177 protein-coding genes, 10 tRNA genes and 1 pseudogene (1 of these 188 cut by a window edge) are annotated in these 230,686 nt (G+C 56.3%); 74 read left to right on the top strand and 114 right to left on the bottom strand.

The window, feature by feature from the left end:
* The 4 genes from AMUC_RS01040 to AMUC_RS01025 all read left to right on the top strand — a co-directional run.
* Positions 1–1,392 carry the 3' portion of an FtsX-like permease family protein gene (locus tag AMUC_RS01040; protein WP_012419241.1) on the top strand. The gene continues 234 nt to the left of window position 1, outside the view, so 1,392 of the gene's 1,626 nt are visible here — the last part of the coding sequence; its start codon lies off the left edge, out of view; the stop codon is at positions 1,390–1,392.
* A gap of 12 nt (positions 1,393–1,404) precedes the next feature.
* Positions 1,405–2,271 (top strand): RDD family protein, encoded by an 867-nt coding sequence (locus tag AMUC_RS01035; RefSeq protein ID WP_012419240.1) that lies wholly within the window; start codon positions 1,405–1,407, stop codon positions 2,269–2,271.
* A 66-nt stretch (positions 2,272–2,337) separates the two neighbouring features.
* On the top strand, positions 2,338–3,117 hold the full coding sequence (lpxA, locus tag AMUC_RS01030) for an acyl-ACP--UDP-N-acetylglucosamine O-acyltransferase (RefSeq protein WP_012419239.1): 780 nt from the start codon (positions 2,338–2,340) through the stop codon (positions 3,115–3,117).
* 4 nt (positions 3,118–3,121) lie between these two features.
* Entirely contained in the window at positions 3,122–3,823 is a 702-nt protein-coding gene (locus tag AMUC_RS01025) for an HAD family hydrolase (protein ID WP_012419238.1), read from the top strand.
* 157 nt (positions 3,824–3,980) lie between these two features.
* Here AMUC_RS01025 and AMUC_RS01020 read toward each other — a convergent pair whose 3' ends face one another.
* Together AMUC_RS01020 and AMUC_RS01015 are read right to left on the bottom strand one after the other, a co-directional pair.
* Positions 3,981–5,234, bottom strand: coding sequence for a DNA recombination protein RmuC (locus AMUC_RS01020; protein WP_012419237.1), 1,254 nt, complete (start codon positions 5,232–5,234; stop codon positions 3,981–3,983).
* Positions 5,235–5,251: 17 nt separating this feature from the next.
* Positions 5,252–7,843: a transglycosylase domain-containing protein gene (locus AMUC_RS01015; RefSeq protein ID WP_162610422.1), complete on the bottom strand. Its 2,592-nt coding sequence runs from the start codon at positions 7,841–7,843 to the stop codon at positions 5,252–5,254.
* 313 nt (positions 7,844–8,156) lie between these two features.
* On the opposite strand from AMUC_RS01015, the gene AMUC_RS01010 reads away from it, so the two are divergent.
* Both AMUC_RS01010 and AMUC_RS01005 read left to right on the top strand, forming a co-directional pair.
* Complete coding sequence (locus AMUC_RS01010) at positions 8,157–9,077, top strand: S1C family serine protease (RefSeq protein WP_042447500.1); 921 nt, start codon at positions 8,157–8,159, stop codon at positions 9,075–9,077.
* A complete protein-coding gene (locus tag AMUC_RS01005) occupies positions 9,077–10,246 on the top strand; it encodes a PDZ domain-containing protein (protein WP_157738208.1) in 1,170 nt (389 codons plus the stop codon). The genes AMUC_RS01010 and AMUC_RS01005 overlap by 1 nt, the downstream gene beginning before the upstream one ends.
* A 266-nt stretch (positions 10,247–10,512) precedes the next feature.
* Here AMUC_RS01005 and AMUC_RS01000 read toward each other — a convergent pair whose 3' ends face one another.
* Entirely contained in the window at positions 10,513–11,325 is an 813-nt protein-coding gene (locus tag AMUC_RS01000) for a hypothetical protein (RefSeq protein ID WP_128153396.1), read from the bottom strand.
* Positions 11,326–11,654: 329 nt separating this feature from the next.
* Positions 11,655–14,621 carry a hypothetical protein gene (locus AMUC_RS00995; protein ID WP_174254458.1) on the bottom strand — a complete coding sequence of 989 codons (2,967 nt, stop codon included), beginning with the start codon at positions 14,619–14,621 and terminating at the stop codon, positions 11,655–11,657.
* A gap of 300 nt (positions 14,622–14,921) precedes the next feature.
* On the opposite strand from AMUC_RS00995, the gene AMUC_RS00990 reads away from it, so the two are divergent.
* Positions 14,922–18,821 carry a hypothetical protein gene (locus AMUC_RS00990; protein WP_012419231.1) on the top strand — a complete coding sequence of 1,300 codons (3,900 nt, stop codon included), beginning with the start codon at positions 14,922–14,924 and terminating at the stop codon, positions 18,819–18,821.
* A 231-nt stretch (positions 18,822–19,052) separates the two neighbouring features.
* Here the strand turns inward: AMUC_RS00990 and AMUC_RS00985 are convergent, their stop codons facing one another.
* The 15 genes from AMUC_RS00985 to AMUC_RS00915 all read right to left on the bottom strand — a co-directional run bounded on the left by AMUC_RS00985 (position 19,053) and on the right by AMUC_RS00915 (position 34,263).
* Positions 19,053–20,615: a sodium:solute symporter gene (locus tag AMUC_RS00985; RefSeq protein WP_012419230.1), complete on the bottom strand. Its 1,563-nt coding sequence runs from the start codon at positions 20,613–20,615 to the stop codon at positions 19,053–19,055.
* Between the two features lie 66 nt (positions 20,616–20,681).
* The gene (gene pyrG, locus AMUC_RS00980) at positions 20,682–22,289 is read right to left on the bottom strand and encodes a CTP synthase (RefSeq protein WP_012419229.1); all 1,608 of its coding nucleotides are present in this window, start codon (positions 22,287–22,289) and stop codon (positions 20,682–20,684) included.
* Positions 22,290–22,299: 10 nt separating this feature from the next.
* Complete coding sequence (gene kdsB / locus AMUC_RS00975; RefSeq protein WP_012419228.1) at positions 22,300–23,049, bottom strand: 3-deoxy-manno-octulosonate cytidylyltransferase; 750 nt, start codon at positions 23,047–23,049, stop codon at positions 22,300–22,302.
* Between the two features lie 92 nt (positions 23,050–23,141).
* Positions 23,142–24,689, bottom strand: a complete 1,548-nt coding sequence (locus tag AMUC_RS00970) for an O-antigen ligase family protein (protein WP_012419227.1) — start codon at positions 24,687–24,689, stop codon at positions 23,142–23,144.
* A 52-nt stretch (positions 24,690–24,741) separates the two neighbouring features.
* Positions 24,742–24,817: transfer RNA gene (locus tag AMUC_RS00965), tRNA-Ala, on the bottom strand.
* Between the two features lie 294 nt (positions 24,818–25,111).
* Positions 25,112–26,185, bottom strand: coding sequence for a peptidylprolyl isomerase (locus AMUC_RS00960; protein WP_012419226.1), 1,074 nt, complete (start codon positions 26,183–26,185; stop codon positions 25,112–25,114).
* A 24-nt stretch (positions 26,186–26,209) separates the two neighbouring features.
* Complete coding sequence (locus AMUC_RS00955) at positions 26,210–27,304, bottom strand: type IV pilus twitching motility protein PilT (RefSeq protein WP_012419225.1); 1,095 nt, start codon at positions 27,302–27,304, stop codon at positions 26,210–26,212.
* Positions 27,305–27,329: 25 nt separating this feature from the next.
* A complete protein-coding gene (locus tag AMUC_RS00950; RefSeq protein ID WP_012419224.1) occupies positions 27,330–28,412 on the bottom strand; it encodes a type IV pilus twitching motility protein PilT in 1,083 nt (360 codons plus the stop codon).
* A gap of 381 nt (positions 28,413–28,793) precedes the next feature.
* Positions 28,794–29,138, bottom strand: a complete 345-nt coding sequence (locus AMUC_RS00945) for a hypothetical protein (RefSeq protein WP_012419223.1) — start codon at positions 29,136–29,138, stop codon at positions 28,794–28,796.
* Positions 29,138–29,584, bottom strand: a complete 447-nt coding sequence (locus tag AMUC_RS00940) for a phage holin family protein (protein WP_012419222.1) — start codon at positions 29,582–29,584, stop codon at positions 29,138–29,140. Before AMUC_RS00940 ends, AMUC_RS00945 begins: the two co-directional genes overlap by 1 nt.
* A gap of 69 nt (positions 29,585–29,653) precedes the next feature.
* A complete protein-coding gene (locus tag AMUC_RS00935) occupies positions 29,654–29,980 on the bottom strand; it encodes an ElaB/YgaM/YqjD family protein (protein ID WP_012419221.1) in 327 nt (108 codons plus the stop codon).
* 143 nt (positions 29,981–30,123) lie between these two features.
* The gene (locus AMUC_RS00930) at positions 30,124–31,128 is read right to left on the bottom strand and encodes an MlaD family protein (protein ID WP_012419220.1); all 1,005 of its coding nucleotides are present in this window, start codon (positions 31,126–31,128) and stop codon (positions 30,124–30,126) included.
* Positions 31,129–31,146: 18 nt separating this feature from the next.
* Positions 31,147–31,965, bottom strand: coding sequence for an ABC transporter ATP-binding protein (locus AMUC_RS00925; protein ID WP_012419219.1), 819 nt, complete (start codon positions 31,963–31,965; stop codon positions 31,147–31,149).
* A gap of 15 nt (positions 31,966–31,980) precedes the next feature.
* Complete coding sequence (locus AMUC_RS00920; protein ID WP_012419218.1) at positions 31,981–32,781, bottom strand: MlaE family ABC transporter permease; 801 nt, start codon at positions 32,779–32,781, stop codon at positions 31,981–31,983.
* 75 nt (positions 32,782–32,856) lie between these two features.
* Positions 32,857–34,263, bottom strand: coding sequence for a hypothetical protein (locus AMUC_RS00915; protein ID WP_012419217.1), 1,407 nt, complete (start codon positions 34,261–34,263; stop codon positions 32,857–32,859).
* 178 nt (positions 34,264–34,441) lie between these two features.
* On the opposite strand from AMUC_RS00915, the gene AMUC_RS00910 reads away from it, so the two are divergent.
* From AMUC_RS00910 to AMUC_RS00870, 8 genes are all read left to right on the top strand, one after another.
* Positions 34,442–36,292 carry an ABC transporter ATP-binding protein gene (locus AMUC_RS00910; RefSeq protein WP_012419216.1) on the top strand — a complete coding sequence of 617 codons (1,851 nt, stop codon included), beginning with the start codon at positions 34,442–34,444 and terminating at the stop codon, positions 36,290–36,292.
* Positions 36,286–38,070 (top strand): ABC transporter ATP-binding protein, encoded by a 1,785-nt coding sequence (locus tag AMUC_RS00905; protein WP_012419215.1) that lies wholly within the window; start codon positions 36,286–36,288, stop codon positions 38,068–38,070. Before AMUC_RS00910 ends, AMUC_RS00905 begins: the two co-directional genes overlap by 7 nt.
* A gap of 105 nt (positions 38,071–38,175) precedes the next feature.
* Positions 38,176–40,131 (top strand): phospho-sugar mutase, encoded by a 1,956-nt coding sequence (locus AMUC_RS00900; protein WP_012419214.1) that lies wholly within the window; start codon positions 38,176–38,178, stop codon positions 40,129–40,131.
* 103 nt (positions 40,132–40,234) lie between these two features.
* The gene (locus AMUC_RS00895) at positions 40,235–40,777 is read left to right on the top strand and encodes a hypothetical protein (protein ID WP_031930046.1); all 543 of its coding nucleotides are present in this window, start codon (positions 40,235–40,237) and stop codon (positions 40,775–40,777) included.
* Between the two features lie 115 nt (positions 40,778–40,892).
* Entirely contained in the window at positions 40,893–42,104 is a 1,212-nt protein-coding gene (ftsA, locus tag AMUC_RS00890; RefSeq protein WP_012419212.1) for a cell division protein FtsA, read from the top strand.
* Between the two features lie 25 nt (positions 42,105–42,129).
* A complete protein-coding gene (locus AMUC_RS11700; protein WP_012419211.1) occupies positions 42,130–43,587 on the top strand; it encodes a cell division protein FtsZ in 1,458 nt (485 codons plus the stop codon).
* Complete coding sequence (locus tag AMUC_RS00875) at positions 43,587–44,975, top strand: DUF6056 family protein (RefSeq protein ID WP_012419210.1); 1,389 nt, start codon at positions 43,587–43,589, stop codon at positions 44,973–44,975. The genes AMUC_RS11700 and AMUC_RS00875 overlap by 1 nt, the downstream gene beginning before the upstream one ends.
* 50 nt (positions 44,976–45,025) lie before the next feature.
* Entirely contained in the window at positions 45,026–46,081 is a 1,056-nt protein-coding gene (locus AMUC_RS00870; protein ID WP_094137940.1) for a hypothetical protein, read from the top strand.
* Positions 46,082–46,208: 127 nt separating this feature from the next.
* Here the strand turns inward: AMUC_RS00870 and AMUC_RS00865 are convergent, their stop codons facing one another.
* Together AMUC_RS00865 and AMUC_RS00860 are read right to left on the bottom strand one after the other, a co-directional pair.
* A complete protein-coding gene (locus AMUC_RS00865) occupies positions 46,209–47,168 on the bottom strand; it encodes a metallophosphoesterase family protein (RefSeq protein WP_167525131.1) in 960 nt (319 codons plus the stop codon).
* Between the two features lie 230 nt (positions 47,169–47,398).
* Entirely contained in the window at positions 47,399–48,628 is a 1,230-nt protein-coding gene (locus AMUC_RS00860) for a saccharopine dehydrogenase family protein (protein ID WP_012419207.1), read from the bottom strand.
* A gap of 211 nt (positions 48,629–48,839) precedes the next feature.
* Here AMUC_RS00860 and AMUC_RS11695 point away from each other — a divergent pair, with 211 nt between their 5' ends.
* Entirely contained in the window at positions 48,840–49,805 is a 966-nt protein-coding gene (locus tag AMUC_RS11695; protein ID WP_012419206.1) for a thioredoxin family protein, read from the top strand.
* A gap of 337 nt (positions 49,806–50,142) precedes the next feature.
* On the opposite strand, the gene AMUC_RS00845 is transcribed toward AMUC_RS11695, so the two are convergent.
* Positions 50,143–52,245, bottom strand: a complete 2,103-nt coding sequence (locus AMUC_RS00845) for an alpha-L-fucosidase (RefSeq protein WP_042447486.1) — start codon at positions 52,243–52,245, stop codon at positions 50,143–50,145.
* 347 nt (positions 52,246–52,592) lie between these two features.
* Between AMUC_RS00845 and AMUC_RS11690 the strand changes: the two genes are divergently transcribed.
* The 6 genes from AMUC_RS11690 to AMUC_RS00810 all read left to right on the top strand — a co-directional run bounded on the left by AMUC_RS11690 (position 52,593) and on the right by AMUC_RS00810 (position 59,417).
* Complete coding sequence (locus AMUC_RS11690) at positions 52,593–54,425, top strand: peptide ABC transporter substrate-binding protein (protein ID WP_167525130.1); 1,833 nt, start codon at positions 52,593–52,595, stop codon at positions 54,423–54,425.
* A gap of 5 nt (positions 54,426–54,430) precedes the next feature.
* The gene (locus tag AMUC_RS00835) at positions 54,431–55,345 is read left to right on the top strand and encodes an ABC transporter permease (RefSeq protein ID WP_012419203.1); all 915 of its coding nucleotides are present in this window, start codon (positions 54,431–54,433) and stop codon (positions 55,343–55,345) included.
* Entirely contained in the window at positions 55,342–56,298 is a 957-nt protein-coding gene (locus AMUC_RS00830; protein WP_099421482.1) for an ABC transporter permease, read from the top strand. Before AMUC_RS00835 ends, AMUC_RS00830 begins: the two co-directional genes overlap by 4 nt.
* A 15-nt stretch (positions 56,299–56,313) precedes the next feature.
* On the top strand, positions 56,314–56,679 hold the full coding sequence (locus tag AMUC_RS00825; RefSeq protein ID WP_165477184.1) for a DMT family protein: 366 nt from the start codon (positions 56,314–56,316) through the stop codon (positions 56,677–56,679).
* 569 nt (positions 56,680–57,248) lie between these two features.
* On the top strand, positions 57,249–58,400 hold the full coding sequence (tyrS, locus tag AMUC_RS00815; RefSeq protein WP_233420557.1) for a tyrosine--tRNA ligase: 1,152 nt from the start codon (positions 57,249–57,251) through the stop codon (positions 58,398–58,400).
* A gap of 36 nt (positions 58,401–58,436) precedes the next feature.
* A complete protein-coding gene (locus tag AMUC_RS00810) occupies positions 58,437–59,417 on the top strand; it encodes a bile acid:sodium symporter family protein (RefSeq protein ID WP_012419198.1) in 981 nt (326 codons plus the stop codon).
* 24 nt (positions 59,418–59,441) lie between these two features.
* Here AMUC_RS00810 and AMUC_RS00805 read toward each other — a convergent pair whose 3' ends face one another.
* Positions 59,442–59,798, bottom strand: a complete 357-nt coding sequence (locus AMUC_RS00805) for a hypothetical protein (RefSeq protein ID WP_012419197.1) — start codon at positions 59,796–59,798, stop codon at positions 59,442–59,444.
* A 187-nt stretch (positions 59,799–59,985) separates the two neighbouring features.
* On the opposite strand from AMUC_RS00805, the gene AMUC_RS00800 reads away from it, so the two are divergent.
* Positions 59,986–61,197, top strand: coding sequence for a hypothetical protein (locus AMUC_RS00800; protein ID WP_143245894.1), 1,212 nt, complete (start codon positions 59,986–59,988; stop codon positions 61,195–61,197).
* A 53-nt stretch (positions 61,198–61,250) separates the two neighbouring features.
* On the opposite strand, the gene AMUC_RS00795 is transcribed toward AMUC_RS00800, so the two are convergent.
* Genes AMUC_RS00795 through AMUC_RS00780 form a run of 4 tightly spaced genes read right to left on the bottom strand, consistent with a single transcriptional unit; the run spans position 61,251 to position 67,315 of the window.
* Positions 61,251–63,497, bottom strand: a complete 2,247-nt coding sequence (locus AMUC_RS00795) for a hypothetical protein (protein ID WP_143245893.1) — start codon at positions 63,495–63,497, stop codon at positions 61,251–61,253.
* The gene (locus tag AMUC_RS00790) at positions 63,446–65,428 is read right to left on the bottom strand and encodes a vWA domain-containing protein (protein ID WP_012419194.1); all 1,983 of its coding nucleotides are present in this window, start codon (positions 65,426–65,428) and stop codon (positions 63,446–63,448) included. Before AMUC_RS00790 ends, AMUC_RS00795 begins: the two co-directional genes overlap by 52 nt.
* A 38-nt stretch (positions 65,429–65,466) precedes the next feature.
* Positions 65,467–66,411 (bottom strand): M28 family peptidase, encoded by a 945-nt coding sequence (locus AMUC_RS00785; RefSeq protein ID WP_012419193.1) that lies wholly within the window; start codon positions 66,409–66,411, stop codon positions 65,467–65,469.
* 19 nt (positions 66,412–66,430) lie between these two features.
* Positions 66,431–67,315, bottom strand: coding sequence for a ParB/RepB/Spo0J family partition protein (locus AMUC_RS00780; RefSeq protein WP_012419192.1), 885 nt, complete (start codon positions 67,313–67,315; stop codon positions 66,431–66,433).
* Positions 67,316–67,716: 401 nt separating this feature from the next.
* On the opposite strand from AMUC_RS00780, the gene AMUC_RS00770 reads away from it, so the two are divergent.
* Positions 67,717–67,983: a hypothetical protein gene (locus tag AMUC_RS00770; RefSeq protein ID WP_143245892.1), complete on the top strand. Its 267-nt coding sequence runs from the start codon at positions 67,717–67,719 to the stop codon at positions 67,981–67,983.
* Between the two features lie 118 nt (positions 67,984–68,101).
* Positions 68,102–68,485 carry a hypothetical protein gene (locus tag AMUC_RS00765; RefSeq protein WP_012419189.1) on the top strand — a complete coding sequence of 128 codons (384 nt, stop codon included), beginning with the start codon at positions 68,102–68,104 and terminating at the stop codon, positions 68,483–68,485.
* A gap of 139 nt (positions 68,486–68,624) precedes the next feature.
* Here the strand turns inward: AMUC_RS00765 and AMUC_RS11685 are convergent, their stop codons facing one another.
* The 4 genes from AMUC_RS11685 to AMUC_RS00740 form a co-directional block, all read right to left on the bottom strand.
* On the bottom strand, positions 68,625–69,206 hold the full coding sequence (locus AMUC_RS11685) for a putative peptidoglycan-binding domain-containing protein (protein WP_233420556.1): 582 nt from the start codon (positions 69,204–69,206) through the stop codon (positions 68,625–68,627).
* 334 nt (positions 69,207–69,540) lie between these two features.
* Positions 69,541–69,615: transfer RNA gene (locus AMUC_RS00750), tRNA-Thr, on the bottom strand.
* A 103-nt stretch (positions 69,616–69,718) separates the two neighbouring features.
* Entirely contained in the window at positions 69,719–71,860 is a 2,142-nt protein-coding gene (locus tag AMUC_RS00745; protein WP_232051436.1) for a DNA gyrase/topoisomerase IV subunit A, read from the bottom strand.
* Between the two features lie 117 nt (positions 71,861–71,977).
* Positions 71,978–72,358, bottom strand: coding sequence for a transposase (locus AMUC_RS00740; RefSeq protein WP_012419186.1), 381 nt, complete (start codon positions 72,356–72,358; stop codon positions 71,978–71,980).
* A gap of 371 nt (positions 72,359–72,729) precedes the next feature.
* On the opposite strand from AMUC_RS00740, the gene AMUC_RS11680 reads away from it, so the two are divergent.
* Complete coding sequence (locus tag AMUC_RS11680) at positions 72,730–75,039, top strand: hypothetical protein (protein ID WP_012419185.1); 2,310 nt, start codon at positions 72,730–72,732, stop codon at positions 75,037–75,039.
* Between the two features lie 147 nt (positions 75,040–75,186).
* Here the strand turns inward: AMUC_RS11680 and AMUC_RS00725 are convergent, their stop codons facing one another.
* Complete coding sequence (locus AMUC_RS00725; RefSeq protein ID WP_012419184.1) at positions 75,187–75,936, bottom strand: GDSL-type esterase/lipase family protein; 750 nt, start codon at positions 75,934–75,936, stop codon at positions 75,187–75,189.
* Positions 75,937–76,191: 255 nt separating this feature from the next.
* Between AMUC_RS00725 and AMUC_RS00720 the strand changes: the two genes are divergently transcribed.
* Positions 76,192–77,487, top strand: coding sequence for a sialate O-acetylesterase (locus tag AMUC_RS00720; protein WP_012419183.1), 1,296 nt, complete (start codon positions 76,192–76,194; stop codon positions 77,485–77,487).
* A gap of 329 nt (positions 77,488–77,816) precedes the next feature.
* Here AMUC_RS00720 and AMUC_RS00710 read toward each other — a convergent pair whose 3' ends face one another.
* The 5 genes from AMUC_RS00710 to AMUC_RS00690 all read right to left on the bottom strand — a co-directional run bounded on the left by AMUC_RS00710 (position 77,817) and on the right by AMUC_RS00690 (position 84,034).
* Entirely contained in the window at positions 77,817–79,067 is a 1,251-nt protein-coding gene (locus AMUC_RS00710) for a ferrous iron transporter B (RefSeq protein WP_052294411.1), read from the bottom strand.
* Positions 79,068–79,220: 153 nt separating this feature from the next.
* Positions 79,221–79,709, bottom strand: a complete 489-nt coding sequence (locus AMUC_RS00705) for a hypothetical protein (RefSeq protein ID WP_012419182.1) — start codon at positions 79,707–79,709, stop codon at positions 79,221–79,223.
* 19 nt (positions 79,710–79,728) lie between these two features.
* Positions 79,729–81,309: a sulfatase family protein gene (locus AMUC_RS00700; RefSeq protein WP_012419181.1), complete on the bottom strand. Its 1,581-nt coding sequence runs from the start codon at positions 81,307–81,309 to the stop codon at positions 79,729–79,731.
* 59 nt (positions 81,310–81,368) lie between these two features.
* On the bottom strand, positions 81,369–82,679 hold the full coding sequence (locus tag AMUC_RS00695) for an AI-2E family transporter (RefSeq protein WP_012419180.1): 1,311 nt from the start codon (positions 82,677–82,679) through the stop codon (positions 81,369–81,371).
* Positions 82,680–82,714: 35 nt separating this feature from the next.
* Positions 82,715–84,034: a PDZ domain-containing protein gene (locus AMUC_RS00690; RefSeq protein ID WP_012419179.1), complete on the bottom strand. Its 1,320-nt coding sequence runs from the start codon at positions 84,032–84,034 to the stop codon at positions 82,715–82,717.
* A gap of 337 nt (positions 84,035–84,371) precedes the next feature.
* Between AMUC_RS00690 and AMUC_RS00685 the strand changes: the two genes are divergently transcribed.
* The 13 genes from AMUC_RS00685 (at position 84,372) to AMUC_RS00620 (ending at position 98,806) form a co-directional block, all read left to right on the top strand.
* Positions 84,372–84,767: a Minf_1886 family protein gene (locus tag AMUC_RS00685; protein ID WP_012419178.1), complete on the top strand. Its 396-nt coding sequence runs from the start codon at positions 84,372–84,374 to the stop codon at positions 84,765–84,767.
* A 16-nt stretch (positions 84,768–84,783) separates the two neighbouring features.
* Positions 84,784–85,839: an agmatine deiminase family protein gene (locus AMUC_RS00680; protein ID WP_012419177.1), complete on the top strand. Its 1,056-nt coding sequence runs from the start codon at positions 84,784–84,786 to the stop codon at positions 85,837–85,839.
* 38 nt (positions 85,840–85,877) lie between these two features.
* Complete coding sequence (locus tag AMUC_RS00675; protein WP_042448535.1) at positions 85,878–87,428, top strand: NAD(P)/FAD-dependent oxidoreductase; 1,551 nt, start codon at positions 85,878–85,880, stop codon at positions 87,426–87,428.
* 297 nt (positions 87,429–87,725) lie between these two features.
* A complete protein-coding gene (locus AMUC_RS00665) occupies positions 87,726–88,283 on the top strand; it encodes a hypothetical protein (RefSeq protein ID WP_143245890.1) in 558 nt (185 codons plus the stop codon).
* 164 nt (positions 88,284–88,447) lie between these two features.
* Positions 88,448–88,858: an AIR carboxylase family protein gene (locus AMUC_RS00660; RefSeq protein ID WP_012419174.1), complete on the top strand. Its 411-nt coding sequence runs from the start codon at positions 88,448–88,450 to the stop codon at positions 88,856–88,858.
* Between the two features lie 26 nt (positions 88,859–88,884).
* Positions 88,885–89,418, top strand: coding sequence for a bifunctional pyr operon transcriptional regulator/uracil phosphoribosyltransferase PyrR (gene pyrR, locus AMUC_RS00655; RefSeq protein WP_012419173.1), 534 nt, complete (start codon positions 88,885–88,887; stop codon positions 89,416–89,418).
* Positions 89,419–89,446: 28 nt separating this feature from the next.
* Positions 89,447–90,376: an aspartate carbamoyltransferase catalytic subunit gene (locus tag AMUC_RS00650; protein ID WP_012419172.1), complete on the top strand. Its 930-nt coding sequence runs from the start codon at positions 89,447–89,449 to the stop codon at positions 90,374–90,376.
* Between the two features lie 6 nt (positions 90,377–90,382).
* Positions 90,383–91,657, top strand: a complete 1,275-nt coding sequence (locus AMUC_RS00645; RefSeq protein ID WP_012419171.1) for a dihydroorotase — start codon at positions 90,383–90,385, stop codon at positions 91,655–91,657.
* A 56-nt stretch (positions 91,658–91,713) separates the two neighbouring features.
* Positions 91,714–92,400, top strand: a complete 687-nt coding sequence (tsaA, locus tag AMUC_RS00640) for a tRNA (N6-threonylcarbamoyladenosine(37)-N6)-methyltransferase TrmO (RefSeq protein ID WP_012419170.1) — start codon at positions 91,714–91,716, stop codon at positions 92,398–92,400.
* Between the two features lie 120 nt (positions 92,401–92,520).
* Complete coding sequence (locus AMUC_RS11675; RefSeq protein WP_012419169.1) at positions 92,521–92,946, top strand: MarR family winged helix-turn-helix transcriptional regulator; 426 nt, start codon at positions 92,521–92,523, stop codon at positions 92,944–92,946.
* Between the two features lie 78 nt (positions 92,947–93,024).
* Complete coding sequence (locus AMUC_RS11670) at positions 93,025–94,365, top strand: efflux RND transporter periplasmic adaptor subunit (protein WP_052294409.1); 1,341 nt, start codon at positions 93,025–93,027, stop codon at positions 94,363–94,365.
* Between the two features lie 3 nt (positions 94,366–94,368).
* Positions 94,369–97,545 (top strand): efflux RND transporter permease subunit, encoded by a 3,177-nt coding sequence (locus tag AMUC_RS00625; protein ID WP_012419167.1) that lies wholly within the window; start codon positions 94,369–94,371, stop codon positions 97,543–97,545.
* A gap of 124 nt (positions 97,546–97,669) precedes the next feature.
* On the top strand, positions 97,670–98,806 hold the full coding sequence (locus tag AMUC_RS00620; RefSeq protein WP_012419166.1) for an EstA family serine hydrolase: 1,137 nt from the start codon (positions 97,670–97,672) through the stop codon (positions 98,804–98,806).
* Positions 98,807–99,008: 202 nt separating this feature from the next.
* On the opposite strand, the gene AMUC_RS00615 is transcribed toward AMUC_RS00620, so the two are convergent.
* The 8 genes from AMUC_RS00615 to AMUC_RS00580 form a co-directional block, all read right to left on the bottom strand.
* Positions 99,009–100,382, bottom strand: coding sequence for an efflux transporter outer membrane subunit (locus AMUC_RS00615; RefSeq protein WP_012419165.1), 1,374 nt, complete (start codon positions 100,380–100,382; stop codon positions 99,009–99,011).
* 21 nt (positions 100,383–100,403) lie between these two features.
* Positions 100,404–101,768: an ABC transporter permease gene (locus AMUC_RS00610; RefSeq protein ID WP_012419164.1), complete on the bottom strand. Its 1,365-nt coding sequence runs from the start codon at positions 101,766–101,768 to the stop codon at positions 100,404–100,406.
* Positions 101,765–102,469 carry an ABC transporter ATP-binding protein gene (locus AMUC_RS00605; RefSeq protein ID WP_012419163.1) on the bottom strand — a complete coding sequence of 235 codons (705 nt, stop codon included), beginning with the start codon at positions 102,467–102,469 and terminating at the stop codon, positions 101,765–101,767. Before AMUC_RS00605 ends, AMUC_RS00610 begins: the two co-directional genes overlap by 4 nt.
* A 66-nt stretch (positions 102,470–102,535) precedes the next feature.
* A complete protein-coding gene (locus AMUC_RS00600) occupies positions 102,536–103,933 on the bottom strand; it encodes an efflux RND transporter periplasmic adaptor subunit (protein WP_012419162.1) in 1,398 nt (465 codons plus the stop codon).
* Between the two features lie 708 nt (positions 103,934–104,641).
* Positions 104,642–105,049, bottom strand: a complete 408-nt coding sequence (locus AMUC_RS00595; protein ID WP_012419160.1) for an NUDIX domain-containing protein — start codon at positions 105,047–105,049, stop codon at positions 104,642–104,644.
* A complete protein-coding gene (locus tag AMUC_RS11665) occupies positions 105,046–105,555 on the bottom strand; it encodes a metallophosphoesterase family protein (RefSeq protein ID WP_012419159.1) in 510 nt (169 codons plus the stop codon). The genes AMUC_RS00595 and AMUC_RS11665 overlap by 4 nt, the downstream gene beginning before the upstream one ends.
* A gap of 6 nt (positions 105,556–105,561) precedes the next feature.
* Positions 105,562–106,530 (bottom strand): RsmB/NOP family class I SAM-dependent RNA methyltransferase, encoded by a 969-nt coding sequence (locus tag AMUC_RS00585; protein WP_012419158.1) that lies wholly within the window; start codon positions 106,528–106,530, stop codon positions 105,562–105,564.
* A 4-nt stretch (positions 106,531–106,534) separates the two neighbouring features.
* Positions 106,535–107,494, bottom strand: a complete 960-nt coding sequence (locus AMUC_RS00580) for an ROK family protein (protein ID WP_012419157.1) — start codon at positions 107,492–107,494, stop codon at positions 106,535–106,537.
* Positions 107,495–107,729: 235 nt separating this feature from the next.
* Here AMUC_RS00580 and AMUC_RS13060 point away from each other — a divergent pair, with 235 nt between their 5' ends.
* From AMUC_RS13060 to hemC, 7 genes are all read left to right on the top strand, one after another.
* A complete protein-coding gene (locus AMUC_RS13060; RefSeq protein ID WP_052294408.1) occupies positions 107,730–108,554 on the top strand; it encodes a TraR/DksA family transcriptional regulator in 825 nt (274 codons plus the stop codon).
* Positions 108,555–108,587: 33 nt separating this feature from the next.
* Positions 108,588–108,761: a 50S ribosomal protein L33 gene (gene rpmG / locus AMUC_RS00570; RefSeq protein ID WP_012419155.1), complete on the top strand. Its 174-nt coding sequence runs from the start codon at positions 108,588–108,590 to the stop codon at positions 108,759–108,761.
* A gap of 31 nt (positions 108,762–108,792) precedes the next feature.
* A complete protein-coding gene (rpsR, locus tag AMUC_RS00565) occupies positions 108,793–109,038 on the top strand; it encodes a 30S ribosomal protein S18 (protein ID WP_012419154.1) in 246 nt (81 codons plus the stop codon).
* 107 nt (positions 109,039–109,145) lie between these two features.
* Complete coding sequence (gene folE2 / locus AMUC_RS00560) at positions 109,146–109,940, top strand: GTP cyclohydrolase FolE2 (protein ID WP_012419153.1); 795 nt, start codon at positions 109,146–109,148, stop codon at positions 109,938–109,940.
* Positions 109,941–109,960: 20 nt separating this feature from the next.
* Positions 109,961–110,719 carry a cytochrome c biogenesis protein CcsA gene (ccsA, locus tag AMUC_RS00555; protein ID WP_012419152.1) on the top strand — a complete coding sequence of 253 codons (759 nt, stop codon included), beginning with the start codon at positions 109,961–109,963 and terminating at the stop codon, positions 110,717–110,719.
* 20 nt (positions 110,720–110,739) lie between these two features.
* On the top strand, positions 110,740–111,741 hold the full coding sequence (hemA, locus tag AMUC_RS00550) for a glutamyl-tRNA reductase (RefSeq protein WP_233420555.1): 1,002 nt from the start codon (positions 110,740–110,742) through the stop codon (positions 111,739–111,741).
* Positions 111,731–112,708, top strand: a complete 978-nt coding sequence (hemC, locus tag AMUC_RS00545) for a hydroxymethylbilane synthase (protein WP_012419150.1) — start codon at positions 111,731–111,733, stop codon at positions 112,706–112,708. The genes hemA and hemC overlap by 11 nt, the downstream gene beginning before the upstream one ends.
* A 336-nt stretch (positions 112,709–113,044) precedes the next feature.
* On the opposite strand, the gene AMUC_RS00535 is transcribed toward hemC, so the two are convergent.
* From AMUC_RS00535 to AMUC_RS00505, 6 genes are all read right to left on the bottom strand, one after another.
* Complete coding sequence (locus tag AMUC_RS00535; protein WP_012419149.1) at positions 113,045–113,401, bottom strand: DUF488 domain-containing protein; 357 nt, start codon at positions 113,399–113,401, stop codon at positions 113,045–113,047.
* A 396-nt stretch (positions 113,402–113,797) separates the two neighbouring features.
* The gene (locus tag AMUC_RS00530) at positions 113,798–115,750 is read right to left on the bottom strand and encodes an O-antigen ligase family protein (RefSeq protein WP_012419148.1); all 1,953 of its coding nucleotides are present in this window, start codon (positions 115,748–115,750) and stop codon (positions 113,798–113,800) included.
* A 335-nt stretch (positions 115,751–116,085) separates the two neighbouring features.
* The gene (mutL, locus tag AMUC_RS00520; RefSeq protein WP_012419146.1) at positions 116,086–117,987 is read right to left on the bottom strand and encodes a DNA mismatch repair endonuclease MutL; all 1,902 of its coding nucleotides are present in this window, start codon (positions 117,985–117,987) and stop codon (positions 116,086–116,088) included.
* A 42-nt stretch (positions 117,988–118,029) separates the two neighbouring features.
* A complete protein-coding gene (thiS, locus tag AMUC_RS00515; protein WP_065530049.1) occupies positions 118,030–118,242 on the bottom strand; it encodes a sulfur carrier protein ThiS in 213 nt (70 codons plus the stop codon).
* Between the two features lie 98 nt (positions 118,243–118,340).
* Positions 118,341–118,416, bottom strand: a tRNA-Glu gene (locus AMUC_RS00510).
* 23 nt (positions 118,417–118,439) lie between these two features.
* Positions 118,440–118,514, bottom strand: a tRNA-Cys gene (locus AMUC_RS00505).
* 429 nt (positions 118,515–118,943) lie between these two features.
* Here AMUC_RS00505 and AMUC_RS00500 point away from each other — a divergent pair.
* From AMUC_RS00500 to AMUC_RS00490, 3 genes are all read left to right on the top strand, one after another.
* The gene (locus AMUC_RS00500; RefSeq protein ID WP_012419144.1) at positions 118,944–120,587 is read left to right on the top strand and encodes a PA14 domain-containing protein; all 1,644 of its coding nucleotides are present in this window, start codon (positions 118,944–118,946) and stop codon (positions 120,585–120,587) included.
* Positions 120,584–121,123: a hypothetical protein gene (locus AMUC_RS00495; RefSeq protein WP_012419143.1), complete on the top strand. Its 540-nt coding sequence runs from the start codon at positions 120,584–120,586 to the stop codon at positions 121,121–121,123. The genes AMUC_RS00500 and AMUC_RS00495 overlap by 4 nt, the downstream gene beginning before the upstream one ends.
* Before the next feature lie 247 nt (positions 121,124–121,370).
* On the top strand, positions 121,371–121,835 hold the full coding sequence (locus AMUC_RS00490; protein WP_233420554.1) for a hypothetical protein: 465 nt from the start codon (positions 121,371–121,373) through the stop codon (positions 121,833–121,835).
* A 315-nt stretch (positions 121,836–122,150) separates the two neighbouring features.
* Here AMUC_RS00490 and AMUC_RS00485 read toward each other — a convergent pair whose 3' ends face one another.
* The 6 genes from AMUC_RS00485 to AMUC_RS00450 all read right to left on the bottom strand — a co-directional run bounded on the left by AMUC_RS00485 (position 122,151) and on the right by AMUC_RS00450 (position 131,944).
* Positions 122,151–122,729, bottom strand: a complete 579-nt coding sequence (locus tag AMUC_RS00485) for a hypothetical protein (protein WP_012419141.1) — start codon at positions 122,727–122,729, stop codon at positions 122,151–122,153.
* A gap of 85 nt (positions 122,730–122,814) precedes the next feature.
* Positions 122,815–125,568, bottom strand: coding sequence for a protein kinase domain-containing protein (locus tag AMUC_RS11655; protein ID WP_157738204.1), 2,754 nt, complete (start codon positions 125,566–125,568; stop codon positions 122,815–122,817).
* 239 nt (positions 125,569–125,807) lie between these two features.
* Complete coding sequence (locus AMUC_RS00475; protein WP_012419139.1) at positions 125,808–126,578, bottom strand: ParA family protein; 771 nt, start codon at positions 126,576–126,578, stop codon at positions 125,808–125,810.
* Positions 126,579–126,739: 161 nt separating this feature from the next.
* Entirely contained in the window at positions 126,740–129,379 is a 2,640-nt protein-coding gene (locus tag AMUC_RS00470; protein ID WP_042447441.1) for an SUMF1/EgtB/PvdO family nonheme iron enzyme, read from the bottom strand.
* A 14-nt stretch (positions 129,380–129,393) separates the two neighbouring features.
* On the bottom strand, positions 129,394–130,593 hold the full coding sequence (kbl, locus tag AMUC_RS00465; protein WP_012419137.1) for a glycine C-acetyltransferase: 1,200 nt from the start codon (positions 130,591–130,593) through the stop codon (positions 129,394–129,396).
* Between the two features lie 847 nt (positions 130,594–131,440).
* The gene (locus tag AMUC_RS00450; protein WP_012419136.1) at positions 131,441–131,944 is read right to left on the bottom strand and encodes an 8-oxo-dGTP diphosphatase; all 504 of its coding nucleotides are present in this window, start codon (positions 131,942–131,944) and stop codon (positions 131,441–131,443) included.
* Between the two features lie 494 nt (positions 131,945–132,438).
* Between AMUC_RS00450 and AMUC_RS00445 the strand changes: the two genes are divergently transcribed.
* On the top strand, positions 132,439–133,401 hold the full coding sequence (locus tag AMUC_RS00445; protein WP_031929976.1) for a carbohydrate kinase family protein: 963 nt from the start codon (positions 132,439–132,441) through the stop codon (positions 133,399–133,401).
* Positions 133,402–133,612: 211 nt separating this feature from the next.
* On the opposite strand, the gene AMUC_RS00440 is transcribed toward AMUC_RS00445, so the two are convergent.
* From AMUC_RS00440 to AMUC_RS00385, 11 genes are all read right to left on the bottom strand, one after another.
* A tRNA-Leu gene (locus AMUC_RS00440) sits at positions 133,613–133,698 on the bottom strand.
* A gap of 103 nt (positions 133,699–133,801) precedes the next feature.
* The gene (locus tag AMUC_RS00435) at positions 133,802–134,317 is read right to left on the bottom strand and encodes a hypothetical protein (RefSeq protein WP_012419134.1); all 516 of its coding nucleotides are present in this window, start codon (positions 134,315–134,317) and stop codon (positions 133,802–133,804) included.
* The gene (tcdA, locus tag AMUC_RS00430; protein ID WP_012419133.1) at positions 134,314–135,108 is read right to left on the bottom strand and encodes a tRNA cyclic N6-threonylcarbamoyladenosine(37) synthase TcdA; all 795 of its coding nucleotides are present in this window, start codon (positions 135,106–135,108) and stop codon (positions 134,314–134,316) included. The genes AMUC_RS00435 and tcdA overlap by 4 nt, the downstream gene beginning before the upstream one ends.
* A gap of 324 nt (positions 135,109–135,432) precedes the next feature.
* Positions 135,433–136,236, bottom strand: coding sequence for a TIGR00282 family metallophosphoesterase (locus tag AMUC_RS00420; protein WP_012419132.1), 804 nt, complete (start codon positions 136,234–136,236; stop codon positions 135,433–135,435).
* Positions 136,237–136,269: 33 nt separating this feature from the next.
* Positions 136,270–136,740 (bottom strand): universal stress protein, encoded by a 471-nt coding sequence (locus AMUC_RS00415; protein ID WP_012419131.1) that lies wholly within the window; start codon positions 136,738–136,740, stop codon positions 136,270–136,272.
* An 88-nt stretch (positions 136,741–136,828) separates the two neighbouring features.
* A complete protein-coding gene (gene trpS, locus AMUC_RS00410; RefSeq protein ID WP_012419130.1) occupies positions 136,829–137,794 on the bottom strand; it encodes a tryptophan--tRNA ligase in 966 nt (321 codons plus the stop codon).
* A 191-nt stretch (positions 137,795–137,985) separates the two neighbouring features.
* Positions 137,986–138,840 carry an NAD-dependent epimerase/dehydratase family protein gene (locus AMUC_RS00405; protein WP_012419129.1) on the bottom strand — a complete coding sequence of 285 codons (855 nt, stop codon included), beginning with the start codon at positions 138,838–138,840 and terminating at the stop codon, positions 137,986–137,988.
* Positions 138,837–139,532, bottom strand: coding sequence for a 2-C-methyl-D-erythritol 4-phosphate cytidylyltransferase (ispD, locus tag AMUC_RS00400; RefSeq protein ID WP_012419128.1), 696 nt, complete (start codon positions 139,530–139,532; stop codon positions 138,837–138,839). Before ispD ends, AMUC_RS00405 begins: the two co-directional genes overlap by 4 nt.
* Positions 139,529–139,984 carry a GatB/YqeY domain-containing protein gene (locus tag AMUC_RS00395; RefSeq protein WP_042447429.1) on the bottom strand — a complete coding sequence of 152 codons (456 nt, stop codon included), beginning with the start codon at positions 139,982–139,984 and terminating at the stop codon, positions 139,529–139,531. Before AMUC_RS00395 ends, ispD begins: the two co-directional genes overlap by 4 nt.
* Before the next feature lie 119 nt (positions 139,985–140,103).
* Positions 140,104–141,018 (bottom strand): SMP-30/gluconolactonase/LRE family protein, encoded by a 915-nt coding sequence (locus tag AMUC_RS00390; RefSeq protein WP_012419126.1) that lies wholly within the window; start codon positions 141,016–141,018, stop codon positions 140,104–140,106.
* Positions 141,019–141,139: 121 nt separating this feature from the next.
* Positions 141,140–142,696: a 2-isopropylmalate synthase gene (locus AMUC_RS00385; RefSeq protein ID WP_012419125.1), complete on the bottom strand. Its 1,557-nt coding sequence runs from the start codon at positions 142,694–142,696 to the stop codon at positions 141,140–141,142.
* Between the two features lie 166 nt (positions 142,697–142,862).
* Here AMUC_RS00385 and AMUC_RS00380 point away from each other — a divergent pair, with 166 nt between their 5' ends.
* Complete coding sequence (locus AMUC_RS00380) at positions 142,863–143,741, top strand: fumarylacetoacetate hydrolase family protein (RefSeq protein WP_012419124.1); 879 nt, start codon at positions 142,863–142,865, stop codon at positions 143,739–143,741.
* Positions 143,742–143,949: 208 nt separating this feature from the next.
* Positions 143,950–144,318, top strand: coding sequence for a rhodanese-like domain-containing protein (locus tag AMUC_RS00375; RefSeq protein WP_198153337.1), 369 nt, complete (start codon positions 143,950–143,952; stop codon positions 144,316–144,318).
* Positions 144,319–144,630: 312 nt separating this feature from the next.
* Here the strand turns inward: AMUC_RS00375 and AMUC_RS00370 are convergent, their stop codons facing one another.
* Positions 144,631–145,338 (bottom strand): EcoRI family type II restriction endonuclease, encoded by a 708-nt coding sequence (locus AMUC_RS00370; protein WP_012419122.1) that lies wholly within the window; start codon positions 145,336–145,338, stop codon positions 144,631–144,633.
* Between the two features lie 13 nt (positions 145,339–145,351).
* Entirely contained in the window at positions 145,352–146,401 is a 1,050-nt protein-coding gene (locus AMUC_RS00365) for a DNA adenine methylase (RefSeq protein WP_252906201.1), read from the bottom strand.
* 63 nt (positions 146,402–146,464) lie between these two features.
* Between AMUC_RS00365 and AMUC_RS00360 the strand changes: the two genes are divergently transcribed.
* Positions 146,465–146,680, top strand: a complete 216-nt coding sequence (locus tag AMUC_RS00360) for a hypothetical protein (RefSeq protein ID WP_212374024.1) — start codon at positions 146,465–146,467, stop codon at positions 146,678–146,680.
* Between the two features lie 772 nt (positions 146,681–147,452).
* Here AMUC_RS00360 and AMUC_RS00350 read toward each other — a convergent pair.
* The 8 genes from AMUC_RS00350 to AMUC_RS00315 all read right to left on the bottom strand — a co-directional run bounded on the left by AMUC_RS00350 (position 147,453) and on the right by AMUC_RS00315 (position 157,426).
* Positions 147,453–149,999 (bottom strand): alpha-N-acetylglucosaminidase, encoded by a 2,547-nt coding sequence (locus AMUC_RS00350; RefSeq protein ID WP_012419121.1) that lies wholly within the window; start codon positions 149,997–149,999, stop codon positions 147,453–147,455.
* A 130-nt stretch (positions 150,000–150,129) separates the two neighbouring features.
* On the bottom strand, positions 150,130–152,712 hold the full coding sequence (locus tag AMUC_RS00345) for an ATP-dependent Clp protease ATP-binding subunit (protein ID WP_012419120.1): 2,583 nt from the start codon (positions 152,710–152,712) through the stop codon (positions 150,130–150,132).
* Between the two features lie 28 nt (positions 152,713–152,740).
* Complete coding sequence (locus AMUC_RS00340; protein WP_012419119.1) at positions 152,741–153,796, bottom strand: protein arginine kinase; 1,056 nt, start codon at positions 153,794–153,796, stop codon at positions 152,741–152,743.
* A gap of 5 nt (positions 153,797–153,801) precedes the next feature.
* Positions 153,802–154,293 (bottom strand): UvrB/UvrC motif-containing protein, encoded by a 492-nt coding sequence (locus AMUC_RS00335; protein ID WP_051729129.1) that lies wholly within the window; start codon positions 154,291–154,293, stop codon positions 153,802–153,804.
* A gap of 112 nt (positions 154,294–154,405) precedes the next feature.
* A complete protein-coding gene (locus AMUC_RS00330) occupies positions 154,406–155,269 on the bottom strand; it encodes a metal ABC transporter permease (RefSeq protein WP_012419117.1) in 864 nt (287 codons plus the stop codon).
* A complete protein-coding gene (locus AMUC_RS00325; protein ID WP_012419116.1) occupies positions 155,266–156,066 on the bottom strand; it encodes a metal ABC transporter ATP-binding protein in 801 nt (266 codons plus the stop codon). The genes AMUC_RS00330 and AMUC_RS00325 overlap by 4 nt, the downstream gene beginning before the upstream one ends.
* A complete protein-coding gene (locus tag AMUC_RS00320; protein ID WP_012419115.1) occupies positions 156,063–156,497 on the bottom strand; it encodes a hypothetical protein in 435 nt (144 codons plus the stop codon). The genes AMUC_RS00325 and AMUC_RS00320 overlap by 4 nt, the downstream gene beginning before the upstream one ends.
* Complete coding sequence (locus AMUC_RS00315; RefSeq protein ID WP_167525129.1) at positions 156,494–157,426, bottom strand: metal ABC transporter substrate-binding protein; 933 nt, start codon at positions 157,424–157,426, stop codon at positions 156,494–156,496. The genes AMUC_RS00320 and AMUC_RS00315 overlap by 4 nt, the downstream gene beginning before the upstream one ends.
* A 451-nt stretch (positions 157,427–157,877) precedes the next feature.
* Here AMUC_RS00315 and AMUC_RS11650 point away from each other — a divergent pair, with 451 nt between their 5' ends.
* The 4 genes and pseudogenes from AMUC_RS11650 (at position 157,878) to AMUC_RS11635 (ending at position 164,093) form a co-directional block, all read left to right on the top strand.
* Positions 157,878–160,739, top strand: coding sequence for a glycoside hydrolase family 84 protein (locus AMUC_RS11650; RefSeq protein WP_012419113.1), 2,862 nt, complete (start codon positions 157,878–157,880; stop codon positions 160,737–160,739).
* A 190-nt stretch (positions 160,740–160,929) separates the two neighbouring features.
* Positions 160,930–162,669, top strand: a complete 1,740-nt coding sequence (recJ, locus tag AMUC_RS00300) for a single-stranded-DNA-specific exonuclease RecJ (RefSeq protein ID WP_012419112.1) — start codon at positions 160,930–160,932, stop codon at positions 162,667–162,669.
* 574 nt (positions 162,670–163,243) lie between these two features.
* Positions 163,244–163,860: pseudogene (locus AMUC_RS13155) on the top strand (beta/alpha barrel domain-containing protein).
* The gene (locus AMUC_RS11635) at positions 163,854–164,093 is read left to right on the top strand and encodes a homocitrate synthase/isopropylmalate synthase family protein (RefSeq protein ID WP_094137935.1); all 240 of its coding nucleotides are present in this window, start codon (positions 163,854–163,856) and stop codon (positions 164,091–164,093) included. The pseudogene AMUC_RS13155 and the gene AMUC_RS11635 overlap by 7 nt, the downstream one beginning before the upstream one ends.
* Positions 164,094–164,320: 227 nt before the next feature.
* On the opposite strand, the gene AMUC_RS00285 is transcribed toward AMUC_RS11635, so the two are convergent.
* The 4 genes from AMUC_RS00285 to AMUC_RS00270 all read right to left on the bottom strand — a co-directional run bounded on the left by AMUC_RS00285 (position 164,321) and on the right by AMUC_RS00270 (position 166,830).
* Positions 164,321–164,396, bottom strand: a tRNA-Ile gene (locus AMUC_RS00285).
* Between the two features lie 120 nt (positions 164,397–164,516).
* Complete coding sequence (locus AMUC_RS00280) at positions 164,517–166,022, bottom strand: MATE family efflux transporter (protein WP_012419110.1); 1,506 nt, start codon at positions 166,020–166,022, stop codon at positions 164,517–164,519.
* Positions 166,019–166,690: a ubiquinone/menaquinone biosynthesis methyltransferase gene (locus AMUC_RS00275; RefSeq protein WP_012419109.1), complete on the bottom strand. Its 672-nt coding sequence runs from the start codon at positions 166,688–166,690 to the stop codon at positions 166,019–166,021. The genes AMUC_RS00280 and AMUC_RS00275 overlap by 4 nt, the downstream gene beginning before the upstream one ends.
* A 65-nt stretch (positions 166,691–166,755) precedes the next feature.
* Positions 166,756–166,830: transfer RNA gene (locus AMUC_RS00270), tRNA-His, on the bottom strand.
* Between the two features lie 640 nt (positions 166,831–167,470).
* Between AMUC_RS00270 and AMUC_RS00260 the strand changes: the two genes are divergently transcribed.
* Positions 167,471–168,226: a hypothetical protein gene (locus AMUC_RS00260; RefSeq protein ID WP_143245888.1), complete on the top strand. Its 756-nt coding sequence runs from the start codon at positions 167,471–167,473 to the stop codon at positions 168,224–168,226.
* Between the two features lie 43 nt (positions 168,227–168,269).
* Here AMUC_RS00260 and dapF read toward each other — a convergent pair whose 3' ends face one another.
* The 6 genes from dapF to AMUC_RS00230 all read right to left on the bottom strand — a co-directional run bounded on the left by dapF (position 168,270) and on the right by AMUC_RS00230 (position 175,202).
* A complete protein-coding gene (gene dapF, locus AMUC_RS00255; RefSeq protein ID WP_012419106.1) occupies positions 168,270–169,094 on the bottom strand; it encodes a diaminopimelate epimerase in 825 nt (274 codons plus the stop codon).
* Between the two features lie 59 nt (positions 169,095–169,153).
* Positions 169,154–171,370 carry a replication restart helicase PriA gene (gene priA, locus AMUC_RS00250; protein WP_012419105.1) on the bottom strand — a complete coding sequence of 739 codons (2,217 nt, stop codon included), beginning with the start codon at positions 171,368–171,370 and terminating at the stop codon, positions 169,154–169,156.
* A 21-nt stretch (positions 171,371–171,391) separates the two neighbouring features.
* Positions 171,392–172,297 (bottom strand): peptide chain release factor N(5)-glutamine methyltransferase, encoded by a 906-nt coding sequence (gene prmC, locus AMUC_RS00245; protein ID WP_012419104.1) that lies wholly within the window; start codon positions 172,295–172,297, stop codon positions 171,392–171,394.
* Positions 172,298–172,313: 16 nt separating this feature from the next.
* Positions 172,314–173,390: a peptide chain release factor 1 gene (prfA, locus tag AMUC_RS00240; RefSeq protein WP_012419103.1), complete on the bottom strand. Its 1,077-nt coding sequence runs from the start codon at positions 173,388–173,390 to the stop codon at positions 172,314–172,316.
* A gap of 239 nt (positions 173,391–173,629) precedes the next feature.
* Positions 173,630–173,705, bottom strand: a tRNA-Glu gene (locus AMUC_RS00235).
* Positions 173,706–173,792: 87 nt separating this feature from the next.
* Positions 173,793–175,202 (bottom strand): alanine/glycine:cation symporter family protein, encoded by a 1,410-nt coding sequence (locus AMUC_RS00230; protein WP_012419102.1) that lies wholly within the window; start codon positions 175,200–175,202, stop codon positions 173,793–173,795.
* A gap of 463 nt (positions 175,203–175,665) precedes the next feature.
* Between AMUC_RS00230 and AMUC_RS00220 the strand changes: the two genes are divergently transcribed.
* Positions 175,666–176,076 carry a GNAT family N-acetyltransferase gene (locus AMUC_RS00220; protein WP_012419101.1) on the top strand — a complete coding sequence of 137 codons (411 nt, stop codon included), beginning with the start codon at positions 175,666–175,668 and terminating at the stop codon, positions 176,074–176,076.
* Between the two features lie 228 nt (positions 176,077–176,304).
* On the opposite strand, the gene glsA is transcribed toward AMUC_RS00220, so the two are convergent.
* Complete coding sequence (glsA, locus tag AMUC_RS00215; protein ID WP_012419100.1) at positions 176,305–177,246, bottom strand: glutaminase A; 942 nt, start codon at positions 177,244–177,246, stop codon at positions 176,305–176,307.
* The gene (gene gadC / locus AMUC_RS00210) at positions 177,239–178,807 is read right to left on the bottom strand and encodes a glutamine/gamma-aminobutyrate antiporter GadC (RefSeq protein WP_042447403.1); all 1,569 of its coding nucleotides are present in this window, start codon (positions 178,805–178,807) and stop codon (positions 177,239–177,241) included. The genes glsA and gadC overlap by 8 nt, the downstream gene beginning before the upstream one ends.
* A gap of 727 nt (positions 178,808–179,534) precedes the next feature.
* Here gadC and AMUC_RS00205 point away from each other — a divergent pair.
* The 3 genes from AMUC_RS00205 to AMUC_RS00195 all read left to right on the top strand — a co-directional run bounded on the left by AMUC_RS00205 (position 179,535) and on the right by AMUC_RS00195 (position 186,105).
* Positions 179,535–185,093 (top strand): RHS repeat-associated core domain-containing protein, encoded by a 5,559-nt coding sequence (locus AMUC_RS00205; RefSeq protein WP_233420551.1) that lies wholly within the window; start codon positions 179,535–179,537, stop codon positions 185,091–185,093.
* Positions 185,080–185,472 (top strand): hypothetical protein, encoded by a 393-nt coding sequence (locus AMUC_RS00200; RefSeq protein ID WP_042447396.1) that lies wholly within the window; start codon positions 185,080–185,082, stop codon positions 185,470–185,472. The genes AMUC_RS00205 and AMUC_RS00200 overlap by 14 nt, the downstream gene beginning before the upstream one ends.
* A gap of 219 nt (positions 185,473–185,691) precedes the next feature.
* Entirely contained in the window at positions 185,692–186,105 is a 414-nt protein-coding gene (locus AMUC_RS00195; RefSeq protein WP_012419097.1) for a hypothetical protein, read from the top strand.
* Positions 186,106–186,885: 780 nt separating this feature from the next.
* Here the strand turns inward: AMUC_RS00195 and AMUC_RS00190 are convergent.
* From AMUC_RS00190 to AMUC_RS00180, 3 genes are all read right to left on the bottom strand, one after another.
* A tRNA-Gly gene (locus AMUC_RS00190) sits at positions 186,886–186,960 on the bottom strand.
* A gap of 283 nt (positions 186,961–187,243) precedes the next feature.
* Positions 187,244–188,764, bottom strand: coding sequence for a proline--tRNA ligase (gene proS / locus AMUC_RS00185; RefSeq protein ID WP_012419096.1), 1,521 nt, complete (start codon positions 188,762–188,764; stop codon positions 187,244–187,246).
* Between the two features lie 57 nt (positions 188,765–188,821).
* Positions 188,822–189,514, bottom strand: coding sequence for a M50 family metallopeptidase (locus AMUC_RS00180; protein ID WP_012419095.1), 693 nt, complete (start codon positions 189,512–189,514; stop codon positions 188,822–188,824).
* Between the two features lie 103 nt (positions 189,515–189,617).
* Between AMUC_RS00180 and AMUC_RS00175 the strand changes: the two genes are divergently transcribed.
* From AMUC_RS00175 to AMUC_RS00150, 6 genes are all read left to right on the top strand, one after another.
* A complete protein-coding gene (locus AMUC_RS00175; RefSeq protein ID WP_012419094.1) occupies positions 189,618–190,337 on the top strand; it encodes a hypothetical protein in 720 nt (239 codons plus the stop codon).
* 75 nt (positions 190,338–190,412) lie between these two features.
* Positions 190,413–191,321 (top strand): nucleotidyltransferase family protein, encoded by a 909-nt coding sequence (locus AMUC_RS00170; protein WP_042448500.1) that lies wholly within the window; start codon positions 190,413–190,415, stop codon positions 191,319–191,321.
* 12 nt (positions 191,322–191,333) lie between these two features.
* Positions 191,334–192,428, top strand: a complete 1,095-nt coding sequence (locus tag AMUC_RS00165; RefSeq protein WP_012419092.1) for a phosphotransferase enzyme family protein — start codon at positions 191,334–191,336, stop codon at positions 192,426–192,428.
* A gap of 26 nt (positions 192,429–192,454) precedes the next feature.
* On the top strand, positions 192,455–193,381 hold the full coding sequence (locus AMUC_RS00160; protein ID WP_012419091.1) for an NAD-dependent epimerase/dehydratase family protein: 927 nt from the start codon (positions 192,455–192,457) through the stop codon (positions 193,379–193,381).
* A gap of 365 nt (positions 193,382–193,746) precedes the next feature.
* Positions 193,747–194,142 (top strand): hypothetical protein, encoded by a 396-nt coding sequence (locus tag AMUC_RS00155; RefSeq protein WP_012419090.1) that lies wholly within the window; start codon positions 193,747–193,749, stop codon positions 194,140–194,142.
* Positions 194,143–194,249: 107 nt separating this feature from the next.
* Entirely contained in the window at positions 194,250–195,629 is a 1,380-nt protein-coding gene (locus AMUC_RS00150) for a replication-associated recombination protein A (RefSeq protein WP_012419089.1), read from the top strand.
* 230 nt (positions 195,630–195,859) lie between these two features.
* Here AMUC_RS00150 and AMUC_RS00140 read toward each other — a convergent pair whose 3' ends face one another.
* The 5 genes from AMUC_RS00140 to AMUC_RS00120 form a co-directional block, all read right to left on the bottom strand.
* Positions 195,860–197,077 (bottom strand): hypothetical protein, encoded by a 1,218-nt coding sequence (locus tag AMUC_RS00140; RefSeq protein WP_012419088.1) that lies wholly within the window; start codon positions 197,075–197,077, stop codon positions 195,860–195,862.
* Between the two features lie 16 nt (positions 197,078–197,093).
* Positions 197,094–199,322: a discoidin domain-containing protein gene (locus AMUC_RS00135; RefSeq protein ID WP_042447390.1), complete on the bottom strand. Its 2,229-nt coding sequence runs from the start codon at positions 199,320–199,322 to the stop codon at positions 197,094–197,096.
* Positions 199,323–199,430: 108 nt separating this feature from the next.
* Positions 199,431–200,024, bottom strand: coding sequence for a manganese efflux pump MntP (locus AMUC_RS11630; RefSeq protein WP_157738200.1), 594 nt, complete (start codon positions 200,022–200,024; stop codon positions 199,431–199,433).
* Positions 200,025–200,536: 512 nt separating this feature from the next.
* On the bottom strand, positions 200,537–201,313 hold the full coding sequence (locus AMUC_RS00125; protein WP_012419085.1) for a PhzF family phenazine biosynthesis protein: 777 nt from the start codon (positions 201,311–201,313) through the stop codon (positions 200,537–200,539).
* A 388-nt stretch (positions 201,314–201,701) separates the two neighbouring features.
* The gene (locus AMUC_RS00120; RefSeq protein WP_012419084.1) at positions 201,702–202,412 is read right to left on the bottom strand and encodes a GDSL-type esterase/lipase family protein; all 711 of its coding nucleotides are present in this window, start codon (positions 202,410–202,412) and stop codon (positions 201,702–201,704) included.
* Positions 202,413–202,552: 140 nt separating this feature from the next.
* Here AMUC_RS00120 and rpoN point away from each other — a divergent pair, with 140 nt between their 5' ends.
* Positions 202,553–203,950: an RNA polymerase factor sigma-54 gene (rpoN, locus tag AMUC_RS00115; RefSeq protein WP_012419083.1), complete on the top strand. Its 1,398-nt coding sequence runs from the start codon at positions 202,553–202,555 to the stop codon at positions 203,948–203,950.
* A gap of 149 nt (positions 203,951–204,099) precedes the next feature.
* Positions 204,100–205,254: an MFS transporter gene (locus AMUC_RS00110; RefSeq protein ID WP_012419082.1), complete on the top strand. Its 1,155-nt coding sequence runs from the start codon at positions 204,100–204,102 to the stop codon at positions 205,252–205,254.
* Positions 205,255–205,272: 18 nt separating this feature from the next.
* Here the strand turns inward: AMUC_RS00110 and AMUC_RS11625 are convergent, their stop codons facing one another.
* The 5 genes from AMUC_RS11625 to AMUC_RS00080 form a co-directional block, all read right to left on the bottom strand.
* Positions 205,273–206,232 carry a zinc-binding metallopeptidase family protein gene (locus AMUC_RS11625; RefSeq protein WP_012419081.1) on the bottom strand — a complete coding sequence of 320 codons (960 nt, stop codon included), beginning with the start codon at positions 206,230–206,232 and terminating at the stop codon, positions 205,273–205,275.
* Positions 206,233–206,236: 4 nt separating this feature from the next.
* Positions 206,237–207,379, bottom strand: a complete 1,143-nt coding sequence (eboE, locus tag AMUC_RS00100) for a metabolite traffic protein EboE (protein WP_012419080.1) — start codon at positions 207,377–207,379, stop codon at positions 206,237–206,239.
* A 301-nt stretch (positions 207,380–207,680) separates the two neighbouring features.
* Positions 207,681–209,126, bottom strand: coding sequence for a Gfo/Idh/MocA family protein (locus AMUC_RS00095; RefSeq protein ID WP_012419079.1), 1,446 nt, complete (start codon positions 209,124–209,126; stop codon positions 207,681–207,683).
* Between the two features lie 495 nt (positions 209,127–209,621).
* Complete coding sequence (locus AMUC_RS00085) at positions 209,622–210,230, bottom strand: hypothetical protein (protein ID WP_012419078.1); 609 nt, start codon at positions 210,228–210,230, stop codon at positions 209,622–209,624.
* 111 nt (positions 210,231–210,341) lie between these two features.
* Positions 210,342–211,613 (bottom strand): DEAD/DEAH box helicase, encoded by a 1,272-nt coding sequence (locus AMUC_RS00080; RefSeq protein WP_012419077.1) that lies wholly within the window; start codon positions 211,611–211,613, stop codon positions 210,342–210,344.
* Between the two features lie 540 nt (positions 211,614–212,153).
* Between AMUC_RS00080 and AMUC_RS00075 the strand changes: the two genes are divergently transcribed.
* Positions 212,154–213,392 carry a hypothetical protein gene (locus AMUC_RS00075; RefSeq protein WP_012419076.1) on the top strand — a complete coding sequence of 413 codons (1,239 nt, stop codon included), beginning with the start codon at positions 212,154–212,156 and terminating at the stop codon, positions 213,390–213,392.
* Positions 213,393–213,618: 226 nt separating this feature from the next.
* On the opposite strand, the gene pgsA is transcribed toward AMUC_RS00075, so the two are convergent.
* The 11 genes from pgsA to dnaA all read right to left on the bottom strand — a co-directional run bounded on the left by pgsA (position 213,619) and on the right by dnaA (position 228,805).
* The gene (gene pgsA, locus AMUC_RS00070) at positions 213,619–214,227 is read right to left on the bottom strand and encodes a CDP-diacylglycerol--glycerol-3-phosphate 3-phosphatidyltransferase (protein WP_012419074.1); all 609 of its coding nucleotides are present in this window, start codon (positions 214,225–214,227) and stop codon (positions 213,619–213,621) included.
* A 177-nt stretch (positions 214,228–214,404) separates the two neighbouring features.
* Positions 214,405–216,789, bottom strand: a complete 2,385-nt coding sequence (ligA, locus tag AMUC_RS00065) for an NAD-dependent DNA ligase LigA (RefSeq protein ID WP_012419073.1) — start codon at positions 216,787–216,789, stop codon at positions 214,405–214,407.
* 24 nt (positions 216,790–216,813) lie between these two features.
* Entirely contained in the window at positions 216,814–218,430 is a 1,617-nt protein-coding gene (locus AMUC_RS00060; protein ID WP_012419072.1) for an alpha-L-fucosidase, read from the bottom strand.
* Between the two features lie 45 nt (positions 218,431–218,475).
* Positions 218,476–219,633, bottom strand: coding sequence for a prephenate dehydratase (pheA, locus tag AMUC_RS00055; protein WP_012419071.1), 1,158 nt, complete (start codon positions 219,631–219,633; stop codon positions 218,476–218,478).
* A 372-nt stretch (positions 219,634–220,005) separates the two neighbouring features.
* The gene (locus tag AMUC_RS00050; RefSeq protein ID WP_012419070.1) at positions 220,006–220,977 is read right to left on the bottom strand and encodes an RluA family pseudouridine synthase; all 972 of its coding nucleotides are present in this window, start codon (positions 220,975–220,977) and stop codon (positions 220,006–220,008) included.
* Positions 220,978–220,993: 16 nt separating this feature from the next.
* A complete protein-coding gene (locus AMUC_RS00045; protein WP_012419069.1) occupies positions 220,994–221,773 on the bottom strand; it encodes a Nif3-like dinuclear metal center hexameric protein in 780 nt (259 codons plus the stop codon).
* Between the two features lie 13 nt (positions 221,774–221,786).
* Entirely contained in the window at positions 221,787–223,841 is a 2,055-nt protein-coding gene (locus AMUC_RS00040) for a DUF4340 domain-containing protein (RefSeq protein WP_012419068.1), read from the bottom strand.
* 28 nt (positions 223,842–223,869) lie between these two features.
* Entirely contained in the window at positions 223,870–225,441 is a 1,572-nt protein-coding gene (locus AMUC_RS00035; RefSeq protein WP_012419067.1) for a DUF7088 domain-containing protein, read from the bottom strand.
* Between the two features lie 34 nt (positions 225,442–225,475).
* Positions 225,476–226,258 (bottom strand): ABC transporter permease subunit, encoded by a 783-nt coding sequence (locus tag AMUC_RS00030; RefSeq protein WP_012419066.1) that lies wholly within the window; start codon positions 226,256–226,258, stop codon positions 225,476–225,478.
* Positions 226,259–226,313: 55 nt separating this feature from the next.
* Positions 226,314–227,249 carry an ABC transporter ATP-binding protein gene (locus tag AMUC_RS00025; protein ID WP_012419065.1) on the bottom strand — a complete coding sequence of 312 codons (936 nt, stop codon included), beginning with the start codon at positions 227,247–227,249 and terminating at the stop codon, positions 226,314–226,316.
* 149 nt (positions 227,250–227,398) lie between these two features.
* Positions 227,399–228,805, bottom strand: a complete 1,407-nt coding sequence (dnaA, locus tag AMUC_RS00020; protein WP_012419064.1) for a chromosomal replication initiator protein DnaA — start codon at positions 228,803–228,805, stop codon at positions 227,399–227,401.
* A 528-nt stretch (positions 228,806–229,333) separates the two neighbouring features.
* Between dnaA and AMUC_RS00015 the strand changes: the two genes are divergently transcribed.
* Together AMUC_RS00015 and AMUC_RS00010 are read left to right on the top strand one after the other, a co-directional pair.
* A complete protein-coding gene (locus tag AMUC_RS00015; RefSeq protein WP_012419063.1) occupies positions 229,334–229,894 on the top strand; it encodes an NUDIX hydrolase in 561 nt (186 codons plus the stop codon).
* A 210-nt stretch (positions 229,895–230,104) separates the two neighbouring features.
* A tRNA-Met gene (locus AMUC_RS00010) sits at positions 230,105–230,179 on the top strand.
* Positions 230,180–230,686 lie beyond the last annotated feature (507 nt).

The following is a 230,686-nucleotide window of genomic DNA, read 5'->3' as shown; positions in this document are numbered from 1 at the left end:
AGGGAAGTGATTCCGGACTGGATGGATTTGGGGGAGAAACTCAGGCACGTTCCCGGCGTCCAGTCCACCTACGCCCTGATAGAAGACTATGCGCTGGTGGATGTGCAGGGGCGGCAGAGGCCCTGCTTTTTCCGGGCCATTGATACGGAAAACGCCGTCCAGCTGGAGGATTTGAAGCGTTTGGTGGTAGCTGGCGATGCGGAACTGGACATGGGGGAAAAGGCTGTGGTTTCCTCCATCGTGGCGGAGAATATGGGATTGAATGTGGGAGATGTTGTCCGGGTTTATACGACCCGCAATTTTCAGGAAATTTCCCACGCCTACCAGCAGACGGAGCTGCCGATGCTGGCGGAAAAAAACGCGCGGGAACTCAAGGATTTGAAGGAGTGGGGAAAGAACCTGAAGACGGAGGGAGAGCGTGAAATGGCCGGCAGAGCCTCCGTGGACAGGGCGTTTTCCCTGCTTAACGGGCTGTTGTCCGTCCCGCGCAGGGATGCGGAACGTTCCAGCCTGATGGATCTGCTTGCCGTGCTGAACGACGGGGAAATTGCGGACAACGGCAGGGTGGCCTTTTCGCAAGGAACGCGGAAGGAATGGGAAACCGTTTTGAATGGTTTCAAGGCCGGGGCAAAAAATGAGGCGGATATGGAATGCTTCCGGAAAATCAAGGAGCTGGTGATGCCGAAAGACCTGGAGGTGATCGGAATTTACCGGGCCTCCCAGCATACGCCCAGCCCGGATCTTTTCATTCCGCTGGTCATCGGTCAGGAATTGCTGGGTTATGAGGATGACGTGGTGCAGGCCGTGGCCCTGCGCGTGGAAGACCCTTACCATGTGGAAACGATGCTGGCCCCCGTGATGCAGGCGCTGGAAAAGGAGAAGCCTTCTTCCGCATGGACGCTGGAAACCTGGCATGACCGCTTTAACGCGTGGTTTGAATTGATGCAGAAGGAGCGCATGATGATGAGCTTTGTCCTGTCCTTCATCTCCCTGATTTCCGCTTTTTGCATCATGGCGGTGATGTTTACCGTTTCCATCCAGAGGAAAAAGGAAATCGCCGTGATGAAGGCTTTGGGAGCCACGCCGTTCCAGGTGGTGCGCGTTTTTCTGTGGCAGGGCGTCATCATCGGTTTTGTGGGAGCTCTCCTGGGTGTAGGGCTGGGGCTTCTGGTGCTGGAATACCGCATGCAGATTCAGGGTTTTCTTGCGGGAATAGGCTTTGACCCGTTCCCTGTGGCCTTCCACGGCACGGCGAATATCCCGGTGGTGATTGACTGGGCGGAGCTGGCATGGCAGGCGGTGAAAGCTTTTGTCATGGTCGTGGTGGCATCCATCATTCCTGCCCTGATCACGGCGCGCCAGGATCCGGCCCGCTCCCTGCGCAGTATGTAACAGGAATCGCCTATGGATATTTACTGGATTCAGGATCATGAACGGAAGGGGCCTCTGCCGGAAGTGGAGGTCATTTCCATGCTGGAGGCGGGCCTCATTCCGGAAAACGCCCGGGCGTGGCATGCCGGATGCCCGGAGTGGGTATGCATCCGTGACCTTCCGGCATTGAAAGGAGCAGGTGCCGTCAGCAGAGAAGAAGGGGAACGGCGGAACGGGAGGGAAGAGAGGCTGGAAAACGCAGGGGGAGAAGATGTCCCGGCGCTTTCCGCAGATGCGGATTGCCTACCGGAAGAAGGAGGGGAGGACGCGGAGGAGGGAGTGCCGCTGGTGGTTCCGTATGCGTACGTCCGTTTTCTTGGCAGAATGGCTGATGTAATGATGCACATGACGCTGTACCTGGCTGTGCTTAGGGTATCCGGCGCTGCTTTCAATCCCGGTTTTCTTCCTGGTTCCTATGAAGCTCTGCTTTACCTCTGCCTCCCGATGGTTCTCATGGAAACTGCATTTCTTGGAACATTGGGTACAACCCCGGGAAAAGCCATGCTGGGCGTTTCCGTCAGGGACTACCGGGGAAGACGCCTTTCTTTCCCCATGGCATTCCGGCGCTCCCTGTTCGTCATGGTGCTTGGTCTGGGGTGTTTTGCTCCTTCCCTGATGCTGCTGGCCCTGTTTTTTTCCTGGTGGTGGGTGCGCCGTTTCGGTTTTACTCCCTGGGACAGGAAGCTGGGGACTACGGATGTGCTGAACGGCTCCCTCACGCTCCGTAAAGTGGTGATGACGTTGGTGCTGATCATTCTGTGCCTTCAACTCATCTACGTTCTGCTGATTCCCTGGCTGCCTGAGATGGAGGCTTATGCGGCCGCTTCCGGCCAAATGTGATAAAAAGACGGCCCTGTGGGGTTTAGGCTTTTAATCACCTGAATTTGTTTCATACTTGTTTCAGCCATGCCAGAAATACACCCAACGGCAGTAGTGCATCCTGCTGCAGAGATCGCGGATGATGTTAAAATCGGTCCCTTTTGCGTTGTCGGGGAACATGTCAAACTGGGGCCCGGCTGCGTGCTGCACAGCCATGTGGTTATAGACGGTCCTTCTTCCTTCGGCAGCGGCAACGAATTTTTCCCGTTTTCCGTCATCGGCCTGAAAAGCCAGGATTTGAAATACAAGGGAGAGCCGACTTATCTGGAAGTGGGGGATAACAACGTCTTCCGTGAAAACGCCACCATCAACCGGGCTACGGACATTGGCGGCGCAACGCGGATAGGGAATAACAACCTTTTCCTGGTTTCCTGCCATGCCGGGCACGATTGCCAGATCGGCAATCATGTGATTTTCTCCGGGTTCGCTACCGCCGCCGGCCATGTTACGGTGGGGGATTACGCCATCCTGGCGGGATGTTGCGCCGTACACCAGTTTGTGAGCATCGGGGAACATGCCATGGTGGGAGCAATGGCCCGCGTGAGCCAGGATGTCCTGCCGTACACGATCGTGGAGGGCCACCCGGCCGTAACGCGTTCCGTTAACTCCATCGGCATGCAGAGGCGCGGCTTTTCCGAAGAAGACCTGAAAGCCGTGCGCATGTGCTATAAAAAGCTTTTCGTCAATAAAAAGCTGACCGTTCATGAAGCTCTGGAGGAACTGCGGCATTCGGGGTATGCGGAAAATGCCTGCCTGAGGAGAATCATCCAATTCGTGGAAACTTCCGAACGGGGGTTCTGCCATTGAATCCATGAAAACGGGTTTTGTCTTTGACCTGGACGGGACGCTGGTGGACTCTATTCCCGGTATCGCCCGCGGCCTGAATCTGGCCTTGAAAGCGCTGGGGTATCCGGAGCATTCCGTGGACGCCATCCGGGAAATGGTGGGCAAGGGGGCCCGGGAGCTTTGCCTGGCTTCCCTGAAAGGCTATTTCAACGGAAACGTGCCGGAGGAAGCTTTTGAAGCGGTGCACCGGGGATTCATGCGTGAATACCCGCACACCTGGCAGGAGGGCACGGTTCCGTACCCCGGCATCCGGGAAATGCTGTTGTCCCTGGCCGGAGAAGGCCATCCTCTGGGCGTTTTATCCAACAAGCCCCATGCGGTTACGGTGCCGCTGGTGCGCCATATCCTGCCTGAAATTCCCTTCCGGGAGGTGATGGGTTTTTCCGAACGCTTTCCGCGCAAGCCGGAACCTGACTCCCTGCTGTCCATCGTCCGTTCCTGGGGCAGGGAGCCGGCGCAGGTGTGCATGGTGGGGGACTCCGCCCATGACGGCAACACGGCCGTGAACGCCGGAACACGGCTTATTCTGGTGGGGTGGGGCTACAGTTCCCGTTCCGCTCTGGATGCCTTCCGGGTGCCGGTGTGCGCCGCCGCGGGGGAATTATCTGCCCGGCTGCATGATGAAAGCAGCCTGCCGTTTCCCGTTGCCGCGCATAGGAATTGTTGAAAATTCCGGGAAGTGCAGGGCCGCCGGAGGCTGAATTCCTCTACATCTCCAAGATGCTTTCAAGCGCAGGAAAGCGTTTGCGGGGGATGCCTTAGAGCTGTATTTTCCCGGCTCGGAAATGGGCAGGAAGGGAAAAAGACGTATTGTTGCCGCTCTTTCAGGACGTAGTATCCGGAACATCCGCAGATTTGGCCTGTTCGGTAATGTCTTCCAGGGAGCGGGGAAGTTCCTTCGTGGAGGTGACGCCCAGATTTTTCAACTTCTGGGCCCGGGGGATGAACCGGTGTTCAAAAGAGGAAACGGTTTTGTTGTACTGGGCTACCGCCTGGTTCAGGCTCTTGCCCAGAGAGGAAAAATGACCGGAAAGGATAGAGCAGGTATTGTACAGGTCCGCTCCCGCTTCCGAAATTTTCTTGGCATTATCCGCCAGCTGCTCCTGCTTCCATCCGTAAGCGACGGCTTTCAGCAGGGCAATCAGGGTGGATGGGGTGGAAAGAATGACTTTATTCTCCGCGCCGAATTCAATCAGGGAGGGGTCTGCTTCCAGAGCCGCCTGGAAAAAGGATTCCCCGGGCAGGAACATAATGACGAATTCGGGGCATTGGGAAAACTGGGCAAAGTAATTCTTGGCGCTTAATTGCTGCAAATGCCTCTTGACGTCCGCGGCATGGCGGGCCATCCACTGGCTGCGCTCTTCCGGATTCTCCGTCTGCCCGGCATTCAGGTAGGATGCCATGGGCGCTTTCGCGTCAATGATGATGGAACGGCCTCCAGGAAGGTGAATGACCATGTCCGGCCGCACCCGTTCCTCCTCCCTGGAACGGGTTTCCTGAGTCGTGAAATCGCAGTACTCCACCATTCCCGCCAGTTCCACCACGCGGCGCAGTTGGAGCTCTCCCCATTGGCCGCGAACGCTGTTGTGGTGCAGAGCCTGGGAAAGCCTGGCGGTTTCATTTTTCAGGGCTTCATTGCCGGAAAGGATATAGCGGATTTGCGTTTTCAGGTCCGTATAGGCGCCCACGCGTTCCTTTTCCATCTCTCCCAGCCGGGACTGGACCAGTTTCAGGGATTCGCTCACCGGCTTCAGCATGGACTCGATGGCCTGTTTGCGGGAATCCAGGTCATGGTTGGCCTGCTGGCGCTGGCTTTGCAGCCGCGTTTCCGCCAGGTTCAGAAACTGTTTCTCCGAGTTCCGGAGAACTTCCGCGCTGATGCCGGCGAAGGAATCTTTCAGCACCTCTTCCGCCCGGCGGAGCATCTGGGTTCTGTCCTCCGCCCGTTCCTGCCAGGAGCGGGATTCCGCTTCGAGGCGGACGGAGCGGTCCCGGTACCGCAGCAGCAGAACCAGCAGCGCCACGCAGGCGATCAGCAGCAAAAAGGCCAGGAACCAGGGAAAAAATGGGGAAATCATAAGGAAAAAATAAGCAATCAGATGGGGGTGGCGTAGGGGATGCCGTCCGTTTCTTCCACGGGTTCGGCCAGGGGGATGTTATCGTCGCTGCCGTCCAGCGGTTCCGCATAGGGAATGCTCTCTTCCGAATCCGGTTCCGCCATGGGAATGTGCTGTTCACACATGTTGGCGGGGGCCTGGTAGCCTGCGGAGGTTTCAAAATACGCAGTCTTGGCGTACTGGCAGCCGGAATGGGCCAGTTGATTGGATTCCCGGCAGACGAGTACGGCCTGCCCTTCCGAACCGGGACGCGTACGGATGGCGTTGGCGGGATAGCCTTCCTTCTGGGCGGCAAGCATAATGTCCACCCAGACGGGCAGGGCCAGGGTGCCTCCGTAGCCTTTTTCCAGAATTTTGGTGGAGGAATCAAACCCCACCCAGACACTGCAGGTGAGGTTGGACGTATATCCGGCGAACCATGCGTTCGTATAATTATTCGTGGTTCCAGTTTTGCCGCCGCAGGGGGATTTAAAGCCCAGCGTGGTAATTTTGCCTGCCGTGCCTCCGGGCTTGCAGACCTGCTGGAGGATGGAAGAGGTAATGTTCGCCGCCCGCTGGGAATAGACGGTGCGCTTGCTCTTGGTGATGGCGAAGCGCGGCTGGCCCTGGGAATCCGTAATATGGTCAATGATGTACGGTGTGGGGCGTACGCCCCCGTTGGCAAAAACGCTGTAGGCGCTGGCAATGTCCAGAGGGGACGCCTCCCACGTGCCCAGATAAAGGGCCGGGGTGCGGGAAATATTTCCGTGGAAGCCCGCCAGTTGTGCGGATTGAATGACATTGGACAAACCGGCGCGGTTGCCGATGCGCACGGACATGGTGTTGCGGGAAAGGATGAGGCCGAAGGAGGCCGGCTTCATGCCTCGGTACGTTCCGTCCGAATTGCGGGGGGACCAGTTGGCGGCTCCGCGTATTTCCCCGTAGGCAATCCTGTCATCCGAAATGCGGGTATCCGCAGAATTGCCCTGCTGGAAAAACGTGGCGTAAATGAAAGGTTTGAACAGGGAGCCGGTCTGCCGCCTGGACTGAATGGCGCGGTTCAGCTTGGATTCTTCCGCGTCCCGGCCGCCGACGACGGCCAGAAGAGCCCCCGTGGCATTGTCCATGACTACGGCGGCGGATTGGATGTAATTGGGCATCGGCGGCTGCGTCTTTTCCTTCTGTTCCGCAGGGAGCGCCTTCCAGGCGGCCAGGGAGGCCTCATATTCCGCCTTGGTGGTCAGCTTGTTTTTCAGAATTCCCCTCTTCTCCCTCTTGGCCTGCAGGGAAGCCAGGTGCTTCTTGAAATCCTTGCGGGCTTCCAGCGCGTCCATGTGCTTATTGATGGCGTCCAGCGTGGCGTTCTGCAGATCAAGGTCCAATGTGGTATGCACCACCAGCCCTCCCAGGCGGATGTCTTCTTCCTCCAGAATGGCGTCCAGCTCCCGGCGCACGAGACCCATGGCGTAATTTTCCTCAGACCGGGACTGGGGCGTCCGGGTGACGATAGGCTCCGCCAGGGCCGCCTGATACTGCACTTCTGTAATCTTGCCTTCGTTTTTCAGCAGGCCAAGGACAATATCGCGCACTTTTTTTGCTTCCTCCGGATGTTTGATGGGGGAAAAATCATTTGGGCCGTAAATAATGCCGGCCAGGGTGGCGCATTCCGCCAGGGATAAATCCCGGGGTTCCTTGTCGTAATATCCCCGCGCCGCCGCCGCTATCCCCAGGAAGGTGTGCCCCCAGAAAATACGGTTGATGTAAGTCTCCAGAATTTCGTCCTTCGTATAAGTGGCTTCAATGCGTTTCGCCAGGGCCACTTCCGTCAGTTTGGAATGGAGGTTGCGCTCCCGGTGGTTATATGTAATTTTAGCAAGCTGCATCGTCAGGGTGGAAGCCCCCTGCGTAGCTCTCTTGTGCTTGAGCACCTGCGCAAAGGCGCGGCCCACGCCTATCCAGTCCACGCCGCCATGGTCGTAAAAGCGGTTGTCTTCGCGCAGGAGCAGGGCATCAATAAAAACGGGAGGAACTTCCTGAAGGGATACCCGCTTGCGGTTTTCCCCGTGCAGGGTTCCGATGGTCCGGTTTTTACGGTCCAGAATCACCGTGCGTTCCGGGATGTTGCTCTTTACCTCGGAAATGTCATAGCGGTTGGAAATGGTGCCGTAAAGAAACACCAGGATGGCCCCGATCACAATGCCGACGAAGCAGCATCCCAGAAGGATGCGCAGGGGCCAGCAAATGAACCAGCGGATATTCCGCGTCAGGGAGCCGATGAAGCGGAACGGCATCAGCAGGACAAACAGCAGGGCTCCGAAAATCGTGAAACGCGGCCTGCGCATGGTTCCTGCGCGTGCGGGGCGGTTTTCTTCTTCTCTTTCCGGATTGCCTTCGTACTCTTCCTTCGGAGACGGGCGGGAGGTCCGTCGCTGGGGCGGCGTGTCATACCGGGAAGGACCGTTGCGGGAATTCCCCGTTCTGCGGGTAGGGCCGGGAATGACAGCCGGATCAGGAGCTTCCTGCGGCAACCCGGGATAGGATGGACGGGGAAGGGGCCTTTTTTTGCGTTCCGTCTGGGAACGGGAAGACATTTCTCCATCTTGGATGCGTTCCCTCCAGGAGGCGGCATTTCGTTTCCTTGATTTGTCGTTTAAACCCATCCGTGGGCCGGAGTTTATCATAAATAACCGAAATGGTCTAAGCAAAAGATGGGGCGCCATGTCGCAATCCATAGACAAAATTCTGCCGTTTTGAACGTTTATACAGTAGGGTATGTCCTATCATTCGATTATCGGTAATTTCATGATATCACTATTGAGAATGACGAGTTTTTGTTGCTTGGTCGTTGGGGGGCTTGTGTCCCTGCTGTCAGGGGGGGCGAGCCTTGCGGGGAATGTTTCTTCCATGGCGGATTTGCAGAAACATGTGCATGAGGTGGCCTCCAGGGTTACGGCTGCTACGGTGGCTCTGGTTTCCGACGGGGGAGAGACGGGCAGCGGCGTCATTGTCTCTCCGCGGGGCCTGATTTTGACGGCGGCCCACGTCGTGGGCGGCGATGAAATCATGCGTGTGGTCTTTGCCGACGGGCGCGTGGTAAAGGGACGGGTGCTGGGCGCCAACTTCACGCGGGATGCCGCCATGGTGCAAATCATGGACGGAGGAAACTATCCTCATGTGGAACTGGGGGAATCCGACGGTCTTCATGTGGGGGATTTTGTGGTGGCTCTGGGCCATTCCAAGGGATTTGACCCGGAACGCCGCGCGCCCATCCGCATGGGAAGATTGTGCACGGACGGAAAGCAGCGCTTCCTTATTTCGGAATGTACGCTGATTGGCGGAGATTCCGGCGGTCCCCTCTTTGACCTGTCCGGCAAGTTGGTTGGCATCCATTCCTCCATTGGCCCTATGTTGAAAATCAACAACCATGTCCCTGTTTCCGTTTTCAGGAGAGACTGGGACAAACTGCTCTCCGGCAGGCATTGGGGCCAGCTGGGCCTTCATCCCATGGCGGACCCCGAATCTCCTGTGCTCGGGTTTGCCATGATGGATGTGCTGGGCGTGGACGGCGTGGTGGTGGAAGACGTTGTGGTGAATTCTCCGGCGGATACCGCCGGCATCCAGCCGGGGGACGTCATTACCCATATGGACAGCCGGAGCCTGCGTTCCGTGCGGGATATGCTCCGTGAACTGGGCAGGCACCGTCCGGGGGAAACCGTTCCATTGGTGGTGGTGAGGAAAGGTACGGCTTACAAGGCGGATCTTACATTCGGCAGGCGCGGCGACCTGATGTCCGGCCTGAAATACCAGGAACAAACTCAAGGATGATGATGAAATATTTATGGGCGGCATTTGCGGCGGCTTCCGCGTATGCCCAGGAAATAGCTTCCCCGCTGCCTCCGGAGCAGATGATTGCCCCGGAGGACAAAAGCGTGCTGGACAGCCAGGCCAAGGAGATTTTCCGGGAATGGGACAAGGTGGCTGTTCCGGTGGGGCAGTCCGTAGTGGCTCTGGTTGCCGGCAATACCCAGGTGGCTTTGGGAACAGTGGTGGGGAAGGGAAAAGTCCTCACCAAGCTGAGCGATCTCCAGAAGGAACGGCGTCCGGTCATGCTGGTGGATTCTTCCGGGCGGGTTTATGACGCCAAGGTGCTCTTTGCCCTTCCGGAGCATGATCTGCTGATGATGGATGTGCCGGGGCTTCCCGCTCCTCCCATTGACCTGGATTCCTATGTGCAGGCGAAGGAAGGGGACGTGATTGCAGCCGTGTCGCCCACGGGGCATGTGAGCGACTTCGGAGTCGTTTCCGTGGCTCAGCGCAGCCTGCGGGCGGATGACCAGCCTTATCTCGGCATTGTTTCCGATCCCCGCTGGGACGGGGAGGGGGTCATGATAGGCGGCGTGGAAGCCGGAAGCGGCGCGCACCGCAGCGGATTGACGGCCGGCGATGTGCTGATGAAGCTGAATGGAAAGCCGGTGGATGGAATGTACTCCATCCGTGCCGCCATGGTCGGGGTGCGTCCCGGTGAGACGGTTCCCGTGGAAGTAAGGCGGCGGAACCAGGTGATAGAAGGAAAACTCCTCACGGGGCCCAGGCCCAGGGTGATGAAATTCCCGCAAAAGCGTCTCGACATGATGAACTCCATGGGCAACCGGATGAGCTTGAAAAGGGATGAATTCCCTTTGGTTATCCAGTCGGACATGACCTTGTTCCCGGAACGGGCTGGATGCCCGGTCATTGACGTCAACGGAAAATTTGTTGGGCTGGCTCTGAGCCGGGCCGGACGCACGGAGACCTATATCCTGCCTTCCTGGATATGCAGGGAACTGGTGGAAGGAGTGCTCCCGCAGGTTCAGCAATACCGGGCGGGACGCGGGGAAAACATTCCGGAGGCCCAGCCTGTGGATGATTCCTATGACGCCCGGCGTCTGGAGGAAAACCGGCGAAAGGTGGAGGATAAGATGAGCCGTCAGGGACTGGTGCCCAAAGTTTATTAAGCCTGCCCGGATGCCGGAAGGCGGCAGGTGAACTTTTTCGGCAAACCGCATGGCTTCGAGACCTCTTTCTCCGCCTGCCGCATTGGAGCCGCGGGAAACAGGGTGGACATTGTTCCCGTGCCGGAAAAATGTCCGGAGTGGTTTATTCCCTCAATCCATGGCGTCAGGAGAAGAAAAATAAAAAAACGGGCAGCAATGCCCGTTTTTCTGAATAATCCGGATATACTCCAGAGCAGCTTCCGGCTTCCCGGATATCGGAAGAAAATTTACTTGTCAGAGGAAGCCGCTCCCGGCCTTTCCTTGAAAATCATCAGTTCCGTCAAAACGACGGTGCGGCCGGTGGAATCCGGGGAAATAATCATAACCACTTTTCGTCCCGGGTAGGTCGTCAGCATCATGCCTCTGTCCTTCACCTTGACGACTTTGCCGTTCTTTAAACGGGTCATGTACGTCAAATTGGCGGGGGTGGTGCGGGAAATGTTGCTGTCTGTAGAGTTCTTGCCGAAAATGTAAGTGGATTTGCTGGGCAGTTCGATAGCGCTCTTTTCTCCCGAGGGAGGTTTGGGAAGTTCCAAAGTGAACGTGCGTCCGGTCAGGTTCTGGATGTAAACGCAGTTCAGCGGCAGTTCCGACTCATTAATAAAATCCAGCGTCAATTCCCCTTTGCTGTTTTTGCCGACCAGAGCCAGGGTTTTGGAGCCAAGATCGGGCGGCAGGGGCTTGCTGACGAGTTTATTGGTCGGCATGCCTTTCTGGTCCAGGCCCCCGAACAGGGTAATGATCTTGCTCTTGGGGTAAACGCTGCGGCGCCCCGGAAGGGCGGCGCGGATTTCCACTTTTTCCAGCCTTTTGGAATCAATAGGCATGTAAATGGGAGAAGGAAGAGACATGGGCTCCTTCAGAACGAACCGGATGCCGTTGACGGCGGCTGGCGGCAGGGACTTGTCCACGGTATCGGCCGCCGGAGCATTTGCTGCCGGTTGGGCCGGTTCCGGCCTGGAGGGGGTGCGGCTCTGTCCTTGGGCGAAGGAAATGCTTCCGAAAAGGCAGGTAAAGGCCAGGATGGGTAAAATACGCATATATTCTGGGTTCTGGGGAATGGAAAAAGTTTTGATACATTGCATAACCCTTTGGCGGATAACCGCACGGAGGAAATGCGGAAGGGCATGGGTATCGGCCCGCGCAGCGGAGCGCGATGGCAGGCCCCTGACGGGCTTTTATCCCTTGTGAAGTACATGAATGGGAGTAAAGGTGCAAGCGAAAAATAGGGGATTAGGGGATAAAAATCCCTGAGGGGGGGCGCTCCCTGTCCAACGGGTGCGCCGGAACTCCTTCTCCCGGACACAAAAGCGCCGCTTTCCCGGAAAGGGAAAGCGGCGTGAAACGGAATGGAAACACGCTCCCTCCGCTACACTTCTTCGGGGGACAGCCAGCGGAAGGAAACGATGTTGAACTTTCTTCCAAACGCCTTGTTCACGGCGCTCAGCTCCGTATCCTCCAGCGCGCCGCTCTTCATGTTGACCTGCCGGGCCGGAGTTTCCGGGCTGTTCACCGGATCCACGTAGTTGATCCCCCTCTGCACCACCGCTTCGCACCACGCGCGCGACAGCACCACTCCTTCGCGGTTGGCCAGCTCTCCGTAGGCGCGCACCGTAAACGTATCGTCCCTCGTCGTCAGGATGTTGCCCAGCACCGCCAGCACGTCAGACTGGATCAGGTAGCCGGGGGCGGCCGTATACACCGATCCCCTGGCCGCGTCCTGGTTCGGGTAGCCTCCCTTGGGCGCGATCACCATGTCGGAAAGTTCGTCAAACGTGCTGTTGATGGAGCTCTCGTCAATAGCCGCCTGAAGCGCTCCCTTCACCCCCATTTCCCCGCTCTGCAGACGGCGGTTGACAAAGTCGGACATGTTCAGGAAGGGGCCTCTCTTTTTGACCTCCTTGACCATGTTCCGGGCCAGGGACCTGATTTGCGTGTCGCTCAGGGTTCTCAGGTCCGACCACGCCATAGCCTCCCCGTCCGGGATGCCCTGGGTCACCCCTATCGAACCATAGTCGTCCACGTGGGACTTGTCGCTGCTGGCCACTCCGAAACGGGAAAAGGACGTCTGGGAGTTGTTGAGCACGGAGGGCCTGCCGCTCCTGGAATAGAGAATCTTGCGCTTCTTGAGCCCCAGGAGGGTGGCTTCCCAGGCGCGCTGGGAGGTGGAGTTGACATTGAATCCTCCGGCGACGGTGAGGTACTTGGAGGCATGCTTGTAGCCTTCGTCCGTTCTGGCGAGTTCTTCGACGACAGCTTCCGAGGGTTTGCCCTGAAGGTCGGGCAGGAAGCGGCGGTTGGCGATACCTGAAGCCCTGTTGGATGAAGCGTCCGTAGAGAAAGCCTGCTGAAGCACGGTTTTAAGTTCTTCCCTGCCCGTGCCCCCAAGGCTGGAAGGACGGGCGGCCAGGGAGGAGGCGAACCAGGAGTCCCAGAGGGCGTCGTTGATCATCAGGCCGTGGTCCCAGAAGTCCCCCAGGGCGGCGTCCCCCATGATTTCGTTGTGGGAGAAAACCTTGTCGGCAGGAAGCATGGGATCGGCAAAAGCATTGCCGATGCCTACGCCCGGCACGCCGGACTGGTAGGCGAAGCGTTTGGCGATAGCCGCCCTGGAGTCGCTCCTGTACCATCCCGGGGTGAGGCGGCATCCGGCAAAGCCGGCCAGGCTGGAGGGCTGCTGGAAGGGAAGCTCCGCGGCGACAATCTTGTTGACCTGCTCGGCTCCCGGTCCTCCGAAGGGGGAGAGCCTGGTGCCGTCATTGGAGAGGATGTTGGAGATGGTAATCGGGAAGAAATCGCTGTTGGCGTTCTTGACTTCAAACTGGTACGGGCTGTAGAGGCGCCCCAGTTCGGAGGCGGTGGGCATCTGGCCTCCCCAGAAAAGGGGGCTGGAGTGCTGCCATGTCTTGGCCCGGTAGTCCTTGCCCTCCGGATAGGCTCCTATCACGGGGGGCTTGCCCCATTTTACCGATACTCCATAGTAGGCGATGAAATAGGGGAATGGACCGTTCGGCTCAGGTTCTGCGTATTTGCCGCGTTTCGTGCCATCTTCATCGTCATTTCTTTTGAAGTTAATCCATCCATCTACTGGCATTTTTGTCGCCTGCATGATTTGTTCCTCAAATCCCCAGTTCAGATTGAGCATCGTTGGGGACATCTTAGAAAAAACGACAGGGTCCGGTGTGGAAGCCCCGCTTAAACGTGTATCTTTTCCAATTTGGCTGGCGTCCATAATGCCAGCACCCATCATGAAAGTTCCCAATTTTTTGGAATTGGAGTTGTATTCGTCCGTATACTTATGGCACAGAACATGATTGGGAGGAGTTCCCAAGGAGGTATTTCCTCCATTCCCTATCAGGTCATTATCCGTTTCCGCAAAGCGGGCCCAAAACGTGTACTTATTCTCTGTTGGATAGCCAGATCTTTCAAAGTATTGATATTGAAGACCTGTGTATATATTAACGCCATAAGAAACCATCTCACTCATGTCTTGCGGCCACCCTTCTCTAAAAGCAAAATTATCCGTTCGAATATCATATCCCCCACTTTTAGATTTATATACAGCACCATTTTGAATTTTGTTGGTACGAGTTGTAGATGGTTGGGAAAAAACAACGATTTCTCCTGCTTTAAGAACAGATACCTCTCCTTTCACTACTTCTCCTGTACCGTCGTTCAGCCGGGAAGTTTTCCTGTAAGAGGCACCGAAATCGGCTACCTGCCGATCATGTATAGCTCCGAAAGCCCCTTGCGTATATGGCGTCAAAGGATGCTCCGTATACATTTTTAAGCTGGAAAGAGGTCCAGAGGAAGCGATGTTATCCGCAAAAAGCATGGGTTTAAAACGATGTTCGCCAAAGTAAGAGCCCCATGGATTTCCTCCGGCTCCCTGAAATTTCATGTCCACATTATACGGATTCCACCAGACATAAACAAGAACGACTGATACAGCTGTGTTAATCCAGCCTCCGTTTTGAGATTGCCGATCATTCTTTGTTAAATAAGAACCGATAAAATTGTAATAACGCAGCAGGATGGGATGGCGCATGTACGTGTAGCGGTTGTCCATCATCTCCAGGTTCGCCGCGGCATCCGCCGCAATCAGCGTGCTGGGAGCGCTTCCGTTCCATTGAAGGGTGGCGGAGGCATCCTGGCCTTCCCTCTTCGTGGAGGAGTCCCACACGTTCGCCCAGAGGTAAAGCTGGTTCCAGGAGCCAATCGGCCGGTTCCGGTCCGACGGGTTGCCGTCCTCGGACGTGTACGGACGCAACCCTATGTCCGCCGTATCGCCACGAAATTCCGCAGGCAGTTTTTCTTGAGAAAATATGATATTCAAGTCTTTTTTTAATCCACCGAATTTAGAATCCGATTTTTCTATAAAAATCATAATATAAACCTTTAAGAACGGAATTGGATAAAAATGCGATTTTTCTTGCCTTATTTTTCTTTCCAATTGTCCCGGAGCCTGTTTGCTCTGCTCAACGTGTGCCCTGTTGAACCAACTTTGAGCTTGCATGAACTGCCTCTTTTTTGTATTGGCTAGAGTTAAGAATTGGCTCTTCGCACCTTTGTGACAGCAGAGGTTTTTCCTCCTCACACTCGAACGGAAAGGGGCCTGCCGAAACCCATCATTTTCATGAAGATCAAACTTTTCACTAAACGTCCTGTCAGGCATGTCAGCAAGGGGTTTGCCCTGATTGCCACCATTACCCTGATGATGCTTTTAGCCCTCCTCAGCGTCGGCCTTTTAACCATTGCATCTTCACAGGTCCGTATTTCCGAGAAACAGCTTTTTGCGGCGGAGGCCAAATCCCTCGCCAGATTTTCCCTGGAAGTAGCTTTGGGCCAGCTTCAGTGTGAATTGGGCCCTGACCAGCGTGTTTCCGCCAATTCCGGCATTCTTTCTTCCGGAACCAGCGAAGGAAACGCCCCTTATATTCTGGGTGTCTGGAACAGCTGGGATTCCTGGCTCAATACGAATAACTCCGAGGGTATGAACATCTCGGCCACCTATGATACAGGAAGAAAATCCATGTTCCGCCGCTGGCTCATTTCCGACCCTGATTTGCGCAGGCTCAGTTCTCTGGAAGCGGGTAAAAACCTGTTGGGCAAACGTTCTCTCTCTAACCAGAACTTCCGCAGCGTCGCCCTGGTGGGACCAGGCACGATAGGGACACCCGTTGGAGCCAGGAATCAGGATAAAAAGGAAATCTACGCCCGCATGGTGCGCGTAGATGATTCCTCCAAGACCACAGGACTGAAAAAGAATGCTAACTCCCGTAAATATATAGCCTGGTGGGTCACGGGGGAAAACCAGAAAGCGCGTATCAATTTGATGCCGCATGCTTCTGAAGAAAGTACGGATGCCCTGACGGTGCTGCGTTCCACCTGGGATACGCCCGGCCCCGATCTGGAGTCTCTCAATCTTTCTTCCGTAATGACGGCGGGATCCGGGAACGACATGTCCGCAGTCAGAAAGCTTATCTCTCTTGATTCTCTGCTGGCCAACAATAAAAACGGACGTTTGAAGGATTTGGGTGACGTTTACCACGACATCTCTCTGGTTTCTTCCAGTTTGCTGACGGATTCTAAATTCGGCGGTCTTAAGAAAGACCTCAACATTATGTTTTCCCAGGAAAAACTTCCTGAAGAATTTCGCGGCGATACGGCGGACATAGGGTTGCGTCCGTACACGTCCGAGGACGGCAACCCGTCGGACCAGAACCGGCCGATCGGCTCCTGGAACCAGCTTTACCTGTGGGCGAACGTGTGGGACTCCTCCACGAAGAGGGAAGGCCAGGATGCCTCCGCCACCCTTCAATGGAATGGAAGCGCTCCCAGCACGCTGATTGCGGCGGACTCCGCAGCCAGCATGGAAATGATGGACAACCGCTACACGTACATGCGCCATCCCATCCTGCTGCGCTTTTATTCCTTTGTAGGACTTAACTACGTCAAACACGGCAACAAGCATCCCAACCGTGGAGGATGGATCGACTTCCGTATTGCCGTCATTCCCGTGTACGTCTGGTGGAATCCTTATAATGTGGATATGAAGCTGACCGGGGCCAACGGAGGTGTCTGGGGCGCCTACTTCGGCGAGCACCGCTTCATGCCCCTGCTGCTTTCCCATAATGTTAAATTCGCATGGAACCAACTGGATGAGAATGCACTCTCCAATTATGGAGAATCCTGCCTGATCCCCTATTTGAACGCTTCTTATAACAACCGCCAGGTGGCGGATTTCGGCGCCTCTTTCCGAACTACGGCCAAACTTAACAGTGACGGTTCCACCGTCAAGGGAGAGCCTTCCACCTTGAAAGCAGGCGAGATCGTCGTCTTTGCCCAGCCGGTCGTTTCCAATATCGCCAACGGTAACGAAGTTTACAAAACAAAGCCCAACAGCGGTGATTTCAAACCGGACAGATTCCCGCTCAAAGAGGGATGGTCCCAGGAACCGGGACAAGTCAGCTCTTATGCCGTCAACCTGACGGACGGCGTCCGTTATGAACTTCTGGACGGCAGCGGATATAACCAGGTAGGTATTGCCAAGGCTTCCGTTATCTTCGCGGAAGATACCAGCCGGCTCAACGGAACGCCGGACAATCATGTTCTCGCCGTCAAATACGGAGACAAGGGTGCCTCCAAAGCCCTGGGAACCTTCGTGATGGGGGCCGGCCTGATGGATCCCAACAAAATGAACAGTTCCTCTTCCCTGAATGGGAAAAGCACGGCGGAAATAGAAATTTTCTCCAAGACCATGCCGGCCATCCTCAACCTGAACTGGGGTGCCTGGGAAAAACCTCTTGTTGACCAAATTAAACTTCCCGCAGAAATGTGGGAACGCAACGAAGGGACCAATGAAGAAGCTAAAAAAGCGGGCGAATACGGCACGCCCTCTTTGGACTCCACGTTTGTCGCCTACTATGGAGTATCGGTAAAATGGGGCAAGCCCCCCGTGATAGGAGCCTATCCGGAGGGCAAGGACTACCGGGCCAAGACATGGCAGCACTCCAGCCCCCTTTTCTGGGGAGGCCAGATGCCCACCGCCTCCGAACTGGGGCGCCTCTACAGCCCGTACCAGTTTGAAGTCAAGAACGCCAACAGCGATTTCTTCCCGATTACCATCTCCAACATCCTCTCCAATGACGGCACCAGGCTCTCCCCCTTCGGAGGACCGGGAGCCGAGCAGGTCAACAAGATTGTCGCCGCGGAGCTTCCCTTCCAGCAGCCCTCCAGCCTGGCCGGCTTTGCCGGATGCCGCCTCACCCCGGGATGGTACAGGAGCGACTCCAGGGCGGCTATCGCCAAACGCTTCGCCTACCAGTCCGGCGTGCCGGGCGTAGGCATCGGCAATGCTTTTGCCGATCCCATGCTTCCTGCCGACAAGGTTTTCTCCCACAACGAAATCATGGGGGACGCCGCCCTGGGGGACTTCTGGGACCACGGCCTGATGATCAACGACGCCCTCTGGGACTCCTGGTTCGCCTCCTCCCTGGCCGCCCGTCCTTCCAGCCTTGGGGGCACGGGCAGGGAAGAACTTAAAACCGTGCTTCAGCAGGCTTTCTCTACGGACGCTTCATCCAACAGGGCTTCAGGTATCGCCAACCGCCGCTTCCTGCCCGACCTTCAGGGCAAACCCTCGGAAGCTGTCGTCGAAGAACTCGCCAGAACGGACGAAGGCTACAAGCATGCCTCCAAGTACCTCACCGTCGCCGGAGGATTCAATGTCAACTCCACCTCCCAGCGCGCCTGGGAAGCCACCCTCCTGGGGCTCAAGAAGCGCAAGATTCTCTATTCCAGGAGCGGCAGGCCCTCCGTGCTCAACAACTCCCAGACGTCCTTTTCCCGTTTCGGAGTGGCCAGCAGCGACAAGTCCCACGTGGACGACTATGGTTCGATAGGGGTGACCCAGGGCATCCCGGACGGGGAGGCTATGGCGTGGTCGGACCTGAGAACCCTGAGCGACACGCAAATCAGGTCCCTGGCCCGGAACATGGTCAAGGAGGTCAAAAAGAGAGGCCCCTTCCTGAACATGTCCGACTTTGTCAACCGCCGTCTGCAGAGCGGGGAAATGGGGGTGAAGGGAGCGCTTCAGGCGGCTATTGACGAGAGCTCCATCAACAGCACGTTTGACGAACTTTCCGACATGGTGATCGCGCCCAAGGGAGGCTACCCGAACCAGGACGCGGCCAGGGGATCGGTGTATACGGCCGCCCCCGGCTACCTGATCCAGTCTGACGTGCTGGCGGTGCTGGGCAACATCCTGACGACGAGGGACGATACGTTTACGGTGCGCGCCTACGGAGAGCTGGCCAACCGCGAAGGAGTGGTGCTGTCGCGCGCGTGGTGCGAAGCGGTGGTGCAGAGGGGGATCAACTACGTGGATCCGGTGAACAGCCCGGAAACTCCGGCCCGGCAGGTCAACATGAAGAGCGGCGCGCTGGAGGATACGGAGCTGAGCGCCGTGAACAAGGCGTTTGGAAGAAAGTTCAACATCGTTTCCTTCCGCTGGCTGTCCCCCGAAGAAGTGTAGCGGAGGGAGCGTGTTTCCATTCCGTTTCACGCCGCTTTCCCTTTCCGGGAAAGCGGCGCTTTTGTGTCCGGGAGAAGGAGTTCCGGCGCACCCGTTGGACAGGGAGCGCCCCCCCTCAGGGATTTTTATCCCCTAATCCCCTATTTTTCGCTTGCACCTTTACTCCCATTGACGGGGCGGTTTGAAGGGGAATGCGGAACATGAACGTGGCCAAGTAACGGCGTTCACCGTTCAGCGCATGGGAAGGCGGCGTTTTCTGAAACAGAAGCCGACGGTAAAAGTAACCAGAGTTCCGATGGTAACGCGCCACGGAAATGCTATTTCCGGAACATATTGTTGCCAGCCGGAGGGCAGAGGGATGAGTTCCGTCAGTAAAGCGATGACAAAGAATCCTGCCGCCATGGCAATGATGTTTCCTGAGTCGCTGCCTCTGGTGCGGGTCAGCATTCCCAACAGGAAAATGCCAAGCAGGGAGCCATAGGTATAGCCGAAAATGCCCAGGGCTATTTGGATGATGCGGACTTCCGGGTGATGCACCACATACCACGCTGTGATGGAACCCACGAGGATGAGCAGCAGGGAGAAAACGGCCGTTCCCCAGCGCACGCACCGGAGCAGCTGCCGTTCCGTGGCTTCCGGTTTGAATATCCCCTGGTACCAGTCCTTGGTGGCGGTAGTCGCCAGGGAGTTTAGAGCCGTGGAGAGGGAGCCCATGGCCGTCGCCAGAAGTCCGGCGATCAGCAGCCCGCGGATGCCGTTGGGAAGTTCATGGATGATGAAGTAGGGAAACACATGCAGCTGCGGCGTGTCTGCAGGGAGGTTTGCCGGGTTGTATTGGTAGAAGACATAGAGAAGAATGCCCGTGAAGAGGAAAATGATGACGATGGGGAAGTCCAGCAAGCCGGATACGATGACTGCACGCGTTCCCGCCTTGCTGTTTTTTGCCGCCAGCATGCGCTGCACCATGTCCTGGTCCGTGCCATGCGTAGCCATGGTGATGAAGGTTGCTCCCAGGAAGGCTGCCCACACCGTGTATTCCTGGCCCAGCACGCGGGCGCCTTGTTGGAGGAAGTCCAGGCCTTCTCCGGTTCCCCAGGAGAAGAATTTCCAATCGTCTCCGCCATTCATGGCGGCGGAGATGGAGCTCCACCCTCCGGGGATATGGGAGAACAGTACCCACAGGGCGGAAAGCATGGAGACTCCCAGAACGACGGCCTGGAGGACGTCCGTCCAGACGACGGCTTTCAATCCTCCGATCGCGGTATAAATTGTCGTGGCGACGGAGATGGCAACCAGGGCGGCAATGTAGAGCAGGACAATCTGGTCGGCGTCTGCCGTGACGCCTGTCAGGAACTGGTAGGCAATGACCAGCAGAATGCCCGCGAAATAGAGCCTGGTTCCGCTGGCGAGCACCCGGCTGATCAGGAAGACCATGGAGGCTGTCCGCCGCGTCAGGAGCCCGAATCTTTTTTCCAGGTATTCATAGATGGAAACAACCTTGTAGTCATAATAGGGCTTGAGAAAGAGCCTGCCGACGATGATGCGGCCCAGGATGGTGCCGATGCAGAGCTGGGCGTATGTGAAGTTGCGGGTATGGTACCCTTCTCCGGGAGCCCCCAGGAAGGTGGCCGCGCTGATTTCCGCCGCCAGGATAGAGGCCAGAATAGCCCACCAGGGCAGGGAGCGGTTGCCCAGGGCATAGTCTGTCAGGGAGTTTTGCTTTCGTCCCGCATAAATGCCAATGCAGAAGATAGCAAGAAAGTAAATGACGATGACGAAAAGGTCCGTGAGCATGCCTGGAAAGAGAAGGCCTTTTCCGGAATGGAAATTCCGGAAAAGGCCCCGGGCTTAATGAAAGGGTCAGGAGTGGCTCTTGTGCTCCAGCGCGGCTGAAACCAGGCCGGAAAAGAGCGGGTGGGCCCGGTTGGGAGCGGACTGGAATTCCGGATGGTACTGGCAGGCGATGAAGAAGGGATGATCGGGAAGTTCCACGACTTCCACCAGTCCGTGTTCGTCATTGACGGCGCTGATGACCAGCCCCGCGTTTTCCAGTTCGTCGCGGTAGGCCGGGTTGAATTCGTACCGGTGGCGGTGGCGTTCCGTAACGCTGTCCTTGCCGTAAAGCTTGTGCGCCAGCGTTCCGGGCTGGATCAGGGCCTTGTAGGCGCCCAGGCGCATGGTGGCTCCCATGGCCTTGATGCCTTTTTGCTCTTCCTGGAGGCTGATGACTGGGTGGGTGGTTTTCTGGTCGAATTCCGTGGAGTTGGCGTCATCCATGCCGCAGATGTGGCGTGCGTACTCAATGACGGCCACCTGCATGCCCAGGCAAATGCCCAGGAACGGGATTCCTTTGGTGCGCGCGTATTCCACCGTCTGGATTTTTCCTTCAATGCCGCGGTCTCCAAAGCCGCCCGGCACCAGAATGCCGTCCACGGAGCCAATCATGGCCTCCGCGCCCTTTTCCTCAATTTCTTCCGCGTCTATCCGGAGAATTTCCACGCGGGCGTCATTTTCCGCACCGGCGTGAGTGAAGGATTCATAGATGGATTTGTAGGCGTCCTGGAGAGCGATGTATTTACCTACTACGGCAATCCTGATGGAGTGGCTGGGGCTGATGACCCTGCCGACGTAACGCTGCCAGTCCGCCAGATTGGGCGCCGGAACGTCCAGTCCCAGCCGCCTGGTGACAATGCGGTCTATTTTATCCTGGCTGAGATCCAGGGGGCATTCGTAGATGGTGTTTTTGACGTCGCGGAAGGCAATGACGTTTTTGGCTTCCACGTTGCAGAACATGGCGATTTTGCGGCGTTCGTCTTCACTCATGTCGTATTCCGTCCGGCAGATGATCACGTCCGGCTGGATGCCGATTTCCCGGAGCTTGGCGACGGATTGCTGGGTGGGCTTCGTTTTCATTTCCCCGGCGGCCTTGATATAGGGGAGCAGGGTGACGTGAATGAAGCAGACGTTGTCACGGCCCACTTCCAGGGCGAATTGGCGCAGGGCTTCCAGGAAAATGTGGCCTTCCATGTCCCCGACCGTGCCGCCGATTTCCGTGATGATGATGTCCACGTCTGATTTTTCCGTGACTTCATAGAGGCGGTTTTTGATTTCATCCGTGACATGCGGAATGTATTGAACCGTTTTTCCCAGATAGTCTCCCCGGCGTTCCTTCCGCAGCACGCTTTCAAAGACCTGTCCGGAAGTGAGGTTGTTGAGCCGGGAGAGGCTGCAATGGACGAAGCGTTCGTAATGGCCCAGGTCCAGGTCCGTTTCCGCTCCGTCGTTCAAGACGTACACTTCCCCGTGCTGGAACGGGCTCATCGTTCCGGGGTCCACATTCAGGTAGGGGTCGAATTTTTGAAGGGTTACCTTGAGTCCGCAGCGTTCCAGCAGCGTGCCGATGGATGCCGCCGCCAGTCCTTTGCCGAGAGAGGAGACAACACCGCCTGTGACGAAGATATATTTCATGATTTGCTTCCTAGTGTATGTTTAATAAGATTTGTTCCACCTGTTCCGCCTGTTCCGGCGTATCCACGCCCACACTGACGTGGTCCGTCAGGATGACCCGGATTCTGGCCCCGTTTTCCAGTGCGCGCAGTTGTTCCAGGGATTCCGTCTGTTCCAGGGGGGTCGGGGCCCAGCGCACATAGTTTTCAAGGAAGTCGCGGCGGTAGGCGTAAATACCCAGATGGCGCAAAGGCGGTGCTACGCGGGGGTGGCGGGCATAGGGAATGACGGAACGGGAGAAGTACAGGGCGTCTCCGTTACGGGCAAGGGCCACTTTGACAATGTTCGGGTTGTCCAGATCCTCCCGGGTGCTGATGGGGCAGGCGACGGTGGCCATGGAGAGGGCTTCGTCCGAGACCAGGGCTTCCGCCAGCCTGTCAATCAGGGCCGGGTCAATGAGAGGTTCGTCCCCCTGAATATTGACGACATGGGTGGCGGCAGGGAAGGAACGTACCGCTTCCGCCAGGCGGTCACTGCCGCTGGGATGGTCCGGAGAGGTCATGATGGCCCTGGCTCCAAAGGATACGGCGGCGTCAAAAATGCGCTGGTCGTCCGTGGCGATGGCGATGGCGTCCAGGCGGGAACAGCGGCAGACGCGTTCCCATACGTGCTGGACAAGAGGTTTTCCTGCAATGGGATGAAGGGGCTTGCCCGGAAATCTGGAGGAACCCCAGCGTGACGGAATGAGGCCGATGATATGATGGGAAGTATCTGCTGCCATGGGAAAAGGAACCGCCCCGAAAGGTAGCAACTCCCTTTGAATTAGTCCAGCCTCAAGCATAGGGGACGCCTGTTTTTCCCGGGAAGGAACAGTCAGCCGGAAATGGATGCCGTTGCGGCGGCTTGCCGTTTTTCCTGTGTTTTCCGGATCATGAGCGGCATGTATTCCTTGCGGACATGGAGAGATACATAGAGGCCCTCCCTCTTGGCGCAGGAGTAGAGTACTTTGATGATGGCCAGGGATATGATGTCCATCGCAATAGTGATGCTTTCCCCAAAGATCAGGAAAAAGAAGATTGGTTTGGTGAAATAGACGGCGGAAACATACAGGATGCCGAGCTTGTATTGATGGTTGCGGTAAATTCTACTGACGATCCATGCGTAGGTCATGCCAACGACGGACAGGATAAGGTACAGGGAAATCCCTATGTAGCCGAGCGTTTGAATCGTGGAAATGGGGCCGCTGTGCCATTGGCCGTTCCACGCAAAGGCGCTTTGGTCTTTGCTCAGGTTGTAGGCTTCTTCATATACATTGGCTTTCACGATGCTGATGTCCCGTGAAAAGCCGTCTCCGAATATTTTGTCCTGAATAAAGTGTTCACGGTCATCCAGAGCCCAGCTCCACATTTCAAAGCGCCAGTTGATGGAGTCTTCGGCGTTTGCCTTGGCTTGCGCGCTGACGTCCAGGAAAGGAACGGCTGAGAGGGTTCTCTGGATGCCGAAAGGCAGAGAATGGAGCATGCCCGCAGAGGAGAGCAGCAAGAGCAATAGCACTCCGAGGACGGGAGCCAGAAGGCAGAAGAACCATCTTCTGTAAATTAGGGATATGGTGAAGAACAGGAACAGAACCTGGGCCATGGCGGAGCGAAATCCGCTTAACAGGATGCCAACGGTTCCAAGAAGAAGCAACGCCCCCCACCAGGGACGCTTGATCATCTGCCACACGGAGTAGTTGATGATGAGCAGCTGCATCACCAAGATAGAAATTCTGAGGAAGGAAGAGTTCCGGGAGTTTTCGGAGAGTGTGCCTGCGGAGCCCGCGCTCGCGGCAAGATCCGCCCCGGCGCTATCCGGAGAAAGGAGGCTCCGGGCGGTTAGGATAAGGGTAAAAACGATGGTCAGGAAAACAGCCCATTGAAGCACCTTGCCCAGTTCATGGCTGGTCGTTTTTAACGAGGATAGGCAGAGATAGGCCAGGAGGGCCTGGAGGAAAAGGATGTATCCCTTGCCTCCGTAGTAGTCTTCCAGCACATCCAGCCCCAGAGCGAAAGGGTGGCTCAGGAAGATATAGCCCACGTGCATGAACAGCACGAGGACGACAGCGTCCAGAAGGGGGGCGGAATTCCACGTCAAGCTTGAACGCCTGAGCATGGCGTTCCACAAGTAACAAGGAAGGGTTATTCCGTAAGCAAGAAGGGGAGCGTAATCCCTTAAGGAGGGGATGGGCAGGAAAAGAATGGGTATCAGTATCCACAGATACCACACTTTTCCCTTCATCAGGAATAAGGCGGCCAGGATAAAGGGGGAAACAGCCAGAACTATAGAAAAGGGATCGCCGTCCGCCGACATGATGCCGCCTATGATGGCTAAAAGAATGGCAACGACTGAAACCAGTACAATTTTAAATAAGTTACCATTCATAAGGCTACCCGTTATTCCCGAATAAAAAACAGTAGCGGGAAAGAGAGATGGATGGTGGAGTATAGGGGATTCGAACCCCTGACCTTCTCATTGCGAACGAGACGCTCTACCAACTGAGCTAATACCCCGTGGGAAATACCGGAAAGAATTTAGTTCATCCCGCGTTTGAAAGCAAGCGGAATTCGTCAGGAAAGGCAAATAAGAAGAAAGATGCCGCCTTTCCTCATCTCGTGCGGGTGTTTCATGACTGCCGGAGGCCGTCCGCAGGGAAGATGGCTATTTCCGGGAACGCCCGGCTTTTACGGGAAAGGAGGAACGCCCCGGTCTGGAAGCCGGAGGGCCTGCGGGAATGTTCAGGTGTAAAGGCAGGCGGGCCTGATGTTTCCGATTTTTGCGAAGGCCCGTTTGTCGGAATTGGGGCGTCAGCGGCCCTGCTTGTTTTTAATGCGGTTTCTGAGATGGGCTTCTTCAAAAAGGCCGTCCATGTACAATCCCACGGCTTGAGCTTTTCTGAGGCTCCGGGCTGCATCCCTCAGGGCCGGAAGCGCTTCTTCATAGGATGGCGTTTTCCCTTTTTTGACAGGGGATGCTTCCACAAGGTGCCACCCCCACCGGCTTTTGAGAAGTACCGGCCTGTTGTCCGGGACGTCTGCCAACGCCAGACCCAGGGTTTCCTTGGCGCGGGCGGGGCTTATCCAGCCGAGTTCCCCGCCTGCGGGAGCGGAACGTTCGTCTTCACTGAATTCCCTGGCGAGCCGGGAGAAGGATTCCCCTGCCTTCAGCCGCTCCAGCAGCGTTTCCGCGGTTTGCCGGACCTGGGCTTCTTCCCTGTTCAGGGTAGCCAGGAAGATGTGCCTGGTTTTCCGCAGATCAGGAGGGGTGAGCTGGTCCCGGATCAGGTTGTAGTAGGTTTTCAGGTCTTCGTCGGACGCTTCCGCCGCCTGGGCGGTTGCCCGGTAGAGCTGTTCCGTCTGTTTGAGCCTGGCCGCTATTTTTTTTTGAAATTGTTCCTGCGTCAATTTCTGACCATGCAGGGTTTTCAGGTATTGTTCCGTGTCTCCGTCAAAACGGGACCGGATTTGTTCCACGGCGCGTGCCGCTTCCGCGTTGCGGTTGGGGAGCTGGAGGTCATTGACGCTGGTTTTCAGGCGCAGAAGGGAGGAGCCGATCAGGTCATACCTGGCCCGCGGAGCCAGGTCGCCGGGGATGTCCAGTTCATGAGTAAGTTTGATCCCGCCTTCCATATCCAGCACGGGAGGCTGGCGCAGCATTTTCAGTTCCGTCATTCTTCGGGAAAGCTGGTTGGCGGTGACGGGTTCCCCGTACACTTCCGCTATCCGGGCGGAGTTGTCTCCTGGCGGCCCCGGCAACGGTTTCAGGTACGCGTCCATCCTGCCGGCCAGAAAGCCGTGCCAGACAAACAAGTCTCCCACCAGATAGAGCAGGAAGGCTCCATAAATCACAAGCCTGAGCGTGAATTTTCCAGTGGGAGACATGGCAGGAGAAGGAGGGCAAAGAGCTTAGTTTCCGCCGCCGGAGTCTGCCAGGCGGGCGGATTCCGGAGGAAGGAAGTTGCGGAATCTCTTCTTTTCAATGCACTTCATGTAGGCTTCTTCCGGGGAGACGATGCCCTGTTGGAGTTTTTGCCAGATGGCGTCATCCATGAATTGCATGCCCATGGCCTTGCCGCCGACGATGACGTCAGGGATTTTCTGCGTGGCGCCTTCACGGATGATGGCCGCCACGGCCGGCGTGGCAAAGAGAATTTCATTGACGGCTACGCGCCCCGGTTTGTCGCTGCGCTTCATCAAGAGCTGCGCCACGACGCCGCGGAGGGAACCCGCAAGCATGGTGCGCACCTGGGATTGCTGGTCAGACGGGAATACGTCAATGATACGGTCAATGGTTTTGCTGGCGTTGTTCGTGTGCAGGGTGCCGAATACCAGAAGGCCGGTTTCCGCCGCCGTGAGCGCCAGGGAGATGGTTTCCAGGTCGCGCATTTCACCCACCAGCACGATGTCGGAGTCTTCACGAAGGGAAGCCCGGAGGCCGTCTGCGAAGGAAGGCGTCTGGAGAGGCACTTCCCTCTGGGTGACGATGGATTTTTTATTGGGATGGACGAATTCGATAGGTTCCTCCACGGTGATGATGTGCCGCGCCTGGTTGCTGTTGATGTAGTCGATGATAGCGGCCAGCGTGGTGGATTTACCGGAGCCGGTGGGCCCTGTGACCAGTACAAGGCCGGATCTCATATGGGCGAATTCCTTGACGACCGTAGGCACGCCCAGTTCTTCCAGCGTGGCTATTTTGGTGGGAATGAGGCGGAAGACAGCCCCCAGGCCGTGCTGCTGCTTGAAGTAGTTGCAGCGGAAACGGGATGTTTCATCCATTTCATAGGCAAAGTCCAGGTCCCCTTCTTCCAGATATTTCTGGAAGGCCTGGGGATCGCATATTTCCGCGAGAAGGTTTTTGAACGCCTGGCCTTCCAGATTTTCGTCGGAGATGGCGGAGATGGTCCCGTTAACGCGGACTTTAGGAGGCTGGCCTTCGCTGAGGTGAAGGTCGGAACCGCCCGCTTCTACGAGGTATTTGAAGTATTGGTCGATGACAGCCATAACAGGAGTGTTTCAAAATTAAAGGTTACTTGATTCCCAGGAAGGATTTCATGATGGTTTTGTCTTCCGCGCGGAAGATGCAGTCTTCCGTGGTGATGAGGCCCGCCTGGTGCAGGGCCCGGAGCGAGTCGTCCATCAGGATCATGCCCTGGGCTTTCCCTGTCTGGATGCAGCCGGGAATCATGAATGTCTTGCCTTCGCGGATGCAGTTGGCGATAGCCGGCGTATTAACCAGCATTTCAATGGCTAGAGCGCGGCCGTTGCCGTCTGCTCTGGGAACCAGCTGCTGGGAGATGATGCCGCGCAGGGATTCGCTGACCATGATGCGTATCTGGTCGCGTTGTTCCACCGGGAAGACGTCCAGCACGCGGTCCACCGTACGGGCTGCGGAACCCGTATGCAGGGTGCCGAGCACCAGGTGGCCGGTTTCTGCCGCCGTGAGCGCCAGGGAGATGGTTTCCAGGTCGCGCATTTCGCCCACCATGATGACGTCTGGGTCTTCACGGAGGGCTCCGCGGAGGGCCCGCGCGAAGGATTCCGTATGTTTATGCACTTCACGCTGGTTGACGTGGCAGTTTTTGGAGGGAATCAGGTATTCGATGGGGTCTTCAAGCGTGATGATGTGGTCGTGGCGGTCCTGGTTGATGAAATCCACGATAGAGGCCAGCGTGGTGGATTTACCGGAACCTACGGAGCCCGTGACTAAAATGAGACCGTTGGTGTAGCGGGTGAGGGGCACCACGTATTCTGTCGGCAGGCCTATTTCCTCCATGGTGCGCACCCGCGTGTTGATGATGCGGAAGCAGATGTCATAACCCAGGCGCTGTTTAACCACGGATGCGCGGTAGCGGCCAAAGTCATTGGCGTAGGCGAAGTCCACGTCCCCCCGTTGCTGAAGGCGGTTCCATTCCGGGTCTTCCAGAAAGCCCCTCGCCAGCACTTCCGTGTCCTGGGGCGTGAGATTGGGCGCTTCCTCCCAGATGGGGAGAAGCTGGCCGAACCGGCGCCAGGTGGGACGGCTGTTGACGGCAAGGTGGATATCGGAACAGTCATAATCCTGTCCAAGTTTGAGATATCCGTCGACGTGGGGCAAAATGTATTCGCTCATGTTGTGAATGCAGCAAACTGATAAAGCTGCATACTAACGAAAACAGAGCTTTTTTGACCAGCAAAAAATGTCTGGGTACCGATTTCCGTGAAAGCGGCTTTGCCCTGTTCCGCGACGGGTGAGGAATTTCGAGAGGGGAAGTTTTGCGGAAGAGCTGCGGGCGTTTGTTTCCGGGGAAGGGGAGGATGATGGAACGGGGGGGCTGGCGCGGCAGGCCGGCTTTTTACGCCAGGCATGATTTATTGTTCCCTGGAAGACGGGAAGGATATGGGGCGGTTCTCATTTAACGGCGCGGGAACATCCCCATTTTTTACGGCAGCGGAGTTCCCGAACCTTTTTCAAGAAGTGGCAGAAAACCGCTGTATTGGCCTGAAAAGCCTGTTATTTGAACAGGTTGAGGAATTTTTTGCCGGCCAGGCCGATCCCCATTTTTTTCAGGGAAGGGAAAGCCAGGGTAATCAGAATTTCAACGATGAAACGGAAGATGGAGGAATTAACCCAGCTTCCGGAAGTGCGCGGCTGCGGGGGAGGGGCCGGATTGCTTTTTTTCCCCGCAAACATGCGGATGAGAAGAACGCCTCCCACCGTTCCGACAATAGAGCCGATTACAGGCAGGGACATGGCCTTTTTTTTCAATTTACGGAAGTGGTCGGCCTGCTGCTGTGTCTTTTGCACCAGGCTGTCCGCCTCATTGACGATGTCCAGCCGGGAGGAAGCTACCCGCATCAGGAGTGCGAGCTTTTCTTGAGAGCCATTTGCAGACATGATAAATCCGTTTTAAGTTCTTCCGCCGTCGCCGGAGCGATAGGCGTTACATGGGTTCGGCTGAAAAGGATGAACCCGGCTGCGGCGGCCAGGAGATGAAAGCCCGTGGTTACGGCAAGCCCAGCGATGATTCCCCAGAAATACGCCATGACCACAGTCAGAAGGCACCACAGAAATAGATAGCCGAAGAAGGCCATGAAGGCGCCCATCAGGAGAAAGGCCGTTTTTTTGCCCAGCCTGTTGGACGCTTCCTTCAGTTCCAGTTTGAGCAGTGCGGCCAGGGCTTCCGCATGGGCCAGGGCTGCCGTCCCGGTTTCCCGGAGGGACCGGACCATGGCCATCCCTTCTTCCTTTTCCTCCACAAGGGGGGTGACGAAGGTTCGCTTGAGTTTGTCGATCAGTCCCATGGTTCGGTTTGAAAGGGGAAGGAGGACGCCATGCGCATGGCACGCATGGCGCGGGATGAAGGGAGAGGGTTAACGACGGCGGATAAGCAGACCGATGAGAAGGCCCACGCCCATGGCAATCAGCACGGACTGGGTGGGCTTTTCCTTCACGTATTCTTCGCCTGCTTCGTGGAACTTCTTGGCCTTGTCACGGATGACTTCTCCCTTTTCCTGGGCGTAGTCGCAGATGGTGCTGGCCTGTTCCGTAGCCGCCTTGCGGATTTGGTTTACTTTAGCTGCGGCGAAAGCCCTGGCCTGTTGAAATCTGGTGACGGCAAGCTCGCGGGCGGAAGGGCAGGAGCAGGAAGTGTCGTTTGCTGCTGCGGTCGTTTCAAGTTCGGTTTGGTTGTCTTGCATGGTTGATTAGAGTATTAAGGGTTGGTTCCTGTTGAAAAACATGTCGACTTACATGTTTTCGCCTCTCACATTGGAAATTATTTAGCACGCTTCCCACTATTGGCAAGTGTGTAAAGCGGCTTCACCCGGAATTGTGCGGTCTCTCAGCGGCGGCTTCCTGAAAAACCGCCGCGGGGGTCCGGTTTGACTTGGGGTTCGTTAGGATTCCGGTACCTCAGAATGCCGTAATCCCTCAGATTGCGGATGAATTCCTGAGCGTTGGCCCGGAAGCGAGCATCGTACATAAGCAGCCCAAGAAAGCCCTGGTTTTTACGTGCATCAGCCGTGAAGGAGGAGATTTGTTCAGATGCTTTCCTCAGAGCGGCCAGCGTAGGGGGGATTGCCTTGACGGCGGGGTCCAGAGTGTTGAGCTTTTCTTCAGCTCCGGCAATGAGTTTGCGGGCATCCCGGACGGTGTCTTTCATGGCCGCGACCGAGGAGCGCGTTTCTTCCATGAGGCCGGGGAGCTGTTCTCCCGCCCGGTTTATTTGAGACAGTACGCTGCCGAGGTTCTGGATGTTCTCCCGGTTCAGGATGCCCTCGTTGATCAGCCTGGTCGTCTGGGCCAGCCCTTTGGCCGCCTCTCCGATATTGAGGATGGCGTCGTCAATGTTGTCCGAATTTTTCTCGATTTGCTTGAGGATTTTCAGGATTTCCTCTGTGGCGCCCACGGCATTGTTTTTGATTTTGCTGAAATCGCTTTCCGGCTGACCGATGATGGTGGCATGGGGAAGGATGTATTCATGCGTGGGCTGGGCCGGAGGGACGATATCGATGTATTTGTCGCCCAGGATGTTCTGCATGTCCACCCGGAAGACGGACCCTTGCTGGATTTTCACGTCGCTCTGAATGCTGGCTTCCAGCATGACTTCATTGCCGGAAGGCAGGAGTTCAGGGGCTTTGGTGACTTTCCCCACCGTGACGCCGCCCAGGCGTATCTGGGAATCCTTGATGAGCCCCGCCGCATCTTTGAAAATGATGTTGATGGGGTAGGTTTGCTCCTTGGATGTTTTGATGTTGCCGAATCCCAGGATGACTCCGATAATCATCAGGATCCCGGCGATCAGAAAGATGCCTACCCAGGTTTCCGGTTTAAGTTTCTGTTTCATGGCTCTGTGGCAAGATGGTTATTGTTTGCGTTCCCGTTCCGCCCGTTCCAGCAGAACCCGTTGGAAGTTTTCATTTTTGCCGGACAGGGCTGCCCAGTTTTCCCCGGAGTCCCCGTACAGGAATTTTTGCAGGATTTCGTCTTTGGAGTGCAACAGTTCTTCCGGAGTTCCCGTCCAGTAAACCTCACCGTTTCTGAGATAGACGATTTTGTCCGCGATGCGGATCACGCTGGGCATGTCATGGGAGACAATGACGGTGGTGATGCCTTTGTCCTTGCAGATTTGCCGGATGAGGAAGCTGATGCTGTCCGTAACAATGGGGTCCAGGCCCGCGGTGGGCTCGTCATAGAGCAGGCATTCCGGAGTGGTAATGATTGCCCTGGCTACGGCGACGCGCTTGATCATGCCGCCGGAGAGGCTGGCCGGCATTTTTTCCTGTTGTCCCAGCAGTCCTACGGAATCCAAAGCGGCTGAGATACGGGTGTCCAGTTCGTTTTCATCCCTGATCCCCGCCTCCCGCAGGGGGAAGGCTACGTTTTCTCCCACGCTCAAGGAATCGAATAAGGCTCCCTGCTGGAACATGAATCCGATGTTGCTGCGGATTTGCTTTCTGATTTTTTCCGGCGCGCCGCTGATGCGCCTGCCGTCTATTTCCACATAGCCGTCCAAGGGGTCCATCAGGCCGTCCAGATGTTTCAGAATGACGCTTTTCCCGGCTCCGGAACCTCCTATTAAAGCCATCAGTTCTCCCTTGCCCACGTCAAAGCTTACGCCTTTCAGCACTTTCTGGGTGCCGAAGCTTTGTCTGAGCTGATGGACGCGGATGAATGGCTGCATGGCGGAGGGGAAAGGCTATCTCATGAATCCCATGGGGAAGAAAGAGTTGAGGATCATGGTCAGGATAAAGTTGGCGATGAGCAGGGCCACGGAAGCGTACACCATGGCCTGCATGGTGGATTTGCCTACGCCCACGGCGCCGTTCGTGGTGTTCAGCCCCTCCCGGCAGGAGATGGTGGAAATGATGAGGCCGAAAGCAAGAGCCTTGACCAGGGCTACGATGATGTCCCCCATGGTGACGAATTTGCTCATGAAGTGCATCCAGTAGGCCTGGTCTACGTTAAAGGCGGTGACGCTGACGATGTACGCGGAGGCGATGCCCACCAGAACGGCTTCCATCATCAGGATGGGCATGGAAATAAGCATGGCCTGTATCCGCGGCTTCACCAGGTAGTCTACCGGATCCACATTCATGGATTTAAGGGCATCCACCTGTTCCGTGACTTTCATGGTGCCGATTTCCGCGGCCATGGCGGATCCGACGCGCCCCGCAAGCATCAGCCCGGTGATGACGGGCCCCAGTTCCCGGAACATGCCCACGGCGACGACGGCCCCGCCCATGGTTTCCATTCTCACCGTTTGAAGCTGGAATAGTGTCTGGGCTTCCAGCACCGCGCCGGTGAACGCGCCGGTGATGATGACCACCGGCTGGGATTGTACCCCGATTTTTGCAATTTGCTCCACAAGCACGCGCATCCGGAATTGGCCGGACCACATGCATGAAGCCACTTGATAAAGCAGCAATCCGATTGACCCCAACCGGTCAACCAGCCTTAAAGCGGCGCGGCCGATCATGGTTGCTACATGGAATTGCATGGCTTCTACTAATCACTTCTTCCTCTTCAAGAGCAAGCGCAATGTATGCCACGGGAGGAAAAGGGAGGTTCCGCGTCAGTCTGCCAGCCGATGGATATAAGGCGTTTCCTGCGTTCCGGGGATGGAGCGCAGCATGAGGCGCGGCGGCAGTTTCAGGCGTGTCCATTCGGATGCGCGGGCCTGCCGCTGCAGACGGCGGATTTCCCTTTCCGATTCCGGGAACCGATTCGCCAGCTCCGTGGCGGATTCATGTTCCCGGTGCAGGCGGATGAGAAACCCGTCGCGCCTGGCGGCCTCCGGAGCGGGAGAAATAAAACCGGGGAACAGGTTTGCCAGTTCCGTTTCGTATAAATCCCCCAGCGGCATGAAATCCGCGGCTAAAGCGGCTGGAAGAAAGCGGGGCGCCGTCATGATATCCGTCCCCGTCAGAGAAGAGAGCAGCAGGGCGCCTTCTTCTTCCGCCCATTGGCGCATGAGCCACGCGATTGCAGCTTTTTCGTCCAGCCCTCCGGCTTTGGCAGGGAAAGAAACCGTCCGTACGCCAATGCCAGCCGTGCCGGCGAAGGCTTGAACTCTTTCCCGTGTTTCTTCCGGAATGCCGGGCAGGGAGGGGAGGAACCCCGTCACTTCCAGAGAGGGGCACGTTTCCTTCAATAGTTCCGCCAACAGGAGGGATGCGGAATTTTCCAGCAAATTCAGGCAGACGGCCCCGTACCCGCTTTTCAGAATGAAATCTTCCATTCCTTTGCGGAGGGCGTGCCGGAGCTGTTGTTCCGGGGAGGGCAGGGGGGAGTCCGTTCCTGTGGAGTTTTCCGGTGAGATGACGGCGGAATCCCGTTCAAAAAGACGCAGCCGTTTGAGAAGATTTTCATTGCCGGACCATACGGAAGATGCGCCGGGCAGCAGAAACGGACCTTCTCCCCCGGCCAGGCGGGCCGTGAATACGGGCAGGCCTGTTTCCCGCGCCGTCAGGTGGGCTTCTTCCTCATCCTGTTCCAGCAATCCCTCATGCCATGCATTGGCAGGCGTGCGGAGCAGCAGGCATGTGGCGGAAACGTGCGGAGGAGGAATTTCTCCCCACGGGGCGATGGAAAAAACTGCCTCATCCTCCGTTCTCCAGATGCCAAAGACGGGAACGCGTTCTTTTCCATGCGGGGAGGGAGGGATAACGGCCTGCCGGGGAAAGGAAAGGCCGTTCCTCAACAGGTGGAATCTTATGCCTTCCGCGTCCGTCGCTCCCAGCAGCAGGGGGACGTCCGCTATTTCCCGTGCCAGATAGGCCAGGGTCGCCCGGTGCTGGGTCCGGAAGCCGCTGCGCAGAGCCAGTTCCCCGGTATGCACGCCGCTGAGGGCCAGCGGCGGACAGAGGACGAGCTCCGCGCCTGCGTCCAGGCAGGAACGGTACAGTTCCACGATGGTTCTGAGATTTCGGGGAAAGTGGCCGGGAATGGTTTCCGGTTGGATTAATCCTGTCTTCAGCATGCGACGGAAAGGTAGACCATTACGGGGTGGCGGGCAAGCCGGGATGCCCGGAGGTCTGCCCGCCAGGCATTTACCCATGCAGTTTTTATCGCAAGGAGCTTGTCATTCACGGTCTTCATGGTATGATCCCTGCCGATTGCGCGCCGTCCGTTCCCGGGCGCGGCCATCCGGAATACTTATGAGGAAACAGTCAACAGAGGGGCAGGAATCCTCCATCCAGCGCGCCAGGGCATTGTGGCGCGAGTATCTTCTTCCTTATAAGGGCACGCTGGTGTGGGCGGTGGTCGGAGGCATTGTGGCCGCTGTTTCCAGCGGTTTTGGCATTCCGGTGATTTTACAGGAGATGTTTCCCGTGATTTTTGACGGGAAACCGCTGCCTCCGTGGGCGGAACGGGTGCTCTTGTGGTATGTGAGCCCGGAAAACCTGCCCCTGGTGACGGTGTGGGCCACGGCGGCTATGCTCCCGCTGGTGGTGGTGGTGCGCGGCCTGTCTTCTTTTGTCAATGTCTATTTGCTTTCCAAAATAGGGCTGGGAGTGCTGGAGACATTGCGGCTCAAGGTGTACAGAAAGTATCAGGATTTGTCCCTGGCTTTTCATGACCGGCAGCAGAAGGGGGACCTGCTGAGCCGCCTGATGCAGGATACCCAGTTTCTCCAGGGCGGCCTGGTACAGATTGCCAATGACCTTATTATCCAGCCCCTGACTCTTTTGGCCGCGTTAGGGTTTCTGATTTACAGGGCCTCCGTCAGCGAGCAGTTTCTTATTCTGCTGGCGAATATGCTCCTGGTAGGCGTTTGCGTGATTCCCATCCGGTACATCGGCAGGAAAATGCTTGCCCGCGCCCGGGTAGTGCAGTCCAGCCAGGGGGACCTTTCCTCCACGCTCCAGGAGAATTTTTCTTCCCAGCGGGATATCCGGGCCTTTGAACTGGAACAGCAGCAGATAAGGCTGTTCAGGGACAGGATCCGCCGTTACATCCAGGCATCCATCGGCGCGGTCAGGTGGCAGAGCCTGCTGACCCCTTTGATTGAGTTCGTCAGCGCCATAGCCATGGCCGCCACCCTGCTGGTTGGCAACATGAACGGCATGAACATGGGGGATTTTGCCGCGCTGGCTACGGCCATGTATCTTTGCTATGAGCCGGTCAAGAAGCTGGGGGCCGTCCATAACAAGGCGGAAACCCTTAATGCCGGTCTGGAACGCATCAACCACGTGCTGAATGCTCCTGATGACGTTCCCGAACCGGAAAACCCAAGGATCCCGGCGGCATGGAAGGGGGAAGTGGAGTTCCGCAACGTTTGCTTCGGTTACCAGCAGGACTCTCCTGTCATGAGGAACATTGATCTCCGCATTCCGTCCGGGCAGGTGGTGGCCCTGGTCGGTCCCAGCGGAGCGGGGAAGACGACTTTCATTAATTTGCTGTGCCGTTTTTATGATGTCCTTTCCGGCAGCGTGAAGGTGGACGGCATCGACGTGAGGGAGATGAGTAAAAAGGAACTTCTTTCCCACATAGCGCTGGTTTCCCAGTATCCCGTTCTGTTCCGCGGCTCCGTGGCGGACAATATACGCATCGGCCGTCCGGACGCTTCCGACGCGGAGGTGGAGGAAGCCGGCCGCATGTCCGCCGTGGACAGTTTTATCAATGAGACGGGGGAAGGGTATTCCCGCATGATCGGGGAAATGGGGGAGGGCCTTTCCGGCGGCCAGCGGCAGCGCGTTTCCCTGGCGAGGGCCTTTTTGAAAAACGCTCCCATCCTGGTGCTGGATGAGGCCACGGCTTCCTTGGATATGAAGAGCGAGGAGCAGATTCAGAAGGAGATTGAGAGACTGGCTTCCGGCCGCACGACGTTCATTATTGCCCACCGTTTCAGCACCATCCGCATGGCGGACCGCATTTTGGTGCTGGAGAAAGGCCGTGTGGTTGCGGACGGCACGCATGAGGAGCTGATGGCTTCTTCTCCCCTGTACCGGGAACTTTACAATAAGCAGCAGATGGTTGCGGAGGAGGAAGGAGGCGCTCCATGTTAAGCCAGTTTTTTGAATATGCGCGGTATTTGAAGCCCGTGATGAAGCTGTTCATCGCCGCTCTGGCTGCCGGGGCTCTGGCTGCCGCCGCCAGCGGTTTCGGCTTTCCGCTGATGATTGCCAAAGTATTTCCGGTGGTGTTTGACAATACACAGATTCCACCGGAGCTTCAGGACATGATCGCTCGGCTGGTGGCCCCGGAACACATGCACCTGGCGGTGCTGCTGGCCGTATGCTCTCTGCTGCCTCTGGTCTTCGCCGTCCGTGGCATAGGCACGTTCTTCAACGTGTACTGGATCAGCATCGTCAGCATGAAAGTGCTGGAGGCAATCAGGCTGGACGCCTTTTCCAAATTGCAGACGCTGCCCCTTTCCTTCATTGACCGCCAGAAACGGGGGGACCTGATCAGCCGCCTAATTAATGACGCCGCCAACGTGCAGGGGGGGCTGGTGGTAGCGGCCAATGACATCATCAAGCAGCCCCTGACTCTGCTGACCGCCCTTGCCTTCCTGGTGTACAAGGTATTTGTTGATCCGAATACGGCAGTAGTCCTGATGAATCTGGGGCTGATTGCGCTGGCCATATGGCCCATCCGCTTTTTCGGCCGCCGCGTGATGAAGAAGTCCAAACAGGCTCAGGACGAACTGGGCAATATTACGGCCGCAGCCCAGGAAAATTTGGCCTCCCAGCGTGAAATCCGTTCCTACGGAATGCAGGAACAGCAGGTAAATCTTTTCCTGGGGCTGATTCAGCGTTTTTTCAAAATCAATCTCAGAACGGTGAAGTACAGGCACTTCCTGGTTCCCGTGCTGGAAATGGTGACGGCGCTGGGGCTGGGCGTTTTGCTGGTAAGGGGGCATGAAATGGGCATCACCAAGGCTGATTTTACTGCTTTGGCCGCCGCCCTGTTCATGTGTTACGACCCTCTCAAACGGCTGGGTGTGACGCTTACCAATTTGAAGAGCGCTTACGCTTCCCTGGAACGCATCAATTACCTCCTGAAAGAACCGGATACCATGCCGGAGGCCGCTGACCCCGTTCCTATGGGACGCGCCGCCGGTCGTCTGGACTATGACGGCGTTTCCTTCTCCTATGACGGTGCCCGCAAGGTGCTGGACGGCATAAACGTGCATATCCGCCCCGGGGAAGTAGTGGGGCTGGTAGGGCCCAGCGGAGCCGGAAAAACAACATTTGCCAGCCTTCTCCCCAGGTTTTATGACGTTAGTTCCGGAGCCCTGCGCGTGGATGGCGTGGATGTGAGGGACGCTTCCCTGCACGATGTGCGCAAAAATATCGCCTTCGTTTCCCAGCACCCCGTCCTGTTCCACGGCACCATTATGGAAAACATCCGGCTGGGACGGCAGGACGCTGCGGATGATGAGGTGGTGGCTGCGGCGCGCGCCGCAGCTGCGGACGGCTTTATCATGGGCATGCCGGACGGCTACCAGACCATGCTTGGCGACGGAGGAAGCGGACTGTCCGGAGGCCAGCGGCAGCGTATAGCGATTGCCCGCGCTTTCCTGAAGGATGCTCCCATTCTGATTCTGGATGAAGCCACCGCTTCCCTTGATGCGGAAAGCGAGGCCCTGATCCAGCAGGAACTGGACCGGCTGGTGGAGGGAAGGACGGCGCTTATTGTGGCCCACCGTTTCAGTTCCATCCGCGTGGCGACGCGCATTCTGGTGTTTGAGAGCGGGCGCATCGTCGGGGACGGTTCCCATGCAGAGCTTTATGCCTCATGCCCGTTGTACCGGGAGCTGTATGACCGCCAGTCCCTTTAAATAAAAAGGGGACGGGAAGGAAAGCGTTCCCTGCGCCCGCACCGGGATGAATATGGCGTTTTTTTCTCAGGCCATGATGGAAAGAGCTATTGTCAAACAAGGGGCATGATGTACTATTCCGCCAGCATGAATATACTGGACGAATCCCTGATGAATGCCGTTAAAGAAGGGAAGCTTTTGGAGTCTTCCCGGACCAATATCCGCCTTCTGCTGGATGGAACCAAATCCCCCATAGCACGCGAGGCCGTAGAGGAACTGGCTGCCGCCGGGGAATGGCAGGAGTTGAACGACCGTTTTTACAAAACGCTGGCCTTCGGAACGGGGGGGCTGCGGGGACGCACCATCGGCAGCATCGTAACCCGGGCCGAGCAGGGGAACGGCGGCGTGAACGGCCGCCCGGAATATCCCTGCGTGGGAACCGCCTGCATGAACTACTTCAATGTTGGGCGGGCAATGCGGGGCCTGATTATTTATGTGAAAAAGCATGTGGAGGCTACGGACCCGGGCAGGAAGCCCCGCCTGGTCATCGGACACGACACGCGCCACTTTTCCCGTGACTTTGCCGAATTCTGCGCAAAAATCGGCACGGACCTGGGTTGTGACATTTACTTGTTCGACAGTCCTCGCGCCACGCCTGAAATCTCCTTTGCTATCCGGGAACTCCATGCGGATTCCGGTGTGGTGCTGACCGCCAGCCACAACCCCTCCCATGACAATGGTTTCAAGGCTTACTTCAATGATGGGGCCCAGCTTGTGCCTCCGCATGACAAGGCCGTGATCAAGGAGGTCAATTCCCTGACTTCCGAAGAATATGAGCCGTTGCCGGAAGACCGGCGCGGAACCCTTCATGTGCTGGATTCCTCCTTTGACCGTATTTACATGGACCGCTTGAAAACCGTGCTGCTCCGTCCGGAGCTTTTCAACAGGGGAGGGGCTAAGATCGTTTATTCCAACCTCCACGGGACGGGCGGCCATATCATCGTGCCCCTGTTGAAGGAACTGGGCTGCAACGTGCAGACCGTGGCGGCGCAGGATGTGCAGGACGGCCGTTTCCCGACGGTTGCTTCCCCCAACCCGGAAAATCCGCCGGCTCTGGCCCTGGCCATTGAACAGGCGGATGCTTCTGGGGCGGATATCGTCATCGCCACGGACCCGGATGCGGACCGCATGGGGGTGGCTGTGCGCGGGGAAGACGGCAAAATGCACCTGCTGACCGGCAACCAGATCGGCTCCCTGCTGGCGTGGTACCGCTGCATGAGCATGTCCGAGCTTGGCATCATCAATGACTCCAACCGTTCCCGTGCCGTGATGGTGAAAACCTTTGTAACGACGGGGCTTCAGGATGCCATCGGCCACCACTTCGGTTATGAAGTGGTCAACGTGCTCACGGGGTTCAAGTATATTGCCCAGAAACTCGGTAAATATGAACAGGCCATTCCGGCGGAAAAACGGGAAGGCTACCGCAGGATGAGCGAGGAACAAACGCGTGCCCTGCGCCTGGAATACAGCCGTTACTTTGTCTTCGGCGGGGAGGAAAGCTACGGCTACCTGGCCCAGGACTTTGTGCGGGACAAGGATGCCAACTCCGCCGCCATCATTTTTGCGGAATTGGCCGCTTATGCGGAAAGCATCGGCAAGAGCCTTCTAGAACTGCTGCATGAACTCTTTGAGCAGTTCGGTGTGTATTTGGAAATGGGCAAATCACTGGTGATGGAAGGCGCAGACGGCGCGGCCAGAATCGCCGCCCTTGCCGCCTCCTATTCCTCCAATCCTCCCACGGAAGTGGACGGCGTAACCGTCAGCGGCATCCGGGATTTTTCCAGAGGCGACCTGGTGGACGCGGAAGGCGATCCCATTCCGGCGGAAAAAATGATTTTTGTGGATCTGGCGGACGGCCGCAGTTTTGCGGTGCGCCCCTCCGGAACGGAACCCAAGATTAAATACTACCTCTTCGGGCACGGGAAACCGGGCGCCCCTGTGAAGGAAGCATTGACGGAGGTCCAGGCCTCCCTGGACTCCCTGTGGGCGGCTGTGGAGAAGGATGCCCACAGCCGTTCCTAGGGCTAAATATTGCTGATTTCTTTCCCCCGTCTACCATGTAATGTGGACGGGGGAAATTTATTTTCTTGCCAAGGGGGCGGGAATTCCGCAGTTTATAATTCTTATGACATTTGCGGCCCACAGAACTCTCTCCGTGGCTGGTGCCCTTTTGGCCGGCCTTTTTCTCTCTTCCTGCTCCTCCCAGCAACAAGTTGAAGCTCCTGCGCGTCTTCCCGCCTACCACTTTGTGCCCGGCAAGACGGCCGTGCTGCACAACGGGAAAGCCATTCCCCCCAGAAATGCCCCTTCGCAGGTCAAGCGCGCCATTGCGGCAGCCAATTCCCTGGTCAACAAGCCGTACCGGCTGGGCGGGGGGCACAGGAGGCATTATGATACCCATTATGACTGCTCCGGCAGCACTTCCTTTGTGCTGAAGGAAGCCGGTTTGCTCACGTCCACCCGCCATTCCAGGCTTTTCCTGAATTACGGGCAGAAAGGCGCCGGGGACTGGATTTCCATTTATGCCAAAAACGGACACGTCTTCATGGTCATATGCGGCCTCCGGTTTGACACCACGGGAAGCGGGCGCCGCGGCGAAGGTCCCCGCTGGAGAGTGGACGGCCGCAATACCAGAAACTTCCTGGTGCGTCATCCTACAGGCCTTTGAACCGGGGCTGCGCGGAGGAAAACCGCGTTTTCTGCGTATGTTCGCGCAGGCTTTCTTGAATAATGGAAAGTAATGTGCTATCAGGTGCGAGGACGTTGATAGTTCCTTGACTTTCATGGCTAAGACAAAAATTCACGTAGGGCTTGAGATAGGGACAAGCAAGACTTGCATGGTCGTAGGCGAAGTGAAGCCGGATGCGACCGTGACAATCATCGGCGTGGGTGAGGTTCCTAGCGAGGGCGTGGTTCGCGGAGAGATTGAAGACACTTCCAAGGTCATCCAGTGCATTTACGATGCGTGGAACATGGCCCAGGACCATGCGGACGTGGATATCATGACCGTCTATCTGTCCGTGACGGGAGCCCATATTGTGGGGCAGAACAACCGGGGGACGTTCCGTCTCCCCCCGGACGAAAGCATTATTTCCCAGGAGCATATGGACGAGGTGACGGAAATTGCCCGGGACGTCGCCCTGGGGCCGGAACAATTCGTCCTGCACCGCGTGCCCGGCCTCTTTTCCGTGGACGGGCAGGAGAACCTGACCAATCCCGCCGGATTGACCGGAAGAACCCTGGACATCGACTGCCATATCATCCACGGAATCAAATCCCGCATCACCAACTCCTTCCGTTGCGTGCGGGAAGTCCCGCTGGATATTGCGGATGTGGTTTTTGCCCCCATTGCCACGGCCCAGTTTGTGCTCAACAGGCAGGTCAAGCAGGCGGGCGCTCTGCTTATTGACATGGGAGCGGGCACGACGGACTATGTGCTTTACCTGGACGGCCAGCTTGTGGCCTCCGGATGCGTGCCGCTGGGCGGCGACCACATTTCCAATGACATCACGCTGATGACCGGCATTCCGCTGGCCCAGGCGGAGCTGCTCAAGAAAACGGAAGGGGACGCCAACAGCTTTTCCGGGAAAACCAACGAGATGGTGCGCGTGCGCGGAGAGGGGCATATGAAGGATGCCGCCATCGAACGCAACGTGCTGAATGAAATCATCCGTTCCCGTCTGTTGGAAATCTTCAATCTGGTCAAATCCTCCCTGCCCAAGGATACTTTCAAGGGCAACCGCTGCCACGGCGTGTACCTGTGCGGGGGCGCCAGCCTGATGCGCGGCGTGGGGGAACTGGCCTCCCACGTGTTCGGCGTGGCCATCAGCCGGCCTACGCTGGTCAAAAACGGAGCGCCTTCCTACCTGGACGATCCGCGCTACTGCACGGCCATAGGCCTGATACGGTATGCCCAGATTCTGGATGCCGAGCTGCCGCAACAGCGCAGCTGGCTGGGCCGGATGCTGGGTTTCTTCGGAAAGAAGAACTCCTGATCAACCTTTATCCAAATTAACAACCATGCTGGAAATTTCTCCCCAGGGGCCGTCCGTCCTGCCCGGAAAAATCTGCCTGTGCGGCATAGGGGCCGCAGGCACCAAGGTAATGGAAGAAGTGTTGTTGCTGTCCCCTCAGCCAGCTTCCGTTTGTGCCATGAATCTTGATGCCCGGCTCTTGAACGCTTCAGCCGTTCCGTGCAAGGTCCATCTGGGCGCCAGGCTTACCAGAGGGCTCGGCTCCGGCGGAGACGCCTCCGTAGGAGCCCAGGCGGCCTGTGAAAGCGAGTCTTCCATTCTCCGTGCTCTGGAAGGCAGCGCCCTGGCTGTTCTTGTCGCCGGGCTGGGCGGGGGAACAGGGTCCGGCGTGGCTCCGGAAGCGGCCCGTCTGGCCAAGGAACAGGGGGCTTATGTCGTCAGCGTTGTCATCCGTCCCTTCAGGTTTGAAGGGGAACGGCGCGCTGTCCAGGCGGATGAAGCGCTGTCCCGCCTTGCCCTGTATTCCGACATGGTGCTGCGGTTTGACAATGACGCCATGGAAGGTCTCATAGACCCCGACAGGGGAGTGCTGGAAGCCTTTTCCGTAGTTAACGCCCTTATAGCCCGTGCCGTGCTTATTGTGCCGTCTCTGTTGAATTCTTCCGGAAACCTGCTCCGGGTGGGATTGGACGACCTGCTCAGCGTAGCCGGAACGGGAAAAGGAATTTGCTCCTTTGGCGTGGGTGAAGCGTCTGCGGATGCTTCCGTGGCGGACATATTGGATCAGGTCCGGCATTCCCCGCTCTTTCTGGAAAAACGTTTGGGGGAAGTGGATGATGTCCTGGTTCTGGTGCGCGGCGGAGCATCCCTGACACTGCAGCGCCTGGAAGCCCTGGTGGACGGGGTGGCGGAAATCCTGGGGAAGGGGGTGCGCCTCCACATCGGCGCTTCCGTGGAGCAGCAGACGGAAGACCGCCTGTCCCTGACCGTGCTGGGCGCCGTGCCTGTGGTAGAGACATTTGATTCCCCGTCTGTTGTGCTTCAGCGGGAAGTGGCATCGCAGACAGTGCTTGTACCGGAGGAAAAATCTTTTCTCGGAGAGGGGAAAACCATTATTCAGCCTGCACCTCCTGCCCCGGTTGACGAACCGGAACGGCATCCGGAGCCGGATCTTTCCGCCCCTGTTCCCGTCCCCAGGAGGGATGAACGTGAATTGGAAGAGGAACTGGTGCCCGTAAAGTCCGTTCCCGGGATTTCGGATGAAGAGGAGACGCTCCGGGAGTCCGCGTCTGTTGCGCAAATTTCCGAAACGGAGGCGGAGCCGGAATTGGAGTCAGTCCCGATGCCTGACATCAAGGAGCTGGAGGAAGGCTTGCCTCCGGAGGAAGGAGAGGAAGAGCGTGCGGGCCACGGCCTTTTTGCCCGTGTGCGCCCCCTCATTCTGGATGGGGAAGACCTGGATCTGCCTCCCGCACTGCGGAAAAGGAAACCGGATCCGAGCTGATGATGTCCCCCCGCACGTCCAGGGTGTGGTTTTGGGCGCTGACCGCAGCCGCCTTATTGTATACGGCGCTGCTCAGCTGGTGGAGTCCTCTCACTTCCGACACGTACCATCATGCCCTGACGGGCATGGAGCACTGCTTCTCTTTCAGCCTGGTCTGGGAGCGCTGCGTAGCCTCCTACATGACCTGGAATCCCAGAATCGGGGAATACCTGGCCTTTGCCGTAGCGACGGCGGGAAAATGGCTCTTCATGCTGCTCAACCCCTTTGTACAGGTCGGTCTTGCGCTGATGATGTTTTATCTGGCTTCCGGGCGCAGGGTGGATCCCCGTTCCTGGCCGGACGTGCGTCTGTTCGGATTGGGGCTTCTCCTGCTGTTCACGTGCACGGCCCGGCCCGGCGTCACGATTTACTGGCTCTCCGGCGCCACCAACTATTCCTGGGGCGCCGCCGTCTGGCTGGGCTTTCTGTGTCTGTACCGCGGTTTTCTGGACGACGCGGAATCCGGGAGAAAGGGAGATTCCGGAAGAAACAGTGGCTGGGGAAAGTTTGCCGCTGCGGCTGTTCTGGGATTTCCGGCAGGCATGACCAATGAAAACAATATTCCGGGAACCTGGCTTTTGCTGGGAGCCTTGTTTGTTTTTGTCCGCCTGGTGCGGAAGGAAAAACTTCCTTTGTGGTTTTATGCGGGCCTTGTGTTCCAGGTGGCAGGTTCCCTGTGCATGCTGCTTGCGCCCGGCATTTCCGCGCGGATGCATTCCGCCACTCCCGGCTGCGCGGAACCCCTTTCCGGTTTTTGGAGCAGATGGGAAGCTCTCCCTTTGCTCCTGTTCCGGATGCATGAATACCTGGCTCTTCCGGTGTTGCTGGGCATGGCGGCTGCCTGGGTTCTCTGGAAAAGTTTTCGCAAGGACCGGAACTATTTCCGGGCATGGAAAATTTCCCTTGGAATAGCGGCGGCATATATTCTGGCGTCTTATGCCATGGCTCTTTCTTTCGCCGCCGCCGTCATTCCGGCGGACCATGCCATGTTCTCCGCCACCCTGCTGTTCGGCGTCGGCGTGCTGGTTCTTCTTCGTATGTGGTACGGCATCCCTAGTGCCATGCCCCGTCCGCAGATAACTGTGGCCGTTTTTCTGGTGTTGTCCGGAATATGCGTTTTTTCAACCCTTCATGATCATCTGCTTCTGTTCCGGCAGCATGAAAAGCGCGTCCGCCTGGTTCTGGAGCAGAAAAAGGCCGGTATTCAGGAAATCGTTGTTCCTCCCCTCTCTCCTCCCTCCCCCTGGTGTTCTTTCATTTTCTGGGTAGACCTGTCGCAAAACCCGGAAGACTACGTCAACAGAGGCGCGGCGATGTATTATGGCGTGAAGAGCATCAGAATCTTTTAGCAGGAAAAAGCTGCGGAATGTTAGAATTTTTTGCTATGGAATAATGGGAAATGGCAATAAGATATCATCTGCGTCTGATGGCGGTTGTTGTTAAAAATATAAGAATCCTTTTAATAAGTTGCGCTGTTTCCCTGTGCGGTTTTTCCTTTGCGGACGTGGAGGAAGAGGATTTAGGCACGTTGAGGATTGAAACGGAAACAGAGGAATGTTCCGCTGATATATATTTGGGAAATACTGCTGAAGGAAAGCCTGCCCAGCTCCGGCTTCCGTTGCCCGACAGCATCTCCGCATTCAAAACGTCTCCTCAGGAAAAGAAGGAGTTTCTTTCCCTGTTGCATGAAAAAGAGCTGCCGGATTGTTACCGGGAGGCGCGGAAGAAACTTGGCGCCTTTAGTTCCAAGGGAGCTGGAGATGTGAACGCAGAAGACGTCAGGGTGTTGTCATGGATTTTTTATGTTGTAGTTTCGGCGGATGCATTTTCATGGGATTATGATGAAAATACCCCCAAAGACGGCCTCTATGGAAACATGGATTATGAATTGAAGACCGGAGTTGTGAGGTGGATGAGCAGTTTATCCTGGGATATATCCGGAATCGTTTCCCGATGCGGCGTAAAGAGAAAGGAGCTGTGCAGAATCTGGGCAGAATATGGAGCGGCCGTATTGAAAACATTCAGGACTCAGTATGATCCGGAATTAAAGCAGAAACAGGCCAGGATGAAGGAGGAATACGATAAAATGAGTGCCGAAAGAACCTTGAGACTGGTTCAGGAACGAAAACTGAGTTTATTTCGCGGGGCTGATCCCCGATCAATTTATTACAACAATAAGCTGCTGTCTAATGAAGACAGAAATAACAACTGTAAGTATCATTTGGAAAAGAGATTGGAACCTGCGTTTGTGGGGATGCTGGTCCGTTTTTATCCGGGGCAGGCTGGTGAAGTGGTTAAGTATCTTAAGAAGGCCGGATACGCTGACCAGGAAATCGGAGACCTGATTGACCGTACTGTAGGCCGAGATGGAAGAACGGAGTTTTTATATAAGGGCGACCGGGAGCGCCAGCACGATAGAAAGATAAAGTCCCGTGGCTCCGGGCATATGAAATAACATGGGGGATTGGGAACTTCCCGGAAAATTCCATTGTTCCGCCAGGGACGCCAGGGGTGTATAGCGGACGGGAGCAGGCAGATTCCGGGATGCTGCGTTATGGAAGAAACGGGGGCCGCAGTATGTTCTAATCCATCGGAATTGTATAGGAGTTCAATTTGTTGAACTCTCCGCTTTGGGGGCCTTCGTCAGTAGTGCCGTTATTGGGGGCGGCGTAGGTATCCAGGGTCATGGAATCCGGGTAAATGGTCAGGATATAGTAGGCCGTAATGCCGGAGCGGTATTGCAGGGTTTTTACCCGGGATTTTGCAGGCAGCAGAAAAGGGATGGGAAGAACCTTGTTCCCCGCAGGGGCGCAGATCAGGGAGGTAAGGGTGTTTTGTCCGTCCGGGGAGGTAATCATATACAGGTCATGGGCGTGCAGGTGTCCGGTGACGACGAAGCGCACTCCGGCATCCCGGAGGTTGCGGTAAAAGATGTTTTGCTGTTCCGCCGCGCTGTCGTTGTAACGGCCCCACAGGCATTCCCGGAATTGCATGGGCGTCTGCAGGGTGCGGTGGGTGAAGACCAGGCAGTGCCTCGGAACGGTGTTGGCCTTGCTTCTGTTGCGTTTGACCCACGCACTGAAGTCCACGAGCTGGTCAGGGGTGAGGTCAATATCCATGAAATACAGGGAAGCGTTTTTATGGCGGATGCCGTAGTTCAACTTTCTGGTAGCCAGCCCTTTGGTGCCCTGCTTCCGCGTAGGCAGGAAGAGTTCCCGGAATTGTTCCGCCCGGAAAGGAAGGGATTCATGATTGCCGCGCACGGCATAAAAGGGGATGCCTTTTTCTCTCAGAATTTTGTTGAGTTCCTTGCGTTTGGCGAGTCCCTTGACGGGGGCGCTTCCTTCAATATCCGCCATGTCCCCTACCTGGACGACCATGTCCACGTTGTGTTTCAGGATTTCCCCATAGAGGGTTTTGATGAAGTTGACTGCTACTCCCTCGCTTCCTTCCATACGCTTGGGGGAGTCGTGCGTATCGCCGATGATCGCTATTTTCCATGGGGCTGTATCTTCCGCCAGTACCGGCTGAAGCAGGAACATGAGAAATAACGCAAGATATTTCATGGCACTGAGTTTTTACAACCTGTCTGCTCTTCCCGCCAGAAAATTATGACTGAGGCGGAAAGACGCCGCCCGGGGCTTTTTCTTTTTCCCGGAGGCAGGCGTTGACGTGCTGTCCTGGGGAATTCTGTTCCCCGCTGGAAACGGAAAAGCCGGACATTGAATTTCCAATGTCCGGCTTTGATGATGCCGACAGCGCTTGCTGAAATTTATTGCTGGTTGACCTTCAGGGTTTTGGCCTGTTCTTCCGTGAGTTCCACGCAGTGCCAGGGTAGGCCGCGCCTGTTGAGCTCGTCCATGAAGGGATCCGGATCATTTTGTTCCATATTGAAGACTCCTGCGCCAGTCCATTTGCCCGTAAGGATCATTTCCGCGCCGATCATGGCCGGAACCCCTGTGGTATAGGAAATGGCCTGGGAACCTACTTCTTTAAAGCATTGTTCATGGTCGCAAATGTTGTAAATGTACACAGCCTTGAATTGGCCGTCCTTGATTCCGGTGATGACGTTGCCGATGCAGGTTTTTCCCCTGGTCGTCTTGCCCAGGTCCCCGGGGTCCGGCAGAACGGCCTTGAGGAATTGCAGCGGGATGATTTCAACTCCGTTGTACATGACCGGGTCAATGCGGGTCATACCCACGTTCTGAAGCACTTCCAGGTGCTTGAGGTAGTTCGGTGAGAAGGACATCCAGAATTGAGCCTGGCGGATGGTGGGGATGTGCTTGACCAGGCTTTCCATTTCTTCATGGTACATGCGGTAGATTTCATAGGTGCCCACTTCCTGCGGGCAGGTGAAACTTTGGTGCATGCTCATGGGAGCGGTTTCCCGGAAGGCTCCGTCTTCCCAGTGGCGGCAGGGCGCCGTTACTTCCCGGATGTTGATTTCCGGGTTGAAGTTGGTGGCGAAGGCCTTGCCATGATTGCCGCCATTGACGTCAATGATGTCCAGCGTATGGATTTCGTCAAAGTGATGCTTGAGAGCCCATGCCGTGAATACATTGGTGACGCCTGGGTCAAAGCCGGAACCCAGCAGGGCAAAAAGCCCGGCTTTGCGGAATTGCTCCTGGTACGCCCATTGCCAGGAGTATTCGAATTTGGCTACGTCACGGGGTTCATAGTTGGCGGTATCCAGGTAGTTGACTCCGGTTTCCAGGCAGGCTTCCATCAGGGTGAGATCCTGGTAGGGCAGGGCTACGTTGATCAGCAGCTGCGGCTTGATTTCCCGGATGAGGGCTACGGTGGCGGGCACGTCGTCCGCATCTACGGAATGGGTAGTGATGCTGACGCCCGTTCTGGAGCGTACGTCCTCCGCAACGGCATCGCATTTGCTCTTCGTGCGGGAGGCCAGATGAATGTTTTGAAAAATATCCGGCAGCTGGGCGCATTTGTTGGCTACCACATGCCCAACGCCGCCTGCTCCAATGATTAAAACCGTGTTCATGATAGGTTCTGTACATAAGTGAAAACAGGCTGAAAGGCAACTCCCGATTTGCTTCAATAATGACACCGTCTTCCCATGGGGCATCAGTTTTTCCGGCATCGGCCGGATGCGGACTTCCCTGCGGAAGACGCACCCTTTTGGAGATTTTCTAAAAATGATTGAACAGGGGATTGACGCGGGCTGTCCGATTCTACAATATTGAATTGTAGATATGATTAAACAAATTCTGCCAATTGTTGTTGCCGCCTGCGTCGCTCCCTGCTTTGCCGCGGAAGGGTGGATTACCGATATGGATGCCGCCAAAAAACAGGCCGCCGAACAGAAAAAGGATTTAATGATTGAGTTCACCGGTTCCGACTGGTGTCCTCCTTGCATGCAGCTCCGCGCCAACGTATTCAGCAAGCCTGACTTCCAGAAGGAAGCGCAGAAAAATTTCGTGCTGGTGGAGCTGGATTATCCGCGCGGCAAGGAACAGTCCAAGGAAATGAAAGCCGCCAATGAAAAGCTTGCCCAGCAGTACGGCGTGCGGGGATTCCCGACCGTTGTGTTTGCGGACGCTTCCGGCAAGCCTTTTGGGGGATTTGTTGGAGGGCGCTCCGGGGATGATGTCATGAAAGCCATGCAGGATGCCCTGAAGAACAAGGAAGCTCTTAATGCCGCGGAAGCGAATGTTGCCAAGGCTGCTACGGATGAAGCGAAAGTTGCCGCTCTGATGGAAGTGCTCAAGCTGGCTCCTCAGGAATATGTGGACAATTTTTATGGTGACGTGAAAGCGGAAATCAAGAAGCTGGACAAGGATGACAAGTCCGGCCTGAAAGCTGCAGACGCCCTCTCCGACCAGCTTAAAAAGGAACGGAAAGATGTTCGAAATTATCTTGCCGGCAAGCTGACGGACAAGACTACGCCTGCGGAAGCCCTTCAGGTGGTTAAGGCATATCCCGACCGCGACAAGCTTCTGCCGGAAACACAGCAGGAGTTGCTGATGATGGAGTTCGGGACCTACCTGAATTCCACCGGTGACGTGGACGGCGCCGTTCTGATTCTGGATAAGGTGGCCGAGTTGAAGCCGGGAACGGAAGCCGGAATGCAGGCCCCCCGCATCAAGGCCGGCATTCTTGCCAACAAGGATAAGATCAAGGCCCAGATTGACGCTGCCAAAAAGGCGCAGGGCAAATAATTAAAGCCGCTTTTCTTTTCCCTTGCTTTGGGAAAACAGCCCCGCAACGGTTTTCTGCCGTTGCGGGGTTTTGCTTTCCCCCTGTTTCTCCGGTTACTCAAAAGGGATGATGAAAAGGAGGCACTGTGGCTTATGAGGGGCACTGTTCTTCTGCGGCGCGTGTTTTCGGCGCTTCTGCTGCGGGAGTGGCGAAAGGCAGGATTTGATGCCGGTTCCGTCAGGCCGGGTATATGGGATAGGCAAGAGTACCGTGTGGCGGCAACACTATTCTCCGGTAATAAAAATCCGGTCTAGGAGAGAGTGCGGGAAAGGCATGCTGTTTTCTTGGAAGAACGGGTTATTGAAGTTTGATGACGGTATCCAGCCTGTCCCAGGTGACACCCTCGGGCAAAGTGATTTTGTACTGGTCTCCTTCCTTTTCAAGCCTGACGAATTTTCCGTTTCCGGTACCGTTCACAATGAGGGTCGCTCTCGTGAATTTTTCCCCGATATCTTTGATGAACAGGGGGGTATTTCCCTTCAGCTCTTTTCCCTGTCGGGCAATCAGCGGGCTGACGTGCAGGTAAACGGTTTTTTTGCCGTTGTGATCCGCTCTGTAGCAACTGCCGCCCCATGGCTGGTCCCTGTAGGGGCCTCCGCGAGTGTTGTAAATGGCCTCCTTGTAGAGAGCAATCCATTTTCCCATGGACAGAAAAGTTTCAGCCTGTTTCGGATCAAATGTTCCCAGTGGAGTGGGACCGATGTTGTAAAGCAGGTTGCCGTCCTTGACAATGTTATTGATCAGGAATTTGACGGAGGTTTCGACGGGTTTGGTTGTTGCGTTGGATGTGTAGGACCAGTTGCCCGTCCAGCGGGTGCCGGGGATATCCGCCACGGTCATGCAGCTTTCCCAAGGCGTTTGAGTGTTGAAGGGGCCTAGCTTGCATTCCGGCGTCAGGAAATCCCCTTTCAAATCATCGGGCAGCGGTTCCTTATTGCCTCCGCGGGTGCTGTTCATGCGGTTGTTGATCAGAATGTCCGGCTGGTACTGCTTGATGCGGCGTATCATGGTGCGGGGATCCCACTGGTTGAGGGAGCTATTGCCCAGGCTGTCGAACCAGAGCACATCCACTTGGCCGTAGCGGGTGAGCAGTTCGCTGACTTGGCCGAAGTAGTATTCCAGATAACGGTAGTGCTGGTCGGTCAGGTAGTAGGGGTTGTACCAGTCTCTTCCAGAATAATAAAATCCCAGTCTGAGCCCGGCCGCATGAACTGCCGCCGCGAATTGTTCCACGATGTCTTTGCCGTAGGGGGTGGCAGCAATGGTGAAGGTGTCGTAGTTGGAGGGGAAGTTAGAGAAGCCGTCGTGATGCTTGGTGGTCAGCACGGCGTATTTCATACCGCTTTTTTTGGCGACGGACATCCATTTTCTGGGGTCATATTGCTTGGGGTTGAAGCGGCGGTGGGCGGAGTCGTACTCAAAGTCTACGGTATTCTTATGACCGCTCGCGCTGTCTTTGGGACGCGCCGCATTGCGTTCCCAGCTTATTTCCCGTTCCAGCAGGGAAGAAGGGTTCCAGTGAACAAACAAGCCGAATTTGGCATCCCGAAACCATTTTAACTGTTTATTATCGGCCTTGAAATCGAAGAGCCCGTTGACGGCTTCATTAATCAGGTCACGGTCTTCTACTGGAGAGAAGATGTCTTTTTCAGGAGAGAGAATCACCAGTCCTTCCGCCATGGGTTGCATGCGAAAGTTCGGTACGGGAGATTTTTCCTTGTCTCCCTGCCAGAGGTTGAGTTGCAGAACCCTGGCCACATTGCTTATTTCATAAGCTTTCTGTCCGGCTGCTTCCTCCATGATTTCATCAGGCAGTTCCCTGTTGAAAATGGCCTGTACAAAGGGTTGGCTGATATAGATTTTTCCGTTTTCCCGGAAAGGTCTGATATCTTCGGGCAGAGGGATTCGTTTATTTCTGGCCATCACGCAGGGTGCGCCATGCAGCTTGTCCGTATCTACGGTAAAGTACACGGCGTTTCGAAGTTTTTCAGATAGTTCCTTTTGAAGTTCGTTCACATTTTCCTGGTAGCTCCTGCCGGGATGGAAACGGTTATTGATGCTTTCCGCCTGTTTTTCCGTGATGACCGGGCCGATCCACTGGCTGGCAGCTTCGTCTTTGGTTCCGCAGCCTACAATAATCCGGAAATATTTTCCTGCATCCTTGTCCGTCAGGGTGTAGGATTCCGCATCACGGCTCTGCTGAACCACTACGGTTTTTCCGTTTCGGACATCTGCTTTTTCCCACCAGATCACAGGATTGGCGGATTCTCCGTCAGGTGTGCTGTAACGGCTTTCCAGCGTAGTTCCGACCACTTCTTCACCGTTAATATAAGGTCTGAGCCACGGGACGGTGATGGCATTCCCTACCTGAATGGAGATTATCCCCGCGAGTACGGTCAAGATACAGGATGTCCGGTGTTTGAATTTAAACATGGGAAAAATTTAGAGGAGGAATAACCGGGAGAACAGGATAAACCCCCTCCGTTTTGTAAAAGACCAGTAAGGAAGAGGGGTGTTTTTCTTTCTATGAAATTTTATATGTATCATGAGCGTACGAAGGAAAATATATTGTTAAGCCGCAGAACTGGGAGCCGGGTGGGATAAAGGTTCTGGGAGGAGCCTTCCGCTTCTGGGCGGGCGCTCAGGTCGTTGTGGTTCTGCCGCCGTATTTCTTGACGTGAAGCCTTGCGTACGGGAAGGAAACCTGACAGAATCCCGCCATGCGCCTGTTCATGATGTTCTGTGTGATGCTTTTGCTCGCCGGATGCGATACGCGCACGAGCGTGGAACGGGCGCAGGAGGCAGGGGTGCTCATCGTGGGCAATAATGCGGAGCCCCAGAGCTTTGACCCCCACATCGCCACTTCCGTTTCCGATTTCAAGATGATCAATGCCGTCATGGAGGGGCTGCTGCGCGGGGATTCCAGGGATGACGCCGTTTTTCATCCCGCTGTGGCGGAGTCGTGGACGCATAGTCCGGAGGCGGACAAGTGGCGTTTTTCCCTCCGGAAGGACGCCGTGTGGAGCGACGGCGTTCCTGTGACGGCCCATGATTTCGTGTATGCCTATCACCGCCTGCTTCATCCGGGGTTTGGAGGGAGGTACGCGGACATGCTTTATCCGCTGAAGAATGCGGAAGCCTATAACCGGAACAGGCGCAGCCTGCTGCTGTGCGGTCCCGGTTCCCGGCTGGCTGGGGAAGAGGGGCTGGAAGAGAGGGTTCTGGCCCGGGTGGATTGGGAGAGGCTGGATGGTATGGGAGCCGCTGAGCTGGAGGCTCTGCGGGATGATCCTACCCTGATGGAGTGGCCGGACGGGATGCCGGAGGAAGGAGCGCGGAAGATTGCGGCCCGGATGTTGGAGGATGTCCGGGCCGGAAAGCCGGATTTATGGGAGGAAGCCCGCGTGGGCGTGCGCGCCGCGGATGATTATACCCTGGAGATGGAGCTGCGTTCTCCGATGCCCCAGCTTCCCCTGCTGTTGCTTCACTGCACCTGGTTTCCGGTTCCCCGCCATGCCGTGGAAGCCCACGGCGGCATGCTGGACAGGACGGGGAAATGGACGCGGCCCGGAGCGGCCGTAGGGAACGGACCTTTTCTTATGGCGGAGCACCGTTTCAATGATTATGTGGAGGTGCGCCGCAATCCCCGGTACCGGAACGCTTCCGCCGTCCGGCTGAATGGAGTCCGTTTTCTTCCCACCGTGAACGGCTTTACGGAAACCCGCATGTTTTTCAACGGCAAGCTTCATGTCACCAACAACGTGCCTCCGGAGATGACGGCTTACGCCCGGGAGCGCGGCGGCGATGATTTTTGCCAGGATGATTATTACGTGACTATTTTTTACCGTCTGAATACGTCGCGTGCGCCGCTGAATGACGCCCGGGTCAGGCGGGCCCTTTCCCTGGCGGTAGACCGGGAGGCTCTGGTGCGGGACGTGGTGTGCGGCGGCGGCCAGCCGTGCTTCGGCTTTACGCCGGACGGCGCCGGATACAAGACGCCGCATGGGGTGGAGTTCAATCCGGAGAAAGCGCGTTCCCTGCTGGCCCAGGCCGGTTTTCCCGGCGGGAAGGGTTTTCCCCGGCTGGAGCTGATGACTACATCCCGCGAAGTTCAGAAGACGATGGCGGAAGCCATCCAGGGCATGTGGAAAAAGCATCTGGGGATTCATGTGGATATCCGTTCCTGTGAGTGGACGGCCTACAAGTTCGCGCAGAATTCCATGCAGTATGATTTTAGTTCCTCCTCATGGTCCGGTGATTATCTGGACCCTTCCAGTTTTCTGGATTTGTGGGGTTCCGCCTCCGGGAACAATAATACGGGCTGGTTTCATCCGGAGTATGAACGCCTGCTGGCGGAGAGCCGCGCCACGGGAGACCAGGAGAAGCGCATGGCCCTGCTGGCCCGTGCGGAAGCGCTGATGCTTTCCGAATCCCCGGTGATTCCCCTGTATTGGGCCAAACGGTCCTATTTGAAGAGGCCGGAGGTGCGGGGATGGCACCCCCTGCTGCTGGATAACCATTTGTTTGAGGATATCAGCCTGGACGACGCCCGGGAACATGGGAAGGAGGCCGCGCCTTGACCAGGATGATTCTGAAACGCCTGGGGCAGGGGCTTCTGGTCCTGCTGGTGCTGGAAACTGTGACGTTTTTCCTGATACGCCTGTTGCCGGGGCACCCCTTCATGGGGGAAAAGAAACTTCCGGAGCATGTCCTCCAGCAGCTCCAGGCCAGTTACGGGCTGGATCAGGCTCCCCTGGTCCAGTACGGGCGTTACTGGTGGAACATGCTGGTTCATGGCGACCTGGGGCCGTCTTTGGTGAAGGAAGGCGTCAGCGTGGCGGATATGATCGGCCAGTCATTCCCTGTTTCCCTCCAGCTTGGAGTCATAGGCATGGCTATTTCCATTCTGGCGGGGATTCCCGCCGGAATTGTGGCGGCACTGTACAAGAACCGGTGGATGGACTGGTGGGTGATGCTCGTTTCCATGGCCGGCATTTGCATTCCCGCTTTCGTCGTGGCTCCGCTGCTTGGCGTGGCGCTGGGCATGCATGTGCCCGGCTTGAGCGTGGCCGGATGGGATTCTCCCGGTTGTGTGGTGCTTCCGGCGCTGACGCTGGGGCTGGTGAATGCCGCATATCTGGCGCGCCTGACGCGCGGCGGCATGCTTGAAGTGCTGGGGCAGGATTTCATCCGGACGGCTCGAGCCAAGGGGGCGGGGCCTTTCCGTACGGTTTGGAAGCACGCTTTGCGAGGCGGCCTGATTCCGGCCCTTTCCTATCTGGGGCCTGCTTTTGCCGCTATGATTACCGGTTCTTTTGTGGTGGAGACCTGTTTCCAGGTTCCCGGCATGGGGCAGCATTTCGTGAACGCAACCACGGACCGGGATTATTTCCTCATCCAGGGGCTTGTCCTGTTTTACGGCATTCTGATCGTCGCGGCCAACCTGGGTGTGGATCTGGTGCAAATGGCCGTCAACCCGAGATTGAGAAAGGAATCATGAGAAAAAGAGGATGGAACAGGATGGAGGAACAGGGTTCCTCCCTGTGGAAGGACGCTTTTCTGCGTCTTTCCCGCAACCGGGCGGCCATGTTTTCCCTGCTGGCGTTGGCGCTGATTGCGGCGGCCTGTTTTCTGGGTCCCCTGCTGCCGTGGCTGCCTCATCCTAATGTGCAGGATTTGTCCCGGATTGCGGAAAGCCCTTCCTGGGACCATTGGTTCGGCACGGACCAGCTTGGGAGGGACCTGCTGGCGCGTGTCCTGTACGGCGGCCGCATTTCCCTGCTGGTGGGAGTGGTCGCTACGGGCGTTTCCCTGGTGATTGGCGTGGCGTACGGACTGGTTTCCGGTTATGCCGGAGGCAGGCTGGATGCCCTGATGATGCGCCTGGTGGATGTGCTTTTTGCCCTGCCGTTCATTGTGCTGGTGATTATTTTTTCCTTGTCCGTGGAGGAGCCGGCCCGGAGGCTGACGCAGTGGGTTTCCGGCATGACGGGCTGGTCTGTGGAAATGGTGAGCCCCATGACCGGGCTGATTCCCCTGTTCATCGCCATCGGCGCTTTGGGCTGGCTGACGCTGGCGCGTATTGTCCGGACGCAGACGATGGAGCTGAAAGGGCAGGAGTTTGTGGAAGCTGCCCGTTCCCTGGGCATCGGTCACATGAAGATTCTGTTCCGCCATATTGCTCCGAATTTGTTCGGGGCCGTCATCGTGTACACGACGCTGGCCGTTCCCGGCATCATGCTGCTGGAAGCCGTCCTGTCCTTTCTGGGGCTGGGCGTGAAGGCTCCCAATTCCTCATGGGGAACGCTGATCAAGGAAGGGGCGGACCGCATGGAGGTAAGTCCGGAATTGCTTTTGTTCCCGGCGCTCCTGTTTTCGGCTACCCTGCTGGCGCTGAATTTCCTGGGGGACGGCCTGCGGGACGCCCTGGATCCCAAGTCCTCCAAGGACTGATGTTTTTAAATAAAAATCATGAAGATTGCGTTAACGATTTCCATGCTGGTGGTCTCCAACGTTTTTATGACGTGGGCGTGGTACGGCCATCTGAAGAAGGGGTCCGGGGCGGATGGCAAGCCCCTGCTGGTAATTATCCTGATGAGCTGGGGATTGGCGTTTTTTGAATATTGCTTCATGATTCCCGCCAACCGCCTGGGCAGTGCGGGCGGGCTTAACGTGGCCCAGCTCAAGATTATTCAGGAGGTGATTACCCTGTGCGTGTTTATTCCTTTCGCCCTGTTCTACATCGGAGAAAAATGGAAGTGGGATTACCTGTGGGCGTTTTTATGTGTATTGGGAGCCGTTTTCTTCGTCAACAGGGAGCGTTTGTTCGGGTGACAGACTTTTTCCGTTCGCATTCCTCCCGCCGGACTGTCTTACCCTGAAGAAAGATGAAGATGAACATAATTCCTGTTTTTGCCGCAGCAGCCTCAATCGTTTTGGCCGCAGGCTGCCATCATCGCCACCACGATCGTGATGATTACCGTTCCGGGCCGCCGCGCCATGATAATTATCATCATGACCGTGACGGCTGGGATCAAAGGCGGACAAAGCCGGTCCCCAAGCCGCGCCCGCATTACATAACCGCCAATCATGCTTCCTATCCCCGCCTGTACCAGCTTCTGTAGATTTGCGGGGACGTTTCTCTGCATCCGGAAGGGAGCAGGGCTGGTCCGTGACATGGAACGGGAGGAAGGGCCATGCGGGGAAAATGCCAGCACCGGCGTGCCGTTTATTCCGCCTTTCGGGACGGATTCCGTGCCTGTTCCCTCACGTCGGGACCGGTGGCGGGGGACTCTTGGCCGCGTTCGATGAGCCGCGCACAGGATATAGGCTTGAAAAGGCGCGGTGCCCCCGGCACTCTATGCGCCAGATCAATGACTATAGATGAGCAATTAGACATATTGATGGGCGGTACCGCCGTCGTGATCAGCCGCGAAGAGCTGAAGGAGCGTCTCAAGCTGGGCCGCCCCCTGCGCGTGAAGCTGGGCGTGGACCCTACTGCGCCGGACATCCACCTGGGCCATACCGTGGCTATTGAGAAATTGCGCCAGTTCCAGGAACTTGGCCACCAGGCTGTTTTGCTCATCGGGGATTTCACCGCCACGATCGGCGACCCTTCCGGCCGTTCCGTGACCCGCCCCCCCCTTTCCCGTGAACAGGTGCTGGAGAATGCGGAGACATATACCAAGCAGGCGTTCAAGATTCTGGACCGTGACAAGACGGAGATCGTGTATAATGGGGACTGGTTCCGCAAGATGACGTATGAGGAGGTGCTGAAGCTTAATTCCCGCGTGACCATGCAGCAGATGCTGGCCCGGGAGGATTTCAAGGCCCGTGTGGAGGGAGGTAAGGAGGTGCGCCTGCATGAGATGCAGTATCCGATTATGCAGGGCTGGGATTCCGTGGAAATCCGTGCGGACGTGGAACTGGGCGGGACGGACCAGCTTTTCAACATCCTGGTGGGCCGCGACCTTCAGAAGGAGGAAGGCATGTTGCCGCAGATCGCCATGACGATGCCTCTTCTGGAAGGTCTGGACGGCGTTCGGAAGATGTCCAAGTCCTACGGGAATTACGTGGGCGTGGATGAGTCTCCGGAGATGATGTTCGGCAAGATGATGAGCGCCAGCGACGAACTGATGGACCGTTATTACCTGGTGCTGCTGGGTGAGAAGCGGGACATGGGATTGCATCCGATGGAAGCCAAAAAGCTCCTGGCCTGGAAAATCACGGCACGCTATCATGATTCCGCCGCTGCGGATGCCGCGCGTTCTGACTGGGAAACCCGTTTTTCCAAGAGGGATTTGGCTGCCGCGGATTTGCCGGAAGTGGAGATTGCCTCCCTGCCTGCCGACATGAATGCCCTGGCCCTGGTTTCCTTCCTGTTTGAGAATGTTTTCCAGGTGAAAAAATCCAATGGCGTTCTCCGCAAGGAGCATTTCACGCCCGGCGCTATCCAGTTGAATGATGTGAAAATGACAGACCCCTCCGCCGTTTTGGAACTGGCTCCGGGCAGCATCCTGCGCCTGAGCAAGAAGCATGCTGTGCGTTTCAAATAGAACGCCGGAGGCGGCATTTACCTTTTTTCCTTCTCCATGCCGGGATTCCTTGCCAAATTGGATCGCTTCACCATCGGCCTCATCGTCAGTGTGGGCGCGGGAATTCTGGTTCCCTGTTCCGGAGTATGGGATACAGTGTTCAGCCGCCTGAGCGATGCAGCCATCGTTCTGCTTTTTTTCCTGTACGGGGCCAAGCTTTCCCGCCGTTCCGTATGGGAAGGGTTGATGCACTGGCGCCTTCAGGGGCTGGTGGCTGCGAGCACCTTTGTTATTTTCCCCCTGCTGGGTATATTCAGCATGCCCTTGTGGAATAGTGTGCTGGGGCCGGATTTGTGCATGGGAATGCTGTATGTGTGCATGCTGCCTTCCACCGTGCAGTCCAGCATAGCGTTCACTTCCATGGCGGGCGGCAATGTGGCCGCGGCCATTTGCTCCGCTTCCGTTTCCAGCCTGCTGGGGGTGTTCCTCACCCCCTTGCTGGTGGGGCTGGTGTGGTCCCGCGGAGGGGAAGGGGGCGTGGATTTTTCCACTTTCCTGAACATCTGCTATATTATTCTGGTGCCTTTTGTGGCCGGCCAGTTCGCCCAGCGCTGGATTGGCAAATGGGTAGTCACGCACCGGAACCTCACTTCCTGGACAGACCACAGCACCATCTGGCTGGTTATTTACACGGCATTCAGCCATGCGATGATTAACGGCGTATGGAAAAATCTGCCCTGGCTTTCCCTGGTGGAGGTGCTGGCTTTTTGCGGCCTCCTGCTGGCCGCGGCCCTGTGGCTGACGGCTTTCCTTTCACGCAGGCTCCGTTTTTCCCGCGAGGACCGCATTGCGATTATTTTCTGCGGCTCCAAAAAGAGCCTGGCTACCGGCATTCCGATGATGAACGTGATTTTTGCCGGAGCCCCCATCGGGCTGCTGGTGATTCCCATCATGGTGTTCCACCAGCTCCAGTTGATGGTTTGTTCCTTCCTGGCCCGGAAGTGGGCGAAGGACGTGGGAAAGGGAGAACAACTTTAAGATGGCTTCTGTTTGCCTGACCTCTCAATGTCCGGTCAGGCGCAGGACTCCGTCGTATTGCATGTCCCGGCCCGGAACAATGATGTGGTTGCCGCGGGAGGGAACTCTTGCAGTAACGGGTTTGTTGCGGAACTGGGCCAAAAACCGCTGGAAGGATTCCATGTCTTCCGGAATGATTTTTACTTCCGTGTAGGAGGGGTTGGAAGGCGCATTCGTGATTTCCACCCGGAAGGAACCCGCGATATTGCCGTCCGGCGCATAGAATTCCAATGATTCTTCCGGAGGGGCGGGATGCATGAAAAACAGGAAGAACATGATGCCCAGAGCCGCCAGGGTGACGACAGTCAGCGGAATATTTTTTCTGAGGGGACTGATATGCATGCCTTCTTTTCCTTTCTTCCATAAGATTATGGGTTTTGCCGGAGCGTGTCAACCCCTCCGGGGGACAGGCGATGATGCATTCCTTCCCCATATTCTTTTCAAGGAACCTGTTCCGGAAGAACGGGAGACGGAAAAAGGGTTGCGTCCGCGGGACAATGTGGTAGCTTGTGCGGGCAAAGGGAACCCTATGACCTTACCTGTAAAGATTCTGTCCGTATTGGCAGGGCTGAGCCTGGCGGGAAGCGCCCGGGCGCGCATTTGGACGAATGACCGGGGCGCTACCGTCGTAGCCGTGCTGGTGGCCGTCCGTGATGCGGAGGTGGATTTGAAGCTTCAGGATGGTCGCGTGGTGGCTGTTCCCAAGAATATTTTTTCCGGAGCCGACCAGGAATATATTCTGGAATGGGTAAAGTCTGGCGGGACGCTCCCCGATACTGATGTGGGGGCTGAGAATCCTCCTGTGCAGGGGGATTCCGGCAGACGGTACGTTCCCCTGGAGCCGAATTGGGATGCTCCCTGGCCGGAGAGGGTGGTTGTTCCCGGTTTCCTGCTGGTGAAAACCGTGCAGGAGACGGAGGAGCTGAGTGTGTATGAAACGGATCATTTCATCATGGAGTCTCCCGGAAAGCTGCCGGAAGCGGAGCGTATGATCCTTGCCCGGCGTTTTGAAACCATTCTGTCCGCCCTGGCAGCTGTTCCGTTGAATCTGGCGGTGGCCCGCCGGCCTTCCCGCAAGTATCTGGTGAGGGTATGTTTCCAGGAAGAGGATTTCAACAGGGCTCCGGGCCTGCGGAACGGGCATCTCAAGTTTTCCCCTACCAGTTTCACGGCTCTGCTGTTGCGGGATAAAAAGGGAAAGCTGCTGAAGCCGGGACTGGATCCGCGCTTTGCCGTCACGCACTGGGCGGCGCAGTCCATGGATTGGGATCACTGGCTGGTGGACGGCTTTTCCGCGTACATGGCTTTTCTTCCCATGGAGAAGGAAGCGCCGGTATTCCGGAAGATTCCGGAAAGGCTGGCCGCGATGGTTCCGCGCGCCGTCCGCACGGGCAGAGAAGCTCTGCCGGCCCTGGCGGACATGCTGTCCAGGGATTCAGCACATTCCGCCGCGGAGCATGGCGTTTCCTCCAGGGGAGGAACGCTTCAGTATTGGGCCGATTTGTTGTGGATGGTTTACTGGAGCCACCTGGAAGGGAGCGGAAAGGCGGAGCGCCTCAGAAGCTATTTGAGGGTTCGTGATGCGGAGGGCGGCGGGAAGGCGCGTGCTGTTTTGCTGGATGGGAAGACTCCGGAGGATGTACAGGGGGAAATGGTCGCGGCCTGGAAAAAAATGGGATTGAGGCTGAGATTTTCTCAGCCGGCTTCTGCTGCCGCGGACAGGGAGTCTGCGGGAAAATAACGGGAAGGGAGGGAAGAAAAACTCCTGCCGGGAAGGTGTGGGAAACCTGCGTCTCAAATGGTGCCGTTGAGTTTTCTCCCTATCCAGAACAGGGTAAGCAGAAGGATGAGGATGGAGAGCGTATACGGGTTGCACCAGAGCAGGATGCGCGTTTCCATGGGCGGCGGCACCGGGAGATCCCTGATTTCCTTAATGAGCCGCTGTATTTCCTCAGCTTTTACCATGCGCCCGCGTGTGATGGAGGCCATTTCCTCCATTAGCGCGGTATTGACGGGGCTGCCTATTTTTTCCAGCGTTTCACTCATGGTGATGACGGGAAGCGTAACGGATTTATCCGGTTCCGCAGAGGATGAAGCTGTGAGCTTCCAGGTGCCGGGACGGTTGATTTTGACGGAGGCGGTAAAGGAGCCCCATGTATGGTCCATAGTGTCCATTTGAACGCGGCTGGAGCTTCCTTCCGGAGTTGTAATGTCCAGAAAAACCTCTCCATTCTGGAGAGGGGCCCCCAGTTTGTCGGAGACCATGGCGGTGACGGTCAGCGTGTCTCCCGGCCGGGGCCGTTCCGGGGTGGGAATCAGACGGATTCTTTCCCCTGCGGCCATGTTGCGCTGGTAACTCATCCAGCGGGCCACCTGGCTCCAGAAACGGTAATGGTATTTGTCTTCTACTCCTCGCCTCCATCGCCAGGCGGAATCCGTTCCCATGAAGAGGACTTTTCCGTTGCCGCAGGACTGGGTGACAATAAGAGGAATGCGGCCATAGGCATTCTTATCCGCCGCATGCACGGCCAGGACAGTGCTTCCCGCTTTGGGCCGTTCCACGGGGGCGTACCAGTTGAAGCCCGGCAGATTGCGCCATACTTCTTCGTTTTCACCCTCCGTATCCGCCAGCATGGTAAGCAGGGAGCCGCGGCCTTCCGGCGTCAGGATAAGGGGGGATGGGGAAGGCTGGGTTGTCCCCTCCGGCTTGGTGTTGAGGAATGTAACGGGCATCAGGTCCCCCAGTTCCGATTTCAGGAGTTCCATTTGCCTGCCCTGGTAGCCGGGGAGGAAGACGATGCCGCTGGCCTGGTTTTTTACCATGCCTTTGAGCAGGGAGGCCTGTTCTTCCGTCAGCCCTTTGGAGCCCAGCCCCACGTCTCCGATGAAGATGACGTCATACCGGGCCAGGTCTTCCATCCTGTCCGGGAATTTGACCAGGTACCCGGGGCCTTCCCCCATTTCTTCCAGTTCCGGATGAAAGAGCAGGGTATGCACGTCCACGCCGGGATCCCGGTACAGGGCGTTCCGGATGAAGCGGTATTCCCAGCGCGGCAGGGTATCGATGACCAGTGCTTTGATGGATTCCCTCCTGCCGGAGATGCTGAAGGAAGAGGCGTTATTATTGTGCATCCGTTCCTGGGGCTGGACCGGGAGTTTGAGTTCCAGCGTTTCCGCCCCTTCTTTTTCTATTTTCCACAGAACCGCGTCGGATACCTCCCCCTGGGCCGGAATGGTGACCGTGCGGGTGACGGTTTTTCCTGTATCCCTGGAAGTCATGATGAGCGTGGTGCGCGTTTCTTTGCCCAGCGTGCTTTTAATGGTAAAGGGTATTTGCACCGTTTCCCCGATGATGCCGTAAGTGGGGGCTTTCACGTCCTGAAGGGCCAGGTCCGGGAGGGGATACGGGCTGCCTGCGGAAATGATGAACAGGGGGATGCCCCTGGTGCGCATGCGCTGGGCCTGCGTCAGCACGGAGGATGAGGCGTTGTGGCTGCCGTCCGTGAACATGATGACCGCCCGGAGGTTGTCGGAGGATTGCATGGCGTCCTCCAGCGGCTTGGCCAGGTCTGTGCCGGCCATGGCATAATCCGGAGAGTCCGGCGCAGGTGGCGCGCCGAAGGAGGCGTATTCCACTACATGCGTGTCTTTAAGGAATTCCGTACTGTTGCCCTTGAGCAGTTCCTGCACGTAGGCCGTGCGTGTGACGACATGCTGGGGGGAGATTTCAACATCCTGCGTTTCCATGGAGCCGGAGCGGTCCTCCAGAATGGAAACCTTGGGTTTTTCCTGCGGGGCGGAGGTGATGATCCATTCCGGTTGGAAGAGCAGGAAGCAAATGAAGCCAAGGATTGCCAGGCGAAGAATTTCCAGTTTGAATGTCAGCGGCCGGCGGTTGCGCTTGCAGGAGATATAGCTCATCCAGATGCCGGCCGCCATAACCAGGGCGGTCAGGATGACGCTTGACGCAGTAGGTTGAAGGCTCAGGTTCATGGACGGGTGGTGGGGGAGGGGCGTTTGGCCGTCTGGCCGGGCAGGCACAGGAGGGCTTCCATCAGCAGGCAGGCGAGGACGAAGAACAGGAAGAGCTTCCATGCTTCCTGCACCAGGGAGGGGGCTTCCTCTGCACTCTGCATGGAACTGATGGAAGCTTCCGGCAGAAGGAGGTGTAGTTTTTCATCCGTAATCTGGTCAGGCATGTCTTCCGGCCAGGGGCGGTTCACGGCGTAGGTCTGTGCTCCCAGTCGGTACACGCCCGCCGTATCGGCCGGAGAACCGGAGGGGTGGCTTCCCTGGGCATTATCCAGGCGCACGGGGATGTCCGTGGCGGATTGCGGCAGGGAGGCGTCATTCACCCGTAGGGAAATGGAGGTGGAAAAGCGTTCCGCCCCCCGGTCCGCCATGCGCTGGAGCAGGGGGAGCAGCAGGTGGCCGTCCGCCAGGTTGGACCAGGAATATCTGGGCAGCGTTCCCAGGAACAGAGCGGACCCCGTTCCGGCCCTGACCTGGGCCAGAGCGCAGGAACCGTCATCCCAGGAGGCCAGAGTGCGGTATTTGCCCAGCAGGGGTTTTCTACGCACGGCGCGGAGACGGTTGGCGGGGATGGGTGTCTGATCGGAACCGTCGCGGAGGAATCCCCTTTGCCGGTCCCACGTTTCCAGACGGTAGTATTGTTCGGACGGAGCCGTCTCCGTCGCGCCCCAGGAAACGCCCAGGAATGAATGCCGTGTTCCGTGTTCCGTGTCGTCAGGCAGGAAAAGGGCTATTCCTCCTTCTTCAATGAATGTCTGGAGTTTTTTTTCCATTTCCGCGCGCGGCGGCGGCCCGTACCAGACGACCATGGACTGGGAGGCCAGATTAGCCTGAGCTTCCCGCGTATTGCCGGGCATCGTTGCTTTCCTGCCGGGCAGGCCGGGAGGGGCGGACATCAGGGAAAGGGTTTTTCCCACTTCTCCCGAAGGACCGAAAATCAGGATGTTGGCGAGAGGCTTGGGGGCGAAGGTGAAGAAGGAAATGTCATCCCTGATGAAGTCGTCATGAGGCAGCGCAACGAAGCCGAAGCCGGATTCTTTGCCCTGCGGCAGGGGTATTTCTTTCCGGATGGAGGTGTTTTCCCCTGCCAGTTGCAGCGTGGCGGAGGAGGAGGCGTTATCCACGGAAAGCTGCACCGGCACGTCCTCCGGCTGGTTGGGGTTGAAACCCTGCCGCAGCACTTCCAGGTCCAGCACCAGTTTCCCGTTATTTACCTGAGCCTGCCGGACTCTGATGCCGCGGTTGCTTTCCGGCCTGTCGCGGAGGGCCATGATGCGGATGGAAGGGGGCAGGGGAAGGGCGGCCAGCCTCTGGCGCACACCGGGCCAGAGAGGGGAGTCTGGCTTCCAGGAAGAGGCCTGCATGTCCGAGGCAATCCAGATTTCCGTCTTTCCTGCGCCGGATTCTTCCAGGTACGGGATGGCTTTTTGCAGAAGTGCCGGAATATCCGCGCCTCCATCCGTTGTCTTGCTTACAGTCAGATCCGCCAGGGCTTCCGGAGCGGGAATCTGGGTCACGGTTCCGGTGGCGGAATCAAGCAGGGACAGGCGGCAGTGGCCGAGCTGCGCGAACGTGGATTCCACCAGCGGGGGGATGGCATCCCGGAGGGAGCTGGTTTTGTCCGGCCGGGCATCCATGGAAGCGGAACGATCCAGAACCAGCAGGACTTCATTCAATCCGGAGCTCCCCCAGCCGAAAAAGCTTCCGAGCAGGGGCCGCGCAAAGGCCGTTACCAGTGCCGCCACAGCCATCACGCGCAGCGCCAGAATCAGATAGTGCAGCAGTTTTTTTGTTCCACGTGTTTCCCTGGCCGCACGGAGAAGGAATTCCATGGCCGCCCAGGGGACGGAACGGTGCCGCCACCGGTTGACCAGGTGGATGATGATGGGAACGGAGGCTGCAAAGAGAGCCCACAGCAGCCAGGGAGAGTTGAAGGACATGGCGGGACAGGGATAATTGGAGGGTCAGAGCTGCCTGGTCAGGCGGAGGGCGGGCCGGGAAGCAGTTGCCGGAGGATGTGAAGGGTCATTTCCCCGGTTTGCTGGAAGGATTTTTCGCCCAGAATGCCGATGTTATCCTTGGAGGTGTGCCACCAGTTGCCGTCCTGGAAGTCGTCAATCAGGTTCAACGTGTCCACGCCGCGCTCCATGAAAGGAACGTGGTCATCCAGGATGGCATAGCCGGATACTCCCCATTCCTCCGGGGAATAACCCAGTTCACGGATGGCGCGGGAATAAACCCGGTACATGGATTGGGGCGTCATGGCCGGGATGCGTATCTTTTTACCCTGCCGCCCCACCATGTCCAAATTGATCATCCATTCGGGAAGCGGCTGCCGCATGGAGGATGCGTAATGCCTGGAGCCGTACAGGCCGTCGTCGCTGTCCATATGTTCCGCAAAACTTTCTTCCCCGTCAAAAAACACAAGCTCCAAATTTCCGGCGCGTGCGGGGTCTCCGGACAGAATGCGGGCTGTCTCCAGAATGGCCGCAGCTCCCGATGCCCCGTCATTGGCGCCGGTGAATCCGTCGATGCCCCGCTTGGTGTCAATGTGGCAGGTCAGCAGGCCCCGAACCGGATCCAGGAAGTTTGGAGCCTTGCCAAAACGGGCCCTCAGGTTGACGAACCGGACGGGGCCCTGGGGCGTTTCCTTTTCAAAAGCCTGTTCCCGGCAGGTCCAGCCGCATTTGGCCAGTTCCTCCTTCAGGTAGTCCATCTGCCTGCGGTAGCCGGGAGTGCCTGAAGCACGATTCCCCATTTCCGTTATCCGCGCGGCGTGGAACAGAGCGTTTCCTCCGTTGAAACAATTCGTTTGCCGGATTTGCGCGGGAACGGTTTCCTTACCGGGCACGGGCGTTTCCACGGGGTTTTCGCACTGCATCAGCAGGGCCGTGAACAGGAGAAGTCCGATGCGGGGCGTCATGGAAAAAGGGGGGGGAAGTTTACTTGGAATCAGGCCATTCATCCTGGCCCAGAAGCTCAAGGATGCGGATGAATTCCGCTTTGCTGGAGAAGGTGATTTCAATGGCCCCCCGGCTTCCCTGGCCGGAAATGTTCACCGGAGTACCGAATTGTTTGGCGAGGATGCTGGAAATTTTCTTATATTGAGGGGAGGACGGTTTTTTAACGGGAGCCGGCTCCGGCGGGTTGAGCATCTTCTGAATAGCCTTCTCCGTCTGGCGGACGGTGTAGCCCTTGTTGACGATGTCGCGCCCAAGCTGGATTTGCTGGTCCTTGTTTTTGAGGGAGAGAAGTACCTTGGCATGCCCTACGCTGATAAAGGTATTGCCCAGCATGTCCTGAACCGGTTGAGGCAGGTCGAGCAGCCGCATGCTGTTGGCCACGGCGGCGCGGGATTTACCTACGCGCTTGGCGATGTCCCCCTGCTTCATGCGGAACTCCGTTTTCAGGCGCATGTAGCCGGCGGCTTCTTCCAGCGGGCTGAGGTTTTCTCGCTGAAGATTTTCAATCAGGGCCAGTTCCAGCACGTCCTTATCGGAAGCTTCCCGGATGATAGCGGGCACGGTGGACAGCCCCAGGATGCCGGAGGCTCTCCAGCGCCTTTCCCCGGCAATCAGTTCATATTTGTCGCTTTGCGTTTTACGGACGATTAAAGGCTGGATGATGCCGTGTTCCTTGATGGAATCTACAAGTTCCGCCAGTTGTTCCGGCGTGAAAATGGCGCGCGGCTGCAGGGAGCTGGGAATAATGGCGGCATGGGATAGTTGATGCACAACGTCTCCCGCCTGGGGAGCCGCCAAGGATTCACGAGACAGATTTTGATTGATAAGGGCGTCAAAGCCTTTCCCCAGAGCCGGTTTTGCCATAGCAGGGAAGAGACTAGCATGAACCGGTTCCGTTTTCAACAGGGTATTTGTTATCCGCGGCGGAAATTCCGGCGTTTGTCTCTGGCGGAATATTCCTTGTTCCCGGACGTATCAGGCGTGTTGCTCCCGCCCCAAGGGCAGGGCAAGGATGTCTGTGTCTGGGAGCGGTCTGATGTCACCGCCGGTTCCATGCCGGTAAAGGCCAGTTTCCGGGCAATAAACAAAAAAATGAACAAAATGAATAGCAATAAACAGTCCTGCCGCAGCGCCATTTTTTCCCGCGGAACCGTTGCGGCACAACATGCGCGAGAATTCCAGGAATCCCTTACCCCCTCTCTCAAATGAACTTCAATTTGACAGAAGAACAAAAGAAAGCGGCTTTGGAGGCAGGAAAACAGGGCATGAAAAACGCTTATGAAAAAAGCGGAACACGTTCCGGATTGACCTGGTGGGAACGTCTCTTGTGGGTGGTTCTGGCCGGAGCGGCTTATGCGGCGTCTTCTCTCCTCTCCGGCTGCGGGTATACCGTAGACGTGACTGCAGAGCGGGCGGAGATATGCAGGGACGATTCCTGCCTGGTTCTGGAACCGGGGCATTTGTCCTGCTTCCAGAAACAGCCGAAAACGGAGATGCCTCCGGTTATCCAGAAAATCCGGCAGGGCAAATGACTGGGTGCCGTCCGATCTTTTGCTCCGGCGGTTTTAGGGAAAAACGGTTTTTCAGGAGCCGTTCCGACGGGAATCGTCCGGTGCGCCAGCGGTTGAGGCGTCATAAGAAAAACTGGGTATGAACGCTTTATCTGCCGCCTTTTCCTATTATCTGGCTGCAGGCCGGAGGGTGGAGGAAATGGAGGAAGACGGCCGCCGCCAGGATGTCTATGTCCGTACTCCGGAGCTTGTCCTGATGGCGCGCAGGGTGGATTCCTCCGCATCTTTCGGAAAGATTGTCGATGTCCGCTTCCGGTTTGAGCCGGTCCGGTGTGATGCCTGGCATCTCCATTTTCTGGCGGGAGATGTACGGGAATTGCTGGCTTATAAACGGGAGATTCTTTCCCTGCCCTGGATTCTGACCCAGCATGGCAAGCGGGGGGACGGGAGATTGGTAAAATTACCTGCTTCCCGGTTTTGCCGTCTGCTGGGAGCGTTTGTGGGGGACGAAGCGTTTTCCTGATCGTGTTAATGAAAGAGCCTCCGTGCGGATGTCCGCACGGAGGCTCTTTCATGGCATCCGGCGCATGGAAACAGGTTGCTGCAACAATGGTTGAATTCTCCTGCACTCCTTTTCCGGGAGTTTTTTTGCAGGAACTTCCCTAAACCAGGGATTGTGCGAACCGGTATGCCTCATTGCTGCGGTTCAGCCATCCTTTGCCGAACACGGGAAACTGTTTGCAAGAATGGTAAAATGATTTGCGCCGTTCGTTCAGAGTGGAGAGAAATTCGGACTCTCCCGTTTGGGCGAGAACGGTTTGCAACATCTGCCGGGTTTGTTTTCCCGGGATGCCGTCCACCACAAGCCCGGCGCCGTGGACATTCAGCGCGCGCTGCAAAATCTTCCCGGTATTCCTGCTCCCGGAATTGAAAAAATGATCCCGCAACATAAACTCCGTGGCCGGAAAAGCGTCAGAACCCAGCCAGGAACGCACGGCTGCGGTATTGTCCAGGACGTATTGCAGGCAACCTTCCCAGGCCTCTTCACGCCTTCCGGCATCCAGCAGGGCCTTCAATCTGTTAAACACGGCCGGTTCAATGCCGTCGCAAATACCGCAAATCTCCCACTTGCCGCCCTTGTCGGCGGCGGGAAGGCGGGAAACGCGCAGGGAATACGGCCCGGTAACGCGGCTGTCTTCAAACCGGAGGATAGCCGCGGCCATCTTTCTTTCTGTAGTATCCATTGGCTTGAATCATGGTTCCCTTGGTCGAAATGGCAATGGAGGCGTATTCAAGGGGGGAAACGGCTTGCTGAGGCGGCGTTATCGCCAACGGAACCTTCTTCCCGCTCCGGGAATGGCCCTTCGCTGCCGGAAGTTGACGGGGATGCCTGTGGGTGGAATGTCCTCTTGCCAGATGTTGCGTCCCACTTTGCTTCCTGCGGCTGCCGCATTCCGCCGGAGATATGAATGGATGATGAATGTTCAAAAGCGGCACGCCGGAAATTCATGGGAACGAGTAATGGCGCACGCCTCATAAAAGCAACCCGCTCAAGGGTTGACCTTGAGCGGGTTATGATGGAGCCGCTTGTCAGATTTGAACTGACGACCGTCCGCTTACAAGGCGGGTGCTCTACCACTGAGCTAAAGCGGCATGGTAATGAGGTGGCCCATATCTACAGAAGATGGCCCGTTGTGGCAAGCCGAAAATGGATAGTCAGGCATGGATATTTCCATTTTAAGAGATTGAAAACGTTTCAGGAGTCAAACAGGGAGCCCTGTTCCAGCGGCGGATCGGCAGGCGGTTCCTCCAAATGTGGGGCTGTTTCAGGATGCAGCGTTTCCGCGGAGGGGGCGGGTGAGCCTTCCGTCCGTTCCGCTGTTGCGGAAGGAGCGGTTGTTGGCCCTTCCGTTTCCTCATTTCCGGACTTGGCCGGAGGCATGATGCGGGAGACGCGTTCCACAGGATGCCTGGTAATGATATTTCCCTGGGCACCGCGGTTTTTGATTCTCAGGTCCGCGAAATGGAAGGGCCTGATCAGGTTACGGAGTTTCAGAACGGCTTTCAGATAAACGTTTACGCTTATCTGGGAACTGTTTTCCTCCGTTTCATGCACGGAGAAGTGGAAGATGCGCGTTCCCTTTGCGCCTCGGGTAAGCGGATATTCCTTGTCCCTGGTGAACCCTCCTATGCGGAAACGCTTGGCGTACACGGGGCCGTCTTTTCCGTCCCGGTAAATCAGGTTGAACACGGGGTCGTCCCCTTTTTTGATGACGGAAATATAAAGGGGATTTTTACCAGCGAAAAATTTGTCCTGAATCCGCACGATTTTGAGCACGCCTGCATTGTCAATGATCAACACGTCATCCAGCGTGGAGCATTTGCAGACAGGGTTTCCCTTCTTGACACCGTAACCGGCAAAGCCTTCGTCATCAATATACAATGTTTCATTGGCAACAGCCACCTGCGCGCGGTTTACGGAGCCGAAGGAGGAAATTTCCGTTTTCCGCGGATAGGCGGCGCCGTATTTTTTACGCAGGGCTTCAAACCAGCGGATAGTGAATTTGGTAAGCTGGTTGAGGTTCTTCTGCGTTTGTTCGATGTCCTCTTCAAGCTGGCGGATGTGCTGGTCCGCCTTGAAAGCGTCAAATTTGGAAATCCGCTTGATTTTGATTTCCGTCAGCCTTACCAGGTCGTCCCTGGTAATGGGGGCGCGCAGCCGGGATGCAAACGGCTGCAATTCCCGGTCAATGGTGCCGAGCACTTCTTCCCACGTTTCGGAATCTTCTATGGAGAGGTAGATGCGGTTTTCAATGAATATTTTTTCCAGGCTGGCCTGGTGCCACGCCTCGTTCAGTTCCTTGAGTCGGATTTCCTGCTCCTGGCGCAGGATTTCCTTGGTGGAGTCCGTATTGTAGCGCAGGATGTCGCTAACACACATGAACCTGGGTTTTTCCTCCACAATGACGCAGGCATTCGGGGAGATGCTGACTTCACAGGCGGAGAAGGCAAACAGGGCTTTCCTCGTCTGCTCCGGATCCGCTCCGGCCGGGAGATGGACCAGGATGTCCACATGCTGGGCCGTATTGTCCTCAATGCGGGCGATTTTAATTTTTCCCTTTTCCGCAGCGGAGACAATGGAATCAATTAAGATTTCCGTGGTGACGCCGAACGGGATTTCCGTGATGCGGAGAAGTTTCTTCGATTCCGTGAGGATGCGCGCCCTGATGCGGACGCGGCCCGTTCCTCGTTCTCCGTCACGGTAGTTGGTGGCATCCATCACGCCTCCGGTCGGAAAGTCCGGCAGAAGCTGGAAGGGCTGGCCGCGCAAGTAGGCGATGGAGGCTTCAATCAACTCATTGAAGTTGTGGGGAAGAATTTTACTGGAAAGCCCCACGGCGATGCCTTCCGCTCCCTGAGCGAGAAGCAGGGGAAATTTGACGGGAAGGCTGACCGGTTCCTTGTTCCTGCCGTCATAGGAGAGCTGCCATTCCGTGACCTTGGGGCTGAATACTACATCACGCGCAAAGGAGGTAAAGCGGGCTTCAATATAGCGGGAAGCCGCTGCGGGGTCGCCTGTCAGAATATTGCCCCAGTTCCCCTGCGTGTCGATAAGCAGCCCTTTTTGTCCCAGCCCCACCAGCGCGTCTGCAATGGAACGGTCGCCGTGCGGATGGAATTTCATCGTGTCTCCCACGATATTAGCCACTTTATTATAACGCCCGTCGTCCAGGCGGTCCATGGCGTGCAGAATACGGCGCTGCACAGGTTTAAACCCGTCATTGATCTTGGGTACGGCCCGTTCCAGAATGACATACGAGGCGTAATCCAGAAAGTAGTCGGCATACATGCCTTCCACAGACTGACTCGCGGGAGCAATGTGGGCGGGTTGAGTCACGACGGCGGATATTAAAGGAATTGTTCCGGGGGGGCAAGCGCGATCTCCGTAAAGAAAATAACCGGCTTCCCTTGTCAGGGGAAGCCGGTTTTCCGGAAAAGGAAGGAATAAAAGCAATCAGGCCTGCTTGGCAGTCAGCCTGTTCTTGAGTTCCTCCGCTTCAGCGCGCAGGGCGTCGAGTTTGGCTGTCTGGGCTTCAAGGTCGGCGATTTCTTCCAGAACGGCCGCCAGGCGGCGCAGGTCGGCGGGTTGGGCGGCTGCGAGAGGCTGTGTTTTGGGAGCAGTTGTATTTTTGGTGCCGGGCTTGCGGCCGCGCTTGGCCTTGGATGCCTTCATCCAGCTTGAGATGGTCACCGTGCTGATGCCGAAGCGTTCGGCGGCTTCTTTCTGGGCACCCCTTTTGTTTTGGGTTTTCCGTTCAGCAATGAAATCAAGAACGGATTGTTTTTCTTCAGGCGTGTAGCGCCTCTTATTTTTGGTACTGTCGTTGGAATTCATGATGTTGACGAGTGGTTATTTATTTAACTAATCATCCTTGGTCTGGCAAGAAAAAAGTATATGTGTTATAACATTTTTTAAGAGGATTCTTAAATGACTGGTACGTATTCTTGAAGTTCTATTACGGGCGCTTTACTTTATTCATGATTGTTGTTGTTAACATATTGTGTTTTTTATGATTTTGCGGGAGAATACGCGGGATATTTAAACGCTTTTCCATGTTATATCCCGGGTGAAGCCTTTTTTCGCAATCTGCCTGTTGAACCACGCACGGCGGCTGTTCCCCGCCCGTTTTCCAGACGGTATTTTGAGGTTGCAGGGGGCCGCGGAATCGTATAAAATCACTCCAATTTCCCAGCCATTTTATCACGATGACCGATCAGACAGGAACCCCTTCTTCGCCGGAACCTCCCAAATTGCGACGCCGTTTGGTAACGGCAGCCCCTGCGGCCGCACCCAAGGTAAAGTTTGTTTCTCCCGCCGCGGAAGGCGTGGAGGTTGTCAAGCCGCGTTTTCTCACTCCTGAGTTGCAGGCCAAGCTGGCTCAGGAGCAGGAGGAAGCCGCCCGCCGCGCAGCGGAACAGGCGGAAGCGGACAGGATTGCTGCGGAAAAAGCGGCTGCCGAGCAGGAAGCCGCCCGTATTGCTGCCGAAAAGGAGGCGGCGAGAATAGCTGCCGAGCAGGAAGCCGCAAGAATCAAGGCGGAGCAGGAGGCTGCCGAAGCCGCGCGCATTGCCGCAGAAAAGGAGGCCGCCCGTGTAGCTGCCGAAGAGGAAAGAGCGCGCCTTGCGGCGGAGCTGGAGAAAAAGGAAGCCGCTTCCGCTCCGCAGCCCGAGCCTTCCGTGGACGCCCAGATTCAGGATGCCCTTGCCAAGGTAGCGGAGGCCCAGAAAGCCCTGGCGGAGGCTCAGGCCGCTGCTCTGGCCCAGGCCGCAGGGGTAGCGCCTGCGGCTGTGCAGACCCCGGAACCGTCTGTTCCGGAGCCTGCTCCTGCGGGGGGGGCTCCCAAATTGAAAGTTTTCAAGACGGCCGCGGCTCCCGCTGCGGCGGAAAAATCCCCGGTCGCCGCTCCGGAAAGCGCCGTTCCCAAGCTGAAAGTATTAAAATCCCCCGTGGGGGCAGCACCAGCTTCTTCCGTGGCTCCCGCTGCGGTTCCCCAGCCTGTGGTCGCCGAGGGAGTTTCCCCTGCCGCTGGCGCTCCTCCGGCGGGCGACGGCGGTATTCAGCCTCCCGCCGGAACGGAATCCGCCCGGGATATGGCCGCTTCCGTGGATAAATCCAAATCCCTGCTGCGGGGTGTTATTTATGGGGTATGCGCTTTGGTTGTCATCGCTGCCGGCGTAGGGATTTATGCATGGAGCACCAACAGCAAGAAAGAAAAGGTGGAAGGTGAGAACGCCCGCTTGAATGCGCTGGTCGTGGAAGGCGGGAAACTGGGCCGCAGCCGTCTGTTTGACTCCAAGAATCTCAGCCGTGTCCCGGATGTGAAAGTCGTTCCCGACGCGGAGGATGCCGCTCTGCTGCTCGCCAATGTGAGGGGAGTCAAGGGCAACAGGGAAAACTGGCCCGGCGCCGCCCACCTGGTTTCCATCATGGCCCAGATGGATGACAACATTGCCCGCCAGGTGGTGGAAGACATGAAAAAAAATGTCGGCAGGTACAGTAAGGAAAAATATTCCATGATGGTGACCCTTTTGGCCAAGTCTTCCAGCCCCGCCATGCGCGACATGCTGAAAGACCTGTACGCTTCCATCAGCGAAAGCAAGAATAAGAAGATCCAGGACAAGCAGGCCGTGGTGCTCAAGTACATGCGTTTTGCCATGAAGCTGGACGACCTTGACGACGTGATGAAGATCCTCCAGAAGAAGGATGCTTCCCCGGATTTGATTTCCTCCGCTTTCCGTACGGCGCGCTACCTGATTGACGAAGCTCCTCCAGCCAAGCGCAAGGCGCTTTCCTCCAAACTGCTCCAGTATCAGAAAGATATGCCGGAGGAAAACATCAAAATGCTCTACAAGCTGCTGGCCCGCACCGGTGATCCCAAGGTGCTGGACATGATGGAAAAGAGCTATAAGGAGGATACCAAAAAGGCGCTTGCCATCATTACCGCCTGGGGGGACTGGAATACGGATGACGCCGTTCCGTACCTGTTCAAGGCCTGGAAAGACGAATCCCTGCATGAACGCGTGCGTTCCCAGGCCCATGATTCGATTCTCCGCGTACTCTCCGTGGACCGTGACCGGGATGACAACGCCACGCTCAAGTTGTTTGACCCCCTTATTGCGGATGCCAAAACCAGCGAACGCCGCCAGTTTCTGGTTTCCGCATTCAAGAGACTCAGCAACCGCCCGTATGTGATTCGCCTGCTGGGCCGCATCAAGCAGACTGCGGAAGACCAGAGAAACGCGGTGGAACCAAAGTTCCAGGCTGCGGAGGAGGCCTTGTTCAAGGCGGAGGACAAGTTCAAGGCCAATCCCGGCGATGCGGCAGCCAAGGCCGATTATGAGGCCAAGGAAAAGATTTATAATGAGTTGTCCAGTCAGAAGACCGGGGAAGACAAGGTGATTGCGGCGGTGGACAAGGCTCTGGAAAAGGTCAGGAAGACGCCTGTTCCCACCAGGAAGGCCGCTTCTGCCGAGGACAGGGATGATGACGACTCTTCCGTGATTAAGACAATCTAAACGGTTTTAACGGCCGTATCCGAAAACCGGAGGGAAAATAATCCCTCCGGTTTTTTATGTGCGGGAGTGACAACCATGATTGGCTGGCCGCTTCTGCGCAGATGAGGCCGAATTGGCCGTCGAGCCGGGCGGAAGGGGGTAGCGGACTTACTTCATGTATTTTTTGATTTCCGGCAGCAGTGCGTCCGCCCAGAGACGGTAGCCTTTTTCTGTAAGGTGGACGAGGTCCCCGGTAATTCCCGGCAGGAAAGTGCCGTCCTTGTCCAGGAATGCGGAATTAATGTTGACGACATGGACTCTCGGCATATTTGTTTTGTCCAGCTCCCTGTTGATCATTTCATTTTGGATGCGCAGGGGGTCTTCCGCCGTTTTCCCCCGGGGAAAGATGTGCAGAAGAATGATTTCAGTGGCGGGGTGGAGCCGATGGACCCGGGAAGCTATTTCCCGGATACCCTCCGCCGTTTCCTGCGGGGTCTGCCTGCCTTTGTATTGCCCTGTGTTATTGGTGCCCACCATGATAACGCATACTTGGGGGGAATGAGGCGTTTTAAGGGCAGAATCGTCAATGCGCCACAATACATGTTCCGTCCTGTCACCTCCTATGCCGAAATTGACAGGAGCATAGGGGGAAAAATATTGAGACCATATTTTTTTGCCGTCGGTTTCCCAGCGGTGGGTGATGGAATCGCCGATAAACAGCAGTTGGCATGGTGTTTCCGCCAGGGTCTGCTTTAACAGGGCGTGCCTCTGGCTCCACCAGTCAGCTTTTGTTTTGGAAATGTGGGCGGCATCGGGTTTTCCTTTTTCCGGCTGTTGGGAGAAAACAGGCAGGGCGAGTCCGCATCCCAGAAGGCAGATGGAGGCGGATATGGCGTTGATAGACGGGAAATGGTTCATGTTGTTTATTCAATACGGAGAATGTTTCTGCCGCCTTTCTTTTGGAGGATAAAAAATCCCGTTGGTATATTGAATGCGTTTTCCTGCCGGTACGGCATGGTACCGAAACATGGCGTGGACCCGGCTGGAACGGCAATTCCGTATTTCCTGGCGTAATGGTACTGCAGCAATGGATGGACAGCTTTGTGTTCAGGAATTGATAAAAAGAGGGAACGGCTAACGTATGTTCACGGACAGAGTCCGTTGAATTATCTGATGAATATTCCTGTTACCTTGATTTTGCTTGCTTTCCACATGGCTGCGGCGGCTTCCGCATCCATCTGTGCTTCCCGGAAAACAGAGTGGGCGGATTGGAATTATTTAACTTCTTACGGTCAATCCCTTTCTGTGGGCTGGACGGCTAAGCCCGTTGTAACGGAAAAGCAGGAGGAAGGGGGCTTGTATATGTTCAGGGGAGGGGTGAGAGCGTATGAGAACGGCAGTGACCGCAAGATGCTGGTTCCTCTGGAGGAAGGAGTGAACGGTCCGCGCGGCGAAACTCCCGTATCCGGGGCTGCCTGTCGTTTGTTCCGCCTGATGCAGCATTATTCTCCCGTTACGGCTTCCCGTATCCGGTTGATTTGTTCTGCGACGGGAGTGGGTGGGGCGAGCCTTGGTTCCCTGGGCAGGGGAACTGGAGCCTACAACCGCATTTTGGATGATTTGAAGGCCGCCAAAATACTGGCTGACCGGGAAGGGAAGACCCTTTCCATGCCTGCGTTTATCTGGACCCAGGGAGAGACGGATCACCAGGACAGAAAGACGAGGGAATGGTACCGGGAAAAAATGGAAAAGCTGATCAGGGACATAAATCATGACGCCAGGGCCGTGACCGGGCAGAAAAACGATGTGGTCTGTTTCGGCTATCAGGTTGGTTCCCATTTGAATTATTATCAGTTTAATCCTACGGATTATCCGGCTATTGCCCTGGAACAGCTGGAGATGGCTTTGGAGAAGGACAGCCGGTATGTGATGACGACCCCGATGTATCATTTCGAGTATAGCGACGGAGTCCATTTGACGGCGCCCATGTCCCGCCTTTATGGGGAGTATGTGGGCTATGTCATGAAGAAAGTCCTGTTGGATGGGGCGGACTGGAAACCCGTGCATCCCCTGACCCATAAAATCAGGAAGTCCGGAAAGGGTTGGACGGTGGAAGTGGCATTTTATGCTCCCTGCCCCCCTTTGGTTCTGGACACGAAGACGGTTGACGATCCTGGCAATTATGGTTTTTCCCTTGTGGGGGCTGAGGGAGAGGATATTGCCATCAAGTCTGTCCGGCTGGTGGGGAAGAATGCGGTACAGCTGTTGACGGAGAAGGACCCGGGGAAAGGGCGTCTACGCTATGGGATGACGATTAATGAGCACCGTCTTTCCGGTCCGCGGACGGGGGCGCGGGGCTGTCTGAGGGATTCCCAGGGAGATGAGGTTAAGGCCCATATCCAGGGCAAAGATTACCGAATGGATAATTGGTGCCCCTTTTTTGATTACTCCCTGTCAAAAGGGCATTGATTTTCCGGAAATGGCTGCATGATCTTTTTTTGCCGCAGGTTGTTCCCCCCCTCTGCAAACGGAAAAGGATACCCGGGCGGCTTGAAAAAAACAGGAAAGGCTTCAGCCGATGCATACTGATTCCGGATTGTTGCGGAGGGGAGGCTTGCACGGCCATGCATGGTGTTATGCTGCGGCTTTCGTGGCCGGATGATGGCGAGGTTGTGATAACTTGACCGTAGAGCAGGAGAACTTGCGGAAGTTCATCGTAAATGCCTCTTTTTCCACGAGGTTCATTTTTTCTTCCTCCGGGGGGTATTCCCTGCTTCCGGTTTCTTTATGGCTGGCCCTTACAGAAGGAGCCCTGCCTGGTAGATCAGCGTAGCCGTTGCAAAACCCAGGAGGGTCAATCCGCCGAATTGAGCCAGAGCGAACCACCAGGTGCCCGCTTCCCTCTTGGCGACGGTGACGGTGCCGATGCAGGGCAGGGCAATCAGGCAGAATATCATGATGCTGATGCCCTGGAGAGGGGTGTAGCTGGCTTTAAGGCGGGCGTTCAATGTCTGCTGGGCAGCCGGGACCGAATTTCCGTCTTCCACCGCATAAAGGATACCCATCTGGGTGACGAAAATTTCCTTGGCGGCAAAGGCTCCTACCAGGGCGGAATTGATTTTCCAGTCAAATCCGGCCACTTGCGTGACGGGTTCCATCCAATGGCCTATTTGTCCGGCGTAGGAATGTTCCATGGCCGCTGCGTTTGTCGGCGCCGTGTTTTCTTCCGGCCTGGGGTAGGTGTTCAGAAACCACAGGATGATGGAGGCCCCAAGAATGAAAGTGCCTGCTTTCCGGACGTACATGAAGGCCCGTGACCACATCAGGATGCCCACCTTCCGCAGGGAGGGGAGGCGCAGGCGCTTCATGTGGTGGAGGGAATCCCTCTGGGGCGCCTTGAAAAGCGTGTTTTTCAGAAGCCGGGCGCAGCACAGCGCCAGCAGGACGCCGCTGGCATAAATCCCGAACAGCACGGGGGCCTGCAGGCGGGAGGGAAACAGGGCGGAGACGAACATCATGTAGATCGGCAGGCGGCCCGCACAGCTCATCATGGGCAGCACGGCGATGGTGACCAGGCGGTCGCTGCGCGTTTCAATTCTCCTGGTGGACAGGATGGCGGGAACCGAACAGCCGAATCCCAGCAGGAGGGGGGCAAAGCTGCTGCCGTTCAACCCCATGATTTTCATGATGCGGCTCATCAGGCGGGAAACCCTCATCATGTATCCGCTGTTTTCCAGAACGGTAATGGCCCCGAAGAGGAGAACCACGTTGGGCAGAAAGGCCAGTACGCCGCCCACGCCTCCTACCACGCCTTCCCCCAGCAGGGATTGAAGGCGGGGCCACGGTTCCAGCATGCGGCAGGCCCAGACGCTGAACAGCTGGGTACCCGTCTGGATGAGCCTGACCAGAGGATCCCCGATAGCGAAGCTCAGGAAGAAAATAATATAAACGATGCCCAGGAAAATAAGGGAACCCCATATCCTGTGCATCAGGACGGCATCCAGTCTGGCCCTCCACAGGTTGTCCTTCGCCTCTGCCTCCCGTTCCATAACGTTTACCGGGACGTAACTTAAAATCTGTTCATTTGACAGGCAAGCCTAAAAGCCCGGTTCCGCGGAAAGGGGCATGGAAACCAGGCATTCCGGCCGTTTTTGGGGCGGGGCTGCCGCATGGGCCCCGGATGGGGCCGCAGGCTTTGTTTTTTAGCGGCGCATAGCCGCCAGGCCCTGGATGAAAAGGATGGCCGCAGTGCAGCCGAATACCATGGAGGGCAGGCACTGAAGCATGTACAGCGGATCTGTGGAACCGTTTCCGTAGGAGGGGAAAATAAAGGCCAGAATCAACGCGATCAGGGACAGCCCCCATGCCAGCCATGATGTAGCGGGAATCCGGCGGCCGGATGCTGCGGCTGGCCGCTGCGGCAGGTTTTCCTGCCGGATGCCGCGTTCGTCAGTATCGCGTCCGGAGAAAGACGTCCGCTTTTTTCTGACGGGAGGCAGGGCGGGGTGCGTTTTCATGGCGTTTTCCGGTTTGCGGCCGGATGGCGAAGAGGAGGCTTCCCCGAAGGGAAGCCCCGTTGTAACGTGAATCAGAAGGCCGCACGCCGGGCAGCGCATGCCGGTTTTGGCGTCCAGTCCGGCCGGGTAGGTGTACCCGTGGCCGCATTGGGAGCATGTGGCGGATTCTCTCATGATCTGGCCCGAATGGATGTTAGTCGTCCAAGGGAAGCAGGTCCTCCTGGTCAGCCTTGGTTTCGGGCCTCTGGCGGATTTCCTCAAGCTTGGCTTTCATCTGTTCGCAAATGTCCGGATGCTGGGAGGCTACGTTGTCAAGTTCCTTCGGGTCTTTTTCCAGGTCAAAGAGGCTTCCTCCTTCCGGGGACTTGCTCATTTTTGCGGAGGCTCCGTTGATGCCGTCGCGAATGGCCACGCCGGCGGGAATGAATTTCCATTTGCCGTGGCGAATCGCCAATGCCTTGCCGGTGCTGTTGATGACATGGTAGTCACGCCCCTTGGCGGATTTGCCCAGAAGGGCGGGCATCACGTTTTCAGAGTCGCGGAAGGAATTGGCCTTGCCGGGGGCCAGCAGCTGTTCCAGGGAGGCCCCCAAATCCATTTGATTGAGCAGGGCTTTGCTCGTGGTTCCGGGTTTGATCACGCCGGGCCATTTGACGATAAACGGAATGCGGGAACCTCCTTCCAGAATGCTGTATTTGCCTGCGCGGAAGGGGCCGGCGGGGGAATGGGTGGCGTTGTCCCGGACGGCGAAATCCCTGTAGCCGTCATCCAGCACGGGACCGTTGTCGCTGGAGAAGATCACCAGGGCGTCTTTTTCCAGACCGGCCTGTTGCAGAGCCTCTGTAATGCGGCGCACACAGTCATCCAGTTCCACGGTCACGTCACCGCGCACGCCGTGCCGGCTCTTGCCCACAAAGCGTTTTTCCGGGCAGCGCGGCACGTGGATGTCATGCGTGGCGAACATCAGGAAAAACGGTTCCTTGGCTTTGGCGCTTTTTTGAATGTATTCAATGGCCTTATCCGTAATGATATCGGCGTTTTCCTCATCCTTCCACAAGGCGCTTCTGCCGCCCTTCATGAACCCGATGCGTCCGATCCCATTGATAATAGCCTGGTTGTGTCCGTGGCTCCACATGAGTTTGAGCTGGTCCTTATTATCCTTGCCATTGGGAAGCCCGGGGAAGTTGTGCTTGTAGGATACTTCAATGGGGTCGTTCGGGTCCAGGTTGCGGACATTGCCGTTTTCCAGAATCACGCAGGGAACGCGGTCGCCCGTAGCGGCGAAGATAAAGCTCTCGTCAAATCCGATTTCGTTCGGGCTGGGGGAGATATGTTTGTTCCAGTCAATCTTCTTCCCCTTTTCCCCCAGGCCCAGGTGCCATTTGCCTATCATGTAGGTTTTGTAGCCGTGGGATTGGAGCATCTTGGGCAGGGTGGGCTTCTTGGTATCGATAATGAGGGCGGCATCTCCCGGCAGGATGCCCGTGCCTTCCTTGCGCCACGGATATTCCCCTGTGAACAGGGCATAGCGGGAAGGGGTGCAGACGGATGTGGTGGAATAGGCGTCCGTGAAGCGGCAGCCCTGCTCGGCAAGCTTGTCGATGGCGGGGGTGGGAATTCCCTTGGCTCCATAGCAGCCTACGTCTCCATAGCCGAGGTCGTCAGCGTAAATCATGACGATGGCCTTGGGTGGCTTGACCGTTGGCGTGACTGCGGCCGGGCAGGCCGCTGCCGCCGCCATGGCAAGCATCAGGTGTAATGCGGATTTATTCATGTTGTCAGGTGTGTGTGATTATAATTTTCCGGAAAAGATGGTCGGAAGGATGCCGTTGTTTAAGCGTGGGCCGAACCTTCGGGGGGGTCCGGAGGCTGTTCGCCGGGATGTTCCGGCGGAAGCACGGGGTCCGTCATGGGGCGCATGCTGGCATTTTGCCAGATGTACCGCTTGTAAAGGACCTTGATGGCGGCTGTCAGGGGGACAGCCAGCAGGGCGCCGATCAAGCCGCCCAGGATGAGTGTCCAGATCAACACGGAAAACATGACCGTGAGCGGGTGGAGTTCCACGGAATCCCCCACGATTTTCGGCTGGATGATCCATCCGTCAAATTGGTTGACGGCCAGGAAGATGCCCGAAACAATCAGCACGTGCTGGAAATCCCCCCATGTGAACCAGGCCAGCAGCACCGCAGGGATAAAGGCGGTGATGATGCCCAGGTAGGGAACGATGCCCAGCACGCAGACCGCGGCGCCGATGGTGATGGCGTACGGCAGGCCTATCAGTTTCAGGCAGATGGCAATCAGAATGCCTTCAATGATGCTTACCAGCATTTGGCCGCGGAAGAAGGAAATCAGGTAGCCGTTGATTTCCTCCATGGTGTCCACCACGTCTTTTCTGAATTTGGAGACTTTCAGGGGCAGGATGCTGGGCCATTTCTCTTTGATTTTATCCGCCTCCAGCAGAAAGTAAAAAGCGAAAATGGGCGTGATCAGGATGCTGACCATGATTCCTATGGTGCTGTACAGGGCCCGTCCCCCGGAAGTGAGCCAGCTCATCAGCTTGTCCTGGTAAAAGGAGGAATTGATGGTCATGTAGGCTCCCAGCTTTTCCCGGGCGGTCCGGGCGTTTCTCAGGTCATGGACTTCCGCTTCCGTATAATGGCTGGCATTCAGTTCCCGCAGGCTGGTGCTGTAAACACTGTCAATGGTGCGGGAAATGAAGGGGATTTCAATGGTGGAGTCAATCAGTTCGGAGGTTTTGTCCCATAGCTCCATCCGGTTGTCGATCAGTTCATCCGTCTGCCTGATCAGGGGAGGGAGAATCGTGGCTCCAAAGCCTACCAGAACGGCCAGAGCCGCAAACATGACCGTGACTACGGCCCATGGACGGGAGAATTTGAGACGCACCAGCCAGGAAACGATGGGTTCCAGCAAATACGCCACGACGGCGGCAATCAGGATGGGCAGGAGCACCGGTTCCAGAAACCCCAGAAGTTCCACTACTTCAAAAATGACGAAGGCCGCAATGCCCAGCATCACCAGAATGGATACGCCTGTCAGGGCATGCCAGCAGGTTTTCTTCTGGAAGGGGGAGGGAATGGCGGGGGCGGCGGAAGTGTGGGTATTTTGATGTTGTTCGTTGTTCATGCCGGTGTAGAGAGATGGCTGGTTGCTGGCCCGGCTCAGGCAGCGGAGGCCTTGTCCGTTTTCCCGTCAGCTGCGGGAGAGGCTTCATCCGGAGTTTCTCCGGCCGTAGCCGGAGGCTGCTGGCCGTCTGCGGAGGGCTGGGTCTGTTCTTTTTTTTCCTGCTGCCTGACGTGGTTTTCGAATTCCTGTTCCGTAATGGCCTGGGGCGTGGGGTAATAATCCCCGGCAGGGGGCGCGGCCGGAACTTCCCATTGGATGCGCACCAGCCTGTTCCTGCGCTGGACCACCACGCTGGCCTGAGCCCCCCGCTGGGTGGTAACATATTCTACGAGGTCCGGATAGGGATTCTTTCTTCCATTGATGGAAATAAGCACATCTCCCGTCCTGAGGCCGGCGTCCCATGCGGGAGACCACTCTGCCACGTAAGCTTTCATGGGGCCGTTCCCGTTGCTGTCCTGGATAAAGGTGCCTCCCATCAGGTTGAAGGAGGCGGGGGCGGGCATCCGGTGGCTGGTGGAGCTGAAATAAAGGGCGTTCCCCGGGCCGTCCAGCCAGAACTGGCGTGCGGCCAGAGCGCCGTAGCCCAGGATGATGTCGATGTCATCGGGGATGCCCATCACTTCCGGGTTGGCGAAGCTTTCACAGAGCAGGATATTTTTTAATTCCAGTGGACCGAGCTGGAAGGAGCTTACATGCATGCATTCGTGGGCGTAAAAGCCGCCTGCGGCGGGGCTATAGCCGGAATAGACGCTGACGAACGCATCCGGGTAGGCCTGCTTAATGGCATTCCAGCGTTTTTTGGAGATGTAAACGGCGTGGGGGGCTCCCGTGTCCAGAATGATGCGCCTTCCGTGCCTGTCCGCGATTTGCGGATAGTCGGATCCGGGAATCAGGGAAAGCTTGTTCCAGCTTTTTATTCTGGAGGGAAGTTTATTGAAAAAACGGTGGGAGCGTTTGGGATAGTTGATGTTCCACACATATTTCCGGATGCATTCCCAGCCCAGCAAACCGTCATACGGGGCCTGGTCTGCCATTACTACGTCCTGTTTCCGGGAAATGGGTTCCCCGTCATCCTTCAGGGAAACGGGCACGTTGGCCGTGCGCATGGCGCCCCTGCCGCGCAGGCGTGCGCCGATGGATTCCACTGCCGGGGAGAAAAGCAGGGATGTCTGGACTGCTCCCGTGTCTACGCCCATCATTAATTGCGTTCCGGAGCTCCACGCCAGCGCCACGGGGGTGCCGTCCAGGGGATTGGCCGCGTCAATGGGCGGGGAGCTGCTGTCCTGGATAGGCCGGTGCGATACGCAGGAAACGCACAGCATGGTTGCCAGAAGCATGATGGAGGAACGGAACATAAAGTATTCCGTTCATAACAAACAGACCATAGGCTGGCAAGGTTTCCTTCCTGCTTACAGGGCTTTTTGACGGCATCAGAACGTAAAAACCGCTGCCTGCCGGAGGGTCGCTCATGCAGAAGCATGATATTCAAAATGCGGGCGCGTGCGTTTTTTGAGGCTCTATATCTATATCATGGACGGGAATTTTGCCGTCTGCCGCGTCCGGCGTTCCGTTCCAGCGAGGGGGCGGCTGCCTTCATTTTCCCCATGCTGTCCCCAAGGGAGGGCTGAAGCTGGAGCGCTCCCAAAAATCTTGATTTTCACAAGGAGCCGTATAGGGTAGCGGTGAGCCGCTATGACCACCCCTACGTTTGAAGATGCCGTGAGCCGTATCGTACGGAAGGATCCCCGTTTTGCGGAACGGGCATATTCTTTTCTGAAAGATGCGCTGGATTTTACCATGCAGCGCGTTGAAGAAAGGGAAAACGGCTCTCAGAGGCATGTCAGCGGGCAGGAACTGCTGGAAGGGTTCCGGGATTACGCCCTCGCCCAGTTCGGGCCCATGGCTTCCACCGTGATGAAGGAATGGGGGCTTAGGAACGGGAAGAATGTGGGGGAGATGGTTTTTTTACTGATTGAGGAAGACGTTTTTTCCAAACAGCCGGAGGATTCCCTGGATGATTTCAAGGGCTTCATGAGCTTCCGCAAGGCTTTTGAAGAGCCTTATGAATTTCAGGACCAGCCCAGTTGAACCGCCCGATACCGCCATGAACAAGGAACCCGATGTACGCTGGCCCGCTGAATGGGAGCCTCAGGATGCTGTCTGGCTGTCCTGGCCCCACCGCAGGGATTTATGGCAAGGGGGGCTGGACGAGTTGCAGCAGACTTATGGGAGCGTGGCCGCTGCCATTGCTCCGCATGCCCTTGTATGCGTGAATGCCGCAGCTCCCCTTCATCCCGGCGTCAGGCAGGCGATGCTGGCCTCCGGAATGAGTGAGGAGCAATTCCGCCTGTTCAACCACCCGACCAACGACGTATGGTGCCGGGACCACGGCCCCGTTTTCGTCCAGGATGTGAAGGACGGTTCCCTGATGCTGGCGGATTGGCAATTTAATGCGTGGGGCGGCAAATTTGCCCCGTGGGACCTGGACAACGGCGTTCCCGCCCTGATTGGGGCGGCGCTGGGGCTTCCCGTGCGCAGTTCTTCCCTGATTCTGGAAGGGGGGGCGATTGAGGGCAATGGGGACGGCTTGCTGGTGACGACGGAGTCCGTGCTGCTGAATCCCAACCGCAATCCGGATTGGAGCCGGGCCATGATTGAGGAGGAATTGAAGCGCATGCTGGGCGTCAGAGCCGTTTTCTGGCTCGGTTCCGGCATTGAAGGGGATGATACGGACGGCCATATTGACGACATGGTGCGTTTTGTGTGCCGGGATGCCGTAGTCTCCATCGTGGAAACGGATTCTTCCTCTCCCCATTACCGCGCTCTGGCGGAGAATAATGAACGCCTTCAGGATTTGAGATGCGTGGACGGTTCCGGGGTGGAGGTGATTCCCCTGCCGATGCCGGATCCCCTCCATGCGGAGGACTGGCGCCTGGATCAGCTCCCTGCCAGTTACGCCAATTTCCTCATTGTTAATGAGGCCGTCATTGTTCCCGTATTCAACCAGCCCCGGAATGACGATCGCGCCCTGGGCATTTTGCGTGAATGTTTCAGCGGAAAACAGGTAATAGGGGTGGATGCCCGCAAGCTGGTGCTGGAAGGCGGCGCCATCCACTGCATCACCCAGCAGCAGCCTCGGCCGGGGAAGGAGGGACTGTGAGCGGAGGGGAAGGAATAACGGTGGATGTGATTCTGCCGATGGAAAAGGCCGGCAGCGAGCGCGTGCGCCGCGCTGCCGTGGCGCGGAAGCTGGGTATTTCCCCCTCCCGTATCAAAGATGTGCGGCTGGTGAAGGAGTCCATTGACTCCCGGCAGAAAAAAATTCTCTTCCAGCTTCGGCTGCTGGTCGGGGTGGATAGCCCGCTGCCGCCGGAACGTCTTCCCTCCCGGGATTATCCGTCCGTCCGTCCCGGCTCCCCCGTGGCGCTGATCGTTGGATTCGGACCGGCCGGGATGTTCGCCGCGCTCCGCTGTTTGGAACTGGGTATGAAGCCTGTGGTTCTGGAACGGGGGAAGGATGTTTCCTCCCGCCGGTTTGACCTGGCTCCCATCCTGCGCCGCGGCACGGTGATGGAGGATTCCAATTACTGTTTTGGAGAGGGAGGGGCAGGCACGTTTTCCGACGGGAAGCTGTTTACGCGCGCCACCAAGAGAGGCCCCGTCCGGGAGGTTTACGAGATTTTTGTAGCCCACGGAGCGCCCAGGGAAATTTTAACGGACGCCCACCCGCATATCGGCTCCAATCTGTTGCCCAATGTTGTCAAAGCCATCAGGGAATCCATCCTTCGCGCGGGCGGGGAAATTCATTTCAATGCCCGTGTGGAGCATCTGCTCCGTTCTGCGGACGGCCGCCGCATACGCGGCGTGGCCTGCGCGGATGGCCGGGAATTTGCGGCGGATTCCGTTTTGCTGGCTACCGGGCACAGTGCCCGGGACGTGTACCGCATGATGCTGGCGGAGAGGCTGGCTCTGGAACAGAAATCCTTTGCCGTGGGTGTGCGCATTGAGCATCCCCAGGCGTTTGTTGATGCGCGCCAGTACCACCTGAATCCGGAGCAGAGGCGCCCGGAGCAGCTTCCGGCAGCCCGTTATTCCGTGACGACCACCATCCAGGACCGCGGCGTCCATTCCTTCTGCATGTGTCCCGGCGGCTTCATCGTGCCCGCCGCCACGGAGAACGATGAGGTAGTGGTCAACGGCATGTCTCTGGCCCGGAGGGATTCTCCATTTGCCAATGCCGGTTTTGTAGTCAGCGTGCATACGGAAGATACGGAACCGTTTTGCAGGGAACACGGGGTGCTGGCGGGCGTGGCGTACCAGAAAGCGCTGGAGACGGCTTCCTGCCGTGCCGGAGGAGGCATGCAGAAAGCCCCGGCCCAGAAGGTGGAGGATTTTCTGAAAGGGCGCGTTTCTTCTTCCCTGCTGCCTACCAGCTATCATCCCGGCATCGTATCCCATCCCCTTCATGAATTGCTCCCGGAAGGGATTGTCTGGCGCATGCGGGAGGGGCTGCGGCAGTTTGACCGTAAATGGCGGGGATTCGCCGGAGCGGACGCCCAGCTCATTGGCTGTGAGACGCGCACCAGCTCCCCCGTGCGCATTCCAAGGGACCCCGCCACGCTGGAGCATCCCGGTCTGGAGGGCCTGTACCCATGCGGCGAAGGGGCGGGTTACGCCGGCGGCATTGTTTCCGCCGCCCTGGACGGACGCCGTTGTGCGGAGGCCATGGCGCAGCAGGCGACCCGCTAGGTTTTTTCAAGCGTCCGGCCGCCGGAGCGATGCAGTTTTTCTGCGTTTCTGGATGAAGATACGCCCCTGCGAGCCTTGTTATGCCGGAACCGGATGCCATCAAGCCGGGAATGGGGGCAGGCTTGTTTTTCCCGGGAAGGAAAGACAGTCCGCCGTGGCGGCGGCCGTCAATGCTGCGGGATGCGGCGGAAGGGAAGAATATTGTTGACCCTGCGCAAAAGATTCCTGTAACGTGGTTCCATGTCAAATCTGTTCCGGTGGGGAATTCTCCCTGCGTTTTTGATGACTTTTTCCGGCATGTCCCAGGATATAGCGGCGCCCTCCATGGCTAATGTGGATTTGGAAATGGAGGATGAAAAGAAAATAGCGGCGTACAGGGAGGCCATGGCCAGGCATTTGCAGCTGGGCATTATTTGGATGTGCATTGTGGAGTTGGAGGAAAAGGATAATCGTGCGGTGCTGGTGGCCACGCTGAAATATATTCAATCTCCCGAATGGGCTGGGATTCTGGATAAATGCCCTTCCGATTACCGCGCCATGCATCTGAAGATGATTAGGGAGTCCGGGAAATTGCTGGAACGGGTGGAAAGAGAGAAGATGACTGCCGATGAAATTCAGAACGCTTACGGAAAGTACGGAGGCCAATACATGAAAATGGGGGGGAGCATTCTGGAAAAATATCGGCTGGAGAATTGTTCCGTACAGTTTTCTTTATACCTGATGCGGGAAACGGAAGGATTGGATGATAAGGAAAGGTTGAAGGCTCTTTACCGTATCAGGAAGGATATCCTCTCCGGAAAACTGAAGGTTCCCGGAGAGGGCGGAGGGATGGGCGAATCTGGGTTGGAGGAATGACCGGGATGCCGGGCCAATTTCCCGGAACGGTTCCGGAACTCCTGTGTTTCCTTTCTCCCGTTGTCCATTTCCACCCGGGGCCTTCCTTTTTTTGCAGGTTAAGTCTTGCCAGGGCAGGGGGCTTGGGGGCATAATCTGCAAGTTTCACAACCGCACACACAGCCATGAAAGTCATCGTCATCTACGGCAGCCCGAATGATAAGCCCTTTATGGAACCGGCCCGCGAGTATTTTGCTCAGGAGAATGTTCCTTATGAAGAAACCGTTCTGTCCGCCCACCGCGACCTTCCGGAGCTGATCAGGTTCCTGGGGGATTTGGAAGCCAGCGGAGAAAAAGCGGTTATCCTGGCTGTGGCCGGCCTGTCCGCCGCCCTTCCCGGCGTGGTGGTGATGAGCTGTTCCCTCCCGGTTATCGGCGTGCCGGTCCCCGGAGGCCCCCTGAACGGCATTGACGCCCTGCTGGCGATTGCCCAGTGTCCCGGCGGCGTGCCCTGCACTACGGTTGGCTTGCATAAGAAAACCCCCGTCAATGCCGCCATGGCCGCCCACCGCATTTTAAAACTGGCGGGGCTGTAACGTGAACTTTTTCCCCCATCCGGCAAATGACTCCTCCTTCACAGGAAATCGTATTGGACGGTCCGGGAATTTCCCGTGCGCTTGAGCGCATGGCCCACGGCATTGTGGCCCGTTTCCCCGGAGAACCTCTCGCCATCGTCGGCCTGCTCAGCCAGGGGGATGTGATTGCCCGGCGTCTGGTGGACAAGGTAAAGGAGCTGGGAGTGGAAGCCCAGTACGGCTCTATTGATATTTCCCTGTACCGGGATGACATCTTCAAGCTGGAAGCCCGGCCTTCCCTCCGTTCCTCCAATTTGCCGTTTTCCACGGATGACATGAGGGTCGTGCTGGTGGACGACGTCCTTTATACGGGGCGCACCATACGTGCAGCCCTGAACGCCCTTTTCGACTACGGCCGTCCAGCCCGTATTGAACTGGCGTGCCTGATTGACCGCGGCGGGCGGGAAGTTCCCATCCAGCCGGATTATACGGGGCACGTGCTGGACCATGCCGGAGCCAAGGTCATCGTAAGCATGAAGGAGGCTGACGGCGAGGACAGCGTGGTCATTCCCTCCCACTGAAAATTTCCCAATCCATTCTCCGTTTCCCATGAATCATCCCCGCAAGGATCTTCTTAATATCTCCTCATTGACTGACGAGGAAATTCACACGCTGCTGGATTCGGCCGGCCCGATGAAGGAGCTTTTTACCAAAAGCGTCAAAAAGGTGCCCGCCCTGAAAGGCAAGTCCGTTCTGACGCTTTTTTATGAACCCAGCACCCGCACCCGTTCCTCTTTTGAGGTAGCGGCGGAACGCCTGTCTGCGGACGTGACCAATTTCACGGTGTCCACCTCTTCCGTGGTGAAAGGGGAATCCGTACAGGACACGATCGCCACGCTCCAGGCCATGAAAGTGGATTATGTAATCGTGCGCCATTACAACAGCGGCTTGCCGAACGTGATTGCGCGCCATACCTGCGCCAGTGTGGTGAACGCCGGGGACGGAGCCCACGCCCATCCCTCTCAGGCGCTGCTGGATTCCTTTACCATCCGGGAGGTGTTTCCGGATGTGAGGGGAAAGCGCGTTCTGATTGTGGGGGACATCCTGCATTCCCGCGTGGCCCGTTCCACCTCCCTGCTGATGAAGAGGCTGGGGATGGAGGTCGCCTTCCTGGGGCCGGGTTCCCTGGTGCCGCGTACCGAACATTCCGGCATTCCCCGTTTTTCCGATTTCAATGAGGCGTTTGCCTGGAAGCCGGACGTAATTTACCTGCTGCGCGTTCAAAAAGAGCGGCAGGACGCCCCTTTCTTCCCCAGCGCCCGGGAGTACAACAAGATTTACGGCGTCACGGAAGAACGCCTGAAGCGCATTTCCGGTGAAGGCCTGTACATCATGCATCCGGGGCCGGTCAACCGCGGCGTGGAAATCTGTGACCTGGCGATGGACTATGAGCGCTGCCTGATCAACCGCCAGGTGGAAAACGGCATCGCCTGCCGCATGTCCATCCTTTACCATCTCACTCCGCAAACCCAGCACTGATTGTTCATGAAAACTTCCGTACTTATTCGCAACGCCCGGCTGACGGACGGTTCCGCCCCGGCGGACCTTCTGGTTTCCGGGGGGGTGATTACAGCGAAAGCTCCTGCCGGAACGCTTTTGGAGAGCGCCGCGGAAAAGGCGCTGGATGCTTCCGGGAAGCTTGTTCTGCCCGGCCTGTTCGACATCCATGCCCATTTGTGCCAGCCCGGCCGGGAGGACAAGGAACGTGTGGCTACGGCTACCGCCGCCGCCCTGCATGGAGGAGTGACCGGACTGATGGCGATGCCGGATACCGAACCCGTGATGGACAATGCCGCCCAGATTACCACGTTCATGGAAATATGCCGGACGGATGCTCTGGTGGAGGTTATCCCCTCCGGGTGCCTGACCAAGGGGGACGGCGGGGAAGAGCAGGCCTCCTACGACTCCCTGCGCGCCAAGGGCGTCCGTTTCATCACGGACGGGGACCGTGCGCCGGACAACATGCTGCTGCTGTACCGCGCCATGCAGTACGCCAGCAATTTGAACCTTACTTTCGCCCTGCGCGGAGACGTGCCGTCCCTGACGGCCAGGGCGGCCATGCACCCGGGCACTACTTCCTACCGTCTGGGGTTGATGGGCTCCCCCTCCTGTGCGGAGGAAATAGGGCTGGAAACCATCATCCGCCTTTCCGTGGATACGGGCAACTCCCTGCATGTGCAGACCGTCTCTACGGCCGGCAGCGTGGATATCCTGCGCCGCTGCAAGCAGAAAACCGCCGGGTTGAGCGCGGAAGCGGCGCTTCACCATCTCCTGTTCACGCATGAGGACGTGGGCCGGTACGATACCTGCTACAAGACGCTGCCGCCCCTGCGCGACCAGTCGGATGTGGATGCCCTGATTGCCGCCGTGAATGACGGCACCATTGACTGCATTGTTTCCGATCACACGCCCTGCACGCCGTTTTCCAAACTTCAGGATTTCGTTGTCGCCCCGCAGGGCATGATTGCGCTGGATACGTTCCTGCCCGCTATTTACCAGTATCTGGTGGAACCTGGAAAAATGTCCTGGCAGACGGTGGTGCGCGCCTGCAGCGATGCTCCCCGCAGGCTGATGGGGCTGGCCCCCGTCTCCCTGGAAGAAGGGGCTCCGGCCAATCTGGTGGTGTTTGACCCGGAAGGAGAAACGCCCGTCACGGATGAAACGCTCCGCAGCCGCGCCCGCAACACTCCATTCCTGGGCAAGACCTTGAAGGGAAAAGTGGATGCCGTGGTGTTCGGAGAACAGCTCCACCGCTTCTGATGAAAGCGTCACGGAGAAAGGCCGGCAGCTATTAATTATTAACTATCAGTCTCCGCTTGCAGCCCGTCGCCCGCGTCAGCACGTGTTATCCGGACAAATTCGGTGCGCCGCGCCAGAGCGGCCTGGTTCCGGATGCGCGGGCGCGGCTGGTATTTGAGCCGCCGTTCCGCCATCCGGATGCCGTTCGTGGTCTGGAAGGGTTTTCCCATCTGTGGCTGGTCTGGGTGTTCAGTGAAAACGTGGATAAGGGGTGGAGCCCTACGGTCCGGCCTCCGCGGCTGGGGGGCAATGTGCGCATGGGGGTGTTCGCCACGCGTGCGCCGTTCCGTCCCAATCCCATCGGGTTGTCTGCCGTCAGGCTGGAACGGGTGGAATTGCATCCTCTGGACGGCCCGGTATTGCATCTTTCCGGCGTGGATTTGGTGGATGGCACCCCCATTCTGGATATCAAGCCCTATGTTCCTCTGGCGGACTGCATTCCGGAGGCGTCGGAAGGGTTTACGGCTGTCCCCTATGAACGGCTGGATGTGGAAATTCCCGAATCTTTTGGCGATTCCATGTCTCCGGAAGAGAGGAGTGCACTGGAAGATACGCTGTCCCTGGATCCCCGTCCCCAGTATCAGGATGATCCGGAACGGGTTTACGGCCTTTTGTTCTCTGGCTGGGAGGTGAAATTCAAGGTAGAGGGAAAGCGGCTGTGCGTATTGTCCCTGGAAAGGAGGCGAAGCGGTTCCGGCCTTTGATTTATTTTTACTGGTGAGGCCAACGTGTTTTTCACGCGCTCTGTCATTCTGATTCCGCTTGACTTGCGTCCGGATAAAGAGTACCTATCGGTACATTTTTGAAGCATGCTTCATTGTTTTATGGCCGACCCTTTTACGATTTCGTTTTTGATGAAAATGATTACGGACCGCGTGGATATGATGCTTACGCGCGGCTTGACTCTGGAGCGTGTTACGGCCTCCCAGGGCCGGGTGCTGGCTTACCTGATGTCCCGTGACGGAGAAAACGTCTCCCAGAGGGACATAGAGCGGCATTTGGGAGTCTCCCATACCACGGCCAAGGGAATTGTCCAGAGGCTGGAACAGAAGGGCTGGGTAACCACGGCTTTTGACAGTGAAGACGGACGGCTGAAGAATGTGTACCTGACGGATATGAGCCGGGGAGTTCATGAGTCCATTTGCCAGCAGATAGGAGTGATTGAAAATACGCTGCTGGACGGGGTGCCGGAGGAAAGCCGCAGCATGCTGAGGGATCTGCTCCGGCGCATGTACGACAATCTCAAATAATAAAAGCCCGTGCTTTTTTCCGGGGAACGGGTTTGGAAAAATATGAAGCATGCTTCAATAATATTGTTAACCAACAACATGAAAGCACACTATATACTGATAGCGGCCCTGTGCGGGCTGGCAGGGTGCCGGGAAGACAACGGCGCTGCGGATGCTGCAAACCGGAGGGAAATGCCTCCGCTCAAGGTTTCCGTGATGAATATGGAGCAGAGAACGGTGGAGTTGAAATCTTCCTGGTTCGGCCATTTGCGCGGGGTGGAGCAGGCGGACATCAGGCCGCAAGTTTCCGGAACGCTGATACGCCAGGTTTACTGGGACGGCTCCATTTGCAACAAGGGAGAACTGCTCTTTGAAATTGACCCGGCTACCTATCAGGCCGCCGTGGACAGGGAGGCGGCCAACCTGGCTACGGCTCGTGCCGTCAAACTTCAGGCGGAAGCTTCTCTGAACAGGGTGCAGAAGGATTTGGACCGCTATGACAAACTGATCAGGACGGGGGCTATTTCCGTCAAGAACCTGACGGACGCGCAACAGAACCTTAAGGAGATGCAGGCTGCTCTGGAAGAGGCGGAAGCGGGCATCAAGCAGGCGGAAGCCTCCCTGGAAAACGCCCGGATCAATCTGGACCGCACCAAAGTACGCGCGCCGTTCCGGGGACTGGCTTCCAAGGCGACGGCCAGCGTGGGGGAACTGATTTCCGCCAGCGGCTCGCCGCTCACTACCATGTCTTCCATCGACCCCATCCGGGTGGATTTTTCCGTGACGGGAAAACAGGTTCTCAGCCGTCTGATGGATGGAACCGTGAATGTGAAAACCGGGCGCATGGGAGACATGCCGGATTTTGAACTGATTCTGGAAGACGGCTCCGTCTTTGAAAAGAAGGGGAAGGTGGTTTCCGTGGACAGCGAGGTGAGCCGTTCGACGGGCACCGTCAATTTCATCGGCCATATTCCCAATCCGGATCTGAAACTGCGTTCCGGAATGGCGGTGCGCGTGCGCGCCGTGACGGGTACGGAGAAGGATGCCTTGCTGGTTCCCGCCCGCGCCCTGCTTTCTTCCATGAACCACCGCAACATCATGGTGGTGGCTCCGGACGGGACGCCGCGCCGCATTGACGTGCAGCCGGGGGAAACCGTAGTCCTTGACATGCCTGACGGCAAGGGCGGAACGGCCCCCATGCTGATGCAGATAGTGACGGGAACGGTCAAGCCCATTCCGGAATCTCTGAAGGAAATAGGATTCGGAAAGCCGGCGGATGCTCCCGTCATTGTGGAAGGCGGCATGATGGCCGCCCAGTATTCCAAGGCGAACAGCCTGATGCGGGAACATGGTGCCACGGAAGGGTTCGGGACGGTTGTCCCCGTTCCCTTCATCTATACCGCCCCTGTTTCCACCACTCCTTCCGTAACTGCCAAATAAGCCATGAGTGCGTTTTTCATCAAGCATCCCGCAATCGCAGCCGTGATTGCCATTGTGACCACGCTGCTGGGGCTGGTCTGCATGTTCAACCTGCCTATTTCCCAGTATCCGGAAATCACGCCGCGCACCATCCAGCTTCAGGCCATGTTTCCGGGGGCCAGCGCGCAGGCGGTGGCGGATTCCGTGGGCACTCCCCTGGAACGCCAGATTTCCGGCGTGCAGGGCATGGACTACATGACGTCCGTTTCCTCCAACAACGGCGTGTATAACCTTTCCGTCATTTTTGAACCGGGTTCTGATACGGATATTGACCAGGTGCTGACCAATATGCGCTATGGGCAGGCCTCCTCCCAGCTTCCGCAGGAAGTTCAGAGCACGGGCGTGACCATCAAGCAGCAGCCGGGGCTTCCGCTGATGATTTATTCCCTGACATCCCCGGACGGCAGTTATAATTCCGTGGATTTGGCGAACTATGCCCAGGTGAAGCTGGTGGATGAACTCAAGCGCGTGGAGGGCGTGGGGGAAGTTCAGGTGTACGGCGCGGGGCGTTATGCCATCCGCATCTGGCTGGATACGTCCAAAATGACCCATTACGGCGTTTCCGTCAATGAAGTGCGGGGCGCCATCTCCGCCCAGAACACCACCAACCCCGGCGGCAAGATTGGGGCGGACCCCGTGCCGGACGGCCAGGAGCAGACCATTACCGTGCGCACTCAGGGGCGTCTTTCGGAGCCCCATGAATTTGAAGACATCATCATTCGCCAGAATGGGGATGAAATCCTGTACCTGAAAGATATTGCCAAGGTGGAACTGGGAGCTGAAGACTATTCCGCCACCGGCCGCCTGAACGGAGAAGTTTCCGCGGCTATCGTTATCTTCCAGTCTCCGGGTTCCAACGCCATCGCTACGGCGGACCGCGTGGAAAAACTGCTGGAAGCCAAGGCTCCGCTGATGCCGGAAGGAATTACCGGGCGCGTTTCCCTGGATACGACTACGGCGGTGCGCTATTCCATTGATGAAATCAAGCACACGTTCATGGAAGCCGTCATCCTGGTGGCCCTGGTCGTGTATGTTTTCCTTCAAAACTGGCGCGCCACCCTCATTCCGCTCATCGCCGTTCCGGTTTCCCTTATTTCCACGTTCTGCCTCTTTCCCGTCCTGGGGTTTTCTCTGAACACCATTTCCCTTCTTGGCATGGTGCTGGCCATCGGCCTGGTTGTGGATGACGCCATTGTGGTGGTGGAAGCCGTGCAGGAGCACATAGACAAGGGGCTCAATCCGCGCATGGCTTCCTTCGCCGCCATGCAGGAGGTATCCGGCCCCGTCATCGCCATTGCCTTGGTGCTGGCGGCGGTATTCCTGCCTTCCCTGCTGCTGGAGGGCATCACGGGAACGCTGTTCAAGCAGTTCGCCGTGACCATCGCCATTTCCATGCTCATTTCCGCCTTTAATGCGCTGACGCTTTCCCCTGCCTTGTGCGCCCTGTTGCTGAAACCCCGGAATGCGGGCAGGAAGAGCCTCTTTTCCCCATTTCACCGTTTGTTCAACTGGTGTTACGGACGTGTCTCCAACGGCTATACCCGCATGTGCGGAAGCCTGGCCCGCAAGCTGGCGATTTCCATCCCCCTCCTGTTGTTATTCTGGGGGGCGGTGGCTCCTGTGGCGGAGCGCGTTCCCGGCGGCTTTCTTCCGGATGAGGACCAGGGCTTTCTGCTGGCCTGCCTGATCCTGAAGCCGAATACCTCCCTGCAGGTTGCCTATGAACAGGACAAAAAATTTGAGGCGGCCCTCCAGGATCCCGCCGTGAAGAACCTTACTACCGTGGTGGGGCTCAACATCCTCAACAGCGTGCAGACTCCCGGCGCCTGCATTGCCTACATTGAGCTCAAGGACTGGAGCGAACGGCCGGAAACCTCCGCGGAGCTGGCCGGAAAGCTTCAGGGAAAGCTGGCCCAGGCCGGCCTGGACGGTATGGCGATGGTGCTGGAACCTCCCGCCATCCCCGGCGTGGGAACCGCCAACGGGGTTACGATGGTACTGGAGGATCTGGAAGGGCAGGGCGTAGCTTATCTGCATGAACAGGTGCAACGGTTCCAGGAAGCGGCTTCCCGGCGTCCGGAAATAGCCTTGTGCATAGACATGATGATGGCGGACATGCCGCAGAAGTACGTGAACCTGGACAAGGAAAAATGCAAATTCCACAAGGTGGATATTGACGTGGCCAACGGCATTCTGGCCTCCTACAACGGTTCCTCCTTCATCAATTACTTCAATGCCTTCGGCCAGCAGTGGCAAGTGTATATCCAGGCGCAGGGCGAAGACCGCGCCAGCCTGGAGAAGATGGACGGCTTCTTTGTCACGAACGCGGACGGAGCCCGCGTGCCTCTCTCCGCCCTGGTAAACATCAGAGAGATAGAGGATACGGAATTCGTGATGCACCATAACATCTACAACGCCGCCAAATTGAACGTGATGCCCCGGCCCGGCCACTCCACCCAGCAGGTGATGGACGCGCTGGAGGAAGTGTTCCATCAGACGATGGATCCTACGAAGGTTGGCTTCGACTACCAGGACATGAGCTTCCAGGAAAATAAAGTGCGCAACAGTATTGGGCTGGGGGCCATCTTCACCATGTCCGCCGTTTTCGCCTTCCTTATCCTGGTGGCGCTTTATGAGAAATGGTCTCTTCCCCTGGCGGTTTTCCTCACGGTTCCCATTGCCGTGCTGGGGGCCTATGCAGGGTTGTTCTGGCAGGGCATGGAGCTGACGCTCTACGCGCAGATCGGTCTGGTGATGCTGGTGGGTCTGGCGGCCAAGAACGCCATCCTCATCGTGGAATTCGCCAATCTGGAGATGCAGCGCGGCAAGGGCCTGATGGAGGCTACGCTGGTTGCCGCGCGTCTGCGCCTGCGTCCCATTTTGATGACTTCTCTGGCATTCGTTCTGGGATGTATCCCCCTGATGCTTTCCTCCGGTTCCGGAGCTCTGGCGCGCAACGCTATCGGTACGGTGGTGGTGATTGGCATGGGGGTGGCTACACTGGTGGGCGCTTTTCTGATTCCATGTTCTTATGTGTTCATCATGAGATTATTCCGTATTAAATTCTCCCTGAATGATCTGAAGGAGGATCCGGATGAAGTGGGAGCCAGGAAATACCTGGCCGCCCATACGAAGGACTGATGTTTTACAGATTGTCCTGTTCCGGCGCTGACCATCCAGGGCAGCGCCGGAGCTTGCTTTCGGAACCGGAGGGGAGTATTTTCTTGTCCGGACGCCGGGAGTAACGCCGGGTCATTTTAAGGGAATGAATGAGTACCGGCAGATAACTGAAGCTTTTCAGGAAAACTTCCGTAACTACGGAGAATTGGGCGCCTCCGTTTCTGTCTGGAAGGAGGGAAGGGAAATCGTTTCCCTGCATTCCGGGTTTGCCGCAGCGGATAAAACGCGTCCATGGACGGAACATTCGCTGGTGCCCGTTTACTCCGCCACCAAGGGAGCCGCATCCGCCACCCTTCTGCTGGCCCTGCACCAGCAGGGAGCCTCGCCGCAGATGAGCATGGGGGAACTGTGGCCTGAATTCCCGCTGCCCTATGCATCCATCGCGCAGATGATGTCCCATCAATGCGGTTTGGCGGCTTTCTCCCGGACGGCAAGCGTGTTTGACCATGAGGATTGCGTGCGCGCCCTGGAGGAAACCGTTCCGGCGTGGCAGCCGCCGGAACACGGTTACCATCCGCATACTTACGGAGTGATGCTTGATGAACTCATGCTGCGGCTGACCGGGGAACGCCTGTGGCGTTACTGGGAGGAATGCATCCGCAAACCGTTGAATCTGGATTTTTACATCGGGTTGCCGGAATCCGAATGGAACCGCGTGGCGACGCTGTATCCCGGCAAGATGGACATGTCCAACATGGGTACGCCGTTTTATCTGGAATACATGAACAAGGGCACGCCCGTAAACCGTGCGTTCAATACTCTGATAGGGCTGAACAGTGTGCGGCAGATGAACACGCCGGAAGCGTGGGTGTACGGAGTTCCGGCCTTTGGCGGCGTGGCTTCCGCCCGCGGCATGGCGCAGTTCTACCAGGCCTGCCTGGGGCTGGATGAACTCCGGGTATTCCCGTCCGACGTGCGCGGCTGGATGCGGAACGTCGTCATTGACGGGCCGGACCTGACGCTGAAAACGCCCACCGCCTTTTCCTGCGGCTTCATGCACGATCCCGCAGACCCCGCCACGGGCCGCAAGCTGCGCCATCTGTTCGGCTCCGGCGGCTTCGGTCATGCCGGGGCGGGCGGTTCCCATGCCTTTGCGGATCCGGCCCACGGCCTTTCCTTCGGCTACGCGATGAACCGCATGGACTTGAACGTGCTGCCCGGCGTGAAGACCCGGAACCTTATCAGCGCAGTCATGAAAGAAGTGGCTGGAGAGTGTTCTTAACCTGAGCCCCGGCTATCTGTTCAATTCCATCGGAAGTTTCCGGATAGTTTATTCGTTCCTATTCTTGCGGCCTTTTTTAATCTGAATGTGGGGGGACAAAGAATGATTCTTCAGTCATTCCCTTGTTGCCGTGTCCCCTGTTGAAAAATCAGGGTTCCGTTTGCCGGGGATGGCGACCCCGGCCTTTGGAGGGAGCGGCTGGTTACCACCCTCCGCCCAGGGCGCGCGCGAGCTGCACCACGGCCTTGCGGATGTTCTGCTTCATGGTGACCAGGGATTCCTCCGAGCTGAGCCAGGAACGCTGGGCGGTGATCACGTTCAGGAAGTCCGTCTCGCCGTTGATGTACAGGGTGCGGGAGAGCTGGAACGCTTCTCTGTTGGCGTTGTTTTCCTTGTGCAGGTATTGCATCTGGGAGGTATAGCTGCCATAGGCGATCAGGGCGTCCTCCACCTCGGAGACGGCGGTAATGAGCGTTTTGCGGTAAGTTTCCGCAGCTTGTTCTGCTGCGGCTTTCTGGGCGCGTACCGTGGCTCTCAGGGCTCCGCCCCGGAACAGGGGCTGGAGCAGATTCCCTCCCAGGGACCAAGCGTTGTTGTTTTCCCTGAAGAGCTGGCCGAAATCTCCGCCGCGGCTGGAAAGGGAGCCCGTCAGGCTGAAGCGCGGGTACAGATCCGCTACGGCTACGCCCACGTTGGCCACGGCCGCGTGCAGGTCCGCCTCAGCGGCGATAACGTCGGGCCTGCGCCGCAGGAGTTCGGAGGGGAGGCCTACCGGAACGGTGGGCGTTTTCTCAAAGACGGAAGCTTTGGGCAGCGTCAGTTCTACACGGGAATTGTATGTTCCCAGCAGCACGGCGAGCTGGTTTTTAGAGGAGGCCACCTGTGCTTCCAGTTGCGGGATGCGGCTTTCCGTGGAGGCGACGGTGGAGGTGGCCTGCTCCACATCCAGACGGGGGGCGAATTCCGTTTTGTAGCGTTTTTCCGCAATGGTGAGGGTGCTGCGTTGGATTTCCAGTTGTTCCCTGGCGATGCGGAGCTGTTCGCAGGCGGTAATCCAGTCAAAGTAGGCCGTGGCGACGTCCGCCAGCAGGGCTGTGCGCACGGCTCCTGCGGAAGCTTCTGTGGACATGAGGGAGGCGCGGGAGGCCTCGATGGAACGCCGGTTGCCGCCAAAGAGGTCCAGCTCCCAGGAGGTGGACGCTCCCAGGGAGAAGTTCTGGGAAGTGGAGCTGCGAAAACCTCTGTCCGGGGACAGGCTCCACCCGGCGCTGGCGTCTGCGGAGGGAAGCAGGGATGCCTGGGAGACGCGGAGCTTTTCCCTGGCCTCCCGGATGCGGAGCAAAGCCACCTTCATGTCCGGATTGTTGTTGAGGGAGGTGGAGACCAGGCGGTTGAGCTGGGGGTCTCCAAAGATATTCCACCAGGAACGCAAATCTTTGTCCGAACTGTGGGGGGGCCTGTTCGCCTCCCACGTGGCGGGGAGGTCATTGGTCGGCGTCCGGAAATCAGGGCCTACCATGCAGGAGCCAAGGAAACAGGCGGCCAGAAGGGGGAGATGTTTGAACGTGGATGACATGGAAAAATAAAAAGTAAGGTGTTATTCGTGGCGAAGGGCATCAATGGGGTCCATCTTGGACGCCTTCCAGGAGGGGTACCATCCGAAGGCCAGGCCGATGAATACGGAGACGCCTACAGCCAGAGCCATGGCTTCCGGGGAGGAGGCCGTGGCCCAGTTCATGGTGCGGCTGACGATGATGGAGATCGCCTTGCCGAGCATGATGCCCAGCGCGCCGCCCACCACGCAGAGCAGCACCGCTTCCAGCAGGAACTGGCGCATGATATCCTGCGGACGGGCGCCCACCGCCATGCGCAGGCCAATTTCCTTGGTCCGTTCCGTGACGGAAACGAGCATGATATTCATGATGCCGACGCCGCCGACGACCAGAGAGATCATGGCCACGATCATCAGCAGATTGGTCATCACTTCCGTGGTGCTGCTCATGGCGCGGGACATTTCCGCCATGTCCCATACCCGGAAATCGTCCAGCTGGCCGTCCTTGAGGTTGTGTTTGGCACGGATCACTTCCGTAATCTGGTCAATGGCCTCGGAGGAGCGTTCCGGGTCTGAAATCTGAGCCATGATGGAATCAATATTGTTGAAGCGCCGCGGATGGGGCGCGTCCGTATAGGGCTGGTCCGTAGTTTCCGTGTAGTAATCCACGGAACTGGCGGTGTATTTATCTGCCCGGTTGAAGGTGGTGGTGCTGTTGCCGGTGGAAGTGGTGGTGGAACCGCCGCCCAGGCCCTGGAGGCGGTAGCGGATGCTTGTCCACGGGAGGATGATGGAGTCGTCCTGGTCGCGTCCCATCATGTTGGCCCCTTTTTTCTGAAGGATGCCGATGACTTTGAACATGACATTCTTGATGCGGATATCCTTGCCCAGCGGGTCTTCGTCCCCGAAAAGTTCCTTGGCCACCGTCTGGCCAATGACGCACACGCGCCTGGCCTGTTCCACATCTTCCTCGGAGAAGGGCTGGCCTCGCGCCATGTCATACCAGCTTTTGATTTTCAGGTATTCCACGGAACCGCCCTCTACAGTTTCCGGGCTCCAGTTCTTGTTGCCGTAAATGACTTGGCCGCTGGCGCGCACCACGGGGGTAGCCCGCAGAACCATGGGGCAGTCCTTCGCAATGGCTTCGCAGTCTGCGTTGGTCAGGGAGGCCCGTCCGCCCGCGCCGGTATTGACGCCGCTTTTGGAGATGGCTCCGGGGCGGATATTCAGCGTGTCCGCCCCCATGGAAGCGATGGTATTTTTAATCTGGAGCGTAGATCCCTGGCCGATTTCCACCATGGCGATTACTGCGGCAATGCCGATGATGATGCCCAGGATGGTGAGGGCTGCGCGCATGGGATTGCGCACCAGGGCCCTGATGCAGGTTTTAAGGAGAGGAAGGAATTTCATACGTCGTCCTTGCTAAGCATATCGGAAATCCCTTCGCAGATAAGGCCGTCCGCCATGTTGATGGCCCTGTCCGTGAAGGCGGCTATTTTGGGGTCGTGCGTCACCAGGATGACTGTGATTCCCTGTTGGCGGTTCAGGTCCTTGAACATGTGCAGCACTTCCTTGGAAGTGGTGGAGTCCAGGTTTCCCGTTGGTTCGTCCGCCAGCAGGATGCTGGGGTTGTTGATGAGGGAACGGGCAATGGCTACGCGCTGCTGCTGTCCGCCGGAAAGCTGGGCCGGGGTGTGGTCCATGCGGTCGGAAAGGCCTACCAAATTCAGCAATTCCACGGAACGTTCGCGCATGGCTTTCATGCTGAGGGCGGGGTGGGCATATACGGCAGGCATCATCACGTTTTCCAGGGCTGTGGTACGGGAGAGCAGGTTAAAGTTCTGGAAGACGAATCCGATGCGCTTGTTCCGGAGAGTGGCGCGTTCTGCGGCGTTGAATTTGGCAACGTCTTCCCCGGCAATATAGTAATGGCCTGAGGTAGGGCGGTCCAGACAGCCCAGGATATTCATCAGGGTTGATTTCCCTGAGCCGGATGCCCCCGTGAGGGAGACGAATTCCCCTTCATTGATATCCAGGGTGATGCCCTTGAGTACTTGAAGGTCTATTTCTCCCAAGTGGTACACCTTGGTTATGTCACGTAAGCGGATCACGTTGTTGGAATGCTTGATGCGGTAAAAAAGAGTGATTGAGCGGTCGGATGAAGGCGGTTCCCCGGGTTAGGGAGGCGGGGGCGGCCCGTCATTGCCAGCCGAGGCTGCCGTTTTCGTGTTGCCTGTGCTCGGCTTGCGGCGCGGGGGCATTTTGGGCGCGAACGGGTTTTCCCCGCCGGCGGAGGCGGAAGAACCGTCCCCCGAACTGTCGGAGCGGTTCAGTATCTGAGCCGTAGAGACGATTTCCATTCCTTCCCGGAGCGTTTCTCCCGCAATGGCCGTCAGCATGCCGTTGCTTTCCCCTTTGGTGACCAGGTGGGGATAAAGAAGATTGTTCCGCAATTCCCAAACCACGGCTTTTTTCTTTTGTCCGTCCCGGACGGGGGCGGCCAGCTCCGGCTGCATCCGGTCAAAGGCCGCTTTTTGTTCAGCACTGACCAGTTCTGTTTCCGGGCGGAAGCGGAGGGCCGCATTGGAAACGAGGAAAGCGTTTCGTATGTCCTCCACCACGAATTGGACATTTGCCGTCAGATAGGGGATAAGAAGCTTGTCCGGATTGGGTACATCAATGTCCACGATGTAAGTGACCACATTGGACGTCATGGTTGCGTCCAGCCGTATCTTGTCCACCGTTCCCTTGAATTTGCGGCCGGCGAAAGCGTCCACGGTGAACAGTACCTCCTGCCCCTTGCGGATGCTGCCGATGTCCGCCTCGTTCACAGCGGCCCAAATTTTCAGCTTGGAAAGGTCTGTGGCGATGTAAAACAGGCTGGAGGCGCTCATGCTGGAAACCACTGTTTGGCCTATGTTGACCAGGCGTTTGACCACGACGCCGTCCACGGGGGACTTGATGGTGGTGTATTCCAGGTTGCGCATTTCCTTTTTCAGCGCGGCTTCCGCCTGTTTCAGGGAGGCTTCCGCTTCCTGCAGGGAGGCTTCCGCCACGGCTACGTTGGCGCGGGCGGTTTCTTCATCCGCAATATACTGGTCGTAGCTGGATTTGGACAGGGCATCCCCAGGCCCCAGCTTTTCCGCGCGTTCCCGGTCCAGTCTGGCCTGCTGGTGCTTGGCTTTGGCCTGCTGGATGTCCGCCTTGGAGCGGGCGATTCCGGCAATGGCCTGCGCTTTGGAGGCTTCCGCCCTCTGAACGTCCAGCTGCACGGGAAGCTTGTCGATTTCCGCGAGCATCTGACCGGCTTTTACAGGGCTGGAATAATCCACCACCTTGCCGTTCAGGTCCTTGCCGAACTCCATGATGATTCCGCTGACCTGGGCGCCTACATCTACCAGTTCATCAGGCTCCGTGACGCCGGTTGCTTCGATGGTGATCATCAGGTTTCCTTTTTCAAGAGGTTCTGTCTGGTAGTCCACCTGGATGGCTTCATTTCCTTTCCACTGTTCCCAGGCAAACCAGATGCCTCCGAGAACGGCAATGACGATGATGAGTTTGATGAATCCCTTCACGACTATATTATACTTCGCAATAATGAAAAAGTTGCACGGATGTTAAAAACTTTTCCGCAACGGAGCATGATCCTATCATGATTTCCGGAAATGTCTAAGGGATTATTATGTTTATTAACAGTTGCTGTTTATTAACTAATAATATTTCCTTTCTTCCTTCTCGTCCAGTGACGGAAGGAGCGGGAATGGAGGGCCACGAAATATCTGAAGGCGGCAGTTGCCGGTGGCCGCATTCGATCTTTTGGGGAATTGGCTTCTCCGTATTTGTAAATGCTGCGAGGGTGAGAAGAGCGGGGAAAGGAGGTGAATCCCGACAGGAGTAATGTTGCCCAAGAGGGCAATCCCGGCTGACCTGCGGGCTCAAGGAGGGGAAAAACGTTGAAAGAACGAGCTTTCTGGATTCAGGTGATGGAAAAAAGACACCGCTGCACCGTCTCTGGCTGTGAGCCACGTTCCCGTGCCTCAATAGAGCGGGGACTTCCGCCGCTGTTTTGACTTTTCCGGTATAGGACGTAGTCAGCCCTGCGTCGGGGCTGCCCCCATTAGGTTGTAATATCGGTCCGGGCCACTTTGCCAGGCGATGACGAGTGCAGCAGCCACCACCTTATATACCTCATGGTAGGGAATGTTCCAAGGTGTTTTTGCAATCTTTTCAGACATGGAGGGAACTTTCCCGTGGAGCGATTGATTTTGAAAGGGATGCTGCTTTCAGCGGTGTTCTTCCAGCCATTCCTTTAACACAAGGCGGTCCGCAGGCGCCCAGGGCAGTTCTTCCAGCGTACGGCGGGAGAAGAACCCCAGGTTTTCATGTTCCAGAGGCCGGGGCAGGGCGCAAAGTTCCAGACGGCACAGAAAGGGGATAAGGCGGATAATGCGTTCAGGCTCCCGGTGCCGTACGGGGGTGAGCATGCGGACGGGGAAGACGGTGCATCCCAGCTCTTCCCGTATTTCCCGTATGACGGCGTGCCGGGCATTCTCCCCTGGTTCCACTTTTCCGCCGGGGAATTCGTAAAGAAGCCCGTTGGACTGCCCCGTTTTCTTTTTGGCGCCCAGAAGAAGAGGGCCCCGTGCGGCGGGCAGTTCAATCAGGGCACAGCAGACGTCCAGCGTGTTCATGGGGCGTAAAAGTCCAGGTTATGCAGGTTGATGATGCGGGTGTCCGTATCCAGGACGCCGAAACCGATGCGTCCGGTCCTGCCCTGGAGTTCTCCGGGATTGGCCAGCAGGCAGCCGCCGCATCTTTCGCTCACGGCCTGGTGGGTATGGCCGTACAGGGCGGCGTCTGCGTTTCCGCTGCGCGCTTCCCGCAAGGCGTATTTTGGGTAATGGGAGAGGGAAAGTTTCATGCCGTACCGGGTGATAAGGGCATGTTCCGGATGCAGGCGCGCCGCCGGGGAACTGGCGGCCATCCGCCGCATGGTTTCCACATCGTAGTCGTTGTTGCCCGGAACGGCATCCAGAGGAAAGTCCTCCGTCAGTTCAATCAGGCGCCGGAAACTCTCCGGGGTGGTGCAGTCGCCCAGGAAAATGAAATGTCCGCAGCCCAGCAGGCGCATCCGGTGCATGGCTGGCTCCAGATGGTCTGTGCGGTTGTGCAAGTCGGAAAAAATGCCTATCTTCATCTTTTTTCAACAATTCATGGCATGAATGGGCCATGCCTTCAATTCATCCGGCAGGGAAAGCGGGAGCGGATGGCCTCCCTCCTTGCGCAGCAGGCAGGTGAAACCGCCCGCTCCTGCTCCGTGGAAGGGCATGAGCCGGTAGCAGGCTTCCTGCGTCAGGGAGGAACGGAAATGCTCCAGCTCCGGCACGGTTATGGTGTGCAGGTCCGGATGGCGTTTCAGCAGGTACAGGACATTGCGTTCATTTTCCTCCGGAGCGTAAGTGCATGTAGTGTACAGCAGGAAGCCGCCGGGAGCCAGACACCGGAGGGCGGCCAGCAAAATGCCCCGCTGCCGCTTGGCGTTGCCTCCGGTGACGGAGGAATTGAAACAGCCGGGGTTGGGAATGCCTTTGGCCAGCAGGGACTGCCCGCTGCACGGGGCATCCGCCAGAATGAGGTCAAAACACCCGGGGGCCAGTTCCGCCCACTGGTCCGGGCGCAGGCGCTGGGTGTACAGATTGGTGAAGCCGCAGCGAAGCAGGTTGTGGCGCAGAATGCCCAGGCGCTTCGGATTCACTTCGTTGGAAACATGCTCCTGCGGAGATACCCGCGTCTGCGCCAGAATGCTTTTCCCTCCCGGCGCCGCGCACATGTCCAGGCAGCGTTCCGGACGAAACGGAAGATGCGCCAGAGGGGCCGTTTCCCAGACGGACGAAAGATCCAGGGGATAGTAATAGCCGCATTCGTAATCCGGCAGGGAGCCGGGTTTGGTTTCCGCCTCTCCGGACGGGAGCGCCAGGATGGAGGAATGCCCCCACTCCTGCGGCGTGTCCTTTGCCGGCAAGGGCGGCCTGTAGCCTTCCGGTGCCTTCGGGGTGATGACCAGCGCGCTTCTGGAACGGTTCCCGGCCTGCATGGCGTCCAGGAAATCCCGTTCCTGTTCCGCCGTCAATTCCAGTTTGCGGGCGAGTTTGAGTATTTGGGAGGAAGACACGAGATCAGGCCCGGAATGTTTCTCCGAAGTGGGTGTTGAGAGCCAGATGGGCGGCCCCCAGGATGCCCGCCTCCGTACCGAACTGGGCGGGAAGGATTTCAAGGTATTCCACCAGAGGGGCGGCGAGCTGGGTTTTCATGATTTCCTGAAGGGGCTGGAAAAGCAGGGTTCTGGCCTTGGCCACGCCCCCGCCGATGATGATGGCTTCCGGGTTCAGGAGATAGCAGCAATTCATCAGGGCGCAGGAGAGTTTTACGGCCAGGTCCCGCCATACTTGCTCGGCTACTTCATCACCAGCCAATGCGGCCCGTTCCAAAGAGATGGGGTTGCAGTCCACAATGGCCTTGTCAATGCCGTGGCTGGCATACAGCGTGCGTGCATCCGCAGCTATTTCCCGGTTGCCTACATAATCTTCCAGGGAGCCGCGGTTTCCGTAATGGCCCAGACGCCCCCGGTAGTCGATGCTCGTCTGCCCCAGCTCCCCGGCGGAGCAGGTAGCCCCGCGCAGAAGTTCTCCGTTCACGATCAGGCCGCTGCCAACGCCGGTGCCGAGGGTCAGGCAGACCAGATGCCTTTTTCCTTTTCCGGCGCCCAGCTTCCATTCCGCATAAGCCATGCAGTTGGCGTCGTTTTCCACGTATACGGGCAGTCCGCAGGCAGCCTGGAGCATGTCCTTTACCGGAACGTTGTTCCAACCGGGCACGTTGGTAAGCGTATAAACGGTCCCCTGGTAAAAATTGACGAACCCCGGCATTCCCATGCCGATGGCCTGCACTTCCGGGTGATTCAGCCGCAGCATATTCACGAACTGGGCTATGGCTTCAATCAGTTGATCGGGATTGCCGTATTCCTGGGTGGCTATTGAAGGAGCGTGGGCGATTACTTCCGCGCCCTTGACGACCCCCATCTTGATGGAGGTGCCTCCGAAGTCAATGCCGATGGAGGGAATGGTTGAAGCTGTCATATAACGCCAATATAGAATTTTACCGGGCGTTGAAAAGGTTAAAAGAAGTATGTTCCCGGTAAAATCCCGACAGGAAAATAGAGGGTGCAAAAGGGGGGGGAATGACTTGTTTCATCACTGAATTTTCTTGAATGAACATTTGGGCGTTTGTAATGTCTCATAGTCTAGTCAGCGGGGCGTGTTCCGCCCTCTGTTCGTGAAATATTGTCAACCTCAGCCCATAGAGACACCTCCTATGCCTACTCCCAAGAAAACCAATAGCAAGACCGTCGCCAAGGAAGTTCCGGCTTCCAAGAAAAAGACCTGCGGGAAGTCCGATTGCAAGACCGCTGTAGACCTGGAGGCTCCCGCTAAGAAGAAATGCTGCAGGAAAAAGGCGGCTGAACCGGAAAAAGCCGCCAAGCCCGCCAAAAAGGCTGCCGCCGCCGCGGCTGAAATGGAAAAGAAGCCTGCGCCGAAAACGGCCGGAAAGGCTCCGGTTAAAAAAGCTGCTCCTGCTCCCGTTGCCCCGGTTCCCGCTCCCGCGAAAAATGAATTGACGGATGAACAGGCGGAAGCCATTGCCGCCGCCAGGGCGGAACTGGCCGCCAACCCCGAATGGGAGCCTTTTGTGCAGATGCAGCGCCAGCATCTGCTGGACTTGCGCGACAGGGCTCTGGACAACATGAGCGGCGTGGCTCGCGATACTCTCCGGAATCATCCGGAAGGCAGTGAGGCTTCCGGCTCCGGGGAACACCAGGCGGATGCCGGCAGTGACGCCTATGACCGTGATTTTGCGCTCAGCCTGCTTTCCAAAGAGCAGGACGGCCTGTATGAAATCGAACAGGCGCTCGCCCGCATTGACAACGGAACATATGGCATCTGCGAAATGTCATACAAGGTCATTCCCATTCTGCGTCTGGAGGCCATCCCCTTTGCTCGGCTTACCGTGGAATGCCAGGCCCAGTGGGAAAAGGAAAAAGGCCAGAATGCCAGGTTCCGTCCCAGAGTGGCCCTGGGCTTTGCCGGAGGACAAAATGATGTAGATTTATCTGTTTCTCTTGACGATGACGAAGAATAGTGTATAAATCCTCCCCCGTAACACATTTTCATCATGCCAAGAGACATCATCATCCTCGAATGCACCGAGGCCAAAGCCGAAGGAAAGCCTACGTCCCGCTACGTCACCACGCGCAATAAAAAAAGCCTGCGTACTCCCGGCCGCCTGGAAAAGATTAAGTACAATCCTTTCCTGAAGCGCCGCACGCTTCATCGTGAAATGCGTTAACTGGTTCGGCTTATCGATTATCTTTATTATTATGTCCACTGAACCCAAGACTGTAGAACGCCGTATTCGTTTCCGCACGTGCAATCGCCAGATGCCGCGCCGCCGTCTCGACATCCCGATGGATCAGGTCAATCTGCTCAATCCTGATTTTCTGTCCAAGTTCACCTCTGAAACCGGCAAGATTCTTCCCCGCCGTGTGACCGGGCTGTCCGCCAAGATGCACCGCAAGGTAACCCGTGAAATCAAGCGGGCCCGTTCCATCAACCTTCTGCCGTAACAAGCCCCAAGGAAAATCTCTTTCGGTAGAATTGTCTTTGCAGGCGGGAGTTTGTCCGGTAACAGGGCAGACTCCCGCTTTATTTCCACCCATCATCCTTTTTCCCCATGCAGGAACTGAAAGATACCCAGTCCGAGGCGGATACGCGCAATATTTCCATTGACCGGGTGGGCGTAAAAGGGTTGCGCTTCCCCATCCAGATACAGGACAAGCTCAACCGCATCCAGTCCACTGTGGCGACGGTTTCTCTGGCGGTGGATCTGCCGGAAGAATTCAAGGGCACCCATATGAGCCGTTTTGTGGAGGCGTTGCACCAGCATGGCCCTTTGCTGGATGTGCATACGGCCCTGGCCATTCCGCGGGAACTGCTCCGCCGTCTGTCCGCCCGCCGTTCCCATGTGGAAATGGAATTCCCGTTTTTCCGCTCCAAAAACGCTCCTGTGACCGGAATTGAAGGGCTCATGGATTACGTTGTCCGGTTTGAGATGGAGGCGGAAGCGAACAACAAACTGGCTGATTTCAAGCTGACAGTTATCGTTCCCGTGACGACGCTCTGCCCCTGCTCCAAGGCCATGAGTGCCTACGGAGCCCACAACCAGCGCGGGCTGGTTACTTATTCCGTGCGTTTTGCCTCCAGGCCCGTCTGGATTGAAGACCTGATTGACCTGGTGGAATCCTGCGCGAGCTGCTCCCTGTTCAGCGTGCTGAAAAGGCCGGATGAAAAATGGGTGACGGAAAAGGCTTATGAAAACCCTGTCTTTGTGGAAGATCTGGTGCGCAACGTGGCGTTGAAAACGCAGAGTCATTCCGCCTTCAGCTGGTACCGGGTGGAAGCGGAAAATTTTGAATCCATCCATAACCACCAGGCATACGCCGTCATTGAGCGCGATTTGCGTTCCTGAACCATTTCCGGGCCGGATTTATGAACGATAACTGGTGGGCCATTGCCTCTCTCATCCTCTCCCTGGCTTTCACAGGGCTGGGATGGCGCCTGCTGGCTTCCGGTCGGCGGTTTTTATATGCCCATCTTTGGATGGCGTGCCTCTTTGTTCTCCAGACAGGGGCGCTATGCGTCAAAGCGTACCAGACGGGAATGTGTCCCATCCGCGGCGCTTCAGAGGTGCTCTTCTTCCTCTCCTGGAGCATCAATCTCTTTTATCTGATGCTGGGACGTGCTTACCGAATGTCCGTGCTTGGCATCTTTACGGCTCCGGCTATTGCCGTGCTGACGGTTTTTTCCCTGCTGATAGGCCGTTCCGGAGCGGACGTGCAGGGCACGCATGACTTCTGGGTGACGGCACATGTGGGCATAGCCATGATGTCCTACGGAGCCGGCGGCCTGGCCGCTGCCGCGGGGGCGGCGTTCTGCATGCAGAATGAATGTCTTAAAAGACACCGAATTCCCGGTACCTGCCGTGTGCTTCCTCCCATCCGTACACTGGAAGCCAGCATGAAGCGCCTGGTTCTTGTGGCATTCCTCCTTCTTCTGCTTGGGGAATGGCTTGGGTGGCGGGGGAATCTCCCCATTAATGCGGCCAAGACCTCCATTGTCATTCTTCTCACGGCAGGCTACAGCGTCCTGCTGTGGTTCATCTACCGCCGCGGCATTCCGGGAAGGATGTTGGCCTGCTGCTGCGTGGCCCTCTTTATTGCATCCATGAGCATTTTCCTGGTAAGTTGATGAGAATGGTTTGTTTAGGCTTGAATCACCGGACCGCTCCCGTGGAAATACGGGAGCGGTTTGCCGTGCCGTCCCATAAACTCCGGGAGGAAGGACAGCGCATCCGTTCCCTTCCTGGAGTGGACCAGTGCGTTGTGCTTTCCACCTGCAACCGCATGGAAATTTATTATTGGTCCAACGCTCCGGAAAATGCGCAGGAGCACATTTTATCCCATTTTCTGGGTGATGGGCGTGGGGAACTGGATATGGCTTCTTATTTTTACAGCCATCAGGGAGAAGATGCTCTAGGCCATCTGTGCCGCGTGCTGAGCGGCCTGGATTCCATGGTGCTGGGGGAAACGGAAATCTTCGGACAGGTAAAAACGGCTTACCAGACGGCCCTGGATGCCGGAGTAACTGCGGCCTGCGCCAACAAAACCTTTCAGAAAGCCTTTACTATCGGTAAAAAAGTGCGGACGGAAAGCCAGATTCATGCCGGGGCAACCTCCGTGGGATCCGTGGCAGTAGAGCTGGCGGAACAAATTTTCGGGGATCTTTCCGGCACCCGCGTCCTTATTCTGGGGGCGGGCGAGATGAGCCGCGTTACGGGGCGCGCCCTTCATGCCCGGGGTGCTGAGGGCATTTATGTGGCCAACCGCTCCTTTGACCGTGCGGTAGAGCTGGCGGGCATGATCGGCGGCCAGGCCATCCGGTATGACGTGTGGGGGAACTATCTCAGGGATATTGACGTGGTGGTGGCCGCCACCGCTGCTCCCCACTGCATCATCACCCGGGAAACGCTTCTGCCTTTGCGTGCCTCCCGTAAATACCGCTCCCTCTTTTTGATTGATATTTCCGTGCCGCGCAACATTTCTCCAGACGTGGCGGATATTGACGAAGTGTATCTCTACGATATTGATACCCTCACCCAGCTGGCGGATGAAGCCAAGCGCAGCCGGAAGCAGGAGGTTTCCCGGTGCGAGGCCATCATCCGGGACAGCATCTCCAGATATTTTCCGGATTCCGCTCTTTATGACCAGTAAAAATACCCTCATCATCGGCACCCGCGGGAGCGCCCTGGCCCTGGCCCAGGCGGATATGGTCCGTGCTGCCCTTTCCCTCCGTTATCCGGAACTGGACGTGCGCTGTGAAATCATCCATACTATTGGGGACCGCCGCACGGATGTTCCTCTGGCGGATGTGGCCCGCGTTTCCGGCATGGTGGACAAGGGGATCTTCATTAAGGAACTGGAGACCGCCCTCCGGGATGGCCGCATTGACGTAGCGGTGCACAGCCTCAAAGATGTGCCGAGCGAGCTTGCAGCCGGCTTCACGCTGGCCGCCGTCTTGCCCCGTGCTGCCGTGGAGGATGTGCTTATCACGAAAGAACCGGACTGGAACGGTTCTGGAACGCTGGCTACCGGAAGCGTGCGCCGACGCCTGATGGCGCGCACGTACTGGGGTTCCGGCCTGCGGTTTGAAAACCTGCGGGGGAATGTGCCTACGCGTTTGGGAAAGCTGGTGGAACATCCCGGCTGGGATGCCGTGATTCTGGCCAGGGCCGGTTTGGAACGCCTGGGGCTGTACGCGCCGGAAACCCTTGTGGAAGGAAGAAAACTTTACATGCGTCCCTTGCCGGTGGAAGTTTTTATTCCTGCTGTGGGGCAGGGCATCGTTGGAATGGAATGCCGTTCCTCGGACAGGGAGACGGCGGAAATGCTGGAAGGCATCAATGATCCGGAGTCTTTTGCCTGTGCGCTGGCGGAACGGGCTTTCCTGGTACGTCTGGGTGCGAACTGTTCCACGCCCGTGGGTGTTTACGCCCATCCGGATGGAGAGGAACTGGTTCTGCGGGCTGCGTATTACGTTCCGGGCAGGGAAGAGCCTTTTGCCGTTGTGATTCGCGGAGACCGGAAAGCCCCTGAAGCGCTGGGCCTTCGGGCTTTTGAAGAATTGGGCCTGAGTGGATGGCGGAAGACTTCCTCGTGTTCCGGATGCGGAGAAAAATAAAAAGGCTCCGGACCGGATCCGGAGCCTGAATCAGGCGAAAAACTCGCGGGCATTAATGTTTTTCCTTGGAGCCTGAGCTTTTATCGCTCATAAACTGCCCGGTTGAAGCATCGCGTTTGATGCGCCGCCCGGTTTTGCTTGTGGTAGTCTCGGAGCGTTTTTTGGAACTGCCCTTATGACTTCCACCCATGTGGGAACTGCTGGCCATATTGTATTCACCTCCTTTCCATTTTCTTCGCTTGTTCATGAACGAGAGAAGAAATCCTGCCGTATCATAGGTTCCCGTGACAGCATTTGGGGCTTGCGGATGGAGTTTGTGCAGGAATATGCTTCTATTTATGAAGCAAACCGTTGCAAAAGGTAATCCCTCAGAGCCGCAGCTTCGTTGTGCTCCGTATTTCTGGCGGAGTACAGCAGCGTAACCTTCCCTTTCCGCGCCAGCCGGAGCAGATGGGAAACGGCTTCTCCGTTTCCATCCAGTTCCTCGTCGTACTTTTTGCGGAATGCGTCCCATCTGACTGGATCATGAGCAAACCACTGGCGGAGCGCCGTGGATGGAGCTATGTTCTTCAGCCACTCGTCCCAGGAAGCTTTTTCCTTGGAAATGCCGCGGGGCCAGAGCCGGTCCACCAGGACGCGGTATCCGTCCCCGGGTTCCTTGGGGTCATAAATTCGTTTGATGGTTATGTTCATACAAAAAGATTCGATAAAGGAATAGAGCCGGGAAAGTTTTTTTCTGTTGAGCTGCGTCGGGACATGCGTTTTACGGGACCGCCAACCGGGGCAGTCCGCGATTGGGGGAAAAAGAAACAAACGATTCTGTTCCGGAGAGGCTGCCGCTTCCGGCGGAAGATAGCTGAATCCGCTTAAAATTCCGGCGTAACGCCTGTGCGGACTTGCTGCGCCAACTGTCGGCTTTTCATCTTTCTGGCTGCAGTACGCTCTGTGTTCCGTGGACAAATAAGCTGACGTGGAATCCGGTAAAAAAGAAACCGGATAAGACGGGGAAACTTCTGTATGGAGCGGCTTCTCTGGAAAAAGGATATAACGGCTGCTGCACATATTCCTTTTTCCCGATTCTCCGGAATACTATTTCCTCCAGGAAGGGTCGGGCGTCGTTCCGCGGGCCTGAAGCATCATGATGAGCATCTTGAGCTCATTGAGGCGCGAGTAGTGTTTTTTCCTGACTTCGGGATCCAGGGCCCCATAATACAGCCACCGGTCCGTTTGGGCGGACATCAGGCGCTGGGCCGTCATGGCCATGGACAGGGCGCGTCCGGGGGACTGGGCAGCAATGGCCGTACTCCAGGAATACAGCATATTATTGTAAATGGTAGTCCAGGCGAACATTCGGTCATCAAACCTGCCGGGACTCTCTACGTATGGGCGGAGCAGTTGCTCCGCTTCCGTGAGGCGTCCCTGCAGGATGTAAAGGAGGCTTTTAGCCGCCGTCAGGCCGTGGTTTCCGGGGCTCAGTAATTCCGCTTTTTCTTCCTGATGCTCCAATGCTTTGAGCCGGGCCGGGTTTGGGGGGGGAGAACTGCCTGCGGCATGCAGAATGTTGCGCCGCACCAAATCCGGGTCCAGGCTGCAGGAGGCGGCCGCTTCCAGCATGGGCAGCCGGTTGCCGGAGGAAGCCGGGACGGCTTGAAGGGAGTTTTTCCAGACCGGAAAAGCCAGAAACGCATAACACAGCGCCAATATGGCCATCAGCAGTGCGGCGGTCGCTTGAAGCCAGCGGCCGGCTTGGCGCGAAGCCTTCACCCTGGAAAGAGGGGCCGTGCAGGTAATGCCGCCGCATAGGGCGCTGGCTCCAAGCAAGGCAGGGTTATGCCAGATGAATTCCCCATAGGCGTGGAAAGCGGCGATGCACAATACGCAGAACGCCGCCGGTCCCAGAGGATTGGGCCGTTGATGTTCTCCTGACAATTTCAGAACGCTCCGGAGTCCGAAAATAAGAAACAGGGCCAGCAGAGCTAGCATCAGCCCCAGCCCGGCATAGCCGTAGTCGCAGGCGGCTTGTGCGTATTCGTGGTGGGCAAAATTGGGGAGGTTGGCTCCGGAGAAAAACTCCGTGGAAAGATTGGTGTACATCCGGCTGCCGTGACCGAACAGCGGAGCCTGGTCCGCCAGCGCCCAGGCCAGTTTGGACAGGTCCAGCCGGTTGCCGAAGGAAAACGTATCCAGAAGGGCGGCAAGCCTGCCCGCCCCCCGGGACAAATCCAGCACGGCATAGGACGTGCCCAGGAAAAGCAGGATAATAAAGAGGATGGACGCCGTGTAAAATTTTCTGTTATTGCGGAAAACGCTGGAGGTATAAATAAAGAAGCACAGGGTTACGCCAGCCAGGGCGTTTGGGAAGGCGGACCGCGAGCCGCACGTGAAGGAAACGAGGATGAGCGCCAATCCCGTGAACAGGCGGATGCCCCATTTTCTGGCGGAAGCCATGCTGTATGCGCAAAGGAAAAAACCGGTGACGGACAGGAAATGGGCGGAAAAATTTTTGTATCCGAACAATCCGATATTGCGGATTTCCGTGCCGAACAGGGAATAATCCGGTCTGAACCAGGAGGCTTCCGTTCCCGTTATGTTCTGATACCCCCACAGCAGGGCATTCAGCAGCCCCAATGCCGCAGCCAGTACGGGAAGAATGCTCTTTTCCCCGTTTCCGGCTCCGGCATACGTTCCCGCCGCGAACATGACGATGGCCGTGGCGATAAGGCCCAGATCCGCTACGCTCTCATAATAAAACCAGGGGGAAAACCATGCCCGGACAAGGAAATAGCCGCCTCCCAGGCCCAGGGCCAGCCAGCCCGGCAGTCCGGGGCTGGGAATCTTGTATCCCCGGAGAATACAGAAGCAGAACAGCAGGAGGGCTGCCGCCAGAAAGCAGGCGGGAAGGAAAAGGGTGTGCCATTCCCCGCCTGCCGCCGTCGTTGCCAGGAAGATGTAAAAAAGGGCCAGGAGGCCCGCCAGAATTTTCCCGGCGGCAGTTTCAGCAATGCGCGGAGCGGGGGAGGTGCTGGGGGGAGAGTCTGGCATGGCTGGGAATTTATCTGGAAGGCTGCAGTATAAACGCGGGAAACTTCCTTGCCAAGAGCAAGCTCCCTGTTGTATGTGGGAGGATGCGTCCGAATGCCAGAGTTCTGGTGGACAAGACGGAAAAGGTGTCCGTAGCCGGACAGGGTAAAATGCTCCCTGTTGCCAGGGAGAGTTTCTGCCCCTTGCTGCGGCTGAAATAAAACTGAGTATCGGTAAGGGAAAATAAATATACTGCGGAAGCGGGCGTCAATCCGTCTTTGGCTGCATATTTTCCGTTTGCCGTAAAATCTTGCAGCGTTTCGGCCTGTTTTCCGGAAAACAAGGTTCCCTTATCCTTATGCCTGTAGGCCGAATTTACGTTTAATTTCCGGAACGGAATAATTCACCAGCGTGGGTTTGCCACCCGGGGTGCAGTACGGCACTTCACAGGCAAGCAAATCCTTTAGGATGGCAGGGGCCCGGTGAGGGGAAATGCGCTCCCTCCAGGCGGATTTTCTGGCAAATTCCCCAATGAAGGTCTCATAAGCCACGCGTTTGGCATTTCGGCTGAATTCGGACTGGGTGAGACGGTCCACCAGCTCCAGGAGAAAAGCGCGTGCGTTTTCCAGTTCCAGCAGTGCGGGGATGGATTCTATTCTGATTGTATTCTGTCCAAAGGGCGTAACGGCCATGCCGGCCTGGTCAAAATGCGGGGCGAACTGCCGGATGACGGCAAAATCCCGCGGGTCCAGATCCAGCACCACCGGATCCAGAAGCTGCTGGGACGGCATGGGGGCTTCCCGGCGTGCGCGCAGCCGTTCAAATATGATGCGTTCCCGGGCCGCCTTGGGATGCATCAGAACCAGGCCTTCCGGCGTTTCAAACAGGGCGAATTGCTGGCGGAGTGTTCCCAGATAGGAAAATCCGGCGGAGGCATCCCTTTCCAGAGCTGCGTTTTCATGGGCGTTTCGTGCCGTCTCTTCATCCTCCTGACGGTGAAAATCCAGTTTTCCCTGGGTGGCGGGAACCTGTTTCAGGGGAATGGCCCGGAGGGTGGGGGGAGGGACAGCCCCATGGGATTGTTTGGCAGAGGAGGAAAGCGGCGGTTGGGCGGCGGAAGAAGCAGGGGCCGGTCTGGCGGCCGCCGGGAAAGCAGAACCGGGGTTGGTGGAACGGGCGGGTATTTCCCCATATGGCGCGGTGGTAGAATGGGCAGGAGGAAGAGTTCTCTCCGGCTCCGGCGCGGCGGCAGCGTGGATTTCCTGCCGGGCATGCTTTTGAAGAGTGTTGGCTATGGCTTCCACAATGGTGTTTACCACGTCTGCGGAACGGCGGAATCTCACTTCCTTCTTGGCGGGGTGCACATTGACGTCCACCAGAGCGGGTTCCACCTCCATATACAAAAAAAGCGCCGGATGCAGTCCGGTGGGGAAGCCTCCGTAGCCGTCCCGAATGGCCCTGTTAATGAGCTGGTCCTCCACGGGGCGCGTGTTCATAAAGACGTACTGCCCTTTTCTGGTGCGTCTGGCTTCGGAAAGAGGAAGCAGGAATCCCGTGATGGAAATACCGGGGCCGATGGTCGTTTCTATCGGAATCAGGGCCGCCGCTGTGGCAGCATCCGTCAGTGCGGAAATGCGGACGCGCAGATCCGCTGTAGCGGGAAGGTCGAAAACAAGCTGGTCGTCCCGTTTATAGGCAAACCGTACTTGGGGATAAGCCAGGGCATGCAGGCGTATCTGGTGCTCCACATGGGAAGCTTCCGTTTCTGCGGATTTGAGGAACTTGCGGCGCGCTGGAGTATTGTAAAACAAGTCGGCCACCTCAATGGCGGTGCCGGGAGAGACGCCTGAGCTTCTCGGTTCGTGTTCCAGGCCTCCGTCAATGCGTATTTCCCAGCCTTCCAGATCCTGCTGCTGCCTGGTACAGAGTTTGAAGCGGGAAACGCTGGCAATGCTGGGCAGAGCCTCTCCGCGGAATCCCAGGTGTGTGATTTCAAAAAGCTCCTCCAGGGAAGAAAGTTTGCTGGTGGCGTGCCGTTTGGTGCACAGCTCGGCGTCTGCCCGTGACATGCCGCTGCCGTCGTCCGTCACCTTGATCATGCCCACGCCTCCGCGGCGTATTTCCACCCGTACGAATTTGGCTCCTGCATCCAGGCTGTTTTCCACCAGTTCCTTCACAACGGAGGCGGGGCGCTCCACTACTTCTCCTGCCGCCACTTGGCTGGCAAGGGTGGGAGACATGACGTGGATGGATGGCATGGCGATGACGGATTGGAAAAGACTGTTCCCGAAAGCGGAACCCTAGCCGCCGGCGACGATGGAGACGATTTCCACCCGGTCGCCGGGAGAAACCGTCACCCGGGAAAAATCCTGCGGCAGGAGCGCGGCCCCGTTGTGTTCCACGACGACGGGTTTGCCTTTCATGTTCAAAAGTTCCAGAAGCCGGGAGACGGAACAGGGTTCCGCCAGTTCGTACGGGGCTCCGTTCAGCATAATATCGTTCTGGGCTGCCATGACGGAAGCTACTGTACCACAACAGGAGAAAAAATCCAGAATCATCCCGCGGGGATGGCGTAAAAAAGATTCCGGTGCAAGTTGGAAAAAAGAAAAGCTGGCATCGCGTACGGGACTCGAACCCGTGTTGCCCGCGTGAAAGGCGGGAGTCCTGGACCGCTAGACGAACGCGACTTGAACCGGCTTTGACAACATCTTGGAGGCGGGAGCGGGAATCGAACCCGCGAATAACGATTTTGCAGACCGTCGCCTTACCACTTGGCTACCCCGCCGCTGATGCTGTGCGCGGATACTAGGGAAAAGAACCGCGGGTGTCAATCTCGTTTTTGGAAAAGATGCTTTGTTTTTAAGTGAAGGACTCTCTGGAAACAGCCTTTTTCTTTGGCGGAACGGACAGAGAAGGAGGAGAATGCTTGTTTTTTAAGGCATCATGATTGTGCGGCGGAATGCCGCCCGTGCCTGTTGTCAGATCTATATGGAGCAACTTTGTTCCAAAATGGCGTGAATTAGGATATAAAAATGCACCAGGAGTTTTTTTGCAAGTTCACGGCAGCACGTAAAATTAGAGGGGAGGTCGTTCCTCTTCGTTCCGAATGAGGGGGGACTACGCGTTAAACGTGTTGATGGGTTCAGGGAACGCCGCCAGAATACTGGAAGGCTGATGGTTCGGTCTTTCCAAAAAGTAAACAACAACAATAGCAATGAACAATTATATACCAATCAACAAGGCAGTTAATCCCGTCTACATCTATCAAGGGAATGAGCCTCTTATCAGCAAGACGCTCGGAGTTGACGCGATGACGTTCAACTTTGACGGTTCGGCGTGCGAACACGCCACTTGCACCGGAGCGCCGGAAATGTTCATCAAGGTCGAGGAAGACGGCCTGTACTATTTCGGCGTGGAAGCCGACGACACAGGCAGCCTGACGATTGCCGGTGAGCAAGCTATAAAAAAGGATGGGATACCACCCAACGGCAAACTGAATATTGAAACCGATTCCAGGTACCTGAAAGCTGGCTATTACAAGGTGGCCTTGTCTTACACGAATAATGCCTACACCCCCGTCAGCAACAATGCCATTGCATTCAACGTCACGATGGACAGGGAACCCATTCAGGCAGGGAAGTATGAAGGCAACTCAACGATGAAGCGCGAATTCTCGTCGTCCCCCAAAATCAAATTGTGGACGATTGAGAAGGAATCCGCTATCACCTGTGAGCCATCCAAGGAAGTGGGACTGGAATTTGAGAAACCGGACCCCGTCTATTTGGAAGGGAATGGTGACTGCAATGTAAGTAGCTTGAGACCTAAGATTTGCGTAACGGTTTGCAAAGATGAATCGGAAAACGTATGGAGGTGTCGTGTTGTTTCCGTTTCTGCCGGAGCCAAGCTAACTATGTATGAAGGCATTTACGTGAATCCCTATGTTGATCCCCCTCTCAATGAAGAAGAAGCCACCGAAGCGGTCAACGAAATGAACGGTTATCAATCTCGTGCAGAAGTTGGAACATGGCACACGCCGCAGGCTTCCCTCGCCCACGAAGAACACCACCGCCGTCAATGGGAGGATGCCTACAAGTTCTACTGGAAGGACTCCAAAATACAGGAAATGCTTGAAAATCAGACTATCTCCTGCGACAAAGAACCGAACATGGATGAAGCCGTGAAGTTCATGCAGGCTCTTGCCAATGAAATGGCATTGGACCTTTGGAAAGAAACGTCAGACTATGTACTGGCGTTGCCGGATGATGCCAATGACAGACCCTATTGCGCGGGACAGGAAGTCCTGAACGAGGCAACCGCCTATGTCATTCGTCTGGCCGACGCGATGGGGTGGAACAATGTGCCCAGGTTTATCACGAAACCTGGAACGATCGAGCCTCCCTGTTTCATGCCTCCGGTCAGCGAAGGTAAAACCCGCAGCATGGCAATTGCAGAGGAATCGACACCTCTTCAGATCTCCATTGTGGACACATCCCAATTCACGGAGGGCAAAATCACAGTCCGCTTCTGCAACGAAGGAAACGAGCCTGTCCGCATTCCCGATGAAATCAACGACGAAACGTCCGATTTCTTTTTCGTGACGGTGTTGAGGACGCAACAGGGGAAAATGCGCGTTCTGAACAGGGAAATTGGCACCATGACCTTCCAGCGCCCCTTGAACTACCGGGAGCTTGCACCCGGTCAGGAATACAGCGTCACGATTCCGGCGTGTCTGGATGAAGTCGATCTGGAAGGCTGGAAACAATGTTCTTGTGAACTGGAAACGCGCTACTATAATCAGCAGGGTAAGGATTGTTTCCTGGGGGTTCTCCGGGCAACGGCCAGGTTCACGCTGCAATGAAAAAAATCTTCCGGTATTTAGTACTTCTGGCAAGCCTGTCCCTCCATGCGGTTGCGTGGGGGGACATGGCCGACAACGGAGTGGAATGCTCCGTGGTGATGGAAAAAACCGAATTTGACGCGAGGGCTGCCTTCCCTGACTTCAAGCTGGTGTTCACGAACAAGGGCGAAAAGACCGTGCGTCTTTTCGATGACTTCTATCCTCTCAAGGATAACGGCCCGAATATTTTCATAAAGATTTTTCAAAAACAAACACGAGGGCAGAAGAAAGAAGCTGCGTGGTACAACCCCAGGTATCAAATTGAGCGAGGACGTTTCTTGAACTTCATCGCGCTGAAGCCCGGAGAGAAGCATGAAGTGCTCATTAAGGATGCGTACCTGCTAATGCTCTATCTTAAACCTTTTCGCCGTCTTATCAATGGTGAGAACTACGAGTTGGAAGTTAGTTTCCATGACGGATATGGAGATCCCGGTGTTCGGAGGAAGTATGTAGGAAGAAAAGATTTCTCCGTGGTCGATCAATCGCCCTGGAGATAGTGAGACATTTTATTACAAGGTGGCTTTAAAGTATGAGAATAACGCTTACGATCCCTCTAGTGGCAATGCGGTCGCGTTCAACGTCACGATGGACAGGGAACCTATCTAGGAAGGGAAGTACGAAGGGAACTCGACGATGAAGCGCGAATTCTCGCCTTCTCCCAAAAGCTCGCGCTGCAATGAGAAAATCTTCCAAATTTTAGGGCTTTTGGTCAGCCTGTTCTTCCATGCTCCTGCATGGGGGGATATGGCCGATAACGGGATTGAATGTTCCGTGGTGATGGAAAAGGCTTCGTTCGATCCAAGAGCCGCTTTTCCGGACTTCAAGCTGGTGTTTGCCAATAAGGGAGAAAAGGCTGTGCGTCTTTTCGACGACTTCTATCCTTTCAAGGAACGCGGGCCGAATATGATCATCAAGATATGGAGTAAGGGAAACGGAAAGAAGGGAAAAAGGCCAACGGCATGGTATCTTCCCTCCTATCAAATGGAGCGTGTCGCGAATCTTATGCACTTTATTACTCTAAACCCCGGAGAGAAACATGAAGTGCCCGTCAAGGATGCGTATTTGCTGCTGACCTGTTTACAACCTCTGGCCAGCGGGAAAATATATGAATTGGAAGTACGTTTCCGGGACGAATATGGAGATCCGGGTGCCCGGAGGGAGTATGTGGGGAAAAAGGATTTTATCGTCATTGATCAAACTCCCAGGTGAATTTGAAAAATTAATATAGCCCCGTTCATGAAATATGAACGGGGCTTTTTTGTGGAGGGGAGGCATACTCCTTCTTTGGAATTTTAAACTATGAAGCCTGTGCTAAGGGGTATTCAGGGAATGAAATTTGAATGCTGAAATAAACGACGATGGACAGCAGGGGGACTCGTTTTTCCTGTAAATCCAGGGAAAGGATATTTCCGTAACATGGACGGGGAAAGTTTCAGGAACCGGTTGTGTCCGCCCGTGCAAAGGAAAGGACGCTGTCAGACTGGCCGAGACTCCGCATTGATGCAAGTGGTTCGTGCGCGTTTTCTAACGGCTGGATAGAAGTTGTTTCAACTCCGGAAGGCGAAAGTGCAGCGGAGGAAGTTCTTGCTCAAGCTCAGCTGATTTTTCTTTTCTCAGCATTTCAGCCCGAGCTTCCAGTTTTCGGGCTTCTGCCAGAATTTTGCGTATTTCCTGCCGGCCCCGGCCTATATGGGCGACGGCCCGGGAAGGATCCGGAGTAAAATCCGGTCCTCCCTTAAGATATTTTTCAAAGTATTGCTGGTAGCGTTCCGCCAATTCCCTTCCTCTGGCAAAAAGCTTGCGGTCTTCTTCCACATAGGCCGTCACGGCGGGATCCACGTTTTTCGTGCTCAGGTCCGCCAGTTCTTCATCCCTTTCCCGCAACAGGTCAGCCGCATCCCTGCTGCTTTCTTCCAGGCCCGGAAGGGTAGGGTTCTTTTTCAGTTTCAGGAGGTGTTGCACCAGTGCGTCGCTTTTTTCCGAGTATTCCGTATTGATGTCCGCCACCTCTTTCCAGTAGGAGACGGTAGGATCACCGCAGGAGGCCATCAGGAACGCGGCCAGCATAGGGAGCATGCGCCGCAGGAAAACAGAGGCATTCATTTATCTTTTGTAGCATGCCCCAAGCGGGAATCAAGGGTGTTTTCCGTTTCCCCTGTTGCTGTTTCACGTTGAAAAGCGGTGAAGCTTAATTGATTTCAATTCCGGAGTTTTTCTTTTCCACCGGAGGGGGCATTTCCACCACGCCGCAGCTGTTTCCGGGGGTCAGCAAAATTTCCACTTCCAGAGGCAGGGTCGTATCCGCCAGCAGCCCTTCCGGGATGGATATGCCTATGGGAGCGGAGCTTTTGCCAGGCAGCACTTCCTGGGGGGAAATGATGTCCAGAATGAGGCGCCCATGTTGGAGGATATTGATTTTACTGATGGAGAAGGCATCCTTCAGGCTTGTGTTGTGCAGAGTAACGCCCTTGAGCTGGGACGGGGCGAACGGCCCTGGAATAGTGAAGCGCAGAATGGTGTTTTTTTCTCCGGCGAGAGGAAGGGGAAGCCAGTACGCCGCGATAGGCGCGTTGGGATTCAGGCTGTCCGTGGAGTAGGAGGATCCATTGAGGCGTTCCATCATCAGGCTGGAAAGTTCCGGGGAGGCGGGTACGCCCCAGCCCTGGGAGTACATGAGGGAAAGCAGGTACAGGGCCTCCTGGTCCCGGTATTGGACCGCCATTCTCAGGAAACGCGTCGCCTGGGCGTAATCCCGGGAGGCAAGGGGAGGCTGCTGGGGAAGGCGGGGAAAATAGGAGGGGATGTCCATGAGCAGGATGCCCAGCTCTTTCATGGCTTCATAGCACCCTCCTGTGGCGGAACGGTAAAGCCATTCCACGCCTTCTTCCGGCCTGGAACCGCCGGGACAGTCCGGAGACATGAGGGTTTTCCCCAGTGCCTGCTGGGCTATCGGGTAGCCGGCTTTGGAAAGTTGCTCCAGGGCCGGCAGCATGCCCGGCATGGAACTTGCCTGGTCGAGAATATTTTTGTTCTCCGGGGAGGGCGCGGCGATTGCCGCCACAAGATTTTTGTAGGCCGGGTCATGGAGCAGGGCTGGTTCCGGCACGGGAGGAGCAGCGATGAAACGGATTTTCGGGAAGGCTTCCTCCGTGCGTTTCGTCTCGTTTTTGAAACATGCCATTTGCATGGGAACAGCCTGGTGGGCGGCATTTTCAAAGGAGTACGTGTAGGTGCGGTCCGTGGACAGTTCCGGAAGTGCGGGAAAGAAAAAGGTGGAGGTGGATTGCCCCGGCACCGTGAAGGAGGGGACGGCATTGATGGAGCGGTCCACCAGGACGCCGTTGGAGTCCCGGATGGTGAGGTACAGTTTTTCCCCGTTTGCTGCCGGGGGAATGATTTGGAGATAAATGCAGGAGATGCGCAGTTTTTCCGGCAGGATGGGAGGAAGCCCGGAACGGGTCAGGATGGTGTCGTCAAGGCGCAAACGGAACTCCGTCAGCGACCGCGGTTCCAGCGCCGCGTCTTCCGTTATTTTGAGTTCCGGAATGCGGATGGATGCCAGATCCCGTGGCGGCGGTTCCGGTTCTCCCACGTTGGAGCTTGCCGCGGGCTGCTGGATGGCTTCCTTGATGGTATTGATGGTAGTGCCCATAGGGGCTTTTTTCATGTAATCCAGCAGATAAAATGCTCCCGCTCCCAGCAGGATGGTGCATGCGCTTCCTACCAGCAGGGACATCATGTGGCGGTTGCGGCGAAGAGCGCGTGCGGACTGCCTGCGTGAGGCGGAATGAAGACCGTCCGTTCCGGTGGCGGCCTTTCTGCTGCCGATGTTTTTCCCGGCGCCGGGAGTTGGCATTCCTTCCGGATGGGCATGGCGGAGGTCTGCCGGGAGGACTTGAATAGTGGCGGAGGATTCTTCCCCGGAAATGGCGCAAATGTCGTGAATCCATTCGCCGGCAGTCTGGTAGCGGCAATTGATCTGGGGGGCCAGCGCCTTGTCCAGGGAAAGCAGGAACTGCCGTGAGTAATAGCGGGTGAGCACGGGGTCGCTGTGCAGCGGCTGCATTTCATCTTCCGCCAGGCGCGCTTCCGCACGGTCCGGAGGATTTCCTGTAAGCAGGGCGTAAAAAGTGGCCCCTACGGAATAGAGATCGCTCCACGGGCCGATATTCGTTTTGCCCAGCGCCTGTTCCGGGGAGGAATACCCCTGGGTGGTCAGGACGGTGGCGGCATGAAGTTTCAGGGCATGCCGTGCCGCTCCGAAGTCGATCAGCACGGGCGTGCCTTCCTCCGTCAGCAGGATGTTGCCGGGTTTGATATCCCGGTGGTAAATGTGCCGGGAATGGAGATAGTCCAGAATCCGGAGCAGACGCGTCAGCAGCCCCTTGAGTTCGTCTTCCGTATACCGGTGTCCGGTGCTGTGAAGTTTTTCCCCCAGATAATCCAGGGAAAGGCCGGTAATATGCTCCATGGCGAAGTAGGCCGTGCCGTTGGCTTCAAAGACGGAAAGGATTCTGACGATGCCGGGGTTGTTGAGCTCCGCCAGCGTCTGAGCCTCGCTCAGAAAACTTTTCAGAGCCCAGGTGTAATTTTCCAGATCGTGTTCATTATTGGGCCGGATATGCCCGGTCAGAGGGTCCCGGTAGGAGTATCTTGAAGGGAAGTTTTCCTTGATAACCACGTTGCGGTTCAGGAACAGATCCTTCGCCAGGTATGTGATGCCAAAACCTCCGCTGCCCAGGACGCGGATGATTTCATATTGTTCCAGGCGCGTGCCGGGAGCCAGCTCCCGCTGGTAAACGAAAAAGGCCCCTTTTTCTTCCGCATGGGGCAGGGGCGGACGTCCGGGCAGAATCTGTTCCAGGCCTGTCGTCGGAGCGGGAGGCGGGACTTGCCCTGTCACCCGGGGCTGGTCGTCTGGCTGGCCTTCTTCTGCTGGCATGAGGGGAAAGTTCCTGAAACGGAGCTGGAGCATTCTTATATGCCGCGGAAGTCAAGTCAAGGGGAATGCCTGTTTTCCTCCGTCTCCGGGGGGGCGGTATGGAAGATGTTTTCCTGACGTTAAATGGACGCAACAAACCCGGAAGGCAAAATGAAGGAGGAAGTTTTCTGCGGTGCCCTTTCTGCCTGTTCCTCTCGCCGAGGTTTGCGGCATTCCGGGAAGCTTGTTTCTTCAAATGTTCAGGGTTTATGGCGTTTGATGAATTCCCGGGCTGCTTTCAGGTAGGCGTCCGCCGCAGCTCCGGAAGGATCGTGTTCAAAAATGGTGTGGCCGAAACTGGGAGCCTCCCCCAGCCGGATGGAACGGGGGATGACCGTTTTGTACAGCATCTGGGGCAGATGCCGTTCCACCTGGTCGATGACCTGGCGGGAAAGATTGGTGCGGCCGTCATACATGGTCATCAGTACTCCTTCATGCCGAATGCGGGGATTGGCGCCGCTGGCGCAGATTTGCGCCGTCACGTGCAGAATCTTGGCCAGCCCTTCCAAACCGAACCATTCGCATTGGAGGGGAGTCAGCACTTCGTCGCAGGCGGCCAAGGCGGAGGTCATTAAAACGCCCAGGGAAGGTGGCGTGTCCATGATGCAGTAATCATAGGTGTCCGACTCCCGCAGGGGGGCGAGCGTTTCCCGGAGGCGGGTCAGATGGTTGCCGGAACGGGCCAATTCTATTTCCACGCCGGCCAGGTCCATGGTGGAGGGGATGATATCCAGCCGTTTCCTGCCGGAAGGCAGGATGCACTCTTCCGCCGGAAGCTGGCCGAGCAGGGCCGGATACAGGCTGGGCATGTCTTTTCCGTCAATGCCCATGCCGCTGGTGGCATTGGCCTGCGGGTCCAGGTCAATGACAAGGATTTTCTTTTTCAGCTGAGCCAGGGCGGCAGCCATGTTGATAGCCGTAGTGGTTTTTCCCACTCCCCCCTTCTGGTTGGCGATGGCGATTATTTTCATTCAGGAAAAGGATGCGGAAAAATGGTAGCATAACGGGAGGCCCTTTCAATCATTTTCCCGGAGAGCCGGAAGCTCTCTCAAGCCTCAGGGTTTTCCCCCTTGGGGGGCGGTGTGTTTCAGAGGGGGAAAGAGCGGGGAAAACCGCTGCCGCAGATACGGCGTCAGGGAGCTGTTGGAATGGCGGGGCGTTCGGAAGACAGGATAAGACGGAAGCCCAGCGCGTTATCCCTCGTATTTTCCGGCAGGGGAGTGCGGATGGAAGTGGTGAGCTGTTTGGGGCGGAAGGACAGGTAGCTGCCTCCGCGGGCGACGCCGTAGTTGCGGATGGGGAGGGATTCCGGCCCCCCGTAGGAATCGTCTACCCATTCCATGACGTTTCCTTCCAGGTCGTACAGGCCCAGGTGGTTGGGCGGAAAGGTTTTTACGGGGGCCGTATACGGCTGTCCGTCGTTATATCCTACGATAACGCGGGAGGACGGCAGGTAAATCAGGGCGGACTGGTCCGCAAAATTTCCCGTTTTATCAGGCGGCGGCCATGAATACCCCCACGGGAAGGCTTCCCGGGAGTTTTCATGAGGCAGCGTCTTTTCATAGGGGGAGGCTCCCTGTTCATCCGTCAGACGCACCCAGGAACTCCATTCCTCATCCTTGGGAAGACGGTAGGAGTCGTGCTGATCAATCAGGCCCAGGGCCCGCTCTTTGCTGGTAAGCCATCTGGCGAAGGCGCGCGCATCCTGCCTGCTGACATTCACCACCGGGTGGTCTTCTCCCTGGGGAAAGCCGGGCCGGGCCGGAGCTTTCCTTCCGGTAGCTTTCAGGAATTCCTGAAAGTCCTTTACGCGCACTTCGTGGGTCATGACCAGAGCATTCCCACCCACAGGGACCAGTTTGATGCCCAGGCTGTTGGTCCAGGGCGAGCCAAAAACGACAGACTTGTCCGGTTCCAACTGCAGGGAAAGGTATAAGTCCTGCGGATCCAGCCCCCTGCGACGCATGGTGGCGTGCCCCGGCAGTTTGATTTCAATGACGTAGGGAACCTGGTTGACGTATTCTTCAATGGGGGTACGCCCGATGAGCCTGTTATTGAAAAAAACGCTGGCTCCCGGCGGATTGGTGGTGACGGTAATGGGCACCTGGAACACGCGGGTGACGTTCAGGACGTAGGCATTGTGGTTTTCCGTGCTGCCGGAAGCCTGCGGAAGCGGATCCGCATTGATGGAAAATTCCTTGCCCAGCAGCCCCTCCCGCTCGCATTTCTTGTTCAGCCACGCCAGGTAGGCCGTGATGCCGTCCTGCGTGAGCAGGGCCACATCCTTCTCCGGATGCCCCGGTTCCGTCTGTTCCCTTTTCATCTGGAAGTTCCCTTTCTGGCGGTCCTCCTTCAGAAATTTGTTGAACAGGGCGGCGGTAAGGGGGCCTTGCGCCACATGGCGCGTTTCTGCGGGCAGGTACGTAACACCCTCCGTATCCTTCCAGGGCTGGCTGTCCGTAGGGGGATGGTACTCTTTCAGCACGCCGCCCAGGGCCAGCGTGGACCCTCCTTTGACGGTTCCCGCCTCTTCCTTGTCCGCAAACCCCGATTTCTTGATGGTATAGGCTACCGGGGAGCCGGAAGGCAGTTCAATGGGGCCGTAGGGAGTTTCATCCAGATAGTTGCCGTCCGCATCATACACGGACGCTCCCGCCGGGGAGCTGGTCACCAGCACGTATCCGGTCCGGGATTCTTCTTCCGGAGCGGATGAGTGGATATCCGGATGAATATCCGAGGCAGGTTCCTCCGGCGGATGCTGGCTGTTGTTGAGCCATAAAGCCCCCCAGTAGGCAGTCAGGGCTCCGGCGGCGGCTGCAGCCAGAAGTTGGAGGGCCCGTCTGAGTTTGCGGCGTTTCTTTTTCTTCTGAAGACGGAAACGGGAAGGCACTTCATACCCCCGGAGGGCGTCTATTTTTTCCGCCAGCTCCTCTGCGGAATCAATGGAGCATTCTTCAATGCGGGGTTCCGCCGCCTGGCAAATGATGGTGTTGAAGGCCTGCCATTTCTTGCGCACGGTGCCTTCCGGCAAGTCATCCGGGAGTTCGGGAAAATCCATGCGGTCCTTTCCCGTGCTGATTTCATACAGAACCTTGGCCAGCGCGTAAACGTCCGCCCGCCGGGTGCCGGGGCCGTCGGGGGGGATGAATCCCTCCGTCCCTACAAAGCTGCGCTGGTCCAGATGGGCCACCAGGCCTATGTCCGCCAGTTTGGGGCGCCCGTTGACAAAGATGACGTTCGCCGGCTTGATGTCCCGGTGCGTCAGGTTCTTGCTGTGCAGGTACAGCAGGGCGTGGGCCAGCTGGCTGCCTACCTCCAGGCAGTAATCCAGGGGAAGAGGCTTGTTGCCGGAAAACTTCTTGTCCGTCTGGAGCGTGCGCGGAATATATTCGTCCGGTGTAATATGAACTCCGGTGCGGGCGTCGTCGCCCAGTTCCATGACGTAATAATAAAACGGGGAATCCTGGTCATGCCTCCCTACATGCAGGATATGGACCAGCCCCGGATGGTTGCGGGCGATGGGTTCATACTGGAGAATGCCCTCAAATTCCCGGTTGAAAGAGCGCTCGTCTTCAAAATCCTCCCTCCATACGATTTTGACGGCGCGCCACGCCCCGGTCAGGGATTTTGCCAGCCATACTTCTCCGTACGCGCCGCTCCCTATCTGGCGTACAACTTCATGGTCCGGAATGGAGGGAGTGGGACGCACCACCCGCTTGACGGGCAGCGTCGGCAGGTTGCCGCCGGGCATGGGTGATGCGTCCGAAGCCATGGAAAGCGCGGGAATCAGGAAATAACGCCCAGGTTTTTACCTACCTTGCAGAAGGCCTCAATCGCCTTGTCCAGCTGTTCGCGGGTATGGGCTGCGGAAATCTGCGTGCGGATGCGGGCCTGTCCCTTGGGAACGACGGGATAGAAGAAGCCGACGGCGTACACTCCTTCGTCCAGAAGCTGGGCGGAGAATTTCTGGGACAGGACGGCATCCCCCAGCATGACCGGGGAAATGGGGTGGTCCTTGCCGCCGATGGTGAATCCGGCTCCCGTCATCGCGTCACGGAAATACTTGGTATTGGCTTCTACGCGGTCGCGCGCTTCCGTGGACTGTTCCAACAGGTCCAGTACTTTGATGGAAGCGGCTACGATAGCCGGGGCCACGCTGTTGGAGAACAGGTACGGGCGCGCCTTCTGGCGCAGGACATCCACTACTTCTTTCGGGCCGGAGACGTAGCCGCCGGAAGCGCCTCCCAGTGCCTTGCCCAGGGTGCCGGTGGTGATGTCTATATGGCCGAACAGGCCGCGGTATTCATGCGTGCCGCGGCCCTTTTCGCCCAGGAAGCCCGTGGCGTGGCAGTCGTCAAAGTGGACAATGGCATTGTACTTGGCTGCCAGCTCGTGAATCTTGTCCAGCTGAGCAATGATGCCGTCCATGGAAAAGACGCCGTCCGTGGAAATCAACTTCACGCGCGCTCCGGCGGCGTCCGCTTCCTGGAGCTTGGCTTCCAGGTCTGCCATGTCGTTGTTGGCATAACGGAAGCGCTTGGCTTTGCAGAGGCGCACGCCGTCAATAATGGAAGCGTGGTTCAGGGAATCGGAAATAATAGCGTCGTCTGCAGTCAGGAGGCCTTCAAACAGCCCGCCGTTGGCGTCAAAGCAGGAGGGAAACAGAATCGTGTCTTCCGTGCCGAGAAATTGGGTAAGACGTTCTTCCAATTGACGGTGAAGGGTCTGCGTGCCGCAGATAAAACGCACGGACGCCATGCCGAAACCCCACTGGTCGATGGCTTTCTTGGCGGCTTCCATCACTTCCGGATTATTAGCAAGGCCCAGATAATTATTGGCGCACATGTTGATGACGGAGCGTCCGTCCTTCAGCGTCACCTGGGAGTACTGCTGGGAGGCGATAAAGCGTTCTTCCTTGTAAAGTCCTTCCGCACGCAGTCCGTCCAGGGTGGAAGTGAGGATGTTTTTGAATTCGGGGGTATACATGTTGAATAATGGAATATGAATTGAAATAGTCAGCAAGTGAACGATCAAGGATCACACGGTTGCTCCCGCATCATTATCACAACGGAAGCGGGAGGAAAAGCTTAAAGAATACGGCCTGATGCCCGGAGGCGGGAGCCGTCCTTTCCCCGTGCAAAGTAAAAAAGCGGCAAGGGCGTAGGCATCCGCGCATTACCTGAAAAAGAAGGCAAAACATCGGAAAAATCAGCATTTCCCGGATACCGGGCAAAAAGAAAAGCCCCCTCCCGTTTACGGAAAAGGGATTTGATGCACCAGGGGATATTCGGATGCGCTTGGAAAAAATAAAGGCCGGAGCTGATTTGCTCCCTTGAACCTCCATTACCGGTTCCGGTTATGCAACCATCCCCCCGTTTTCTTACGGAGCCGCGGATTTGGCTGAATTCCAGCCCTTCGCATGAACCTCAAGCCGGAACCGGTTTCCGGCAGGGAGAACTTTCCTTTTTCTGGACGCCATGGGGAAACCTCTGCGATGCAGGCGTCCGGAGCAATTCCTATGATCCGTTTCAGGATACCTGGAGGTAAGGGGATGAATACGATGTATCCCGGTACAAGGGGGAAGGTCCATTTTTTTCGGAAGCCGGTTCTTCAACGTTAGCTGCTGTTCAGAATGGTCTTCAAGGGCAAATGCCCCCTCTTTGCCCCCCACCTTCAGGTGAATTTCAGGGAATCTTTTCTGGAGCGCCGGGCAGTGCTGTTTCCCCCTCCTTCTGAATCTGCTGCTTCCGGGGGGAAGGGCGGAATAAAAAAAGTTCAGCGTTCCCCATCCGGCTTAAAGGGAGGAGGCCGCAACCTGGGGTTTCTTGGCGATTTAATCCTCTGCTTTCAGGGAAAATTCCAGCATTCGGTCCCCCTCAAACGTGAAAAACGCCTCAAACCGTTTCCCGTCCAGCATGGCGGGCAGCCAGAACCGGTCATCCTGCCACATGAGGTCATAGGGAATCCCGTCCACCGGACACCAGAAGGGCTCCGCCTCGGGGGTTTCCGTGGGGGTGCCTGTAAAAGACGTCGCCATAAACACGTGGCAGCGGATTTCCGGAATGGTGCCGCAGGCAAAGGAAAAATTCAGCACGCCCATTTCCCGGGCATCCTCAATATCAATGTGAAGCTCTTCCCGAACTTCCCGCAAAACGCATTGCAGGGCCGTTTCCCCCGGTTCAAACTTTCCGCCGGGGCCGTTCACCTTGCCCGCGCCGATTCCCCTCTTTTTGCGTATCAGGAGAATCCTTCCTTTCTGCACCACGAACATCAACGTGGCGAGAATATCGGGGGTCCACTGTGCGGGCCATTGAAAGCCGCTGCTTTTTTCTTGCATGGGCGCATATTACAGGATGGGAAGGGAATCATGAAGAAAAATGCGGAATATTGTGACCATCACACATGCTTGAAAAGGGTTGAATTCTCTTAAAGAAGCTTGAAATGCCTTGAAAATGCGTGTTTGTTGCGGAGGAATGGGAGGGAGCAGAAGAAGTCGCGCCCATAAATGCCCGTAAGGGGGCATTTGCCCCGTTGGGGACACTCTCTCCTGCGTTCCGCGCGTGCCTCGCGCAGGACTGTTTTTGCCGTCTCATCTTGATGGGCATTTCCTGAGTGGAGGGCGTTAGGGATATATGCCATACTTGTTCACATCTGGGCATTCCTTCAACCTCCGAGGCTTCTGCAGGGCGGGATAAAAGGGGAAATTCCTTTTCCGCCATGACTGGAATGAATCTCTTTTTCCTTTTCCCGCAAGGCCGTCGCGTTCTATGCTTCTTTATCTCTCCCGGTTTATATTTCGCCGGAAGGTTCACTTTCAACATTTGCAAAAGCATGTATGACGTCGTAGCTCTCGGAGAATTGCTGATAGACTTCACTCCCTGCGGAATAAATGACCGGGAACTGCCCGTTTATCAGGCCAATCCGGGCGGAGCTCCCTGCAACGTCCTGTCCATGCTGTCCAGGCTCGGGCGCAAAACCTCCTTCATTGGCAAAGTGGGCCACGACATGTTCGGGAAAATGCTTCGCCGCACGCTTCAGGAAGAAGGCATTGGAGATTCAGGTCTCGTCGCATCCCGGGAAGTCAATACGACGTTGGCTTTCGTTCAGATTGACGAACACGGAGACCGTGAATTTTCCTTTTACCGTAATCCCGGCGCCGATATGAAGCTGACTGCGGGAGAAGTGGCCCTTGAATTGGTGGAGCACGCGCGCGTCTTCCATTTCGGGACGATTTCCATGACGCATGATGATGTTCGGAGGGCTACCCGGCATGCCGTCAGCCATGCGCGGAAAAAAGGAGCACTCATCTCTTTTGACCCCAATCTCCGTCCGCCCCTGTGGCCTGATATGGAACTGGCCCGGGAACAAATGCTCTACGGATGCGGCGCATGCAGCGTCATGAAAATAGAAATGGAGGAACTTCTCTTCCTCACCGGCTGCGCCACCATGGAAGAAGGATTGAGGATTTTACAGAGGGAGTTCGACAATTTGCGCCTTATTCTGGTGACGGGGGGCAGAAAAGGAAGCTGGGCTGCCTATGAAAGCAAACTTATTCACCAGCCTACGTACTTGAACGTCAAGACTATTGACACAACAGGAGCCGGAGACGCCTTTTTGGGATGCTGCCTGGACCGGATTCTGGAAACCGGGCTGGAAAACCTGACGGAAGGCCAGTTGGCGGACATGCTTTTGTTCGCCAATGCCGCCGCTTCCATTGTGACGACACGCAAGGGAGCCATCCGTTCCATGCCGAGCCGTGAAGAAGCCGTGGCCCTGATGGCGGAGGGTTTTTAACGGATGCCGTAAGGGCCAATCCTTCACTGATTACGTCCGGATTGTTTCCGGCAAGTAAGAGTTCGGGGGGGCCGGAAGTGGGGAAATGCCTTTCTTTTTATAGCGCATGCCCTCCCCTGTTGATAAAAAATGTGTTGCGGCTTATTTTCCCGCCGCCGGCAAACGAAAACCGCAAGAGCTGAAAACCAGCAACTTGCGGTATGAAAGAGGATGGTGCTCGGGAGGGGACTCGAACCCCTACGGTTTATCACCACTAGATCCTTAGTCTAGCGCGTCTACCAATTCCGCCACCTGAGCATGGAGGCCTTAAGGCAGAGAGTTTTTAGCGCAGAGAAATGAAAATATCAAGCTTTTTCTTCTTTTTTATCTTTCCGGGCCCGTTTTTGCGGACAGGTTTTTCTTACCGGACCGGGAGGGAGGTTGTCGCGGGCATGATAGCAGGGCGCAGAGTAACGGCTCCGGTATCATATTTTTCCGAGGGTTTGAAGAGCCAGCCGGGGTTGGCGTTGGCCACTTCAAACCTGGTCGGTTTGAAGATGGGCAGCTTCAGATTGGAATTGGGTTCGTAACCGTATTTGCCCGTGTATTTGCCGTATACCCTGTATTCATAGTTGTTGTCGTAGGCGTAGCGCGGATTTCCGGTGTATTCCGGCAGGCGGTCCGGGGTGCGGCAGGCGCTTTCATCCATGATGACGAGTTGGGCCGTTCTCCAAGTCTGGCCCGGCTGGCGCAGGTATCCCCAGAAGCGCGTTGCCGGTACATGGTAGCGGCGGCCGACGAAGTAGTTTCCCCTGGGTTCGCAGGCTATTTCCGCATTGCGGGCGTTGATGCCGGCAATGTCTTTTTCCAGGGTGTTGCACTGGGTCAAGGCGGGAAGGAGGGCGGCCCCCAGCAGGGAAAGCAGGAGTTTGTTCATGATGACGATGGTGTTTTTTTCTTATTTAAGAGCATTTGAATGGCGGCGGAAGCCGCAAAGAAGCCAAAGGTTCCCGTGATATGGGTGACGGAGCCGAATCCGGCGTCACAACCCGTTTTCCCTTGAAATTCCGGATCACGTGTGCAGGAGGTTTTTCCGTCGCAGGTGGGGTATACGGGCGTTTCCTGGGAGAAAACGCAGGGGATTTTCAGTTTCCGGGCTTTTTCTCCAAGCGGAAGGGCATAATCTTTTTTCAGCCTGTAGCGTAAGCTGGAGAGCAGGGGATCCCCCCTGGTGCGGGAGAGGTCGTCTATTTCTATCCGGGCGGGATTGATGCGCCCTCCCGCGCCGCCGCAGGTTACCAGCGGTTGCTTGCCGCGGTAACAGGAGGCGATGAGGTGGGCCTTGGGTATCAGGGAGTCGATGGCGTCAATGATGACGTCCGGTTCCGCCGACAGCAGTTTTTCCGCGTTGGAGGCCGTGTAGAAATTGCTGATGGGAATGACTTCCGCTTCCGGGTTGATTTCCCGGATGCGTGTGGCCATGGTTTCCGTTTTGGATTGCCCGATTGTGGACGCCAACGCATGTATTTGCCGGTTGGTGTTGGTAATGCAGAGGTCGTCCATATCCATCAGAATGATAGTGCCTACGCCTGACCGAGCCAGGGCTTCCGCCGCCCAGGAACCTACACCCCCAATGCCGACGACGGCTATGCGGGCGCTTCTGAGAAGAGATAGTCCGCTGTTTCCGTACAGGCGGCCTATACCGCCGAATCTGGCTTCATAGTTCATGACCACGTGTCTGTTCCAGAGTATGGGAGATTAAGGGGAATAAGGGCGCCCGGGTTTCTGTCCGTTGCTTCATCCTGAAAATATGGAAACGCGGGAAATCCTTGGATTCCGGACGCCACAGCCAGCTTCCCGTTATTCCGGGAAGGGGAGGCGGGACGCCGGCAGCTTTTTCCTTCCGCGAGTGTGATGGAGGGCGTCCGTTGAAACAGGTTTTTCTTATAATCCGCGTTCTGGTCGCGCTTCACGAGGCTTCCGCCATGTTCGGAACATCCGCAGAGAGCCGCCACCGGGCACGGGAAGAGGAATGCTGCTGAAGCATGCATGTCAGGAGGCCGGTTTTTCCACGATTTTATTGATGCGGGCGATGCTGAGCGCCCTGCCTGTGGCTTCATCTATTTGCACGACGGCTCCGCAGAGGCGCACGGGCCAGTTCGCTACGGGGAATTTGGCCGGCATGGAGGTGCGGAAACGCTGGAGAATAGGTTCCCGTTCCCGTCCCAGCACCCCGACGGCAGGGCCGCACATGCCGGCATCCGTCAGGTAGGCCGTGCCGCGCTCCAGAATGGTTTCATCCGCCGTCTGCACATGGGTATGTGTCCCGACGACGGCGGAAACCAGGCCGTCCAGATTGTAGCCGGTGGAGATTTTTTCACTGGTCGTTTCCGCGTGCATGTCCACAAAGATAACCCGCACGCCTTTTTCTTCCCTGAGCCTTTTGGCTTCCGCTTCCGAGATGAGGAAGGGGTTTTCCAGCGGCGGCTGAATGAATGAGCGCCCCTGAACCTGCATGACGGCTATTTTCCCCTTGGGAGTTTCCACGACTACGCTTCCGTGCCCCGGTGTTCCCTGCGGATAGTTGACGGGGCGCAGCACCCGCGGTTCGGATTCCATCCACGGGGCCAGCTCCGCCTGGTCCCAGACATGGTCTCCCGTTGTGATGACATCCACTCCGGCGTGCAGCAGTTCCTGTGCCAGACGGGGCGTGATACCTCTCCCGGCAGCCGCGTTTTCCCCGTTGACGATGATGAAGTCCGCCCCGTGTTCCCGTTTGAGTTCCGGCAACATGTGTTTCACGGCGGTGCGTCCGGGTTCGCCGACCACATCGCCTATAAAGAGTATGGTAATCATGGATTGGGACGGAGCTGGCGCAGATGGCGGTTTTTACTGTTCTTCCCTGGTGACGGGCACTACCAGAACGGGCACGGGGGATTTCCGCATCACGGAGCTTGCTACGCTGCCCAGAAAGACGGTGGAGAGGAAGCCGTGGTTATGCTTGCCCACCACGATCATGTCGATGTGGTGTTTTTCAGCATAATTAATGACTGCTTCGCTGATTTCAAATTCATCTTCCACCGCCTGGATGATCGTGGCGTCCGTCAGCCGGGAGAGTTTTTCCGCCGTCTGTTTCAAATGGTTTTTGGCGATGGAAATGACTTCGTTTTCTTCCGTCTGGTCCATCACGGGAACGGGCACTTCATCCGGCAGAACGCCGGAGACTTCATAGCAAATGCTGGGTTCCACAATGTGGAGCAAATGGATGATGCTGTCGTTGGGGCAGGCCAGTTTGCCGATTTGGTGGATGACGGCGTCCGTGGCGTTGGAGAAATCAATAGCTACCAGAATATTCTTCATATCTTTCTGTATAACATTCCGTACTTTTCCATGCCACAAAAAAACGTGTGCTGCCCCGGCTTTCCCGGGTGTTCCGTTTTATTCCGTTTCAGGCCAGCCCCACGGCGCGGCGCACCCTGTCCAGCACTACAGAGGCCGTCTCGCGCGCCTTGCGGGCGCCTTCTTCCAGCGTCCGGCGCACATAGTCCTGATTGGCTTCCAGTTCCGCCCTGCGTTCGCGCGCGGGCCGGAAGTATTCCCAGTAAGCGTCAAAGAGGCGCTTTTTGAAGTCTCCATAGCCGCATCCCCCGTTCTGGAAACCGCGCACCATGTCTTCATAACCCTGCGCGGAGGCAAAGAGTTTGTAAAGCTGCAGGATGACGGAACCTTCCGTCGGTTTGGGATCTTCCACGGGGGTGGAATCCGTGGGGATTCTCATGATGAGTTTGCGGACAGCTTTTTCCTCTCCGAAAATAGGGAGCGTGTTATTATAGCTTTTACTCATTTTCTGCCCGTCCAGCCCCGGAACAATGGCTGTGCTTTCCGCAATGAGCGCATCCGGAAGTTTGCAGGTGCCTTCTCCGAATTGTTCGTTCATTTTGCCCGCCAGGTCGCGTGTGACTTCCAGATGCTGTTTCTGGTCCTTGCCTACGGGCACCAGGTCGGAGTCATACATCAGGATGTCGGCAGCCATCAGCACGGGGTAGGTGAACAGGGCGTTGCTGGGGGAGAATCCCTTGGCGATTTTATCTTTGTAGGAATGGCAGCGTTCCAGCAGGCCCATCGGACAGACGGTGCTGAGTATCCAGGCCAGTTCATTGACTTCCGGCACGGCGGACTGGCGGAAAAAGACGCATTTTTCGGGATCCAGGCCCACGGCCAGAAAGTCCGTAGCGAGGTTGCTGCAGTTTTCCCTCAGCGCGTTCGCGTCGTGAACGGTGCTCATGGCGTGGTAGTCCGCCAGGAAGTAGAAAGATTCCCCGCTTTCCTGCATGCGGACAGCCGGTTCCATGGCTCCGAAGTAGTTGCCGACATGCAGCTTGCCGCTGGGTTGAAGACCTGTGATGATACGCATTGCGCGCGGGATTTTGCCTGTTCGCGCCCGGCAAGTCAAGAAAGGGGAGAGTCAAAGACAGGCGGGGCCGCCGGCTGGATTTTTTTCCGGCATGTGCCTGCCTCACGAGATGCGTTCAGCAGGGGTGCCTCTTCTTGTTTATGGAATGTCCGGAAAGGGCCGGTCAGCGAGGAAAAGGATGGGTGTGAAATTTACTCTTCCAGTGCCTCCAGCACATTGTGCACACCGTCCGCAAAGCTTGGGTAGAGCGGTTCCCAGCCTAGGGCCAGAAGGCGGGAGCAGGAAATCCTCTGGTTGGAGAAGCCCCGGCGCGCTTCCGCCGGGAGCGGTTCAGGCTGCGGAGCGGGTTTCCCCAGCAAATTGGAAAGGTAGGAGTATATTTCTCCCATTTGCATGGGGGTGCGGTCCGTCAGGTTGTAAATGCCGGCAGGCGGTTCCCGCAGGGTGCAGAGCAGGTGCAGGGCGGCTGCGGCATCATCCCGGTGGATGTAATTGAGCCATCTGTTCATGGCTCCGGGGAGGGCCTTCCCCTTCGTGACGTACTGGGAGACGAGAACACAGCGGCCCGGCCCGTACAGGGCTCCCAGCCGGACGACCGTGCCCCCCGCTGCCAAAACCGCCTGTTCCGCCTGAATAAGCAGCCCGTTTTTTCCAGAGGAGGGATAAACGTTGTGTTCCTCCGTAATCCAGCGTCCGTCCGTGATTCCATAGACGGCTGTGCTGGAACAGAAGATGACCGGCGTTCCGGAAAAGGCTTCCAGCGTGTTCCGCGTTCCATGAGCGTAAAGGTTGCGGTAGGCTTCCTCTCCGCCTCCCCTCGTGCTGGCGCACATGACGATGATCTGGGGGGAGGGGATGCGGGCGGCCAGCCCCTGCATGGAGGCCTGGTCTGCAACGTCTGCTTCGTAAATGGCTTTTTGCGGGTCAATATCCGCCGTCAGGGCCGTATGTCCCGCTTTCCGCAGGCTTTCCGCCAGGGCTTTTCCCAGATACCCTGTTCCCAGAATGAGAACGATGCGGGGATTCTTACACAGAAGGCCGGTCATGAGTCATTGCGGAGGTGCTTGAGTTCCATTAGCATTTCAGCGCGGGAAATATCTTCCGGCCATGTGATTTTGGGATTGGGCTCATGATTATGCACCAGGCGCGTAGGATGGCCGATGAGTTGCAGGGCGGTTACTTCATCCGTTACCTGAATATTCCGTTCCGTGACTTCCACATAGGCGTCCAGGAGAAGAGGATATTGAAAGACCTGCGGGGTTTCCATGCACCACAGCCCGTCCCGTTCCACCTGTTCCGGAAGCGTAAAGTGTTCTTTGTCCGCACGCTTCAGGGTGTCCGTTACGGGATGTGCGGAAGCGGACGCCCCATATTCCCTGGCGGTTTGAATGCAGCGGGAGATTTGCTCCACCGTAATGAGCGGGCGGGCTCCATCATGCACGGCCACGAATTCCGGGGTATAAAGCAGGGCTGCCAGTCCGTTCTGCACGGATTCATGCCGTTCCGCCCCTCCGTCCACACGGGTAACGGGTATTTCCGTTTCCAGGTTTGCGCCGTTAATGGCATGAAAACGTTCCTCCGGGCAAACGACTACGATTTCCGTGATTTCCCGGCAGTTGGCAAAGGCGCGGATGCTGCGTTCCAGCACCCTGACGCCGTGCAGGGGGGCCAGCAGCTTGTCAAATCCGGCACGCCGGGAGGACCCGGCCGCAACGATGATGGCGGCGCAGCATTTCATGACAGTCTGGCTGACACCATGCGGGCCAACTCCTTGCCGTTGACTCTGCCGGCAGTGCGTTCCTGCATGAGTTTCATGACCTGCCCCATATCTTTTTTGGCAGAGGCTCCCGTTTCCTTCATCACGGTTTCCAGAATGGCCGCCGTTTCTTCTGCTGTAAGCTCTGCGGGCATGAATTGCTTGAGAACGGTGATTTCTGCCTCTTCCTTTTCCGCCAGTTCCGGGCGTCCGGCGGCGCGGAATTGTTCCGCAGAATCCTCACGCTGCTTGATTTGCTTGCGGACCACGGCCAGTTCTTCCGCTTCTTCCAGCCGGGTTCCCAAGCCTCCCTTGGCGATGGCCGTGTTCGTGAGAGCCGTCTTGAGGGCGCGCAGGGTATTGAGGGTAACGGAGTCTTTTGCTTTCATGGCGGTTTTCATCCCCTCCATGATTTGGTCGGAAATCGTGTTCATATCTCCATTAACTAAGCGCATCCCCAGGTGTACTTCAAGCCGTAAATTGAAAAAGGCCGCCAGCGCGGGGAATGCCGCCGGCGGCCCGGATAAGGGGAATAAAAACGGAACAGCCGTGTTTATTTTTTTCCGCCAATGGGCATGATGTGGATTTTCTTTTCCGTCATGCCCGGAACCACCATCATGGAGTCATACAGGATAAAGTCCGCCGCCCCTTCAACAGGGCCAGTGGCTACCGGGGCGGAACGCCCCGTCTTCAAATCCAGCCTGCGGACAGCTTCCGGTTTTTTATCCTTGGACCAGTCGCTGTAGTAAAGGGCGTTGTCACGGTAAACCAGTCCGTCATACTGTCCCCGTTCCTTGGAAAGTTCCGTAACTTCCCGGGAAACGGGGTTAATGGAGAGCAGGCGTCCGCTGGGTTTGCCTTTTTCATCCGTTGCGTATTCGCAGAGGTAAATGACCTTTCTTTCCGGGTCCCAGGCCAGGCCGTTCGGTTTGTAGATGGGTTGTTTGGTGACCAGTTCCCCATAAGAGCTGGTATTCGTGTCCACATAGAAGATCTGGTTGGTATCCGTGGAGGAAACCATGAGCCTGCCATTGATGAACGCCAGGTCATTGAGGAATTTCATGCGGGATGGGGACAAGTCCACGTATCCTTCAATAGCGCCGGTCTTGGCGTTTATTTTGAATACCATGTCCACGTCCGTGCAGTAAAGGAAGCCGTCCTGATACAGCAACCCTTTCGGCGCGTCCAGGGTATCTACGTCCGTGATTTTTTTCGGCTCTGTGGAACCGTGCGGAATGACGCCCAGGTAGCCGTCCTTGTCTTTTTCCGTAGGCGTGAGCCTGGAGCCGATGCAGGTGAAATAGATATTGCCCTCGGCATCCGCTGCAACGCTTTCCGGATGGCCGTCAATGGCAATGGTGTTTTTTTCCAGGGCGGGCAGCGGTTCAACGGGGGCCGGCTGTTTTTTTGTCGGCGGCGCGGCCAGCGCGCTGCACGCCAGGCAAAGAAGGAGTAATGTCGCTTTCATGGGGTGGTGTAAGAGTTTTGAACCTTATGGCATGGGAGCAATGGAAAAGCAAGCCCCGCAGAGGCTGGCAGGCTGATGGGCGGAGTTGCGCCCCGTTCGGGCAAACGGGGCGCTTCCCGTGTTAGATGGTTCCTGCATCCAGATTATTGGGCTGGGGCATGTTTTCCATGCGGATAGAACGGTTGACCGCGTTCAGGTAGGCCCGGGCGGAAGCTTCAATGACATCTGTGGAGGCTCCCTTGCCCACAATGGGCTTGGGCTGGCCGAAGTCCACATGCACTGTTACTTCTCCCAGAGCGTCCTTCCCTTCGGAAGCGGCGTTGACGCTGTAGCCTTTCAGCGTGCCTTTGCGCCTGGTGATGCGCTCAATGGCTTTGATAACGGCGTCCACGGCGCCATTGCCCGTGGAGCTGTCTTCAAATTTCTTGCCTTCCTTGAGCAGTCCCACCGTAGCCGTGGGCCGCGCGTGGCTGCCTGCCACGAATTGCAGGAAGTCCAGTTCCCATAGACCGGTGGAGGCATGCAGGGAGTCGTCCACAATGGCGGAAAGATCATCATCATAAACGAATTTTTTGGAGTCGCCCACTTTCTTGAAGCGTTCAAAGACGGTGTTGACTTCCTCTTCCGTAAGGACATGGCCCAGCTGTTCCAGCCTGGATTTGACGGCAGCGCGTCCGGAATGCTTGGTGAGCGGGAGTTCCGTGGCTCCCCAGCCGACCGCCTGCGGGTCCATGACTTCATAGGTCTCCCGGCAGTTGAGGATGCCGTGCTGGTGGATGCCTGAAGAGTGGGCGAAAGCGTTTTCCCCCACGATGGCTTTGGACCGCTGCACCTGCATGCCGCTCATGCGGGCCACGATGCGGGAAGTGCGGACGATTTCCTTCGTGTTGATGTTGTCCGTGACGTCTCCGAATTGTCCGGCGCGGGTGCGCAGGGCCATGATGACCTCTTCCAGAGCCACGTTTCCGGCGCGTTCGCCGATGCCGTTAATGGTTCCTTCCACCTGGCGGGCTCCGGCGCGGACGGCTGCCAGGGAGTTTGCTACGGCCAGGCCAAGGTCATTGTGGCAATGCACGGAGATGACGGCTTTGCCGATGTTCGGCACATTTTCCTTCAGGTGGCGGATGATGCGGTAGAACTCGTCCGGTGTGGTGTAGCCCACGGTATCCGGAATGTTGACGGTAGTGGCGCCGGCGTCGATGACTGTTTCCACGACTTTGGTCAGGAAGTCCAGGTCTGTGCGGGAAGCGTCCTCCGGGGAAAATTCCACGTCCTGGACAAATTGTTTGGCATAGGATACGCCTTCCGCGGCCATGCGCAGGATTTCGGATTCCGCTTTTTTCAGTTTGAACTGCATGTGCAGCTTGCTGGTGGCCAGGAAAATGTGGATGCGGGCACGTTCCCCGGCGGGTTCCAGGGCTTTGGCCGCCGCTTCAATGTCCGCCTTTACGCAGCGGGCCAGACCAGCGATGCGGCATTTTTTGATTTCGCGGGCGATGGTGTGCACGGCTTCAAAGTCGCCGTCGGAGATGCAGGGAAAGCCGGCTTCAATCACGTCCATGCCCAGCCGTTCCATTTGACGCGCCACTTCCAGCTTTTCGCGTAGGTTCATGGATGCTCCGGGGCATTGTTCTCCATCGCGCAGGGTAGTGTCAAAAAAGTAGATTTGATCGGACATAGGTTAATGATGTTAAGCAGTGGCATGATAATGTTTTGCTCCAGTAACGCAAGCCCTACGCGCTGCATGCTTTCACAGAGCGTCCGGGCGGCGGAAGAGGGCCGCCGGAGAGAAGAATGACGGAACCGCTCTTTGCTTAAAAGGAGGAGCTTTGTAGGATGGAAGGGTGAAGATCAGATTTTACCTGAATGACCAGGCGGAGCGCATCATGGCTCTGTGGAGCGAAAGCCGCGGGGAATACCTGGCGGCGGACTCCGTGCTTGCCGAGGCTGATGCCTGCATTTGCGGAGAAACGGGTTCCTGCGGAGAGGAAATGAAGCGCATTGTCGCGTTTCTGGATAGTGCCGCCGCCAAAGCTGTCAACCCTGAATGGATGATTGATACCGCGCTGCCCTGTTCCCCTTCCAAGCTGGTGTGCCTGGGAAAAAGTTATGCAGACCATGCGAAGGAGTTTGACGGGGATTCCGTGCAGGAACCGGCTGTTTTTCTGAAGTCGCCTTCCGCCATTACTTCCTGCAGTGATGTTGTTTTGTATCCGCCCGGCTGCGACAAGCTGGATTATGAGATTGAATTGGCCGTAGTGATTAAGGATGTGCTGAAAAACGCTTCCCCAGAGGAGGCCGCACGGGCTATCAGCGGCTATACCCTGATGTGCGACTATTCGGAAAGGGCCAACCAGCTGGAACATGGCGGGCAGTGGACCAAGGGGAAGAGCTATGACAGCTTTGCCCCGATGGGGCCCACGTTCATTTCCGCTGATGAACTTGGGGACGGCTCCGGCATTCCTCTGGAATTGAAAGTGAACGGGGAAGTGCGCCAGAGCGGCAATACGGACGGCTTGATCTGGCCTGTTCCGCGTCTGATTGCCTATGTTTCCCGGTTCATGACTTTATGGCCCGGAGATGTGGTTTCCACCGGCACTCCGGGAGGCGTGGGGATGGGGATGAAGCCTCCGGTATATTTGAAACCCGGGGATGTGGTGGAATGGGGAAGCCCCGCTTTTGGCTTCGCTTCCCAGGCTGTGGTAATTGATGATGAGGGGTAGGGGAATGGTTCTCCGGCCTTGTTGAATGTGGAGGGGGAAGGGAAAGCTCTGTCCCTTCCCGCTTCTGCGTATTTCTTCTGTATCCGGCGCATTGTTTTCCCGTGGAACGGAGCCGCCGGTGCTGCGTGGGCGGCAAATGACGCCTGCGCATGTGGGCAGGGCGTTGTTTTCTCTTGATTACTTCGCCGCGGTTTAGTGAAGTGGCCGCGTGAAAAACGTGGTTTTGTACGTGGTCATGGTGACCGGGCTGACGGCCCTCTTCGTTTGGCTGAAAGGCAGGAATGCGGAACGTGACCCTGCTTCCTCCGCCATGGTTGTGTCTCCGGAAGGCGCCGCCGCGCGTCCTGTTGTGCTGGTGGATGTCCGGACTCTGGATGAGTACCGCACGGGACATAAGGAGGGCGCCTTGAATATTCCGGCAGATGAGGTGGAACAACTGGCCCCCCGGCTTCTTCCCGATAAGAACGCCGTGATTATGCTGTATTGCCGTACGGGAAAGAGAGCGGACAAGGCGCTGGAAGCGCTCAGGAAGATGGGTTATTCCCATGTGGAAAACCTGCACCGGTTCGAAATGTAACTTTCCGCCCGATTGTTCCGTGCGGGGATTCCGCAAGGCGCCGGGCATGCTGTTTCCTGGTTCGGACGGCGGAATTTTCTAACGTAAAAGGCACGGAATGGATGTGGTTTTTCCTAATAAGCAAATTAAATTCAGAATTATTTAATTTAAAATCGACTGATTTTGAACGTTTTGAGTCGAAATTCTCTGTAAAATATCGAGATTGTTTATTTTAGTCTAGTTTTATTGAGCTTCTCTGTTTTTTCATCTGAGTAATTTGCTAAATATTAAAATCTAGAATATTTTTTGAATAATTTTAAAAATGTGCTCCAATCAATTATCGAAAAAAGTTGATTCTCCATATCTGGAAAAATAATAGAAGATGGCTTTGCTGGCTATAGAGAACGAGATGTCTGCCATTTCTTGTTCAGTCCATTGTTTTTCTCGGAAATAGAAAGATCCCCTGTTAAAAAGTTCTCCTCGACCTTGAGCATAAACATATTCTTTGTTGAGCTGACCGAACATGGCTATGGTGATGACACGGTCTCTTATGGATGAACCTTCAACGAAATCACAACCATCTCCAAAACAAACAAAGGGAAAAATTGACTCTCTAATCATGGAAGCTCGGAAACCAATGACGTTTTTTCCTAATCTTTCTATGGCATTCCCCTGAGCTTGTCTTTTTTTTCCTTCCTTTGCCCTCATATCATTTGTACCTTGGTTTTTCTTTTCTGATATGAGGATAGGAAATCGCCGTTCATCTTCACTTTTCATATAAAGAATTCCACCGTCTGGTTTCATTGAAGAAGCGCACGAGGGGGCTGCAAAGTCAACATCAGGGAATTGGGTTCGAAGGTGGACAATAATATCTATCAATTTAGCTTGTGGTTCCCATTCAAGGGTGATTCCGGGAAATTTCTTTTTCAGACGCATAGAAACAGATTTCACAGCTTGACGTAATAATTTTTCCTGCTTGGATGAAGTAGTATTAATAATTGTACCTTCCCGCTGGGTACGCAATGCAATTTTATGAGACATAGTGAGATGGCTATTAGAATTTTTCGACAAGGAAGAGGAATTCCTTAACTTTTATTGGGCGTTCGTTAAGATTTCTGCACCCTCTGAATGTGTTATAATCAGTTTGTAAGGATTGCAATTTACCTATTTTGGAGAGGAAGTTGATAAAGTCGTTGTATTTCACAAATCCCTCTGAATTATAAGATATTAGGATGAACTTTGCGGGGCAGGCTTGGACGGTTGAAAACAATTCATTCTGAGCTGATTGGCGTTTATTATAGAGAGAACGGTTCCAGTCGTCAGGGATTCCAGAAACTCGGGAAAATGACAGTGGTTTTTTATTATTTGCTATTAAATTGAGCATGAAATAATTTGAGCCATAGGGGTGTTGGTTATAAGGAGGGTCAAAATATGCAAGATCAACCGCCTGTATTGTTTCCATTAGTTGTCGTGCATCCTGTTGGTGAATGTAGCAGTCAACATCAAATCGAGAAAAAACAGGGAGTTTCAGTTCAATATTTCCCAATATGCGTTTTAGTGCATTTTTCCCATGTCCCCCAAACTGCCCAATCCCTTCGTGATTTTTATAGAACCCCTTGAAAACACCTGATGTATTGTTGTGCACAGAGGCTTCATACAACAGTGGAGCCAAGAAGAACTTTCTTAGATCAGGAGCAAGTTCATCAATCGCTTGCCTTGCTGTATCAATGTACATAGCGTTCCTTTTTGTGTAGAAAACCCTATCATTTTGTGTTATATTATCTTCATCGGCAGGAGCATACATTTTTGTAATAACTCCTTCATGCCAAGATTCTTCAATTCTTTTATGAAGGCAAGATAGCTCGTTTTTAAGCAAGATAATATCTACAGAAGATTCATTGGTCATGTAGCACTCATTGATAACCCTTGAATAATCTTCCAAGTCGTTACAATGGAGGCTTGAAGAAAAGCGTCTCAAATATCGGGAAACCACCCCAGAACCAGAAAAAGCATCCAAACTGCTTATTTTGTTCCTTCCCAACCTCTTACAAACCACTTCTATCCCTTTTCCTATAAAATCAAGCAGGGATCGCTTGTTTCCTATATATGTGATTATTTGCTCTGATAAATAATCTAGATATTCGTTAGTTAATTCGAAATCATCACATTGGAGAGGAAGCGTTTCCTGCTTCCTGCTTCCTGCTTCCTGCTTCCTGCTTCCTGCTTCCTGCTTCCTGCTTCCTGCTTCCTGCTTCCTGCTTCCTGCTTCCTGCTTCCTGCTTCCTGCTTCCTGCTTCCTGCTTCCTGCTTCCTGCTTCCTGCTTCCTGCTTCCTGCTTCCTGCTTCCTGCTTCCTGCTTCCTGCTTCCTGCATGGACGTGTGATTAGTTAGTACGAAAATAGATGTCAAGAATTATAATACCATCTTCTAAAATTATCAAGCCACGAACAACTCGGCCAATTTATCAAAAACCATTGTGAACAGTATTCAAAAGCTCTCAATTCCATTCATGTGTATCCTGCTTTCAAGAGAAAAAGTTACGGAATGGTCAATTTTCAACTACATAAAAGCACATTCCTTTTTTATCAAGTATGTTGTAGACTGAAGATTAGTCAATTATTATGGATGTTATTTTTTTGCGAACTTTTTTGGAAATATTGAGATATTGTTTTCCACTTAATAGATTGTCGGGTTTGTTAAAATTTGAAATTACTGCATGGATTTTTTCGGTATTATATTCTTTCGCCCCAATCAAAGTAGTTGTGTATGTCCTCTTGCCTCGTTTTGTCTTTGGTTTGTTTTCGTCATCCTTATCCATTTGTTTCTCCATGTTTATTGTCTTAGCAAGGTTTATCCACTACATGGTTTTCGTTCACTTTAATAATAGCTTCAAATATTTACTTGTATTCCTCTTTCTCCATTGCTTTGTGTATCTAGTGCAATATACTTCGTGTAGATGATTTATCTGCATACAACAACATACATAAGTCAAGATAGATGTTTTCAAAAATCGTTCCCTTGATGTAGAAGATCTGACTTACAATGGTTGAAATATAGATCTATTTTAATTCAAAATAATTTATGACTATTTATAAGTTAATTTTGGTGATATTTGTCAAACCTAAAGTGGATAATTCTAACTGAATTTAAGCCGTTCATTCTTTAATCAGTTCCAGTTTCCCATTGGAGGATTTTCCGCCCACGGAGCGGACCCTGGCTCTGAGGGAGCATCCGTTGTTGGCATGGATTCCCTTGGGAAGGGAAAGTTTGTAGAAATTCCCGCGGGAAGGCTTGCCTGCCAATCCGGCGTGCCGGTCGTGGGCGATTACTTTGCCGTTTTCCAGGAGTTCGACGCCGTCTATTTCTAGGGCATGGCTGCCGGAAGTGAAGACGAAGCGCACCCCCCGGAGTTTTTCAAGATCAGCGGAAGAAACGGGCCAGTCCAGATAACTCCATTCCGTGGATACCGTCGCGGAGGTCCAGTTTCCTATAATTGATCCGGCTGCTTTTCTTTTCAGGGAAGAAGGCAGGGGCGGCGCCTCCCGGATAGCCTGGCGGCAGGCGTTGACCAGATCTCCGGGAGCGTGCGCAGCGCTTACGCCAGTGGAACGGACCCATTTTTCCTCCCATGCTCCCATATCCGGATTTTTTTCGGAAAGACGGCTCTGAATAAAGTGTTCCCAGCGCGGCAGATAGTAGTCCCTGATAAGGCCGCTCCATATTTTGGCGGCGTAGTCGTCTACGGGAGGCCCCCATCTGGTCACCAGCCTTCTGGCGTTTTGTTCATACTTGTTTTTTTCCTCAGGAGAAGTTCCGTGAGACCGGGCAAACGATATCCAGCGCGACAGCCTCCAGGTGGGGTGCCCTTCCAGAAGGGAATCTGCCAGAAGGGCGTATTTGCGGAAATAGGCCATGCATTTTTCCGCGTTTTCCTGATCCTGTTCGTCCAGAGCTTCCTGGGCGGCCCGGATGGCTTCATTCATGCGTATGCCAAGATAATGGACTGCCATCTCAACGGCATCCTGGCGGAACAGGGGGGATTGTTCCAGGCCGCGGGTGTTGACGAACAGGGAGAGGCCTTTCAGAAAATCTTCGCTTGTGTTTACGGAACAGCCGCGGGTGCCGGGTTTCATTTGCCAGTTGAAACGGGGATGGTCCTTTAAGTTGGAATAGGCTGTGCGGCGGAACAGATTCCAGGCTTCCTTCATGCTGTCCGGATAATTTCCGTATCGGGCACGGCAATAATTTTCCAGATATTGTTCCACGTTTTCCTGGCGGTTCCTCCATGCGGCATCCGTGATCAGTTCGTAGATCACATCGTTATTTTCTATTCCTTCCGGGGCCATGCCCATTCCGGAGAGGCGCCCCCTGGATGAAGAGTTCAAGGCTTCCAGATGGCCGTTGGCGTAAAAATCCATTACCCCGGTCATGGCGCATTTGCCGCCCATGTTGGGAACCACGCTGTAAACCCACGGTTTATTGAAAAAACCCTTGAAGACGTCCCAGTTCATGCCGTTGCGCCAGAAAGTCTTGTTGTAATCCGCCGCCAGGTCCAGAAGGAGCATCTTATCGTCCGGAACCTTGCTGAGCAAAGCCTTCAGAGTATCTGCGTTCCAGATATTGCGCTGGTATCCGAACATCCATCCCTGCATGACCCATACCGCATCCGGGTTGGTGGAGGAAATGGAGCGGTAGATTTGTTCCCCGAGGGAGCTGAGCATATTGTTGCGGGCTTCGACGCCTCCTTTGTTTTCGGGAAGTTCCATTTCATTGAAGGAGTCCGCAAGAAAATAGGTGTTTTTTCCGAATTCCTTCTGCCATTCCTGCATGTACAGGCGTCCTATTTTAAGGAAAAGGGGCTCTTCCGGAGAAAGAAAATGGGCGTGGTTTTTTTGAGGCCAGCCTCCCCACCCCAGCCGGTGAAGCTTCGCTTCCGGATAAAGGCGGAGGATTCCCCGGGGAACGAAACCGGAAAAAGCGGGACAAATGGGGGTCATGCCCAAGGATTTCATCCTGTGCAGGATGCGGTGCTGCAGGGCGATTTGTTCCTTGTGCCAGCTGGCGGGCAGGGGGCCGTCATGATTGACGATGTTTCCCATCCGCTGCCAGGGAAGATGGGCCGGCCCCGTGTAAAATTCTTCTATTTCTTTTTCCGTCAGCCCCAGTTGCTTCCAGACCCGGACGGCGATCCCCTCCGTGGCAACCAGAGCCAGGGGCATGTTGATGCCGTGCAGAGCCATCCAGTCTATTTCCTTTTCCCAGCGTTCCCAGGTCCAGTAGGGCATCGTGTATCCATAGGTGACCACATTGAAATAATAGTGGTTGCGGAAAGGAGAAACGATGCGGCGCGGCGCGGTGTCCGGCAGCTGTGCCGGCCAGCGAATGTCTTTGTTTTCCCAGGATACCATTCCCAGACGGTTCGTTTTCAGAAAATCATAGAATCCCCGGCAAAGGGCTGTGCCGCTGCTTCCCCGGATCGTCAGCACTCCTCCGGAGGCTTTCGTCTCGAAAACATCATATCCGTCTTCTTTTTCAATGGTTTCCAGGTGCAGTTTTTCCGGGGAGGCGGCCAGAGACGGCACGGTCCGCATGATGACTGCGCGGGCGGCTTCCCGTTCCCTGTTTTTCTGCATGTCTTCCGCGAATACATGCAGGCTTGCCATCATCAGAAAGATCAGAATTCTGGGAAAGGATGAGATCATGCCCGTAAATACGCAGGGAGGGTCATTGTCCTTTCAGGGGATGGAAATGGCAGTTCCGCGGAATCCGGCCCAATGAAAAGGCCCCTGCATGTCAACATGCAGGGGCCCTGGTTGAAAAGCCTAAAAGCGTTTATTCCGCCTTGGGTTTCCGCGGCGTTCTCTTGCGCGGCGCTTTGGGCCTGGCTGGTTTTTTGTCCTTGATGTGCAGGAAGGTGAGCGTCTCCGTCCCGTCCGTTTCCACGGCTTCAATTTTATCGCCGGGTTTCACGTCTCCCCTCAGCAGGGATTCCGCCAGCGGGTCTTCCAGCAGGCGTTCGATGGCGCGGCGCATCGGGCGGGCGCCGTACTGCGGGTCATAGCCGTTCTTGATGATCAGGCTCAGAGCTTCCTGGCTCAGGGCAAGCGTGATATTCTTGGTCTTGAGACGGGAGATGAGCTTGTCCGCTTCCAGATGCACGATGCGTTCCAGGTCGTCCCGTTCCAGCATGCGGAAGACAGAAATGTCATCAAATCGGTTCAGGAATTCCGGCCGGAATTGCTTGCGCGCCGCTTCCAGAATCTTTTCCTTCATGGCGGCGTAGTCCGCGTTGTCGGCGGCCATGGCGCCGAAGCCCATGGTGCTCTGCCGTTTGGCGGAAGCGGCCCCCACATTGGAGGTCAGGATGATGATGGTGTTGCGGAAGTTGATCTTGCGTCCCAGCGAGTCTGTTACGCTGCCTTCTTCCAAAATCTGGAGAAGCAGGTTCATGACGTCCGGATGGGCCTTTTCCACTTCATCAAAGAGGATGACGGAGTAGGGCCTGCGCCGGACGGCTTCCGTGAGCTGTCCGCCTTCGTCATGGCCTACATAGCCGGGAGGAGAACCGATGAGACGGGACGTGGTGTGTTTTTCCATGTACTCGCTCATGTCCACCTGAATCAGGGCGTCCGAGGTACCGAACATGATTTCCGCCAGATTGCGGGCCAGATAGGTTTTGCCCACGCCGGTGGGGCCCAGGAAGAGGAATGAGCCGATCGGGCGGCGCGGATCCTTGATATCCGCACGGCTGCGCCGCAGAGCGCGGGCGATGGCGGAAGCCGCCTCGTCCTGGCCGATGACTTTGCTTTTCAACTCTTCCTCCATCCGCAGAAGCTTGGTGGTTTCCTTTTCCTCCATCCGGGCCAGCGGGATGCCCGTCCATTTGGCGAGTACGCTCATCACGTCTTCATCCGTCACGGGAACGTAGTTGGTCTCATAGGAGTTGCGCCAGGTTTCCAGCATGTTCTGAAGTTCCGCCTTGGCTTGTTTTTCCTCGTCGCGCAGGCGGGCTGCTTCTTCAAAAAGCTGGGTTTCCACAGCCTTGTCCTTGCGTTCCTTGATTTCCGCAATGCGGATTTCCATGTTGCTGATGTGGTCCGGGCGGGTCATCTGGGAGACGCGCTTGCGCGCGCCCGCTTCATCCAGGATGTCGATGGCCTTGTCCGGCAGGAACCGGCCCGTCAGATAGCGGTGGGAGAGCTTGGCTGCGGCTTCAACGGCTTCCTTCGTATAATGCACCTTGTGATGTTCCTCATACTTGGGCTGGATCCCGGCAAGAATCTGGATGGTGTCCTCCACGGAGGGTTCCCCTACCTGCACCTGCTGGAAGCGGCGTTCCAGGGCGGCGTCCTTCTCAATGTGTTTCCTGTATTCGTTGAGCGTGGTGGCGCCTATGGCCTGGAGCTCACCCCGGGAGAGGGCGGGCTTGATGATGTTGGAGGCGTCCATGGAGCCTTCCGCGGAGCCGGCGCCTACGATGGTGTGCAGTTCATCAATGAAAAGGATGACATTGCCTTCCCGGCGTATTTCATCCATTACGGCCTTAAGCCGTTCCTCAAACTGACCGCGGTATTTGGTGCCAGCCACCATCAGCGCCAGGTCCAGGGAGATGACCCTCTTGCTGCGCAGGAGCTCCGGAACATGGCCCTGGGCTATTTCCTGGGCCAGCCCTTCCACGATGGCGGTTTTGCCCACCCCGGCTTCACCGAGCAGGACGGGGTTGTTTTTGTTCCTCCGGCACAGAATCTGGATGACGCGCTCAATTTCCGAGGCGCGGCCGATGACGGGATCCAGCTTGCCGTCCCGGGCCAGCTGGGTCATGTCCCGGCCAAAGGCCTGGAGCGCGGGTGTCTTGGATTTCTGCTGCCTGGAGTAGGAGGGGGAGGAAGGCTCGTCCGTCGGGATGGCGGGGGATTCATTTTCCTCCTCGTCGTCATCGTCGTCCGGGATGATGTTGTCTTCATCCGCATCCATCTGGTATTTGGGGGTCAGCACGTCCAGCAATTCGCGCCGCGCTTGTTCCAAATCCACGCCGAAGTGGCGCAGAATCTGTCCGGCCACGCCGTCGCCGTCACGGATGAGGCCCAGGAGCAGGTGTTCCGTGCCCACATACGTGTGGTTGAGTTCCTGGGCTTCCCTGTTTGCCATTGCCAGGACTTTGCGCACCCTGGGGGTGTACGGGATGTTGCCCTCCGCCTGGGGTTCCGTGCCCCGGCCTATTTGTTCCTCCACCTGTTTGCGCACGGCGGTAAGCTCCACGCCCAGATTTTCCAGGATGGTGACGGCCACGCCCTTGCCCAGCTTGAGCAGGCCGAGCAGAAGGTGTTCGGTTCCTATGTAATGATGATTGAAGCGGTCCGCTTCCCGGCGCGCATGCGCCAGCACTTGTTGCGCCCTAGGCGTAAAATTATTCATGGATGGTCAAAAAAATTGTTTGGTTGCATTAGTTGCCGGAAAGTTCTTTCCGAATAATATCAGCGCGGATCTGGTCCCTGTGTTCCGGAGTGGTTTGGTCCGTGGTGGACAGGCGGGCCAGATGGGCCGGCTGGATGTTCATGATGGTTTTATTGACGTTTTTTAATGCCTGGTGGGAAAAGATGTCCAGAGACGCTCCCATCCGGAGGAAGGAGAGCAGGGCCAGCGCCTCCTGCGTGGAAAGCAGAGTGGCATTGGTCAGAAGGCCGTAGGCGCGGGAAACGCGGTCCTTCACCTGCAGGGAAGATGACTGGAGCAGCCGCCTGCGTGCGTTCCATTCCTGATGGGCCAGGTCGGAGGTGAAGCGGGTCATGCGTTCCACAATCTGGTCTTCACTGTCCCCCAGCGTGGACTGGTTGGATATCTGGAAAAGGTTACCGGTGGCTTCCGTCCCTTCCCCGTAAAGGCCGCGGACGGTAATGTTGAGCTGCGCGGCCGCCTGAACGACCTGCTGCATCTGTTCGGAGATGACGAGGCCTGGCAGATGCATCATCACGGAGGCCCTCATGCCCGTGCCCAGGTTGGTGGGACAGGCGGTAATGTAGCCCAGCCGCGTATTGTAGGCGTATGGGAGCCTGGCCTCCAGTTCGGAGTCTATTTTGGAGATGGCCCCCCATGCTTTTTTAAGCTGGATGCCGGGCAGGATATACTGCAGGCGCAGATGGTCTTCCTCATTAAAGAGGATGCTGGCATTCTGGCTGCGGGAGATGAGGACGGCGCAGCCTTCCGAACGCGCCGCCAGTTCCCGGGAAATGAGGTGGCGTTCCACCAGCAACTGTTTCTGCTGCTGGGTAAGTCCGGAGAGCTCCGCATAATAGCCTCCCTTCATGACGGGGATTTGGCGCGCTTCTCCGGAAGTGAGCTTCAGCGTTTCCTCCCTCTGCTGGCGTGTGGCCCAGCCGGGAAAGGGGGTGGCGGTCAGGTTGCGCGCCAGGCGGATGCGGGAGGTGAGGACGATGTCGTGCTCATCCCTTGATTCCACCATCCATTTGGCGGGGTTGTTGAGTAAGTCGTCAAAGAGCATGTATGTTAATTGGTCGGCGTGCGCAATTGTTTGATTTGATCGCGGAGTTTGGCGGCGCGTTCATAATCCTCTCTTGCCACTGCCAGGGAAAGCTGTTGTTCCAGATCGCTGATGGTATGGGTTTCCGTTTCGCGTTTTTCGGCCCGTTCCGGCGTTTTCCCGTGATGGTGGGAATCAGGCTGGATCTGGGTAAGAAGAGGGAGGATTTCTTCTTCAAAGACGTTGTAGCATTCACTGCAGCCCAGGCGTCCTACGTTTTTGTAATCCTGAAGGGTGAAGGAGCAGATCGGACAGCTTGTGAGGGGCAGGGATTGCAGGGCCGGAATGGGAGCGGCGGGCCCCGCCGCGCCTTCCTTGCCGAATTGGCCCTGAAGGTTCGGGAACAGTTTCTCTGCCAGATCGAAGGCATCTGGATCCAGCAGACCCCGCTCCTGGGCGCATTTGGCGCAAAGGCAGAATTTGGTGGACTTCCCGTTGATGATCTGTGTCAGGAACACCGTTGCCGGTGCAGAGCATATCTCACATTTTTTCACAACCCGCATTATAATGGCGCTCCCTGTGGCGGACTAGTAGTCTGCGTGTCATGGATTGTCATGAAAATGGGCTTTGTTATTGTACTTGAGAAGAATTCTTCCCGCGTTGTTTCAAACGTCCGCACCGTGATGAATACAAATAGGCTGTGCAAAAAATGACGCCCAGCACCAGAATGATGGTGGCGCCCAGATGCCAGCCCAGGGGGAAGGACAGGTAAAAAGCCAGCAGGGAGCCCAGCCCTCCGATGATTCCTCCCCCCCAGAAGAGATGGGACGGCTTGTTGGTAAGCAGGTACACCGTGGCGGCGGGGCCGACAAGCAGCCCCAGCGTCAGGAACGCTCCCACGGCCTGCAGGGAGGAAACGAGCACCAGAATGATCAGGGTGAAAATGCCGTAGCTGATGAGGCGGGAGGGGATTCCCAGCGTGGTGGCGATGTCCGGGTCAAAGAGGCAGATCAGGATGGGGCGGCGGAAGAGCAGCAGGATCAGGACGCTGACGGAGCTGATGGCGAAGGCGATCCACAGGTCGGAGTCGGACAGGCTCATGATGGAGCCAAACAGCCAGTCGTCAATTTTCTGCTGCAGGCCTAGCCTGACCAGCACGATGAAGCCCGCAGCGAAAGCCGTGGTATGCAGGATGGAAAGGGCGGTGTCCTGGTTCAGCCGGGATGTACGGGAGACGAAGAGGGAACCCAGACCCACCAGCAGGGCGGCCACCACAGCCCCCGTCAGCAGGCTCCAGCGGGTAAGGCCGAAGAGGAGCACCGCCACCGCAATGCCCGGCAGCAGGGCGCAGGAAAGCGTGCCGATTTGGAGGGCGGATTTTTTCAGGATTACCAGCCCGCTGACGAAGCCGTTGGCGAAGCCGATCATGACGCAGGCCAGCAGGGACCGCTGCGCGATGGGTTCGCGGAGGAATTGGAGAAAATCATCCATCATGAAGCTTGGGTTTCCGGTTGAGGTTCCATTCCGTATGTCTCCCGGATGCGTGCGGGGGTAAGCACTTCCTTCGGGGGGCCGAAGGCGGCCAGCTCCCTGTTCATCAGCAGGATGGTGTCGAAGATGTCTGCCGCCGTGTTCAGGTCGTGGTGGGAGGCGATGACCAGCCGCCCTTCCGCCGACAGGGAATCCAGTAGCCTCCCCAGGGATTGGCTGGCGGGGGCGTCCAGGCCCGTGAAGGGTTCGTCCAGCAGGAGGACATGGGCCTCCTGCGCCAGGGCCCGAGCCAGAAAGGCCCGCTGCTGCTGGCCGCCGGAGAGTTCTGAAATCTGGCGGTCCGCCAGGGATTCCATACCAAGAACGTGAAGGGATTTTTCCACAATATCCCGGTCATGCCTCCCGAATTTTTTCCACAGGCCCAGGGACGGATAGCGGCCCATTTCCACCAGCGCGCGGACGGTGATGGGGAAAGACCAGTCTACGTCGGAACGCTGGGGCAGGTAGGCTATTTCTCCCGGCGTGTCGTGCAGGGGGCATCCGTTCCACAGGATTTTTCCGGAATCGGGGCGGATCAGCCCGGCCAGAGCCTTGATCAGCGTGGATTTTCCTGCACCGTTGGGACCCATCAGAGCCAGCGTGTGGCCGCAGGTGATGGAAAAGCTGATGCCGTTGAGCGCGAGAAGGCTTCCATAATAAACGCTGAGGCTGTCCACTTCCAGTCGGTGGCGGTCCGGGTGGCTGGCGTGCGCGCCCCAGCAGATGTGGTCCTGGGTGCAGGGAGGGGCTGGGCTGTTCATTTCCATGAGAAGGAGTAGCTGTCGTTCAGGGAGGGGCCGAAGGACCAGCGGGTGGCGGAGACGGTGGTTTTCCCCTCCGGTTCCAGTTCCAGCGTGACGGGGGTGTCCGGCGTGTTTTCCGGCCAGCGGGCGGAAACGGTAAGCGTTACGGAACCGTTTTTCAACGGCAGGCCGCATTCCGTTTCTTCATGCAGCCCGGGCGTTTCGGGCTGCCAGAGAAGACGGCCGCCGCAGGAGATGGAAAGGGCTTCCGGACGGTGGGCGCATCTGACCGTGATGACCGTGGGAACATCCGCGGTTTGCGCCGTGGGGGCGGAATGCTCCGCTTCCTGTGATCCGGTGGTGGGTGCCGTCATGTTGTAGAGGAAGAATCCCAGCAGGATGACGACTCCCAGAGTGGGAAAAAACTGCCGCAGGGGTGTGCTGGTCATGGCCTGGGAGACGGGGAAAGGGCTTCCTTGATGATGCCTGTGTTTTGTCTGAACATGGATTCGAACGTGTGGCCCTCAGGGGCCAGCCCGTCGGTATTGATTGGTCTGGCAACGGGGATGTTCAGGGATTTGGCGATTTCCGTAAGGCTCTTGGGGTTGGAGGAATATTCCGGGAACAGGGCTTTTACCCCGGCTGACCTCAGCTTTTTCAGCGTGGAGGCCAGCTGGGCGGAGTTGCCTTCATCTTCACGGCTTATCCCCTGGATGCTGATGCTGCGGAAGCCGAATTCCCTGCAGAAATGGTTCATGGCCGCATGCCCCGTAACCAGGACGCGGTCCGTTTCCGGAATGTCCGCAAGTTCCTTTCTGGCCCAGGAGGAAAGCTGGTCCATCTTTCTGTTCCACCGGGACAAGCCGACTTTATAGTCCTGTTCATGGTCCGGGTCCAGCCGCGTGAGCGTTGCGGCCAGGGTGCGGGCGGCGCGTTTCATATTGGCCGGTGTGTGCCACCAGTGGGGATCGTTGGGACCGTGGGCGCAGCAGTCTCCGTCGTGTTCGTGGTCATGGTCTGCGGTGTCTTCCTCCACGGGAACATCCGGGACGGAGGCTCCGAGATCCAGAATTTGCGCGCTGCCTCCCAGGGCGTCCTTTAATTTGGGAAGGTACGGCTCCAGGTTTTTGCCGGAGGCCAGCACCAGGCGCGCCCGTCCTGCGGCGGCAATGTCCTGCGGCGAGGGTTCAAAGCTGTGCAGGTTGCCGTTGGGGCGCAGCAGGTCCGCCACCTGCACGCGGCTGCCGCCGATGGCGCGGGCCATGTCTCCCAAGACGGGGTGCAGAACCGCGATTTTCAATACTGGGGCATCCTGGGCCTGAAGAGAGCAGAACAGGCCCAGAAGACACAGAAAAGGAATCAAAATGCGCCGGAGCATGTTCCGCATGATGAACCTTCCCTTCAAGTGATGCAATGGTCAAATTTGTCTTCTGAAATGGGATGACGCTGACTTTTCAGGGATTCTGCACGGCCCTTTTTTGTTTTTCAGCGTTACGGTGAATTTTTGGTCAAGAAGGGAGAAGGCGGCGCCCCCGGCATCCAGCCCCACCAGGATTTCCGTGCGGGACGATTGCCCTTCACAGGAAATCCATCAACATGCCGCTTCCTGCAGGGAGGCGGCTGCGCCGGGCGGTCTCCGGATGAGCCGGGTGATGGAGTGATGACAGTTCCCGAATATTCCATGAGGAGCGGGGGGATCTTCCTGAAGAGGGAAGAGAAGGCGGGGAAGTTTCTTCTTGAAGTCTTTTCCCGTGTTCTTCCCCTGATGGCGGAGGACGGTTTTTTCTTGAGGTGGAAAGTTTTTTCTGGTTCCATTATCGCGCATCATCATGAATGGTTTTCAACTTCTCCAATGTGGCTTGAGCGTGGCGGCCTTTCTGGCCGGCTCCGCTCTGGCGGCGACTCCTGCCGTATATCCGTCCCCCCAGCAGTCCAAATTCACCTCCCAGACGGTTGCTTTCTCCGGGAAGCCTTCCGTGACAATACGTTCTGCCAAGGCGGGCGGGAGCAAGCTGTTGGACGGGGTTCCGGAAAAATCCGGAGCCTACAAGCTGGTGATTTCTCCGCAGGGAAAGGTGGGCATAGGAGCCCATGACGAACGGGGGGCATTTTACGCCATGCAGACGCTGCGGCAGCTGGGAACGAAGACCGGCGGAGAAGGCGTGATTTTGCCCGTTGGGGAAATTACGGATTGGCCGGACATTGAATTCCGCGGAACGGTGGAAGGTTTTTACGGCACTCCCTGGAGCCATGAAGCCCGTCTGAGCCAGCTGCGCTTTTACGGGCAGAACAAAATGAACACATACATCTACGGGCCGAAGGACGATCCCTACCATTCCTCCCCCCACTGGCGGGATCCCTATCCCGCAGACCAGGCCGCCCAGATCAGGGAACTGGTGAAGGTGGCGAAGGAAAACCATGTGGACTTTGTCTGGGCCATCCACCCCGGCAAAGACATTAAGTGGACGGAAGAAGACATGAACAACGTCATCAAAAAGTTTGAGATGATGTACAAGCTGGGCGTCCGTTCCTTTGCCGTGTTTTTTGACGACATCTTCGGAGAGGGCAAGCGGGGGGACATGCAGGCCCTTCTGCTGAACAAAATCAATGACGAATTTGTCAAGGTGAAGAAAGACGTCACTCCCCTGGTCATGTGCCCTACGGAGTACAACCGCGGCTGGGCCAATCCCAAGCCGGGAACTTATCTGGATATTCTGGGCGACCGCCTGGACCCCTCCATCCACGTTATGTGGACGGGGAATTCCGTCTGCCATGACATCACGCTGGAAGGCCAGCAGTGGGTGAACAGGAGAATCAAGCGCCCTTCCTACGTCTGGTGGAATTTCCCCGTTACGGACTACTGCCGTTCCAACCTGTGCATGGGCCGCGTGTACGGACTTGCCACGGAACCGGGAGCCAGGGAATCCATGGGCGGATTTGTCTCCAACCCCATGGATAAGCCGGAGGCCTCCAAGGTTTCCCTCTTCGGTCTTGCGGACTACTCCTGGAATATCAACGGCTTTAAGTCGGAGGAATCCTGGAAGGAGGGAGTCAGGCGCCTGTTCCCGAAGGCGGCGGAAGCCATGCAGGTTTTTGTGAACCACAACTCCGACCAGGGGCCTAACGGCCACGGTTACCGGCGTGAGGAATCCGTGGAAATAGAACCTGTGGTCAAGCGCGTGCTGGAAGCCGCCCGGGAAGGCAGGATAGAGAAGGCTGATGCGGCTCTGCTTAAAAAGGAATTCGCTCGCATGGCTTCCGCTGCGCCTGTCATCCGCGCCAAGGCCGACAATCCCCGGCTGATGAAGGAAATCGGCGCGTGGGTGGACGCCTTTGAACAACTGGGGCGTGCTGGCCAGCATGCCGTGGCGGCGCTGGAGGAAAACAACGCCGGAGAGGCCGCGACCCACCTGGTGCAGGCCACGCAGGCTTTGGCGGCCATGGATGGAATTTCCCGCCGCCATAACCAGGAAGGGCAGCTGTACCGTTCCGCGGTAAAGACCGGTTCCCGGGTGATGGCCCCCGCCGTCAATGAACTGGCGGATATTGTCTCCAAAAAAGTTTTCCCGGCCATTGCCGGCGCTCCGGCTCTTTCCCCCAAGCCTCTGGTCAAGGGGGGCAGCATGGATAAGGCGGAACTCTTCTGTGACGGGGACCGCGGCTCCTTCTGGCACTCCGGCGCTTATGGTCAGCCGGGAGACTGGTATGGCGTGGACTACGGAATGCCCATTCCCGTGCGGAGCGTGGAAGTGCTGATGGGCCGCAACGACAAGGACGGTGACTATGTAGAGAAAGGGCAGCTGGAAGGCTCCCGCGACCTCAAGACCTGGAAGCCGCTGGGGCCGGAGACCGCCGGAATGCAGGTAGCCTGGAAGGCTCCCAAGCCGGTTTTGCTCCGTGCCGTGCGCTACCGCGTCATTGAGCCGAAGAAAACGGGCAACGGACGGGCCGTCTGGACTGCCGTGAGGGAAATAGCCGTCAACACGCCTCCTTCCGCTATGGCTTCCTCCAACGTGGCTGGGCTGGAGGGCGTTTCCGTGCAGAAATCCGACAAAATCGTGCGAATCAACCGCGTAATGGAAACGCACAAGATGAAACCCGGAGAATTTATTTCCCTGCGGTTGGATGGCCCCACGGACGCCACCTGGCTGGAAGTCAACCTGGAACGGGATGACGTCAACTCCTGGGCTGAGGTAGTGCTGGATGTGGAAGGTTCCTCCAAACCCGTGGTCCAGAAGCTGGACAAACAGGGCAAGAACTTCATTGCCAGGGGAAATCAGCTCCCCAAGGGGATCAAAGGCATGAAACTGGTCAATAAAAGCGGGAAGGAACAGGACATTGTTCTGAACATGTTTAAATTTGACGTTCCTCCTTCTGATCCTGGCACCAGCCTGGTCTCCCTGAGCGACAGAAACCTGAAGACGGTTTACCGTGCCGATAAGCCGTTGGACGTAGTCGTTCCCAATCTGGACAACCCCAGGGCTTCCAAGGTAGTCGTAGTGGGATCCGCCGCCTTCGCCATCCAGGCGCGCCGCGGCGAGGGTGCCTGGACGCTGGTCGGCAAGAGAAACGCCGGTCCCGGAGTCTCCGAATTTGCCATTCCTGCCGGAACTTCCGCCGTGCGCCTGACCTACAAGGCTCCCCAGCCGGATGCAATCATTAATGAAGTGATTTTTTCCTCCAGGAAATAACCGTCTCAGGCGCTGGCGCCTTACGCCGAACTCCGTCCGGAACGAACCGGGCGGAGTTTTTTTTGAAAGGGCCGGGCGCGCGGCGTGCGGACTGTTTCCGGAAACGGAAGCGGACGCTTCTTTTCTCCGCTTTGGCCGTCTGTTGCGGAAACAACCTTGACCCTGTTGGATGCGGGGCTAAAATACTGCCATGACGCCGGGTTTTCATTGGACTCTACGCCCTTCCGTGAAGGAGGATGATCCGGTCTTGAAAGCGTTTCCTGCGGAACTGCCCCTGCTGGTCAAGCAGCTCCTGCTGCAGCGCGGCTTCACCGGGGGAATGGAAACGGAACTCTTTCTGGACCCCAGGCTCTCCCACCTGAGCGACCCTTTCCTGATGGGGGAAATGAGGGCTGCCGTGGACCGCATTTTCCGGGCCGTGGATGAAGGGGAAACCGTGTGCATTTATGGGGACTATGATGTGGACGGTGTCACCTCCGTGGCGCTTCTCCGGGCCATTTTGATGGCTTATGACCTGGATCCCCAGTATTTTATTCCCGTCCGTTCCCGGGAAGGCTACGGACTCAGCGAGGCCGGCATCAAGCGTTGCCTTTGCGAATGTGCGGACCCTCCCAGCCTGCTTATTACGGTGGACTGCGGCACTTCCTCCGTGAAGGAGGTGGACATGCTTAACAGTCTGGGGATAGACGTAATCATTCTGGATCACCATGAGGCGGGCCCTTTGGGGCGTCCGGATGCAGCGGCGGTGGTCAATGCCAAAATTGAGGAAAACAGCCCATATACTTATCTGTGCAGCGCGGGCGTAGTCTTCAAGCTGGCGCATGCCCTCCTGAAGGAGCGGAAACTGAAAACCTTTGACCTGAAACTTTATCTGGACCTGGTGGCCGTGGCAACCGTGGCGGACATTGTTCCCCTGGTGGCGGAAAACAGGATTCTGGTTCGCCACGGCCTGGGCAGGCTGGCGCACAGCCGCCATACGGGCCTCAAAACCCTGACGGAAATAGCGGGCATCCGACCTTCCGACTCCGTCAACCACGCGGGCTTCCTGAACGCCGCCCACGTGGGGTTCAGGATAGGCCCGCGCATTAATGCCGCCGGGCGCATGGATTCCCCCATGGATGCGTTGGAACTCCTGCTGACCATGGATGCCAGGAGGGCCGTGCAGCTTGCCCAAATGCTGGATTCCCACAACCGCAAGCGGCAGGAGGAAGAGGAGGCCATCCGGACGGATGCGGTGGAAATGCTTCATAACTCCTTTGACCCGGAGAGGGATAACGTCATTGTGCTGGGTTCCCGCGCGTGGCATCCCGGCGTGGTGGGCATTGTAGCCTCCCAGCTGATGAGGCGGTACCACAAGCCGACCTTCGTCATCGCCTTTGACGAAAGCGGCGTGGGGAAGGGCTCCGGCCGTTCCATTCCCGGCGTGTCCCTGGTGCAGGCCATTCACCATTGTGCGGATACGCTGGTTTCCGGCGGCGGCCATGACATGGCGGCGGGGCTGGTGATTGAAGAATCCCGCATGGACGATTTCCGCCGGGCATTCAACCGTTATGTGTCTGAAACCACGACGGAGGAACAGCGCAGCCCCGTGCTCAACATAGACATGGAAGTGTCCTTCCAGGCGTTGACGCTGGATTTGCTGGACAGCTATGAAAAGCTGGAACCTTTCGGCAACTCCAATCCACAGCCTCTCTTCATGAGTTCCGACGTTTTTCCCACGGAACCGCCCAAGCGCGTGGGAACCAATCATCTGAAGCTTTTCATGCGCCAGGGCATCGTGGAGCGTGACGCTATTTTCTTCAACGGAGCGGAACGGGAGCTTCCCAATCCTCCCTGGGATATCGCTTTCACGATTGACCGCAACGTGTACCGCGGCCGCGCCTCCCTGTCCATTTCCATTCAGGAAATACGTTCCCACCGGGAAATGTAGAAAACGGCCTATTGCTGTGAATAGCAATAGGCCGTTGAGTTGTGAATAATGTGTCAAACCTTATCCTATGGTAATCTTAATAGATTGTTATTAGGCGTATTATCCAGTTTGGGGTTACATAATTTTCTCATCTGGAACTGATTTCAGGAATGAGTTCCAGTTATTGGAATTCTATGTTTATTCGTACATTATAACCTTGTTTAACAGGCAGTTTTTTTGTGAAGGAAGGCACTCTCTTTCAAAATTTCAATGGATGAGACAACTCTAACAATGTCATATGTATTTGAGGTGTCTTGACAGAGCAGGTTTTAAAGAGCATTGTCTGTCCCGTTCCCCATTCAGGGTGGATTTATAGTAAAAACAAGCAAGATGAATACCCTGTTTCTGCAAGGTCGTCTATTGCTGCTTCTCGGACGGTAAGTCCGTGAAGATATCTTGATATGCGCCGGTGAGCCGTTCCGGGGCGAGGGAAGTAAACGGCTGTCTTGATTTGCACCAAAGGAATGATTCCGTAACAGGAACGTTTTCCGTGCGCAGTTCCCGAAGGAACGACCTCTTAACATTTTTACTGTAAATGAAAGAACAAATACATATTTTTGATACGACGCTGAGAGACGGGGAACAGTGCCCCGGCGCGGCGATGAACGTGGAGCAGAAAATACAGGTGGCCATGCAGCTGGAAACGCTGGGCGTGGATATTATTGAAGCGGGCTTCCCCGTTATTTCAGACGGCGATTTCCGAGTTGTCCGGGCCGTGGCGGAACGCACGGAAAAAGCCGTGTCTGCGGGCTGGCCCGCTGCGTGGAAAAGGACATCGCCGCCCATGAAGCGTTGAAGGCAGCCGGGGAACGGGAGCGCATCCATCTGGTGGTGGCCACCTCCCCCATCCACCGGAAATACAAGCTGGGAAAAAGCCGGGAACAAATCAGGAACATGGCCGTAAAGTCCGTTGCCATGGCTTCCGATTTGTGCGGGGAAGTGCAGTTTTCCGCAGAGGACGCTTCCCGCACGGAGCCGGAATTCCTGGCGGAGATTGTAGAGTCTGTAATTGACGCGGGCGCTGCCGTCATCAATATTCCGGATACGGTGGGGTTCACGATGCCGGAGGAATATTTCCGCCTGATTTCCTATCTGAAATCCCATGTTCCCAATGTGGACCGCATTCGGCTGTTCACCAGGACGGCGTGCTGAAAAACCGCAGCACGTATGAAGTGATGGACCCGGAGGAAATCGGCTGGGGCGCTACGGAACTGCCTTTGACCAAGCATTCTGGAAGGCACGCCGTGAAAATGCGCCTGAGTGCGCTGGGCCTCTCCGTTTCGGATACGGACATGCCGCGCCTGTTTGAACTGTTCAAGAAACGGGGAGATCGATGCAAGTTCGTATATGATGATGATTTGGCAGCCCTCGTGGACTCCCTTTAAGCATGAATTTCCACTACCCGGAAATTCCCCACAGAATTTCCGGATGGTTGTTGTATTTGTATGGGGATGTGTTCGGCATGGACTTGCCGACCGGGGAATTTGCCGGCAGTCGTTTTGAAGCTCCGTCATATGCAGGAGGGGAAGCAGAGGCGTCTTCAACAGGAGCCTTTTTCTTCTGCGCTGGAAAAGGAAACCCCCTGCAAGTGAAAAGCTTGCAGGGGGTTATCTGGTAGGCCCGGTAGGGTTCGAACCTACGACCAAGGGATTATGAGTCCCCTGCTCTAACCGCTGAGCTACGAGCCCGTTGCAGAACAACGTGAAAGGATGCTAGCAGAATTGGAGGAGGAAAGCAAAGTTTTTATCCTGCAGTAAACGTTTTGGATTTGCGAATGGGCCGGGAGGCGGGAGAGGCCGGAGAAAGGTTCAGACTTGCAGCTTCGTCCAGCTCCGCCCCTTGACGATTTTATAGAGGATGGCGGATTGAACGGCCATTTCAAAGGCGAAAACCAGCCAGATGCCCCACAAAGTCATGGTTTCCGGTGCCAGCCTGAACCATACCCAGGTGCAGACGACCCGGAAAAAGCCCATAATGCCGTAGGAAATAAGCATGACTCTCCGGGTGTCTCCCGCGCCGCGCAGGGACATTTTCATCACGATGCAGGCGGCGAAGAAGGGTTCCACCACCAACATGGTGCGCAACACGGGGATTCCGGTATCAATGAGGGTCGTGCTGCCGTTGGAAAATATCTCCATGAACAGGGCGGGAAAGGCGCTGAAGAGCACTCCCAGGCCTGTCATGAAGATGACGGCGTACCGCATGCATTTCCAGATGGTGATGCGGGCCATAAGCGCGTTCCGGGCGCCCAGGTATTGCCCCACGAGCGTGGAAGCGGCCATGCCGATGGCGAAGCCGGGCAGGAAACTGAGCGATTCAATGCGGACGGCAATATTGTGGACGCCCAGCACGCCTTTAACAGGCAGTTCACTGATGATGGAAAGGCAGAACATCTGGATGCCCCACATGCCGAAGACTTCCACGGCCTGCGGCAGCCCGATTTTCAGGATGCGCTTCTGCATGCCCATGTCCGGCCGCAGATGGGAAAAGCTGAGGTACAGGGGCGGGGCATAGTGTTCTCCCCGTTCCCGGACAAGTTCTTCCAGGGATTCATTTTTCCTGCCCGTGAAGATTTTTTTTCTGCGCCGCAGCATGATGAACAGCAGGATGCACATGCTGATGCCGTAGCCGCAGACCGTTCCTGCCGCAATTCCTCCGATGCGCCAGCCGCCCAGAGGAGCGTCCGCAAAGACGAAGATGACGCTGAAGATGACATTGAGGATGCCTACGCTCATCATGATCCAGAAGGGAAGCCGCGTGTCTCCGGAGCCTCGCAGGGCGGCATTGATGGCAAAGACCACGCCGCTGAACGGGGCCGCAAATGCGGCCATATAAACGTATTGCAGGGCGTAGGCCCGGGCGGTTTCATTCATGGTCAGTACGTGCGTGACCAGGAAATCGCTGCATGTGAAGAGAAGTCCGCAGGAGATGGTTCCTGCCAGGAGCCCCAGCATGGCGGCCTGGTGCAGGCCATGCTGGGCCTGGGGATAGTCCCTGGCGCCCGTCATGCGGGAAACGATGGCTGTGGCTCCCATCATGATAGACCCCTGGATGACGAAGCCGAACCACATGATGAAGACGACGGCGCCCATGCCGTCAGAGATGTTGATGGTGTCCTGGGCGTCCACCCCTATTTTAGTGGCGATGAAAAGGTCGGACGAGGTGACGAAAAAGCTCAGCAGCTGTTCCAGGAATGGCCAGAAAGCAATCACGGCGATTTGCCGGGGCAGGGATAGTCCGGCAAGTTTTCCGCCCAGGCGGGCGCGTGCCGCCTTGCCGCGTATGATGCCTTCTCTTGCGTCCCCCGCACTCATCGCTGGGCTGTGTAAATGCTGGCAATTCCCCCGTTCAGAGCTTCCGCCGTGATGTTGCTGTAGCCGCATTCCCGCAGCAGAGTCTTCATGGCCTGCCCGCAGGGGAAGGCTTCAATGCTGTCCGCCAGGTAGTCGTATGCTTCCCGGTGGCCGGTCATCCACCCTGCGATGACGGGAAGGATGCGGTGCAGATAAAACCGGTAAGGGCTTTTCAACAGGCTCTCAGGCAGGGAAAAATCCAGAATGAGCAGATGGCCCCCCGGACGCAGCATACGGCCCATTTCCCGCAGGGCGTCCGGATAGCTGGCCATGTTCCTCAGGCCAAAGGCGACAGTGACCGCATCATAGGAGGCGGAGGGGAAGGGCAGGTTCATGGCGTCTGCGCAAACCAGATGATCCAGTCCCCGCCTGGCCGCTATGTCCAGCATGGGCTGGCAGAAGTCGGACCCGGTGAGGCGGATTTCCGGCATTGCGTTCAGGATGGCCAGGGCCAGGTCTCCCGTTCCAGTCGCCAGATCCAGAAGGTTTTCCGGTTTCCATTCGGAGACAAGCTGAACGACGCGCTGGCGCCATAGCAGGTCCACACCCATGCTCAGCACATGGTTGGTAGCCACATAGCGCGGGGCAATAGCGGAAAAAGCGGCTTTGACGAATTCTGGATTACGCATGCGGAAAGGGCTGGGGGATAGTAAAAAAGAGCACTATAAGTGCTCTTTTTATGAAGGAAAGGGGATGGGGTGTCGGACGGGACTCGAACCCGCAACGACCAGAATCACAATCTGGGGCTCTACCATTGAACTACCGACACCATTTAGTGTTGTGGTGCGGCAGACATTACCCGTCCTCTTCCATTTTGGCAAGAAGAAAATGAGTTTAATGAGTTTTTTGGACGGAATATTTTCTCAATTATACAATGAGAACATGATAGGACGGTTATTTGTTTCCCATTTGGAAAATTGCGGAGAAACCGTGTGGTCTTCTATTGCACCCTCCTGGATTTGATGTAAACTTTTTTATTATGGGAATTGATGTAATATACGCCGCCTTTCGGGCCGACCCGGTAGGTTCTGTTTTCCCGTGCCCGGAGGGCCCGGTGGGCAGTGTGTTCTCCCGGCACCATTCCGGAACACAGAGGCGTATATTCCGGAAGGAGCGGTTTGCGGCTGCATTGGGGAAGGCAGAAGAGAACCGGAAGGAGGACGGCCTGGATGAAAAGGTAGTGTTTCACAAGAGCGTTACTATCCTTTTCAGAGGGTTGTTTTGTCAAGTGGGAGAGCCCGGCTGAACGTCTTTTCGTGAAAAGAATATGATTTTTTATGGGTTATTTGAAAACGAGTGTTTGAATTTATTTTATTTCCAATTATTGTTGCTGAAGCCGCTGCTGCGTTTTAGTTGTTAACCGCTCATTCATCCGTATCCGCTCCATGAATTTCTTTCCTCATATTCCCATGTTGTCCACTGTATTCAACAATATAGGTTGCTATTTATTGCCGTTCGGAGTTGTTTTGCTGTGGCTTTTGTATGAGTCAAAAAAAGTAAAGACCATCCTTCTTGCCGCGCTGGTGCTTTTGAGCATGGTATGCATGTTTTTCCATGAAGCCTTCGCTCCCAGCAGGGAATATCCGTGGGACTGCATGGTGGAGCATATTTTTACGGGAACGCTTCTGCCTTTCCTTTGCCTGCTGGGATATCTTCTGTACGTGTTTCTTTGTACCTGCATTCCTGTTTACCGGAAGGTATGGAAGGGCATCGGTTTTTTCGTTCTTGGAGGAATGAGCCTGGCTTTTGAGTACGTGAATGTGTTCTTCCCGGTGGCGCTGCTGGCGGGTTATTTATTCCGTTTCACCATTTTCCGGAAATTCAGGAATCACCTTCCCCTGGTCAGGAAATGTCACGGGGTTCTTGCCGTAGGGGTCATTCCGGGAATCTGTCTGATCGGTGTTGTCAGCGCCATTCTGTTTCCTCCTCCGGAGAGCTTTATATGCGACAGGATTCATGAGGAAATGGAGCGTGACATGGCTTTGTGGAATTACCAGAGCAATCTGGTACTGCTGTCCAGCCGTTTTCTTAATATGGAACGCGAAAACGGCTGTATTACCGTAAAGTACTATTGCGAAACGAATATGGGCCCTGCCGTGTACAAGGCGTTCTGCAATAATTACGGCGGTTATGTGCGGGCGGAATGTTCCCTGCTGAACAGATAATTTCCCTGATGGGAAGGAGTCCGCCTTTTCAGGTCGAAGCTGTTTAGATCTGAATGTCTCCGGTGAACACAAGGTCTGCCGGTCCGGTCAGCGTGACGTCAGTGAAACGGTCCCCTGTGCGTTGGAATCCGACTTTAAGCGTGTCTCCGCCCGCCACGTCCACCTGAATGGGGGAGGGGGCGTCCGTCAATACGGCATGCAGCAGCGCACAGGCGGTCATTCCCGTTCCGCAGGCAAGCGTTTCATCCTCTACGCCGCGTTCGTAAGTACGTATGGCAATGTGCCCCGGAGACAGGATTCTGGCGAAGTTGGCATTGGTGCCTTTGGGTGAAAAGGCCTCATGGTAACGCAGATAGGCTCCCAGCCTGGAAATGTCCAGGCCCTCCAGCTTGTCCAGAAACGCAACGGCATGGGGGACGCCCGTGTTCAGGAAATGGACATCTGCCCCCACAGTCGGATCGGCATTCAGCACGAAGAGCTGCATGGAGTGGGGATTGGTCAGGTTTACGGTGACGTTGCCGTCTTTTTCAAAGGTTGCGGTGACGACGCCGGCCATGGTTTCAAAAGGAAGGGGGGCTGTCTTGTCGTGATGAAGCAGGGCGGCGGCAAAGTTGCCGAAGCAGCGGGCGCCATTGCCGCACATTTCCGCTTCTCCGCCGTCCGCATTGTAATAACGCATACGAACAATTCCCCCCTTGCCCTGGGAAGGTTCCACGGCGATCAACCCGTCAGCCCCAATGCCGAAGCGGCGGTCACACAGGGCTTCTATGGTTTCTCTGTCCAGCACGGAGGAGAGGCTCAGGTCACGATTGTCCACCATGACAAAGTCGTTGCCGGCACCCGTCATCTTGTAGAAGTGAAGCAGCATAATAGTAAGTTGTGTTGTGCCGAAAGTCTAATGTTCCCGGCCGGTTTTGGCAAGGCGGCTTACATGAATGACATGGCATCCACATCAATGACAGCCGTCAAGTCTTCCCCCAGGCCGGCTTCCTGCACCAGTTTCCGGAGAGTGCGGGAGAGGATGCGGGCGGATGGCCCCTTGACCGTAATCTGGAATCTGAACTGTCCGTGCGCACGGGGGATGGGGGCAGGCATGGGGTCGGTCATCGTGGCGGGAGGGGGGAGCATGCCGCGCAGGCGGGCCGCGAGGGTTTGCGTGGCGAATTCCGCCATGCTTTCATGCTGGGAACGTATGGTCAAGACGGCGATATGGGTGAAGGGGGGGAGGTCGAAAGTACGCCGCATTTCCAGTTCCTGGGCTGCAAAGCCGTCCGTGTCATGGTGCCGGGCGTATTGCAGGGAGGGGGACTGGGGCGTAAAAGTCTGGATAATGACTTCTCCGGAAAGATCGCCGCGGCCGGCGCGGCCCGCTACCTGCGTCAGGAGCTGGAAAGTGCGTTCCCCTGCACGGGGATCCGGGATGTGGAGCCCCAGGTCCGCGTTCAGTACGCCTACCAGCGTCACGTTGGGAAAATCCAAACCTTTGGCGATCATTTGGGTGCCCAGGAGAATATCTATCTTATGGGCGCGAAACTGGTTCAGAATGGTCCGGACGGCGTTTTTCCGCCGGGCCACGTCCGCATCCACGCGCGTGATGCGCGCCGCAGGGAAGGTGCGGCGCAGGAGTTCCTCCACTTTCTGGGTTCCGTACCCCTGGAGCAGGATGTTGGCGGACCGGCATTCCGGGCAGGAACGGGGCGGGAGGGCTTTGAATCCGCACAGGTGGCACATGAGGCGGTCTTCCGTACGGTGGTAGGTCAGGGGCAGGGAGCAGTGCAGGCACGTGACTACGTGGCCGCAGTCCGGGCATTGGATGGAGCGTGCGAATCCGCGCCTGTTGAGCAGCAGGATGACCTGTTCCCCCTTGTCGAGACGCCGGTCAATGGACATCCTGAGGCGTTCGGAGATAACGTTGGGACCGGATTTGTTCCTTCCTTCCGTTTTCATGTCCAGGATGCGAATGAGCGGGAGCTGCTGGCCGTCCGCCCTTTCCGTCAGTTTTACCAGGGAATATTTTCCAATCAGGGCGTTATGGATGCTTTCCAGGGAGGGAGTGGCAGAGCCAAGAAGCACGGCGCAATTTTCCAGATGGGCGCGCAGCACGGCCAGATCCCGCCCGTGGTAGCGGGGGGAGCTTTCCTGTTTGTAAGAGGCGTCGTGTTCTTCATCCACAATCACCAGGCCCAGATTTTGGAGGGGGGCGAAGACGGCGGAACGGGGACCGATGACGATGCGGGCTTTTCCGGAACGGATGGCATGCCATTCGTCAAAGCGCTCCCCGTCCGAGAGGAGGCTGTGCAGCACTGCCACGGAGGAAGGCAGTTCTGCGAAACGGGATTTGAAACGCTGAACCGTCTGGGGCGTCAGGGAAATTTCCGGCACCATGATCAGGGCGGATTTTCCGGATTTTACTATTTGGGAAACGGCCTGTAAGTAAACCTCCGTCTTGCCGGAACCGGTAACTCCTTGCAGCAGGACCGGTTTTTTGCGCTCTGCCGCGCACATGGCCGTGATTTCTTCCAGCGCTTTCTGCTGCTGGCTGTTCAGCTTCATGGGCTGGGTGGGGACGAATTGCTCCCCGGTGCTGGGGTCCCGGTGCACGGCCTCTTCTTTCAGGGAGATGAAGCCTTTGGCTTCCAGGCTGCGGGCAACGTTCAGGGCTCCGGCGCCGAATGCCGCCAGGGGGGCGGACTGTTGTTTCGCGGATGAGAAATAATCCAGCATTTGGGCCTGCCGGGGTGCTTTGCGGTACAGGGCGTCCAGTTCCTCCCGTGCCGGAGTTTTTTCCAGATACACCATTTTGCGCATTTTTTCCGCCGTATTTTCCTGACGAACGGTTTCCGGGAGCAGACACCGGATCATCTGATCCAGAGCCACGGAGTAATAGTCCGCCGCCCATGAGGCCAGATTCATCATCACCGGGGAAATCAGGGGCTCCGGATCGATCAGTTTCAGAATGGGCTTGAGCCTGTCCTTCCAGGCCGGGGCCGGTTCTGACAGCGTAAGCACGGTTCCGGTAGCCGTTCTGTTGCGCAGGGGCACCTGTACGCGGCAGCCCGGCTTGACGTCTCCCGCTTCCGGAGGAATACCGTAATCCAGTACCAGATCGCTTTGTCCGTCAACCAGAATGCGCGCCGCCTGCATGGAGTGAAAAGGAGGATAACATTAACGATAGCCGAAGGGGAAACGGGAGACGCCGCTCATGTCCTTCAGAACTTCAATGTAATTGTAGCCGTATCCATCCATGATTTGCGTTACGACGGATGCCTGGTCGTACCCGATTTCCAGGGCTACAAAGCCGTCTTCGTTCAGGTAATCCCTGGCGCGGGCCAGAAAGCGTTCAATGATTTCCCAGCCTTTAGGGCCTCCGAACAGGGCTGTATGGGGGTCTTTCATGACTTCCGGGGCAAGTTTTTCCCCCTCTGCAATGTATGGCAGATTGGCCACGATAACGTCAAAGAGCATGTTCCGCCCGTTTTCCCCTTTTTTTCCCTCCGGAGCAGAATCGGCATCCTCCGCATGCGGATCCGTTTTTTCCTGGGAAATGTTGGCGAACAGATTCGTCTGGATGGTGGAGACTCTGGCTCCCAGCCGCATGGCATTTTCCAGGGCCAGATCCAGAGCCTGCGGGGAAATGTCCGCCAGCACGACTTCTCCGGCGCGCTCCTTGAGTTCCAGCGCCAGCGTGACGCCGATAACGCCGGAGCCCGTGCCCATGTCCAGGATGCGTACCGGATGGTCCGGGATTTTCTTTAACACCATTTCCACCAGTTCCTCGGTTTCCGGGCGGGGAATCAGGGCGCGGGCATCCGTCAGGAAATCTCTCCGGAAAAATTCCGTGACCCCCAGCAGATGCTGCAGCGGTTCTCCCGCTGCCCTGCGTTTCAGCAGTTCGCGCAGGGGTGCCAGCTCCGCTTCTTCCACGGGCCTGTCAAACTGGGAGTAAAGAGCCGTGCGGTTGCAGTGCAGGACATGGGCCAGCAAATGCTGCATGGTGGCGCGTGCCTCGTCGCACCCCTGGCGGGCCAGATAATCCGTGCCGGCCTGAAGGACTTCCAGTAAAGTTTTCATGAAAGGAAAAAGGAAGTTAGGACATTCCGGCCTCCGCCAGGCGTTCCTGCATTTCCGCATGCTGGAGGGCCATAATCAGGTCTTCCAGCTGCCCCATCAGGATACCGTCCAGATTGTGGGACGTGTAGCCGATGCGGTGGTCTGTCAGACGGTTCTGCGGGAAGTTGTATGTGCGTATCTTTTCTTCACGGCCGCCGGAGCCGATGAGATTGCGGCGCGCGGCGGAGTATTTTTCCGCCTCTTCCCGTTTTTTGGCTTCAAAGAGCTTGGCGCGCAGGATTTTCATGCCTTTTTCTCGGTTTTTCATCTGGCTGCGCTCTTCCTCGCACCGGACATAAACGCCCGTGGGTATGTGCCATATCTGAACGGCGGATTCCGTTTTGTTCACATGCTGGCCTCCGGCTCCGCCGGAACGGCATACTTCGATGCGGAGATCTTCCGGGCGGATTTCTATGTCCACTTCCTCCGCTTCCGGCATGACGGCCACGGTGGCGGTGGAAGTATGGATGCGCCCCTGCGTTTCCGTAGCGGGAACGCGCTGCACACGGTGCACGCCGCCTTCATATTTCAGGAAGCGGAACACTTCTTCCCCGGCAATGCGGCAGACGACTTCCTTGAATCCGCCCACGTCCGACGGGCTGCTTTCCAGATGCTCGAAGCGCCAGCCGCGTTCTTCCGCAAAACGCTGGTACATCCGCAGCAGGTCTCCGGCAAACAGGGAGGCTTCATCCCCGCCCGTTCCGGCGCGGATTTCAATGATGGCGTCCCGGTCTTCCGTCGTGTCGCGGGGTAGCAGGCTGTACTGCACGTCGCTCCGCAGTTTTTCCAGGGCGGCTTCCAGTTCTGGAATCTCCAGGGCGGCCAGTTCCGCTAATTCCGGATCGTCCGTCTTGGCCAGTTCCTGGTTGTCCGCCAGCTGTTGTTCCGTGGCGTTCAGGGAATCCCATGTTTCCATGAGTTCCTTCAGGCGGCGGTGCTCTCTCATGATTTCCGAGGCCTTTTTCTGGTCATTGAAGAAGTCCGGTTCGGCAATGACTGTTTCCAATTCTTCAAGGCGCTGGCGGCGTTTTTCAATGAGAGGTGTGTAATCCATGGCGTTTGCGTGTAAAGGATTTTAAAAGATGGCGGGGCTTTCTGAAAGCCAAATCCGGGGGATGTAAGACATGTTCCGGCATTTAAAAGCAGGGAGGGATTCCGCTTCCGGCGCCTCTGCCGCGCTTTCCTGAATCCGGAAAACCGGGCCAAAAGAAAACCGCAGCCATTACGTTTTTCCAATATGCTTCCCTGAAAAGGGGAAAAGCGGAATTATCGTAACTGCCGCGGCGGTAAAGCTGGCATCGCGTACGGGACTCGAACCCGTGTTGCCCGCGTGAAAGGCGGGAGTCCTGGACCGCTAGACGAACGCGACTTTTAGGTTTGCAGGGACTGCGCGGCGAAGTAAATACTACCGGAAGCCGAAAGGCAAGAATTATTTGAATCCGAGTTAAAAAAATCGTTATTTTCCTTCCGGTATGTGGGATTCGTCGTAATCGTCCAGCCTGTGCTGCCAGAGGTAGTACCGCGTTTGCTGGACAAGCACGCCGGAAAGTGCCAGCAGGGAAATGAGGTTGGGCAGGGCCATCAGGCCGTTGGCGCAGTCTGCAAAAATCCATACCAGTTCTATTTTAGAGACGCAGCCGATGAAGACCGCCGCCACCCAGATGACGCGGTAAGGCATGATCAGCCGGATGCCTCCCAGGTATTCCAGCGCTTTTTCTCCGAAGTAGGACCAGCCCAGAATGGTGGAAACTACAAACGTAACCAGGCTGAGCGTGAGCAGAGGGGAGCCTATGTAAGGAATTTTGCTGAATGCCAGCGTAGTAAGCCTGGGGCCGTCCGTGCAGGAAATGTCCGGATGCGCGATGATGCTGGTGGTCAGCACAATTCCCGTCAGGGCGCAGATAATGACGGTATCCCAGAAGGGGCCGCTGGAAGAGATGAGCGCCTGCCTGACGGGGTTGCGGTTCTGCGCTGCGGCGGAGGCGATGGCTGCGGATCCCAGGCCGGCCTCATTGGAAAAGAGGCCCCGGGCCACACCGGTTCTCATTGCCGCCATGACGGCCGCTCCTGCTGCGCCCCCGGCGGCGGCTTCTCCCGTGAAGGCGCAGTCCAGAATATACCGGATGGCGGGAATAATATACTCTGCCTGTACGGTCAGGATATACAGGCATCCCATGATATAGATGACGGCCATGAACGGCACGAAGAAAGCGCATACCCTGGCAATGCCCTGGATGCCTCCCAGCATCACCAGAGCCGTCAATGCCGTCAGAACGGCGGCTGTTCCCCAGGAGGGAATGGAAAAGGCGTGGTGGAGCTGTTCCGCCGCTGCGTTCCCTTGCGTCAGATTGCCGATCCCGAAGGCGGCAATGGCCGTGAAGACGGCGAAGGCTGCCCCCAGCCATTTGCTGTTCAGACCGCGTTCCAGCACGAACATGGGGCCTCCGCTCATATTGCCGTCCTTGTTTTCCACCCGGTATTTGATGGCGAGCAATCCTTCCGAATAACGGGTTGCCATTCCCAGAACTCCCGTCAGCCAGCACCAAAAGACGGCGCCGGGGCCTCCGGCTGCAATCGCCACGCCCACGCCGATGATATTCCCGGCGCCGATGTTGGCTGCCAGGGCCACCATCAGGGAGCTGAACGGGGAGATATCTCCCTTGTCCGTATGATCTTTCACAAAATACAATTTCAGGGCCTTAAGCAGATAACGCTGCGGAAACCGCAGGATGGCGGTGAGGTACAGGTGCGTGCCCAGCAGCATGATGAGCAGGGGCCATCCCCACAGGAAGCTGCTGAAAGCGGACAGCCAGGATGTGAGCGTGTCCCCGGTCTGGAAAAAGGCATTTTGGAGGGCGTCAAGCATACCGGGGGATTCTAGGGAAAAGAAGCGTGGTGACAAGTCCTTAAACAAATGACGGAGAAAGGTTTTTCACAATGTCATGAGCCTGGGCCCGGAGTTTTCCGTTTTTGGGGAATCGGTTCCAGGAAAAATGCCGTCTCCCGTATTCGAGTATCGTTCCCCTGAAAAGAAGATGTGTGTTCCTGGTGCGGCTCTTCCTTCCCCGGAAGCGGAGGAGGCAGGTGCGGACGAGCTGCTGACTGTGGAAAGGGTTGCCTGTTTCCGGCGCGCGCATTCTTATCACAGGCTCCGCCATGTCCTTGGAATGGTTAAAACCTTCGGACAAGACGGTGTTGACTGCGGCGGTGGGAGCAGATAAAACCTTGAAACAGGGTGTCAATCCGGCCGAGGGAAAGGCGTTTCCCGCTCAGGCGGTTGTGTGGCCGTGACGGTACAGGCGGATAATCAATAATTAATTAAAGAAAAAATGATTGTTTTTACGGAAGAGAAGAAATTTTCCAGGGAAGATGTTCAAGAATTGTTCCTGTCCGTTGGCTGGATTTCCGGACAATATCCGGGGCGTCTGTTCAAGGCTCTCATGAATTCGTCCACTGTTGTTACGGCTTGGGACGGTGACCGCCTGGCAGGGCTGGTGCGGGTGCTGGACGACAGCGAGATGGTTGCCTACATGCATTATGTTCTGGTGCATCCCGCTTATCAGGGCAGGGGGATTGCTGGAAAAATGGTGGAAATGGTTAAGGAAAAATACAGGGACTACCTGTATCTTGAAATCATGCCGGAGGAGAGCAGAAACGCCGCTTTTTATGAGAAGCACGGCTTCCGGGTTATGGAAGACGGCGTAGCCATGCAGCTGTGCAACTTTTCAAACAGGAGCTGATGCGGGGCGCCGGGGAGAGGTTGTCTGCGGCTGCCGGGGCGCAGGCGATGCGGCCGTTGTCCGCCGGATATATCCGTTTTTCAGCATACTGTGCCGGAAGGCTGTTTTTTATGGCTGAAATCCGCAGTCGAGAAACTGCGGTCTGCCTCGGGGGGCTGGACAGGATACAGTAAACCCGCGGGAATCCTTTCGGATTTTGGCTCCGCGGGTTTACCTTCTCATCCCGGATCAACTCCGGAAAAGGTTTAGATTCAGTTCCCTGATGATGGATTGAAGTGCCGCCTGCCCCTTGACGGTATTCCCTGCGGGATCCAGGGGAGGCGAAAAAGCCGCCATGGCCAGCTTGCCGGGAGCTACGGCTACCAGGCCGCCTCCCACGCCGGACTTGGCCGGAAGGCCGGCTTTGTACATCCAGTCCCCTGTGGAATCATAAAGGCCTGACATGCACATTTCCGCCAAAATGGGGGGAACGTTCTCCTCTTTCACCACACGCTTCTTGCTGACGGGATTGACTCCGCCGTTGGCGTAGCAGGCGCCCATCAGGGCCAGCTGGGAAGCGGTGATATTCAGGGAACACATGCGTGTGTACAAATCCACAATCATGGGCGGCGTATTGTAAAAATAGCCGTAGCTGTCCAGCAGCCAGGCAATGCCGCGGTTGTGCTGGTTGGTAGCGCTTTCCGACTTGTAAATCTCCTGGTTCACAGTCAGGGCCGTGTTGGCGAAGTTATTGAAATTATGGATCATGTTTCCCCATATTTCATCGGAATCCGAACCGTTGACCAGGCTGACCGTCGCCATGGCCCCTGCGTTGACCAGGGGATTGAGGGGCTTGCCGCCGTGCAGCTCAATGGCCATTACGGAATTGAAGGGTTCCCCGGTGGGGTCCGCTCCGATTTTCGCGCGCAGCTGCTTCATGCCGATCAGATCCATGACATAAGCCAGGTTGAATGCCTTGGAAATGGATTCAATGGCGAAGGGCGCGTCCGCGGAGCCTGCGGTCAGCAGGTCTCCGTTGACGGTGACCACGGCAATCGCCAGCAGGTCGGAAGGCACCTGGGCCAGGGCGGGAATGTACGAGGCGTTTTTGCCTCCCTGGACGGTTTTGGCGTAGGCGTATGCGTTATCCAGGGCCGTCCGGATCTGTTCATTGGAAGGAATGTCACTCATGGGATATGGAATGGCTAGGGGTTGCTGCGGAATGGGAATCATTGTTTTTCTCCCATCCGAAGGGTTCAAAGGCGTCTTCGGGATCCACCGGCCGTTTCCAGGAGGGTTTGGCCATGGCATGGATGATAAAGGGAATACCCGCGAAAATGAAGGTACCCACCACCAGAAGGAGAATGTACATGGTACTGCTGCCTACGGTAATTTGGTTAGGCGGGATGAAGCTCACCAGGAAAGCCGCCAGGCTGGCCAGGAAGCCGAGCCCTCCGACAATCCACATGCCGAAGGTTCTGCCGCCGGGAATGCGGAAAGTACGGGGCGTATTCGGTTCCCGGTAGCGCAGGTAAATGCCTGACGCGAACATCAGCATGTACATGATGAGGTACAGAATGATGGTCAGCTGGGAAATAATCTGGTAGGCGGATTGCACGGAAGGCATGATCACAAACATGATGGAAAGCAGGGTGACGATTCCCCCCTGGATAAAAAGGATGCCCATCTGGACGTTGTTCTTGTTCCGCTTCTGCATGACAGGCGGAAGGTTGCCGGCCAGGCCCACTTGGTACAGGCCTTTTGAGGGGCCTCCCACCCATGCGGTTACCTGGGCCAGAACGCCGACGGCCAGCGCAAGCGCCAGAATCCAGTTCATCCAGCCGAGGCCGAAGAAGCTGAAATAGCTGTCATAAGTAATCAGCAGGCTCTGCACCAGATTAATCTGGGAATTGGGAATGATGAAGCCGATGGCCAGCGTGCCTAGAACGAAAATAAGCACCGTAATGATGGCGGAAATCAGAATGGCCAGCGGATAATTGCGTCCGGGATTATTCACATCCTTCACATGCACGGCGGACATTTCCATCCCCGCGTAAAACAGGAAGATGCTGGCTGCCAGAACGAGGTTGTTGAAATTGCTCATGTCCGGCACCAGCTTGTCCCAGCTCATATCCAGCAGGATCGGGTTGCCGCCGGCCCAATAGCCCAGGCCCAGCAGGATCAGGATGGCTCCGGGAATAATGGTTCCGATGATGGTTCCCCATTTGGTGACGCCTGCGGAAGTCTTCATGCCGCGCAGATTAAGCAGGGTGGCCGCCCAGTACACGCACAGCACCACGATGAGAACATACCATTTATTGGCGGCAAGCGCTTCATCCCATCTTTGTCCGGGCCCCATGAAAGCCAGGGAAACGGCGGCGAATGTCAGAACGGTAGGGAACCAGATGGTACTCTCAATCCATTGCAGCCAGATGGCCAGGAACCCCCATTTTTTCCCGAATGCCTCGCCTACCCAGCGGTAAACGCCGCCCTTTTGGGGCCATCCGGTAGTAAGCTCCGCGGCGACCAGGGAAACAGGCACCAGAAAGAATACCGCGGCGAAAATGTAATAAAAAACGGAACTCAGTCCGTAAGTGCTTTCCGCAGGCATGCCGCGCAGGCTGACAATGGCGGAAACGTTGATCATGGCGAGAGTGAATACTCCCATGCGGAGGACGGATTTTACCGCCGGAGCGTTATTGGTTGTTGCGGGGCCTGTTGGAGCAGCCCCTGGTTGAGTCGTATTATTCATTGGTTTATTCCGGGTTGAGAATTGGGACGGCGTAAAGAAAGTGCCGACACCGGCCTTATCTGGACGACCAGGCGGGAGACCCTTTCGTTGAAGGGATGATGCAGATAGAACCGCCGGAGTTTGTCTTAATGGAGGCCGGGAAATTTTTAGACCTTCCGGATGGGATATCCTGGCCGGCAGTGAATGGCCGGGAGTTGGGAAACGCGTCAACACATGGTTATCCCTTATGAATTTTCAAGAAAGATATATATTTTATAAAATGTTAATTGATAGAAATTTATTCTTATTAATAACAATTATTCAAAAATAAATCCTTGTTCTGTTTTATTTCCTGAAATAGAAAAGAGTAATAAATACGGGGAAGCATTGGCTTCCCGATATTCGTCCCTTAATATCTAACTATTTGGATTTCATGAAAAAACGGCAGTTTCAGCATCATGTGGATTCTCTGCCTGATAATGCTCTCACAGTGTCCGGAGGTGGGCCGGCTCCGTTTGACAAGGAGGCCGGGGCGTTTAGCGGCAGCTGGGACTGGGGGATTATTGTTGATCCGCTCGGTCCGGGGGAAACGGCAGAGTGCCGTTTAATGCTGGGGGTAGATGATAACGGTACTCTGACCGTTGACGGTGAAGGAATTTTCATTCCAGGGGAGGGTAAATACCATGGAGGCACTTATAGGGAAAAAAGCTTGAGCTTTCCCATTGAACCGGGACCGCACCGTGTACACATGACTTATGAGAACGTTGCTGTTCCTCCTGAATGGACTAATCTGGCAATCCTTAATTATTCCATTGAAGTCATGGTCTCGGATGGCACCTCTTCATCCTCCTATCAGCCGGATGAAGGTTATCCGGAACCTGTGAGTACGGAAGATGAGGGAGAAGACGTGCCGTGTGAATGCGGGGGGGACGGCAATGGCTCCCAAAGCAGTTCCAGTTCTCCCTGTCCGGAGGAAGACAACGGAGAAGGGGATAACGGTGAAGATGAGGCCCCCTGCACCTGTGAAAACAATGAGGGCGGCAGCAGCAGCTCTTCGGCGCACGGCGTGCGCGGTTCCTCCACCCTTTATGGTTCGTCGGCTGCCGGCAGGCGCGTGGTCGCCCGGACGCTCAAGACGGAAATGGTCTGGCGTACCAATTTTGGCTCTTTCCGGGGCATGACGGGGTTGCCGCAGGGGTTGCTGGACATAGTAGGGTACACATTCTCGTCTGAACTCTGGTCCCCTCGTGCGCTCCATTACTGGCATCCGATGACTCATGAAATCATTTCGGCGCCGCTATCGGGAATTGGAGCGAATACCGCTTTCCAAATCAGGAGCGGCGGAACTGACATTAATTACTACTGCTACGCGGATGGTGGCGGCAGCGGGGTTGACAGTGTTGCCCCCATTGCGGGATCCGCCAAGCGCGGAGGGTCTGCGTGGTTCGGGAGGAGGTCCGCTTCCTCAGCAAAGGCGGGAGAATTCTGCCTCAGTATCCGTTCAACCGCGGGCAATACTGTTAACTATACCGCAGGTGTGGCCTCTTCCTTGAAATACTCCACCGGCTACACCGCTAAAAATGGCGCGTCCTACACAAGAGAAGAATTTGACGGAAAGCTGGATATCGTGCGGGCTTCGGATGGAAGCATCCGGCAGATATGGAACCTGTGGGATGGGCTTGCCAACATCGAAAATGTTACGGAATCCGGATATCGCATCGCCCTCTACCTCCCCGAACAGGTGGATGGGAAAAACAGCTCCACCGGCCTTTATCCCGTTACGGGCGACCCATTTAAAACATTCACGATCACCGGGGACGCGGCAGCGGGCAGGCTTGCCGTCACCGAACAAACTGCCGGGCGCGCGCCCTTCACCACCCGCTACTGGCAGGGAACTGACGGAGCATGGAACATGTCTCAGGGGGAAGGAGAAGATTCCATCTTCACTCTGAAGGAAAAGCAGATTGTCTCTCCCGGAACGTGGAAACTCATCACTACCATCCAGAGAGGGGAAAACGGTATCCCTATCTCCCGTGTCTGTGAGACTTATGCCGTCACCCGCAATGGCAATTTGTGCACCAGCCGTATTGAAGGCTACGGAACGGATTACGCCCGGGAGACGACCTACGAGTACACAGGCATGGGAAAAATCGCGAAGGAAACTGCTCCTGACGGAAGTGTCAAAACATGGGCGTACGACCGTTTTGGGCGTGAAATCGTGTCCAGTGTCCCCTGGGCGGAAGCTGGAGATAAAGTCACTTACACCACTTATCGGGATCAGACGCAGGCGGATCCGGATATTCTCACCCAATGGGTGACGTTGACGGCTACTGCGGCGGAACTCTGGCGAACGGATTATACTTACATTGAGGAAAATCATGTGCGGCGCGTGGAAAAACGCACCACCGCATTGGGGGAAGAAAATGTACGGCTGGAAGTGAAGGAATCCTGGCTCGGCACGGCTCCCAATGTTTATGCCCGCGGACGCTTGAAAATGAAACAGGACATGGGCGGAATTCAGACGCATTACGCTTATGAAGAGACGGACCAGTACGGAGCCCTTTACAAGGTGACTGCGGAAACGCGGATAGCGGGTGCGTGCGTGCCCGGCCTGAGTTCACGGAAGGTTACTTACGTTTCCGGCCAGGGCAATAACATGCGTTATGAGCAATACGTACAGCTTGCCGATGGTGTTTGGTCAATGACGGATGCGTCTTCTTATGAATATGATGTTGAGAACCGTTGGGTAAAGCGCACCCGCGCCAATGGACGCGTTTACGAGCGCATGATGACCTGTTGCGGCCCTTTATGGGAAAAGGATGAGAATGGCGTGACGACTTCCTATTCCTACAATACGGCCCGCCAGCTGACAGAAACCATCCGTTCAGCCATTGCAGACGGGGAAACCATGATCACTCCGGAAACCATCACGAGTTACACTCGTGATGCCCTCGGTAAAATTACCTCCCTGCGCAGGGATACAGGCCCAATGACGACGGTGGAAAGCCGGGAATACGATTTGCTGGGGCGTCTGGTAAAAGAAACCGATATTCTGGGGCGCTCCACCGTTCGCTCCTATAGCGGGGATGGCTTGGTAGAAACTGTTACCACCCCCGCCGGCGCTACCCTCATCACCCGGAAAAGTGCTTCCGGAACAATATTGCGGCGTTACGGCACCGGGCAGCAGGATATCCTCTATACTGTTGAGGTCACGGAAGAAGGGATCCGCACGACGGAGGCTGTGCCGGGCGGGGAGGGGGGCGATCCCCACGTCGTGACGGGAAGCTCCACTGTCAACGGCTTTGGCGACCTTGTACGGGTCGCTGCCGCCAATACCTTGAATGGGGAAAACGTGCGCACGCTTGCATACGATAACAAGGGGCGCCTCATCAGGGAACAGCTGGCGGATATGGCGCCCGCCCTCTACGCGTATGATGCTTTTGGGAACAGGACCAGGGCAATCGTTGCCCTGGAGGATGACCCGACCATCCTGAACTCCCGCATTACTGACTATGCTTATGTGACCGAGAGCCGTGAAGACGGAGTCTATAGTCTTGTTTCCATAACAAGCTATACTTCCTCAGGTACTCCTGTTCTTCAAAAGCGGGCGGCCCTGCTCTCTGCCCTGAGCCCTGTCCTTGCCGGCAAAACCGTCATGACGGATTCCCGCGGCCATGATGCCGTGGAATGGATGGAATATGGCGGCGGTTCTGTTCGCCTGCGGAAGAAAACCGTGCCCGGCGTCGAGAGCGTCTTCCTCACGCGCATCGTGGACGGATTCACGACGGCGGTTACGGGATTTGACGGTGCAACTGTCCTTCGGCGGCGCACCTATACGGAAACGGGCATCACCTACGCGGACACAGATGTGCGCGGGAATGTCTTTACCTCCGTCTGCGACATCGCCGGCCGCATCATCTCCGGCACGGATGCCGCGGGCAACACGACCACTTACGCTTATGGCCAGCCTTTTGATCTGCCTACCTGCGTTACTAATCCTCTTGGCAAAACGGCCTGTTCTTTCTATGACATCCGGGGCCGCAAGGAAGCCGAATGGGGGACAGCCGTACAGCCCGCCGTATATGCTTATGACGCCGCCGGCCATATGGTTAGCCTTTCCACTTTCCGTGTTCCCGGAGATGTCATTACCACTGATCCCCGCCTCCGGACGGATGGGGACATCACCACATGGACGTATGATATCGCTACGGGGCTGGTTATCCGCAAAACCTATGCCGACGCCACCCATGTGGATACCGTTTACGATATGCTCAACCGCGTTGCCGCTACGACGGACGCGCGAGGAACCGTTGCTTCGCGCTCCTACGCCCCCCTTACTGGGGAGCTCGTTTCCATTACCTTTAATGACGACGGTTTTACCCCCTCCATCAGCAGCCTCTACAATCATCTGGGGCAGCTGACGCAGATTGACGACGCTTCCGGAACGCGCATGTTCACGTACAACCAGTATAACGAACAGGAAACGGAAACGACGGCTGGCCTTGCGGCAAGCGTCTTAACCCTCCGCCGTGACGGAGTGGGGAGGCCTGCGGGCTACTGTCTGGATTATGCGGGCTCCCCCGCCTTGCAGACGGCATGGGCCTATGACGCCTACGGAAGGCTATCCTCCGTTTCGCTGAACGCCGTCGGGAAGCCCTTCACCTATGGCTACAATGAGGAAACCGGCCTGCTGGACACTCTTGATTACCCCAACACCCTGAAACGGTGGCGCACTTTGGAAGAAAAGCGCGACCTCCCGGTGAAGATTGACTACCTGCGCCCCGGCAGCGCCAACTACCCGGCTAAAACCGACTACTCTTACGACATACTGGGGCGCCCGGTCACGAAGAAAGACTACTTTAACGCGCCTGCACCCGACCTGACGCACACCTGCGCCTACGATGACAGGAATGAACTTGTGAGCGATGCGATGAGCCGGGGCGGCACATACAGCTACTCCTACGATAACATAGGCAACCGCAAAACGTCCCTGGAGGGAACGGATTCCCTTCCCACTACATACGTTGCCAACCGGGTCAATCAATATACGGATATCACCGAAGGTGAGGAGGCTCCTTTTGTGCCGAATTATGACGCCGACGGCAACCAGACGAAGCTCCGGACCGCCACCGGGGAATGGGAAGCCTCCTACAACGCGTTGAATCAGGCGGTCAGCTTCATACAGGGGGACAGGCGTATTGAATGCGTATACGATTATCTGAACAGGCGGGTTGAAAAATCCGTCTATGAGGGAGAATCGCTTATGTCAAGGAAACGGTTCATCTATCACGGGTACCTGCAAATCGCGGAACTGGATGCCACGGAGGTTTTGGAGTCTGTGGCGCCCGTCCTGCGTAAAACGTACCTGTGGGATCCGCAGGAACCGGTGGCCACGCGCATTCTGGCCATGGGCGTCTTTGATGAAACGGGAGCCTACGTGGAAGATCTTTACTACACGCATGACGCATTGAAGAACACGACGGCGCTCTTCGGCATCAAGGCGGGGCGCCGAGCCTTGTACGAATACGGCCCGTACGGCTCTGCCGTGAAGATGGAAGGAAATGCGGCGGAGTTGAATCCGTTCCGGTTCTCCAGCGAGTATGCTGATGACGAGCTGGGGTTGGTTTACTACAATTACCGCTATTATAATCCCCAAAATGGTAGGTGGATCAGCAGAGATCCTATGACAGAAAAAGAGAGCTATCTTTTGTATGGATATGTTAATAATATGCCTACCTTATATTCTGACGAATTAGGATTAGCGCGTACAATAACTACAAATAAGGATGATTGTTCGATCAATGTGAGCCTGAATATCGTGATATATCCGAAAGGTGGAGATTCAATTAATAATATAGAAATGCGTACTACAGCACAGCGAATAAAACAATCGATTGAAAGCAATTGGAATGGATATGAGAAAGGATGCTGTGTAGTTAATGTGACAGCGGATGTGTCTGTTCAGAGCAGGAAAAGCAGATGGCTTTATAGATTTCTCAATAGTGATGAGAATAATATAGAAATAACATCAGATTCATCTCATCGTTCATATGTTAACGGAGTTGGAGGCAGATATGGAGTATGGGGTTCTCAGGCCGTCCCATGGGTTTATGCGCATGAAGCCGGCCATCTTATGGGGCTTTCTGACGATTATCAAGATGTCGCCAATTCAGATGGCTCCTTAACTTCCGTTCCTAACGCGGGACATGAAGGACATATAATGGGGGAATATGGAGGAAAAGCCAATCAACATGAAATAGATGCTATTTTAAAAAATATCGAATGTCCATGCGATGAAAATCAATAAATATATTTCAATATTCTTTATCATTTTATTTTCGATATTGTTGATTGATTGTGCAATATCTGAAGAAAATAAAAATCAACATATGGAGCCAGATCGAATTATCTTGAGAGATCTGACTAAAAATTTACAAGTCATTGTAACATTTGGTCATTCCTCCCGAGGAACACAAGAAATTATACTTAAAGAAAATCAGCACATGAAATTCTTTGGCATTGATTTTGCTCTGCGTAAAGGTATTTTATACGCGAAACGAGATAAAGAAGAGAAGGTCTTCCTTTCGCCTGGGTCATATTATATAAACATATCTCCTATAAAGGGGACATGGGTGTCGGGTAAGACATTTATTCCTTTTGAAGGGAAATATCATCCCAAACAATAATTGGCATGAATATAAATTTATGCCAATTGTTTAATTGAGTAGACATGCTCAATATTTTTTTTCTGATTCAGTTATTTAATTTCGGAATTATGTGGAATAATCTTGCTGTAAGATTTCTAGAATATTCTTGATGTTGATATTCAGTAAATTGCTTCGATAAAAAATCGGGAAGGTCAACGAAACAAGACTAAAGTAAATAATGCCGATAAATTATTTACAATGAAAAAGAAAATATGGATTGTAATAGGAATAGCCACTCTTTACTTCATTTATTTACCGTTCTCCCTCTTCTGGTCGGGCATAGATAAGGGAAACGGTATGGAGAGGAGTGTAACTCTGTTGAAAACAGTGAAAAAGGATTTGGAACTCCATAAGATATTTGCCCGGCATGGAATGAAATTAACAGGCGATGGAGCTTCCTGGAGAGGTAAAACTTGTGAGATCTGGTTCGTTGTCGAAGACGGAACAAATGCCCGGATTCCTCCGGAAGTCGAGGAGTATCTGTTAAACAACCCTGACCTCGTGAAAGGCTGCCGTATCGAAGTGCAAATCAAAATTCCCCCTGAATCAAAAGAAGAGCCTTACAGGGTTTGTTGCGAAAAAATATATTTTCCTTGGAGACTTTTCTATTAAATAAATGCGGAATTATGTTCCCTATTTCTACGGAAATCGCTCTGCTTGTCTTATCTTTTTCTAATTCTTGATGGAGGGAGCCAGATTCTCATCGTTGCCGACCGACTTTCTGCGGCAGTTGATGAACGAAGCGTTATAAGATTATTTTAAGCATGTGCCATCATTGATCCTGTTTCCTATAGTTTGTGTAACGCTATTCGACAAAAACATTCGCTTTTCTGTCTACGATGAGACGGAAACCCATATGGAAGAGTTGTACTATACACACGGCACGTTCAAGAACACGAACGCTCTATCTGGGGAATCGTTCAGGACAGTGTGCTTTGCACGAATACGCTTCTTATGGTCAGTCTGGCCGTCAAGAGAGAATAGAACGTGGCAGGAATGAAACTGTCGCTGATTCTTCAGCGAATATTCGAATGCTTAGATGAGGAAACCTGATTTGCGTTATATCATTCCGCATATGACAGATGGCGGCAGGTTCTTGATCCGGTGATCATTAAGTCCGCCTGTGTCCCGGAGGATAAATACTGAATCATTAAGCAATAATACAGGATGCGCCTGTGATAACCGGCAACGTCTGCAACGTTGACGGAGGCCGCCTTTCGGCAACATTTCCATGAAATGCATGGAGGAGGAACGTCCGGTGGGCCTCATCAGAGCAGATGAAAATTGTTTCCTGGAACGGTGTTGCAATAGGGGGGCAGGTTTTTCTGTACGAACCATAATATAAAACCCGCACATCATCAACATCTGTGCGGGCCTTTTGCTATAAAAAATTGGAGCGGATGATGGGATTCGAACCCACGACATCAACCTTGGCAAGGTTGCGCTCTACCCCTGAGCTACATCCGCTTGGAACGATTGGAGCCTTACGGCGTCCGTGTGCCAAAAGTATATAAGGTTTTTTTGCCTTGGCAAGATTTTTTTAGAGAAAAATCCTGTTTTGCCGACATGTGTGCGTTGTTGCCAGCGTATAGGGCAGGAGAGGGGAGAATTCTGCCCTGTGGGGTATGCCGCTCCGTTTCTTGTTCATGCCGTTTTTGGGGAAAGCAGAGAGGCGTAAAAAACGGGATTGTTCCGAAAAGGCCCGTTTTGCCTGTCTTGGAACAATCCCGTTGAAAGGGGGTGTCAGGGTTCAGTAGCTTCTGGCCCAGAGAACACGGCGTTTCGTCATACGTCCGGTGAGGATGCAGGGTGCCGGTTCGCCGCGGCCCAGCTCGCCGAGCGGGATGCAGCGGATGGAAATGCGCAGCCGTTTAGCCAGTTCTTCTTCTTCTTCCGGAGACCCGTCCCACGGCACCTGGAGCCAATCTGCATCTCCCTCTCCGGAGAAGTTTTCTTCCAATTCCCGCAGAGTGGAGGCGGGGCGGATATGGGAGTCCCGGAAGGCAATGGCCCGCTGAAGCAGGGTGTCCTGGATGCTTTGGAGAATATCCGCAGCGGTATCGATCAGTTCCGTTTCCGGGACGAAGGATTTTTCATTGGCGGGCCGGTCGCGCCGCTGAAGGCAGACGGAGCCTTTTTCCAGGTCCCGGGGGCCTATTTCCAGACGCACGGGCACGCCTTTTTTCACCCATTCCCATTTCTTGGCGCCGCCGCCCAGGTCGCGCCTGTCCACCAGCACGCGCAGCGGCTGGCCGTGGAAGGTTTTGGCGCGGAGGGTGCGCGCCAGTTCCTCGCAGTGGTCCAGAACGGCCTGGCGGCTTTCTTCCTTGGGCGTGACGGGAATGATGACGATTTGCTGGGGAGCGACGCGGGGCGGGCAGACGAGTCCGTCGTCGTCGGAGTGCATCATGATGAGCGCTCCGATCATGCGGGTGGAAACGCCCCAGGAGCTTGTCCATGCGAATTGCTGGGTGTTGTCCCTTCCGGCGAAGCAGATGTTCTGGGACTTGGAGAAATTCTGCCCCAGGAAGTGGGAGGTCCCTGCCTGGATGGCCTTGCGGTCCTGCACCATGGCTTCCACCGTGTAGGTTTGTTCCGCTCCGGGGAAGCGTTCCGCCTCCGTCTTTTCCCCTGGAATGGTGGGGATGGCGAGCACGTCCCGCTGGAATTCTTCATAAACCTTGTGCATGGTGAGGGTTTCCTCAATGGCTTCCTCGCGGGTTTCATGGGCCGTATGCCCTTCCTGCCACAGGAATTCCGCCGTGCGCAGGAAGATTCGGGGCCTCATTTCCCAGCGCATCACGTTGCACCACTGGTTGACTTTGAGGGGCAGGTCCCGGTAACTGGAGGTCCAGCGGGCGAAAGCCGCGCCGATGACGGTTTCCGAGGTGGGCCGGATGACGAAGGGTTCCGTAAGCTCCCCGGTGGGAATCATGCGTGTCTTGCCGGTGGCTTCATCCTTTTGCGCTTCCAGCCTGTGGTGGGTGACTACGGCGCATTCCGTGGCGAAGCCTTCAGCATGCTCCGCTTCCTTTTCCAGATAGGAGATAGGAATCAGGAGGGGGAAATAGGCGTTCGTATGGCCGGTGTCCTTGAAGCGCTGGTCCAGGTCCTTTTGAATGAGTTCCCAAATGGCGTAGCCCCATGGCTTGATGACCATGCAGCCGCGGACCTCGGAATTTTCCGCCATGTCGGCGGCCTTGATGACTTGCTGGTACCACTCGGGGAAATCCTGGGCGCGGGTAGGGGTGATTGCGGTTTGCTGAGACATATTGGATGGTTTGTTGAATAGAACGGGCGGGGCCCGCAAAGGAAACTCGGAATAATATTAAAAGGGGGCGTTTTTGTATTCCCGGTAATTGCTGTAGGCGAAGAGGGCCATGAAGATGGGGATAAAGTAGCCGTGGAAAAGCTGGAAACTGAGCAGTCCGATGAGGATGGCCGTGATGAAGCCGGTCATGAATACTTTCCTGGGGGAGCGGATGTACTGGGCGATCAGCTGGCCGCCGTCCAGGGGGTAGATGGGCAGCAGATTCAGGATAGTCCACCATTCTCCAATCATGATGAGGCAGGAGAGAATGTACAGCTTGGGGGAGATGAGCGCTGCTGTGAAGGGGCTGATGGCCAGGTCCCAGAAGTTCAGGTTGTAAGAGGCCATGACAGGAGCGACGATATTCCAGGTGAGCCACAGGCTGATGATGCCCAGCAGCAGGGTCATCATGGGGCCTGCCAGAATCATGAGGGCCCGCCCTCCGCGCGTCAGTTGCATGCCATGGCTGCTTGTCAGGCCGCCGAAGAGTTCCAGAACAATCGTCTGCTGGCCGCCGCCCAGCTTGCGGCCCACCAGCGCGTGTCCCATTTCATGGGACAGGATGGCGATGAAGCCGGCAATGACGAACAGGGCCGGATAAATGAGATCTTCCACACTGCTGATGCTGAGGGCGCCGCCGAAAATGGCCAGCACCACCCAGAAGCTGGGGCGGATGTAAACAGGTATCCCGAACAGGGTGAAATGAACCATGCGCGAGAGGGTAAGGGCAGATTCCCGTTTTGCCAAGCCCGGAGAATGTGCATGCACCGTTTTGGCGTTGGAGCGGCGCAGCGAATTATGTTAAAAGTCTTTCATGAGGCTGTTTTCCATCATCCTGTGCTGTGCCGTGCAGGCCGTCCTGGGGTATGACGGGCCGCCGCCCCTGACGGAGGTGGACGGCCGTTCCCCCATCCGCATGGGCGGGGAGATGCTTGGCGGCTACCGTTCATACTATGTCCACCGGGGGGAAAAGATGGGGGCTGATTCCACGGAGGGCCAGATTTCCGGCGGAGCCTCCCTGTCTGATTCCTGGGCGGTGAGCGGGGAACTTTTCGCTATCCGCAACTGGCAGGGCCGCCATTTCAGTCAGGCCACTTTACACGGGGAAGTCCAGTATTATCTGGCGGACGAATGCACGGCCGGGCTTTTTGTCAACGGGCAGTGGTACGATTCCTGTCCCCTGAAGAACGGGGCGGAGCCGGGCCTGTCCCTTAAATGGAATCCCACCCCTTCCTGGTCTTTCCGCGGTTCCTTCCTGTATGATTCCGGACAGGAGGGTGCATATTCCCAGTGGGGCGTTACCTGGCAGCCCCTGCTGTGCGAATCCGTCGCCATGGTGAATACGGTTTCCCTGGGTTTTGCCCACGATTATCTGGGAAGGAACGGCTTGAAAGAGCTGATGGTGCGCACGGGGGCGCTGTGGGCCGTTTCCGGCGGTCTGCGGGTGGAGCCTTTCCTGGGGTGGTATTGCGGCTACGGGCGGGACGATTTCAAAAAAGTAGTGCTGGGGCTTTGGTGCTCTTACGTTTTTTAACGGGCGGATTTCTCCGGTTTTCCGGCATTTTCCTGTTGCCAAACGGGGAGGCTTGGTCATAATGGCCTGCGTATGATGAAGCCTACACTTCTTGTTTTAGCAGCTGGCATGGGCAGCCGTTACGGCGGTCTCAAGCAACTTGACCCAATGGGCCCCAACGGGGAAGTAGTTCTTGACTACTCTGTTTATGATGCCATCCGGGCCGGTTTCGGAAAAGTGGTATTCATTATCCGCCGTGACTTTGAAGATATTTTCAAGGAAAAGGTCGGCAGCCGTTTTGCCGGCAAGATTGAGGTGGATTACGCTTTCCAGTCCCTGGACGACCTGCCGGAAGGCTTCTCCGTGCCGGAAGGCCGGGAAAAGCCCTGGGGCACCGCCCACGCCCTGCGTGCCGCCCGCCACGTGGTGAAGGAACCCTTTGCCGTAGTGAATGCGGATGACTTTTACGGTGCGGACGCTTTTGTGCAGGCCGCCAAGTTTCTGACCTCCACTACGGATGAACCCGGCAAGGCCCATTACGGCATGATCGGCTATCCGCTGAAGAACACCCTCTCCGACAACGGGGACGTGAACCGCGGCATTTGCTCCATCAAGGGCGGCCTTCTGGATGGCGTGGAGGAATTCGTGAAAATCCAGGCTGACGAAGACGGCGTAGTGCGCGGCAACAACCTGAAGGGCGAACGCCTGCCGGTGGATCCTGCAGAACTGGTTTCCATGAATTTCTGGCTGTTCTCCCCCTCCTTCATCGAACTGACGGAGGATCATTTCATTGACTTCCTGAAAGAACACGGTCAGGAACCCAAGAGCGAATGCTTTATTCCCACCGTGGTGGACGCCCTGATTCATGCGGACCGGGCGGATTGCGCCGTTCTTCCCACTTCTTCCTCCTGGTTCGGCATGACCTATCCGGGGGACAAGCCCATGGTTGTGGAAGGCATCAACAAACTTATCCAGCAGGGCGTATACCCTGAAAAGCTCAACTAAGCCTTTTTCCCTATGCACGATCTCAAGGCTGTATCAACCCTGTTCGATCTCCGCGGCGATTTTGTCCACGGTTATTCCTACGGCAGCGGCCACATCAATGACACCTACTGTATCTGGGTGGATCAGGCGGGACAGCGCATCCGCTACATCCTCCAGCGCGTGAACCATAACGTGTTCAAGCAGCCCATCCCTCTGATGGAGAACGTAAAGCGCGTGACGGACCACGCCCTGAAGCGCCTGAAGGAGGAACAGTGCCCGGAAGCTTACCGCCGCACTCTCACGCTGGTTCCCTCCGTGGACGGCAAGCCGTACGCCCTGGATTCGGACGGCAACTGCTGGCGCGTGTACCCGTTCATTGAACGCGCACGCACGTATGACCAGATTGAAACTACCAGGCAGTGCCAGGAAGCGGCGCGCGCCTTCGGCGAATTCCAGAAGCTCACGGCAGACCTGCCCGGAGAGCCCCTGTTTGAAACCATTCCCAATTTCCACAATACCACTTCCCGCCTGGCGGCTCTGAAAGAGGCCATCCAGTCCGACCCCCTGGGGCGCGTGAAGGAAGTGCAGAAGGAAATAGACTGGTACCTTTCCCGTGAGTCGGACTGCCATCTGGTGGTGGATTACCTGAAATCCGGGGAATTGCCCCTGCGCTGTACGCACAATGATACCAAGCTGAACAATGTGATGCTGGACGATGTAACCGGAGAAGGCATTTGCGTGATTGACCTGGATACCACGATGCCCGGTTCCGCCATTTACGACTTCGGCGACATGATCCGGACGGCTACGTCTCCCGCCGCGGAAGATGAAAAGGACGTCTCCAAGGTCACGATGCGCATGTTCATGTTTGAAGCTCTGGTTCAGGGTTACCTGAGTTCAGCCAAGAGTTTCCTGACGCCTCTGGAAAAGAGCCTGCTGCCGTTCTCCGGCAAATTGCTCACGATGGAATGCGGCATCCGCTTCCTGACGGACTACCTGTCCGGTGACGTGTATTTTAAAATCCACCGTCCGGAACACAACCTGGACCGCTGCCGCACGCAGATGGCCCTGGTAGAATCCATTGAGGCGCAGATGGATGAAATGAAGGCCATTGTGGACCGCTATTAACCAATATCTACCAACATCGGAAAAACATGAAGATTCTCGTAACCGGCGGCGCCGGATTCATCGGTTCCCACATTGTGGAACACTATCAGGATAAGGCGGAGGAAATCCGTGTGCTGGACAACCTGCGCACGGGCTATCTCAAGAACCTGGAAGGGCTCAGGCACACGTTCATCGAAGGTTCCATCTGCGACCGGGAGCTGGTGCGCCAGGCGGTGCAGGGAGTGGACTATATTTTCCACATGGCCGCGCTCGTCTCCGTGCCGGAATCCATGAGCAAGATCAGCGAATGCATCGACATCAACGTCAACGGTTTGCTGAACGTGCTGGAGGAAGCTTCCGCCGCCGGAGTCAAAAAAATCGTGCTGGCGTCTTCCGCCGCCATTTACGGAGACAATCCCACGGTGCCCAAACTGGAAACCATGTACCCGGAACCCAAGAGTCCCTATGCCATTACCAAGCTGGATGGGGAATACTACCTCAACATGTTCCGGGCGGAAGGAAAAATTAATACGGCAGCCGTGCGCTTCTTCAATGTCTTCGGCCCCCGGCAGGACCCCAAGGGCGCCTATGCCGCAGCCGTGCCCATTTTCATTGAAAAAGCTGTCAAAGGAGAAGACATCACCGTGTATGGGGACGGCTCCCAGACGCGCGATTTCATTTATGTGAAAGACATTGTAGGAGCCCTCACCTTTGTGGCGGAACACCCGGAAGTCACCGGCGTGTTCAATGCCGGTTACGGCGGCCAGATCACCATTGAAGAGCTGGCGCAGAACATCATCAAGGCTGCCGGGTCTTCCTCCAAGGTGCTTCATGCCCCGGAACGTCCGGGAGACGTCAAGCATTCCCGCGCCTGTGCGGACAAGCTCCGCAATGCCGGATGGCAGCCCAGGCATACTTTGCCGGAAGGCCTGGCGACGACGCTGGAATACTTCAAGGGCATTCTGGGCAGGTAACCTTCTGTAATTTCCGGTTTTATATTACCCCCGGACTGCCTCCGCTCCTGCAGCGGAGGCAGTCTTTTTTATGGGAAACTGGGGCTGTGTATGACAAATTGAACGGGTGTTGAAATTCGGATGATGCAAAAAGACTTTTTTATCATGGGAAAAGACGAAGAGCAAGTATCCGAAAAAAAGGGAAAATTATTTATAATCAAGAGCGTTTCATGAATTTTCACAAAACTTTGCTTTGACAATAAGGTAATGGTCGGAAGCCGATATCCCATATTTGTTAGAGGGAAAAATTTTCTGCGGAAAAAATCCGGACTGGCATTGAATGTTATTGACGGAAGAAAGACGTAATAATAGAGACTTCGGGCGATATGTATTTCTTCAGAGATTCTTCTGCCAAGCAATTGCCTGCGTTTAAAGATCCCTGTTTTGAATTGGCCATGGCCCGCCGGAAGGAGGAAGCCCGCTGGGGATGGATACCTTTTGCCATCTTCGTCTTCTTTTTGCTTGTGTACCGCTTCTTTGGCCTTGTCATGCCGAGCAATAATGCGGACGGCTCGCAGTCATGGCTCTTTTTGCTGGTGCTGGCGGGCTGGGGGCTCCTGGCTCTCGTCCACATGGTTGTGGTTCCCATCTGGATGCTGATCGCCTCCCTTCATTACTGGGAGGTGAACCGCAGGGGATTGGCTGTTGCGGGGCTGCTGTTCAGCATTTTGGCTCCTGTCAGCATGGTTTTCATGCTGTCCTGCTGGTCCATGTTTGGATAAAGGTGCATTTTCCGTCCTGAGGGGGGGAACGGTGTCGCTTCCGCAAACTTTCAGGATTCCGGGGATTGGCCTTTTCTCCGGCCTTTCAACCGGGTAAAGTGTTTCCGATGGATTTGTTCAGTTTACAGGAAGAGGAAGCGCGGGAAGGCTTTGAGCCCGGGGCGGACACTTCCGCCATGCCGCTGGCCGCGCGCATGCGCCCGCGCACCCTGGATGAAGTGGCCGGGCAGAAGCATCTGCTGGCTCCGGGTAAGCTGCTGAGACGGGCAATTGAGACGGACCGGTTTACGTCCCTGATTTTCTACGGGCCTCCCGGGTGCGGAAAAACTACTCTGGCCGCCGTCATCGCCCGGACGACGAATGCCCATTTCATGATGCTCAATGGCGTGGAATCCAATGTAGCGGACATCCGGGAAAAAATAGCCCAGGCGCAGATGAGGATGAGCATGCACGGGCGGAAAACCGTTCTTTTCGTGGATGAGCTGCACCGGTTCAACAAGGCTCAACAGGATGTTCTGCTTCCCCATCTGGAAAAGGGTACGGTCAGGTTTATCGGGGCGACCACGGAAAATCCCTATTTTGCGATTAACTCCCCCCTCCTGTCCCGTTCCCAGGTTTTTCCGATGGAGCCGGTGCCGGAGGAGGAGCTGGCCGCCCTGCTGAAGCGCGCCCTGGCGGATGAGGTGCGCGGGCTGGGCGCATCCCGCGTGGATATGGAGGCGGAAGCCCTGAACCATTTGGCCGCCAAAGCGGACGGAGACGCCAGGAAGGCGCTCACGGCTCTGGAAGTGGCTGTTCTGTCCACTCCTGCGGGGAAAGACGGCGTCATTCATGTGGACATCTCCGTAGCGGAGGAATCCATCCAGCGCAAGGCTATCAGGTACGATCGCCTGGGGGATTCCCATTACGATACGATTTCCGCTTTCATCAAATCCATGCGCGGCTCTGACCCGGACGCCGCCCTGTATTGGCTGGGGATGATGCTGGAAGCCGGGGAGGATATCCGCTTTATAGGAAGAAGGCTGGTCATCGCCGCGTCGGAGGATGTAGGGCTGGCGGATTCCAACGCCCTGCGCGTAGCTTTGGACGCGGCGCGCGCGGCGGAAATGGTCGGCATGCCGGAAGCACGCATTCCTCTGGCGCATGCTGCGGTTTACCTGGCGACGGCCCCCAAGAGCAATTCCGCCTACATGGGCATCAATGCCGCTATGGATGACGTGCGCAATGGGAAAACGCTGGCAGTGCCGGAACACCTGCGGACGCCAACGCGCAAGAAGCTGGCTGCCGCCGGAGGCGCGGATGCCGCCAGGCTGGAATACCTGTATTCCCACGACTATCCGGAACATTACGTACCCCAGGCCTACCTCCCGGAAGGCCGCGTGTATTACACCCCCACCGGAAACGGGCTGGAACTGAGGATCAGGGAACGCATGGAATACCGCCGTCAACTGGCGGAGAACGCCGGGGAAGGCGGGAAGAAGGGGTAATTCTTCCTTGAAAACGCGGGAATGAGAAGAAGGTTTCCCTTATTGCTCCTTTGAAGCTGCCGGGAATGTTGTTCGGCTTTGGCCGGCAAGAAGCAGGGAGAGAGGGATGCTTCCGCTTGGGCGCTGGCTGGAAATTCTTCTCCCATCGGAAAAAAGGCAGGAAATTCCTTGGGAATGTCCTGCCTTCGTGAAGGTTGTGAATGGCGGTTTTGTTCGTTTGCCGGCAGGAGTCAGGATTCCTTGGTCACGATGATGTCGCAGTCCGCATCGAACCATCCCTGGCCCTGGCAGTCGAAAACCAAGTCCGGCTTTTCGGAACCGGAGAGGCGCAGGGTGAATTCGCGCCCGTTTTTGTCCTGCCGGTCCTTGGGCAGTTCGCTGACTACGCGGTTGCCCTTCATGAAGCGGGGGTTGCGGATATTGCAGCCGCCGCTGTTCATCTTGAAGGTAATCTTGTAGTTTCCGGGGCCGTCAAGCATGCTGCTGACGTTGACGCGGGTAGGCGTCAGTTCCGGACGCAGGTCGTAGCCTGTGAAGTGAGGACTTTTCAGGGTGACGGGTTCCGTCAGGTAGCGGTAGTAGTTCTGGGCGCCTATTCCCATGAGGGTTTTAGGGGATATCCTGGCGATGTCCGTCAGGGTCTTCAGCGCCTGGTCCTTTTTCCCTTCATTGCGGTAGAGCCAGAACCTGGCCGCCATGACCTGTTGTTTTTGAAGGGGAGTCAGGCCGGGGGTTTTGAGCTGTTTGTTTACATAGGCATGGGCGGTTTTGTAATCCTTTGGACCGCCGTCTTTGGCGGAATCATTCACCATTCTCTGCACTTTTTCGATGTAGGGCAGATGCCTGAACGTGTATTTGAAGTGCACTCCCTTGATGTCTTCCGGATCCGCCTTCTTGATTTTTTCCAGAATATCCTTTCTGGAAGAGGCCGCATAAGGAGGAAGCTGCTGAAGCCCTTCTCCGTAAAGAAGGGCCGCGGCCGTTCCGGATGAAGCGGCGGCTTTTTCCCACAGGGCATTGGCCTTGTTTTGCTGTTTTACGGCTTCCATTGCCTGCTTCATGACGGCTGGCAATGTTTCCCTGGAGACACCTTCCGACAGGAATACCATGTTTCCGGTGGGGGAGACCACCTGAATGGCGGGGATGTTCCAGATTTCCCCCGGGGGCTTGGGCAGTTTCTGCTCTTCTTCCGTCATTTCCTCACGCTCGTCCTGGATACACCAGAGCACGGGTTCCGGGGAGTTCTTGGCCAGGTGTTCCACAGCGCGGGTGATTTCACGTGATTTTGGGGACCAGTCCGTGCCGGCCCATACGACGATCATGTATTTATTGACGGTTTTCGCCTCGTCTTTCACGGCGCTGTAAACGGGGAGGGCCGCCTGAACAGGGGCGGACAGGAAGAGGGCTGCGGCCAGCAGGCCGGAAACGGGATTGATGTGATGAAGCATGGCGTTAATGGAGAATTTATTTTTCGTAAACGAGGATATGGCGCAGGTGCATGAATTCCGGCTGTGCGTTTTTGGCTTCCACCTTGATCCACTTGGCTTTGGTGCCTTCCGGTGCGGTGATGACCCATTCCTTGGGCATGTTTTCCGTGGCGGCCAGGGGGAACCAGGTGGCTCCGTCCGTGGACGTGGAGACCTCCATTTTCTTCATCCGGTTTTCATTGCCGTCGCGCTTGGTGACTACCAGCCCGGCCAGGTTCACTCCGTTTTTCAGTTCTACAATGACGTTCGGATTGGCTTCCTTATCCGTATGCTGGGCTCCGCCGCAGGGACGCAGCAGGTTGATATGGTCCCAGGGGCTGTCCCACTGGCTCGTGGTGGAGCACCGGACCATGCCGTCTGCGGGCACCAGTTTCCAGCCCTGCGGAATGGACGCCTTGACCGTATTGTTCGTCGCATTGGCGCCGGAGAAAGAGGCCGCCGCTTTGCTCAAGGCCTGGAAGGCCGGAATGGAGCGGGCCGTTTCCGTGGCATAGATGGCTTTGCCGTAGGCTTCCTTCAGCTTTTTGGGGTCGGGGGCTTTCCCGGAGGTCCCGGTTTTTCCCGTTTGCTGGGCTACCTTGGCGAATGCGTTGGAGAACACGTCCGCCTGTCCGTTTTCCACAAAGTTTTTCACGCCCCATTCCAACGCCTGGCCAAAGTTGGTGCCGTCCCCCGTTTTCAGGTGGGTGGAGAGGACTGTTTCCAGATAGGCCGCTTTTTCCTGCGGATTTGCCAGGAAGGCAGATTGGGAGTCCAGCACGGGCTGGAATTTCACCGCCCATGATGTGGGAGTGGTGGCGATGGCTTCATGCAGGTCCCGGAACCAGGCAATCCGGTCTGCGGGCGGAATATCCATCAGGAATTTATTCTGCACGTCCTTGAGGATGTCGAATGCGGCAAAGCCGTTGCCCTGATAGTGGGAAAGGGCGTCCTTGGCGTAAACGTACCAGTCGACAGGTTGCATGCCTTCCTTTTCCATCAGCAGGCGTTGAAGCTCCGTGCGGAAGAACGGGTGCAGCGGTGTTTGCCTGAGCGCTTCCTCCCATGCCTGAATGGCCTTGTCCTTGTTGCCGGAAGCCTCGTCCAGCCGGGCCTGGGCGGCCCACAGGTAGGCCTGGTCCGCCTTATCGTTGTCAGCAAAGACATTTTCCATCAGCAGGTAGGAAGTAGGAGCCTGGGAGCCGAAGATATGGTTGTGCATGCCTCCGTCTGGTCCGCCGAAGCCGCCTTTCCATTCCCCCCGTTTCACGCGCACCGCGTACGCGCAGTGGCCCGGTTGTCCTACCGGATAAGCGGGGATGCCGTGGGCCTGGGCCGCCATGGTGCCAAAATAGGAGAGGCCGCCGCAAACGCCGCCGATGATCTGCGTGTTTTCCGCGGTCGTGTTAAGATCCCTCCACGGCACGTAGAAAAGGGGCCCCTGAATGGTATCGCCAAAGAAATTGTGGCCCGTATAGGGAGCGGCCCAGCAGGCGGCCGTGTATCGCCGCCAGGGGAGGTTGACGTGTTCATTGCTCCATTCATAGGATTTATCGTCCCAGGGACTTCCCACGACGAAGCGCATTTCCCATGGGCGCAGTTTGATGAATCCCGGATGCAGCCTGTTTTCCTGATGCAGTTTTTTGAAAATCCGGTAGCGGCGCACCGGATTGCTGTTGGCGGAGTTGGTTTTGAGCCTTCCCGCCATGGGGCCGGTGGAAAAGACAGAGGCCAGCCCGGTGGCCAGGGATTGGTAATTCCGGAAATCCGGGCTCTTGCCGTCCGCTTTCCAGATGTCGGAGAGGATTTGAAGGCCTTCCGGTGAATTTTCCGGAATCAGGCCTGCTCCAAGGTAAAGCTCCATCCACACCGGGTCCTGTAGAAAGGTTTTGATGAAAGCGGCATCTTGCGCGCTTTTGGAGAAAACGGCTTTCACCTTGTCCGGTCCCGTGACGCGCAGGAGTTCGTGAATGTCCAGCAAATGGCGGTACTGCTTGTTCTGGAGCAGTTTCTGTTCGGATTTCGTTTGTTCTCCAGCCTTCAGGAGGGTGGAGCGCAGTTCCGTCTGCAGGCCATCAAAGTCTCCGGAGGCAATTTTTTGTGCCAGGGGCGCCGGCAGGCGGCTGGAGGAGGCCGGCGTTTCCGTTTCAGTTTCCGTCAGGCCCTGTGCCGCGCAGACGGGAGCCGCGAGCAGGGAAGTGCAGAGAAGAAGATGTGAAATATTCATGTGGAAGGGATTACTTGATAATAGCAGAAAGAGGTGGGAGGGAACCAGTGCGTTTTTCGACTTATTACGATGCCAGAAGGACGTTTTTATCATCCTTCGCGGCATATTTCAGCACAAATGGTCACAGAGCATTTTGACGCCCAGGCCGATGAGGATGAGCCCGGCTCCCGCTTCCAGATGAAAGGTCGGAAAGCGGTGCAGCCGTCTGGTCAGGAAAAAGCCGGCCGCCGTGCACAGGAAGGTGGTGAAGCCGATGGCGGCGGCGGGGAGAAGCACCGCGTGGAGGGTAGGGTCGGTTCCACACTGGGCGGATGAAAGGTAAATGCTGATGCCCGCTACCAGCGCGTCGATGCTGGTGGCGATTCCCACGGCCATAAGGGTAGGAAACGTCAGGCTGGTGACGTGGGGCATATCCTCTTCTTCGTTGCGGTGATTCCAGCCTTCGCGGAGGACGTTGACCCCGAGGAAGGTGAACACGGCGAAGCCCAGCCAGTGGTCCCAGGCCGCAATATACCGGTGCACGGAGCCTGTAAGCAGAAAACCCAGGACGGGCATCAGGAATTGACCGGCCCCGGTGGACAGGGAGAGCTTGATTCCGTTGCTCAAACGCTTTTGCTTAATGAGCAGGCCGTAGGAGAACGCCACGACGAAAGCGTCCACGGAGAGGGCAAAAGCCAGGAAGATCAAGTCGGCAAGCGGCATGCTCATTGCGGAGAGGCACTCTAGGATATCCCCGGGAAAAAGCAATTTTTTTGTTCCTTGCGCTTTTTCCTGATTCCAAATGCGGCACAGGCGGGTCGGCTGGATTCCTGCTTCCGGCCGGGGGATTTGGTTGTTTCATGATTTTTTTTGTTGTATTTCCCATAAAGAAAAATAAAAAACACACCTGTAAAGACACAAGCATACCGGATGGAAGTTTGAAAAAATATTCACTTTTGCTACATGGTATGATTCACGTTTGGAGATATGATATTCTGCGGCGGATGTATTTTTTGATATAGACCTCGTCGGAATTTGTCGGCATGCTTTGTGCTTCATGGCAGTTATTCCCGTTGACCGCCATGTTTGAAAGCATAGTTGCATTATTTTTTAGGGAATAGAAGAACGGCGTCCTTGATTATTCAAAACCGCCGTTTGTGTCATTGGGCATGTATAATTTCTGTCGCGCGACGTTTTTTCCGTCGCCCGGCATATGTTCTTAACCTATTGACGCTTCATCTTGATTGTGTTTCGGCAATGGAATATAAGGCTGCTTTTCCTGCTAATTTTACCCGTGCTCCATCCATGCGGCAATAAAGTGTCCCACCGCGTTTGGAAGCCTGATAAGCTATGATGTCGTCTTTTCCCAATCTGTTCGCCCAGTAAGGTATAATGTGACAATGACCGGAACCACAAACGGCATCCTCCGGCACTCCGCATTTGGGGGCAAAGGTACGGGAAACGCAGTCAGTTTCCGTACCTTTTGCGGTTACATGGAGCAAAAGACCGTTCAGGGCATGAACTTTTGATAGATCCGGATTGAGATGTTCGATTATTTTTATATCGTCAAACACGCATAAAAGGTCACGCCCCATATACGCTTCTCTGGGGGTAGCGCCGATAGCGTCGATCATTTGCTCCGTTACGGGAACTGGTTTTAATTCATAGGCGGGGAAATCCATTTCATAAAGATCACCATGCCGTTCTACCACCAAATCACCGCTTAAAGTTTGAAAAACAACTTTTGCCGCTTCTTTTTCATAGAAGTTCAAAATAACATAGGCACAGGCTAATGTCGCATGACCGCATAAGTCAATCTCTCCACCGGGGGTAAACCACCGCAGATGATAGCTCCCCCCCTTTTTGACAGCAAAGGCCGTTTCTGAAAGATTGTTTTCAACGGCCATATTTAACATCAATTCCCCGGACGGCCATTGTTCTAAAATGCAAATCGCCGTGGGATTTCCATGAAAAACTTTGTCAGTAAAGGCGTCTATGATATATTGTTTCATTATAATATATTTATTCCAAATCAACTGCAACTTCGGTTCTGCGCAAAATTTTCAGACGCGGGCCCTGGCATCCATGCAGCTTTTTGCGGGCTTGGCGGTAAATACTTTCCATGCTCCGTATTGCTTTTGTATCTTAACCGTTTATTAAAGCGGGCTCCCCAAAGTCCGGACGTTACTCATAAGCATTCAGGGCGGAGCCGCCGGGAAAAATGAATTGATGGACATGAGCGGTGCTTTTCAGGCTCCATAACCGCAGTTTCAAAATGAAGGCTGGACAGTTGTTGCTGCGTAAGCTTCATCATTGATTGACAAATATGTTCCCGAACCGCACGCATGACTGGCGGAAGGGGGCATTCCGACAGTCATGCGTCGAGGATGGGAAAGAAAGCTATTTGCAGTATTTTTTGATATAGGGCAGCACGGCGTCTGCCCAGATGGCGTAGCCTTTTTCCGTAAAGTGCAGGTTGTCCCTGCTGATGCCGGGGAGCAGTTTGCCGGAGGAGTCCAGAAAGCGCCTGTTGATGTTGGCGTAAGTGGTGCGGGGCAGCTTGCACTGGGCCAGAATGGCGTTGATGCGGTCGTTGTGCTGGCGCAGCTTGTCCTGGGGACCTGTGCCGCGCGGGAAAATGCCCAGCAGGAGGACGTGGGTGTCCGGGAACCTGACCAGCAGGTGTTCAACGGCACCCAGAATTCCCATGGCCGTTTTTTCCGGGGCTTCCCCTCCTTTGAAATGACCGGTATTGTTGGTGCCGATCATGACGATGCAGAGTTTGGGGTCCGTTTGGGCCGGGATGCCGGAATCCGTGATGCGGTAAATCAGGTTGGTGGTTTGGTCCCCGGAAATGCCGAAATTGCAGGGATGATAGGGGGAGAACGCCTTTTCCCATATTGGTTTTCCTTCCCTTTTCCAGTAGTCCGTAATGGAATCTCCCAGGAAAAGGACGCCGCAGGGGTTGTTTTTTATTTGTTCCACCTGCTGTTCATATTGCTTCCTCCACCATTGGGGCTGTTCCCGTGGCAGCGGAGTCAGAGGGGACGGCGCAGCCGTTGAGAGAAGGGAGGCCAGCAGGGAGAAAGCAAGTATGTGCAAAATCTTCATTGGCATTTATTGTATGAACGTTTTCCAAAAACGCCACATGAAAGTGGTGGCCTTTTTTGCTGCTGCGGTGTGCGGGCAGCTTTTGCTGCAGGGTGTTCCCCCTTGCCAGATTCCGGGGGGTGGTGTAGCTTGTGGGCGGTATGAGTGAGGTATCCCTGCAGCATGGAATGACGCGCCAGATGGCCGTCTCCCAGTCCATGCAGACAGGGATGCAGATTCTTCAGGCTTCTGCTTTGGAATTAAGGCAGATTATCCGTCAGGCGCTGGAAACCAATCCCATGCTTGAGGAGTTGCCGGACGCTTCCCCGGAAGCGCTGGAAGACGGTCCGGACGGGGATGCCTGGAATGAGCGGGAGGACGGGTGGAACGAGTTTACGGCGGAAGGCCGCCTGTCTGGGGACGCGGCCGCCCGCCGTGATTTCATGTATGAATCCGTCGTGGCTCCGGAATCCCTGAAAACCCATTTGATGGATCAGGCGCAGCATTCCGCATTGACGGGCCGCGCCCGGGACGCCCTGTTCCTGCTGATTGACGCTTTGGACGAACGCGGGTTTCTGACGGAGTCTCCGCAGGAGCTGGAAGAGCAGGGGTGTTTCAGCATGCGGGACATGGAGGAAGCTCTGGCTGCGCTGAGGGAAATGGACCCGCCTGGAGTGGGGGCGGCGAATTTAAGGGATTCCCTGCTGATCCAGCTTGAACAGCGCGGTTTGAAGCGTTCGCTTGCTTTCCGCCTGGTCAAGCGCTGCTGGCGGGAACTGGCGGCGCACAAGTATGAGGAAGCCGCACGCCTGCTGGACGTGGAACCGGGGGCCGTGGCGGCGGCTCTGGAGGTGATTAGGAGCCTGACTCCTGATCCAGGGGGGGCCTACGCCCCCGGCGGCAACCCTCATCTGCTGCCTGACGTCATTGTGGAGGAGGGGCCTTCCGGCGTGCTGGAGGTTATCCTCACTTCCGAGTATCTTCCGCGCCTGTCCATGAATGAACGGTATATGGAGTTAATGGCTGAGGGTTCCGGAAGCCGGGAGCTGAGGCAATATCTCCGCAGGGCGTTCCGTGAGGGACAGGAGCTGTTGCGGGCTTTGGATATGAGGCAGGAGACCGTTTTGCGCCTGGCCCGTGTCATTGTGCGGAGGCAGGAGGATTTTTTCAGGTCCGGCCCGTCCCGCCTGAAGGCCATGGGCATGGAAGAAGTGGCGGAGGAGATGGGGGTTCATGTTTCCACGGTTTCCCGGGCGTGCCGGGACAAGTACCTGTTGTGCAGGTGGGGGATGAAAGAATTGAGATCCTTTTTCAGTGCGGGAGTTCCGTCTGAAGGCGGCGTTTCCCCGGACGGGGCGGCTTCCGGAGCCGTGGCTGCCGGCGCCGTCCAAGAGCTGATGCGGCGGCTGATTGCGGAGGAAGATTCTTCCAAACCCCTCAGTGACGCCGGGCTGGCGGCCGCGCTGCGGGAAAAAGGGGTGAACATCGCCCGCAGGACGGTGGCCAAATATCGGGAGCAGATGAAGATACTGCCCGCTTCCCTGCGCCGGGGAATATGACAGTCCCCTATATTTTGAATTGTTTATTAATAATTTAACAATCAATGTGTTGTGTCTTTTGTTGATAAGGCGCTTTTTTTGTTTTTCTTTCCGACGGAAGAGGCGGTTGACTGATGCGGCTTTGGTGCTATAGTCCCCGCTTTATCGTGATGCGTACATTTACCTGGCCTATTGCCCTGCTGCTGGCGGGGCTTCTTTTCCAGACAGTGGCGTTTGCCGTGTTGAATACGGTTGTTCCCCTGTGGATGGAGCAATTTGATGCCGCCACCTGGGAGGCAGGGCTGGTGGGGGCTTTCTTTTTTCTCGGGAACCTGGCCGGAACGCTGCTGGCTGGCGGCGTGATTCGCCGGGCCGGGTTCAAAGGAAGTTACCAATATGCATGCCTTTTATGCGCAGTCTCCACCGTTCTGCTGCCTGTGTTTCCCGGCGTGCCGGCCTGGAGCGGCCTCCGGCTGCTGGCGGGGATCAGCTGCGCCCTGGTCTGGGTGGTGGTGGAAAGCGCCCTGCTGAGGGCCGGAACGCTGCAAACCCGCGGCATTCTGCTGGCTTCCTACATGGTGGTTTATTATCTGGGTACGGTGCTGGGGCAGTTGCTTCTGGGCTGGTTCCCCAGCGATATGCCCCTGATTGTGACGGAAGTCTGCATTTTATCAGTGGCGGGCATGGTTCCGCTGATGTTTGCGCGTCTGGAGCCGGGCAATGGACAGGTTTCATCCTCCTCCCATATAGAGATTCGGACACTGCTGAGACGCCGCAGCGTCTTTCTGGGTGTTGTGGGATGTGTGATTTCCGGCGTGGTATTGGGTACTATTTATTGCCTGATGCCCCTGTTCCTGAAGCACCAGGGAATGGACCACTCTTCCGTGGGATACTGGATGGCCCTGCTGATTGCCGCTGCCATTCTGGGGCAGTGGCCCATGGGGCGGCTGGCGGACAGGTACGGCCGCGCTTTCGTCATGAAATGCCAGTCCCTGCTGGTGGCGGCGGCCTGTGCCGGGCTGATGCTGAAGGGGGGGCTGATGGCTCCCTCCCTGATTGCTCTGGGGCTGGCCGGATTTTCCCTGTACCCTGTTGCCATGGCCTGGGGATGCGAGGAAGCTTCCCGGGATGAACTGGTGACCATGAACCAGCTTCTGCTGTTGAGTTATTCCCTGGGCACGCTGGCCGGCCCTTCCCTGACTTCGTTCCTGATGCAGAGGTATTCCGACAATTGGATGCCTATGGTTATTGCGCTGGTGGCCCTTTCCTTCATGCCTGTGCTGATGCTGGGCGGCGGCCACGGAAGGAGAAAGCTGTCCCGGTAACGGGGAGAGAGGGAAACGTCAGGATGCTTTCTCGCCCTGGCCGGCGTTTTTTGCCGGTTCGGGCGCGTCGTTGTCCGCTACCTGGTGAATCATGTCCGTCAGCGCCTGCACATACTCTTCCGTACGGGCATCCGTGACGGGATACTTGCTCCGGCAGGAGACCGTGGGAATGCCCAGGACCGCGTAATGGCGGTCATTGCCTGTGAGGGCGGAAGGTTCCCGGTGGAAGGTAGCGGGCGCCTGCTCCCAGGATTTGGCGAAGGGGGCGGCGCACTGGCCAGCAAATTTCTTGCCGTGCGGGGTGGTCGTGAACAGAACGGCTTCCCGGGAGGATTCCGGGCCCGGCTGTTTTCGTTCCCCTCCGGCATCCAGCTTCTGGGGTTCCAGATTGATCATGCCCAGGATGTTGGTTGCTCCAATGCTGCCGCTTAGGGTGCTGGCATGCACGCAGGCTCCGGAAGAGATGGATTTCCCTGCGGGCTCCGCTCCGTTCGCGTATGCGACAAAATAGATATTGTGATTGGTGGGGATGTCTTTCAGGCCTCTCGCCGTCTCCAGCAGCAGGGCCGTTCCGCTGCCGTTGTTGCGCTGTCCGCTGGAATCATAATTGGCTCCCACGACGATGCTTTGATTGTTGGAATACAGGCCGGGCTTGTAAACCAGGATGTTGTAAATGGCCGCTCCTTTTTTCACGTTTCCTCCGGATACGGGCTGCATGGTGACGGCGTACCCCATGTCCGAGAAATTCCCGGCGATGTATTTGGCGGCGGCTTCCATGGATTTGGGCTGGCTGGCGTTTCTTTCCCCGATGTCTTTTTGCAGGACTTCCGTGTGTTTTTCCATGCGTGCGCCCAGGGTCCGCGGCGTTTCCTGCCCTCCGGAGGAAAACATGGGAAGAAATGTGCAGGAGGAAAGACCGGTGGACAGCAGCAGGAATCCGGAAGACAGGAAGGCGGAGGGATGCATGCGGGGCATCATGGCTTTACAGGGTTTCAATATAATGCAGTTCACGGGCAATCTGGGCTGCCAGGGGGATCTTCATGTGGTCCGGCAGGACGCTCCAGGTATAGGTTTCCACCTCCAGATGCGGTTGCGGGCCTTTGCGGCTCCGGAGGAAATTATGCGTTTTCTGGATGAATTCTTCCGTGCTTTTCAAGGGTGGTTCCGGTGAAGCGTACAGGGGAATGTGGTAATGAATGCGCCATTGGGAATCACGTATTTCCTCTGCATAATCCCGCCCATAGGCCAGGGCATTGGGCAGGTCCGGGAAAAGCATGGCGCCTTCCCGGTGGAGGATGCTGGTCTGATGGAAATAAACGCCATCGTCAAACTGCCGGAGGCGTTCCAGGTCTTCCTCCCCACATATGCGGCATTCCAGGGCGTTGGAAAATTGCACTTTGCAGAGGGCGATGTTGTTTTCCTCCCAGGCGGAGAGGGTGAATTCCGGTTCTTCCCGGAGAATGGCGAAATGGCAGGTATCGTATGTCAGCCCCAGGTGGCGTTCGATAAGTTCGGGACGGCGGGAACGGTTGCGGAGGCCGTTGAAAAAACGGATGGCTCCATCCGTATCGTGAAAATGGCCGAAGGGTTCCGGTTCCAGCCCCAGCTGCATCAGGCAGCCGGTCTGCCTGCCCAGCACATCCAGGAATCCGCTCATGGCGTCCAGCCGGGAGAAGATGCGTTCTTCATCCGCATGAAACCAGCTGTGCGAGGCAGGGAGCGTGCTGACGGTCAGCCTGTCAGCCTGTTCGTCACCAATGAGTGCCAGAATGCGGAACAGGTTGCAGGTGTATTCAAAACGTTCCGGTGTAGTCCAGTCCGGCTGGAAAACGCGTTCTTTCACGCGCTGCCCGTGGAAATTTCCGTAAGGGAACCCGTTAAGGGTTTCTACGCGCGCGCCCTGGTCTTCCAGCCATGATTTCAGGGTTTCCGCGGCGTGCGGCGTTGCCAGAAGCTCCGCTGCCGCCCTGGCGGACAGGCGCAGGCCGATGCCCAGGGGGAGATCCTTCAGAGGGGAGTCCATCGCCGCGAGTTCCTGCCTGATGCGGGGAACGCAGGTGAAAAGAGCCTCCCTGGTTTCCGCCCAGGATTCTGCGGGATGAATATTGGTACAATAGGAAAGCATGAAGGCGTGTGTGATGTAAGGGGAACGGCGTTTTTCTGCAGGATATTTTTCTTGCCTAAATACGGTTCCGCGCAGAAGGAAAATTTCATGGAGTTCCGCTTTTTGGCGTCATCCGGGAGCTTTCCCCGGCAAGTGGAGCGCCTGCGGAGCCCTTCAACTTCCGGAATAGGGTGTCATTGGAGCAATAAAAAACAGGCCGCCTGCAAGCTGGGCCTGTTTTTGGAAGAGGAGGCATTTTGCCCCGGCCCGGAAACACGCCATGGAGGCGCAAAAGCTTCGGGCCGGGGAAGATTGCCGGCTGTTACTGGACGATGCCCAGCGGAGCAGTCGTTTTCCAGTCTCCGCGGGTGAAGTCCGGGAATACCTGGGGCATGCCGCCCTGGGCCACGGAGTATTCGGAAAGCTCGGAGACGGAGGACCAGAAAGCTCCTTCATAAACGTTCTGGTCCATCGGTTCGCCATTGCGGAGGCATTCGATGATGCGGAAGAGCATCACGAAGTCCATGCCGCCGTGACCGCCCATCTTCAGGGCCAGCGGCCCGATTCTCTTCCAGAGCGGGTGATCGTACTTTTCAAAAATAGGGGCCAGTTTTTCTTTGCCTTCAATCCATTCATGATAATTTCCGTTGCCCAGCTTTTCCCCGGCTACGCGGGTCGGGAAGCCGGCCAAGGTGCCCAGGGTGCCCTGGATGAGATTCAGGCGGGAGTAGGGGCGCGGACTGGTTTCATCCCATTCCACCAGGACGGTGCGGCCCATGGTGGTCTTGATGATGGAGGTATTCATATCGCCGCAGGCAAAGTCCAGCTTGTTCCACTTGTGGTCCGCCGGGAAATTTTTCTTGGCATACGCGGCGCGGCCCAGGGCCGGGCTGGAGAAGGAGACGAGCCTGCCGAAGCAGTCGTCCTTGCGGGCCAGATTCATGTACTGGGCAATGGGGCCGAGGCCGTGCGTGGGATACACGTTGCCGTTGCGCTTGGCGTAGTGATAGGTTCTCCAGGAACCGGTGCCGCGTTCCACCTGCTTCATCTGTCCGCGCAGTTCATGGATGTAGGCGGCTTCTCCGTACAGCAGGTCGCCAATGACGCCCTGGCGCACCATGTTCAGGTACATGAGTTCCTCACGTCCGTAGTTGACGTTTTCCATCATCATGCAGTGCTTCCTGGTTTCTTCGGAGGTATCCACGATTTCCCAGAGTTCCTTGATGGAGACGGCCATAGGCACTTCCACAAAGGCGTGGGCGCCCATCTTCATCACGTCGCAGGTAACACGGCAGTGCCATTCCCAGCTGGGGCAGACGATGACGGCGTCCGGCTTGACTTCCTTCATCATGCGCTTGTAGTCTTCCGGTCCTTTCGTGAAAATGGGGGGGCGCTTGCCCGTCTTCTTTTCCACGACGTCCGCACTGCGCTTGGCCCAGTCTTCATACAGGTCGCAAATGCCGACAATTTCCGCACCTTCTATAACGGCCATCTGGCCCACGTGCATGGAACCGCGTTCACCCACGCCGACAAAGGCCACACGCACCTTGTCCAGCTTGGGAGCCCTGAAGCCGCCCATGTAGATGGCGCCGGGCTTGCGCGGGGGCCACGTGGTCATGGGGCCGATGTTATTCGGGTCCGGAATGGTGATTTTCTTGGGAGCCAGGGGGGCTACTTCCTGGGCGTTGGCAAAGGAACCGGCAGCCAGGGCGCCAGTGGCCAGGCCCAGGGTCTGAAGGAAACGACGGCGTGATGATGAATTATCCATGGATGGTAATTATATAAAGGATTTGAATCCCCAGTTTGCCATAGATACTGAGGCTTGAGAATCTTTCTTTCACAGATGGTGAAAAAAATGCATTCCTCTGTAAAAACGGAATATCCCTGATTCCTGGAAGGAATCAGGAGGGAATGCCGCCGCCTTTTGAAAATCCCGGACATGAAAAAAGCCCCAGTCCTGCCGCAGCGCGGGAAGGACGGGGCCTGTAAGGGCATCATCCGGTTGTGCCGATGTTGCATGCCGTTGCTTGGGAATAAAACAGGGGAGCGAGCGTATCGCCGCTCCGCGTTCCGAAGGATCGGCCCTGCATCGGAGGACATCCGGAGGGTGTTGTTTGTTGCCGCCGGCGCTTGGCTGCCGTTTCCGTTCCCGGCGACGGGGAAGATCATTCCGTTTCCTGCGGCTTCTATTCAGGGGACCCTGGCAGGGGGCCGCGTGCCGTGGAATCGGGATCATCTCCCCGATCATCCGTAGATGGTCCGGTTATTGCGCCATGCCGGCGGCGGGAAGTTTTGGCGCCGCAAGCCTGGCATAGGCTTCATTCAGAGCCTTGCCCAGCCTGGGGCGGAAAGCGGTGGTGGAGGGCAGCTGGGTGCCTTCCATGCCGCAGGAGCGGAGGATGTCCGAGATGGACGGGGCCAGAGTGCGCTTCATGATGTTCGTGCAGTCTTCCAGGTCCACTCCGTATTTTTCCTCCATCAGGTTCTTGATGCGGTCCGCCATCTTTCTCATCCTCTCAATCTGTTTTCTGGACATGATCGGCTGGATGATTTCATTCGGGTCGGGGACGTAGCCGATCAGCATTCCAATGGCCCGTTTCAGATCTTCCGGCAATTCCGTTACATTGCCGCTGTTAAGGACCTGAGCCAGAACCTGATAACTGCTGGTGGCGTTTTCGTCATAATCATGAATGCCCGAGGCCAGCGCCACGCCTGCGATGCTCTGCACGTAGCGGGCTACTTCCGGGGAATAATTTCCTTCCACGAAGGTGGAGGGAACGTCATCCGCGTAAGCCTGCATGGCGGCCTGGCAGGCGAGGGAACCGACGGTGCCCGCGCATAGTGTCCTGATGATGAACGAGGTTATTTTCATGATTGAAACTCCGGTTGAAGCTTCCCGGCTGGAACGATTAGGAGAACCGTTTGCAGCAAGTGAGACCGCGCTGACTTCAATTCCGTTCAAAAGTTTTTTGAATGATTAAAATCATGCTTCCGCACGGCTGCCGTTCCTTCCGTACCCTTTCCGCGGCTCCCTGCGGGGAGCGGAACGTTTTTCCTGCATGGGGCTGCTCCTTTTCCTGCGCGCTTCTGGGACTGCGCGCAATTCAGCCGGGACGGAGGCGCTGGAAGCGTGTACGGGAAGGAGGCGTCCCAACAGCTTGTGCACATTCCTGGCTTTCCTGATTTCCTCCGGGGAACAGAGAGCGATGGCTTGCCCGGCGGCTCCGGCGCGCGCCGTGCGGCCGATGCGGTGCACATAGACCTCCGGTTCTTCCGGCAAATCATAATTGATGACAAGCCGCACGTCTTTTACGTCAATGCCGCGGGCGGCGATGTCCGTGGCGACGAGGACAGGCGTTTTCCCGGAACGGAATTCACGGAGCATGCGTTCGCGCCTGCCCTGGCTTTTGTCCCCGTGAATGGCGGAAGCCGGATAATCCTTTCCGGACAGGAAGGAGGCCAGGCGGTCTGCTCCATGCCTGGTCCGGGTAAAGATAAGCGTGCGGCCAGGGAGCTCCTGCTGTTTCAGCAGTTCCAGGGTAAGGAGCCTTTTTTCCGACTGGGAGCCGACCATGCAAAGGAACTGTTCTACCCTGTCCGCCGTGGAGGAGGGAGGGGAGACTCTCACCGTTTCCGGTTTCTGAAGCAGGGTCTGGGCCAGTTGCCGGATATTGTCCGGCATGGTGGCGGAAAACATCTGCGTGTGGCGTTTCCTCGGGATTTTGGAGACGATTTTTTTCAGGGCTGGGGCGAATCCCATATCCAGCATATGGTCCGCCTCATCCAGAATCAGGGTTTCCACGCCGTCCAGACTGACGGTCCGGCGTTCCAGATGGTCGATCAGTCTGCCGGGCGTGGCTACCAGAATATCCAGGCCTCCGGCCAGTTCCTTGAACTGGGAAGCATACCCCACGCCTCCGAAAATGACGGCGGTGGACAGATGCAGCCCTCTGGCGTAGGCGCGGATATTTTCATGAATTTGCGCAGCCAGTTCCCGGGTGGGACTCAGAATAAGCGCCCTTACCCGGCGGCCCGGCGGCTTTCCGGAACGTTCTGAAAGCTGTTGAATAAGGGGCAGGGCGAACGCGGCCGTTTTTCCGGTTCCGGTTTGCGCCAGCCCCATCAGGTCCTTGTTCTGCAGCAACAGGGGGATGCAGGCTGCCTGGATGGGAGTGGGGGTCTTGTACTCCAGATTCTCCAGTTGGCGGAGAATGGGAGCCGACAAGCCAAGCTCCCTGAATGTAGTTGATACCATGTCTGTGGATGTGTCTGTGAATGCGCCTCGGCTGCAATGAACTGACGGAATCACGGCAATAACGGAACAAAAAAGTCCGCAGGAGCGATACTGAAAAGATCAATACGGAGACGCCCGTATTCCGCCAACCGCAAATGACTATCAACAATCAACAACCAAACACCATTCAGCGGGAACGAACTTATCAAAACACGGCGAAAATCTCCTGTCAAGGAAAATAAAAACGTTTGTCCTGTTAGTATTCCGTATCTCCGCTTCAAAAACAGTTCTTGTCATGATTTTTTTATAGAAATTGAATATGAATAAATTACCGGATGAAGCGGGTGAGGAATCCGCCGTCAACCCTAAATTCTGAATATGAATGACTGATTAATTTCTGGCGGACAATTTAGGGGAGGAATACCCAAGAGGCTCTTTTCCTGTTCCGGTACAGGTTTTATCTGCATCAGGGAGCCGGCCGACATGTTAGAGGCCGCATGTCCCAATCAGCGGATTCCTCATCCGTATACTTTCCTTTGAATAGACGATGTTGAATTAGTTATGTCCCTTAAAACAAAGGTAAAGAATGGAATTGGCATTTTTCTTGTCGTGTTGTCCGTATGTTGCGGCAGCCCTCTTTTTGCGGGGCTTCAGCCGGAAGAGGGGATGGATTTGAGCAAACCCCGGATTTGGACGGCGGTGACAGGCCATCAATTAAAGGCAGCGTATGAGGGAAGAGATGGCAACAAAATCCGGTTGCTTGCAAATGGTGGAAAAATAAAAACCATTTTACTGGAAAAACTTTCAGAAGCTGATCAGCGGTTATTGGAGCATCTGACGCGGGAGGAAAACCGGGGCGGGGAAGCTGGCTTTCCGGATTCCGGCAGGAATGGCAAGGAGCATCCATTTGTCGGATTTCTTGCTGAAGCGAAACAAAAACGCCTTGATGGAGAAGAAGGTGTGGAATATTACCAGAATCTGATTGATGCTCTTTATGAAGAAATGAAAAAACATGAATTCGGGTATCCGAAAGATTTTATTAAGGAAGATGGTTTGTTCAATATGAAATATTTAAAAAGCGTTCACGGTAGGAAAAAACGAATTTCTGAGCGCGTAAATCTTTTTACGGGAAAACATTTATTTACTCCTTCCTATGGTAATGAACCTCGTTGGGAATGGGTGGATCAGAAAATAAATTTTGTCATAGAAGGAGATCTTATCCGACTTAAACAGCAAGATACTCTGTATGCAAAAAATAAGGAAAAGATGGTGGAATTCGGTATTCTGATTAATAAGAAAAAGCGCAATGCTGAAAACTATAAAGCTTGGTATACGGAAGACAGCAACGATTATTTGTACCGGTTGGAAGCTTGCGTGAATTCATCTGATGACGGCAGGTTCGTCATAGACAGAATGAATAGAGAGGAATGGCTGCATTTATGTGCTCACGATACGAAGAAAGGAATTTTCTATACTTTAAAAATTTTGGTTGATGAAAATGGAAAAATAACAATCAGAAATTCCGAAGAAGGCTCATTCCTGTTTTTTGCCACAGTTCCCAAAAACAGGGGGTCTAAAGATGTTTTTGCTTATCCGAGAAATAATGACAGGCTTGTTTTTAATTCAGTATACAGCATAGCTGTTGCTTTGGGGAGATACGATAGGAACGGCTTTCTTATGGATTTGGAAACGCTGTGGGATGGCGTGGAAAAGAGGGGGCATTATATTAATGCCAAACCTTCGGGCAAACATGATGATCCTTTAAATGTTTTTGCGGAACGCAATGTCAAGGACAGGTAAGGCGGGCTTGAGAGCCGTGGAGGCGTTCATCTTCCGGAAGAGAGGATGGACAGCTTGAACGTTCCAAGGCTTCAGCATGTGCAGGAAGGGCGACAGCGGAAGATTCCGCATGCATTCTTTCATACAGGAACCCGGCGGAATGAAATCATGCTCCCGGTATATGAAATGTCCCGGAGAATGAACAATGTTGCCTCTGTCTCCGGACGGATGGGGGAAAAGGCAATTTTCAACGCTGCAGGAATTTGCGGGCGCCCGCGCAGTAAACGGCTCCGGAATAAACGGTCAGGATGACGGAACCCCACAGTGTAACCTGGTACAGCAAGTTGGAAGCGCCGGAACCGTGCCACAGGCAGAGCGCGGCCAGCCGGTCCGTGATGGAAGGCAGGTATTCCGGCGTATGCGTCCATGTCAGGGCCAGCAGGCAGGCGATGCAGAAGGCCAGCTGGAAGGCGGTTTTCCATTTGCCGGACGTTCCCGCAGGGATGATGACGCCATGATCCTGCGCAATCTGGCGCAGTCCGGTGACCAAGAATTCCCTGCTGATGATGAGAATGGTAATCCAGGCGGGGCAGAGCCCTTCGCCCGTCAGGTAAATGAAGGCAGCGGAGACGGCTATTTTATCCGCCAGGGGGTCAATCAGCTTGCCGAAGGTGGTGACCTGATTCAGGCGGCGGGCCAGGTAGCCGTCCAGCCAGTCCGTGCAGGCAGCCAGAATGAACGTGACCAGCGCAGCCAGGTATCCCCAGGAATACCGGTCCGCGACGCTGACTGCTGCCGTAAAGACGACTACCAGGGCAATACGCGTCAGGGTAATGGCATTGGGCAGGTTCAGCATACCGGTTTATTAGGGGACAGATGGCTGCCCGTAGCAAGCTTTTTTGCTGGATTCGGGAATGAAATTTCCGGAAAACGGCGCACGGAAAAAAGCGAAGGGAATACGAAGATACGGGCAGCCGGGCGCATGATGCGTGCGTTTCAGTTCCTGCTTCCCGTTTCCGCTGTTTTGCGGCAATTAATTCCCGATCATTTTGTAGAAGTCTTCCTCGGAAATGACGGGCACGCCCAGTTTGAGGGCCTTGTCCCGCTTGGAGCCTCCTCCGTTGCCTGCCAGGAGGCAGGAGGTGGATTTGGAGATGGCTCCGGTGGCTTTTCCCCCGTGGGAGGCGATAAGCTGTTCAAAGTAATCCCGCGGATGGCTGAGCGTTCCTGTGATGACGAAGGTTTTGCCGGACAGGGAGCCCGCCGGGATTTCGAGAAGGCTGGCCCGGTAAGATTGGGATTGGGGATTGATGCCCAGTCTGTGCAGGACGTCCATGGTATGGTTCCCTGCTGCGGAGGCGAAAAAGCTCCGGAGGGATTTGGCCGCCGCCACGCCGATTTCGGAGCCATAGCTGAATTTGGCCGTGTTTTTACGCAGGTAGCCCGTTGCCAGATAGGGAGCGGTCAGGCGGTCGATTTCCTCCATCAGTTCCTGGTGGCGCTCCTGTACCGCCTCTGCGGAAAGCGCGCCTTCCTTCACCGCCTTTTTGTTTTCGCGGGTGTTGGGGTTGGTTTTGGCGGCCTGTTCCACCAGTTCATCCAGGCGGACGATGTCCCGGAGGTAGGGAGAATCCGCCACATGCTTCAGGTCGGGATGCGTGTCCGCCAGCGCCTTGGCGACAACTTCCCCCACCAGGGGAATGCCGAAGGCGATGAGCCAGCGCTCCAGAGGAAGCCCTCGCGCGTTTTGCAGGGCGTCCAGCGCTTTCCGGGCATTCTTTTCCCCGTAACGGCGCGGTTCTTCCGGCGTGCCCAGGTTCAGGTTGGCGAGCTGGTCCGGCATCAGGGAGAAAAGGTCCAGCGCGGAGGACGCCAGTCCGGAGCTTCTCAGCGCTTCCGCCACGGAAGAGCCGATGCTTTCCACATCCAGAGCGGACCGGGAACAGAAATGGGTGATGCCCGTGACGGCCTGCGCGGGGCAGGTGAAGTTGGTGCAGCGCCAGGCTACTTTCCCTTCTTCCTTCATGATGGGGTTGCCGCAGGCGGGGCACAGCCCTTTCGTGGCTTCCAGGATGCTGTAGGGCCTGGCGTCCTGCGGGCGTTTGGAAAGGTTCACTTTCAGAACGGCCGGGATGATTTCCCCCGCCTTTTCCACCAGCACCGTATCGCCTATGCGAACGTCCTTCCGGTCGATTTCATCCTGGTTGTGGAGGGTGGCCCGGGCTACCGTAGAACCGGACAGCAGCACAGGCTGCAATTCCGCCACAGGTGTCAGCACCCCGGTGCGTCCTACCTGCACGACAATATTCAGCAGGGTGGTTTCCTTCTGTTCCGGGGGGAATTTATACGCCGCCGCCCAGCGGGGCGCGCGAGCCGTAGCTCCCAGCGCTTCCCGCGTAGCCGTGGAGCTGATTTTAATAACGGCTCCGTCCGTGCCGTAGGGGAGCGTATGGCGGAGCCTGTCAATATCCCGCACGGCCTGGCGGGTGGATTCCAGGCTGTCCGTGTAATACACCGGCTCATTGCAGGGGATGCCGCAATGGCGGAGCATGTTCCAGAAGTCTTTTGCGTCCCTGAGTTCCGGGCCTTCATACGCGCCCAATCCGTGGGCCAGGAAGGCCAGCGGCCGGGCGGCCACTTGCCGAGGGTCCAGCTGCTTGAGGGTTCCGGCGGTGGCGTTGCGCGGGTTGGCGAATGCGGGGAGCCCGTCGGCGTCCCGTTCTTCATTCAGTTTGGCAAAGGCTTCATTGGGCATGAAGACTTCCCCGCGCACTTCCAGCACGGGCGGCGCGCCGGGGGGGAGGGTGAGGGGGACGCTGCGGATGGTGCGGACGTTGGCCGTTACGTCGTCCCCCACGTCTCCGTCTCCGCGCGTGGCCGCATAAGCCAGCTTCCCATTGCGGTACATGATGGAAAGGGCCACTCCGTCAATCTTGGGCTCAACGGAGACGGGCACGTTCTCCGTTTGCAGCGCCCTGGACAGCTTATGGTAGAATTCCGCCAGTTCTTCATCCGGTACGGGGGCGTCCCGCTGCTCAAAAATGTCGTCAATAGACAACATGGGCACCGCATGTCTGATCTGGTTGAAGCCCTGGAGAGGGGCGCCGCCTACGCGGCGCGTGGGGGAGTCCGGATCCGACAGTTCGGGATGGGCTTTTTCCAATTTTTCCAGCTCCAGGAACAGGGCGTCATATTCCGCGTCGGAAATCTCCGGTTCCGCCTGTTCGTAATACAGACGGTTGTGGCGGCGCAGTTCGGAACGCAAATAGTCTATGCGGCGGTGAGCGGGGTCCTCCGCGTTTCCGGGGTGGTCGGTGCCGGCATTTTCCCGCGCCTCCCCGGCCCGGGGTGCCGTTTCATTTGTTGCCTGCTGTGAAGGCTGTTTGCCGGCTGCCAGGGAAAAAAGGTCTTCCTCCATAGGAAAAATGAGTGGGGAAAATGGCTATTTGCTCAGTTTGATGACGGAACAGGGAGTTTTGGAATGTTCATGAGCCTTGAACAGGACCGTTCCGTTGACGACGGGAAGGGCGGTGTTGTCTCCCAGAAGCAATGCTTTGGAATAGCCGGCGGGCAGGGTGACGGCTGTTCCCCCGTCATTTTCGTAGCCGGTGGCATCCAGCGGCTGCATGCGGGCGTGTTCCGCTCCCGCCGTCAATTCTTTCATGGTTCCTTCACTGGGCGGCTGGGCCGGCTCCTTGTCCGGCGGGGGAATCAGGAAGATGAAGATATCCCCCTGCCGATTGATGGTGGCAGGCTGGTCCAGCTGCATGAATGCCCGTGTTCCGTACACGGCTTCACCGTTGATGTTGAGCCATCGGCCTACGCCGCGCATGGTGGCGGCCACTTTTTCCGGAATGGTGCCGTCCGCCATGGGATTGACGTTCAGCAGAAGATTGCCTCCCTTGGTAACGCATTCCACCAGTTTTTCAATGATGGTTTCCGGAGATTTGATGTTGGTGTCGTAGCGGTTGTAGCCCCATTTGTCGCTTACCGTCATGCAGGATTCCCAGTCCACGCCGGGATATCCGCGCCGGGGGATGAAGCGTTCCGGGGTAATATAGTCCCCGCAGCGCAGGTCCAGCGTGCCGGCCTGGTTTTTGTTCAGGCCGGAATAAGCGTACAGGCGGTTGTTCATGATGACGCCGGGATTGATGGAGCGCACCATGTCCATCAGTTCCGGCGCCTTCCAGCCTTTGGCCCCCTCCATGGCTCCCTGGGAGTAATCCCACCACATGATGTCGATGGGCGCGTAACGGGTCATCAGCTCCCGGACCTGGGCGTGCAGGTATTTCTGGTAGGCGGCGTGGTCGCGGGGAATGTTTTTCCTGTTAAGCATTGCCGCCTGTCCCGCAGGGTAGCAGAGGTCCGGGCAGATGGTGTTGTCATAGGACGGGTGATGCCAGTCAATAACGGAGTGGTAGAGGCCCACTTTCAGGCCGCGCTTGCGGCAGGAGTCCACATATTCGCGGATGATATCCCGGTTCACGGCGCTTTTGGCGTCGTAATCCGTCAAGGCGCTGTCAAACAGGCCGAAGCCTTCATGGTGCTTGCTGGTGAGCACTACATATTGGCAGCCTGCATCCCGGGCGAGCTGGGCCCATTCTTCCGTCAGGCCTTCCCTGGGCTTGAACAGGGGCAGAGCTTCCGCGGCGTAGGTATCCGTATCCACTTCCACGTTTTTTTGAATCCATTCGGAACCTCCGGGCCTGCCTTTCCATTCCCCGGCCAATCCGGAATACAGGCCGTAATGGATGAACATGCCGAATTTGGCATCCCTCCACCATTCCATGCGCCGATTGCGTTCCCCCGCCGTTTCCCTGACAGCGGCATGGTTGGCATCCGCAGGGAGGGGGAGGCCGGGCGCTGCTGCCGAAAATTCCGCGGGAACGGTGGCCGGGGAGCCCTGCTTCATTCCGCCGTCGCGCAGCCGGGCTGCGAACTGTTCGTCCAGGGCCAGCGCAGGCTGTCCGTTTTCCGTAATGATTTTAGTGGCGGACTGCTGGGCCGGGGCGGGAAGTCCCAGAGTGACGGCCAGGGCGGCAATCGTGGCTATGTTCATGGTTGTTCAGAATGGTGTGAGGCTGGGGGGGAAGGCTGAACCTGCTTAAATGACGTCCGTATCCGCGTAGCTGCCCAGAATCTTCAGCATGGAGCAGTGCTGCTCCAGCTCCGGAAGGGTTTCCCGTAAGGGGGATTCCTGAATGTGGCCGGCGGCATCTATGTAAAAGACGTATTCCCAGTTGATGACTTTGGACGGGCGGGATTCAATGCGTATCAGGTTATTGTTGTGCCGCTGGAAGCAGTTGACTACTTCCGCCAGGGTGCCGGGTTTATGCTGGATGCGGATGAGCAGGGAGGTGCGGTCCCTGCCGCTGGGCTGCGTTTCCTGGCGTCCGATGACGGCAAAACGGGTGGTGTTGCAGGACTGGTCCTGCACGTCTTCTTCCAGGATGTTCAGGCCGAACAATTCCGCGGCCAGCGGACAGCCGAGGGATGCCGCGCCCATGGCGGCGTTCTCCTTGGCAAGAATGCTGGCTTTCGTGGTGGAGGACGTTTCCACGAGTTCCGCGTTTGGGAAATGCCGCTGGATCCAGTTCCGCGTCTGGCCGAGAACCTGGGGGTGGGAATACAGGATGCGGATGTGTTCCCGCGGAATATCCGCCATCAGGCTGTTGCGGATGTTCAGATTGATTTGGGCGCAGATTTTGAGGGGAGAGGTGACGAAAAGATCCATCACGGCGGTGACGGAACCTTCCGAAGAGTTTTCCACGGGAACTACGCCGTACTGGGCCTTCCCCCGGTCCACCATGTCAAATACGTCCTTGAAGCTCTGGCACGGAATGAGTTCGCAACTTTTTCCGAACTGCTTGAGGGCCGCCTGGTGGCTCCAGGTTCCTTTGGGGCCCAGGTAGGCAATGGTCAGGCCGCCTTCCAGAAAGAAGGAGCAGGAAATGATTTCACGGTAAATAGCCTGGAGGGAGGCTTCCGGCAGCACGCCCGCATTCAGGCGGTTCAATTTGTTGAGCAGGGCCGTTTCCCGTTCGGGAACGAAGATGGGGGAATTTTTTTCCTTTTTAATGCGGCCGACTTCATGCACCCATTCGGCGCGTTTTTTTAACAGCTCTACAATCCGGGCGTCCACCTCGTCAATGGCCAGACGCGCCTTTGTCAGGGCGATGGTCTGTTCATCCGTGTTTCCGCTTTTTTGCTGCCTGGGGGGATTGTCCGGAGAGGCGTCCTCCCCGTGGTGCGTGGTCTCCATGTCTCTGTGAAAGCTGTGTGGTTAAAGCCGTGTCAGGGTAGCGGTTCCGGGGGGGCAAATCAAGATTAAAGGGGAGGTCTCCGCCGCGGATTCTTCTTGCATGCGCGGAAGATGCCGGGCAGGTTCATTTCTCCTTGATTGATGAAAAGAATATTGTTCCCGGCTGACTGTGACCGTAGACGCTCCTGCCGGAAAGGGGGCGTAAGAAGGTGAACGACGGGTCTATTGCCGCATCTTTGTCCGCAAGGATGGGGGCGCCGGATGACGGCGGATTGCTGACGAAGGCCGGGCCGGCTCTGGGATTTGAATATGGCGCTTTCCCGTATTCTGTCCGTTGAAGCGGCTTCCGCTGCCGGGAAATGGCGGGGAGGTTTAGTTCCGTCCTCCGTCTTCCTGTACCGGGCGCAGCTCCGGGATGGCCCCGTAAAGCCCGTTGGGGAAGAGCTGGAGCCACGGCGTGTATTCCGGCGGGACGGGCGCTTCGAAATCCATGCGCTTTCCCGTGCGCGGGTGGTCGAAGCCCAGCCGCCACGCGTGGAGCATGAGCCTGCCGGGTTTTGCCTTTTGCCGGGCGGGTTTGGCGTAAATGGGATCCCCGATGAGCGGATGGCCCAGATAGAGCATGTGCACGCGTATCTGGTGGGTTCTGCCCGTGTGCAGCGTGCACAGAACCAGGGAGGAGTCCGTGGACGGGTCTGCGCAGAGCAAATCGTAGTCCGTAATGGCGGCTTTCCCGGAACCGGGATTGACTACTGCCATTTTCAGGCGATTGACGGGATGGCGGCCGATATGGGTGAAGACCGTGCCGGAACTTTGGGAAGGAATACCCTGGACGACGGCCAGATAACGCTTTTCCGTGCTTCGGGCCGCGAACTGCGCCGTCAGGGACTGGTGGGCGCCGTCATTTTTTGCGATGACCAGGCAGCCGGAGGTGTCCTTGTCCAGGCGGTGGACGATGCCCGGGCGTTCCACTCCGCCGATGCCGGAGAGGTCCCCGCAGTGGTGGAGCAGGGCGTTTACGATGGTGCCGTCCGGGTTGCCGGCCGCGGGATGCACGACCATGCCGCTTTCCTTGTTGATGACTACCACGTCTTCATCTTCATACAGGATGTCCAGGGGGATATCCTGAGGCTGGGCTTCCGCCGGTTCCGGTTCCGGAATGCGGACGGTGATGGAATCACCGCGGGAGACGGGGTTTTTAGGCTTGGCGGGAGAGCCGTTGACCAACACGTCACCGCTTTTGATCAGGCTCTGGATCCTGGAGCGGGAAAGCTCCGGAAGGTGGGCGGCAAGGTATTGATCCAGGCGGATTTTCCCGTCGGCGTCGTCCGTAGTCAGATTCATGTTCCGTGGCGTTTGGTCAATGGCTGTAGGCGGAGGGCGGCAGGTCAATAAAGGTATAATCCAGCCCGTAAACATCCTTGAGAAGAAGCCCCAGGGCCTTTACGCCGAACGTCTCCGTAAAGTAGTGGCCGCCGAAGACCAGATTGACGCCCAGTTCCTGGGCCAGGGGGATGTTCCAGTGGGAGCCTTCCCCGGTCACGTAGGTGCGGCAGCCGAGGGCCGCTGCCTGGGCAAGATCGTCTCCCGCGCCTCCGGTACAGATGAAGATATCTCCGGCCGGAGCCTCCGGGGAATCTTTCCAGAAGGCCTGCACGGGCGCGCCGAGGACGGTTTCCAGTTTTTGCTCCAATTCCGCGCATGTACCTGGAAATTCTCCGTGCGTACCGAGGGAAACGCCGTGGTAGTCCAGCCCATCATGGGAACATGGCCGGAGGCCGCAGGCCTTCGCCAGCAGGGCATTGTTGCCGTATGCGGGGTGGACGTCCAGAGGAAGGTGGGCGGCGTAAATCGCCAGGTTCCCGTCCATGGCGGCTTTCAGCTTCCGGTAGGCGATGCCGGTAATGGGCTGCATGGGCTGCCAGAAAATGCCGTGGTGAAGAAGGAGCAGGTCCGCACCTGTTTCCAAGGCCGCATGAATGGCCTTTTCTGAGCCGTCCACGGCGGCGGCCACCTTGGAAACGGTGCCCCCGTTTTCCAGTTGAAGGCCGTTCAGGGCGCGGGGGGCGTCCGGAATGGAATTCACGGAGAGGATTCCGTCCAGAAAGGAGATGGCGGTGTGCAGCTCAATCTTGCTCATGCGGGAGGAGTGGTTAGTTGTCTTCCGAAAGGCTGGCGCCGAGCAGACGTACGGCGTCCATGTTCAGGATAAAATAATTCGGGGTTGTATTTACTCTGCCGTAATAAAATCTGCTGTATCCGGCCTCTCCCGCCGGGGCGATTTCCAGCGTGATGACTTTGTCCTCCGTTTCCGGTTCCGGGGCAAAGGTAATGTCGCTGGAACCGGATTGGGACTGCACGGGGGCCGCCTCCTTGTAAGACTGGAGGATGAGTTTCAGGCGGAAAACGGGATTTTTCAGGGCTTCATGCGCTGTGGCGTCCGTATAGGGGAGCCAGGCGCTCACCTCCATTTTTTCCAGTTCATCCAGATAGCGGTTGGCGCGGTTCGGGTTGATATTCAAGGTTTCATCCTTCCCGTCTTTGGAGGCTGTCCAAGAATCGTCCAGACGGTCGAATTTCAGAACCAGGGGGCCTCCGGAACCGATGCGTTCCAGGTGCATTTCTCTGAGGTCAAACCTGCTGAAGGAAAAAAGCCTCTTTTTTTTCCAGGCCAGTGCATCCGTCAGCAAATCCTTCATGTAGGCGTTGTCCAGTATGGCGACGGTGGGTTTTCCGGCCTGGCGGGCATACCAGGAACCGTCCGCACCCTTGGAGAAAAACACCGTCACGGGGGGGCGTGGCTCTTCACCGGGCTTGGGCAGAAGGGACATGGTGAGCGTCATTCTGGGATTATCCAGCCCGTACACGGAAAGGTCCGTAACTTTGTCCGAAGCGAAGCCGGCCACTTTTCCCTGTTTAACGGTTTTCAGCAGGGAAATGAGATGCTCCGGATTAGCTTCTTGGTAACGGGCGCCCTCTACCGTGTACAGCCAGGTGGGCTTGATGCCTTTTTTCTCATCCCCCTGAATGAAGCGGGCGATGGTAGGGTAATCCTGAAAACTTTTACGGATGGAAAGGCCGGTAATCTTGTAATCCCCGATGTCCGTCAATTGCTTGGAACGCAGAAGGCCCAGATCCAGCGGAATATTGCGTACGCCGGGAACTTCCTTGTTGGTTTCCGTCGTTTGCGCCAATTCAAAGACGGCCTTACGGTCGGAAACGGTGGCTTTGACCAGTTCGGACAGGCTTCCGTTGTCCGAGGGAGGATAAATCCGGAGCGTGACGGGCTGTTCCTCCATTTGCAGGGATTTGCCGTCCCCTGAAAGGCGGCCTGTGAAATTCCTGATGGAGACGGAGGTGATTTGATCATCCGTCATATCCGGCACGCTCGTTTCCTCCGGGTTGTACACGCGCACGGCGGTCAGCTTCTGGAGCGTGCCCAGCAGCACATCCATCATGGCCGGGTCCGTATCCAGGGAGAGGGGATACGTGATTTTCCAGGGGGAGCCAGGAGTCTTGCGCTCCAGGGCGATGCGCTGGCCCCGGTTGTTGATTTCAATGGAGGCGGGCATGGCCGGATGCAGTAGCAGGGGACGGTGGTCCCGAAGCTGGCGGATGCCGGATTTGAACAGAGGGAGGATGTTGCCGGTGCCCACCAGAATGCGGGTGTCCCGGCCGTAAAAATCCGTCTGCATATAGGTGGTGTCATCCGTGGTCTTGTTCTCCGGATCGTCCACCAGCCAGGGCGCCGGGGAACCCAGCGTATAGCGCGCCACAGTGGAGGAACGCTTTCCGTCGTCGCTCATTTCCTTGAGAGTGATGGTAACGGGAGTGGTTTTCACGCCGAATTCCTTCAGGGATGCGGAATCAATCTTGTGCAGGGGCAATGCGTCCACGATGCTGGTGGAGTACGTGTACTGGAGAATGGCCGCCGCCGCGCGAGGATCCATACGGTCGTTCCAGGGCTTTTCGCACCACCAGACGCCGTTGGGTTTGCGGCGGAATTCCGCGACATCTCCCACGCAATTGATGCGCATCCAGGAAACCTCGTTCATTTCTTCCCGGGTGTACGGGAAAAGCCGTTCTCCGGAACTGAAAGCGGTGCGCCCGATGATGCGGGACAGATTGCCGTCAATCATGAGGAGCACCGCTGCTCCGACAGAAGCGAGGGTGATGAGGATGAGAAGAATAAAACGGAATGTGCGCATGTGCTTCCGGTAATGGGCGTGGGTGGAGTTAATGACGGCGCGTGTTCCAGATAATCAGGGCGATCAGCAGCGCCAGCAGGGGGAGTCCGATATTCGTCAGGAGTTCCAAAACGCCCAGGGCGTTGCGATCCAGATTCAGCTTGACGGTCAGGTCATGGCGGGAGCCGAGGCCACGCAATTCTTCACGGTCCGTCATCCAGCCGATCAGCGTACGCATGAAATCCCTCTGTTCCGGTTTGATTTGCCGGGGCTGGAGCAGGTCCGTATTGCCAAGCAGAACCAGGCGCCCGGTAGTCTTGTTCTGGTTCACGTCCCCGGCATTCCCCCGGATGAGGGCCGCGCCGATCATCAGAGGGCCCGGATTGTCTTCCCTTGCGTCGAACTGGGCAGGGAACTGGTTGTATTTGGTTTCTCCGTAATAATCCTCCGTTGTGACCAGGAGGGGGTATGGCGTAATGCGCTTCTGTTCCATGGCCGCATTGTCGGAATCCAGAATGAGGGAGATGCTCTCCCCTTCCAGTCCGGTGCTGGAATTCCAGAATTCACGGGTGCAATTCAGGGAGGGGGCGAAAATGGAGTTAATTTCAAAAACGGAACGGTTGCCCCTGTTGCGGAGCATCACGCGGTCATTCTGGGGCCGTAGCCCCTGTTCGCGGAGAAAGCGGTAAAGCTGTTTGGGTGTGTCATTCTGGGGTTCCAGCATGATTAGAATGGCGGCGTTCGGGCGCGCCCAGTACCACTGGAGCACTTCCGCCTCCTGCGGGGACAGATCATATTTGGAACCGATAATCATGAATCCTGCGGCGTCTTCCGGAATTTCTTCCAGACCGCTCATGCGGATGGGAACAAGCTGCAGGTTGACGGAACGGCAGATTTTGCCCAGCGTCGTGAAAATGCTTTCTTCCTGGTTGTTGCTCAGGGACTCGTTGAAGTTGCTCTTATCCGCCGCGATATAAATTTTACGAGGTTCGCCGTTGGCCGCTCCGTAAATGCCGGCAGTCATCATGTCTTCAATCTGGAGCGCCACTGCCTTCATGCTTTTGCCGTCCGGCCCGGGTGCGTATACTACGAAGGCGTCTCCGGGCAGGATGCGCACGTGGGCGGCGTCCGCCTGGGTGCCTTCAAACGTCTTGAGCGCTTTTTCCGTATCCTCCCGGGCATCAATGATGACCAGGTTCTTCTTGAATTCAATTCCGTAGATATTGGAGATTTCACGGGCCTTGTTCGGCTGGCGGAGGGGATCCACATACTCCACCTTCACCTTGCCGTTGGAATAACGTTCGTACTCCTCAAGCAGAGAACGCATGCGGGTGTAGTTCTGCGTGGTGCGCAGGAAAGCGAACGTGATTTTGACGGGGGTTTTGCGCTTCTGGATTTCCGGGGACTGGAGCATGTTGATGCTCTGACGGGAAATTTCATAACGCTGGTCTTCCGTCAGGTCCCGGCGGTAATACTCGTGGCAGCCTACGTAATTCAGGCATACGACGATAAGGAACAGCAGGAAAAGCTTGATCCAGGTCATCCAGGGGCGTTTGACCTTGCGGGCGGCGGGCTGGGAGGCTTCTGCGGCCGCGGCGGGGGTGTCTGGTGTTTCGCTCATAGATAAAAATGAAAAGTGGTGAAGGAGGGATGAGTCAGTGTTTCCAGCGGCGGTGGTCAATGATGCGGATGGTGACGGCCAGCGTCAGGACTGTCATGGTCAGGTAAAACACGACGGGGCGCGTGTCAACCAGCCCGGCGGAAAAGCGGTCCAGATGTTCCGAGCAGGACATGTAGTGGAAAATCCCCGCTGCGGGGAATTCCCCCCACACCACGGGAATCAGACCCATGAAGAAAATCAGGACCAGCAGGCCGATGGTGATGATGCCGGAAATAATCTGGCTGCCCGTCATGGAGGAGGCGAAAATGCCGATGGCCGTGAACCAGGCGCCGACCAGCAGCAGAATGGCGTATGCCCCGGCCCAGTCCGCCAGGCGGTAAGGCAGAACCATGCCCGCGTCATATCCGTAAATCCACTGCACAATCAGGTTGGACCAGTCCGCCAGGATGGGATAGAGAAGCATGGGCAGCCACAGGATGATGTAAAAGGCGTATGCGGAGAAGTATTTTCCCAGAACCACCTGCCATGTCTTGATGGGCGTGGTGAGCAGGGATTCCAGTGTTCCCGTCTTTTCCTCCTCCGCCAGGGAACGCATGGTGAGCAGAGGGAAGATGAACAGGAAGTAAAACCAGAACATGGGAGAATGCAGGATGAAGAACAGGATGCCTTCCTTCTGCGGGGCCAGTTGAAAAGCCTTCAGCGTGCCGGACAGGGAGACGCTCTGAAGGGCCATGACGAAAGCCAGGATAACCCATCCGTACGGAGTCATTACGTAGCTTCTGAGTTCTTTTCTGAAAATGGTAAGTACTGGAGACATGGGGAGAAAAGGGAAATGGGCGGTGGTGGATAGGCGGGGATGGAAAAAGGGGGGGTTAATCTTTACGGGTCATTTCCACGAACACTTCTTCCAGCGTGGGGGTGTGGCGGTAAATATGGCGCAGGGGGCAGCCCTGTTCCGCAAGGAGGCGCGCAGCCTTTTCACGGGTATCCGTCCCGGCCTCCGCGCGTACGGTCAGCGTATGCCAGCCGTCGGCGTCCGTTCCTTCATGGATGACCTTCTTCACATGTTCCAGGTTTTCCAGTTTCCGCGTAATCAGGGCCAGGTCTCCCCGGAATTCCAGAGTAATCTTGCCGGCTGCCCGTAGATTGGCCGTCAGGTTGGAGGGGGTATCCGCTGCCTTGATAGTTCCCTGGTCAATGATGATGACCTTGTTGCAAATCATTTCCACCTCACTGAGAATGTGGGTGGAAAGAATAATGGTATGGTTGGCCGCCAGACCTTTGATCAGTTCGCGTATCTGGCGTATCTGGTTGGGGTCAAGACCGTTGGTAGGTTCGTCAAGGATCAGCAGGTCCGGTTCCCCCAGCAGGGCGTCCGCCAGGCCTACGCGCTGGCGGTAGCCTTTGGAAAGGGTGCGGATCATCTTGCGGCGCACGGGATCCAGGCCGCATTGTTCTACAACCTTGGAGACGGCAGGCCAGATCTGCCTGGAAGAGATGCCTTTAAGCCTGGCGCGGAATTTCAGGTATTCCGTGACGCGTTGGTCGTCGTAAAGGGGCACGTGTTCCGGCAGGTAGCCCAGATGTTTGCGAGCCTCCAGGGGATTTTTCACAATGTCGAACCCGGCAATCGTGGCTGTGCCGGAAGTGGGGGGCAGATAGCCGGTCAGCATGCGCAAAGTCGTGGTCTTGCCTGCGCCGTTCGGCCCCAGGAACCCTACGATTTCCCCCTTTTCAATCTGGAAGGAGGCATTCTTTACCGCTTGAAAGCGGCCAAACTCTTTGGAAAGCTGGTCGGCGTGGATCATGGAATCAATGGGAACAGGGTGATTCTAATCCAAACCGCTTTCGCCTCAAGCTTATTCTCCCCTGCGCCGCGGAAGCGCTTCTTCCGCTTGAAAAGCCATGGGCATTCAACGGGACCATGCTTTTCCAGCAGGGCTGGAGGGAAGGAAAATCAATCCCTCAACTCCTCTTCCAGCCTCTGGACGATATCCCTCACGCGCACATCCTCTTCCATACGGGAGGCGACCAGCTTGTTCGCATGGATGACGGTGCCGTGATCCCGGCCGCCGAACGCCTGGCCGATATCCTTCAGGGAGCGTTCCGTCAGGCGGCGGCTCAAGTACATGGCGATCTGGCGCGGAAAGGCGATGCTGTTGGGGCGGCGCTTGCCGGTCAGGTCGCTGACCTTGAGTTCGTAAAAATCCGCCACGCGCTTCTGGATGGAATCTACGGTCAGGATGCGGCTTGTTTCTTCCCGCAGGATGTCGCGTAAAAGCTGCTCAATTTTGGCGATGTCAGGCATGTCTCCGGACAGGGAAGTAAAGGTGGCTACACGGAGCAGTGCTCCTTCCAGGCGGCGCACGCTCTTCTGGATGCGGCTTGCCAGAAACTCCAGAATTTCGTCGGATACGTTCATGCCGGCCCGGTCGCGCTTGCTGCGCAGGATCTCCAGCCGTGCATTGTCGTCCGGAAGGTTCAATTCTACCGTAAGGCCTGATTCCAGGCGCGCCGCCAGCCGGGGGTCCAGATTGGAAATATCGCATGCGGCGGCATCCGCGCAAATCACGATGGTTTTGTGGGCATGGAACAGTTCGTCAAACGTATGCAGGAATTCTTCCACCGTTTTTTCCTTGCCGGAGATAAATTGCACGTCGTCCACCAGCAGGACGTCTGCCTTGCGGTACTTGCGGCGCAGTTTGGTGAAGCTTTGTCCGTTCTGGGTTCGGGAAGCGTCAATAAATTCATTGGCGAACTGTTCGCCCGTGACGTACACCACATTTGTGGATGAATCCTGATGGAGCACCTCATGGCCAATGGCCTGGAGAAGATGGGTTTTGCCAACGCCGGATTTACCGTACAGGAAAAGTGGATTGAACAGGGCCCGTTCCGACTGGGCGACGGACAGTCCGGCCTGGTACGCAAAACGGCTGTCCTCATACACCACGAACGAATCGAACGTATATAAGTCATTCAGGCATGCCCTGGCGGCCGATGTACGCTGTTTTTTGACCGGTGCGGCCGGGGAATCCGCCGCCTGCGGCGTTTTGGCCCGGGAAGAAGCTTTTTGCGGCTGGCCTTCTGCAGCGGGCATGGAAGCCACTTCATCTGTGCAGACGAATTTGATCTGGCGTTCCGTGCCCAGAGCCAGCATGGCGGCCTGCTTCAGCTCCGGCGTATAGCTGTTTTCCACCCAGAGGGCGGCCATAGGATCGTCGCATACCAGCGTCAGCGCCTTCCCTGAATCCTCCAGCAGGGAAAACTTGGGAAACCACAATCCATAAACCTCCGGGGACATGATTGTTTGCAAGGCTCCCGTGATTTTGGACCAGGTGGCTGACAGTTCTGATGGCGGAGTCATTGTTATTGGAAATAAAAGATGTTGCTGGTTAGAAATAGCCGTAAGGCGTTCCGTCCCGCTACGAGGCCGCCCGCGGATGGAACCGGATCAGGTTCATCCGCAGCCGTGACAGCTCGTGGCGTCCATCGGGGTGGAGAAGGCGAACTCATCCGCTTTCAGCTCAACACCCCGGTTGACGGGAGCGCCAAATTACTGATTTGCGTCTGAGGAAAAAATATCTTTTTGAAACAGCGCGAGTCATCGTTCTGCGGCTCTACGTTCCACGGGGGTTCCACATGAAAAAATATTTTGTTCTTGCTTCCTCCGATAATTTAGTCCTCCTGAGTATATTTTCTGTATGACATTGTTAATTACTCATCATCAATGTGTTGTTGTTTTGTTACTGGCCTGGGTGACGAAAAGTGCATGATTACGCCGCCGGAAATCAACCACTTACAGGGACCGGAACGGAACTGTCCGGGAAGATGCAGGAGGGAGGCGGTCCGCATGGTTGACAACGGCCGTCCGGAAACCTAACGTGGCTGCATCATGGAACAAATGGAACAGCCAGGGGAAGCATGCCTGTCTCTCTACCGGGGGAAATTTCTGGAACTTCTGAAAGAGGGGAGGTGGGAATACGTGCGCCGGGTTAATGCCAGCGGAGCTGTCATGATCGTGGCCGTGACGAAAGAAGGAGAACTGTTGCTGGTGGAAGAATACCGCGTTCCCCTGCATGCCCGGACCGTAGGGCTGCCTGCGGGCATTTCCGGGGATGAAGGGGAGGAAAGCACGCTGCAATCCGCCCGGCGTGAACTTGAAGAGGAAACCGGATACCGGGCGGACTCCTGGACGTATCTTTTTGCGGGGCCTTCTTCCCCAGGATTGACTACGGAAATGGTATCCTTCTATCTGGCGGAAGACCTGCATCGAATATCGGCAGGAGGCGGTGTGGCCCACGAAAATATTACTGTGCACCGCATTCCTCTTCCTCAGGTGCATGACTGGCTGATGGAGCAGATGGGACAGGGAAAAGTGGTGGACCCGAAAATCTTTATGGGCCTCTATTTCCTGTCCTGCTGCGGCAATGGCATGGGACAGAAGGCATCATAATGTCCTGTGCCGTAAATGCCCGCATGTAGGAAACGGCATGGGACACAGGCTGTATGAAACGGTTGAGTGAAAAATGCTTCATCCGTAATGATTTCTCTGGAGGGGAAGGCGGGTTGCCGTGATAAAATGCTCCTGATCCATAAAAAAATCTGGACATTCTTTCCGATCCGGGTTAAATATTTCTCCGCCTTACGGCATCAACCACTTAACGGCAGGGTAGCTCAGTGGTAGAGCAGAGGACTCATAAGCCTTTGGTCGGGTGTTCAAATCACCTCCCTGCTACCATCTTCAAAGCCCCTTAAATCCAACGGTTTAAGGGGCTTGTTACTTTTAGTGCATATATTGCACATCATGCTGGAAATCAGTGAAAAAGGGTATCATATGGTCAAAAAAGCATGCACAATGATGCACAGCTTGATTGACAATTGGAAGCCTCCCCCCGGCACTTTCCGCCCTGGAAAACCGTGGAGTACTGTTATTCCGGTGCACATATCCACACGGGGATATGAATGTTGGATTGGAATCTCGCTTGTGAGAAGCTGCGTTTTCTTTTCTCAGGATTTTGCCGTTCAGGATGCCGCATGAAGTGAAGGCTCCGATACCGGACAGGTACTGGAAAATAAAAAACCGCATTGTTTTTGGAAATCCGGCGGAGGGGGGGGAAATGGGTTTTAGATGCTGCGGCGCATCATCAGAGCAGCTAAACCCGAAAGGCTCGGAGAAGCCGTAGCCGGGGACGGATTAAAAATCCGCATAATTCTTTTTAAGTTATGTGGTTATTTTATAAGATTT

This window comes from Akkermansia muciniphila ATCC BAA-835 (assembly GCF_000020225.1).
Lineage (GTDB): Bacteria > Verrucomicrobiota > Verrucomicrobiia > Verrucomicrobiales > Akkermansiaceae > Akkermansia > Akkermansia muciniphila.
The sequence above is the reverse complement of the archived record's forward strand: the minus strand, read 5'-3'. Positions and strand labels throughout refer to the sequence as shown.

What these genes read in the sequence shown, in the direction of transcription:
- AMUC_RS01035 (WP_012419240.1), top strand. Translation starts at nt 1,405, where the DNA reads ATGGATATTTACTGGATTCAGGATCATGAACGGAAGGGGCCTCTGCCG.
- lpxA (WP_012419239.1), top strand. Translation starts at nt 2,338, where the DNA reads ATGCCAGAAATACACCCAACGGCAGTAGTGCATCCTGCTGCAGAGATC.
- AMUC_RS01025 (WP_012419238.1), top strand. Translation starts at nt 3,122, where the DNA reads ATGAAAACGGGTTTTGTCTTTGACCTGGACGGGACGCTGGTGGACTCT.
- AMUC_RS01020 (WP_012419237.1), bottom strand. Translation starts at nt 5,234, where the DNA reads ATGATTTCCCCATTTTTTCCCTGGTTCCTGGCCTTTTTGCTGCTGATC.
- AMUC_RS01015 (WP_162610422.1), bottom strand. Translation starts at nt 7,843, where the DNA reads ATGTCTTCCCGTTCCCAGACGGAACGCAAAAAAAGGCCCCTTCCCCGT.
- AMUC_RS01010 (WP_042447500.1), top strand. Translation starts at nt 8,157, where the DNA reads ATGGCGGATTTGCAGAAACATGTGCATGAGGTGGCCTCCAGGGTTACG.
- AMUC_RS01005 (WP_157738208.1), top strand. Translation starts at nt 9,077, where the DNA reads ATGATGAAATATTTATGGGCGGCATTTGCGGCGGCTTCCGCGTATGCC.
- AMUC_RS01000 (WP_128153396.1), bottom strand. Translation starts at nt 11,325, where the DNA reads ATGCGTATTTTACCCATCCTGGCCTTTACCTGCCTTTTCGGAAGCATT.
- AMUC_RS00990 (WP_012419231.1), top strand. Translation starts at nt 14,922, where the DNA reads ATGAAGATCAAACTTTTCACTAAACGTCCTGTCAGGCATGTCAGCAAG.
- AMUC_RS00985 (WP_012419230.1), bottom strand. Translation starts at nt 20,615, where the DNA reads ATGCTCACGGACCTTTTCGTCATCGTCATTTACTTTCTTGCTATCTTC.
- pyrG (WP_012419229.1), bottom strand. Translation starts at nt 22,289, where the DNA reads ATGAAATATATCTTCGTCACAGGCGGTGTTGTCTCCTCTCTCGGCAAA.
- kdsB (WP_012419228.1), bottom strand. Translation starts at nt 23,049, where the DNA reads ATGGCAGCAGATACTTCCCATCATATCATCGGCCTCATTCCGTCACGC.
- AMUC_RS00970 (WP_012419227.1), bottom strand. Translation starts at nt 24,689, where the DNA reads ATGAATGGTAACTTATTTAAAATTGTACTGGTTTCAGTCGTTGCCATT.
- AMUC_RS00960 (WP_012419226.1), bottom strand. Translation starts at nt 26,185, where the DNA reads ATGTCTCCCACTGGAAAATTCACGCTCAGGCTTGTGATTTATGGAGCC.
- AMUC_RS00955 (WP_012419225.1), bottom strand. Translation starts at nt 27,304, where the DNA reads ATGGCTGTCATCGACCAATACTTCAAATACCTCGTAGAAGCGGGCGGT.
- AMUC_RS00950 (WP_012419224.1), bottom strand. Translation starts at nt 28,412, where the DNA reads ATGAGCGAATACATTTTGCCCCACGTCGACGGATATCTCAAACTTGGA.
- AMUC_RS00945 (WP_012419223.1), bottom strand. Translation starts at nt 29,138, where the DNA reads ATGCGGGTAGCTTCCTCCCGGCTGGACATCGTCAATGAGGCGGACAGC.
- AMUC_RS00940 (WP_012419222.1), bottom strand. Translation starts at nt 29,584, where the DNA reads ATGGGACTGATCGACAAACTCAAGCGAACCTTCGTCACCCCCCTTGTG.
- AMUC_RS00935 (WP_012419221.1), bottom strand. Translation starts at nt 29,980, where the DNA reads ATGCAAGACAACCAAACCGAACTTGAAACGACCGCAGCAGCAAACGAC.
- AMUC_RS00930 (WP_012419220.1), bottom strand. Translation starts at nt 31,128, where the DNA reads ATGAAACAGAAACTTAAACCGGAAACCTGGGTAGGCATCTTTCTGATC.
- AMUC_RS00925 (WP_012419219.1), bottom strand. Translation starts at nt 31,965, where the DNA reads ATGCAGCCATTCATCCGCGTCCATCAGCTCAGACAAAGCTTCGGCACC.
- AMUC_RS00920 (WP_012419218.1), bottom strand. Translation starts at nt 32,781, where the DNA reads ATGCAATTCCATGTAGCAACCATGATCGGCCGCGCCGCTTTAAGGCTG.
- AMUC_RS00915 (WP_012419217.1), bottom strand. Translation starts at nt 34,263, where the DNA reads ATGCTGAAGACAGGATTAATCCAACCGGAAACCATTCCCGGCCACTTT.
- AMUC_RS00910 (WP_012419216.1), top strand. Translation starts at nt 34,442, where the DNA reads ATGAGGAAACAGTCAACAGAGGGGCAGGAATCCTCCATCCAGCGCGCC.
- AMUC_RS00905 (WP_012419215.1), top strand. Translation starts at nt 36,286, where the DNA reads ATGTTAAGCCAGTTTTTTGAATATGCGCGGTATTTGAAGCCCGTGATG.
- AMUC_RS00900 (WP_012419214.1), top strand. Translation starts at nt 38,176, where the DNA reads ATGATGTACTATTCCGCCAGCATGAATATACTGGACGAATCCCTGATG.
- AMUC_RS00895 (WP_031930046.1), top strand. Translation starts at nt 40,235, where the DNA reads ATGACATTTGCGGCCCACAGAACTCTCTCCGTGGCTGGTGCCCTTTTG.
- ftsA (WP_012419212.1), top strand. Translation starts at nt 40,893, where the DNA reads ATGGCTAAGACAAAAATTCACGTAGGGCTTGAGATAGGGACAAGCAAG.
- AMUC_RS11700 (WP_012419211.1), top strand. Translation starts at nt 42,130, where the DNA reads ATGCTGGAAATTTCTCCCCAGGGGCCGTCCGTCCTGCCCGGAAAAATC.
- AMUC_RS00875 (WP_012419210.1), top strand. Translation starts at nt 43,587, where the DNA reads ATGATGTCCCCCCGCACGTCCAGGGTGTGGTTTTGGGCGCTGACCGCA.
- AMUC_RS00870 (WP_094137940.1), top strand. Translation starts at nt 45,026, where the DNA reads ATGGCAATAAGATATCATCTGCGTCTGATGGCGGTTGTTGTTAAAAAT.
- AMUC_RS00865 (WP_167525131.1), bottom strand. Translation starts at nt 47,168, where the DNA reads ATGTTCCTGCTTCAGCCGGTACTGGCGGAAGATACAGCCCCATGGAAA.
- AMUC_RS00860 (WP_012419207.1), bottom strand. Translation starts at nt 48,628, where the DNA reads ATGAACACGGTTTTAATCATTGGAGCAGGCGGCGTTGGGCATGTGGTA.
- AMUC_RS11695 (WP_012419206.1), top strand. Translation starts at nt 48,840, where the DNA reads ATGATTAAACAAATTCTGCCAATTGTTGTTGCCGCCTGCGTCGCTCCC.
- AMUC_RS11690 (WP_167525130.1), top strand. Translation starts at nt 52,593, where the DNA reads ATGCTTTTGCTCGCCGGATGCGATACGCGCACGAGCGTGGAACGGGCG.
- AMUC_RS00835 (WP_012419203.1), top strand. Translation starts at nt 54,431, where the DNA reads ATGATTCTGAAACGCCTGGGGCAGGGGCTTCTGGTCCTGCTGGTGCTG.
- AMUC_RS00830 (WP_099421482.1), top strand. Translation starts at nt 55,342, where the DNA reads ATGAGAAAAAGAGGATGGAACAGGATGGAGGAACAGGGTTCCTCCCTG.
- tyrS (WP_233420557.1), top strand. Translation starts at nt 57,249, where the DNA reads ATGGGCGGTACCGCCGTCGTGATCAGCCGCGAAGAGCTGAAGGAGCGT.
- AMUC_RS00810 (WP_012419198.1), top strand. Translation starts at nt 58,437, where the DNA reads ATGCCGGGATTCCTTGCCAAATTGGATCGCTTCACCATCGGCCTCATC.
- AMUC_RS00805 (WP_012419197.1), bottom strand. Translation starts at nt 59,798, where the DNA reads ATGCATATCAGTCCCCTCAGAAAAAATATTCCGCTGACTGTCGTCACC.
- AMUC_RS00800 (WP_143245894.1), top strand. Translation starts at nt 59,986, where the DNA reads ATGACCTTACCTGTAAAGATTCTGTCCGTATTGGCAGGGCTGAGCCTG.
- AMUC_RS00790 (WP_012419194.1), bottom strand. Translation starts at nt 65,428, where the DNA reads ATGTCCTTCAACTCTCCCTGGCTGCTGTGGGCTCTCTTTGCAGCCTCC.
- AMUC_RS00785 (WP_012419193.1), bottom strand. Translation starts at nt 66,411, where the DNA reads ATGACGCCCCGCATCGGACTTCTCCTGTTCACGGCCCTGCTGATGCAG.
- AMUC_RS00780 (WP_012419192.1), bottom strand. Translation starts at nt 67,315, where the DNA reads ATGGCAAAACCGGCTCTGGGGAAAGGCTTTGACGCCCTTATCAATCAA.
- AMUC_RS00770 (WP_143245892.1), top strand. Translation starts at nt 67,717, where the DNA reads ATGAAAAACGCTTATGAAAAAAGCGGAACACGTTCCGGATTGACCTGG.
- AMUC_RS00765 (WP_012419189.1), top strand. Translation starts at nt 68,102, where the DNA reads ATGAACGCTTTATCTGCCGCCTTTTCCTATTATCTGGCTGCAGGCCGG.
- AMUC_RS11685 (WP_233420556.1), bottom strand. Translation starts at nt 69,206, where the DNA reads ATGGATACTACAGAAAGAAAGATGGCCGCGGCTATCCTCCGGTTTGAA.
- AMUC_RS00740 (WP_012419186.1), bottom strand. Translation starts at nt 72,358, where the DNA reads ATGAATTCCAACGACAGTACCAAAAATAAGAGGCGCTACACGCCTGAA.
- AMUC_RS11680 (WP_012419185.1), top strand. Translation starts at nt 72,730, where the DNA reads ATGACCGATCAGACAGGAACCCCTTCTTCGCCGGAACCTCCCAAATTG.
- AMUC_RS00725 (WP_012419184.1), bottom strand. Translation starts at nt 75,936, where the DNA reads ATGAACCATTTCCCGTCTATCAACGCCATATCCGCCTCCATCTGCCTT.
- AMUC_RS00720 (WP_012419183.1), top strand. Translation starts at nt 76,192, where the DNA reads ATGAATATTCCTGTTACCTTGATTTTGCTTGCTTTCCACATGGCTGCG.
- AMUC_RS00710 (WP_052294411.1), bottom strand. Translation starts at nt 79,067, where the DNA reads ATGGAACGGGAGGCAGAGGCGAAGGACAACCTGTGGAGGGCCAGACTG.
- AMUC_RS00705 (WP_012419182.1), bottom strand. Translation starts at nt 79,709, where the DNA reads ATGAGAGAATCCGCCACATGCTCCCAATGCGGCCACGGGTACACCTAC.
- AMUC_RS00700 (WP_012419181.1), bottom strand. Translation starts at nt 81,309, where the DNA reads ATGAATAAATCCGCATTACACCTGATGCTTGCCATGGCGGCGGCAGCG.
- AMUC_RS00695 (WP_012419180.1), bottom strand. Translation starts at nt 82,679, where the DNA reads ATGAACAACGAACAACATCAAAATACCCACACTTCCGCCGCCCCCGCC.
- AMUC_RS00690 (WP_012419179.1), bottom strand. Translation starts at nt 84,034, where the DNA reads ATGTTCCGTTCCTCCATCATGCTTCTGGCAACCATGCTGTGCGTTTCC.
- AMUC_RS00685 (WP_012419178.1), top strand. Translation starts at nt 84,372, where the DNA reads ATGACCACCCCTACGTTTGAAGATGCCGTGAGCCGTATCGTACGGAAG.
- AMUC_RS00680 (WP_012419177.1), top strand. Translation starts at nt 84,784, where the DNA reads ATGAACAAGGAACCCGATGTACGCTGGCCCGCTGAATGGGAGCCTCAG.
- AMUC_RS00675 (WP_042448535.1), top strand. Translation starts at nt 85,878, where the DNA reads ATGGAAAAGGCCGGCAGCGAGCGCGTGCGCCGCGCTGCCGTGGCGCGG.
- AMUC_RS00665 (WP_143245890.1), top strand. Translation starts at nt 87,726, where the DNA reads ATGTCCCAGGATATAGCGGCGCCCTCCATGGCTAATGTGGATTTGGAA.
- AMUC_RS00660 (WP_012419174.1), top strand. Translation starts at nt 88,448, where the DNA reads ATGAAAGTCATCGTCATCTACGGCAGCCCGAATGATAAGCCCTTTATG.
- pyrR (WP_012419173.1), top strand. Translation starts at nt 88,885, where the DNA reads ATGACTCCTCCTTCACAGGAAATCGTATTGGACGGTCCGGGAATTTCC.
- AMUC_RS00650 (WP_012419172.1), top strand. Translation starts at nt 89,447, where the DNA reads ATGAATCATCCCCGCAAGGATCTTCTTAATATCTCCTCATTGACTGAC.
- AMUC_RS00645 (WP_012419171.1), top strand. Translation starts at nt 90,383, where the DNA reads ATGAAAACTTCCGTACTTATTCGCAACGCCCGGCTGACGGACGGTTCC.
- AMUC_RS11675 (WP_012419169.1), top strand. Translation starts at nt 92,521, where the DNA reads ATGGCCGACCCTTTTACGATTTCGTTTTTGATGAAAATGATTACGGAC.
- AMUC_RS11670 (WP_052294409.1), top strand. Translation starts at nt 93,025, where the DNA reads ATGAAAGCACACTATATACTGATAGCGGCCCTGTGCGGGCTGGCAGGG.
- AMUC_RS00625 (WP_012419167.1), top strand. Translation starts at nt 94,369, where the DNA reads ATGAGTGCGTTTTTCATCAAGCATCCCGCAATCGCAGCCGTGATTGCC.
- AMUC_RS00620 (WP_012419166.1), top strand. Translation starts at nt 97,670, where the DNA reads ATGAATGAGTACCGGCAGATAACTGAAGCTTTTCAGGAAAACTTCCGT.
- AMUC_RS00615 (WP_012419165.1), bottom strand. Translation starts at nt 100,382, where the DNA reads ATGTCATCCACGTTCAAACATCTCCCCCTTCTGGCCGCCTGTTTCCTT.
- AMUC_RS00610 (WP_012419164.1), bottom strand. Translation starts at nt 101,768, where the DNA reads ATGAAATTCCTTCCTCTCCTTAAAACCTGCATCAGGGCCCTGGTGCGC.
- AMUC_RS00595 (WP_012419160.1), bottom strand. Translation starts at nt 105,049, where the DNA reads ATGAACACGCTGGACGTCTGCTGTGCCCTGATTGAACTGCCCGCCGCA.
- AMUC_RS11665 (WP_012419159.1), bottom strand. Translation starts at nt 105,555, where the DNA reads ATGAAGATAGGCATTTTTTCCGACTTGCACAACCGCACAGACCATCTG.
- AMUC_RS00580 (WP_012419157.1), bottom strand. Translation starts at nt 107,494, where the DNA reads ATGACAGCTTCAACCATTCCCTCCATCGGCATTGACTTCGGAGGCACC.
- AMUC_RS13060 (WP_052294408.1), top strand. Translation starts at nt 107,730, where the DNA reads ATGCCTACTCCCAAGAAAACCAATAGCAAGACCGTCGCCAAGGAAGTT.
- rpmG (WP_012419155.1), top strand. Translation starts at nt 108,588, where the DNA reads ATGCCAAGAGACATCATCATCCTCGAATGCACCGAGGCCAAAGCCGAA.
- rpsR (WP_012419154.1), top strand. Translation starts at nt 108,793, where the DNA reads ATGTCCACTGAACCCAAGACTGTAGAACGCCGTATTCGTTTCCGCACG.
- folE2 (WP_012419153.1), top strand. Translation starts at nt 109,146, where the DNA reads ATGCAGGAACTGAAAGATACCCAGTCCGAGGCGGATACGCGCAATATT.
- ccsA (WP_012419152.1), top strand. Translation starts at nt 109,961, where the DNA reads ATGAACGATAACTGGTGGGCCATTGCCTCTCTCATCCTCTCCCTGGCT.
- hemC (WP_012419150.1), top strand. Translation starts at nt 111,731, where the DNA reads ATGACCAGTAAAAATACCCTCATCATCGGCACCCGCGGGAGCGCCCTG.
- AMUC_RS00535 (WP_012419149.1), bottom strand. Translation starts at nt 113,401, where the DNA reads ATGAACATAACCATCAAACGAATTTATGACCCCAAGGAACCCGGGGAC.
- AMUC_RS00530 (WP_012419148.1), bottom strand. Translation starts at nt 115,750, where the DNA reads ATGCCAGACTCTCCCCCCAGCACCTCCCCCGCTCCGCGCATTGCTGAA.
- mutL (WP_012419146.1), bottom strand. Translation starts at nt 117,987, where the DNA reads ATGCCATCCATCCACGTCATGTCTCCCACCCTTGCCAGCCAAGTGGCG.
- thiS (WP_065530049.1), bottom strand. Translation starts at nt 118,242, where the DNA reads ATGGCAGCCCAGAACGATATTATGCTGAACGGAGCCCCGTACGAACTG.
- AMUC_RS00500 (WP_012419144.1), top strand. Translation starts at nt 118,944, where the DNA reads ATGAACAATTATATACCAATCAACAAGGCAGTTAATCCCGTCTACATC.
- AMUC_RS00495 (WP_012419143.1), top strand. Translation starts at nt 120,584, where the DNA reads ATGAAAAAAATCTTCCGGTATTTAGTACTTCTGGCAAGCCTGTCCCTC.
- AMUC_RS00490 (WP_233420554.1), top strand. Translation starts at nt 121,371, where the DNA reads ATGGCCGATAACGGGATTGAATGTTCCGTGGTGATGGAAAAGGCTTCG.
- AMUC_RS00485 (WP_012419141.1), bottom strand. Translation starts at nt 122,729, where the DNA reads ATGAATGCCTCTGTTTTCCTGCGGCGCATGCTCCCTATGCTGGCCGCG.
- AMUC_RS11655 (WP_157738204.1), bottom strand. Translation starts at nt 125,568, where the DNA reads ATGCCAGCAGAAGAAGGCCAGCCAGACGACCAGCCCCGGGTGACAGGG.
- AMUC_RS00475 (WP_012419139.1), bottom strand. Translation starts at nt 126,578, where the DNA reads ATGAAAATAATCGCCATCGCCAACCAGAAGGGGGGAGTGGGAAAAACC.
- AMUC_RS00470 (WP_042447441.1), bottom strand. Translation starts at nt 129,379, where the DNA reads ATGGCTTCGGACGCATCACCCATGCCCGGCGGCAACCTGCCGACGCTG.
- kbl (WP_012419137.1), bottom strand. Translation starts at nt 130,593, where the DNA reads ATGTATACCCCCGAATTCAAAAACATCCTCACTTCCACCCTGGACGGA.
- AMUC_RS00450 (WP_012419136.1), bottom strand. Translation starts at nt 131,944, where the DNA reads ATGCAAGAAAAAAGCAGCGGCTTTCAATGGCCCGCACAGTGGACCCCC.
- AMUC_RS00445 (WP_031929976.1), top strand. Translation starts at nt 132,439, where the DNA reads ATGTATGACGTCGTAGCTCTCGGAGAATTGCTGATAGACTTCACTCCC.
- AMUC_RS00435 (WP_012419134.1), bottom strand. Translation starts at nt 134,317, where the DNA reads ATGAACAAACTCCTGCTTTCCCTGCTGGGGGCCGCCCTCCTTCCCGCC.
- tcdA (WP_012419133.1), bottom strand. Translation starts at nt 135,108, where the DNA reads ATGAACTATGAAGCCAGATTCGGCGGTATAGGCCGCCTGTACGGAAAC.
- AMUC_RS00420 (WP_012419132.1), bottom strand. Translation starts at nt 136,236, where the DNA reads ATGATTACCATACTCTTTATAGGCGATGTGGTCGGCGAACCCGGACGC.
- AMUC_RS00415 (WP_012419131.1), bottom strand. Translation starts at nt 136,740, where the DNA reads ATGAAGAATATTCTGGTAGCTATTGATTTCTCCAACGCCACGGACGCC.
- trpS (WP_012419130.1), bottom strand. Translation starts at nt 137,794, where the DNA reads ATGCGTATCATCACAGGTCTTCAACCCAGCGGCAAGCTGCATGTCGGC.
- AMUC_RS00405 (WP_012419129.1), bottom strand. Translation starts at nt 138,840, where the DNA reads ATGACCGGCCTTCTGTGTAAGAATCCCCGCATCGTTCTCATTCTGGGA.
- ispD (WP_012419128.1), bottom strand. Translation starts at nt 139,532, where the DNA reads ATGAAATGCTGCGCCGCCATCATCGTTGCGGCCGGGTCCTCCCGGCGT.
- AMUC_RS00395 (WP_042447429.1), bottom strand. Translation starts at nt 139,984, where the DNA reads ATGAACACGATTTCCGACCAAATCATGGAGGGGATGAAAACCGCCATG.
- AMUC_RS00390 (WP_012419126.1), bottom strand. Translation starts at nt 141,018, where the DNA reads ATGAAAGCGACATTACTCCTTCTTTGCCTGGCGTGCAGCGCGCTGGCC.
- AMUC_RS00385 (WP_012419125.1), bottom strand. Translation starts at nt 142,696, where the DNA reads ATGTCCGATCAAATCTACTTTTTTGACACTACCCTGCGCGATGGAGAA.
- AMUC_RS00370 (WP_012419122.1), bottom strand. Translation starts at nt 145,338, where the DNA reads ATGTCTCATAAAATTGCATTGCGTACCCAGCGGGAAGGTACAATTATT.
- AMUC_RS00350 (WP_012419121.1), bottom strand. Translation starts at nt 149,999, where the DNA reads ATGATCTCATCCTTTCCCAGAATTCTGATCTTTCTGATGATGGCAAGC.
- AMUC_RS00345 (WP_012419120.1), bottom strand. Translation starts at nt 152,712, where the DNA reads ATGAATAATTTTACGCCTAGGGCGCAACAAGTGCTGGCGCATGCGCGC.
- AMUC_RS00340 (WP_012419119.1), bottom strand. Translation starts at nt 153,796, where the DNA reads ATGCTCTTTGACGACTTACTCAACAACCCCGCCAAATGGATGGTGGAA.
- AMUC_RS00330 (WP_012419117.1), bottom strand. Translation starts at nt 155,269, where the DNA reads ATGATGGATGATTTTCTCCAATTCCTCCGCGAACCCATCGCGCAGCGG.
- AMUC_RS00325 (WP_012419116.1), bottom strand. Translation starts at nt 156,066, where the DNA reads ATGAACAGCCCAGCCCCTCCCTGCACCCAGGACCACATCTGCTGGGGC.
- AMUC_RS00320 (WP_012419115.1), bottom strand. Translation starts at nt 156,497, where the DNA reads ATGACCAGCACACCCCTGCGGCAGTTTTTTCCCACTCTGGGAGTCGTC.
- AMUC_RS00315 (WP_167525129.1), bottom strand. Translation starts at nt 157,426, where the DNA reads ATGCTCCGGCGCATTTTGATTCCTTTTCTGTGTCTTCTGGGCCTGTTC.
- AMUC_RS11650 (WP_012419113.1), top strand. Translation starts at nt 157,878, where the DNA reads ATGAATGGTTTTCAACTTCTCCAATGTGGCTTGAGCGTGGCGGCCTTT.
- recJ (WP_012419112.1), top strand. Translation starts at nt 160,930, where the DNA reads ATGACGCCGGGTTTTCATTGGACTCTACGCCCTTCCGTGAAGGAGGAT.
- AMUC_RS00280 (WP_012419110.1), bottom strand. Translation starts at nt 166,022, where the DNA reads ATGAGTGCGGGGGACGCAAGAGAAGGCATCATACGCGGCAAGGCGGCA.
- AMUC_RS00275 (WP_012419109.1), bottom strand. Translation starts at nt 166,690, where the DNA reads ATGCGTAATCCAGAATTCGTCAAAGCCGCTTTTTCCGCTATTGCCCCG.
- AMUC_RS00260 (WP_143245888.1), top strand. Translation starts at nt 167,471, where the DNA reads ATGTTGTCCACTGTATTCAACAATATAGGTTGCTATTTATTGCCGTTC.
- dapF (WP_012419106.1), bottom strand. Translation starts at nt 169,094, where the DNA reads ATGCTGCTTCACTTCTACAAGATGACGGGTGCCGGCAACGACTTTGTC.
- priA (WP_012419105.1), bottom strand. Translation starts at nt 171,370, where the DNA reads ATGCAGGCGGCGCGCATTCTGGTTGACGGACAAAGCGATCTGGTACTG.
- prmC (WP_012419104.1), bottom strand. Translation starts at nt 172,297, where the DNA reads ATGAAAACTTTACTGGAAGTCCTTCAGGCCGGCACGGATTATCTGGCC.
- prfA (WP_012419103.1), bottom strand. Translation starts at nt 173,390, where the DNA reads ATGGATTACACACCTCTCATTGAAAAACGCCGCCAGCGCCTTGAAGAA.
- AMUC_RS00230 (WP_012419102.1), bottom strand. Translation starts at nt 175,202, where the DNA reads ATGCTTGACGCCCTCCAAAATGCCTTTTTCCAGACCGGGGACACGCTC.
- AMUC_RS00220 (WP_012419101.1), top strand. Translation starts at nt 175,666, where the DNA reads ATGATTGTTTTTACGGAAGAGAAGAAATTTTCCAGGGAAGATGTTCAA.
- glsA (WP_012419100.1), bottom strand. Translation starts at nt 177,246, where the DNA reads ATGAGTGACATTCCTTCCAATGAACAGATCCGGACGGCCCTGGATAAC.
- gadC (WP_042447403.1), bottom strand. Translation starts at nt 178,807, where the DNA reads ATGAATAATACGACTCAACCAGGGGCTGCTCCAACAGGCCCCGCAACA.
- AMUC_RS00205 (WP_233420551.1), top strand. Translation starts at nt 179,535, where the DNA reads ATGACTTATGAGAACGTTGCTGTTCCTCCTGAATGGACTAATCTGGCA.
- AMUC_RS00200 (WP_042447396.1), top strand. Translation starts at nt 185,080, where the DNA reads ATGAAAATCAATAAATATATTTCAATATTCTTTATCATTTTATTTTCG.
- AMUC_RS00195 (WP_012419097.1), top strand. Translation starts at nt 185,692, where the DNA reads ATGAAAAAGAAAATATGGATTGTAATAGGAATAGCCACTCTTTACTTC.
- proS (WP_012419096.1), bottom strand. Translation starts at nt 188,764, where the DNA reads ATGTCTCAGCAAACCGCAATCACCCCTACCCGCGCCCAGGATTTCCCC.
- AMUC_RS00180 (WP_012419095.1), bottom strand. Translation starts at nt 189,514, where the DNA reads ATGGTTCATTTCACCCTGTTCGGGATACCTGTTTACATCCGCCCCAGC.
- AMUC_RS00175 (WP_012419094.1), top strand. Translation starts at nt 189,618, where the DNA reads ATGAGGCTGTTTTCCATCATCCTGTGCTGTGCCGTGCAGGCCGTCCTG.
- AMUC_RS00170 (WP_042448500.1), top strand. Translation starts at nt 190,413, where the DNA reads ATGAAGCCTACACTTCTTGTTTTAGCAGCTGGCATGGGCAGCCGTTAC.
- AMUC_RS00165 (WP_012419092.1), top strand. Translation starts at nt 191,334, where the DNA reads ATGCACGATCTCAAGGCTGTATCAACCCTGTTCGATCTCCGCGGCGAT.
- AMUC_RS00160 (WP_012419091.1), top strand. Translation starts at nt 192,455, where the DNA reads ATGAAGATTCTCGTAACCGGCGGCGCCGGATTCATCGGTTCCCACATT.
- AMUC_RS00155 (WP_012419090.1), top strand. Translation starts at nt 193,747, where the DNA reads ATGTATTTCTTCAGAGATTCTTCTGCCAAGCAATTGCCTGCGTTTAAA.
- AMUC_RS00150 (WP_012419089.1), top strand. Translation starts at nt 194,250, where the DNA reads ATGGATTTGTTCAGTTTACAGGAAGAGGAAGCGCGGGAAGGCTTTGAG.
- AMUC_RS00140 (WP_012419088.1), bottom strand. Translation starts at nt 197,077, where the DNA reads ATGCTTCATCACATCAATCCCGTTTCCGGCCTGCTGGCCGCAGCCCTC.
- AMUC_RS00135 (WP_042447390.1), bottom strand. Translation starts at nt 199,322, where the DNA reads ATGAATATTTCACATCTTCTTCTCTGCACTTCCCTGCTCGCGGCTCCC.
- AMUC_RS11630 (WP_157738200.1), bottom strand. Translation starts at nt 200,024, where the DNA reads ATGCCGCTTGCCGACTTGATCTTCCTGGCTTTTGCCCTCTCCGTGGAC.
- AMUC_RS00125 (WP_012419085.1), bottom strand. Translation starts at nt 201,313, where the DNA reads ATGAAACAATATATCATAGACGCCTTTACTGACAAAGTTTTTCATGGA.
- AMUC_RS00120 (WP_012419084.1), bottom strand. Translation starts at nt 202,412, where the DNA reads ATGAAGATTTTGCACATACTTGCTTTCTCCCTGCTGGCCTCCCTTCTC.
- rpoN (WP_012419083.1), top strand. Translation starts at nt 202,553, where the DNA reads ATGAGTGAGGTATCCCTGCAGCATGGAATGACGCGCCAGATGGCCGTC.
- AMUC_RS00110 (WP_012419082.1), top strand. Translation starts at nt 204,100, where the DNA reads ATGCGTACATTTACCTGGCCTATTGCCCTGCTGCTGGCGGGGCTTCTT.
- AMUC_RS11625 (WP_012419081.1), bottom strand. Translation starts at nt 206,232, where the DNA reads ATGATGCCCCGCATGCATCCCTCCGCCTTCCTGTCTTCCGGATTCCTG.
- eboE (WP_012419080.1), bottom strand. Translation starts at nt 207,379, where the DNA reads ATGCTTTCCTATTGTACCAATATTCATCCCGCAGAATCCTGGGCGGAA.
- AMUC_RS00095 (WP_012419079.1), bottom strand. Translation starts at nt 209,126, where the DNA reads ATGGATAATTCATCATCACGCCGTCGTTTCCTTCAGACCCTGGGCCTG.
- AMUC_RS00085 (WP_012419078.1), bottom strand. Translation starts at nt 210,230, where the DNA reads ATGAAAATAACCTCGTTCATCATCAGGACACTATGCGCGGGCACCGTC.
- AMUC_RS00080 (WP_012419077.1), bottom strand. Translation starts at nt 211,613, where the DNA reads ATGGTATCAACTACATTCAGGGAGCTTGGCTTGTCGGCTCCCATTCTC.
- AMUC_RS00075 (WP_012419076.1), top strand. Translation starts at nt 212,154, where the DNA reads ATGTCCCTTAAAACAAAGGTAAAGAATGGAATTGGCATTTTTCTTGTC.
- pgsA (WP_012419074.1), bottom strand. Translation starts at nt 214,227, where the DNA reads ATGCTGAACCTGCCCAATGCCATTACCCTGACGCGTATTGCCCTGGTA.
- ligA (WP_012419073.1), bottom strand. Translation starts at nt 216,789, where the DNA reads ATGGAGGAAGACCTTTTTTCCCTGGCAGCCGGCAAACAGCCTTCACAG.
- AMUC_RS00060 (WP_012419072.1), bottom strand. Translation starts at nt 218,430, where the DNA reads ATGAACATAGCCACGATTGCCGCCCTGGCCGTCACTCTGGGACTTCCC.
- pheA (WP_012419071.1), bottom strand. Translation starts at nt 219,633, where the DNA reads ATGGAGACCACGCACCACGGGGAGGACGCCTCTCCGGACAATCCCCCC.
- AMUC_RS00050 (WP_012419070.1), bottom strand. Translation starts at nt 220,977, where the DNA reads ATGAATCTGACTACGGACGACGCCGACGGGAAAATCCGCCTGGATCAA.
- AMUC_RS00045 (WP_012419069.1), bottom strand. Translation starts at nt 221,773, where the DNA reads ATGAGCAAGATTGAGCTGCACACCGCCATCTCCTTTCTGGACGGAATC.
- AMUC_RS00040 (WP_012419068.1), bottom strand. Translation starts at nt 223,841, where the DNA reads ATGCGCACATTCCGTTTTATTCTTCTCATCCTCATCACCCTCGCTTCT.
- AMUC_RS00035 (WP_012419067.1), bottom strand. Translation starts at nt 225,441, where the DNA reads ATGAGCGAAACACCAGACACCCCCGCCGCGGCCGCAGAAGCCTCCCAG.
- AMUC_RS00030 (WP_012419066.1), bottom strand. Translation starts at nt 226,258, where the DNA reads ATGTCTCCAGTACTTACCATTTTCAGAAAAGAACTCAGAAGCTACGTA.
- AMUC_RS00025 (WP_012419065.1), bottom strand. Translation starts at nt 227,249, where the DNA reads ATGATCCACGCCGACCAGCTTTCCAAAGAGTTTGGCCGCTTTCAAGCG.
- dnaA (WP_012419064.1), bottom strand. Translation starts at nt 228,805, where the DNA reads ATGACTCCGCCATCAGAACTGTCAGCCACCTGGTCCAAAATCACGGGA.
- AMUC_RS00015 (WP_012419063.1), top strand. Translation starts at nt 229,334, where the DNA reads ATGGAACAAATGGAACAGCCAGGGGAAGCATGCCTGTCTCTCTACCGG.